Origin of the sequence: Pseudomonas fluorescens (assembly GCF_902497775.2) — a bacterium.
In the GTDB taxonomy this organism is placed as follows: Bacteria; Pseudomonadota; Gammaproteobacteria; order Pseudomonadales; family Pseudomonadaceae; genus Aquipseudomonas; species Aquipseudomonas putida_F.
In genome coordinates this window covers 1,584,197-1,807,478 of the sequence record NZ_OZ024668.1, presented here as the reverse complement: position 1 = coordinate 1,807,478, position 223,282 = coordinate 1,584,197, and the positions used below count along the sequence as shown (strand labels likewise).

The window sequence follows — 223,282 nt, the reverse complement described above, 5'->3', positions numbered from 1 at the left end:
AGGAAGAGAATCATGGCTAACAAAGGCACTTCGAATCCCGGGAATTTCGCTAACGACAAGCAAAAAGCGTCTGATGCCGGGAAAAAAGGTGGCCAGGCCTCGGGCGGTACCGCAGGTGGCCAGACCCGCAAGCCTGACATGGACAAAGACCAGGCCCGCAAACCAAGTGGTGGCGGCCGTAGCTGACGGACGAAAGGCCGGCGCACGTCTCGTGCGTCGGTCCCGAGGCACTGCAATGAGCCAACAGGTGATCCACTTTCATTGCCAGATCGATCAGGACACCACCGAGCGCTTTCGCGATCGGTGCCTGCAAGCCGTCGACGAGGGCGCCACTTCGTTGCTGCTGTTTTTGTCGACCACCGGCGGCAGCACCAACTTCGGCTTCTCGCTCTACAGCTTTCTCAAGTCCTTGCCGGTGCCGTTGTGCGCGGTCAATGCCGGCAACATCGAATCGATGGGCATCATCATGTACCTGGCCGCCGCCGAGCGCGTCGCCGCCCCCCATTCACGCTTTCTCATCCACCCCATGACCTGGCACTTCAGCCAGAGCGCGGTGGACCATTCGCGCCTGCGCGAATACCTGTCGAGCCTGAACAACGACCTGGAGCGCTATGTGCGCATTTTCGAGCTGGAGACCGCCCAGGCCGAACGCAAGCTGGACATCTTTCATTGCCTGTCGACCGAAGAAAAGGTCATCCCCGCCTACGACTCGCTGGCCTACGGCATCGCCCATCGGCTGGAGCAGGTGGTGTTCGAAAAGGATGCCCGGCACCTGACCATCAGTGGAACGCACTGACGGGGTGAAATCCGATGGAATTTTTCCGCAGGCGCAGCACTCACTAGAGGCATTGAAGGGATTTTCTTGGTCACTGCTCTGTAAGGATCTTTCAAGGCCCATGAACAACGCAAAACTGTTCGTCATCGACTACCAGCTTCACGGCGATCACAAGTCCTTCATCATCCGCGCCGAGACGATGGACAACGCCGAAGCCTGGCACTGGGCAAGTTGCGACGCCGGTGTCGGTCGCATCGGTCGTTATGGCCGCGAGAAAGTGAAGAAAGTCAGCAAGCCCCTGGCCGAGCGCTACGGCATCACCGATGTGAAGTGGCGCCAGTCCAGTTGAGTCAATTCAACGACGCCCACAGGTGCTGGGCCGCATAGGCGCGCCACGGGCTCCAGGCCTGAGCGCGTTGCGCCAGTTGCGCCTGCGGGCCTTCGAGCAGGCGCAAGGCCTTGATCAAGGCCACGTCCCCCAGCGGCAACGCATCGGCCGCGCCCATCTGACGCAAGGCCAGGTAGTGGGCGCTCCACGGGCCGATGCCGCGCAGGCGGCACAGGCGCTGGACCCAGGCTTCCAGGTCGCGCTCAGGGCGGAGCAACTGCGGGTTGTCCAGCAGTGCCCGGGCCAGGGTCGACAAGGTCGCGGCCCGCGAGCGCGGCATGCCCAGGCCACTAAGGTCGGCAGCGGCGATGGCTTGCGCTCTGGGAAACACATGGGTCAGACCCGACACGGCCTGAAGCGGCGCCGACAAGGCCTGACCATAGCCTGCGACCATGCGCCCGGCCAACGTGATGGCGCCGGCGACGCTGATCTGCTGGCCAAGCACCGTGCGCATCGACTGCTCGAACGCGTCCCAGCCTCGCGGTACGCGCAGGCCCGGTCGACGGTCGATCAGTTTTGCCATCAGCGCATCGCTGCGCAGTTGCCGTTCAATCCTGTACAGGTCGGCATCCAGATCGAACACCCTTCGCACCCTGGCCAGCAGGCCCGCCAACGACGCAGAGCCAACACCCTGAACCGTGACTTTGAGCCGATGACCACAGGCCTGGCGCACCTGGACGAGCCCCTGGCGATGGCCCTGGACGACGCTGCGTACATACCCGCCCGCCTCGACCTTCTCGACGCCGGCAATCGCCCGCGCAGCCAGAAACCCCAGCAGCGCGGGCCAGTGCAAAGGCGGCTGATAGTGCAGCCAGAAATGGATAACGGTGCCGGGGCGCACGGAGCGCCGATGGCCATGCAAGGTGGAAGCGGATTTCATCGCTGGATCATCACCTGTGCAGGCATCGTCACGCCAGAAGTTTCAATGAACTTCTGCGCGCTGCAGCGACGGCGGCCGGGCAACGCGAGTGCCCGGCCTTTGATCAGTGAGCGGCGTTACTTGCCGTTGTTGAGGGTGTTGTAGCTGGTGATCAGGTTACGGTAGTCCGGGATGTGGTTGGAGAACAGCGTACCCAGGCCTTCGATGTCGTTGCGCCAGTCGCGGTGCAGCTCACAGGCCAGGCCGAACCAGGTCATCAGCTGGGCGCCGGCTTGCGACATGCGGTCCCAGGCCGAGTCGCGGGTCAGGGCGTTGAACGTCCCGGAAGCGTCGGTGACCACAAACACCTCAAAGCCTTCGGCCAGGGCCGACAGCGCCGGGAAGGCCACGCACACCTCGGTGACGACGCCCGCGATGATCAGTTGCTTCTTGCCGGTGGCCTTGACTGCCTTGACGAAATCTTCGTTGTCCCAGGCGTTGATCTGCCCAGGGCGGGCAATGTACGGCGCGTCGGGGAACTGCTCCTTGAGCTCAGGCACCAGCGGGCCGTTGGGGCCGGTTTCGAAGCTGGTGGTGAGGATGGTCGGCAGCTTGAAGTACTTGGCCAGGTCACCGACCGCCAGCACGTTGTTCTTGAATTTGTCCGGGTCGATATCCCGTACCAGCGACAGCAGGCCGGTCTGATGATCTACCAGCAGGACCGCAGCGTTGTTCTTGTCCAGGCGGACGTAGGGCTTGCTCATGGTCTAACTCCTTGCAGTGGTAAGCCGGTGCCGGGGCACCAGGGATGTGGAATCAGCGTTGGGAATCCAGTTGTTCGTGCTCGTTGGCCACTTGCTGCGCCTTGAGGTAACTCTCGATCAGCAATTGATAGTGCGGGAACACTGCACTGTAGGCTTCGGCCCACTGTTGGGCGTCAGCACGGTTCCAGCTGCGTTGGACTTCCGAGCACACTGCGGCGGTGTCCATCGGCACCACGCCGGCCTGCATCACCCGGGCCAGGGTGATTTCCTGGGCCATCTTCGAATAGGTGCCGCTGGCGTCGATCACGGCAAACACCTGGTAGCCTTCGGCGACTGCGCTGATGCTCGGGAAAGCCATGCACACGCTGGTGATGGTGCCGGCGATGATCAGCTGCTTCTTTCCGGTGGCCTTGACCGCTGCAACGAACTCGGGATTGTCCCAGGCGTTGATTTCACCTTTACGGGCGACGTACTTCGCATGCGGCGCGGCTTCGTGAATTTCCGGGATCAGCGGACCGTTGGGGCCTTGCGGCACAGAGGCGGTGGTGATCACCGGGATGTTCGCCAGGCTGGCGACCTTGGCCAGGGTGATGGCATTGGCTCGCAGCTCCGTCATGGGCATGTCCTTGACCGTCTGGAACAGGCCGCTCTGATGGTCGATCAGCAGCATCGCGGCATTTTCAGGATCGATCCGCGGGACCTGGCCGTTGAAGTTGGCAATGTTGGCGAATGTACTCATGACACGTTCTCCTCGATGTCAGGTTGCAAGTCGTGCTTGCAGCCAGGGTCGACGGCTGCCCTCCTGGGCGACCGCCGGGTTATTGAGCGTAGTTCTAGTGACGCGGACCGCTGGGCCCATTCATCTGGCCGAAGCGCCCGGCACGAAAGTCGTCAAAGGCTTCGGCGATTTCGGCGTCGCTGTTCATCACGAACGGGCCGTAACCGACAATCGGCTCGTCCAGCGGCTCGCCACTGAGCAGCAGCACCGAGACATCGCTTTGCGCTTCAAGCAGCAGCTCGTCGCCGGCGCGGTCGAACAGCACCAGTTGCGCGGCGCCAACCTGACGCTCGCCGTTGACCAGCAACTGGCCGCGCAACACCACCAGCGCGGTGCTGCGCCCGGCAGCGCTGGGCAGGCGCACCGGCGCGCCGGCCTTGAGCTGCAGGTCCCAGACATCCATGGGCGAAAAGGTCTGCGCCGGGCCCTGGTGGCCGCGGAACGCGCCGGCAATTACCCGCAGGCTGCCGGCACCGTTGCCCAACGGCACCACCGGGATGTCGGTGCTGAGCAGGGTCTGGTAACCGGCCGGCGCCGATTTGTCTTTGGCCGGCAGGTTGACCCACAGCTGGACCATTTCCAGGGTGCCGCCCTTGGCAGCGAACGCTGGCGAGTGGAACTCTTCATGGAGAATCCCGCCGGCCGCGGTCATCCACTGCACATCGCCCGGGCCGATCAGGCCGCCAGCGCCCGTGGAGTCGCGGTGTTCCAGTTCGCCCTGGTAGACAATGGTCACGGTTTCGAAACCGCGATGAGGGTGCTGGCCAACCCCGCGACGCGCCGTGGTCGGGGCGAAGTCGTGGGGGCCGGCATAGTCCAGCAGCAGAAACGGGCTGATGTGCTGGGCCAGGTTGTCGTAGGTAAACAGGCTACGGACCGGGAAGCCATCACCCACCCAGTGTGGGTTTGGGCTGCTGTAGACGCCTTGGATCTTTTTCATGAGATGCCTCCTCTCGTGTATGGATATACCTTACGAGCGCAACGACATCGGCGGTAGATCGGTTAAACTGCCTTCAGCGTTCCATTTGGAGAACACTGGTGGAAGACCTCAACGACCTTTACTACTTCGCCCAGGTAGTCGATCACGGCGGCTTTGCCCCGGCCGGCCGCGCCCTGGACATGCCTAAATCCAAGCTCAGCCGGCGCATCGCCGGGCTCGAGGAGCGTCTGGGGGTGCGCCTGATCCAGCGCTCGACCCGGCACTTCTCGGTGACCGAAATTGGCCAGGCCTATTACCGCCATTGCGTGGCCATGCTGGTGGAGGCCGAAGGCGCCGCCGAACTGATCGAGCGCAACCGCGCCGAACCCCAAGGCATCGTGCGTTTGAGTTGCCCGACGGCGCTGCTGGATTTCTGGGTGGGGGCGATGCTGACCCGCTTCATGGTCCAGTGCCCGCTGGTGCAACTGCATATCGAAAGCACCAACCGCCAGGTCGACCTGATCCAGGAAGGCATCGACATCGCCCTGCGCGTACGGGTGCCGCCGCTGGAAAGCAGCGACCTGGTGATGAAGGTACTGGCGCGCAGCACCCAGTACCTGGTGGCGGCACCGTCCCTGCTGGAGCGCTTGCCACAGCGTCCGGTGCCGGCGGACCTGAGCACCCTGCCCAGCCTGCACTGGGGTTACCCGCAGCGCGATTACCACTGGCACCTGCTCGGCCCCGACGGCGCCCGCGCCAGCCTGCGCCACAACCCGCGGCTGGTCACCGATGACCTGATTGTTTTGCGCCAGGCGGCGGTGGCGGGCGTGGGGGCGGTACATCTGCCGCTGGTGGTAATTCGCGAAGAGCTCAATGCCGGACGGTTGGTGCAAGCCACGCCGAACTGGGCGCCAGAGTGCGGCGTGGTGCACGCGGTGTTCGCTTCGCGGCGCGGGTTGCTGCCGTCGGTGCGCAGCTTGCTGGACTTTCTCGCGGCGCAGTTCGAGGCCAGTGACATAGCCTGACTGCGCCGAGCCCGCGATGCTTTCAGGGCTCCAGACCAATTCCGCGTAAAATCACACTGGTTACCGTCTGCACCGCCCGCTCGAACTGCAGCTCCGACAGCGGCTGGTGATCGTTGAGCAGGCCCACCTGGTGGCTGAAGTCGGCGTAGTGCTGGGTGGAGGCCCAGATCATGTAGAGCAGGCCCGACGGTTCCACCGGCAGGATTCGCCCATCGTCGATCCACTGGCGGATCTTCGCCTCTTTCATCTTGGCCCAGTCGTACAGCGGATCGTCCAGCGCCGCACCGAGGTTCGGCGCACCATGGATGATCTCGTTGGCCCAGACCTTGGAGCCATGGGGCCGGGTCCGCGAATGGTTCATCTTGGCGCGGATATAACTGCTCAAGACGATGCGCGGATCGTCATACAGCTCAAAGCACAAGGCATCCTGCTTCCACACATCGAGCAGGCCGAACAACACCGCCTGGTACAGCTCGGCCTTGGTGCTGAAGTAATAGTGCACGTTGCTGCGCGGCAGTTGCGCAGCCTCGGCAATGTCGGCCATGGCCGTGCCGGCGAAGCCTTTTTCAGCGAAGACCTTTTCCGCCGCCAGAAGGATGTTGTCAACGTTGCGTTGACGAATGCTGAGCTTGTGCTGGGCCATGGGCGAATCCGTTGCGACTGACCCTGCAAGGCTACCACTGCCGGGACATTCGTGCGCTGCAAGCAAAAAGCTTGTGCCGCAACGGGCATTTTTCTGCGCGCGCACAGTCGCAATACTGCACGTCTTGTTTATCAACGTCCGCACTGGAGGAACCCGCTCATGACTATTCCCGCCCTCGGCCTTGGCACCTTCCGCCTCAAGGATCAGGTGGTGATCGATTCGGTGGCCACCGCCCTGCAACTCGGTTACCGCGCCATCGACACCGCGCAGATCTACGGCAACGAAGCCGAAGTCGGCCAGGCCGTGGCCACCAGTGGCATCCCGCGTGGCGAGCTGTTCATCACCAGCAAGATCTGGACCGACAACCTGGCCGCCGACAAGCTGATCCCCAGCCTCAAGGACAGCCTGAGCAAGTTGCGCAGCGACTACCTGGACCTGACCCTGATCCACTGGCCGTCGCCCAAGGGCGCGGTCGCCGTCAGCGAGTTCATGGGCGCCCTGGCCGAGGCGCAACAACAGGGCCTGACCCGGCAGATCGGCGTGTCCAACTTCACCATCGAGCTGCTGCGCCAGGCCATCGATGTCGTCGGCAAAGACGCCATCGCCACCAACCAGATCGAGCTGCACCCGTACCTGCAGAACCGCAAGCTGGTGGACTTCATGCACAGCCAGGGCATTGCCGTGACCTCGTACATGACCCTGGGCTACGGCAAGGTCCTGCAAGACCCGGTGATCCAGCAGATTGCCGCGCAGCACAACGCCACCCCGGCGCAGGTGACCCTGGCCTGGGCCATGCAGCTGGGCTATGCGGTGATCCCGTCCTCGACCCGGCGCGAGAACCTGGCCGGTAACCTCAAGGCCCGCGAACTCAAGCTCAGCGATGACGACATGGGCAAGATCGCCGCCCTCGACAGCGGCCTGCGCCTGACCAGCCCCGAGAGCCTGGCACCAGCCTGGGACTAACCGCGGTCAGTGCAGACCTGGGCCAGTTTCAGGTACTGCAGGTTGTGTTGCTGGCCAGCGGAGTCGACGTAGACCATGCTGGCCAGCACCACATCGCAGGTATCGCTTGCCGGTTCGCTCAACTGCAGCACCCGGGCCACATCCAGGGGCATGCCGTAGTGGTAGACCGGGGCCGGTGTGGCGGCCTGGGCCGTCGCCGCCAGCAACAGGCTCAGACCCAGCAGATAACCCAGGCTCATGGTAGTTCTCCTGTGCACGCAAGCGGTTCGCCGCGGTACCGGCGAACCTCGACCTATTGAGTGTGGCGCGCGGCGGACAAAGGCGTTGCGCCAGGGGATCAACGGCGCCGAATCAGGTAACCTGAGCGGCAGACCAACGCCTGCGGATGCCCCCCCGTCATGGAACGCCATATCAGCCTGCAAGGCCGCAAGGGCTTGGCCGAGCAGCTTTACCAGCAGCTGCGCGGAATGGGTACCGACCGTGGGCTACATTGAGCGCCTCGTGTACTACGTGAACGCGATCCAGAGCAATGGAACGGTACTGACTCTGCTATTGAATCTGGCCGCCCGCTTGCAGCGTCGGCAACCAGGGTCAGATATGCATTAGCAACTTCAGTAAACCTTCTACATCAGCCAGTGCCGGAGCATGGGCTCCGGCATGACGGCACGATATGGACGCGCAAGCCGCCGAAAATCGCAGGCGCTCGTTCAAGTCTGCGATCCCCAGCATCTGCGCAGCCAGCCAACCGGCCATACAAGCGTCTCCTGCTCCCACCGTGTCTTCCACTTCCACGGCAATAGCTGGCTGTTCGAGCTGGCTGTCCGGGGTGAGGAGAATCATCCCGTGTTCCCCTCGGGTAAAAAGGATGTGTGCCTGAGAATTCAGGGCACGCAGCTCATCCATTGCCTGGTATTCGGTCAGCCCTGGATAAATGTGCCGGAGGTCTTCGTCGGAAAGCTTGATCATGTCAGCAAGGGTGGTCATCGTAGTGAAGGTCTGCTCCCGATAATGGCGATCCATTAACGTGCGCCAATTGGGATCATAGCTAATCCGTTTACCGGCTCCCTTGGCCTCCTGAGCAATTTGAACCAGCCTGTCTGCGAGTGGTTGTCGAGCCAAACTGATGCAACTGAAGTGACACAGCTCTGCTTGGTTGATCCATCCTTCGGGCATCTGATCTGGATCAAAAAAAAGATCGGCATCCCCTGCAAAAAAGTAACGTGGAGGACGGCTCGATAGAACAATCGCGACCAAAGGATCTCGATCTACCCGTTGGATGAAATTCATATCTAGCCCTGCAGCTTTCGACTGCGAGACTATCTCGTCGCCCAGTGAGTCTTTGCTCACTGCCCCAGCAAACGCGCTGCTAACCCCCAAGCGACTTAGTGCTCGTGCAACGTTCCAAGGAGCACCACCTGGGTAGCCCTTCCACTGTCCAGGGGGGCCTTGGACAAGGTCCGTCAGGGCTTCGCCAAATACGACTGCGCGAGGCAATACCATCGTCATTTCCTCAGTTCTTTATCGTAGGGATAACTGCAGGCTGATCAGCTTTGACCGGTAAACAATGACTCAATACACAGGGTGAAGAGCCCGGTTCGATGCGTGAAGGCGTGGTGGCCGACGCGTTCAAATATTAAAACCAGGTTTCCATCTGAATACCGTATTGCCATACACCTCCGGCGTTGAAGTCCGTCTTGCCGAAGTTGTCTGTGGCGCTGTATCTGTCCAGATCCGAAGACCAGTTCATGAGACTTGCGAAGACTCGCAATTCGGGACGTGTGAGAAGGTCTCCAACGTCAGGTTTGAATGTCGGGGCAACCGTGAATTTCCAGAAGTTACCGTCGACCGCATTACGTTGCCTATAGCCCTTGGGATCGAGGTCCATGGTTTGCCAGCTTATTTCGTAGGCCATCTCGAAATTGCTGTTGATTTCATTGGCCAAGCGCACGTTCAGGGTCATCCAACGGTAGTCGTCACCCTTGACGTACCTGTCCTTGCTTTGTTCGGCCAGCACGCTGGGACCGATGCGCCAGCCAGGTGCAATGGGTGTCTCACCGTAAAGCGCCAGACGCAAGGCGCGGGCATCGTCGATCAGTTCGCCATCCGAGCCGATATTCTTGACCTCTGCCCCCAGACCTTGCCCATAGAGCAGTGCCGTTTTGAAGAAGCCTTCCCTGCCGAGAAAGTTTTTCTGGTGATTGGCCAGCATGCTGTGCAAGCCTGAATCCGCAGGCGTCAGGCCCGCTTCATTGCTGCGGGTGCCAATGTCGTTTTTCTTTGAGCCCATGGCATTGAACATCCACTGCCACTGACCATTATCAAAGAACTGGTTAGAGGTCAGGATGTAGCTTTCCACATCGGCGTTGATACCGCCTTCACTGAAATCCCCGTAGTTACGCCCGATCAAGGAATAATTCGAGCGCCAATTGTTGTTCATCTGCATATCGTAGATTCCCCCCCCGGTGCCCGCCAGATAGACGACGTCCGAGTCCAGCCAGTGGATGTCGAAGTTATCCCTGTCGAATCGCTTGCCTGCCCACAGGGTGGCGTTCTCAAACACTGAATTACCCTTGAATGCAGCGAGATGGTCGAGCTCTGCAAATACCTGACGCACGTTCAGGTTACTTTCATCGGCCGTCCAGTCGTTGGAGCTTTCCACTCCATCGGCGATGGAAACCGTGAATTTGGAACGGGTGCCGTTTTGCGCATAGGCTTCTTTCGAGAGGTCTATGCGCATGTAGGTGTCGTCTTCGTTACCGAGTCGCCCGACGGCCCCGCCGACCGAACCGGCAGGGGTTGTATAAGGGCCACCACGACCACCGCCAAGTCCATCGTTGATCAGCAGCCCGGAACGGGCGTAGCCCTTGAAGCTGAAGCCGTCAGTAAGATGTCCGCTGCTGCCCTGCTTCTCCATGCTTTGCTGACGGGCTTCCAATGTTGCCAGCCGGGCATCCAAAGTGGGCGCCGCAATCGCTGTCGAAGTCGAAGTCGACGCAGGCGGCAAGGTGGGAGTTGCAAGTTTGAGCTGCTGCAGTTCCCTGGCGAGTGCTTGGGTCTGCTGTTCGGCTGCGGCTGCACGCTTTTCCGCTGCACTGGTACGAGCTTCAAACGCGGCCATGCGTTCTTCCAGAGTCGCGGCCTCAGAGGTCGCAGCCGATGTGCCGAGCACACCTGCAAATAGCCAGCTTGATGCTTTGCGCATGTGGGTTTCCTAATCTTGTTTTTATTGTTTGCTCCTGCGGCCAGCCCTTTCTTCGTACGTCTCGAATTGTCGATATTGACGAAAAAAAGGATGCCTCATCGCAAATACGCTGCTACATTTGGCAGTGTTAACGTTAACTTTTCTAAAAACAAAAATAAAGGGTACTCAATGAAACAGCTGAAATCTCTGCTTCCAGCAGCACTCATTACCCTCTGCGCCGGACTGCCATCCGCCTCGATCGCAGCAGATTTGACAATTTCGTGCGGTGCGGTGGGTGCGGAGTTAGCACTCTGCAACGAGGCTGTCCAGGCATGGTCGAAACAGACCGGCAATAACGTCGAGGTGGTTTCCACGCCTAACTCGGCGACCGAGAGGCTGTCGTTCTACCAACAGATCCTCAGTGCGCAGTCCACCGATATCGACATCATCCAAATCGATATGGTGTGGCCGGGGATGCTGGCCAAACACCTGATGGATCTGCGCGAGGTGCTTCCTGCCAACGCTACCCAGGGCTACTTCCAGGCACAGGTGGATAACGCCACGGTGAACGGGCGGCTGGTGACGATGCCATGGTTCACCGACTCGGGCCTGCTGTATTACCGCAAGGACTTGCTCGAGAAGTACAACCAGCAGGTTCCCCAGACCTGGGAGGAAATGACCGCTACCGCCAGAAATATTCAACAGGCCGAGCGCACTGCTGGGAACGCCAATGCCTGGGGCTACATCTTTCAGGGACGCGCCTACGAGGGCCTGACGTGTAACGCGCTGGAGTGGATCAGCAGCCAGCCGGAAGGCGGACTGGTCAACCCACGCGGTGACATCGTGGTCAACACTCAGGCCTCAAGAGCGGCTTTGACTCTGGCGAAAAGCTGGGTGGGAGACATCTCACCGCGAGGCGTACTCAACTACACCGAGGAAGAAGGACGTGGCGTATTCCAATCGGGAAATGCGTTATTCATGCGTAACTGGCCTTATGCCTGGGCCTTGGTACAAAGCCCGGACAGTGCCGTAAAAGACAAGGTCGGGGTCGCCCCCCTGCCCCGTGGCGGCATAGCCGGAACCCATGCCTCCACCCTCGGTGGGTGGGGCCTGGCAGTATCGCGTTACAGCGCCCATCCAAAACTTGCCGCAGAGTTAGTGAGCTACTTGAGCAGTGCCCAGCAGCAGAAACATCGTGCTCTGGTCGGCGCCTATAACCCGGTTATCGAGTCGCTGTATCAAGATCCCGACCTGCTCGCGGCAATGCCTTATTACAGTCAGTTGCATAGCATTCTCAAGGATGGGGTGATGCGCCCCGCCTCAATAACCGCCGATCGCTATCCACGGGTCTCCAATGCGTTCTTCGATCGAGTGCATGGCGTGCTGGCGGGCGAGCAGCCTGTCGATCAGGCGCTGAGCGAACTGGAAAGTGAGCTCACTCGCATCAAACGTCGGAGCTGGTAAGCCACAAGGAAGGAAATCGCCATGCCTGTCTCTACTACCCATGCCCCCCGTGAGCAGGTCCTGCTCACTCGGGAAACGCCTGTACAGCGCCGCCAAGTACGCGCCGCCTGGCTGTTTCTGACACCGATGTTGCTGTGTCTGGCTCTGGTGGCGGCCTGGCCGCTACTGCGCACATTCTGGTTCAGTCTGACTGACGCCAACCTGGCGGATACCAGTGATGGATCCTTCGTAGGCTTGAGCAATTATCTGTTCTACAACGGTTCCAACTGGTCGGGTGTCCTGGTCGATCCTCAATGGTGGAACGCTGTACGCAACACGTTGCATTTCACCGTGGTGTCGGTGGGACTGGAAGTCGTCCTGGGGTTACTGGTGGCGTTGCTGTTGAACATCAAGTTCACCGGCCGTTCCTTGGTGCGTGCGCTGATTCTGATTCCCTGGGCGATTCCTACGATTGTCTCGGCGAAGATCTGGTCATGGATGCTCAACGACCAGTTCGGCATCATCAATCACATGATGCTGAGCGTCGGCCTGATTGACGCGCCTCTGGCCTGGACGGCAGACGCGGATCTGTCGATGTGGGCGGTCATCATCGTCGACGTCTGGAAGACCGTACCTTTTGTCACGCTACTGATGCTGGCTGCCTTGCAGATGCTGCCAAGCGATTGTTACGAAGCCGCTAGGGTCGACGGCATTCATCCGCTGAAAGTGTTCTGGCGCGTCACGCTTCCACTGTTGATGCCTGCCTTGTTGGTGGCGGCGATCTTCCGCATCCTCGATTCCTTGCGGGTATTCGACGTCATCTATGTGCTGACCTCGAATTCTTCGAGCACTATGAGCATGTCGGTCTATGCCCGGCAACACCTGGTGGAGTTCCAGGATGTTGGCTATGGCAGCGCGGCCTCGACTCTGCTGTTTCTGGTCGTTGCGGTAATCGCCATGCTTTATCTCTACCTCGGACGCCGTCAAATGGAGGTTCGGTCATGAGCCTGCGCCTACTCAAAAAAACGCTGTTACGTCTCGGGTTCTGGTGTCTGATCGGGGTTTTGCTGCTGTATGCGGTCTTCCCTTTCTACTACGCCATCGTGACTTCGCTAAAGCCGTCTGGTGCCTTGTTCAAGGTGAGCTACTGGATCGAAAGCCCCGACTTCTCCAATTACGCGGCGGTACTCCACCAAGCCTCATTCCTGCGAGCGATCGGTAACTCGCTGGTGGTTGCGCTTTGCGTGGTGACCCTGGCGCTGTTCCTCAGTGTGACCGCCGCCTATGCCTTGGGAAGGGTGAAATTCCGTGGGCGTGGCACGGTATTGATGATGGTTCTCGGCGTGTCGATGTTTCCCCATGTTGCCGTACTGTCGGGGCTGTTCGAAGTGATCCGCGCCCTGGGCCTGTACAACACATCGTGGGCATTGATCCTGAGCTACACGATTTTCACCCTGCCGTTCACCGTCTGGGTACTGACCACATTCATGGGCCAACTGCCGCATGAACTGGAAGAAGCGGCAATCATGGATGGCGCTTCGCCCTGGGTAACGCTTACCCGGGTGCTGTTGCCGCTGCTAGGGCCTGCACTGATCACCACTGGTTTGTTGGCGTTTATTGCAGCGTGGAACGAGTTCCTGTTTGCCTTGACCTTCACCCTCACCGACACGCAACGCACGGTGCCGGTCGCCATCGCCTTGATTTCCGGCGGTAGCCCCCATGAGCTGCCGTGGGGGCTGTTGATGACCGCATCGGTGCTGGTCACCGTCCCTCTGGTGATTCTGGTGCTGATCTTCCAGCGCCGAATCGTATCCGGTCTCACTGCCGGCGCGTTAAAGGGTTGATGCCCAACAAGTACAAGGAACAGCATCGTGATCAAATTGAAACTAGACAACGTGAACAAACAACTGGGCGGCATGCAGATACTTCGCGACGTCAACCTGGAGATCGCTGCGGGCGAATTCGTAGTGTTCGTTGGCCCTTCGGGCTGCGGAAAGTCGACCCTGCTGCGACTGATCGCCGGACTGGATTCGACCTGTGGCGGCGACCTGCTGATCGACGGGCAACGGGTCAACGACCTGGAACCGCGTGAGCGTGGCGTCGGCATGGTGTTTCAGTCTTATGCGCTGTATCCGCACATGAGCGTCTACGACAACATCAGCTTTGGCCTCAAACTGGCCAAGACCGAAAAAAGCACCCTGCGCGAACGCGTGCTGAAAACAGCGCAGATCCTTCAATTGGACAAATTGCTGCAACGCAAACCAAAGGAACTGTCTGGAGGACAGCGTCAGCGTGTAGCCATGGGCAGAGCCATGGCACGGGAGCCGGACATTTTGTTGTTCGATGAACCCCTCTCCAATCTGGATGCATCCTTGCGGGTGCAGATGCGCAACGAGATCGCCCGGCTGCATGATCGACTGGGCTCGACGATGATCTACGTCACCCACGATCAAGTGGAAGCGATGACCCTGGCCGACAAAATTGTTGTGCTCAATGGCGGTCAAGTAGAGCAGGTCGGCTCACCGCGCGAGCTCTATGAGCGCCCAGCAAGCCGCTTTGTCGCCGGTTTTCTCGGTTCGCCCAAAATGAACTTCCTGGCGGTGCGTCTGCATGCCTGCGGCGAAAGCAGCCAGGTCGATACCCCCTTTTTGGGTATAAGTTCCCTGCCCTTCGACAGCTCGAACCTGGCGGCAGGCACGCTGCTGAGCATGGGGGTTCGCCCGGAGCACATTTCGCTCAAAGCGGCTGAGGGAGCCGTCGGCATCGTCGTGACCGGGGTCGAATACCTGGGCAGCGAAACGTATGTGCACCTCGAAGCGGGTCAGGACGAGCCACTGATCTGTCGTTGTGAGGTCAACGCCGGATGGCAGGCGGGCGATCGGGTCGAACTGCAGCTGGACATCGACAATCTGCACCTGTTCGACGCCGACGGCACAGCCTTGGAGCGCCACCCACAAGCCATTGAAAACCTGCCGAATGATATCTCTCTGCGCTCCGTCCGAGCTCACGCCCTATGACCTTGTCCTCGAACAATGTGAGCGATCCAATGTCTTCTTCCCTTGACCTTGCGCAGCGAGCACTGAGTGACGGCCTGTCTCGCGTCATCCAGGATTATCGACCCGGTTATCATATCGCCCCCCCGGCGGGCTGGATGAACGACCCTAACGGGGTGGTGTACTTTCGTGGCGAATATCATGTTTTCTATCAACACTACCCCTTCGAAGCGAAATGGGGCCCGATGTATTGGGGGCATGCCAAGAGTGCCGATCTCGTCCATTGGCAACATCTGCCCATTGCGCTGGCACCCGGCGATGACTTCGACCGCGATGGTTGTTTTTCCGGTAGCGCGGTGGTGTGTGGAGATACCCTGGCACTGATCTACACCGGGCACACCTGGCTGGGGGAAGTGGGTGACGAACGCTCGATCCGTCAAGTCCAGTGCCTGGCCACCAGTATCGACGGCATCCGGTTCGTCAAGCAGGGCGCAGTCATCGAGACCGCGCCGCACGACACGATAATGCACTTTCGTGACCCCAAGGTATGGAAAGAGGATGACTATTGGTACCTCATTGCCGGCGCACGTCTGGGCGATAGGCCGCTGCTCCCGCTGTACCGTTCCACGGATCTGCACGTCTGGGAGTTCCTTAATTATGTGTCTGGTGGCACGGAGGGCGATGGCTATATGTGGGAGTGCCCGGATCTGTTCCGACTGAACGGATCCGATGTGCTGCTGTACTCCCCTCAAGGCATGACACCCCAAGGTTACGAACGGCTCAACAAGTACCAGACTGGTTACCGAGTGGGTCGACTCGACAACGAATGGCACTTCACTGGCGGGCCTTTTATCGAGCTTGATAACGGCCACGATTTCTATGCGGCGCAAACGCTATTGACCGCCGATGGTCGGCGCCTTGTGTGGGGGTGGCTCGACATGTGGGAAAGCCCTATGCCAAGCCAGCCCCATCACTGGTGCGGCATGCTCGGATTGCCACGCGAACTTGAATTGTGCGCAGATCGCCTTTGTGTGTATCCGGCACGGGAGCTCACCGCTCTGCGCAAGACGCCATTGCCGAGTACGCCGTGGTGGGAGACGTCGGGAACCCGGTGGGTGCCGCACGTGAACGGCGATACGCTCGAAATCCATGTGCACTTGGATTTGCTCGGCTGTACCGACGGCCACTTGGGAATCGCCTTGCGCTGCAGCGACGATGGCGATGAACAAACCCTGCTCTACTACGATGCGGCGCTGCAGCGTTTGGTGCTGGATCGCAGCCGATCGGGTGCGCAAGTCACCGGTCATCGCAGCGTGTCGATAGACCCGCAACAAAAGTTACTGGCACTGCGTGTGTTCCTCGATCGCTCGTCCATTGAGGTGTTCGACGAAAACGGGCGCTTCAGCCTCAGCAGTCGAATCTACCCACAGCCCGATAGTCAGGGGGTGAAGCTTCTTGCAAGCGGGTCTGGCGGGCGTGTCTCGATTCCCAGGGCATGGCCTCTCGCCTCGGGATGGCTATGAGCAGCGTCATTCTAGTCGTGAAAAACGCGGGCCATGTGTCATGATCCTGCGTCAACCTGACCGGTTTCACCTCGCATGACTTCAGTAAAAGACGTTGCACAGCTGGCCGGCGTGTCCCTGATGACGGTTTCTAGAGCGCTCAACAATCCGGAAAAATTGAGCCCCGAAACCTATCAGCGGGTACGTCGCGCCATTGATGAACTGCAATTCGTACCGAGCCTGTCGGCGCGCAAGATTCGCGGCGACAACCTCCAGACACGAACCATCGGTGTATTCGCGCTGGACACTGCGACCACACCGTTCGCCGTCGAGCTGCTGTTGTCCATTGAACAGACCGCGCAGAAAGCCGGCTGGAATGTCTTTATTCTCAACCTGCTAAGCAACCCGCCCACTGACCAGAATATCGACCTGATGCTATCGCACCGTCCCGACGGGTTGATCTTCAGCGCCATGGGGTTGCGCCAGGTGTGCATTCCCGAGCGATTGAAGAGCAAACCCCTGGTACTCGCCAATTGCCTGGCTGATGATAGTCAGCTGGTCAGTTATGTGCCAGACGACGAAAAGGGGCAGTATCGAGCCGTACATCACGCGTTGAACCACGGCTATAAGCGCCCTCTGTGTATCAATTTGCCAAAACAGAGTCTAGCCTGGGGTCTGCGACAAAAAGGCATGGAGCGTGCCTGCCAGGCATTCGGACTGGCTCCTGACGCGCTCCTGCAATACGACCTTTCCGATCATGACGCCTATGGTGAAACCGCAGCCATCCTCGACCGGCACATCATTGATGGTCGCCCCCAATTCGACATTCTGATCTGTGGCAACGACCGTATTGCCTTTTGTGCCTATCAGCTATTGTTGGGCCGTGGCCTGAAGATTCCCGACGATGTCGCTGTGCTCGGCTACGACAACATGATCGGTATCGCTGAGTTGTTCATTCCGCCGCTGACCACGGTGCAACTGCCATACTACGAGATCGGTCGTAAGGCTGCCCGGCACCTGATCGAGACCCTTGAGGTATCGGGAGCTCAGCCAGTTGATTGTCCATTGGTGGTCAGGGCATCACTATAAGAATTAGTTAATTTGTCCGACGCGTGCACGAGGTCTATGCCGCGCGTCGCGAACGCATTCTGGCGCCCTTCCATGCCCGGGTGCCGGTGCGCCAGGCCCTGGGCTGATTGGCCTCCTGACAAACGACCAAATTGGCTATTCGAGCTCGCCGGGCCTTACGGTAAGGTAGCGCCATCGCCGCCTGTCGTGGACCTTACCGGAGAGCAACAATGAGCAATCGTATCGAATGGGCCAAACACTCGCCTGAGGCCTACAAGGCCATGGTCGGCCTGGAAATGGCCCTGGGCAAGTCGGGGCTGGAGAACTCGCTGCTGGAGCTGGTGCGCCTGCGCGCCTCGCAAATCAACGGCTGCGCCTACTGCGTCAACCTGCACGCCAACGATGCGCGCAAAAGCGGTGAAAGCGAAGCACGCCTGCAGACCTTGAGCGTGTGGGATGAAACCGAATTCTTCAGCCCGCGTGAGCGCGCCGCCCTGGCCTGGGTCGAAAGCCTGACCCGCCTGCCCGACCAGCGCGCCCCGGAGCACCAGTACCGCGCCCTGCTCGAGCACTTCAGCGAAGCCGAAGTGGTCAACCTGACCCTGGCCATTGCCACCATCAACGCCTGGAACCGCTTTGGCGTCGGTTTTGCGATGATTCCAAGCTGATCAGCCCGCCGGTGTCGGCATCACCGGCGGGGTGTATTGCAAGGTGGTGCCAAGAATCCACAGCAGGAACAGTACCAGCGGCACGTGCACCAGCAACTGCACGAACGAGAAGCCGATCAGGTCGCGCGCCTTGAGCCCCAGCACGCCCAGCAGCGGCAGCATGTAGAACGGGTTGATCAGGTTTGGCAGCGCCTCGGCGGCGTTGTAGATCTGCACCGCCCAGCCCAGGTGATACTGCAGGTCATTGGCTACCAGCATCACGTAGGGTGCTTCGATGATCCACTTGCCGCCGCCCGAGGGGATGAAGAAGCCCAGCACCGCCGAGTACACGCCCATCAGCAAGGCATAGGTGTCATGGGTGGCAATCTGCACGAAGAAGGTCGAGATGTGGTGCGCCAGGCTTTGCGCATCGGCACCCTGGACCTGGGTCAGAATCGCCGCGATCGAGCCGTACAGCGGGAACTGGATCAGCACCCCGGTAGTGGTCGGCACCGCACGGGCCACCGCATCGAGGAAGCTTCGCGGACGCCAGTGCAGCAAGGCACCGGCCATGATGAACAGCAGGTTGTAGGTGTTCAGCCCGGAGATCGCGGTGATCGCAGGCTTGGTCGAGAACTCGTTGTACAGCCAGCCAGCCGCCAGCGCCACCAGCAGCAGGATCAGGATCGGGCTGTATTCCAGCCACTCGCCCGGGCGGGTGCGCTGGGGGGTTGGCGGTGCCGAGAAGCTGGGGTCAACGCCACAGGCTTCGGCGCTGCGGGCGCTGCCTGGGCCGGGCGCAGTGGCATAGGCCACGACCAGCGAAACCACCACCAGCGCTGCGAGCATCACCCCCGACTGCCAGAGGAAGATGGTCTCGGTGAACGGGATCACCCCGGTGATCGCCAGAATCGACGGCGGCAGGCTGGCCGGGTTGGCCTGCAACTGCGCCGCCGAAGACGACAGGCCCAGGGCCCACACCGCGCCCAGGCCCAGGTAAGCGGCGGCACCGGCGGCGCGGTAGTCCATTTTCAGGTCGGTACGCCGCGCCAGGGCGCGCACCAGCAAACCACCAAACACCAGCGACAGGCCCCAGTTGAGCAACGAGGCGACCATCGAGATCAGCGCCACCCAGCACACCGCCGAGCGGCCATTGCTGGGGATACGCGCCAGGCGGTCGATCAGCTTGACCGCAGGTGGGGAACTTGCCACCACATAACCGCCGATGACCACGAACGCCATCTGCATGGTGAAGGGGATCAGGCTCCAGAAACCGTCACCGAACGCCTTGGCGGTGTCGGTGGGCTTGCCGCCCATGGCGATGGCTGCGACCGACACCAGTACCACGGCCAGGGCGGCGAACACCCAGGAATCAGGGAACCAGCGTTCGGCCCAGTTCGAGCAACGCAGGGCAAAACGGGCGGAGCGGCTGTCTTGGATATCAGCGGCCACGGGATCTTCCTTTTATTGGTTTTATAGGAACGGCACAAGGCCCCATCGCGGGGCAAGCCCGCTCCTACAGGTATTTGTGGGAGCGGGCTTGCCCCGCGATGGGGCCCGAAAGGATGACTCAGAACGTCATTTCTTTAACATCATCCGCCACGATCAGCTTGCCAGCGGTCTTCTCGATGATCTCTTCAACGCTCACCCCCGGCGCCGTCTCGCGCAGGATGAACGCGCCGTTTTCGATCTCAAGGTATGCCAGGTCGGTGAGCACCTTGCGGATACACCCGGCACCGGTCAACGGCAGGCTGCAACGCGGCAGCAGCTTGGACTCGCCGTCCTTCGAGGCGTGGGTCATGGTGACGATGATGTTGTCGGCACCGGCCACCAGGTCCATCGCCCCGCCCATGCCCTTGACCAGCTTGCCGGGGATCATCCACGAGGCGATGTTGCCTTCCACGTCCACTTCAAAGGCGCCGAGCACGGTGAGGTCGACGTGACCGCCGCGGATCATCGCGAAGGATTCGGCCGAGTTGAAGATCGAGGCGCCGGTGCGGGCGGTGACGGTCTGTTTGCCGGCGTTGATCATGTCGGCGTCCAACTGCGCTTCGGTGGGGAATTCCCCCATGCCCAGCAGGCCGTTTTCCGATTGCAGCATCACGTCCATATCGGCCGGGACGTAGTTGGCCACCAGGGTCGGGATGCCGATGCCGAGGTTGACGTAGTAGCCGTCCTTGAGTTCGCGGGCTACACGTTGTGCCATTTGTTCGCGGGTAAGTGCCATGCTCAGGTTCTCTATTGTTGTTCTGCGGTCGGGTCAGGCTTTGACGGTGCGTTTTTCGATACGCTTCTCGAACGTGCCGACGATGACCCGGTCGACATAGATGCCCGGGGTATGGATCTCGGTTGGCAGCAGCACACCCGGCTCGACGATCTCTTCGACCTCGACCACAGTGATCTTGCCGGCGGTGGCGGCCAGCGGGTTGAAGTTCTGCGCGGTGTTGCGGTACACCACGTTGCCGTAGTGGTCGGCCTTCCAGCCCTTGACGATGGCGAAGTCGCCGGTGATGGACTCTTCGAGGATGTACTTGCGGCCGTTGAACTCACGCACTTCCTTGCCTTCGGCGACCGGGGTGCCGTAGCCGGTGGCGGTGAAGAACGCCGGGATGCCAGCGCCGCCGGCGCGCATCTTCTCGGCCAGGGTACCTTGCGGGGTGAGTTCCACTTCCAGTTCGCCGCTGAGCAGCTGGCGCTCGAACTCGGCGTTCTCGCCCACGTAGGAGGCGACCATCTTGCGGATCTGGTGCTCTTCGAGCAGTACGCCCAGACCAAAGCCGTCGACGCCGCAGTTGTTGGACACCACGGTCAGGCCCTTGACGCCACGGCGCTTGATTTCGGCGATGAGGTTTTCCGGGATGCCGCACAGGCCGAAACCACCGGCCAGTACCGTCATGTTGTCGGTCAGGCCTTCAAGGGCCTGTTCATAGGTTGCTACGCGCTTGTCCAGTCCGGCCATGCTGATCCGCCTTTTGTAGTTGTTGATCCGACAGGGGTGTCGGCGAGCGTTTCAAGCATCTTCACCCCTGAGCACTTATTTGTTAATTTTGTTTTTATGATCGATTGATTAATTTTTCAAAAGAATAGCCTAGCCCGATGAACGTCAAACAGCTACGCGCCTTCGTCACCGTCGCCAAATACCAGAGCTTTGCCCAGGCTGGCGAACACTTGCACCTGTCGCAGCCGGCCCTGAGCCTGACCATCAAGGCCCTGGAGGACAACCTCGGCGGCGCCCTGCTCAGCCGCACCACCCGCAGCGTCAGCCTGACGCCTGAGGGCGAAGTGCTGCTGCCCTTGGCCCGGCAACTGCTGGCCGACTGGGACAACACCGAAGAACTGCTGCGCCAGCGCTTTACCCTGCAGCTGGGACGAGTATCGATCGCCGCCATGCCGGCCTTTGCCGGCAACCTGCTGCCGGCGGCGCTGAAGGTATTTCGCCAGCGCTACCCGCGGGTCAACGTCACCGTGCACGACGTGATCAACGAACAGGTGCTGGAACTGGTCCGCCACCGGCGCGTCGAACTGGGCATCGGTTTCGAACCTGAAGCCAGCGAGCCGCTGTGCTTCAAGCCGCTGTACCTGGACCGCTTCGTCGCCGTGGTGCCGGCCGACTCACCGTTGGCGCAACAGCCGCAGGTGAGCTGGCGCGAACTGCTGGCCGAAGACTTCATCGCCCTGCAACGCCCCTCGGCGGTGCGCCTGCTGCTGGAGCAACACCTGGCCGCCGAACACGGCAAGCTGGCGGTGGCCTTCGAAAGCCATCAGCTGTCGACCATCGGCCGCATGGTTGCCAACGGCCTGGGCGTGAGCGCCGTGCCGGCCCTGTGCATCGGCCAGATGCAGGAACTGGGCGCACGTTGCGTGCCGCTGGTAGCGCCGAGTATAGAGCGGCGTATTGGCGTGACCCTGCTGGCCGACCATAAACTCTCGGCAGCGGCCCAGGCGCTGCTCGACGTATTGCTTGAACATATCCGCCCACAGGAGGTGACATGCGTACCGTGAAACTTGCCGAACACAACGTCCCGGCCATTGGCCAGGGCACCTGGTACATGGGCGAAGACCCAGGCCGGCAGCACGCTGAAGTTGCCGCCTTGCAGCACGGTATCGAGCTGGGCCTGAGCCTGATCGATACCGCCGAAATGTACGCCGAAGGCGGCGCGGAAAAAGTCGTCGGCAAGGCCATTGCCGGGCATCGCGAGCAGGTGTTCCTGGTCAGCAAGGTGTACCCGCACAACGCCAGCCTCAAGGGCATCCCGGCGGCATGCGAGCGCAGCTTGCAACGCCTGGGCACCGAGCACATCGACCTCTACCTGCTGCACTGGCGTGGCCAGTACCCGCTGGCGGAGACGGTTGAAGCCTTCGAGCGCTTGCGTGCCGAGGGCAAGATCGGCCGTTGGGGCGTGTCCAACTTCGATGTCGATGACCTGCGCGAGCTGTATCAGCTGAGCGGCGATTGCGCGGTCAACCAGGTGCTGTACAACCCGTCCCAGCGCGGCATCGAATACGACCTGCTGCCCTGGAGCCACAAGCGCCAACTACCGACCATGGCCTACTGCCCGCTGGCCCAGGCCGGACGCTTGCTCATGCACCCGACCCTGGCCGAGATTGCCGAGCGCCATGGCGCGACACCGGCGCAGGTGAGCCTGGCCTGGGTGATTCGCCAGGACGGGGTGATCGCCATTCCCAAGGCGGTGGACCTTGAGCATGTGCGCCTGAATGCGGCGGCGGCCAACCTGGTGCTCAGCAGTGAAGACTTGCGCGCGATCGACCGGGTCTTTGCGCCGCCGACGCGCAAGCAGCATTTGTCCATGGTTTGACCTTTCAACCTGTAGGAGCGGGCTTGCCCGCGATGGGCCTCTTCGCGGGGCAAGCCCGCTCCTACACGTGATGCTTTTCAGTGGAAATCCCGACTGCGCACATCCAGCCCCTGCAACAGCGGGCTCAAATCCTCCAGGCGCTGGGCAATCAGGTGGCGCACCCCGCTCTCGCACTCCAGTTTTCCAGTCACCCGCATCAGTTGCGCGCCCACCAGCACCCGCCGTTGACGCTCGGCCAGATCACGCCAGACCACCACGTTGACGTTGCCGAACTCGTCTTCAAGGGTAACGAAGGTCACCCCGCTGGCCGTCCCTGGCCGTTGCCGCCCGGTCACCAGCCCCGCCACGCTGACCCGATCGTTGTGTTCAGCCTGCTCCAGCGCCTGCGAACTGCGGCAACCCAGGGCATTGAGGCGGCGGCGCAGCAAGGTCAGCGGATGCGGGCCGAGGGTGGTGCCGACACTGGCATAGTCGGCAAACATGTCCTCGCTCAACGATGGCTGCGGTAAATCCACCGGCGCTTCCAGCGGGGCCTCGATACCCGCGAACAACGGCAGCTGCGCCTGCACCGCGGCCACGCTCCAGCGCGCCCGATAGCGGTCGCGGGCCAAACCGCGCAAGGCCCCGGCATCGGCCAGCAGCTCACGGGCGCGGGCATCCAGTTGCGCCCGCAGGCACAGGTCAGGAACATCGCGCCAGCCGCGCTCGCCCCGCGCCTGTTCGATCCTCTGGGCGTCCTGCTGACGAAAGCCGCGCACCTGGCGCAGGCCCAGGCGAAGGGCCAACGCCTGCCCTGCCCCCGACTCCAGGCTGCAATCCCAGTCGCTGTGGCAGACATCCACCGGGCGTATCTCGATGCGGTGACGGCGGGCGTCCTGGAGAATCTGGTCGGGGCTGTAGAAACCCATGGGCCAGCTGTTGATCAGCGCGCAGGCAAAGATCGCCGGCTCATGACACTTGAGCCAGCAACTGGCGTAGGTCAGCAAGGCGAAGCTGGCGGCGTGGGACTCGGGGAAGCCATAGCTGCCAAAGCCCTTGATCTGCTCGAAGATGCGTTCGGCAAATTCTGCGCTGTAACCGTTGTCGAGCATGCCCTGGGTCAGTCGTTCGCGGTGCGGCTCCAGGCCGCCGTGGCGCTTCCAGGCGGCCATGGCCCGGCGCAACTGGTCCGCCTCGCCCGCCGAATAGCCGCCGGCAACCATCGCCAGCTCCATCACCTGCTCCTGGAACAACGGCACGCCCAGGGTGCGCTCGAAGACCTGCTTCAGCGCCTCGGACGGATAGCTCACCGGCTCAAGCCCCTGACGCCTGCGCAGGTACGGGTGAACCATATCGCCCTGGATCGGCCCGGGGCGGACGATAGCCACCTCGATCACCAGGTCGTAGAAGTTCTTCGGCTTGAGCCGCGGCAGCATGGCCATCTGCGCCCGCGACTCGATCTGGAACACACCGACGGTGTCGGCGCGGCCGATCATCTCGTAGGTCGCCGTGCAGTCCGCCGGGATGCTCGCCAGGGTCAGCACGCGGCCACGGTGGCGATATAGCAGGTCGAAACAGCGGCGCAAGGCGCTGAGCATGCCCAGGGCGAGGATATCGACCTTGAGCAGGCCGACCAGGTCGAGGTCGTCCTTGTCCCACTGGATCACCGTGCGATCTGCCATGGCGGCGTTTTCCACCGGCACCAGGCTGTCCAGCGGCTGCTCGGAAATCACGAAGCCGCCCGGGTGCTGGGACAGGTGGCGGGGAAACCCGATCAGCTCGCCGGTCAACGCCAGCACCCGGCGCAGCAACGGGCTGTCGGGATCGAAACCGGCTTCGCGCAGTTGCTCCGGTGGCGGCAGGCGGTCGCTCCAGCGCCCGCAGCAATCGGCCAGGGCGCTGATCTGCTGCGCTGGCAAACCCAGCACCCGGGCGATGTCGCGCAGCGCACCAGCGGCGTGATAGGTGCTGGCCACGGCGGTGAGCGCCGCGCGGTGGCGACCATAGCGGCGGAACACGTACTGCAGGACTTCTTCGCGGCGATCGTGTTCGAAGTCGACGTCGATGTCCGGCGGCTCGTCGCGCTCGCGGGACAAAAAGCGCTCGAACAGCAGGTGGCTTTTCATCGGGTCAAGCTCGGTGATGCCCAGCACATAACACACCACCGAATTGGCCGCCGAGCCGCGCCCCTGGCAGAGAATGCCCTGCCCGCGGGCAAAGTTGACGATGTCGTGGACAGTGAGAAAGTAGCTTTCGTAGTTGAGCTCGGCAATCAGTTCCAGCTCATGCTCCAGGGACTGCCGGGCCTTGTCACCGATGCCTTCGGGCCAACGCCAGCGCTGGCCCTGCGCGCACAGGTGACGCAACCAGGCGCTGGCCGTCTGGCCCTCGGGCACCAGTTCGCGGGGGTACTGGTAGCGCAACTGGCCCAGATCGAACTGACAACGCGCGGCAATGCGCAGGCTTTCTTCAAGCAATGCCGGCGGGTACAGCTCGGCCAGTTGCGTCAGCGGGCGCAGGTGCCGCTCGCCATTGGCAAACAGGCGCTGGCCGGCCTCGGCAACGCTGCAGTGATGGCGAATGGCAGTCATGCTGTCTTGCAGGGCGCGGCGGCCACGGGCATGCATGTGCACATCGCCACTGGCCACGGCAGGGATGTCGAGGGTTCTGGCCAGGCTCAGCAACTGTTGCAGGCGCCGTGGGTCATCCGGGCCGCGGTGCAGCTCGACTGCCAGCCACAACCGCTCGGCGAATACCTCGCGCAACCAGCGGCCGCTGGCCTGGTCCGCCTCGGCGCCGTCCGGCACCCACAACGCCAACAAGCCGTCCGGGAGCTTGGCGAAGTCTTCGCGCAGCAGTTGGTACTCACCCTTCTTCGCCCGTCGCCTAGCGACGGTGATGAGCTTGCACAGGTGTTGGTAACCCGTAAGGTTCTGCGCCAGCAGCACCAGCTTGGGGCCGTCGTGCAGACGCACTTCGCTGCCGACGATCAGCGCCAGTTGCGCCGCCTTGGCCGCCTGCCAGGCGCGGACGATCCCGGCCAGGGTGCACTCGTCGGTGATCGCCAGGGCCTGGTAGCCATGCTGGCGGGCGCGCTGGAACAACTCCTGGGCACTGGAGGCGCCGCGCTGGAAGCTGAAGTTGGACAGGCAATGCAACTCGGCATAACCCGGCGTGTTCATGCGAACCAGCCCTGCAGCCACAACCGGCCGTCTTCACCAAGGGTGCGGTAGGCCCAGCCATGCAAACCGCTGGCGGTACGCACCCGGTAGTAGTCACGGCGCACATCGCCGCCATCCCACCAACCGGACTCGATGCGCTCGGCGCCGGTCAACAGTTGCACGCCGATGCCGGGCAAGGCCTGGGGCTCGGCCAGCAGCCAGCCCGGGCGCGGCGCACTCGACACTGGCGGCGCCTGGCGCTGCCCATCACCCGCGAGCCAGGCGCACTCGGGGCGATGATCGGCCTGGGCCGCAAGACCACGCACCGCCTCGTCGCCCAGCCGTGCACGCAGGCGTTCGCGCAGTTGCTCCCAAGGCTGGTTCTGCTGCGGCCGCGGGTCGAACAGCTCGCTGCGTTGCGGCACAAACGCCGGCAGGTCTTCGGCCAGCAGGCGCAGGTTGCGCACCGGTGCGGCGATCTGCAGTTGCTCAAGACGGCCACGGGCCAGTTCGAACAGCATCGACGGATCGCGCTCGGCCGCCAGCAGGCCGACCGGCACGCAGGTGTCGGGCCCTTCGGCATGTTCCAGGTGCAGGGCAAAGCGCTGCACGCCGCTGTCGCGCCCGGCCAGGAAGGCGGCAAGGTCGTTGATCAGCCGGCGCAGGGGGAACAGCAAGGCCTGATGGGATTCGACATCGAAGTTCAGCTCCAGACGCGCATCGAAGCGGTCCGGCGGCAAATAGAATTCAAGGGCCATGGGCCGCCGCCCGAGCAGGCGGTCCAGGTGCAGTTGCACCGGCGCGGCAAAGCGTCGGGCCAGGGCGTCACGGGGCAAGGCCAGGACCTGGCCGAGCTGACGCAGGCCCATGCGGGCAAAGGCGTTGGCCGCCTCGGCAGGCAGGCCGACGCGGTCGATGGGCATCTGCTCCAGCGCCGCGCGGGTTTGCTGCGGGCACGCCAGGGCCAGGCCGTCGTGGACATTGGCCAGCATGCGCGTCGCCACCGGGTTGCTGGCCAGGACGATACGGTGACGAAAACCCAGCGCCTGCAGCTCAGCGCGCAGCCGTGCCTCGAAGGCCGGCCAGGGCCCGAACAGGCCGAGGCTGGACTCGACTTCGAGCAACAGCACCCGTGGGTAATGCAGGCTGACCTGGGAGCTGAAGCGATAGGCCCAGGCGGCCAGCAACTGCTGCAACTGCTCGATGGCCGCCGGGTCGTGCTCGACGCAGGTAAAACTGCCGGCCAGGGCCTGGGCAGTGGTCAGCGACTGCCCGGCGCGCAGGCCCAGAGCGGCCGCCGCCGGATTGACCGCCTGCAAAACCCGGCGCTGGGCTGGGCCGCTGAGCAGCACCAGCGGCGTGTCGCCGTCGTCGCGGGCGCGCAGCACCGCGTCGAGTGCCAGCTGCGGCAGCAGGATACAGGCCCAGAGCATGATCCATCAGCCTCGCCCGGGGCAGGCAATGGGCGTGGCCGGAGCCAGGCCGCCGCGGCACTTGAGCACCCGCCATTGGGCCGGCTGGGCATCGACGGCAATGCGCAGTGCCGCTGGCGACGGGTTGAGCGCGGCCTGGTGCGGGCGACAGGCAAAGGCCAGGGTCTGGCCGCTTTCGGCCGCGACCTGCAAACGGCGCAAGGCGCGATCATCGGCCTTGTGCGGCCAGCACAGCACGGCGCCGCAACTGCCCGAGCGCAAACACTGCTCAGCGGCCCAGAACACCTCACTGGCCCCCGCCTGGACCACCGCCAACCACTGCAGATCGACCCCGGCCGCCTGCCAGGCCGGTGGGTAGGGAATGAACGGCGGCGCAATCAGCACCACCCGCTCACCGGCCTGGGTCAGGCGCGCCAGGCTCGGCCACAGCAGTTGCAGCTCGCCACAGCCTTCGGCCGCCAGCAGCAACTCGGTCAGCGCCCCCGCCGGCCAGCCGCCACCGGGCAGCGCCGCGTCCAGGGCGGCATGGCCAGTGGGCTGCAGGCCCTGGGGCAAGGCCTGCGGCCGCCCCTTCCAGACCCGTTGCTGGTCGAGCAGGCCGTCGAGGCTGACCACCGCGCCCATCAGCCGCGCCTCACCAGGCCGCAGAACACCCCTTCGATGACGAAGTCGTGCTCCGGGCCGACCTCGATGGGGGCATAGGCCGGGTTGCGCGGCAGCAGGCGGTAATGCCCGCCGGCACGTTCAAAGCGCTTGATGGTCACCTCGCCGTCCAGGCGCGCGACGATGATCTGCCCGTCACGGGCTTCGGCCTGCTGCTTGATGCCGACCAGGTCGCCATCGAGGATGCCGTCGTCGATCATCGAGTCGCCCCGCACCTTGAGCAGGTAGTCGGGGGAGCGGCTGAACAGGTGTGAATCGAGCATCAGTTGCTCGTGGATATCCACGTCCGGGCCGATCGGCCGGCCAGCGGCGACCTGGCCGAGCACCGGGATTTCCAGCACCTCGGGGCGGCGCAAGGCACCGGCCAGGCGGATGCCACGGGCCTGGTTGGGGGTGACCTCGATAAGGCCGGCTTCGGTCAGCGCCTGGATGTGCTTGCGCGCAACACTGCGCGAGGCAAAACCGAAGGCCGTGGCGATGTCGGCCAGGCTCGGTGGCTGGGCCTGATCGGCGATGCGCTGACGAATGAAGTCGAGGATAGCGCGGCGTTTGGGCGATAGTTTATTCATGGAGTACATTTGTACTCTTTTCCTACGCATCTGACCAGCCCCGCCGATCCGGTTATCATGACCGGCCACCGCAGCGGAAGCCGACCATGCTTGATGCCCTGTTGTTCGACCTCGACGGTACCCTGACCGATACCGACAAACTCCACCTGCTGGCCATGCAACAGCTGTTGCTTGAAGAAGGCCGGGTGTTCACCGAAGCGGAGTTCGATGCCCACGTCAGCGGCCGGGCCAATGCCGACCTGTGCCGTTACCTGTTCCCGGACCGGCCGCTGAGCGAGCACCAGCGGTTCGCCGACCGCAAGGAGGCGCGCTTTCGCGCCCTGTCGCCGACCTTGCAGCCTACCGCCGGCCTGCGGCGCCTGCTCGAACACGCTGAACACCAGCGCATCGGCGTTGCCGTGGTGACCAACGCGCCACGGGCCAATGCCGTGCACATGCTCGGCGCCATGGGCCTGGAGCAACGCTTTGAACATGTGCTGGTGGCCGAAGAACTGGCCCGGGCCAAGCCCGACCCGCTGCCCTACCTCACCGGCCTTGAGCGCCTGCAGGCGCGGGCGGCGCATGCGCTGGCGTTCGAGGATTCGGTGCCAGGAGTGAAGGCGGCCAGTGGCGCGGGGATCTTCACCGTCGGATTGTCGACCAGCCAGCGGCCCGAGGCCTTGTTTGAGGCCGGCGCGCAGTTGGTGGTGGAGGATTTCGACGATGAGCGCTTGTGGGCGTTGATCGGGCGGATGTCCGGCTGAAAGTGGGAGCGGGCTTGACCCGCGATGAATTCACCACCGTTCATCAGCCCTGCACTCACCCCTGTCGAATTCCCCAACCGACAATCGACCATCAGTACATTCCCCCAGTGGAGCCGTACCCATGGACAACCATCAAAACCCCCAGGTGGTCTCGCGCAGCGAATGGCTCAGTGCCCGCCGCCAGCTGTTGCTGCATGAAAAGGCCCTGACCCATCAGCGCGATGAACTGAGCAAAGCCCGCCGCGCCCTGCCTTGGGTACGCGTCGATCAGGACTATCGTTTCGAAGGCCCCGAGGGCCGCCTGAATCTGGCCGACCTGTTCGCCGGCCGCAGCCAGTTGCTGGTTTATCACTTCATGTTCGGCGAAGGCTGGGATGAAGGCTGCCCGGGCTGTTCGTTCCTGGCCGACCATTTCGACGGTGCCAACCTGCACCTGGCCCATCACGACGTGTCGCTGGTGGCGGTATCGCGCGCACCCTACGCCCAGTTCCAGGCCTTCAGGCATCGCATGGGCTGGAAGTTTCCCTGGGTTTCATCCCATGCCAGCAGCTTCAACCAGGATTTCGGCGTCGGCGGCAAGGGCAGCGACCAGTACAACTATGAGCCGTATTCGGGCGAGGAAACCGAGTTGCCGGGCCTCAGCGTGTTCTACCGCGACGCCGACGGCACGCTGTTTCACACCTACTCAAGCTACGCTCGCGGCCTGGACATCCTGGTCGGCACCTACAACTTTCTCGACCTGATGCCCAAGGGCCGCAACGAGGAAGGCACCATGGACTGGGTACGCCACCACGACCGCTACGAAGGAGCCCCGCAATCGCCCCATTGCTGCCATGAATAGCGGCGCTACCTAGCATTTTTGCCAGTAGTCAGTACGCTCTGGCGGTGTTCGAATGCACCGAGGCCTGTCGACCGGCAGCCCCCCCCCCCCCGGAGGCAGGGCGTATGGAACTGTTCATTGATCACACCGATTTCGAACCCGGCAATGACCCATGGAATGGTTGGCAGAAAGGCCCCAATGGCAGCCTGTTGATGATCAAGACAGAGCAAGGAAATCACTTTGCCGGATTTGAAAACTTTCAGGGCACCCTCAATGGGCGCATCCTCAACAAAACGCTCGAGGGGCTGACACCCGCAACGCACTACACAATCTCCATGCGCGTCAGACGCCAGAAAGACACGTCGATGACGCCCAGCCTGTGGTTCGAATTGGACGGTAATGAACTGGAGGGGCGAATTGCGGTAGTCGACCAGCAATGGCATACCCTTCGCTGGAGCTTTCAGGCCACCAGCATCTCGCATCACCTGGAACTGCTAGGCCGTGATGGCACTGAACAAGCGGGAGGGGATATCAGCTTCGACGATATCTGCATTTACCCCACCACCATCACGGAAAACTTCGATGGCCAGAACACTCAACTGATCGATCCCGGTCAAAGCATCCAGCTGCCAACAATGACCATCACCCTGTTGCAGGGCCATACGGGTATCAAGGCCGGCATTGCGGATTACCCTCATACCATAGACGGACTGCTGGAAGGCCTGGCAATCGTCCTGCAACGCGGCCAAAGCAACCCTAGCTCCGCCCAACGGCTGCGCATCGACCTCACTGTACCGTGCGATAAAATCAAGTTCGCCTGGACCTGGAGACAACGCCCGGGCGAAGTCGAATTTCATGATGAGCGGGGCCAACTGCTCGAGACATTGAGCTTTAGCGGGGAGCCCAGACATCACTGGGTGGAGTACCAAGCCCCTGCCGAGCGCCGGATCGCCTCACTGGTGGTCACTTCGCGCGACTATGCTTTCCTCGATTTCTTCACCTTCACCAGCGCCTGACCCCGTCGGGCTGTATCCGTGCCCGGCTTTGCCCTACAGTAGCGCGCGGAAATCCTCGCGCTACTGTACAGGCTTGCCTCGCATGATCATCCAGCCGCAAAAACCCTCCATTCGCGTTCTGCTGTTTTCGCTCAAAGGCTCGATCATCCCGGCGATCTGGCGCAAGGTGCTGTACACCGTGCTGATCAGCTCGGCGGTGGTGGCCACCCACGGCACCCTGTTCGAGTACAAGGTGATCCTCACCGCCACGCCCTTTACCCTCTGGGGCCTGACCCTGGCGATCTTCCTCGGCTTTCGCAACACCGTGGCCTACCAGCGTTTCTGGGAAGCACGCACGCTGTGGGGCGAACTGCTGATCGTCAGCCGCAACCTGACCCGCCAGACCCTGAGCCTGCTGCCCAACCTCGACGCCAACCAGCGCCGGGCCCTGCTCGATCCGCTGATCGCCTTTGCCTACGTACTGCGTGACCAGTTGCGCGGCGCCCCGGCCTGCGCCGATCGCCAGCGCCTGCTCGACACCCCGACGCGCACCGCCCTGGCCAGCAGCGATGCGCCCGCCAGCCGCCTGCTCGGCCTGATCGGCCAGCGCTTCATGGCCCAGGCCCGCGATGCCGGTGCCGGCGAGGTGATCCAGGCCAACCTCGACCAGCAGCTCAACCGGCTCTCGTACGTGCTCGGCGGCTGCGAGCGGATCAAGAACACGCCCATCCCCTACCCCTACATCCTCATGCTGCACCGCATTGTCCACGTCTACTGCTTCTTGCTGCCGTTCTGCCTGGTCGACAGCATCGGCTGGTTCACGCCCTTTGCCGTGTGCGTGCTGGCCTACACCTTCTTCGGCCTGGATGCCCTGGGCGACCAGATTGCCGACCCGTTCGACACCCAGCCCAACGACCTGGCCCTGGACGCCATGTGCCGCAACCTGGAAATCGCCGTGCGTGAACTGGCCGATGAAGCGGCGCCGGCACAACTGCAGCCGGTCAAAGGGGTTCTGTTGTAAGCGTGGGTGCGTCAGTGCGCGCCGCATAGCGCTGGGCCAACACCGCGCAGACCATCAGCTGGATCTGGTGAAACAGCAGCAGTGGCAGGATCATCGCGCCGATGCCACCGCCCACGAACAGGACCTGGGCCATCGGCACGCCGGTGGCCATGCTCTTTTTCGAGCCGGCAAACAGGATGGTGATGCGGTCTTCGAGGTCGAAACCCAGCCAGCGCCCCAATGCGCTGATGAGCCACAGCACCAGCGCCAGCAGCAGGCAGCAGACCAATGCCAGGCCCAGCAGGCGCGACGGCGGCACCGAATGCCACAGGCCGCTGACCACCGCATCGCTGAAGGCGGTGTAGACCACCAGCAGGATCGAGCCCTGGTCGACGCTCTTCAACCCGCGGGCATTGCGCGCCACCCAAGCGCCGATCCAGCGCCGCGCCAGTTGCCCGGCCACGAACGGCACCAACAGTTGCAGAACGATCTTCAGCACCGCATCCAGGCTCGAACCACTGTCGCCCTCGACGCCCATCAACAGCACCACCAGCAAGGGCGTCAGGACGATGCCGAGCAAACTCGACGCCGCCGCGCTGCAGATCGCCGCCGGCACGTTGCCGCGGGCCAGCGAGGTGAAGGCAATGGCCGACTGCACCGTGGCCGGCAAGGCGCACAGGTACAGCACGCCCAGGTACAGCTCATCGCCCACCAGCGGCAGGAACAACGGCTTGAACAGCATGCCGAGCAGCGGGAACATGACGAAGGTGCAGGCAAATACCAGCAGGTGCAGGCGCCAGTGCCCGGCACCGGCGGCCACCGCCTCGCGCGACAGCTTGGCGCCATGCAGGAAGAACAGCAGGCCGATGGCCAGGTTGGTCAGCCAGCCGAACACCACGGCGCCGTTGCCTTCGCAGGGCAACAGCGTGGCCATGAGGATGACCCCGAGCAGCGCCAGGGTGAAATTGTCGAACAGCATCCGCAGGTACTTCATGGCCGCTCCCGGCTTGTTATTGTGACGCCGCAGACGTTAAGGTCTTTGCCCGACTTTGACTAACGCCAGTACCCCGCCAGTGTCGCCCAAAGGACAACACCCCGCCCTCACCCCGCAGTCATTGGAGCAGCTGACCGAACTGCCGCGCCCGGTGTATGGCCATGTGCAGGCGCTGCCCAACGTGGTGCTCGGCTACCGCCACGCTCATCCGTGGGGGCAGTTGTCCTATGCCATTAGCGGTGTGCTGGAGGTGCACACTGACCAGGGCTTCTACCTGGTGCCGCCGCAGCGCGCGGTGTGGGTGCCGGCGCAGATCCCGCACCGGGTCAGTTGTGCCGACGACACCTGCCTGCGCAGCCTGTACCTGGAGCAAGCACCGGCGAGCTGGAGCGAGCCACAATGCCGGGTGATAGCGGTCAACCCGCTGTTGCGCGAGCTGATCCACACCTTCAGTGAACTGCCTGTGGAGTACGACAGCGATGGCCCTGACGGACGCCTGGTGCAGGTATTGCTCGACCAACTGGACAGCGCCAAACAACAGCAGTTGATGCTGCCCCTGCCCCTAGACCCTGACCTGCGCGCGCTGTGCAGCCACCTGCAAGCGCACCCCGACGCGCCGACCGGGCTGGCCGACTGGGCGCGGCAAGCTGGCGTATCGGAGAAAACCCTGAGCCGGCGTTTTCAACGCGAAACCGGCCTGAGCTTTCGCCTCTGGCGCCAGCGCATGCGCCTGCTCTGTGCGCTGCCTGCCCTTGAGCGCGGCGAACGGGTGACCGACGTAGCCCTGGCCTGTGGCTACGATTCGCTGTCGGCGTTTATCGCCGCCTTCGGCAAGCAGTTCGGCTTGCCGCCGGGGGAGTTCTTTCGCCTGCGCAGCGGCGGCGATCGGTAAGCGCCTGTACATCGAAATCCGCTGGCTAGCCTGATACTCTTGCGCCCATCCGTTTTGCCTCTTGCCAGAAAAGGAGTTCCCATGGCAACGCTCACCGTTCGCGACGAGTCGGTCTCGGGTGAAGTCTTCGACGATTTCGCCCTGCACTTTGCCACCGACACCATCACCGTGCGCCAGTTGATCCGCGAGCGGGTCCACCAGGAAGTCCAGCAGCACAACAACCACACCGACCACAGCCGGCGTCAGCGCCTGGTCAGCCCCGAGCCGCTGGAAGCCGCGCTCAATGGCGAGCGCCCGAGCGAGCGCACAAACATCGACTGGCGCAAGCAGGTCGACATCGCCTGCGACGCCTTCGAACGCAATGGCTTTTTCATCCTCCTCGACGAACGTCAGGCCGAGAGCCTCGACGAAGTCCTGACCATCCGCCACGACAGCGTGGTCAATTTCATCAAACTGACCCCGCTGGTAGGAGGCTGAACCATGGCACTGGAACAACTTCAGGCGTTTCGCCACGACCGCCCGCAAACCGAGCTGGGCCCGGTCGAGCACATCGGCCCGGATGGCTATCCGCTGCTGGCCGGCTCCGAACTGCGCCACGAGCATGAGCTGATCAGCGAGCTGCTGCCGCTGCTGCAGAAAATCCACGGCCGCCCCGACGCCATGGTCTTCGCCTTGAGCAAGCTGCCGGCAATCATGGCCCTGAGCCCTGACCCGGCGTTGCGCACGCGCCTGGTCCTGGCCCTGGTCGAACGGGTGGTAGCCTACAACGGTGAGCTGAGCACGGCCAGTGCCGGCCATGCCTTTTCCCATGTCTTCGACTATGGCGTGCTACCGGCGCTGATGACCTGGCTGATGGAAAACGGCGCCGACGTCGGCCAACTGGCCGAGCCTGTGCTGCAGTGGTTCACCAGCTACCGCTTTGCCTATTACGGCACCCTGCCGACCCTGACCGTGACCGACTGGGTCATCGCGCAAAACTTCACGCAAGTGCCCGACGCGCTGCGCGACTTGCTGATCATGCTGCGCAGCCAGTGCGCTGACCTGGGCCACTACGGCAACTTCGGTGAACAGCTGCTGGCCAAACTCGACCCGCTGCTGGGCAACGGCGCCTGGCAGGTCCTGGCGCCGTGCGAGCACTGGACCCAGCAGGCCCTGGAAGACCTCGAACAGCTGAGCCCCGAAGTGCGCGAAGACTGGTTGACACTGCTGCGCCAGGCCGCAGCGGCAACCTCGGCGCGGCCCTCGGCGAAATGGCTGAAAAACGCCCAGGCACTGCTGCTCAAGGTCGGTGAGGCGCCACTGCGGGCGGCCCTGTTGCGCTGGTTTGCGCGGGTCGATGCCGGGCGCTGCGGCGCACTGCTCAACGTCGGTTGGGAAAGCAGCGATGACCGCGCGCGCATGCACGATGGCAACGCCACGGTGCTGCGCGGCCTGTTGTGGATGAGCGCGCCGTTGGCCGACACTGAACTGACCCGGGCCATCGCCCGCCTGGCCTTGAGCGCCTACCGCAAGGTGCGCGGCATCGGCCCGCGCGCGCCCAAGGTCGGCAATGCGGCAGTGTTCACCCTGTCGTCGATCCCCACCAGCGAAGCAGTCGGGCAACTGGCCCTGCTCAAGGTGCGGGTCAAGTTCGGTACCGCGCAGAAGGAAATCGAAAAAGCCTTCACCAGCGCCGCCCAAGCCCTGCAATTGCCCCGTGACCAGATCGAAGAACTCGGCGTGCCGACCTACGGCCTGGAACAGGTCGGCCTGCGCCGTGAAAGTTTCGATGACGGCGCGTTTGTCGCCGAGCTGAAAGTCGATGGCAAGACCGCCACCCTGAACTGGTTCCGCGCCGACGGCACGCCGCAAAAGTCGGTGCCGGCCAAGGTCAAGGCCGACTACAAGGAAGAGCTCAAGGACCTGCAGGGCGCGGTCAAGGACATCGGCGCCATGCTGCCGGCCCAGGCCGAGCGCCTGGACAGCCTGTTTCTGCTGGAAAAGCACTGGCCGTTCGGCCAATGGCAGGAGCGCTACCTTGACCATCCACTGATCGGCACCCTGGCGCGGCGGCTGATCTGGGTGATCAGCGAAGGCGGCCAGCAGCACGCCGTGGTGTTCACCGAGGACTGCCTGCAAAGCCTCGAGGGCAACACCATCAGCCCTTCCAGCGAGGCCCAAGTGCGTCTCTGGCACCCGATCGGCCGCCCGCTGGAGGAAATCCTCGCCTGGCGCGAGCGCATCGAAGCGCTGCAGATCACCCAGCCATTCAAGCAGGCCCACCGCGAGGTCTACCTGCTAACCGAAGCCGAGCGCAACACCGCCACTTACTCCAACCGCTTCGCCGCGCACATTCTGCGCCAGCACCAGTTCCACGCCCTGGCTGCGGCCCGTGGCTGGCGCAACAAGCTGCGGCTGATGGTCGACGACAGCTACCCACCGGCCACCCGCGAACTGCCGGCCTGGGGCTTGCGCGCCGAGTTCTGGATCGAGGGCGTGGGTGACGACTATGGCGTCGACACCAACGAAGCCGGTGCCTTCCTGCGCCTGAGCACCGACCAGGTGCGTTTCTACCCCATCGACGCCGCCCAGCGCAGCGCCCATGCCGGTGGCGGTGGTTATGCCTTGAACCGCTGGGACAACGCCGTGGACGCCGCACCCTTGCCGCTGGATCAGGTCCCGCCTTTGGTGCTCAGCGAAGTGATGCGCGATGTCGACCTGTTCGTTGGCGTCGCCTCGCTGGCTAACGACCCGCTGTGGGCCGATGGCGGGCCAGACGGCCGCTACCGCGATTACTGGCACAACCATTCGTTCGGTGAACTGGGCGCCACCGCGCAAACGCGCAAACAATTGCTGGAAAAACTGCTGCCGCGCATGACCCGCCTCAAGGACAAATGGACCCTGCACGGGCGCTTCCTGGAGGTCACCGGCAAGCTGCGCAGCTACAAGATCCACCTGGGTTCGGGCAACATCCTGATGCTGCCCAACGATCAGTACCTGTGCATCGTCCCCGACGCCAAGGCGCGGCAGAAAAACACCCCGCAGTACCTGCCGTTCGAGGGCGACAACCTGCTGTCGATCATCCTCTCCAAGGCCTTGCTGCTGATTGACGACGACAAGATCAGCGACCCGACCATTACCCGGCAGTTGGTGTTGAAGTGACCGGCAACTCTGCCCGGATGACCAGGGAAGGAAAGCAAATGACGTTCACCCATTACGCGATGATCGAAGATATTGTGTCCGATGGACCAGATGCCATGGTTGTCCTCGATTGCATCACTGCTACCGCCGCTAAAGAACTGAGTACTCGCAGGTGGGCACAGATCCATCCCGAAGATCAGCACCTTGAAAAAACAATGCTGCTGTCGGTCCACCTGAAAGACCTGATAGGCGCCATGCAAACGAATCAGAAGCAGATCTTCGATACGCCAAAGTTGTGGATCAGCTTCGACCTGCATGACGACCATCAGCCTCTAAACGAAGACGCGATCAGAGCCACGTTTTTCAACCTTGGCGATGAGAACCAGGAAACGCCGCCCAGCTTCGCCTTGACCAATGTCCAAAGTGCATCACCACAGCTGCAACAACTGGCATTCCTCGACGGCCTTTCGGTGCGTCAGACGCAAATTTTCAACACCCTCGAAGCAGCCGCTAGTCAAGCAGGTCAATCACGATGGGTAGTGGCCTACGATGTTGGTCAGGGCAACGCCAATGCTCTAGTCGATAATAGTGGCCACCCCTGCCTGTTTTTTGACCTCGGCTGGCCGACCCGCCCGAACACCCGCACCCGACCATCGCCCCGGCCGGCATTGCTCGCCGCTGAAAGTTGTTGCCGCAGCAGCAGATTTACCGCTCCCGTGGTGCTGTCTCATTGGGACTTCGATCACTGGGCCTATGCTGTGAGTAACATGAACTACAGCAACAGAAACAAGGCCGCAAATATAAGGTTCGACCCGAATGCAATGAATCGGCCGTGGATCATTCCACGGCCACCCGTGCGCCTCAGAGGCAAAGGTCTGGGTCCAACGCATTTGCGTTTCATTGCCCAATTGCGCCAACGGTTGGTCTGGCCAAACAGGCTCCGGCGCGTCGCCTTCAGTGCCGGTGTTATCACGCGTACAGACCCAGCCAGGGACCCGCATGATCGCAACAACCAAGGACTGGCGTGGTTCGTGATGCAGAACACCTCCTGTCCACTGGCTACCCTTCTGCCAGGTGATATTGAATACAGCAAACTTCATTGGCCTACGTTTACGCCTGAACTGGTGTCGCTGGTGGCCAGTCACCATGGTGGATGGGCGGGCATGCCCCCGGCAGCGACAAAATTCGCTCCCGCTCACCTGACACTGTCGGTCGGCCACGACAATGTACATAGCCACCCCAGTGCGGCAGCCATTGGCAACCATTGGTTCATGGGTTGGCCCGACCCTCTCTTTACCAGCAATCGCCCGACGTCCCCAGGCTCGCCACTGACCAATGGCTCGGTGCTGATCCCCCTGTCCCCTTCGGCGCCCAGACCCACATTCAGTTGCCCGACACTGATTGCCAGCCAGCTGGTTCCAACCCAATAACGCTCCATCAGCCAAGGACCGCCCATGATCGCCCAACTGCTGATCTGCGCCAGTGCCGCCATCGTCCTGCTGCTGGGGACCCTGCACCTGGTCTATACCTTCGCCAGCAACAAGTTCCAGCCGCGCGCCCCGGCGCTGGGCGAACAGATGCAAAAAGTCGCCCCGGTAATTTCCCGGCAAACCACCATGTGGCGCGCCTGGGTTGGCTTTAACGCCAGTCATAGCCTGGGCGCCATGCTGTTTGGCCTGGTGTATGGCTATCTGGCCCTGGCGGCGCCACTGGCGCTGTTGCGTGATGGTTTTCTGCTGGGCCTGGGCGTGCTGTTTCTGGCGAGCATGGCCGTGCTGGCCTGGCGTTACTGGTTCAGAATTCCGCTGATCGGCATAAGCCTGTCGCTTCTTTTATTTGTCGGCGCAGTGGTGCTCCAGGCGTTGCCGCTATGAGGCTTTTGCTGCTGAGTCTGTTGCTGATCGGCACGGCTTGCCTGGCCGATGACGAAGACTACCCGGACCCGCTGTACGGCTTCGTGGTCGGCCCTTACGCGCTGATCGGCAAAGCGCCGGACAACGGCGCCAGCTATGCCGGCCGGGCCACGCTGCGCTATGTGGACGGGCAACTGGTGCTGGCAGCAAGCATCGACGGCAAGACCCGCACCGCCATCGGCAACGTCGAGGTCGCGGCCATTGCCCAGGCCAAAGTGCTGCGTTTCACCTGGCCCGGGCACCGCTCGACCTGCCTGATCCACGGTGACCTGGACAACTACGCGCGGCTGACCTGCTACTGGCAGCGCGACGGCGTCGAACACAAGGAACCGGGCATGGAAACCTACTTCCCCACCGCCACCTGGCCGGAGAATCGCCAATGACAATCGAAACGCAACGCCCGAACGTGGTGGTGATCGGCGCCGGTATCATCGGCGCCTCGATCGCCTATCACCTGAGCAAGCAGGCCCAGGTGACGGTGATCGACAAGGGCCGGCCGGGCTTGGGCGTGACATCCGGGGCCTTTGGCTGGATCAACACCACAGCGCCGCAGCCCGGCGAATTTGCTGCGTTGCGTGACCTGGCGATTGCCGAGTATCACCGGCTGCAAGGCGAGCTGGGCACGGTGCCGATCAACTGGATCGGCGCGCTGTCGTTCAGCGAAACGCCCTCGCCCGCTAATGGCGTCGAGCTGATCGGCCCCGCTCGCGTGCAACAGCTTGAGCCGCATTTCAAAGCACCACTGCAGCAGGCGCTGTTTGCTGCGCAGGAAGGCTCAATTGACCCGGTAGCGATGACCCGTTTGCTGCTGGAGCGCGCCCAGGCCAACGGCGCCAACCTGCTGACCGACACGCAGGTGCAGGCGATTGAATGCCGTGACGGCGCCGTCGAGGCGCTTGTCACTGCTAGCGGGCGGATCACCTGCCAACGCCTGGTAGTGGCGGCAGGCACCGAGTGCAAGGCCTTGCTGCAGCCCTTGGGCGTTAGCTTGCCGCTGCACCCGTCGCCATCGATCCTGATCCGCCTGCGGGCGCAAGAACGGCTGGTGAACACACTGATCGCCAGCGGCGAACTGGAAATCCGCCAACCGACGCCTGAGCTGATCCTGGCCGCCGAAGACTACCTCGACGCCGACGGCGAAGACGGCCCCGAGGCCATTGCCCTGCGGGCGCTGAATACCATTCGCAACAGTCTGCACGGCGGCCAGGGCCTTGAGCTGATCAGCACCGAGGTTGGCTTGCGGCCCATGCCGGAGGATCGCATCCCCATCATCGGTACCTTGCCCTCTGTCAGCGGGCTGTACCTGGCGGTGATGCATTCGGGCGTGACCCTGGCGGCGGTAGTCGGCCGCCTGGTCACCCAGGAGCTGATCGACGGCCAGCTGGCGCCCGAGCTGGAGGGCTGCCGGCCTTCGCGTTTCAGCCTGTAGCGGCCTTCAGTAGCCAGGTTTTGAACGCTGTCATCGCCGGGCTTTCGGCTTTGGACTGCAGGCGCGTCAGCCAGTAGCTGCCGGTGCTGAGGCTCAGGTCAAACGGCTGGCGAATGGCATCGCTGGCCAGCAACCGCTCGAACATCAGCGGCGGCGCCAGAGCCACGCCGGCGCCCTGCAAGGCTGCTTCCATCATCCCCAGCGACGAATCGAAGACCATAGTCCGCGAAGGTTGCAGCGCACCCGGCAGCCCGGCAGCCTGGAACCATTCGGCCCACTCATCGCTGCGGTAGGAGCGCAGCAAGGTGTGTTGCAGCAGATCGGCAGGGCTGTGCAGCTGCACCGCAATCGCTGGCACGCACAGCACCGACAGCGGCGCCTCCAGCAGCGGCTGCGCATCGATGCCATGCCAGGCACCGCTGCCAAAGCGGATGGCGTAGTCCAGGCCTTCGGCGGCGACATCGACGCGGTTGTTGTTGGTCGACAGGCGCAAATCGATAAACGGATGCAGGGCCTGGAACTCGGGCAGGCGCGGCAGCAGCCAGCCGACGGCAAAGGTACCCACCGCGCCCACGGTCAGCACCTCGCGGTAATGGCCGCCGTCGAAGCAATCGAGGGTCTGGGCGATGCGGTCGAAGCAGTCGCGCAGCACCGGCAGCAAGGTTTCGCCTTCGCTGGTGAGCATCAGCCCGCGCGGCAGACGCTTGAACAGGGTGACCTTGAGCTGGGCTTCGAGGCTCTTGACCTGATGGCTGACCGCCGCCTGGGTCACGCACAGCTCGATGGCCGCGCGAGTAAAGCTCAGGTGCCGGGCCGAGGCCTCGAACGCTCGCAGGGCGTTCAGGGGCAGGTGCGGTCGGATCATGCAGACTCCCAAATTTTTCTAATGGCTGCTGCGAAATATCATCGTTTGTGCGACTTGGGCAAAGCGCCTAGATTGGCGCTCCCTGCTGCAGCCAGGCTCACAATAGTCCACAGATGGAAAGGTTGCCGATCATGCACCAAAAAACCAACCTCAAGCCAGGGATTCTGGCGGTTATTGCCCTTGGCCTGGTGGCCGGGCAAAGCTATGCCCAGGCACCGCTGGAATCGACGGTGAGCGCCGCCGTGCGCCCGCTGATGCAGCAACAGGCGATCCCCGGCATGGCCGTGGCCATCAGTGTCGATGGCCAGCAGCACTACTTTAACTACGGGGTGGCGTCGAAACAGAACGGCCAGGCGGTAAATGCCGACACCCTGTTCGAGATTGGTTCGGTGAGCAAGACCTTCACCGCCACCCTCGCAGGCTTTGCCCAGGCCAGTGGCAAGCTGAACCTTGGCGATGCGGCCAGCAAGCACTGGCCCGCGCTCAAAGGCACGGCGTTCGACGGCATCACCCTGCTCAACCTCGGCACCTACAGCGCTGGCGGCTTGCCCTTGCAGTTCCCCGATGAGGTCAAGGGAGAAGCCGACCTGGCCGGTTACTACACCCATTGGAAACCCGACTATGCACCTGGCACCCAGCGCTTGTATTCCAACCCCAGCCTGGGCCTGTTCGGCTACCTCACGGCAAAAAGCCTGGGTACGCCGTTTACCCAGTTGATGGAAAAACAACTGCTGCCGCAACTGGGCCTGCAGCACAGCTACCTGCAGGTGCCTGCCGTACAGATGGGCAACTACGCCCAGGGTTACAACAAGCAGGACCAACCGGTGCGCGTCGGCCCCGGGCCGCTGGATGCTGAAGCCTACGGTTTGAAAGTGACGGCTGTGGACCTCTTGCATTACCTGGACCTGAACATGCAGCCGCAAAGCCTGAGCAAACCGTTGCAACGGGCCATCGCCAGCACGCAGACCGGCTATTACCAGGTTGGTGAAATGACCCAGGGCCTGGGTTGGGAGCAGTATGCCTACCCGCTGAGCCTTGAGCAGTTGCAGGCCGGCAATGCACCGTCGATGGTGCTGGAACCGCAACCTGTGACCTGGCTGAAGCCGGCGCGACCGCTGCCGGCCGATACCCTGCTGAACAAGACCGGTTCGACCGATGGCTTTGGTGCCTACGTGGCGTTTGTGCCGACAAAACGCATCGCTGTTGTGTTGTTGGCGAACAAGAACTACCCGATTGCCGAGCGGGTCAAGGTGGCGCATCAGATCCTGACGGCGCTGGATCAGTAAAATCGCGGGGCAAGCCCGCTCCCACAGGCCTCAAGGCAAACCGTTACGCCCATGCAAACGATAGCCTTCACGTTCGTTCAGACGATCGTAGTAAGCCTCGACCGCCGGTAATGCCGGGCGCTCCAGCGGGGTCTGCAGCCAGCGGTTGACCGACAGGCCGATGGCAATGTCCGCCAGGGAAAAGTCCTGGCCACTGACATAGGCCCCGGTACGCTCCAACTGACGCTCAAGGATGGTCATGTTGCGTGCCCAGTTTCGGCAACCCGCCGCCAGCGCTTCAGGGTCCTGGTGGGTCGGCGCCTTGCGCACCAGCGAGACAAAGGCATAGCTCCACGAACCATTGAGGTCGGTGGCCTGCCAGTCCATCCACTGATCGACCCGTGCCCGCGCCTTCGCCTCGGCCGGGTACAGCCGCTGGCCGCCATACTGGGCGGCCAGGTAACGGATGATGGTGTTGGACTCCCACAAGACGAAATCACCGTCGACGATCACCGGCACCATGGCGTTGGGGTTCAGCGCCAGGAACGCCTCCTCCCCGGTCGAGCGAAAGCCCGAGCCCCAGTCTTCGCGCTCGAACGGCAACTGCAATTCGGCGCAGGTCCACAACACCTTGCGCACGTTGATCGATGAAGCCTTGCCCAATATCCGTAGCATCATTCACTCCTGATGGTCGTGTTTTCCCAGGTGTTGCAAGAACAGGCTGAACAGCTCCGATTGGGACGAGACCCCAAGCTTGCTGTACAGGTTGCGGCGGTGCACCTTGACTGTCTCTTGGGAGATATCCAGGCGCTTGGCGATGGCCTTGCTGGAGTTGCCGCGCAGCACCAGGCGCGCAGTTTCCAGTTCGCGGGCCGACAGGGTGTCGCTGCCAAAATGCTCCAGGGCCCGTTCGACCGGGGTCGAATGCTCGCTGGCCTGCTGAGGATACTGCTGTTGCCAGTGCTGGCGCATCAACGCCAGCAGCCACGGCGCCAGAACGCTCAGCTGGCCGATGGTCGCCGTCTCATAACGCTGCCTGGCGCCCAGCGAAATGGCCAGGACCTTGCCCGGTTCAAGGTTGAGGATCAGCTGCAGTTCGTCCTCGCCGACCAGGGCACGAAAGTAGTTGTTGAAGTAGTCGCTCTTGCGAAACTCGTCCGGCGCCACCTCTTCCATGCGGTACACGCCATCGGCCAGACCGTCGCGCATGGCCTGGATGAACGGGTCGAGCAGGTACAGGCCTCCCAGGTACAGTGGCGCTGCCGCAGGCGCATCGCGAAAGCCGCGGTCGAACTCCTCCAGTACCAGCGGCGCACCGTCGCGCTCCACCAGCAAGGCCAGTGCGGTGTCGCAAGGCACCAGTTGATCGAGCAGCACAATCAGCTGATGCCAGAACCCCGGCCTGCCCAGCTGGTCGATGACCCGGGCCAGGGCATGGTGATGGGCAGCGGCTTCGAATAGCAGGTTCACCGGTAACTCCTAGGGGGTAACGATTGGGGGGAATCGCCAGCGGCAGGTCGGGCCCCTAGACTCTGCACACCGGCACGCAGTATTGCCGTTGCTCAAGCACTTGTCATGCTGTGCGAGCAACCGTCATGGCGCGCCCTTCGAACCTTCCAACAGGAGCTGTGAATCAATGCGTGTACGTGATCTGGGCATTCGTATCGGCGTGGGCACCCCTGGCGCGTTCAACGCCATCACCGACGTGCCGGGCGTGCGCGTCGGCCATCACACCGTGCAGCACGGCAGCGGCGATAACGCGGTCAATACCGGCGTCACCGTGATCGAGCCGCGGGCCCAGGCCGCCAGCCTGCAGCCGTGCTTTGCCGGCGTGCACGTACTCAATGGCAATGGCGATGCCACCGGCCTTGAGTGGATTCGCGAAGCCGGCCTGCTGACCACGCCGATTGCCTACACCAACACCCACAGCGTCGGCGTGGTGCGCGATGCGCTGGTGGCGGCCGAGCGCGAGATGGGCAAGGCCCGCACCTACTGGTGCATGCCCACGGTGCTGGAGACCTACGACGGCGTGCTCAACGACATCTGGGGTCAGCACGTGAGCGCCGAGCATGTCCACGCCGCGCTTGGCGCAGCGCAATCGGGGCCGGTGGCCGAAGGCTGCGTCGGTGGCGGTACCGGGATGATCTGCCACGAATTCAAGGGCGGTATCGGTACCGCTTCACGGGTACTGGACAGCGAGGCCGGCGGCTGGACGGTCGGTGTGCTGCTGCAGGCCAACTATGGCGTACGCGGCGCCCTGCGCGTGGCCGGCTACCCGGTCGGCCAGGTACTGGGCGACGTGCATTCGCCCTTCAGCGCGCCACGCAACGTTGGCGAGCCGGGCATGGGCTCGATCGTCATTACCCTGGCCACCGACGCGCCGCTGTTGCCGCACCAGTGCACGCGCCTGGCGCAACGGGCCAGTGTCGGCCTGGCGCGGGTCGGCGGCGGCACCGAGGACTCCAGTGGCGATATCTTCATTGCCTTCTCCACCGGCAACAGCCTGCCGGCGGCCAACTTCGGCCACCCGGGGGCGCCGACCAGCACGGTGCAGATGGTCAACAACGACCATATCTCGGCGCTGTTCAGCGCGGCGGCTGACGCCGTGGAGGAAGCCATCGTCAATGCCCTGCTGGCTGCCACTGACCTTGAGGCCCATGGCAGCAAGGTCCTGGCGCTCAAGCCCGAGCGCTTGCTTGAAGCCCTGCAGGCGGTTGGCTGGAAAGCCTGACAGCGAAAGGCACTCGTTGCTGCGACAATTTGTCGGTATGGTGGTGTTCTGAAGATGGACGTTTACCCGCTCACAGGAAACCCAGAATGCCCCAACGTGAAGTTATCAATGCATCTGTCAGCCCAAAAGGCAGCCTGGAAACACTGTCTCAACGTGAAGTACAGCAACTGAGTGAAGCCGGTTCCGGCAGCCTGTACACCCTGTTCCGCCAGTGCGCGCTGGCAATCCTCAACACCGGCGCGCACGTCGACAACGCCAAGACCATCCTCGAAGCCTACAAGGACTTCGAGGTGCGCATTCACCAGCAGGACCGTGGCGTACGCCTGGAACTGCTGAACGCACCCGCTGATGCCTTCGTCGATGGCGAAATGATCGCCAGCACCCGCGAAATGCTCTTCAGCGCCCTGCGCGACATCGTCTACACCGAAAGCGAACTGGCCAGCCAGCGCATCGACCTGGAAAGCTCCCAGGGCATTACCGACTACGTCTTCCACCTGCTGCGCAACGCCCGCACCCTGCGCCCGGGCGTGGAGCCGAAAATGGTCGTGTGCTGGGGCGGTCACTCGATCAGCACCGAGGAATACCAGTACACCAAGAAGGTTGGCCACGAACTGGGCCTGCGCAAGCTGGATGTCTGCACCGGCTGCGGCCCGGGCGTGATGAAAGGCCCGATGAAGGGTGCAACCATCGCCCATGCCAAGCAGCGCATGAGCGGCAGCCGCTACCTGGGCCTGACTGAACCCGGCATCATCGCCGCCGAAGCGCCCAACCCGATCGTCAACGAACTGGTGATCCTCCCGGATATCGAAAAACGCCTGGAAGCCTTCGTGCGCGTCGGCCACGGCATCATCATCTTCCCCGGTGGCGCCGGTACCGCCGAAGAGTTCCTGTACCTGCTCGGCATCCTCATGCACCCGGACAACCGTGGCCTGCCGTTCCCGGTCATCCTCACCGGGCCGAAGAGCGCCGCACCCTACCTGCAGCAGCTGCATGCGTTCGTGCGGGCCACCCTCGGCGACGAGGCGCAGGCGCACTACCAGATCATCATCGACGACCCGGCCGAAGTGGCCCGGCAGATGGTCGACGGGCTCAAGGAGGTCAAACAGTTCCGCCGCGAACGCAATGACGCCTTCCACTTCAACTGGCTGCTGAAGATCGAAGAAGGCTTCCAGCGCCCCTTCGACCCGACCCACGAGAACATGGCCGAGCTCAAGCTCAGCCGTAAACTGCCGCCCCACGAACTGGCCGCCAACCTGCGCCGGGCGTTTTCCGGGATTGTCGCCGGCAACGTCAAGGACAAGGGTATCCGCCTGATCGAAGAGCAAGGCCCATACGAAATCAAAGGTGACAGCGCCGTACTCGAACCCCTCGGCCACCTGCTGCAGGCGTTCGTCGACCAGCACCGGATGAAGCTGCCGGGCGGCGCCGAATATGTGCCCTGCTACCGCGTCGTGAGCTGATTCAAGCCCGTCCCCCGCTTGCGGGCACAGCCTGTGCCCGCAACATTTGCTGCTATTTTCCTACCCCCTTCAGTGAACCTGCCTGCAGAAATATGGTCTTTCAGCTGGCGGCCTGCGCGCACGCCGACTCTTCACCGGCCCAGTCATCGGGCTTTTATTGTTTATTTCACGCGAAGACCATCATGCCTATCTCTCGTCCTGTTTCTGCGGCGCCCGCGCTGTTTTCCTCCTGCACCCCGGGCGCGCGCCGCCTGCTGACCGGTAGCCTGATAGGCGCCCTGCTGGTCCTGGCCAACCCGCTGCACGCCGAAGAAGCCGCACCCAGCAGCGAGCGCTGGGTCAGCGACAGCCTGAGCACCTACGTGCGCAGCGGCCCCACCGACGGCCACCGCATCGTCGGCAACCTCAAGTCCGGGCAAAAAGTCACCCTGCTGACCACCCAGGGCAACTACAGCCAGGTGCGCGGCGAATCCGGCGACACCGTGTGGATCACCAGCAGCGACCTGCAGGCCGTGCCCGGCCAGGCCGAGCGCCTGCCGCAACTGAGCGAACAGGTGACCCAGCTCAGTGAGCAGCTGAAGACCATCGACGACAGCTGGAAAACCCGTGTGCAAGGCATGCAGGAAACCCTCGATTCGCGCAAAGCGCTGATCGACGAGCTGCAAGCCCGCAGCAAGGCGCTCAATGCCGAGCTGAGCGACACCCAGTCGGAGCTGCGCAGCACCCAGGCGCGCCTGGGGGAGGAGAACAAGCAGGTGTTGATGCGCTACATGGTCTACGGCGGCGGCATCGCCGGTGCCGGCCTGCTGGCCGGCTTGATCCTGCCGGCGTTGAGCCGTGGGCGTAAGCGCAATGATCGCTGGTTCTGATGGGTAATCCTGGGATGCTCAGCGGTCCCTATGGGAGCTGGTCTTGCCAGCGATCGGCCGCGCAGTGGTCGTGATCCATAGTGACCAACCAAAGGTCATCCCCGCCGCCGCCAGCAGAATCAACCCCGACCCCGCCAGCTGCAGCGCACTCAGCGGATGCCCCAAGGCCAGCCAGTCCACAACAATGGCCACCACCGGGTAGATGAACGACAAGGCGCCGACCAGGCTGGTGGGGATTTTCTGGATGGCGCTGTACAGCAGGGTCGACATCAAGCCGGTGTGGACGATGCCGATGGTGGCCAGCAAAGCCCAGGTCCCCGGCGCCAGTGCCAAGGTCGGCAAGTGGGCAAAAGGCGCCAGCAGCACCACCCCGACCAGCATCTGGATCAGCACGATCAATTGCGGCGCCACCCCTTGCAAACGCTTGGTGATAATGGCCGCAATCGCATAGAAAAACGCCGCGCCCAAGGCCAGCAACACGCCCAGACGGTAGTCAGCGGCGACGGCCTCAACGCTTGAGCCGGCCATGACGATCAGCAGCATGCCTGCGAACGCCGCCAGCAACCAGCCGGCCTTGTTGGCGGTCATCTTCTCGGCGAACAGCAACATGCCCAGCCCCACCAGCATGAATGGCTGGGTGTGATAGACCACCGTGGTGACCGCAATCGAGGCGTGGGCATAGGCGCTGAACAGCAGTATCCAGTTCAGCACCAGCGCCACCCCGCCCAACGCCGCCGCCAGCGCCTGCCGCCCGCTCATCACCCGGCGCCCGAGCAAGCCCAGCCCGGCACAGGCCAGCAACAACGCCAACGCGCCGAACAGGCAGCGCCAGAACACCACGGCGGTCGCGGGCTGATCCGCGGCCAGGACGAACCAGCCCACTGTGCCGGAAATCACCATGGCGGCGGTCATCTCCAGGGTGCCGCGTGTTTTCGGGTGCATGGCGAGCTGACTCCTGTCATAACGAACAAAGGTCCGCTATGCTGAACACACGAACACCGTTCGTCAAGACGAACAAATGACCGACAGAGCGAACATATGATCGAAGGACATTCCCCTATCCTGCTGCTGGCCAGCGCCATCCGCCGTGAACGCGAGCGCCTCGGCCTATCGGTGACCGAACTGGGCAAACGCGCGGGCCTGGCCAAGTCCACCCTCTCGCAGCTCGAATCCGGGGTCGGCAACCCCAGCCTGGAAACCCTCTGGGCCCTGGCCACCGCGCTGCAGGTTCCGGTCAGCCGCTTGATGGGCCAGCCGCGCCAGCATGTGCAGGTGATTCGCCTGGACGAAGGCGCCGCCAGCCATAGCGAGCAGGCCAATTACGCCGCCACCCTGCTCGCCGCCTGCCCGGCCGGGGCGCAGCGCGATATTTACCGGGTGCGGGTGCAACCGGGTGAGCCGCGGCTGTCAAAACCGCATCCACCGGGTACCCTTGAGCACGTGATCCTTTGCAGCGGCCGCGCCCGGGTGGGCCCGGTCGAGCAAACGGTGACCCTGGAGGCCGGCGACTACATGAGCTATTCGGCCGACACCGCGCATCTGTTCGATGCCCTGGACACCGACACCCTGGCAATCATGCTGATCGAACACGCCTGAACGAGGACTGCCCATGAGCGAATTGCTGCTGCGCCGCCTGCACTTGCCGGAGCCGATCGGCCAGGTGCTGATCGTTGGTGATGGGCAACAGTTGTTGGCGCTGGAGTTCGATGAACCGGAAAAACGCCTGCTGCGGCTACTGCGTACCCGCTTTGGCGTAGCTGTGCAATTGCGCGAAACGGCAGGGCTGACTGACCTTGCCGATGCCGTGCAAGCCTATTGCGCGGGCCAATTGCAGGCGTTCGATGCGCTGCCCGTTGATGCGGGCGGCACGCCGTTCCAGCAACGGGTGTGGGCGGCGTTACGCGCTATTCCAGTGGGCAGCACCCGTACCTATGGGCAGATCGCTGCACAGCTGGGCAACCCTGCAGCTGCGCGGGCGGTGGGCTTGGCCAATGCCCTGAACCCGGTGAGCCTGGCCATTCCCTGCCATCGGTTGGTGGGCAGTAATGGCGCGCTGACAGGTTACGGCGGCGGTATTGAACGCAAGCGCTGGCTGTTGGCCCACGAGCGCCGCGCCTAGTGATAATATTTATATATGTTATACTTTTAAGTTAATTGTTTTGGAGGGCATTTTATGACGACATTTCAATTTATCGCCGGCATGGCCTTCTGCTTTGCAGCCCTTGCGCTAAAAGCCTACCTGATCCTGCAGCCGCCCGTAAAATCAGGGCCTGACGCTTGATAATCAACATTAAGCCGGAATAAAAAAACGCCCCTTTTTTATATATTCAGGGGGCGTTTTTTATGGGTGCTGTCAGAAATCCCAACGGGTGGTCAGCATTAAATTGCGCGGGTCGCCGTACGACATCGAATTATAAAATCCGATATTGGTGTAATAACGTTTATCGAACAGGTTGTTGGCATTCACCGTGGCCGAAAAACTATCGGTGAACTGGTAGCGGGCCATCAGGTCCACCAGCCAGAACGGGTCCTGGGCGAACTCCTCGTCGATGCCCTTGGGACGGTTGCGCAGCACCTGCCAGCCCTTGCCCTGCCAGCGCGCACCGCCGCCGACAGTCAGGCGCTCAAGTGCGCCCTTGAGCCTGTAGCTGGTGTAGAAGCTGACCTGGTCTTCCGGCTCCCAGGTCGAAACCTTCTGGCCATCATCGTCGCGAATTACTTTGTGGGTGTAACCACCCTGCAACTGCCAGCCCGGCGCCAGCTCGCCCGAGACTTCGGCTTCAAAGCCCTTGGTCTTGGCCTTCACACCCATCCAGGCGAAACCCACTGCGGGGTTGGTCGGGTCGCCGTTGTACTGGTTGTCCTCGACGGTGCGGTTACTCTGGTGGATTTCGAAATAAGCAAGGCTGGCGTTGACCCGGCCATCAAGGAATTCACCCTTGAGGCCCACTTCATAGTTCTGCCCTTCGTCCGGGTCCAGCAGGCGGTCGGTGCGGTCACGGAACCAGGCGTCCTGGGGCATGAAGATATCGGTGTAGCTGGCGTACAGCGAGTAGGTGTCATTGAGGTCATAGACCGCGCCAACGTATGGGATCAGGCGGTCGTTTTCCTTGTTGTTGGCGTCGATCCCGTCGTAGCTGTAGTTGACCAGGCGCCCGCCGAGCAGCAGAGTCAGGTCGTCGGTCGGGTGCAGGCGTGCGGTGAGGTAGGTGCCGCTCTGGCGTACCTTGTCATCGGTGCGCGCCGACACCGGGCCCCAGTCGGGCTCGGCAATGTCGCCGTCCCAGTTGGGGAAATCCATGATGTTGTTATTGGCATGGGTGACATCGCGGTAATCCTTGCCCTTCCAGCGCGAGGCGGTGTACGAGGTGCCGATCACCAGCTCATGCTCGCGGCCGAACAACTGGAACGGCCCGCTGGCATACAGATCGAGGGAGTCGCTCACGGTCTCGCCGGTGTACTTCTGCGCATAGATGCCGGCGGTGCCGTCCTTGCGCGGCTGATAACCCTGGATCGAGCCGAGCGGCGCGTGGTAACCGTTGATCTTGTGATCGAGCTGGGCCTTGGCCACCCAGCCGTTGTCCAGGTGATGTTCGAGGCTGGCGAACACCGTGCGGGTGTATTGCTCCCAACTGCTCCATTTCGCTGCGTTGTTGAAATGGTGCGAGACATTGTTGGTGTCGCCATTGCCATCGTACAGCGGCACGGTGCCCGACCAGCTGGAGCCTTTGGGGTTGTTGTCCTGGTAGTCGGCGCCGACGGTCAGCAAGGTATCAGGGTCGAGGTCGACCTCGAGGATGCCGTAGTAGACGCTGGTCTTGCGCTGGTAGTGATCGAGGAACGAGTGCTTGTCCTGATAGGCCGCCACCGCCCGGCCGCGCACGTTGGCGCTGTCGGTCAGCGGGCCGCTGACGTCCAGTTCGCTGCGGTAGTTGTCCCAGCTGCCGGCACCGAGGTCGAAGTGACCCTTGAACTCGGCGGTGGGTTTCTTGCGCACCAGGTTGATGGTCGCACCCAGCGAACCTGCGCCGGTGAGCAAGCCGGTGGCGCCCTTGAGCACTTCGACGCGGTCGTAGATGGCCATGTCGCTGAGGCTGTTGCCGGCCGAGTAACCGACGTTGCGCGAGGTCGAGGGAATGCCGTCGTACTGGAAGTTGTTGATGGCAAAACCGCGGGCGTAGTAGCTGTTGCGCTCGGTGTCATAGGCCGAGACGGTGATGCCGGGCGTGTGGCGCATCACGTCGTCGATGTTGTTGAGGCCAAAATCATCCATGTGCTGGCGGGTCACCACGGTGATCGACTGCGGTGTCTCGCGTGGGGTCAGCACCAGCCGCGTGGCGGTGGCAATGGTGCCGGGGGTGTAGGAGCGGCTCTCTTCGGTGATGGTACCCAGCTGGTTGCTGGTGACTTCGGTGGCACTGAGGTTGATGGCGCCCGCCTCGCTCACTTCGCGCACCAGGCTGTAACGCCCGTCCGCTTCCTTGATCACCGCCAGGCCCTTGCTGGCGAGCAAGGCGCGCAAGCCCTCCTCGACCCCGTATTGGCCGTGCAGGCCGTCGCTGCGCTGACCCTGGGTCAGGGCCGGGTCAAACGACAGGACGACCCCGGCTTGAGCGGCAAAACGGGTCAGCACCTGGCCAAGATCGTCCTGCGCCAGGTCGTAGCTGCGCGCGGTCGATTCGGCCTGGGCCATGCTCAAGGGCAACAACAGCGCGCAACAGCGCAGGGCGTGGTGAATCGGGCGGGTTCTCATTCGATGCGTTCTCTTCTGGTTGGCATTCAGGCAGTGGGCCTGCCTTCCATAAGTCGAACGACAAGACGAATTAATATCATTTACATGGAAAATACTTCACTAGCGTGCCTCTACTGTCACCCAGTAGGGCGTGCGTTGGCTGACCCGCACCGGCAGCGTGCTTTCCAGGGCGCGGAAGATCTGCGCCTGGTCGTCGAGCCTGAAGGTGCCGCTGATGCGCAACCCCACCACCTCCGGCGCGCAGCGCAACCAGCCGCGGCGGTAACGCGCCAGCTCGGCGACAAAGGCCCCCAGGTACTGTTCGTTGGCAATCAGCAGGCCTTGACTCCAGGCATCCAGATTGCTTTCCAGTGGCGAACTGAGCACCAGCGCCGGGTTGGCGAAGCGGCATTGCTCGCCAGCCTCCAGCACGGCCCCACCGCCCTGCTCACCCGACAGCACCTGCACACGGCTTTCGAACACCGCCAGGCGCGTGGTGTTTTCACCGGCAAGCACCGAGAAGCGCGTGCCCAGGGCCTGCAGCGTGCCGTGGCGGGTTTGCACCCGGAAGGGTCGATTGGCCGGGTCCCTGGCGGTGGTGATCAGCACCTCGCCGTCGCGCAGCACCAGCAAACGCTGCTGGTGGTCGAAGCGCACATCCAGGGCACTGGCGGTGTTGAGGCGGACCTGGCTGCCATCGTCCAGGGTCAGGCTCAGGCGTTCGCCGGTGCGCGTGTGATAGTCGGCGAGCCAAGGGCCCTGGCGCACCTGCTGGTAAGCGCCCCAGCCCAAGCCACCGGCACCGGCCACCAGCACCAGCCCTTTGAGTACACCACGACGGCCCAGCGCCGGTTGCTGGCCGGCCAGCTCCAGGGTGCGCCCGGCCAGGCGCGTGGGCATTTGCTGAAGGCGTTGCTGCACTCGCTCGACCTGCTGCCAGGCCCAGCGGTGCTGCTCGTCGGCCTGCAGCCAGGCGTGCCAGGCAGCGTGTTCGGCATTGCTGGCACTTTCGTCACCGAGGCGCGCACGCCAGGCGGCGGCCTGCTCGAGGGCGGCGAGCTGGCGCGAATCCAGGGCGGGCATCAGTCGACCTCATGTTGCAGGCTGTACAGCGTGCAATGGTGCAGGGCCTTGGCGATGTCACGGTTGACCGTGACCACCGAGATGCCGAGGGTTTCGGCGATGGCCTTGTAGGTCATGCCATCGAGTTGCGAGAGCAGAAACGCCTTGCGCACCCGGGCGCCGAGGCCGGCGAGCATGGCGTCCAGTTCGCACAGGGTTTCCAGCAGGATGGCCCGGGACTCGGCGCAGATGTCCAGGGCTTCGGGCTGCTCGGCCAGCGCCTGCAGCCAGGCACGTTCGAGGCGCGCGCGGCGAAAGTGGTCGATCATCAAGCGCCGGGCGATGGTCGCCAGGTAACCCCGGGGCTCGCGCACGGCGCGCAGGCGGTCGACGGCATCGTCGGCGCTGAGCACACGAACGAACACGTCCTGCACCAGGTCGGCGGCCAGGTCATGGCATTCCACCCTCGGGCGCAGCCAGCCGGTCAGCCAGCGGTGATGAGCCTGGTAGAGTTGGCTGACCTGCTGATGCAAGACGGGGTTGGAATCGCTCATGCTGACTCGAAAAAGTAAATGAGAATTTCTATCATTCTATGCGAATGAGGGAAGTAGTTGGAAGAGCGGTGTCATGCTCATCGCGGGTCAAGCCCCCACCGGATCGATGAACGCAGTGGGAGCGGGCGCATAGCGCTCGCAATCCCAACGAATTTCCGTCAGCCTGACCAAACATCTCCGCTCTTTCAGGAAGGAACCGCCCCATGCCTCTCGTCGACACCTACCTCAGCGGCCTGCGCCAGGCCCTGCCGAGCGAAGAGCTTGAGCAACTGAACCTCGCCCATGGCGCCTCGGCTGAAGACCTGCAAAAACTCAGGGCGCGCTACCCACTGTGCCCTGCCAGACTGTTGGATCTGCTCGGGCATATCGACGGCACGCATTTTCGTGACTACCCAGGCGGTACGGTTATCGTGCTGGTGCTCGGTTCGGATGTGTTCGAATACCCCTACTACCTCAGCGCCACCGAGCAGATCCTCGAAGACGCCAGGGGTTATACCGACAGCATTCGCAACATCTACGGCGACTTCCTGGAGGAGTACCCGGAAACCGTCGGCGCGGGCATCGACATCGACCTGGCCATGAACCAGCGCCTGTGTTTCTCCCATTGCATGAACAACGGCGGCAGCTCGAAGCTGTACATCGACTTCAACCCCGCCGCCGGTGGCACTGTCGGCCAGGTAGTGCGCTACCTGCACGACCCGGACAGCTATGAAGTGATCGCCGCCAGCTTCGATCAGTACCTGCAGCAACTGATCGACGACGACTTTGCCTTTATCGAACGCGAGATCTGACCAGCATTACCCATTCAGGGTTACTCCATCAACGTAATTACCGCCCACGCCGTCGCGTCGCATACTCGGTTCCAGTCCCACGCAAGGAACCCCGATGAAGATCGAACTGATACAACTCGAAGGCCGCGACGGCAATACCGCTTATAACCTGCAACGCACCCTTGAAGCCATTGCCAGTTGCGCGGCCGACACCGACCTGCTGGTGTTCCCGGAAACCCAGCTGATGGGCTTTGCCAGTGCCGGGCAGTTGCCCGAGGTCGCCGAGGCGGTGGACGGTCCCAGCATCCAGGCCGTGCTGCAGGCGGTGCGCGAGCGCGATGTGGCGGTGGTGATCGGTCTGGCCGAAAAAGCCGACGGCCATTACTACAACACTTCGCTGTTGCTGACCCCCGAGGGCATCGCCCTGCGCTACCGCAAGACCCACCTGTGGCCCTCGGAGCGCGGCCTGTTCACACCCGGTGATCGCTACGCCACCACCACCTTCAAAGGCCTGCGCATCGGCCTGCTGATCTGCTACGACATCGAATTGCCGGAAAGCAGCCGCGCCCTGGCGCAACTGGGCGTCGACCTGATCGTGGTCAGCAACGGCAACATGGACCCCTACGGCCCGGTGCACCGCACCGCGATCATGGCCCGCGCCCAGGAGAACCAGGCCTTCGCCCTGATGGTCAATCGCGTCGGCCCGAGTGATGACGGCCTGGTGTTCGCTGGCGCCAGCGCCGTGGTCGACCCCCATGGGCGCCTGCTGTTCGAAGCAGGGCGAGAACCCTGCCGGCAGATCATCGAACTCGACCTTGCGCAACTCGACCACGCCCGCCGCGACTACGACTACCTGGCCGACCGACGCCTGCAGTTGCCCGGCCAGCGCCTCGAACACGCCGATGGCCGCCGCGAACTGCTGATCCCCTGAGCGCTACCCCTTACAACAACAAGATCCCGGAGTGCCCTTCATGAAGTCGATCCGTCACCTGCCCCTGGCCCTGGCCGCGCTGCTCAACCTGGCAGCCGCCCATGCCGCCGCGCCCAGCGTGCACATCTACAACTGGTACGACTACATTGCCCCCAACACCACCAAGGAGTTCCAGCAGGCCTCGGGGATCGCCCCGGTGTATGACGTGTTCGACAACAGCGATGTCATGCAGAGCAAGCTGATGGCCGGCCGCAGCGGCTATGACGTGGTGTTCGCCAGCGCCGATCTGCTGCCCAACCTGATCAAGGCCGGGGTACTCGCTGAACTCGACCGCAGCCAGTTGCCCAACTTGCCGCACCTGGACCCGCAGATCCTCGCCAAGCTGCAGGGCAATGACCCCGGCAACCGTTTCGCCGCCCCCTACTTGTGGGGTACCACGGGCCTGGGTTACGACGTCGACAAGGTCAAGGCCCGACTGGGCAATGATGCGCCGCTCAATTCCTGGGACCTGCTCTTCAAGGAAGAAAACATCGCCAAGCTGGCCGACTGCGGTGTGGCCATGCTCGACTCTCCCAACGAGATCATCCCCATCGCCCTGCACTACCTGGGCCTGCCCTACAACAGCAAGAACCCCGAGGACTACCGCAAGGCCGAAGCGCTGCTGCTCAAGGTGCGCCCGCATATCGCCTACTTCGACTCCTCTCGCTTCATCTCGGACCTGGCCAACGGCAATGTCTGCGTGGTGCTAGGCTGGTCCGGCGGCGTGTTTGACGCCAAGCTTGCCGCCGACAATGCCAGGAACGGCCGCGACATCCGCTACGCCATCCCCCGCGAAGGCGCGCCGTTCTGGCTCGAAAGCATGGTCCTGCTCAAGGACGCCCCCAACCCGCAGCAAGGCCTGGCCTTTATCAACTACATGCTGCGCCCCGAGGTGATCGCCGCTTCCACCAACTACCTCGGCTACCCCAACGCCAACAAGGATGCCGCGCCGCTGGTGGAGGCGAAGATTCGCGACAACCCCTCCGTATACCCGCCCCAGGCAGTGCTCGACACCCTGTTTGCCCTGGAGCCGCTGCCACTCAAGTACGAGCGCATCCGCACCCGGGTGTGGAGCAAGGTCAAGACCGGCAGTTAGTGTTAGCGTAGTGACCCGCACGCTCGCACAAGGACCTGCTGCATGATCCGCCTGGCATCCGCTGAAGACCTGGCCGCCATCGATGCCCTGATCGAGGCGGCCTACAGTCCCTACATCGCCCGCATCGGGGCCAGGCCGGGGCCGATGCTCGAAGACTACGCGCCGTTGATCGCCGCTCGGCAGGTTCAGCTGCTGGACGTTCAAGGACAGGTTCTCGGCCTGCTGGTGTTGATCGCCGAAGAGCACGCGCTGCTGATCGACAACGTGGCCGTGCACCCCCGGGCGCAGGGGCGCGGCTATGGCCGCCAGCTTATCGAGCATGCCCATGCCTGCGCCCGTCAACTTGGGTTGCCGCGCATTCGCCTGTACACCAACCAGGCCATGGCAGAAAACCTGGGGCTGTATCAGGCGCTGGGCTATCGCGAAACCCATCGCGCCGTCGATCAGGGTTTCCAGCGGGTGTTCATGGACAAGTATGTCGGCGGTGTGGATGCCAACGGGGATATCCTCACCCTTGCGCCGATAGCGCTACAACCCGCTTACCGGCCACTGCTCGACGATCTGTGCCATACCCTCGAACGCCATTGCCAGGCACTGCTCGGTGGTATTTACCTCTATGGTAGCGTTGCCCGTGGCGATGCCCGCGAAGGTGAATCGGACCTGGACGTGACCCTGATACTCAATCGCACACCGTCCGCCAAAGACCTGCAACAGCTTGAGCGCCTCAGGACTGAGCTTGAAGACCGCCACCCATTGGTGAGCAAGATCGATTTTGACATCGGTACCCGCGACCAGGTGCTGGCCGCAGAAAACCGCAACAGCTGGGGCTATTGGCTCAAGCATCACTGTCGCTGTATTCAGGGGGAAGATCTGGTGCAGTATTTCGCGCCGTTCAAGCCCGTGTCTGCCATCGCCAGGGCGGTCAACGCCGACCTGCAAGCCGTACTCAAGCGCTATGGCGAAGGTATCGTCAACGCGGGTGACGCCCACACGCTGCGGCAGCTGCAACGTGAGGCCTCGCGCAAGGCTCTGCGGGCCGGCAATATGCTGCGAAGTGACAAGGACTCATCCTGGCCGCTGACCCTGGAGGATCACGCTGAGCAGTTGCGCATTACCTGCCCGCAACTGGCCGCCGAGGCAGGCTTCTTTCTGCGCCACGCCTATGACCCCGAGGCCAGCGCCGAACTGTTCATCGAGCATTTCGACGCGTTCAGCTCAGCGCTCTTTGAACGCCTGCAGGCAATTGGCTGAGCCTCAGTCCTCCAGCGGCTTCGGCGGTTTGGGTGGTGCTGCCGGCTTGGCCGGCTTGGCCGGTTTGCCGTCTTTGCCGGGTTTGGCGTCTTTGTCCTTTGTGGCGTCGGTTTTCAGGTCGGCAACAGTCGGTGGCACGATGGCTTTCTCTGCCGCCGGCAACTGGTCGACCGCATCGAAAATCGCCTTGGGCTCGAGAGTGCCGGTGTGTTCGATCCGGTGGTGTTCGCCATCCTTGCCCACCAGTACCACCTGGGTGACCACGGTATCCCGGGCACTGAATTTGAACTGGCGGATCAGGGCCATGGTCGCCTGTTGATCCAGGAACTTGTCATCGCGTTTGCCGATCATGCCGGCGACGCTGTACAGCACCAGCTTGCGCTCCTCAAAGGCAGCCTTGGTGGCCGGGTCTTCCAGGGCCTTGTTCAAAGCGCGAAGGGTTGGGTCGGCGGTGCTGGGGGCAAGGACAATCAAGGGACGGGCCTTGTTCAGATCCTGGGCCAGCGGGTCATCGCTATCAGCAGCGAGGGCGGGACCGGCAACAACGGCCAGCAAGGCGGCGAGGGTCAGTGACCGAACAAGCATGCGCATCTCCTTTCTATTTCCATGCATCAAAGACTACAAATCGCGACGAAAGATCCGGGTTGCGAGCCTAAACTACAGGGCCAGATGAGTGGGCAAGGCAAAGGTAACTTCCGATTACCAAGTGCGACATTGGATGTATGCCGAAAGGTCTGTCATCCGATTCTGAGGATAGCTGAAGGCCGCCTGCCATGCCCGTCGACCACCCTGGAAAAAAGGCCTGAGCCATGAGCATTGCCGACACCCTGCTGTTGCTGCTGATCCTTGTTACCGCTTTGGGCTGCGGGTTGATGGGCGGGTTGTTCTTCGCCTTCTCCAACTTCGTCATGCAGGCCTTGGAGCACATCCCGGCGCAGAGCGCGGTCACCGCCATGCAGTCGATCAACCAGGTGGTGCTCAACCGCCTGTTCCTGTCTTTGTTTCTCGGTACCGCCATCACCTGCGTGATTCTGCTGACCTGGGCCTGGCTGCGCTGGCCACTGCCCGGCAGCCTGTGCATCGGCATCGGCAGCGGCCTGTACCTGCTGGGCAACGTGCTGGTGACCCTGCTCTTCAACGTGCCGCGCAACCAGAGCCTGGCGCGCCTGGACCCGGCCAGCAGCGAGGCGGCCAGTGCCTGGCCGATCTATGCGCGGGTGTGGAACCGCTGGAACCATGTGCGCACCATCACCGCCCTGGCAGCAACGGCGTGGTTGATGGTGGCGCTGCTGCGGGTGGTGTGGACGCAGTAGCGGCTGCTGGGTCGGTGCATGCAGGTCTAGTGTGGGAGCCGGCCTTGCCGGCGATCGAGCGCAGAGCGCTCGCAAAGTTACTAGAACAAGCCCATCTGCCGATCGATCAACGCCGTGAAGTCGTCCTCCACAAACGGCAAAATCGCATCCGCCACCGGCTGCAACTGCCGGGTCAGGTAGTGGTCGTAATCGATTGCCGAATGCTGCGTTTCCAGCGGCTCCGGCCCCGCCACGGTAATCACGTAGCTGATCCAGCCGCCATGCTGATACTGCCGCGGCCGGCCCTGTCGGTCATTGAAATCATCGGCCATGCGCGCTGCACGCACATGCGGCGGCACGTTGCGCTGGTAATCGGCCAGCGGGCGGCGCAGGCGCTTGCGGTAGATCAGCAGCTCGTCCTGCTCGCCCGCCAACGTCTTGCGCACATACTCACGCAGGTAGTGCTGGTATGGCTGACGCTTGAAGATCCGCTCGTACAGTTCCTGCTGAAACTGCCGGGCCAGCGGCGACCAGTCGGTGCGCACGCTTTCCAGGCCCTTGTAGATCATCTCTTCAGTGCCCTCGCCCCGTTGCACCAGGCCAGCATAGCGCTTCTTGCTGCCCTCCTCGGCGCCGCGAATGGTCGGCATCAAAAAGCGCTTGTAGTGGGTCTCGTACTGCAGCTCCAGGGCACTGTCCAGGCCATAGCTGTCGCGCAGGTGCTCACGCCACCACTGGTTGACCTGCTGCACCAGCTCGCGGCCGATACGCGCCGCATCCGCCTCGTCATGGGCACGCTTGAGCCAGACGAAGGTGGAGTCGGTGTCGCCATAAATCACCGCGTAACCCCGGGCCTCGATCAGCTCGCGGGTGCGGCGCATGATCTCGTGGCCGCGCAGGGTGATCGAGGAGGCCAGGCGCGGGTCGAAGAAGCGGCAACCGCTGGAGCCGAGCACCCCGTAGAAGGCGTTCATGATGATTTTCAGCGCCTGGGACAGCGGCGCATTGTGCTCGCGCTTGGCCGTCTCGCGGCCCTGCCAGACCCGCTCGACAATCGCCGGCAGGCAATGCCGGGTGCGAGAAAAACGCGCACCGCGAAAGCCTGGCACCGAGGTTTCATCACCCGGCTCGCGCAAGCCTTCGACCAGCCCCAGCGGGTCGATCAGAAAAGTGCGAATGATCGACGGATACAGGCTCTTGTAGTCGAGCACCAGTACCGACTCGTACAACCCCGGCCGCGAATCCATGACAAAACCACCGGGGCTGGCCTCCTCCGGGCGCTCGCCCTGGTTCGGCGCGACAAAGCCCTGGCGGTGCATCAAGGGCATGTACAAATGACAGAACGCCGCCACCGAACCGCCGCTGCGGTCGGCCGGCAAACCGGTGACCGTGGCCCGCTCGAGGAGGAAGGTCAGCAGTTCGGTCTTGGCAAATATCCGCGTCACCAGCTCGCAGTCCTTGAGGTTGTAGCGGGCCAGGGCCGGCTTGTCCTCGGCGAACATGCGGTTGATTTCGTCCATGCGCTGGTACGGGGTGTCGATGGCCTTGCCTTCGCCGAGCAGGGTCTGGGCAACGTTCTCCAGGCTGAACGAGGGGAAGCTCCAGGTCGCCGAGCGCAGCCCTTCGATACCGTCGATGATCAGGCGCCCGGCGGCCCCGGCAAAAAAATGCGCGCGGCTGCCGTGCTCGCGCCAGTCCATTGCTTCACCGCCACGGCCCAGGCGCAGCGGCACCTTGAGCTGGGTGGCGTGGTGCTGCAGCACGCGCAGGTCGAACTGCACCAGGTTCCAGCCGATGATCGCGTCGGGGTCGTGCAGGGCCAGCCAGTGGTTCAGGCGTTCGAGCAGTTGCGCGCGGCTGTCGCAGTATTCAAGGTCGAAGTCCACGCCTGCGGCGTCGCCGTTGGCCGGACCGAGCATGTACACCTGACGCTGGCCGCAGCCTTCGAGGGCGATCGAATACAACTCGCCGCGCTCGGTGGTTTCGATGTCCAGCGACACCAGCTTGAGCGTAGGGCGGTAGTCGGGGGCCGGCTTGAGCTGGGCTTCGTTCAACACGCCGCTGGCATCCGGGGTGCCGCTGAAACTGACTGGCGCAGTGATGAAGCGCTCCATCAGGTAGCGCTCTGGCGGGCGCACATCAGCCTCGTAGATTTGCACCCCGGCGGCGCGCAGGCGCTTTTCCAGCTGGATCAACTGGCGGTGCTGGCGGCAGTACAAGCCGAGCACCGGTCGTTGTTCGAAATCGCGCAAGGCCAGCTCGCGCAACTCGACGTCGCGCTCGCCGCGCAAAACCGCCTCAGCCTGGTGCCGCTGCCCGGCGGGGATGAACGCCACCGAGGTCTGCACCGGCAGACGCAAACGCCGAGGGCCCTGATCGGTGGCCAGCCAGAACTCGACAACGGTACCGGCCGGGGTATCGCGCCAATGCCGGGTCAGGACAAAGCCCTGCTGTAACTCCACCGCTGCAACCTCGAAAACACCTTGTATGCGGCGATTCTACCCGTCTGCGTCGAACTTAGCTCAGCACCCGTGCGCCCGGGGCAAAACCGTGACCATGGGCGCGACCGGCAATCAGCAAGGCCAGAGCGATCAGCGCCAGCAACACCCAGGGGAAACTGCCCACGCCCCACTGGCTGAGCAGCACGCCACCGAGCAGGCCGCCCGCGGCAATCGCCGAGTTCCACACCGTGACGATCATCGACTGGGCGACATCGGCGCCCTCCCCGGCGGCGTCGGCACTGGCGGTTTGCAGCAGGGTCGGCGCGCCGCCGTAGGTCAGGCCCCAGAGCGCGACACTGAGGTACACCAGCGGCGCCGACTGGCTGACAAAACCGAGCACCAGCGCCACCACGGCAAAGCCGAACAAACTCAGCAGGACCATGTTGCGCAGGTGCTTGTCGATCAACGCGCCCACCACGCCAATACCGGCCAGGGCGGCAATGCCGAAGGTCAGCAGAACCATACCCGTGCTCGCCGCCAGGCCCACCGAGGCCAGGTACGGCACGATGTAGGTGTACAGCACGTTGTGCGCCAGCACCCAGGTGAGGATCACCAGCAACACCGCCAGCACGCCGGGGGTACGCAATACCTGGACGATGCCGGGGCGTTGGCCCGGGGCATGGCCTTCGAAGTCAGGCACCTTGCACAACACCCAGGCCACCAGCACCAGGGTCGCAGCGGACACCAACGCAAAGGTCATGCGCCAGCCCATCAGCTCGCCCAGCCAGGTACCGGCCGGCACCCCCAGCGACAAGGCCAGCGGCGCGCCGATCATCGCCACCGCCATGGCCCGGCCTTGCTGCTCGGGGCTGACCATGCGCCGTGCATGCCCGGCGATCACACCCCAGGCCAGGCCCGCGGCAACGCCGGTCATGAAGCGCGCAACCAGGGTCAGCCAGTACGAACTCGACAACGCCGTCACTGTGTTGAACAGCACAAAGCCGACAATCGCCAACAGCAGTACCGGCCGCCGACGCCAGCCCTGGGTCAGGGTCACCAGCGGGATCGCGGTCAGCAGCGAGCCCAGGGCATAGACGCTGACCATCTGCCCGGCCATGGCCTCGCTGACGTGCATGCCGCTGGAGATCTGCCCGAGCAGGCCGGCCGGCAGGGTTTCGCTGAGGATGGCGATAAAACCGGTCATGGCCAGGGCCAGCAGGCCGCTGACCGGCAAGGGCTGTTCGAGATCGGCGGGCCCATCCGCGGTGCAACTCATCTGCGTCATGGTGAAACTCCTGTAGGAAAGATGGGCGAACCTTAAGCCTGCGGTCACTGCGGAAAAAGATGGGTACAATTCCACTCATAACGGACACTGATGTCCGCAATCAGGAAATGCAGATGGATAGCCTCAGCGGTTTCGTGGTGTTCGTGCGGGTGGCAGAAACCGGCAGCTTTGTCGGCGCCGCGCAGTCGCTGGGGGTCAGCGCCTCGGCCATCGGCAAGCGCGTGGCACGCCTGGAGAGCCGCCTTGGCGTGCGCTTGTTCCACCGCAGCACACGCAGCATTACCCTGACCGTCGAGGGCAGCCAGTTCCTGGAACGCAGCCGGCGCATCCTCGCCGAGATCGAAGCCACCGAGCTTGAACTGTCCCAGGCCAGCGAAGTACCCCGCGGGCGTTTGCGCATCAGCCTGCCGCAGGTGACCGCGCTGGTGATGCCGGCTCTGAGCGAGTTCATGGCGCAATACCCGGCCATCGAACTGGACCTGGATTTCGACGATCGCATAGTCGATATCATCGGCGAAGGTTTCGACGTGGTAATGCGCGGCGGCACCCCCAGCGACTCCCGCCTGAGCGCGCGCTTTCTTGGCCACTTTCACCATGTGCTGGTCGCCTCACCGGCGTACCTGGCGTGCAATGGCACGCCCACTCATCCCGCAGAACTGGCCCGGCACACCTGCCTGCACTACCGCTTCCCCAGCACCGGCAAGCTTGAGCAATGGCCGCTACGCCAGGAGCCCGCTGGACGTGTATATGAAATCCCGGTGTCGATGGTCTGCAACCACGTCGACACGCGCATCTGCTTTGCCACGCGCGACCGCGGCATCACTTGTATTCCGGATTTCACCGTGCGCCCGCAGTTGCAGCGCGGCGACCTGGTAACCGTGCTCGATGACTACATGGAGCGCCGCGGCAGCTTCTACCTGCTGTGGCCCTCAGGGCGGCAAGTGCCGCCACGGCTGCGGGTGTTCATCGACTTCATGAGCACGCGACTGCTGCCCGATGCCGGCGCTCCGCAGTATTAGTCATACAAATAATCAAGCCCCTGAGCAGGACGTTGCGGCACCTGCTGCTGCAAAAATTCGCCAAGCGCGTGCACCTGGCGCGCCTTGGGGCTGGCCTGCAGCCAGGTCAGGTAATAGCCCTCGCCGGTGACCACCGCCTGCGGGAAAGGTGTGACCAGGCGGCCGGCGTCGAGCTCGCCGCTGGCCAGCAGCAGGTCGACCACGGCCACGCCCAGGCCCTGCTGGGCAGCCGAAATGCCCTGATCCAGGGTGTCGAACACCTGGCCGCGCTCCAGGTTGATCGCCTCGCCCCCTGCCCGTTGCACCCAGCGTCGCCAGTCACGCCGGTCCGGCGATGGGTGCAGCAGCTCGCAGCGAGCCAGGTCTGCCGGGTAACCGGGCTGGCACACTGGCACCAGCCATTCGTCAAACAGCTTGAGGCTGGCGATGTCCGCGCCGAAATGGCCATCGGCGAGGAGGATCGCGCAGTCGTAGGGCTCGCTGTAGAAGTCCACCGTGTCGATGTCCATCCACACGCTGCTCAGTTGCACCTGACTGTGATCCTCGCCTTGCTTGAACAGCGCCAGCTGCCTGAGCAACCAGCGCACGGTCAGGGTCGAGGGCGCTTTCAGGCGCAGGTGCTGGCGGTCCTGCTTGAGCAGGCCACAGGCGTTTTCGATGATCTTGAAGCCGACCTTGAGCTCCTGGGCCAGTAACCGGCCCGGCTCGGTCAGCGTCACTTTCGGCCCGCGCCGTTCGAACAGGGCACAGTCGAACAGGCCTTCGAGGGTCTTGATGTGATGGCTGATGGCGCCCTGGGTCAGGGCCAGTTCTTCAGCGGCGCGGGTGAAAGAGCCGTAGCGCGCGGCCACCTCGAACGCCCGAAGCGCCTGCAGTGCGGGAATGCGTTCGGTCATGGCCACCCCAAGCATGAGCAAAACTAATAGAAGGCCACAATAACAGGCGTTTTACAACACAACCGGGCCTAACGAGAATTGCGCTCCCAGCAGCAACCATCGAGACACACCCTTGAACAGCGCCCTGTTAGCCACCTACGCCCTGACCGTTTTGCTCCTGATCGCCAGCCCCGGTCCGGTGGTGGCGCTGGTGGTCAACACCACCGCCCGCGCCGGGCGCAAACAGGCGCTGCTGACTGCCCTGGGCACCAACGGCGCCTCACTGGTGCTGATTGCCCTGGCGGCGCTGCTGATCTTCAGCAGCGCCGCCATCAACCCGCTACTGCTGAGCAGCTTGAGCGTGTTCGGTTGCCTGTTCATCGGCTACCTGGGCTTCGCTGCACTGGTCCAACTGCGCCACCCCGCGCACGCCACGCAGCAGGCCGCGATCCGCCAGGGCGGGCTGTGGCAAGGCTTTGCCATCGGCCTGTCGAACCCCAAGGACATCCTGTTTTTCGTCGCCTTTTTCCCGCAGTTCATTCAGGTCACCGAGCAGTTCAGCCAGAGCCTGATGCTCCTGGGGCTGGTCTGGCTGATGCTCGACCTGGGTATTCTGGGCCTATACATCCTGGTCATCGGCCGCCTGGCCGAGCGCCTGGACCGGCGCCTGATCAGCGTAATCAGTGCCGCGGTACTGCTGGCCATCGCCGCCGCCGGGCTGGTCTACAACATTCGGCAACTGTTGCCCTGACGGGCTACGCTTTCGGACGCGGACCCGGAGCGGTTAGAATGTCGCGCTATAACCCAGGCCAGCCACACTATGGACAGTCGGATTGAACCCTGAACAGCGCAGTCGTCTCCAAGCCAACATGCATACCCGCCCGGCCCCGAATTGCAGAGGCACTTCCTTGATCCGCTCGCCCCTTTTGCACGGCCTGCTCGCCGTCGTGCTGCCGACTTCGGCACTGGCCGCCGGCGTACAGATCGACCCCCATGCCGACCTGCTGTACCGCCAGGCCCTGACCTTCCTGGAACAGGCCGACAACCAGAACAGCAGCTTCACCCTCAAGACCAGCACCACCGACCAGGACCTGGCCCAGCAAGGCCAAGCCCTGGGCCGCACCCTGGCACCGGCGGTGGCCCTGCTGAAAAAAGCCGTGGACCTCAACCACCCGGCCGCGCAATACCGCCTGGCGCTCTACTACATCACCTACCTGCCGGCAGCGCAGATCCCGGCTGCGGCCTGCCCGCTGCTCGAAGCCAGCATGGGCCAGGGCTTCGCGCCAGCGGCCCTGGGTATCGAAAACTGGTGCCCGAACTACAGCCGCAGCGAGTACCGCAACGCGCTGGAAAGCGTAACCAACCTGGCCAGCCTCTACGCCTCCTACTACCCGCAACCGGCCGTGCGCCTGCTGTGCCACCGCGAGCAACCGCAAGGCCTGGCCATGCAATGGGGCCGCCAGCGTGATTACCAGGCCGAGGTCTACCGCTTGCTGGCCAGCGCCGACCCGGCGCAAAGCAAGGTTTACTGGCAAAAAGCAGTGGACATCAATGGCTGCATCGCCGCGCAACGGCGCTTGGCCAGCAACCACTACTAACCCCACTGCAGCGCCGCTGACAGCAAGATCGTTCAAGTCAGCGGCGCCTGGCTCTGGCATGCTGTGCAACCGTGTTCATTGGTTGTTGCTGCCGTCCATGTCCAGTCCGCCGTTCGCCCGCCAGGCCTTTATCCGAGGCGCCATCGCCATCCTGCCGTTGTCACTTGCCGTTGCGCCCTGGGGGCTGCTGGCAGGCTCCATGGCCATTGAAGCCAACCTCACCCCCTGGGAAGGCCAGGGCCTGTCGGCCATCGTCTTTGCCGGTGCGGCGCAACTGGTGGCGATCGGCATGCTCAAGGGCGGCGCCAACCTGTTCTCGATCCTGCTCACGACCCTGCTGCTGACCTCCCAGCACCTCTTGTACGGGCTGTCGATGCGCCCGGTGCTGTCGGGCCTGCCGACCCGCTGGCGATTGGGGCTGGGCTTTTTGCTCACGGATGAATTCTTCGCCCTCACCAGCCAGTACGACAAGCAGCAGTTCAACCGCTGGTACGCCCTGGGGGTGGGCCTGACCTTCTACATTGCCTGGAACCTGTTCACCCTGGCCGGGATCATCCTTGGCCAGAACATTGCGCACCTGGACCAACTGGGCCTGGACTTCTCGATCGTCGCCACCTTCGTCGCCCTCATCGCGCCGCTGGTGCGTAACCTGCCCACGGTGGTGTGCGTGGCGGTGTCGTTGTTCTGTTCGGTGCTGTTCAGTGCCTGGCATTGGGACATTGGCCTGGTGGCCGCCGGCCTGCTGGGCATGAGCGCAGGTTTCGTCTGCCAGAAGTTCACTGGAGCGCGTTCATGATCTTCGCCTTGATAATCGGCATGGGCTTGCTGGTGTTCCTCAACCGCTATGCCTTTCTCGAACCGCGCCTGCCCCTGCGCCTGAGTTCCAACGCCCGGCAGTTCCTCGGCTTTGCCGTGCCAGGCATGCTCACCGCGATCTGCGGGCCGATCGTCTTCCTGCCCGGGCACCAGCTCGACCTGAGCCTGAGCAACCCGTACCTGATCGGTTCGCTGGTAGCGGTGGTGCTGGTGCTGTTGACCCGCAGCACCTTGATCAGCATGCTGCTGAGCATGGCCTTCTTTTTTGTCTTTCGTTGGTGGTTGAACGGCAGCCCATGAACCCTGCACACAAGGAACAGACCCGCTTCTGGCAAGCATCGGCGCTCGGCGACACCGAGATGCTGCATGCGCGCTATTTTCAGCAGCGTTTTGCCCCCCATGTGCACGAAGGCTACGTGATCACCATCATCGAGTCCGGTGCCCAGCGTTTCTGGCACCGCGGCAGCGAACACCTGGCCCCGGTAGGCAGCATGGTGCTGATCAACCCTGACGAGCTGCACACCGGCGCCAAGGCCAGCGAAGACGGCTGGCGCTATCGCGGCTTTTACCCCGACAGCGAACGCATCACCGGGGTGCTTGACGAGTTGGAGCTCAAGCGCGACGGCCTGCCGCGTTTCGATGCCAGCGTGCTGCACGACCCGCAACTGGCCAAGGCCTTCAGCTGGCTGCACTGCTCGGCCGAAAACGGCGCCAGCGCCCTGGAACAACAAACCGCCTGGCGCGAAGCGGTGTTGCTGCTGGTGCAGCGTCACGCCCGCGCAGGTACTGCCCGCACACCCGGCAACGAACCCTGCGCGGTGGCCCGGGCCAAGGAGTTGATGGACAGCCGCCTGGCCTACCCGCCATCGCTGGAAGAACTGGCCACGGCGGTGAACCTCTCGCCCTTCCACTTTGCCCGGGTGTTCCGCCAGGCCACCGGCTTGCCGCCCCATGCCTGGCTCAAGCAACGGCGCCTGAGCCGCGCCCGCGAGCTGTTGAAAAACGATTGCCTGCCGTTCAACGTCGCCTTCGCCCTGGGCTTTTCCGACCAGAGCCATTTGAACCGGCAGTTCAAGCAAGCCTATGGCGTAACACCGGGCGAGTACCGCCGCGCCTGTATTCATTAACGGACCCAACCCATGCCCTACCCGCTTGCCTACCGCTGGTTCATCCACAAGGGCCTGACCGACTGGGAGCCGTGGTATTTCTGCGACACCCTGGCGTCGCTGCAACACGCCCCGGACCTGAGCAAAAACGCCTTCGCCGCCAGTGCCTTTGCCAAGGAAACCGCTGCGGACTTTGAGGTTTACCTGTTCGCCCGTCGTCAGGATCGGGAGGACTTTGCCTTCTTCGTGGTGCGCGACGGGGTGATCGAAGACAAGGTAATCACCGTGCACCTGTCGTTTGCCGACAAGCTGGAGCTGCGCTCGCGGTTGACCTATGAACAGGTGACCCGCAGTTTCAGTGAGTGGGTGGCCGAGGTGGCGCTGGCAGATGCGGTGGAGTGGATGAGCGAGGAAGACCTGGAAGATTGAATCTGGGGCTGCTCTGCAGGGCGATCACGCCGGACGCTGCATCAACACCAACCGCAGCGCCAGCAACGCCAGCACACTGGCCAGCAAACGCGGCTGCAACCTGGCCATGCGCCCCTTGCCACAGAACCTGCGGCTCAGCACCCCGCCGCACGCCCCCAACAGCACATGAAACACCAGGGCAATCATGCTCAGCACCAGCCCCAGCAGCAACTGCTGCGCCACCGCGCCTTTGGCCGGGACCACGAACTGCGGCAAGAACACAATGAAAAACAGCAGCGCCTTGGGGTTGAGCAAGCTGTTCAACATGGCTGCGAGCAACACCGCCGCCAGTGATGTCTCGCGCCGCCCTTCGCCCATGCCGGCCTTGCGCGGCTGCAACAGCTTGAAAGCCATCCACAACAGATAGACCGCGCCACAGTAACGGATGATGTCGAACGACGGCGGCCAGGCGGCGATCAACGCGGTGACCCCGCTTGCGGTCAGCGCAGTCAGCAGCAGGTCAGCCAGGCTGATGCCCAGCGCCGCCGCCAGCCCGCCACGCCAGCCCATGGACACGCCATGGCTGATGACAAAGGCCATGTTCGGCCCAGGCGACAGCAGCAACAGGGTCACCGCCGCAGAAAAGATCAGCAGCGTTTGCATATCGAGCATCGCACGCCCTCCTGGCTAAGCGTCGAATGCCGACAGTAACGGATCTACAGCCCGCTCAAGCACTACAGCACAGCGATTTTATTGCGCAACAGTTGCCTCAGCGGCAATACGCCCGCGGCGTGCTGCCGGTCATGCTTTTAAAGAAAGCGATGAAGGCACTGTCACTGGCAAAGCCCAGTTCCAGCGCCACCTGGCTCAGCGGCTGATGGATCGCCAGTTGCTCCACTGCGCGTACCAGCCGCCACTGCTGGCGCCATTGCTGATACGACATGCCGGTGTCACGGCGGATCAAACGGCCGATGGTTTTCTCACTGGCGCCCACCGTACGAGCCAGCTCCTGCAGTGGCGGCGGCAACTGCTCAAGGCCCTCGACCAGGCTGGCCAGGCGCCGATCCCTGGGCAGCGGCAAGCGCATCGGCTGCTGCCTGGCGGCCTGCAGCTCGGCGATGCACAGGCCGGCCATATGCGCGGCTGCGCCTTGGCTCCAGTCGGTTTCGAACGGCGCCTCGGCCATGCGTTCGAGCAGTTCGCGCAGCAGCGGGTTGACGTCGAGGATCTGCACTTGCTCGGGCAATTGCGGCCAGTGCCGGGTGTCCAGGTACACCGAGCGATAGTCGACGCTTGCCCGCATCCGCGCCCGGTGGGCTGTGCCTGCGGGAATCCATGCCGCGCGGGTCGGCGGCAACAGGCAGAGCAGGTCCGGCGCCTGGGCGTCGATACGCACGCAGCCCTGGCGGGTGAACAGCACCTGCCCTAACCGGTGCTGATGGACGCCGGAATCGTGCTCGCCCAGGGTCGAGCAGATGCCGACAATGGGCGCGCCGAAGCGCTCCGGGTCGAAAGTCGCGGTAGGTTCCAGCCAGGCCATGCAGGTTGTCCGATTTACACTATTTTTAGACCAGACCGCGACAATACACCCATGGCCCGCCGCCTACCATGAGCGCCCTTTTACTCACGGGACGCTGCTCATGATCCAACCAACCTGGCTGACCCTGGCCACGGCCCTGCTGATGTTCCCGCAGATCGCCGAAACCCTCTACAGCCCGGCCCTGGTGGATATTGGCCAGGGCTTTGCGGTGACACCTGCGCAGGCGGGGCAAACCCTGTCGCTGTACTTCGCCGCCTTTGCCATCGGCGTGCTGGTCTGGGGCCGCCTGTGCGACCTCTGGGGCCGACGCCCGACGTTGCTCGCCGGCTTGCTGCTGTACGGTCTGGCATCGCTGGCGGCTTTGTTGGTCACACGCTTCGACGGTTTGCTCGCCGCACGCATCGTTGCCGCCTTTGCCGCAGCGGTCGGTTCGGTGGTCACCCAGACCGCCCTGCGCGATGTGCATAGCGGTGCGCAACTGGCGCGGGTGTTTTCACTCATCGGTATTTTTCTGGCCATCAGTCCGGCCATTGGCGTGCTCAGTGGGTCAGTGCTGACCGGGGCCTTTGGCTACCGTGGCGTATTCGCCGCGCAGTTGTTGCTGGCACTGGCGTTGCTGCTTTGGAGCTGGCAAGCCATGCCGGAAACCCGTCCACAGGCGGCCCATCGCGCCAGTTTGCTCGGCACGTTGCGGCGCATGCTCGGTGATCGTCGGGTGTTGCTGGCAACGCTGCTGGTGGCGTTGTTCAACATCGGGGTATTCAGTTGGTACAGCCTGGCGCCGTTCATTTTCCAGCGTCTGCAGCTGCAAAGCCTGTTTGGCCTAAGCGGGATTTTGCTGGCGCTCGGCTCTCTGCTCGGCGCGCGCTTGAATACGCTGTTACTGACGCGAGGCGTAAAGGCGGCGACGATGCTCAACCTGGCCTGCGGGATAAATGTGCTCGCGGCGCTGGTGATTGCGCTGCTGGGCGAACACTGGCTGATCGCCGTGGCCATGGCCTTCATGCTCGGCGCCTTTGCCATGGCGATTCCGTTGCTGCTGGGCTCGGCGCTGGTTGAGTACGGGGATTGCCGGGGGACGGCGGGGGCGTTATTTGGATTGCTGTATTACCTGCTGATCGGGTTTGGACTGGCGTTGGCCGGGTGGGTCCAGGAACTAGGAGCAGTGCTGCTCTGCTGCTCCGTTTTCACTGCTGCAGTGGGGGCTTTCTATAAATCATGGGTATAACTCAATTGCTTCGTTGCCTGTCCAGTTCTGCCAAATTTGGCGGCAGCGGTATCCAGCTTTTGTCGATGCCCGCATTGACTAGACGGTCCCATCCATCGAGCAACTGTTTGGGGAAGCGGTGGTACTCGCTACCCTTCATCGCCGCGCCCCAGAGAGAAGGAATTATCGCCTCCAATGTTCGCACCTCATGACGCTCACCCTCAGGAAGGTTACGGTTTCGAATCGCCAATCCCTGAAGGTAGTCAAGCATGTTACGAGCAACGATGCCTTCGGCTAACCTGTCATCGCAAATGCTTTTCAGCCATGCCGCCAGCTTGGCTTGACCCGCCTCCTGATACAAGGGTGACTTGGCGTCAAACAAGCGCCACTGCTGGTGAATGGCTGCTTGCGAACCCTCCTGCAACAGCCGTTCGACCCCCGTCGGCACCCTGAACAACGCCAGCAAATCCGCGACCGCATCCTCCTTGAGCAGGTTGGCGACACCTTCAAGTCCTGCCCTTTTTTGCGAGTCATACAGGTACGCGATGCCACCTGCGAGCAACTTTTCCATCGCCCAATCGTGTAGTCGAACACGATCACTGCACGTGGTTGCCGCTGCTGTCACCAGTGCGATTTCCCGTTGATATTGTGCTTGCATTTTCTGGCCTGTATCACGTTCACGCAGGGACAACAGACCGTCGATCAAGCTGCAGCACAAACTGTAATGGCCGGATACATCGTGGAGCGCTTCGTGCGGCGTATCCCCCCAGACTTTTTCAAGCAGGTTGAGTTGAACCCCAAGGTACTCCAGTTGCTGATCATAGACATGCCGGTCAACCTGAGAGACCAACTCCCGCATGCCCTGGCAATAAGAACCGATGGTCAACCAGATCAGATTCAAGGCAACTGTCAGCTTTTCGGTTTGAGCAGCGTCAGCCCCGCTAGCAAGAAGCTGATCGATTCGCAGATCGTCGAAATCTCCGGCCCATTCATTCAAAAAAAGCCGATGTTCATAACTGGTGATGCTCGGCTCCTGTGCCAATAACCCCATCTCGTAATGGATACGGACGCGGTTGGTTGATTTACGCAGATCGTGCAGGGCTGCGAGCTGATTCTTTAGCCGCACAAAAGCCGGCGCATGATCAGGCACTTTTGATCCCAGCGTAAGTTGAATAGCTTCGCGCTGAAACGTCTCCCGCTCTTCATCGTTTTCGCCACGTAGCGACTGACGGTCCCGGCCCAGCAGGGAGGGCTCGAGACGCTCAAGAGTCTTCGGGGCTTCATGCTTGATGATGGTCTGCAAAATGATTGCATTCCACGCGAGCTCATCATTGCCGTGGCGACAGGCAACAGTTTTCAATTGCCCCAGATCACGGGTTATAGCCTTGACCAAGCGAGGGTTGCGAGGAAACCACTGAGCAACTTGCGTGAAAGAAGCCTCGGGAATGAAAGGGCAACACTCGCCAAATGCTCGCCAGGCCAGGCGCCTGGTTTGCTCCTCGGTAGGCTCCGGCAGGGTAATGGAGATATCGATGATCTTCTCGAGAAAGCGCTGCCCGTTCTCCCCATAGGCGGCCGAGTACAAGCTCAGAGCCTTACTCACTACGTCCAGATCAAAGGCCAGGACAAAGGCGAAGCTGGGCCAGTCAAGCAACTCGCGTAATGCCAGCATTGCCTTGGGGATCGCGGTGGGGTCGGCGCGGTCGAGGTCATCGATGAATACCACGATGCGTGTGTGATGGAGTTCGGCACAGAGCGCTTCGAGTTCTTTGCGATTGAAAGCCAGCTTTGAACTGAGTAGCTGACCTGTTTGCGCGGCAATCTGGGTGCCTTTGCTAACCATCGTACAGGTAACAGGGTCCAACACTTGGGCCACTGACTTGCCAACCTCGGCAACGTTGCCCAGTAATCTTGCGATACCACGCCCCAGATCCTTGAACGACTTACCCGCCCATGCACCTTTTTCAAGTTGCTCCAGCAACGCCTGATAGAACCGCTGGATCACCCCGTCACGGCCTTCGGCGTCCCACGCTGAAAAGCGTACAACCACCCAGGTGATACCGTCCCGCTTGCTTTCATTACGAATGCGCGCTTGCTCTTCAATGAAGTTCAGCACACTGGTTTTGCCAGAACCCCACTTGCCATAAAGGCCGATGCGGGTGGACCAACTATCCGGCGCCGACTCGATCGAGCGCAACACCGAGCGGGCAATCGACCAGCGCTGCAGATCGTCATCCTGTTGCTGGCTGATCGCCGCATCATGGCCTTTGCCGTTACGCTGCTGGTTTGCTGGTGCTTTCATGGGGTGATCCATCGACCGTGAAGTTGAACCGCTCGGCAGTCTATCCAACTGACTTCTGCGCTGCACCTGAGCCTTTGAAATCGCGTTGCCTGCATCGCGGGGCAAACCCGCTCCTACCCCCGAGCTCAGGCATGCACCCAACGCCGATGCAGCCCACGGGCCATGGCATCGAGCATAAAGCCCAGCACCCCGATCAGCAGCACCATCGCCATCAGCTCCGAATACGCCAGCCGATCACGGGTATCGAGGATGAAGTAGCCCAACCCGGCGCTCACCCCGAGCATCTCGCACGGCACCAGCACGATCCACAGGATGCCAATGGCCAGGCGCACGCCGGTCAACACATGGCCGAGCACGCCGGGGATGATCACCTTGCACAGGGTCTCCCAGCGTGTCGCACTCAGGCTGCGGCTCAGTTGCAACCAGCGCGGGTCGAGCTGACGCACCCCGGCTGCGGTGTTGAGCAGGATCGGCCACAGCGCGGCAAAGGCCAGGAGGAAGTAGATCGGCTGATCGCCTACCCCCATCAGCATCACCACCACCGGCATCCACGACAGCGGCGAGATCATCCGCAAGAACTGGAACGCCGGGGTGGTCGCCGCTTCAAGGTGGCGATAGCTGCCCACCAGCAGGCCCAATGGCACGCCGATCAGCAAGGCCAGCAGCAAGCCGATGAGGATGCGCTTGAGGCTGACCCAGATGTGCTCGTAGACCTCGGCCTGGCCGAGCAACTCGATCAGGCTACTGAGGGTAGCCTGGGGCGAAAAACGCGCCGACAGGCCATCGGTCTCGCCAAACAGATGCACCCCCAGCCACCAGAGCAACAACAAGCCGAGCAGGCCGGCAACGCCCAGGGCGCCATGGATTGCATGCTTGCCCATCAGATCGCAAACTCCTCGCTACGCTCGAAGCTCTCGGGCAAGCCGAAGGCCTTGAGCCCGCCGACCGCGGCGATGCTGTTGCGCACGAAACGGTCGTCGACCAGGTCGCGGGCAGTCTGCTGCGGGTCGAGGCCGGCGAGGAAGCCCTTGTCGCCTTCGATCAGGGTGTTCTGCAGGCGGCGCACCAGCTCTTCGGTGTAGCTGGGGAACGGGTATGGCTGAAAGTCGATGCGTTTCTCGTCCCACTGCGCATGTTGGATCGCGCCACTGGCGATGTAACCCTCGCGGGCCGATGCGGCGGGCGCCAGCACCTGGCTGAGCACCTGCGGGGTATGGGGGGTGTATTTGTTCGGCCCGCTCTTGGACAGCAACGCAGCGGCCTCGGCGCGGTGGTCGCGGGTCCACAACTGGGCTTTGACGATGGCGTTGACCACCTTCTGCGACCACTCCGGGCGGTTGTTCAGGTCGTGCTCGTGCATGAACACCACGCAGCAGGCATGGTTGCGCCAGATATCGCCGGTAAAGCGCTGCACGCGGCCCACCTTGAGGTCTTCGGCCAAGGCGTTGAACGGCTCGGCGACGATGTAGCCGGCGATGCGCTTGCTGGCCAGGGCCGGCGGCATGTCCGACGGTGGCAGCACCACCAGGTTGACCTCGTTGGCGGCCAGCTGGGCACTGGCGGCCTTGGACACCGGGGTCAGGCCGTGGTCTCGAAACAGCTGCTGCACCACCACGTTGTGGATCGAATACCAGAACGGAATCGCCACGGTCTGCCCGCCCAGTTGCTTGATCTCGGTGATGCCTGGGGCCACGGTCAGGCCCGAACCGCCAACGTGGTTCCAGGCCACCACCTTGGCCGGCACCTTGCTGGCGTAACGGGCCCAGACGGTCATCGGCGACAGCAGGTGAATGACGTTGACCTGGCCGGAGATGAACGCCTCGATCACCTGCGCCCAACTGCGCAGCAGCACCGGCCGCTCGGCCTTGATGCCCTCGGCTTCGAACAGGCCATTGTTGTGCGCCACCAGCAATGGCGTGGCGTCGGTGATCGGCAGGTAGCCGATGCGCACCGGTGCGTCCGGGTCGCTGGCCGCGCGCGCCTGCAAGCTGCTCAGCAGCGGCATGGCGCCGCCGGCGGTGAGCAAGGCGCTGAGTTTGATGAAGTCACGACGAGTGTGGGTGAAGTCGTCCAGGCACATGGGCAGTCTCCGACGGCAGCGGCATAGGTTCAGAAGAAGGTTCGGGTGTGCGGCTGGCCCGCCGAAGGGTTTTGAGTATGTCGATGCGCAGCGCGCCCAGTTCCTCGACCCGCTGCTCGCGGGGCTGCGGCAGGTCGATGTGCCACTGGCCGAGGGTGCGCGCCGGGTGGTTGCCCAGTAGCAACACGCGATCGGACAACAGCAGGGCTTCGTCGATATCGTGGGTAATGAGGATGGCCGCGGTGTTGTGCCGGGCGATCAATTGCAGCAACAGTTGCTGCATGTCGGCGCGGGTCACTTCATCCAACGCACCGAAGGGTTCGTCGAGCAACAGCACCTGCGGCTGACGCGCCAGGCAGCGGGCCAGCGCGGTACGCTGGGCCATGCCGCCGGAAAGCTGCGCCGGGTACTGCTCGCGTGCGTGCTGCAGGCCGACCGCCTCGATGGCGTGGTCGATGCGCGCACGCCGTTCACTGGCGGCAAGCCTGGGCTGGCGGGCGAAATCCAGGCCGAAGGCGACGTTGCTTTCCAGGCTCAGCCAAGGCAGCAGGCTGGGGTCCTGGAAGGCCACCGCCAGGCGCGGATGCGGGCCCTGCAGCGGCTCGCCAAGCAGGCTGACGCTACCGGCGCGGGCCTGCTGCAAACCGGCCAGCACCCGCAACAGGCTGGACTTGCCGACGCCACTGGGGCCGAGGATGGTGATCACCTCGCCCAGCGCCAGCTGTAGGTCGAAGTCCTCCAGCACGCTTTGCCAGCCTTGTTCACGCGGGTAGCCAAGGCTGATGCCACGGGCTTCGAGTAACACTTCGGTCATGCTGAGGGCGCCTGGCGTTGCAGCTCGGCGCGCAGTTGCACCAGGCTCGGGGTAACGATCGGCACGAACGCCGACTCGCGCCAGCGCCTGGCAAAACCTGCACCGTAGGCGCTCAGGTAAGCCTTGCCGCCACTGGCCTGCAATTCAAGCTGCACGGCATCGGCAGCGGTCTCGGCGAGGGTGATACGCAGCTTGAACAAGGCCGCAGGCTCGGTCAGGAAGCGCCCGTCGAGCAGGCCTTTTTTCAGCTCGCCGACGGTGTTTTCCAGACGCTCATGCAGTACCTGCAACGCCTCGCCCAGGAACGAGCGCATGCCTTGCAGGTGCGCCTCGACCTCGCTCAGCGCACGGCGCGCCAGGCCGATGGCCATGCCGCATTGCAGGCCCAGGAACGACGGGCGCACCGCCGGCAAGAACTGCTTGGCGTTCTCGTGCAGCAGCCAGTCGTGGCTGATCGACACCTGGTCGAAACTCAAGGCAGCGGTGTTGCTCGACTGCAGGCCCATCAGTTGCAAATCGTCGGAACGGCTCAGCCCGGCGGCGGAATCGGGGATGGCCAGCACGAATGGCCCGGCGCCCTCCTCTTCAATCGCCGCCGCGACCACGAAGCCGCCCTTGCGCAGATTGGTGACCCAGTGCAGGCGCCCGGCCAGGGTCCAGCCCTGATCGTCACGCAGGCCCTTGACCTGCAGCGCTTCGATGCCCGAGAGGTACTTCATGGCGTTGGACAGCCCGGTGGCGCCAGCCAGTTGGCCGCTGAGCAGGTCGGGCAACAGACGCTCGCGCAGCACGGCGTTGGGGCTGTGCAGCAGGTATTCGATAAAGGCGCGCTGGCCCCAGAACACGAAGGCCGCCGCCAGGGAATGGCTGGCGACAGTGGCGAGCGTCTCGACCGCGTCGGCAACCGTACCGCCGCTGCCGCCCAGGGCCGGGTCGATACCGACGCGCAGCACCTGCGCCGCCGCCAGTTGCCCCAGCACTGCCTGCGGGTCGCAGTGGCCCTGATCGAGGGCTTCGGCCTGGGCATCCAGCCACGTGACCAGTGCGGGATCGAGCATAGGGTTTACTCCTTTAAAAATGCGCCAGCCTGCGCTGGCGCCAGGGGTCGTCAGGCCGAAGGCTGCCAGCGGTACTTGCTCAGCTCGTCATTGAGCGGCGTTTGGGCGAACACATTAGCAAAGTTGCACAGGGTTGCCAGACTTACGCCGAGGATCACCTCAAGCGCGTTGCCTTCGCTGTAGCCGGCTTCACGGAAGGCACCGTAGCCGGCCTCGCTGACATTGCCGCGGGTGGCGATCACTTCGCGGGTGAACGCCGCCAGGGCTTCGAGCTTCTCTTGCGGTAACTCGCCCTTGGCGCGCAGGGCATCGACCACCTCTTGCGGCAGCTTGGCCTTGTTCAGCGCCACGGCGGTGTGGCCGGCCACGCAGAAGTCGCAGCCGTGGTTGGTGGCGGCGATCAACTGCACCACTTCACGCTCGGCCAGGCTCAGTTCGGCCTTGCCGTTGAGGGCCGAGACGGTGACATAGGTTTCCAGCGCCGCCGGGGCGTTGGCCAGCACGCCGAGCAGGTTGGGAATGAACCCGGAGGCTTTCTGGGCGTTTTCCAGGTAAGGACGGGCAGCCTCTGGGGCGCTTTGCAGTGTATGGACAGTGACGCGCGACATGGAGTGGACTCCTGCATACTAGGGGTGTGCCACAAGTCTGTTGGTTATAAGAATTACCTGCCATATTCTGCAGTCGCTATTACTTGCTCCTGAGTCTTTTCATTAGATGATTTCGTCCAGCCCGGTAGTCGATTGGTTATTAGAAAGCCTTGAGCTAGACGCCAGCCTGTTCCATGTCGGGCGCTATTGTGGCGGCTGGCACGCCAGCACCCACGGCCTGGCCCGGGCCAGTTTCCACCTGATCGTCCAGGGCCATTGCTGGCTGCATATCGACGGCCAGGCCGAGGCGATTGGCCTGCACGCCGGCGATGCGGTGTTCCTGCTGCGCGACTTCAACTATCGGCTGTCCAACGCCGAGGAGTGCGAGCTGGCCCAGCAGCAACCGCGCCAAATCATGCAAGCACTGGACAGTGCCGCCACGGATGGCGTGGGCCTGGTGTGCGGTTTCTTTCATTTTCAGCCGGGCCTGTCGTCGCTGATCATCGAGGGCCTGGACGACTGGATCATCCTGCGCGCCGGCGACCCGGCACTGAGTGCCGCGCGGGCCTTGTTCGAGCTGATCCTGGCCGAATGCCAACGCCTGCCCGCGCCCTCCTCGGCCCTGCTCGAACGCCTGAGCCACCTGCTGTTTTTGTACGTGCTGCGCCAACGGGTCAGTGATGACCAAGGCATCAGCGGACTGGTCGCGCTGGCCCGCCACGCCAACTTTGCCAGCCTGCTCGAACAACTGATCGAACACCCCGAACAGCCCTGGTCGCTGGAAAGCATGGCGGCCTGCACCGGGCTTTCGCGTTCGGCGTTCTTCAAGCGTTTCAGCGAGCTGGCCGGGCAATCGCCGGGGCAGGTATTGCTGGCCCTGCGCATGCGTCATGCCTGCCGCTTGCTCAAGGCCAACAACACCGTCGAGCAGGTCTGCGCGGCAGTGGGCTATCAATCGATTGCCGCCTTCACCCGCGCCTTCAGCAAGGCCGTCGGGGTGCAGCCGGGGGCGTATCGGCGCCAGCATGAGGGGCGCTGAGGCAAACAACGTGCGGTAATCGAACACAAGCGGCCTTGGCCCTCTCAAGTCAGTCAGCAGTCACTCCGATAGCAGTCCACCCACCGCCGTTTCACCGGCAAAGAGTGGCGCTGATAACAACTCGAGGAGTACTGCCCGCATGTTCGCCGACCTGAAAATCCGCACCGGTATGTTCTGGGTGCTGTCGCTGTTCAGCCTGACCTTGCTGTTCTCCACAGTCAGTGCCTGGCGCGCGGCGGTGGGTAGCGACCAGCAGATCACCGAACTGGACCAGACCGCGCACCAGTCGGACCGCCTGAACAATGCGTTGCTGATGGCCATCCGCGCCAGCGCCAACGTCTCCTCGGGCTTTATCGAACAGACCGGCGGCCACAGCGAGAGCGCCAACAAACGCCTGCAGCTCTCGCAAGCGCTGCTGGGCAACAGCGCGCAGTTGATCGACGAGCTGGTCGGCAATGCCCAGGAGCCGACCTTCAAAACCCTGGCCGTGGAACTGCAAAGCACCTTCGGCGACTACGCCGAGGCCGTCGCCGGCCAGCGCGAAGCGACCCGCAACAACGACCTGCAGCACTACTTTCAGGTCAACACCGACGCCGGCAACGCCATGGGCCGCTTGCAGGCGCTGCGGCAAAAACTGGTGGCGGCGCTGAACGAGCGCAGCCAGCAGATCATGCTCGAATCCGACCGGCGCCTGAGCAGCGCCCAGGTGCTGAGCGTGGTGCTGGGGCTGCTGACTTTGCTGCTCGCCGCGTTGTGCTGGAGCTTTATCGCCCAGCGCGTGCTGCGCCCGCTGCGTGAAGCCGGCCTGCACTTCCAGCGCATAGCCGGCGGCGACTTGAGCGTGCCGGTGACGGTGCACAGCAGCAACGAGATTGGCCAGCTGTTCAGCGAACTGCAGCGCATGCAGCACAGCCAACGCGACACCCTCGGGCAGATCAGCGGCTGCGCCACGCAACTGGCCGAGGCGGCCGGTGCGCTCAACGGCATTACCGAACAGAGCTCGCAGAGCTTGCGCCAACAAGACCAGGAGCTGGAACAGGCCGCCACCGCCGTCACCGAAATGACCACCGCCGTGGAGGAAGTGGCGCGCAATGCCGTGTCGACCTCGCAAGCAGCCAGCGCCTCCAACGAACTGGCCGAACAAAGCCGCCGCCAGGTCAGCGACAACCTCGATGGCACCCAGGCCATGGCCCGAGAAGTGCAGACCAGCAGCGAGCACCTGGAGCAACTGGCCGGGCAGATTCGCGACATCGGCCAGGTGCTGGAGGTGATTCGCTCGGTGTCGGAGCAAACCAACCTGCTGGCGCTCAATGCCGCCATCGAAGCGGCCCGTGCTGGTGAAGCCGGGCGCGGTTTTGCCGTGGTCGCCGACGAGGTCCGCACCCTCGCCTACCGCACCCAGCAATCGACCCAGGAAATCGAGCAGATGATCGGCCGGGTGCAACAGGGTACCGAAGCGGCGGTGGCATCGATGCAGGCCAGTACCCAGCGGGCGCAGTCGACCCTGGGCATTACCCAGGCCTCGGGGCAGGTGCTGGAAGGCATCTACAGCGCAATTGGCGAAATCAACGAGCGCAACCTGGTGATTGCCAGCGCGGCGGAGGAACAGGCACAAGTGGCGCGGGAGGTGGATCGCAACCTGCTGAACATCCGCGAACTGTCGACCCGTTCGGCGACGGGCGCACAGCAGACCAGCGAAGCCAGCCAAGCGTTGGCCGCGCTGGCCGGGCAGCTGACGGCGCTGGTAGCGCGCTTCAGGGTTTAGCCCTATCGCGGGTCAAGCCCGCTCCTACAGACTCTGTGGGAGCGGGCTTGACCCGCGAACAATCTAGGCATCCACCAGAATGTTGAACCCACCAAATATCAGCCGCATACCATCAAACGGCATCGGGTTCTTGTCTGGCTGCAAACGCGGGTCCTGCATCATCTTCTGCATCCCCGCATCGCGTACCTCGCGCGACGGCCAGAGGACCCAGGAAAACACCACCGTCTCGTCTTCCCTGAGCTTCACGGCCATGGGGAACGAGGTGATCTTGCCGTCCGGAACATCATCGCCCCAGCACTCGACGACCTTAAGGGCACCACATTCCTTGAACACCACAGCGGCCTCCTCGGCGTGCTTTTTGAAGGCGTCGCGGTTGGCGGTGGGGACTGCGAGAACGAAACCGTCTACATAGGACATGGGCTGTACTCCTGCTTGTATGGGTACAGGGTGGTCGATCAGGCTGGCGCGCAATCGACAGGTGCAGCGCCCGAGGCGACCGAAGGTCATTTGCCAACAATGCCCAGCCCCTGCCCCATTGCGGTGCAAAGCCTTTACAATGACTCACCGCAAAAACTGGCTGCCCCCATGGATATCGAGCTGGCCCGCACCTTCCTTGAAATCGTTCGCACCGGCAGCCTGGTGTCCGCTGCCGAGCGCCTGCACGTCACCCAGACGGCCATCACTGCGCGAGTGCAAAAACTCGAGCAGCAGCTCGCCTGCCAGCTGTTCATCCGCAGCCGCAGCGGCGCCAGCCTCACCGCCGATGGCGAGGCCTTCGTGGTTTACGCCAACCAGCTGGTGCAAACCTGGGAAGCCGCCCGCCGCGACCTGCCTCTGCCCGAAGGCTGCCACCAGGTACTGCACATCGGCGGCGAAGTCAGCCTCGGCAACCCCATGGTGCTGGGCTGGGTCAGCGCCCTGCACCGGGAAATGCCCGGCCACGCCATTCGCAGCGAAGTCAGCGACGGCGAGTCGTTGCTGCACAAAGTGGAAATGGGCGTGCTCGACGCCGTGCTGGTCTACCAGCCCACCTACGGCCCGGGCCTGCAGGTGGAACAGCTGATGGAAGAGAAACTGATCCGCATCCGCCGCAAGGACAAGCCCGAGCCCTACGTGTACATCGACTGGGGCCAGGCCTTTCGCCGCCGCCACGACGCCGCCCTGCCCGAATGCGCGCGCCCGGCGCTGAGCTTCAACCTCGGGCCGCTGGCGCTGCAGTATATCCTCGAACACGGCGGCAGCGGCTACTTCCGTACCCGTGTGGTGCAGGCGTACCTGGACAGCGGCGTATTCGAGCGCGTGCCACAAGCGCCGGAGTTCACCTACCCCACTTACCTGGTATATGCCCGCGAGCGCGACAACGAAGCGTTGCAGCAGGCGTTCAGGGTGTTGCGCGAAGTGGTTGCCGGTGAGAGCGACTGGTCACAGCGCTGGGATCCGGTGATCTGACACAACGCCATCTGTTCCGACACATCTGACAGACAAAAGCGAAGGACACTGTAGGACCTCTCTTGATTGCAGCTCATCCCTTGAGGCGTGAGCTAGCACCTGCCTAGATTTCCCGGGGTTGCCCGTACCGCCCCCGCCATCTGCCGGCCACGACAAGAGAGCCCTCATGCCCCGCCAAAGCGACCTGCGCTTCACCTTCGAGCCCCTGCAGGGCGATGCCTTCGAGGTGGTCGAGTTCCAGCTTGAAGAAGGCCTGTCCCAGCCCTTTCACCTGAGCCTGGAACTGGCCAGCCATGACCCGGCCGTCGACTTCAACCGCGTGCTCGACCTTGCCGCGCTGTTCACTATCTGGCGGGGCGACACCCCGGTGCGCTACGTGCACGGCCTGGTCAGCCTGTTCAGCCAGGGCGACACCGGCTTTCGCCGCACCCGCTACCGCGCCGTGGTCGAGCCGAGCCTGGCCCGCGCCGGCCTGCGCTCGAACTGGCGGATGTTCCAGGGCCAGAGCGTGCCCGAGATCATCCTCGCGGTGCTCAAGGCCCAGCGCTTGAGCGAGGTCAAGACCTACCTGTGCTTCGACCACCCGCCGCGCGAGTACTGCGTCCAGGCCGGCGAAAGCGACCTCGACTTCATCGCCCGCCTGGCCGCCGAAGAAGGCCTGCTGTACAGCTTTGAGCACCGTGCCGACGGCCATACCTTGTGGCTCACCGACCGCGTCGGCGGCCTGGGCACCATCGGCACCCATGAGCACTGCCCGGTGCACTACCAGCCGCTCGCCGGCGGCGACAGCGCCGAGCCCGCCCTGCACCGCTTTCACTACACCGAACAGGTGCGCAGCGCGCGCCAGGTGCAGCGCGACTACACCTTCACCCACCCCTACTACAACCTGCAGCACAACGCCGTCGGCGCCAGTGACCTCGACCACCAGCACACTGACTACGAACGCTACGACTACCCCGGCCGCTACAAGCGCGACGCCAGCGGCAAGCCCTTCACCAAGACCCGCCTGACCGCCCTGCGCAGCGACGCCCGCCTGGCCCACATGGAAGGCGACGACGCCCGCCTGCAACCGGGCCTGGCCTTCGACCTCAACGACCATCCGCGCGAGGACTTCAACGACCGCTGGCGCACCCTCGCCATCGAACACCACGGCACGCAGCACAGCAGCCTGCTCGAAGAAGCCTTTGGCAGCGACAGCGGCACCGCCTACCGGCTCAGCGCCAGCGCCATCCGCTGGGACGCCGACTGGAAAGCGCCGCTACGGGCCAAACCGTGCATCGACGGCCCGCAGATCGCCACCGTGGTCGGCCCGCCCGGCGAAGAGATCTACTGCGACGAATGGGGCCGGGTCAAAGTCAGCTTCCCCTGGGACCGCGACAGCAACCAGGACGACCACAGCTCCTGCTGGATCCGCGTCGCCCAGGGCTGGGCCGGCGCCACCTGGGGCGCCATGGCCATCCCGCGGGTCGGCCAGGAACTGATCATCAGCTACCTGGACGGCGACCCCGACCAACCCATCGCCACCGGCCGCGCCTACCGCGAAACCAACCTGCCGCCGTATCAACTGCCCAAGCACAAGACACGCATGACAATCAAAAGCCGCAGCCACAAGGGCCAGGGCTTCAACGAGCTGCGTTTTGAGGATGAGCTGGGGCAGGAAGAGGTGTTCATCCATGCCCAGAAGGACAAGAACGTTCATATCAAGCACAACAATGGGGTGTTTGTTGGCAATGATCGCAGTGAGAAGGTCGAGCGCGATGAGCAGATCGAGATCGGCCACGACCGCAGCGAACGGGTCGGTAACGATGAGCGGGTTGAAGTTGGGCAGGATCAGTATCTGCAGGTGGGGCGTGATCGCTTTCAGACCATTGGCCGCAACCACTCGCTCAACATCGGTGGCGATCGTATCGAGGAAGTGGCCAATAGTCGATTCGAGAAAATTGCCGCTGACTATCACTCCGAAGTTGGGGGCAACGCTCAGCATTCGGTGAGAAACGCCTATCAGCTGTCTGCCCGCCACAGTATCGAGCAAAAGACTACCCGCTTCGAAGTTGCCGCAGGCGAGCGAATCGAGCTCAAGGCCGCTGGCGGGAGTATCACCATCGATTCCAGGGGCATCACCCTCGACGGATTGACCATTCATTTCAAGGGAACGGTGACCAGCGATGCAAACGGATCGGGTAATTCGTTTACCCATGCACCTCCCTCTCCCGCTCCACTCGGCAATTGTCTGGGCCGCTACACACTGGTGAAGAACGATCAACGCGCCTTCTCAGGTTACCGGTACCGCATCAGTACTGGCGCGAGCGTACTCGCCGAAGGCTTGACCCGCACTTCAGGCGAAACCGATTGGGTGACAACCGAGAACGTCCAAGCCGTGCAGGTCCATAAGGCCGTCATGCGTGAAGACCAACGGATCACCGAGGACTGGCAGTCAAAAGTGGCTGCGATCGACTGGCAAGCTGCTGAGTACAGTGCAGATGAATTGTTTCCGGACGCATTGATTGACTATTACATGGGAGTAGATGACTGATGCCAGCCCCCGCCGCTATTGCGCGTGTAATCGAGGCCGCCTATCGCGCCTACAGGGCGCATCAGGTTTCTGAGGCTGTAAAGAGCGCAGCAGAGCTGGCCGAATTCGCGCACGAGATTACTGAGCGCAGAAACAAGATCAAGCAAGTTCTTCAAGCCACCATAGAGAAGATGGCGCAGGAAGTTGACACCAAAAGTTCAACCTTTGCTCAAGTCGACCACGGTGGCAATAGCACCGTATCCAGAAGAGGCAATGAAAATATAACGTTCAAGGAGTTCATTGAGCGCAAGGTTCCCTTTCGCCCTGCCATTAGCCAGGTGTGTACCACTGCGTTGCAAATACCCATCAAAACACCTCGACGGATTCGCAAGAAGATTGGTGATGGATTGGTAAACAGCACAATCGAGATCGCACTCAAGCAACTCACTGCCTCGTTGTTTTTCGAAGCCATTGACGAGGCGCTGGACTGGCGCAGCCCACTCAAGGCTGAACCCAATTACAACCGTGCTAGCAGCAAAGCTCTGCTGGGTGAACCACCGACACGGCCCAAGCGCTTTGGCAAGGTGACGTCATTCTGGCCGCGACCTCGGGGAAGCCTTGCACCGGACTTGGTGGTAGTCGAGTACCGACAAGAACCCTTTGAAATCGAAAACGTTTTTGCGGCAGTCGAAATCAAGTTCCCCAGGGATTGGGCCAAGGCGATACAGATGAAGGAATACGTCGACCTCATGACGCCAAAATCCGGGGTGAATCGAGAGAAGATCGGCAAAGAAAAAGTAGCACTGCTGCGGGTTCCGGAAGATTGCACTGGTTTTGAAGCGGACGAAAAGAAAACAACTCCCTCTGCACAAACACGGAAGAAGAGATAACCATGAGCACTACTCACCAATTATTCACCTCCGAAGAGCGGGACTTGTTTGTCAAATTACTGAAAGAATGGCCAAACTCGGAATCTGGCAACACAGAAGCCACCTATAGTGTTACACCATTCATCACCTTCTATTTCTTGCCAAAAGAAGAAGAAAACAAAGAAGTTTCAGCACTGTTAGTTGATATTCACGAGGAGTTTGAACAGCTGGCCGGGTACCCCTATAGCATCTTCATGCACGGCGCCGCTGCACGCCCTCGTCGCTATGATGCATTGCACCGCCCTGACCTTCGAACACTGGCCAGAAAAACTGAGCCATACGAATACTTTGTCTTCGAGTTCACCGATGAAGAAAACCATGCCTCTTCACCGACGACGGCCGGCTACTTTTGGCGCAGCAAGTTCAAAGCGGCCGACTGGAAAACCGCTTATTCATCCATAGTCTTTTACTACCGCTGGCAATGGTGGCTGGACAACCGCGAGGCGTGGCGGAAATTTGTGCTCAAGACCATTGACCGGCTCAAAGCAGACCAGGTCTATAGCGGTTTCGCCATGGCCAACCCGCTGGAGTTCGGCACACGTGCCGCCGTCACAACCTGGGAGCGTGCCTTGACACCTGCGTTCTACGGCTTGGATATCGACTACCCGTACGGGATGGACAACGAGTTACTCAACGGTATTCGCCCGCCTACGTGGGCCTTTTTGCTCGCCGACCCCTGGCGCGAGAAACTTGACCTGACGCGTGAGCAAGTGCACAACGCCCTGGCGCATCCGCGCATCAATATCACCGAATTGCAAAGCGGCCTATGGATCGAACTGGGCGAACAACCGGAGCTCTATCCCGCGGAGTATGGCGTGCCTGAGTTGCCAATGCTGTTGAACAAATTGTTAAAGCCCATTCGCTACGACGACTTGGGGTTATTGGGATTTGGTCAATGGGACGGCGATCCCAACGAGCGCTTCACCGACGCGGACGGCCGTCGCTGGATGGGCCGATTTGATGCCGACAGCGACTGGCCCACACCCTTCATGCGCGTTGGCGCGCTGCCGACGAAGACGTGCGCCCTGCCACCTGCACCGGCATGCGCCGTCGCCGGTATGCCATGCCTCCAAGCCGGCGTTTGGCGCATGATTGGCCAGGCGGACAGCCGCCGAGTGTTTAAACAGGGGGACATCCTGCCCCACTTGAGCAATGAGTCGGATGACGGCTTTGTGATCTGGCAGCGCGACCCTGACCAGACCCCGCCGGAACCGGCTCGTTACGCCAAAAGCCATGAGCCGGCTCCTCGCGCAGGGCGCTGGGAACTTGAGAGCGACCCGTGCGTGTCATGCGAACTGCGCGTGAATGATCTGCTACCGCGTCATGCAGATCAGATTGTGCGCTGGCGCTGGCTTGGCTTCGGGCTTCGTGTACTCAGTGGGTCACTGTGTCCATATCCTGGAACATGGGTATGTGAGTACAAAACTGGCAGCAAGCGCTTTTTCGAATACGAGGCCCCTATGCCGACCATCGACGGCGAAAAAGTAGTCTGGTTTTGGTTGACCATATCGCCCCTGTGAGACTTGCTACTTAGTGGTCATTCATCGTATCGGCCGACCAACCCAACCTCACTCAACAACTGCCGCTTGAGCCCGGCAATCAGATCAGTCTGGGTAATCACCCCCACCAGCACCTCGCCGTCCATCACCGGCAAGCAATGCAGCCCCTGCTCGCTGAGCAACGGAATCAGCGCCACCGCCGGCTCGTCGCTGCGCACGGTGATTACCGGGCGGCTCATGATCTGTTCCAGCAGCACCTTGGGCCTGCGCCCGAGCACTGCGCGCCAGCTGAAACGCCCTTGGGCCATGGCCGGGCCGACCAGGTCGGTCAGGCTGACAATCCCTACCAGGCGCCGCGCATCATCGAGCACCGGCAAGGTGTGCAAATGGTGGTTCGACAACAACTGCCAGGCCTGTTGCAAGGTGGTCTGCGGGGTTGCCAGCTGCACATCGCGCGACATCACCGAGGCGGCGGTAATGCCACCCAGGCTGCGTTTGAGTGCGTGTTGCTCGGTGGCCATGATGATGCGTTCGAGCTCGTCGCGGGTGACGTCGACGAACTCGCCGAGCTCTTCCAGCGCCTGGTCGAGGTCCTCGCCGCTGACCCCGACCCGCTCCCCCGGCAGCACGTCGGCGGTGTGGTGCAGGTCTTTGCGCGGTGCGGCGGTCTTCGGGTAGCGCACGCCGGTCAGGCGGTTGTAGATCACCGCCACGGCCACCAGCACCAGGGCATTGAGCATGATCGGCTCGAACACCTGGTCGCCCATCGCCGCCAGTGACGAGTCCGCCAGCACCACGCTCACCGCCACGCCGCCGCCCGGCGGGTGCAGGCAACGCAGCAGGCACATCACCAGGATCGCCACGCCCAGGGCCAGGGCCGCGACCCACAAGGCCGAGCCAAAGCAGTGATGCAGTACCAGCCCCACTGCTGTCGCGCTGGCATAGCTGCCAATAAACGGCCAGGGCTGCGCCAGCGCCCCGGAGTGCACGGCAAACAGCAGCACCGCCGAGGCCGCCAACGGCCCGAGCAGGTGCAGCGCCACCGTCGGGCCAAAGGCCAGGCTACAGGCGAAACCTGCGAGAAACAGACCGAGCAGCGCGCCGACGCCTGCGCGCAGCCATTCTTTCGGGGGGATGTTCAGAGGGGCCGGCAGCAGCCGGCTGAACCCGTTGTTCAGACTGCGGGTAGACATGGGTAGATCGGGCACCTGGGCAGTAAAAAAACCCGGCCAAAATGGCTGGGCTGAGTATTGCGAGGGGCAATACCTAATAGGCTCCGTCCGTGGAGATGGAATTTTTGAGTGTTGCGTTGAGGGGATTCTGCCGGGGTTGCGGTGGGGGGTGGTAATTCAAAAAAGTGAGGGGTGGGTGCAGTTTTTTTGAGGGATGGGCAGCGGCAGGCCGGTATCTAGCGATCCGCGCCGGCACCTTGGCCCAGTCGGCGAGCAGGTTGGGAGACGATGCCAAAGTGATAGGTGAGTAGTCCGATTGCGGCCACGGTGCCCAGCGCGACGAAGGCTGCGCTATAGCCGAAACGATGCGCGATCCAACCGGCGAGTGCGTGACTCATGGCCGCGCCTATCCCTTGGATCGCCATCACGGCACCAAGCCCTGCATTGACGTGTCCAGTGCCGCGCAGGATGCACGCGACAAGCCCAGGCAAGGCGACACCCAGCAGACCCGCCCCGATTCCGTCAAGGGCCTGTACCGGAATCAGTGCCCACGGGGACGCCCAGAAACCGGCGATCAGCCCTCGCAAGGGTAAAGCCAACAGGGCGGTAATGATCAGTACCCGATACCCGTGCCGAGAGGCATACCATCCAGCCCAAAGCGCCACAGGAACCATCACTAGCTGCGCCACGATGACGGTCGATGCCGTGAAGACGCTGGGGTCCGCCAGCCCGCGCGTGACGATCGACTGCGCAAACAAGGGCAGCATCGCGGCATTGCCCAGGTGGAACAGCAGCATCGTGATCGCGAGCAGGCCCAGCTCGCGCGAGTCCGTCAAAATCCGCAACATGGAAGGCGAAGGACTGCCACCTTGCGCAGGCTGGTTGCAAGTGAGGTCTGCACCACGGGCCCGCTCATGATTGATGTCCTGCGGATGGATCTTGCACAAACAAGCAAGCGCCGCGCACGCCATCAGGGCCATCAATACGAATACGGCTGACAGCCCCCAGCGGTAGCCTGCCAGTCCGGCCAATGCAGCCGCGACCACGTTGCCGGCATGGTTCCAGGCCTCGTTGATGCCAAGCTGCCGAGACAGGTCCCTCTGATCCACGATGCCCAAGGTAATACCCATGATGCCGGCGCCCATCAACGCCCCCACGGCACCGGTCACCAGCTGAGAGGCGACCACGACGCCGAACGACGGTACCGTCCATAGCGCCGCCGTGGCGAGCATGAGCATGACGGTGGCACTTGCCAGTAGAAGTCGCTTGTAGCGCGAAGCGTCGATCCAGGCTCCCATCGGCGTGGTCGCCAGCATGCCTGCGACGCCGCCGATGGCCATCACGTAGCCGATGTCATCGGCTCGCCAGCCTTGACTGGCCAGAAGCACACCGAGAAAGGGCCCCAGGCCGTCACGGACGTCGGCCAGGAAGAAGTTCAGGCCGGACAGCCAGCTCCGCGAGCTGGCGTGCGTCGGGGTTATGCAAGGCGTTGCCATCGTCACATCCTTACTGCGCACGGTCGTAGAGCGGCTCCAGGGTGGACAGCGAGGTGCCCATGCTGACGGCTTCCAACGCGGTGCCAAACACATTGCGCGTGCCCAGCCCGGATGCCGCGAACGGCGCCCCCGTCTGCACCGACAGGCGCAGGCTTTCTGGCGGGAAACGAACCATGCTGCCATCGCTCAGGATGACGCCGTTGGCCTCGCCCCGCGGACCGGTGAGCACGGCCTCCACCTGGCCTTCCACCTGCTGGGGCTGCAGGCGCTGGGCGCGCAGGTGGGCTGGCAGGACTCGGCCTTCGCCGACCGGCGGCGGCTGCTCGTACACGGTGCGCCCGCTGTCGGTGTGGACGATGGCGTCGGCCTTGACCGTGCCCCGCGCTTGCGCCCGTCCGATGATGCGCACGGCGTCCCCCACCTGGACCGCCGCAGTGAGCGCATCGGCCATGTGCGGCGCGAACTTGACAATGGTTCCCTCGCTCAGGCGCAGGCCGTCGACCTCACCGTAGGGATTGATGAGCATCCGCTGGACCTGGCCTTCCACCACGTACTGGCCCATCAGGCCAGCGGCGGCCATGCCTTGATGCGGTGTCGCAGGCAGATGAGCGGCTGGGTCGGGCGGCATGGCCTGTGCGCTGAGGTTGCACAGGCCGAATACCAGCGCAGCAGACGTGGCGATGAAATGCGTAGACATTGGAGAAGCTCCTTGGCTTGGGAAACAACACCCAACCTGTAACGCAAACACCATGCCTAACAATATTTACAACAAAATCAATTACTTATGTCAATAACGAGCCATGTACCGTCCGATCCCGTGACGCCCGGGCGTCACAGAATCGGACACCGGCTGGCCTGCGCAGGGGTCAGTCCAGCTCAAACTCGGCCAGCTTGCGGTAGAGCTGTTGGCGAGACAGACCCAGACGCCGCGCCGCCTCCGCGCGGTTACCGGCCGTCGCAGTCAGGGCACGCACAATCATCTCGCGCTCCAGGTGGGCAACGGCTTGTGCCATAGGTCCCTCCCAGTCGATGTCCAGGCCCGGGGTAGGCGCCGCCGCTGTCTGCAAGCCGATGTGCTCGACATCGATGACCGCGCCGTGGCTGAGGATGGCTGCGCGTTCCATGGCGTTGCGCAGTTCGCGCACGTTGCCGGGCCAAGGGTGGGCCAGCAGCAGCCGAGCTGCCGCTGCACTCAAGCGCTTGGGCGAGTCGCCTCCCAGCAGGCGTAGAAAGTGTTCGGCCAGCAGCAGCACGTCGCCCAGCCGCTCACGTAGCGGCGGCAGCCACAGCGGCACCACCTGCAGGCGGTACCACAGGTCTTCCCGGAAGCGCCCCTCCTTGACTGCGGCGGGCAGGTCCCGGTGCGTGGCCACGACGATGCGCACGTCCACCGGCTGGACGCGGTTGGCGCCCACGGGGGTGATCTCGCGCTCCTGCAGCACCCGCAGGATCTTCGCCTGTGTGGGCAGCGGCATGTCGCCGATCTCGTCAAGGAACAGGGTGCCGCCATCAGCCTCGCGAAAGCGCCCGGTGCGTTCGTTGACGGCACCGGTGAACGCGCCTTTGACATGACCGAACAGCTCGCTTTCCATCAGTTCAGCCGGGATCGCAGCGCAGTTCACTGCGACGAAGGGGCCGGTGGCTCTAGCGCTGTTGCGATGCAAGGCGCGCGCCACCAGCTCCTTGCCCGTGCCCGTCTCGCCAAGGATCAAGGCGGTGGCATCGGAGTTCGCAGCCAGCCCGATACGCTTGAAGACCTGGCGCATGGCCTCGCTGCCGCTGACCAGTTCGCGGCCATCCACAGGTTCTCTTGCACCAGGCGATGCCCCAGCCGCCTGCGGCCGGTCTGGGCTGGGGGCTGCTTGGCGCAAGGCCCGCTCGAGCGTTTCGACCAGGGCGACCCTGGTCACGGGCTTGGTCAGATGGTCGAACGCGCCCAGGCTCATCGCCTCGATGGTATTGCCACCACTTGCATAGGCGGTGAGCATGATGCAAGGCACCTGCGAGAGGCGCGCCGCACGGCGCAGGAACACCAGACCATCCTCTCCCGGCAGCCGCAGGTCGACGATGGCCGCATCCACGGCCTCGGTGCGCAGCCTGTGCAGGCCCGCATCGGTGGTTTGAGCCTGCAGCACCGTATGGTCCAGGTCCTGCAGCACTTCTGCAAGGCTGTCACGGAACGCAGCGTCATCGTCGACAATCAGGATTCGGGCCACGGTAGCTCCATCTCTATGCGCGTGCCCTTGGCCGACTCGGCGAGACCGACCCGCCCGCCGTGTCCCTGCACGATCTCACGCACCAGCGCCAGCCCCAGGCCGGTACCGCCTTCTCGGGTAGTGGCGAAAGGCTCGAACAACGTATCGCGCATGTCAGCCGGAATACCGCAACCATCGTCCGCCACCCACAACAGCAATGCACCACGGCGCGTGCGATGCGCACCGAGTTCGATTTCACCGCACTCTCCCGTGTGCGCCATCGCGTTGAGCAGCAGGTTGTCAAAGACCCGTGCCATTTGTGTCGGGTCGAACAGCGCCAACCCCATCGCGATATCGGACAGCTGCGGTTCAACCGCCAGTGTGATTCGTACGCCATGCTTTTGCGCCGCTTCAGCATGGGCATTGCGCTGCGTCTTCAGCCACCCCCGCAGGTCAACCGCCTGGCGCTCGGCGCGCAACGGTTGCGTCAATGCCAAGAGGCTCGACACCAGTGCCTCCAGGCGTGCCGTTTGCGACAGCACCGCCTCCAGGGCACCAACCACACGGGCTTCGCGCCGGTCGGCCGGCGCAGCCATCGCGTTTTCCGCCTTCATGCGCATCGTGCCCAACGGGTTGCGAATCTCATGCGCGAGCCCGGCGCAAACGCGCCCCAAGGTCGCCAGACGTTCGGACTGGGCCAGCTGCTCTCGCAGGTGGGCCGACTGGCGCTGCCAACGCGCAAGCATCCAGCCCAGCCATGCGCCGCAGACCACCACCAGCGCCAGCAGCAGGCTCACCGCGAGGATCAGGGTGTTGACCGTGCCTGCGGCCAACAGCGGCACGCGCAGCAGGGTCCAGGCGATCAGGCGGCGGTCATCGGTTGCCACAGGGCAGGCGGCGAACGCCACGGCTTCGCGTAAACCCGGTCGCACGTCCGCCACCAGGCCTGCGCAATCCTGCGCACGCTGGGCCGTGGAGGCAATGCGCTCCAACTCGGCACTCGGCGGATCGCGCTTGATTCCCGTGCCGTCGTAGGTTGGGAACGCGTAGGCCACCACCCCCACATCCGCTCGCCAGAAGCCGCCCTCCATGCCCGGCTGATCGCGCAGTGCCAAATCAAGCACCGCCTGTGCCGCGGCCGGGGTCATGGGATAGGGCTGATCGTCTGCAGGCGGGAGCTGCTGGCGAACGCGGGCCGCCCCCGCTTGCAGCGCCTGGCAACTGGTCGAGGTGAGTTGGCGCGCATGCGCAATCTGGGGGCCGGCGCCTTGGCGGCTGAGTATCAACAGCAGCCACCCCAGCACAAGAGCAACTGCGGCAATGGATAGCCACAGGATCAACAGATCACGTCGAACGGATGATTGCAGCGACAGGTCAAATTCCCTTTGATGTGAGGCACCGCGAGTCAATCGGTGGGCGTTTTGCCGGCAACCTTGCCAGATGGGACATTGCCGTGCAAGGAACGGTCGGTTGGCCGGCCGTTTCATAACCAGGCGTGACGTGGTTGAGCAAGGTTACGAGGTTGCAAGGGTGTGCGTAGGGGCAAGTTGTTTTCGAGTAAAAGTGCCCCGCTGCCGGGGAAGATCGTCTGTCAGAACTTCCCCAAATATGGCATTCAGCCTGATGGGCAGTGACACCTCTCTGGCCAGGGGGGATCCGACACCAACGCACCATAGGCAACACCTGATGCAAGCATTACTGCTAGAGATCCTCGACCAAGTTCGCCCCCTGCTCAGCCAGGGCCAAGTGGCGCAATACATACCCGCCCTGGCCAAGGTAGAGCCCAACCAACTGGGCATCGCCGTGCATGGTTTGGACGGTCAATTGCACTGCGCGGGGGATGCGCACACGCCCTTCTCGATCCAGAGCATTTCCAAGGTATTCAGCCTAGTGCAGGCGATCAACCACAGCGGCGAAGATCTCTGGTCGCGGCTGGGTTACGAGCCTTCCGGGCAAGCGTTCAATTCGCTGGTGCAGCTTGAGGTGGAAAAAGGCAAGCCGCGTAACCCGTTTATCAATGCCGGCGCACTGGTGATCTGCGATATCAACCAGTCCCGTTACGCCACCCCAGCGCTCTCGATGCGTGATTTTGTCCGCCGCCTGGCAGGCAACCCGCGCGTTACCAGCGACCTTGTGGTCGCGGACTCCGAATACCAGCACCGCGCACGCAATGCCGCCATGGCCTACCTGATGCAAGCGTTCGGCAATTTCCATAACGATGTTGATGCAGTGCTACGCAGTTACTTCCACCATTGCGCCTTGTCCATGAACTGCATAGACGTTGCCCGGGGCTTCGCGTTCTTGGCCAACAGCGGTTACTGCCCACATAGCGGCGAACAAGTGCTCAACCCACGCCAGGCGCAACAAGTGAATGCGATCATGGCCACCAGCGGGCTGTATGACGAGGCCGGCAACTTTGCCTACCGTGTGGGCCTGCCCGGCAAAAGCGGAGTCGGCGGCGGTATTGTCGCGATTGTGCCGGGGCGCTACAGCATCTGTGTGTGGTCACCAGCACTGAACGCCTCGGGTAACTCACTGGCGGGGCTGCGAGCGCTGGAGCTGTTGAGCGAACGCATCACCGGTTCGGTGTTTTCGGCGGTACCTTGAACCGCCCGGGCCTCAAGCGTGTTCCAGATTCCCCGCCAATCCTTCTTTAACTGCCCCTGCAAAACCCGCACAATAGCCGGCTTTTTTTGACAAGGTAGTCCCTCGTGCAACGGATCGTCATTTTGGGCAACGCCGGTAGCGGTAAGTCCACCCTCGCCCGCCTCCTCGGTAAACGCCTGGGCCTGCCGGTGGTACACCTGGACAGGCTGTTCTGGGAGCCCGGCTGGGTCGAGCCCGACGCCGAGCAGTACCGCGCACGGGTGCGCGAGGCGGTGGCGCAGGACACCTGGGTGTGCGAAGGCAACTATGCCCGGCGCACCTTTGACCTGCGCCTGCCACGCGCTGACCTGGTCATCTGGCTGGATACACCGCGCCTGACCTGCTTTATGCGGGTGATCAAGCGCAGCGTGATGAACCGCCCTCGCCCTGACCTGCCCGACGGCTGCAGCGAGAAACTGGACCGGGCGTTCCTGACCTTCTTGAAGTTTGTGTGGACATTCGATCGCGATTATCGCCCGGGGATCGAGGGGGTACGCGAGGCCATCGGGCCGCAAGTGCCGGTGGTGCATTTGCGCGGTAGCCGGCAGATTGCGGCGTTTGTCGAAGGCTTGCCCAGCAATGCCGGCTTCAGCCCAAAGGCACAGCAATCAGCGCAATGATGCGGCCGTGTATGGACCGGAGACATCGCTGACAAGCCAGCGCCCTTGAGAACGGCGCAAGTCCTGTGGGAGCGGGTCTCCCACAGGTAATACATCAACCCTGAGAACACGAAGCGGTCGTCGGCATGGCTCCTGACCTTCAGCCAACCGTCAACAGCACCGACAGTTGGCTGAGCGGGCCGCCGTGGCGGGTCCAAGGTTAACGTCAACGTCAACGTCAAGATCAAGCCTGCTCCGCTCACCCCTGCTCCAACAGCCGTTCCATCAGCATCCGCGCGTTTTCGGTGCAGGCGCGGTCTTCGGGGCGGTTTTCGATGCTGTCGATGGCCATCAGCAGTTGCGCGCGGTTCTGCGCCAGTTGCGCTTGCAGCAGTTCGATCTCGGCGACCTTGCACTTGAGCCCGGCGAGCAGCGCGTCATGCTGCCAGCCGTCGGCGTTGGCCGGCAGCAGTTGGCGAATCTCCTCCAGGCTGAAGCCGGCACCCTGGGCACTGGTGATGATTTGCAGGGTCCATAGCGCCTCCTGGGCGTAATCGCGGTAGCCGTTGGCCTTGCGCGCCACCGATCTGATCAGGCCGCTGGCTTCGTAAAAGCGAATTCGCGAGGCACTCAGGCCGCTGCGTTTCGCCAGTTCTCCTATTCTCATACCTCGCCTTCAACAGGGCATTGACCTTAAACCTCACTTTAACCCTAGGACGCAGCAAACACATCACAGAGGAGCAACGAACATGGCATTCGTCACGACTAAAGATGGCGTTGAAATCTTCTACAAGGACTGGGGCCCTCGCGACGCCCAGGTGATTTTCTTTCACCACGGCTGGCCGCTCAGCGGCGACGACTGGGATGCGCAGATGCTGTTCTTCCTGGCTCAGGGGTATCGGGTCATCGCCCATGATCGCCGCGGTCACGGGCGCTCCAGCCAGGTCTGGGATGGCCACGACATGGACCACTACGCCGATGACGTCGCGGCAGTGGTCGACCACCTGGGGGTACGCGGCGCGGTGCATGTCGGGCACTCCACCGGCGGCGGCGAAGTGGTGCATTACCTGGCCCGCCACGGCCAGGATCGCGCCAGTAAAGCGGCGATCCTCGGTGCGGTGCCACCCTTGATGGTACAAACCGCCAGCAATCCCGGCGGCCTGCCCAAATCAGTGTTCGACGACCTGCAAGCGCAGTTGGCGGCCAACCGCGCGCAGTTCTACCACGACATCCCCGCCGGGCCGTTCTACGGCTACAACCGCCCCGGGGCGACGCCGTCGCAAGGGGTGATCCTCAACTGGTGGCGCCAGGGCATGATGGGCAGCGCCAAGGCCCACTATGACGGCATCGTCGCCTTTTCGCAGACCGACTTTACCGAGGACTTGAAACGCCTCAGCCTGCCAGTGCTGGTGATGCACGGCGACGACGACCAGATCGTGCCGTACGAGAACTCAGGCCTGCTGTCGGCCAAGCTGCTCAGCAACAGTACCCTGAAAACCTACAAGGGCTTCCCCCACGGCATGCCCACCACCCATGCCGATATCATCAACGCCGATCTGCTGGCCTTTATACGCAGCTGAACCGACGGTGCCAGGGCGCTATCCTGGCACCTCGCCCGCCCCCCTGAAAAAGCCTGTTGACATTAAAGACCGGCCCGGGTGAGTTGGGCAACGCCCTGCGCGCCCGCCAGTACCGGCAGTGGATGACCCAGCGCCTGCGTTGAGGGGTGCCTTGCGATCACTGTGGGAGCGGCGCTACGACGATTCGACTTGACCCGCGATTCAGCTCTGGCAGAAGCGAATCCGGTTGCCAAACGGGTCGTAGACTTCCAGCACCTTGCCCCAGCCCTGCTCGACGATATCCGGCCGGCCGTAGCCATAGCGCTTGGCCTGCAGTTCGTCGCGCAGTTGCTCGATATTGTGCATGGGCACGAAGATCGTCGCCCCCGGGCTGGCATCGCCGTGATGTTCAGACAAATGCAATTGCAGGCCGTCGCGGCTGATGCCCAGGTACAGCGGCAAGTCAGCCTCGAAACGGTGCTCGAACTCGACGCTGAAACCGAGAAAATCCAGGTAGAACTCGCGGGCCTTGGCTTCGTCGAAACTGCGCAGGATGGGGACGGGCTTGTCGAAGCGGATCGCCGCTGGCGGAGTGCCTGCTGGCAACAATGCAGCGGCGGTGTTCCAGTCCTTGTGGCCCAGCTGCTGCGCCACCAGTTCCAGCGCGCCAGAGTGGGTCAGCTGCGGGTTTTGCGCTTGCAGCGACACGCGCAGGCGCTTGGCCATTTGTTTGGCTTGCTCGATTGAAATCATCGTTGCTCCTGAAGCCGAGGCCGTGTGGTGCCCGCGTTGCCAAACCTCGACTGCAAGAAAGCGACAGGGTTCGGGGGTGTTACATGCTTTCACCATTCCCTTGTGGGCGCGAGCGGCGGGCAGCATTAGCCTGGGGGCGATAGTACACACTTGATCGAGGCACTGTCGATTTTGCCACTGCCGGTTCGACTACTCTCAGGCAAGCCCGCCATCAGCCCCCCAGGAGACACTCATGCGCAAGCTCATCGTTGCCGCATTCACCAGCCTCGACGGCATCATCCAGGCCCCCGGCGGGCCGGAAGAAGACACCAGCGGCGGTTTCCGCTACGGCGGCTGGGTCGTGCCGTTTGCCGATCAAGCCTTTGGCGAGGCCATGCAGACGCTGTTCTCGCAGCCGTTCGAATTGCTCCTGGGGCGGCGCACCTACGACATCTTTGCCGGCTACTGGCCGCACCAGACCGACTCACCCGACCCGTTCATCGCCGACCTGTTCAACCGCGTCCCCAAACATGTCGCCACCCATCACCCCGACACCTTGGGCTGGCACAACAGCCATGCCCTGCTGGGTGAGCTGGCCGACGCAATCCGTGCACTCAAGCAGCAGCCCGGTGACACCTTGTTGACCCAGGGCAGCGGCGAGCTGGTACGCCAATTGCTGGCCGCAGGGTTGGTGGATGAGCTGCGCTTGTTGATCCACCCGATCATCCTCGGGCGCGGCAAGCGGCTGTTCGATGACCAGGCGCAAGCATCGGCCTTTACCCTGGCGGATTCGAGCAGTACGCCCAGTGGCGTGCTGATCGCCCGCTATGTGCGTGATGGAGAGGTACGCACGGGGTCGTTTGCCTAGAATGGCCCTGTGGGCGCTGACCTTGCCAGCGCCCCTGCTCTTGAACCGGAGACCGCGATGCCTGGCCCCGAAACCGAACTTCTGCACAGCTGGCAACACAACGCCCACGCCTGGATCGACGCCGTTCGTGGTGGCGCCATCGAAAGCCGCCTCAAGGTCACCGACCAGGCCATACTGCTGGCAGTGCTCAGCCGCCAGCCCGAGCGCGTGCTGGACCTGGGCTGTGGCGAGGGCTGGTTGTTACGGGCGTTGGCCGAACGCGGCATCGACGCCGTCGGTGTCGATGGCGACCCGACCCTGGTCGAGGCAGCGCGGGCAGCCGGCGCGGCGCAGGTGCACCTGGCCAGTTATGCAGCACTGGCACAAGCCGAGGTGGATGTTGGCCGCGACTACCCGCTGATCTGCGCCAACTTCGCCCTGCTGCACCAGGACATCATCCCCCTGCTCGCCGCCATGAACGCCCTGCTCGCCCCCGACGGCGCCCTGGTGATCCAGACCCTGCACCCGTGGACGGCCGCTGCCGGCAATTATCAGGACGGCTGGCGGCAAGAGACCTTCGCCGGCTTCCAGGGCCAGTGGCAACCCATGCCCTGGTACCTGCGCACCTTGTCCAGCTGGGTCAATGCCCTGGACATGGCGGGGTTCAGGCTGGTCACCCTGCAGGAGCCACAGCATCCGCAAAGCCCGCTGCCGCAATCATTGTTGTTGGTAGCCGAGCCTAGAGACTGAAGACCATTGCACCCACGTAAAAGGAACCACACGCCATGAGCGAAGAGACAAAAGTAAAAGGGCCAGCGTCGTACTTCCCCTCCATCGAGAAGAAATACGGCCAGCCCGTCAGCCACTGGCTGGAGCTGATCGGCACCGTCAGCGGCAAAAAACATATGGAAATAGTCGCCTGGCTCAAAGCCGAGCATGGCTTGGGCCATGGCCATGCCAACGCACTGGTGGCGTACTTTCTGGCGGGCGCCAAAAACAGCTGACGATACGCCCACCCGCGTACCGGCCGCTAGCCAAGCGGGGTGGAGGGGGTCTTGTCATACGCCGGAAAGTCGCTTCGGTACTCTCCCCAGTCCATGTACGCATAGTATTGGCTCATTGCATCGAAATGACTCTCAGCATCGACTACCCACACCAGCCTTGCTTCAGGGCCCAACAGCGCCCGCGCACTGTCACCGCCAGGCCCAGCCTGGCAGAAGGTTTGACAGTCGTCCGGCTCCATCCAGAGTTCATGTTTCATGCTCAACGCTCGCCTGAAAATCAGCTATATGGTGCACGAGAACGCCTGCATATGGCCACTCGCGGTACTGTAGGGGCGGGCTTGCGCCGCGATCCATATTCGTGCAAAGCCTGACAACACTGCTATTCCTGTACCCAGGTCCGCGCTTGCAAGGAATACCCGCCCAATGCTGGTCGTCGAACAACTGCACAAGTCTTTCAGCACCGCCCAAGGCCCGCTACCGGTGCTGCAAGGCGTCGACTTGCGCCTGGCCCAAGGCAGCAGCCTGGCGTTGATGGGTGAGTCCGGCAGCGGTAAAAGCACCCTGCTGCACCTGGTCGCCGGCCTTGATCGCGCCGACAGCGGGCGCATCCTCATTGATGGCCAGCCCCTCGACAGTCATTCGGAATCGGCCCTGGCGCGCTGGCGCCGGGAAGGCATCGGCCTGGTGTTCCAGCAGTACAACCTGATCAGCAGCCTCGATGTGGCGGCCAACCTTGCCTTTCAGGCCAGGCTGGCGGCGCGGCTTGACCGCCAGTGGCTGGACTACCTGGCAACTCGCCTGGGGCTGGCCAGCCTGTTGCAGCGCTACCCGGAGCAACTCTCCGGTGGCCAGCAGCAGCGGGTCGCCATCGGCCGGGCGCTGGCCGCCCGCCCGGCGCTGGTGCTGGCTGATGAGCCCACCGGCAGCCTCGACGAGCGCAGCAGCGATGAGGTGCTGTCGCTGATGCTGCAACTGGTCGCCGAGGCTGGCAGCAGCCTGTTGATGGTGACCCACAGCCCTCGCCTGGCGGCGCGCCTTGAGCAGTGCTGCGTCCTGCACGCCGGGCGTGTGCAGGTCGAGGCGCGCTGATGAGCCCGCTGCTGATTACCCTGCAGGCGCTGCTGAGCCACTGGCGGCGGCATCGCTTGCAGTTTTTCAGCATCTTTACCGGCTTGTGGCTGGCCACCGCGCTATGGACCGGAGTGCAGGCGCTCAACAGCCAGGCCCGGGCCGACTACGCCCGCGCCAGCGCCGTGCTGGCCGGGCCGGCGCAAGCGCAGCTGGTGGCGCGCAGCGGTGAGCGCTTCGCGCAAACGCTGTACCTGCAACTGCGCACGCTCGGCTGGCAGCTGTCGCCGGTGCTGGAAGGTCGCTTGCGCTTTGCCGGGGAGCAGCCGCTGACAGTACGGCTGATCGGTATCGAGCCGCTGAGCCTGCCAGCGGCAATGACCGTCGCCGGTACTCCTCTGCAGGGGTTCGACCTGCAGGCATTCATCGGCACGCCCGGACAAGCCTGGATCGGCCCCGATACCCTGCGGCAACTGCGGCTGGATGCCGACGGGCAAGCGATCAGCAGTGACGGCCAGGTATTGCCGCCGCTGGTTGTCCAGCCGCAGTTGGCACCGGGGGTGATCGTGGTGGATATCGGCCACGCGCAAGCGTTGCTGCAAGCACCCGGACAACTGTCGCGATTGCTGTTGAGCGAACAGGCCAGGCCTCTGCCGGCAGACATCGCCGAGCGCCTGACCCTGCAAACACCCAGCGACGACGGCGACCTTCAGCGCCTGACCGACAGTTTTCACCTCAACCTCACGGCGCTGGGCCTGCTGGCCTTCGTCGTCGGGCTGTTCATCGCCCACGCCGCCATTGGCCTGGCCCTCGAACAGCGCCGCGGCCTGATTCGCAACCTGCGCGCCTGTGGCATCAGCTTGCCCACCCTGTTGACTGGCTTGGCGCTGGAGCTGGGTGTTTTCGCCGTACTTGGCGGCCTGGCCGGGGTTGCCAGCGGCTATGGGCTGGCCGCCCTGCTGCTGCCCGATGTCGCCGCCAGCCTGCGTGGCCTGTACGGTGCCCAGGTTGCCGGGCAACTGAGCCTGCCGGCCTGGTGGTGGCTGGCAGGCATTGTGGTGAGCGTGCTCGGCGCCTTGCTCGCCGGTGCCAGCAGCGTGCTGCGCGCCGCCCGCTTGCCGCTGCTGGCCCTGGCCCAGCCGCACGCCTGGCGCATGGCCCAAGGGCCCTGGTTGCGCCGCCAGGCACTGGCCGCTGCAGTCTTGCTGCTGGTAGCGCTGGGTTGCTGGCAATGGGGCAACAGCTTGACCAGCGCCTTTATCCTGCTGGCGACGCTGCTGTTGGCGGCAGCGTTACTGCTCCCTGCCCTGCTCGATGCCGCGCTGGCCTGGTTGGCGCCGCTGTGTCGCGGGCCGCTGGCGCAGTGGTTTGTCGCCGACAGCCGCCAGCAGCTCCCGGCGCTGAGCCTGGCGCTGATGGCGCTGCTGTTGGCATTGGCCGCCAGCGTTGGCGTGGGCAGCATGACCGAGGGCTTTCGCAAGACCTTCAGCGGCTGGCTCGATCAGCGCCTTTCTGCCGACCTTTACCTCACACCGCAAGGTACGACGCAGGCCCTGCAGATCAGCGAATGGCTCGCCCGACAACCGTCAATCACTGCCCTGCTGCCCAGCTGGCGTGCAGAAATACGCGTGCAGCAGTGGCCCGTGCAGGTCCAGGGCATCATCGATCACCCCGCCTACCTCGCGCGCTGGCCATTGCTGGAACAAAGCCCGCAGGCCTGGACGCAACTGGCCAGTGGTCACGCAGTCATGCTCAGCGAGCAACTGGCCCGGCGCCTGCGCCTGCACCTGGGCGATCCCCTGCAGGTAGCCCATCAAACCCTGACCGTCGTCGGCATCTATGCCGACTATGGCAACCCCAAGGGCCACCTGCTGGTCAATGCCGGCTGGCTGCGCGAGCACGTGCCGCAGGCGACGCTGAGCAACATCAGCCTGAACCTTGCACCCGAGCGCATTGCCGCGCTCAAGGCGCAACTGCAACAGCACTTCACCCTGGACGACAGCCGCGTGGTCGAGCAAGCCACCTTGAAGCGCTGGTCTACCGAGATTTTCAACCGTACCTTTGCCGCCACCACGGCGCTCAACAGCCTGACCCTGGGCGTCGCGGGCATCGCCCTGTTGATCAGCCTGCTGACCTTGAGCCAGAGTCGCCTGGGCCAGTTGGCGCCGCTCTGGGCCCTGGGCGTTCGGCGCACACAGCTTGCCTGGTTGTCGCTGGGCCAAACCCTGATGCTGAGCAGCCTGACCGTGCTGCTGGCAATCCCCTTGGGGCTGTTGCTGGCCTGGTGCCTGGTGGCAGTGGTCAATGTCCAGGCTTTCGGCTGGCGCCTGCCACTGCATGTGTTTGCCGTACAACTGCTGCAACTGGCAGCGCTCGGTCTGCTGACCAGCCTGCTGGCCAGCGCCTGGCCGTTGTGGCAACTGGCGCGGCGCCAGCCCAGCGAGCTGTTGAGGCAATTTGCCGATGAAACCTGACCTCTGCCTGTGGATCGGCCTGTTGCTGCTGAGCGGTTGTGACCAGCCTGCGCCAACGCCCAAAAGCTTTGCCGGGCTGGGTCAGGACGCCGCGGCCTTCAGCCAGGTGGCGCGCAATCATCCGTTGCTGTTCCCCCTCGACCACGCTGCCCACACCGGCTTTCGCATCGAGTGGTGGTACGTCACCGCCAACCTTACCGACAGCCAAGGCCGTGACTGGGGCGCGCAGTGGACCTTGTTCCGTTCGGCCTTGCGCCCCGGCCCGGAAACCACCGGCTGGAACAGCCCCAACCTGTGGATGGGCCATGCCGCGCTCACCGGCCCCGGCGGCCATCAATCCGCCGAAACCCTGGCGCGCGGCGGCATCGGCCAGGCGGGCGTGAAAGCCCAGCCGTTTCGCGCCTGGATCAACGATTGGGCGTTGCAAGGCAGCGACGACATCGGCCGCCTGCAAATGACCGCCAACGGCAAGGGCTTCGGCTACACCCTGAACCTGGTCAGCAGCGGCCCGCTGGTGCTGCATGGCGCCCAGGGCTACAGCGAAAAGTCCGGCAAGGGCCAGGCGTCGTACTATTACAGCCAGCCGTTCTACCAGGTCAGCGGCGAGGTCGAACGCAACGGCCAGCGCGTGGCGGTTACCGGCAACGCCTGGCTCGACCGCGAATGGAGCAGCCAGCCCCTGGCGGCCGGGCAGTCGGGTTGGGACTGGTTCTCCCTGCACCTGGACAGCGGCGCCAAACTGATGCTGTTTCGCGTGCGCGAGGCCCAAGGCGCGCCCTACCGCGCAGGTACCTGGATCAGCGCCGAGGGTAGCGCCCAGGCATTGCAGGGTGAACAGATCCAGCTCCAGGAGCTGGCCTGGAGCAAGCAGGACAACGGCCGCAAGGTGCCAACCCGCTGGCGTGTGCAAGTGCCGGAGCATGGCGTGGATGTACAGGTCGATGCCCTGGAGGCAAAAGCGTGGATGTCTACGCGTTTTGCGTACTGGGAAGGGCCAGTGCGTTTGAGTGGAAGCGTGAGCGGCAAGGGCTACCTGGAAATGACCGGGTACTGACGTTGGAGGAGTGAGCTTGCCTCGCGATGACCTGCTTTCAGCCACATCGCATCGCGGGGCAAGTCGAGGCGTCGCACCGTCGCTCCCACACCCTGCCATGAACACACAAGAGGAGCTCCACCATGGACCATTTCACCGGCGGTTGCCTGTGCGCCAACGTGCGCTTTGCAGCCTCGGGACGCCCCTACCGGGTCGGCCTGTGTCACTGCCTGGACTGTCGCAAGCACCACGGCGCACTGTTCCACGCCTCGGCGATTTTCCCCGAAGACGCGGTCAGCATCGAGGGCGAAACCCGTGACTACGCCGGGCGCTATTTTTGCCCCCGTTGCGGTTCGTCGGTGTTCGCCCGCTCAGGCGATGAAATCGAACTGAACCTCGGCTCACTGGATGACCCAAACCTGCTCACGCCCACCTACGAAAGCTGGACCATCCGCCGCGAATCCTGGCTACCGCCCTTCCCGCTCAGCCACCACTACGAAAAAGATCGCGACCCGTCGGGGCGCTTCGAGGACTAGGCGCTCAGCTGTCGCTGCATCCCCTGCGACATCAGGCTGGAACTCTCTCGCAGTGGCTCCGGAGCGCCAACTGGCAGGAAGCCATGGGCCTTGTACAAGCGCATCGCCGGGCTATCGGCGAGGGTCACGCCCAGGCCAACCCGGCGCACCGCAAAGTAGCTGCCAGACTAACACCAAGGTGCGATCATGCCGCCCTTCATCGACACCGCAGGATCAACCCACGATGTTTTCAGCAAGATGGACCTGGCTGGCCCTTACTCTAACCCCCGTCCTGAGCCAGGCCGCAACCGCGGAACCGGTGCCCCTGACCCGGGTGTTCCAGGACTGGCGGGTGGCCTGCGACAACACCCGCCGCTGCACCGCGGTGTCGGGCAGCACCGACAACCCGGGGATGGGCCTGTACATCGTGCGCGAAGCCGGCGCCAAGGGCAGCACCCGGGTCAGCGTGATCAGCTACGACGACGTCGCCCTGCGTTACGAGTTTCACCTCGATGGCCGCCCCACCGAACAATGGAAATACGGCTCGAAGGGGCGTGAGTACTATTACCTTGAGGGCGACGCCGCCATTGAGAAGCTGCGCGAGCTGCGCAACAGCGACACCCTGAGCTCCAACAGCAACTTTGGCGAACGCCGGGTATCGCTGCAGGGCTTGAGCGCCACCCTGTTGCTGATGGATTCGGTGCAGGGTCGCATCGGCCACCCCAGTGCCTTGGTGCGCCCTGGCTACCAGCCGGACAGCCGCGTGCCACCCGCCCCGGCCATTCCCAAACTGCCACGCTTTACCCTGGCGCCGGCCTTGAGCGACGCCGAGCAACAGGTCATCGGCAATGTCGCGATTGCGCGTAGCCAGCAAGAGCTGAGCCAGGGCCCCAATGAAAGCTGGCAAGTCCAGCCTGATGTTTACCCCCTGGACCCGAACCATGCCCTGGTACGCCTGCGCTATGACTGTGCCGACGATGGCTGCCAGCACATCTTCTATCGCGTTTCACGCAGCCAGCCCTATGAGGCGATCCCGTTAGCGCTCAACGCGCCTGCCGGGGTACCGTTCACCTTGGACCTGTACGGGAACATCGATTTCAACCCGGTCAGCGGCCAGTTGAAAATGCGCCGCGACAGCGGCAAGGACTGCGGCGAAAGCTCGATCTGGCAATACGACGGGGCGGCCATGCAACTCAAGGATTACCGGCAGATGTGGCACTGCGAGAGCATCAACGAGGAATACTGGCCGGTGACCTGGCGCGCCAAGGGTTGAGTCAAGCGCCCAGATCATCCCAATACGGCGGCGTGCCGATGGCGTCGAGAAAGTAGTCCCATACCCGCCGCACCTTCTGCGAACGCAGGCGGTTTTCCGGGGACAACAGGTGGATCTGGCTGGGCGTCGCCTCCACCGCGCCTTGCCAGTCCGGCAGCAACTGCACCAGGGCCTTGCTGGTAAAGCTCTGCTTGCTGAACAGCCAGGACGGAAAGAACACGATGCCCCGTCCGGCCAGGGCCGCCTCTACCAGCACCTGGGCATTGTTGCTGCGCAGCGGTCCGTGCACATCAACCACCTCGACGATATCGCTACCTGGGCGGCGCAAGTGCCAGCGCTGCGCCCCGCCGGTGCCCTTGTAGACCAGGCAACAGTGCTGGCGCAGGTCCTGCGCGGACGTTGGCTGGCCATGTTTGTCGAGGTAGTCGGGGCTTGCGCACAGCACATAACGCTGGGTGCAGATCTGCCGCCCGATCAGCCCCGAATCCTGCAGATGGCCGACACGGAAGGTGATGTCGGCGCCCTCCTGCACCGGGTCGATATAGGCATCGGTGGCCGTCAGTTCCACGGTCAGTTCCGGGTACTGCTCATGCAAGCCATTGAGCAGCCGGACGATGTGCAGGTGGGCGAAGGCCACCGGCGCGTTGACTCGCACCAGGCCGCGAATGTCGCCGGCCTTGCCGCTGATCGATTCGTCGGCGGCATCCAGCAGCTCCAGCACTTCGCGAATCTGCAGGTAATAACGCTCGCCGGCCTCGGTCAGCTTGACCGCGCGGGTGTTGCGGTACAGCAACTGCTGCCCGACCTCGCGCTCAAGTGCCGCGATAAAGCGCGACACCGACGAGGCCGGCACCTGAAAGTGCCGGGCGGTGGCCGAGAAGCTGCCGGTCACCGCCACCATGGCGAAAAAGCGGTGGGCTTTAAGGTGCATGGCCAGCTCCTGAACGGGAAATCCGCCCAGTATAGGCGCTCATATTGCCGCTGCAGCAATAGTGTTTTGCCTTTAGCCTTGATTGTGGCTATTTTCGCAAAATTCTAGGATGGCGCCATTCCACTGAGAGGCCCCACTTATGAATGACCTGTTTGCCCCCTATGACCTCGGCCCACTGCAGCTGAGCAACCGTTTCGTCATGGCGCCGATGACCCGCTCGCGCGCCCCTGAAGACATCGCCACCGAACAGATTGCCCTGCATTACACCCAGCGCGGCACCGCCGGTTTGATCGTCTCCGAAGGCACGCCCATCTCCCGCGAAGGCCAGGGTTACCTGTTCAACCCGGGCATCTTCAACGAACAGCAGGTCCAGGGCTGGAAGCTGGTAACCGACTCGGTGCACAGCGTCGGCGGCAAGATCTTCGCCCAGCTGTGGCATGTCGGCCGGGTGTCGCACACCTCGATCCAGCTCGATGGCCAGGCCCCGGTCAGCGCCACCAGCAAGGTCGCCCAGGGCGCGATTGCCTTCGGCTACACCGACAGCGGCGAGCCAGGCTTTGTCCCGACCTCGACCCCGCGCCCGTTGAGCACCGAAGAAGTCGGCCGGGTGGTTGCGGACTTCGCCCAGGCCGCAGCCAATGCGATTGCCGCAGGCTTCGACGGCGTGGAAATCCACGGCGCCAACGGTTATCTGATCGAGCAGTTCCTTAATCCGCTGGTCAACGACCGCAGCGACCGTTACGCCGCCGACACCCTGGAAAACCGTCTGCGCTTCGTCTTTGAAGTGGTCGATGCGGTGGTCAACCGCATCGGCGCCGACAAGGTCGGCATCCGCATCTCGCCCTACGGTCAACTGTTCGACATGCCGATCTACCCACAAATCGACCAGACCTACTCGGCCCTCTGCGCCGGCATGGGTGAACGCGACATCGCCTATGTGCATGTGATGGACCAGACCCACTTCTTCCTTGCCAGCGAAGGCGCCGTGGCCCAGGAACAGGCACTGCGTGAGCTGCTGGCGCACTGCAAGGCGCAACTGGGCCAGACCGCGCTGATCCTGGCCGGTGACATGACCCTGGAGCGTGCCCAGGACCTGGTGGACGCCGGCTTGATCGACCTGGCGGGCTTTGGCCAGCCGTTCATCGCCAACCCCGACCTGGTCGCCCGGCTGAAGAACGGTTGGCCGTTGACCACCCCGGACCGCGACACCTACTACGGTGGCGGCGCCAAGGGCTACCTGGACTACGCCCCGTACACCGAGGCCTGAACAGCGAGCAGACCTGCCATAGTCATGCGTGGCATTATTTGCGAAAACCTCTGTCCCCTTTTGTTCGCTCGCTTGTCATCAAGGGCATGTGAACCCAAAAGAGAGCGCAACAATGCCCGCACTGACACGCCACCGAACGCGCCTGGCGTCTTCGTTTTCGTCCCCTTCCCTGTGCCTGATGCTGGGCCTTGCGTCGTTGGCCCCGCTCGCGGCGCTGGCCGACAGCGCCAGCCGCAGCTACCAGGTTGCGGCTGGCGACCTGGGCACGGCGCTGACCCGTTTTGCCGCCCAGGCCGGGGTCAGCCTGTCGGTGGACCCGGCCCTGGTCAATGGCCGGCGCAGTGCTGGTTTGAACGGCAGTTTCAGCGTTGATGAAGGGTTTGCCCGGCTGCTGCAGGGCTCTGGCCTGCAACTGCAACCGGTGGCGGCGGGCGCCTATACCCTGGTGCCGGCTGCGCAAAGTGGCGACGCCTTGGAAATCGCCCCGACCAGCATCCTCGGCGCCCACAGCGGCGGCGACGACGATGGCCAGCGCTATGCCGGTGGCCAGGTCGCGCGTCGAGGGTCGCAAGGCCTGCTGGGCTCGCGGGACTTCATGGAAACGCCCTTCAGCATGACCACCTACACCAGCGAGGCGATCAAGGGCCAGCAGGCGCGGACCCTCGGCGACCTGATCGCCAGCGACCCGTCGGTGCGCGCCACCAACCCCGCCGGTGGACGCTTCGAGCAGTTCACCATTCGCGGCTTCAGCCTGTTCAACAGCGATGTGGCCTACAACGGCCTGTACGGTATCCTGCCGACCTATTCCATCGACATGGAAATGGCCGACCGCGTCGACATCATCAAAGGCCCCAGCCAACTGATCAACGGCATCTCGCCGCGAGGCAGCGTCGGCGGCGGTATCAACGTGGTGCCCAAGCGCGCCAGCGACACGCCGATCACCGAGTTCACCGGCAGCTACGCCTCCGACAACCAGGTCGGCGGCGCCGTCGACATCGGTCGGCGCTTTGGTGAGGACGGCAAGTTCGGCCTGCGCTTCAACGGCGTCAAGCAAGCCGGCGACACCAAATGGGACCACCAGAGCGTCGACCGCGAAATGGCCGTACTCGGCCTGGACTTTCGCGGTGAGCGGTTGCGCCTCTCCACCGATATCGGCCATACCACCCGTGATACCGATGCGCCCCAGGAGCGGGTGATCGTCGGTGCCAATGCCAAGGTGCCGGACGCAGGCGACGTGCGTCGCAACTACGCCCAGGCCTGGAGCAAGGCACGCACCAACGATACCTTCGGCACGCTCAACGCCGAGTTCGATATCAACGATTCGCTGATGGCCTACGGCGCCGTCGGCGCGCGCAAGAGCAACCACGATTTCCTCCGGCATAACGTACCGGTCTCCAACGATGCCGGCGACTTCAGCGTCCAGCCGCGCGACTTCACCCGCGACGAGAACGTGCGCACCGCCACCGCTGGCCTGCGCAACTGGTTCGCAACCGGCCCGGTGAGCCACGAGGTCAACCTGGCCGCCAACTACTTCTACATGGACTTCGAAAACGGTGGCGGACGTTATGCCGCAGGCCCGAGCAACCTCTACAACCCGCGCCCGACCCCGACGCCCGGCACGTTGCTGCGTTCGGACCCCAAGGTTTACACCGAGAACCGCTTCAGCGGTGTAGCGCTGTCCGACACCCTGGGCTTTTTCGACCAGCGCCTGCTGCTGACCCTGGGTGCGCGCTGGCAGCGGGTCCAGGTCGATGACTGGAGCGATGGCATCAAGGGCGACACCGCCTATGACGAGGAGAAGGTCTCGCCCTCGGGCGGCATCCTGTTCAAGCTCACCGACCAGCTCTCGCTGTATGCCAACTACATGGAGGGTCTGAGCCAGGGCAAGATCGCCCCGTCGACCTCGATCAACGAAGACCAGATCTTTGCGCCGTTCATCAGCCGCCAGGTGGAAGTCGGCGCCAAGTACGACCTGGGCAACTTCGCCCTGACCGCCAGCGCCTTTCGCATCAAGCAGCCGGCCTACGAGACCAACGCCACTACCCGGGTGTTCGGGCCCAATGGCAAGCGCGAAAACAAGGGCGTCGAGCTCAACGTGTTCGGCGAGCCGCTCAAGGGCTTTCGCCTGCTGGGTGGGGTGATGTACATCGACAGCGAACTGACCGATACCGTCGGCGGCAGCTTCGACGGCAACCGCGCCCCGGCCACACCGCAATACAACGTCAGCCTGGGCGCCGAGTATGACGTGCCTGCCCTCTCCGGCTTCACCCTGACGGCCCGTGGTATCCACTCAAGCTCGCAGTACCTGGACCAGGCCAACAGCAAGAAGATCGACGGCTGGGAGCGTTACGACCTGGGTGCGCGCTATGCCTTCAAGGTCGACGACAAGGACATCACCCTGCGCGCCAGCGTCGAGAACGTGCTGGACGACCGCTACTGGGCCTCGGCGGGTGCTTCGGATGACAGCGAGGCGGGGCTGACCCTGTCGACGCCGCGAACGTACCTGGTGTCAGCGACCCTGGGGTTTTGACCTGCACAGCTTCGCACTCGATCGCGGGTCAAGCCCACTCCCACACACTGTAGGAGCGGGCTTGCCCCGCGATGAGGCCCGTCCAGACAACACATTGGGTTGCTACTCTCCCCTGACCGCCGCCTCAATCATCGCAATATCAATCTTGCGCATCCCCATCATCGCCTCGAAGGCGCGCTTGGCCGCAGCACGGTCTGAGCTGGTCACCGCCTCGACCAGCACCCGTGGTGAGATCTGCCACGACAGCCCCCACTTGTCCTTGCACCAGCCACAGGCGCTTTCCTGGCCGCCATTGCCGACAATGGCGTTCCACAAACGATCGGTTTCGGCCTGGTCTTCGGTGGCCACCTGGAACGAGAACGCCTCACAGTGCTTGAACATCGGCCCGCCGTTAAGCCCCACGCAGGGGATGCCCAACACGGTAAACTCCACGGTCAGCACATCCCCCTCCTTGCCTGAGGGAAAGTCGCCCGGCGCCCGGTGCACCGCACCGACCTTGCTGTCGGGGAAGGTTTGCGCGTAAAAGGTCGCAGCCTCCAGCGCGGTGCCGTCGTACCAGAGGCAGAGGGTCGTTTTATGGCTCATCCTGGTTCTCCACGGTTGGTGAATGGCAGGTTGAGTCTAGTCAGGAAGACAGTGGACATACGTGAGGATTTTTACAGCATGAGCCGAATCAGCATTGCCTGCGCCTCACCCTGCAGTGACCTGGAAATCGCCAAATTTCTGCATCAACGCTTGAAGATGTCGATCAGCGGCGCACGCCAACTGCTGGCCAGCGGCGCCCAGGGCTTTTTCTTCAGCGCCGAACTCTATGGCAATGATCATGTCCAGCGCGACCAGGACATCCGCGACATCCTGGCCTTCTTCCGGCAAAGACACCTGCCCCTGCTGCTCGTTGAAACCGACGAGGGCCAGGCACCGCAGACGCTGCCTGCAGACGACCTGGAGCAGTACTCAATCGCCGAAGAGCACCTGCTGAACGCGCTGGATGCAGCCCGTGGGCATTACTTCTAGCGATCAGCTCATAACGCGCCGTTCAACTGCCCCAGGTCCGCCGCCAGTTGCAACCTGGCGGTGTACCAATTGACCAGCGACTCCACTCGCCGCTGCTCGGCGATGGCCAGTTCATTCTGCGCCCTGAGCAACTCGATGATGCTGCCCACCCCGGCTTTGTAGCGTCCCAACGCGACCTGATGAGATTGCCCGGCGCTGGCGACGAAGCTGCGGCTGAGCGCCAACGCCCGCGTGCGTGCATCCAGGGCCTGGCGGCTTTTCCAGACGTTGAGGGCAACGCTGCGTTCGGCCTGCTCCAGCGCCTGCTCACGAGCGCCGGCTTCGTAGTCGGCGGCAAGGGCACGACGCCGGCTGAGGAAGCCGTCGAAGATCGGCACGGTGATCTGCACACCAACGCTCCAGGTCTCGATCTGCTGGCGCGTCGACACCTGGTTGATCGGCGTATCCTCCTGCTGATAGCTGCTGAACAGCGACACCTTGGGCCGCCCTTCGGCGCGCGCTTCATCCGCCTTGGCGCGGGTGGCGAACCAATCCGCGCGGGCCTTTTCGATGGCCGGATGCTGGGCCTTGGCCTGCTCCATCAAGGCATCGACGCTGGCCATGAACTCGCCCTCCTGCCCCGCCGGATCGTTCATGGCGGTAAGCTTGAGCGGTGCCGAGGGTGACAGCCCGAGGGCGCTGGCCAGGGCGCCCTGGGCCGCAGCGTAGTCACCCTCGGCCAGCACCCGTTCGAGCTGCGCCTGGTCGTGGGTGGCCTGGGCCTGCAGGCGGTCGGTCTGCTCACCGGCCCCGGCCTGATACTTGGCCGTTGCCGCCTTGAGGCTATTGGCCGCCAGGGATTCGGCGCTGCGCTTGGCCTCGAGCAACGCGGCGTTGGCCTGGACCTGGTAGAAGGCCTTGCTGGTGTCGAGCACCGTGGCCTGGATTTTCTCCACGCGACTGCTGCTGGCAGCGTTCAGCAACTGCCGGGCGCCCTCGACTTTCGCCGCCCGCAGGCCAAAATCATACAGCACCCAGCTCAGGTTCAGTCCATAGCTGGTGGTGCGGGTGTTCAAGGTCGAGTCGGCTTCGGGAAAGTTGTCAAAGCGCGTCTTGCGGCTTGCCCGCCCGCTGCTGGCCTGGGCTTGCACGGTCGGCCAGTAGGCCGAGTACTCGGCATCGAGGCTGGCCTGGCTGCTCAGTTGCGACAGCCAGGCTTCGCGCACTTGCGGGTCGGCACACAGGGCGATGGCCACGGCACTGGACAACGCCAGCGGCTCTGCCGCACTTACCCCGCTCGGGCAGGCATCGAGGGGTTCGGCGGCCATCCCTGGCGCAACCGTCCAGATTGCCAGCAAAACGGCCAAACACAGCCTGGGCAGGTGGCGGTTCATGACGAAGACGCCGCACCACGGGCAACTTCACCTGGCTCGGCCGGCACCTGCTCATCGGCCTCTATCAGCGGCCCGTCATAGACCACCCGGCCGTTTTCGAGCGCCAGCACGCGGCGCGCCGAGCGAATGGTATCGGGGCGATGGGCAACAATGATGCGGGTGATGTTCAGCGCTTGCAGCGCCTGGTTGACCGCCGCCTCCCTGGCGATGTCGAGGTGGCTGGTGGCCTCGTCGAGAAACAGCAGCTTGGGCCGCCGGTACAGGGCCCGGGCCAGCAGAATGCGTTGCTTCTGCCCGCCCGACAGCACCGTGCCCATGTCGCCCACCAGGGTGTTGTAGGCCATGGGCATCTGCGCGATGTCATCATGCACTGCAGCCATGCGCGCGCACTGCTCGACCCAGCGCGGGTTGGCCTCGGCGCTGAAAAAACTGATGTTGTCGGCAATCGAGCCGGCAAACAGTACGTCATCCTGCAACACCGTAGCGCTGACTCGCCGCAGCCGCTCCAGGTTATGCCTATCGATGACAACGCCGTCGAGCAGCACACTGCCGCTGCTAGGCGCGAGAATGCCAAGCATGACGTTGAGCAAGGTGCTCTTGCCACCACCGGACGGTCCGACAATCGCCAGCGAATCCCCGGCTTCGATGCGCACCGACACTTCATCGAGCACATAGGGCTCGTGCTCGGAGTAGCGGAACTTGAGCTGGCGTACTTCCAGGCTCGGCACACTGTCGACGGCGTCACTGTCTTCAGGGCTCGCAGCCGTCCTGGGCTCGGGTACCTGGAGCAAGATATCGGCCAGGCGCTCGCCATGCAGGCGCAGCATCAGCACATCCACCAGCTTGTCGATCAGCCCGGCCACACGGCTGTTGAACTGCTCCTTGTAGGCGTTGAAGGCAATCAGCATGCCGGCGCTGAACTGGCCATCGAGCACTAGCCTGGCGCCGAGCCAGATCACCAGCACGGTCACCAGGCCGAACAGCAGGCCATTGAAGGCGCGGTAAGCCAGCGCCAGCTTCTGCGGGCGCAAACCGGCGTTGATTTCCTCGACCAGCAGGCTGCCCCAGGCGCTGGCGCGTTGCTCCTGATGGCCGAACAACTTGATCGTGCGCACCCCGCGCATGCTTTCCAGAAAGTAGCTCTGCTGCCGGGCCGCGTGCACCAGCTCCTCTTCGCTGGCGCGGCGCAACGGGCCGAACCAGGCCCAGCGGGCCAGGGCATAGATGACCATGGCCAGCAGCGCGATCAGCGCCAGCGGCGGGCTGTAGGCGAACATCAGGGCGAGGGTCACCAGGGTCATCAGGCCATCGAGCAAGGCTTCGACAAACGAGGTGGTCAGGGTGTGCTGGATCGATTTCAACGAACCGAAGCGCGAGACAATATCGCCCAAGTGGCGGCGCTCGAAAAAGGCCACGGGCAAACGCACAAGATGGCTGAAGACGTTGATCTGCCATTGCGCGCTAAGCAGGGTGCCCAGGTACATCAACGCCCAGGAGCGCCCCAACGCCAGGGTTTGCTGTATCACCAGCAGCAGACCGAATCCGATGGCCAGGACCGCCAGCAGGTCGAGGTCGGCGCTGACCAGCACCTTGTCGATCACCGTTTGCAGAAAAAACGGGCTGAGCACCATGCACAGCTCCAGCGCCGCCGCCAGCAACAGCACATGGCTGAGCACCCCGCCAAAGCCCTGCACCCGGCCCAGCAACTGACGCAAGCGCAGCGGCGGGTTGGCCGGCCCCGGCTGAAAATCGCTCTGTGGCCACAGCTCCAGCGCCACGCCGGTGAAGGCCGCCGAGACTTCCTCGAACGACAGTTTGCACACGCCGCGCCCTGGATCATGCAGGGTCACCCCGCGCGGGCCGACCTCCTTGAGCACCACGAAGTGGTTGAAGTTCCAGTGCAGCACACAAGGCAGGCGCAATTGCCCCAGTGCTTGCAGTTCCAGGCGCAACGGCCGGCTGGCCAGGCCCAACTGGCTGGCCATGGCCATCAACTGCTTGAGGGTCGCGCCCTTCATTGACGGCGACAGCTTCTGGCGCAGCGAAAATAGATCGTGGCGCTGGCCATGGAAGCCGGCAATCATCGCCAGGCAGGCCTGACCGCACTCGGCGGCTTCGGCCTGGAGCACCATGGGCAGCTTGCGGCCGATGCCGAACGCCAGCGGTTGGTGAATATTCAAAGGCGTTTCCCTATGCCGCGCAGGGGTTCGAGCAGCCACTCATAGAGCGGCAGGCTTTCCTGCAGGATGTCTGCGTCCAGCTGCATGCCCGAACGCAAGCGCTCGTTCAGCCCGCGCCCGCGCATGTTTTGTTGTTCGAGGGTGACCCTGACCCGGTACAACGGGCCCTGCTCGCGCTGCTGTTCGGATACGCCGCCCACGGTCATGATTTCATCGGCCGGCAGCGCGCTGCGCGACACCGACGCCACCGTGCCACGGGCCAGGCCGAAGTGCTGGTAGGGATAGGCTTGATAGCGCAGCAGCACCGCATCGCCGCTGCGCACGAAGCCCGCCGAACGGCTGGGCACATAGAGCTCGGCGTACAGCTGGGCATCGCTGGGCACGATGCTCAGCAAGGGCCGGTTGCTGTCGGCGCGGGTGCCGTTGACCACGCCAACGGCCGTCACTTCGCCACTGGCCGGCGCGCTGATCACCACCTGACGTTTGACTTCGCTTTCCAACAGGCTGCCCTGACTCTCCGACAAGCGCCGCTCAAGCTCGGCCAACTGCTTGCCCTGGTTGAATGGCAACTCGGCAAGCTCGGCGCGCAGGGTGGCAATATCGTTGCGCAGCGACAACAACGACCGGCTGAGCTCCTCGCTACGCAGGCGCACTTCCAGCACGGCATCCTGCTTTTCCTGCAACTGGTCGCGGGACACGTAGTCCTGGCGCTGCAGGTCGGCATAACGGGCGGCAATGCCCTGGGCCAGCCCCAGGCGCTGGCGGCTGATGTCCATTTGCGTGACGATTTTCTGCTGTTCGCTTTCCAGTACCGCCAGGCGCCGGCGCTTGCCCTCCAGCTCCTGCAGGTGCAGCGCACGGGTGGTGGCGATCTCGTCAGTGAGGCTGTCATTACGGCGCTTGATCAAGCGGCTGATGGCCACGTGCGCGCCGCCGGCCTCGGCATACAGGTCACTGCCCAGGGCCATCAGGGTCGCCCCGGCTTCGACGCTCTGCCCCTCGACTGCGGCAAGGTCCTGCACCACCCCCGCCTGTGGCGCAAACACCTTGATCAGGCCGCCCTCGGGTACCAGTACGCCGGTCACCGTGGCGCGGCGCGTATAACTGGCGCAGGTCAAAAACACGATCAACAACACGCTGAACAGCAGCGCAGCGAGTGCCGCCCAGCGCAGGGGCACAGGCGACACCAGCAGCACATTGCCCAACTCCTTGTCACGCCGTGCGTGCACGGCTTCGCTCCTGAATAACATGCCAATCCATGACCCGGCGGATAACGTTAATAACACTGAACAGACTGTTCACCTGAGTCTGTAGCAGCATAACGGCGGGTTAACCGGCAGGCACTAGCACACTTGTACTATTGCACTTGCAGCGCTGGCATCACTAACTTGGCCGGGGATCGAAACAGCAGGCGAGCGCAACTGAAACTGTGATCGATCTCTCACTTTGCACCCGTAAAACCTTGCGCCCAGGCCCTCTCCTGGGGGGATCAACCTAGGACGAACCCACAGAACCAAACGAGGTATATATCCCATGACTCATGCACAAAACATCGACATGACCGCCGCCGAACCCGCTACCCTGCGCGTGCTCGACGATCAGGAAGTGGATCAGGTAAGCGGCGGGTTTTCCGTCAGCGCCGGTTCCTGGACACTGACCGGCGGCTCTTATAACTTCGGCGCGGGTGCCGGCTATCGCTTTGACTTATACAAAGGCGGCGCCCATCAGGGTAGTTACACCCTGTGCAAATAAACCCGATGGTTATATGAGTTGGAAGTAAGCGAAGGGCCATTACGGCCCTTCGTTCTATATAAAAGAATGATAGTTAATTGCCATCAGCCACCTTGCGCTCGATCTCGGCAATCTTGCGGCTCAGCTCTTCGGCGGCTTCAGCCTGAGTGCGATGCGTGGTGGGTGTAATCGGCCGGTTGGCAGGGTCGTCGTCTTCAGCAGGCTTGTCCGCCTCGTTGGTGGGCTTGTCGCGGTCGTTGCTGATCATTGCAGTTACCTCCCGTGTCATACCCGTTGGATACCATAGCAGCCTCGGAGTTCTCATCGGGCAGCGGCTTGAAGTTGGCCAGGCTTCTGCGATGATGCCCGGCCAAGACGCACGTTCGCGTACCCCGCAGGATGGAAACCCAATGGTTGACGCAAGATGGAACTGGCTGCCCTTGATGCTCCTGCCGGCCCTGGCCCTGGCCGCGCCGGAACCGGAGCCGGTGCTCAAGCAGTTCAAGCAATGGGTCGTGGGCTGCGACAACACCCTGCGCTGTACCGCCGTGTCGCGCAGCGTCGATCAGGGCGTGGGCCTTGAGCTGGTGCGCGAAGCCGGTACCGAAGGTGGCACCGCCCTGACCCTGTTCACCGACGCCAGTGTCGACCTGGGCGCCAGCCTGCAGGTCGACGGCGGCCCGGCGCCAGCGGGATTTCGACCAGGCGCCCAAGGGCAAATGCGCTATCACGCAAAAGGCGATGTCGCCGTCAGGTTGCTGCGCCAGTTGCGCAACGGCCAGACCCTGACATTGGAGACTGCCAACGGCCAGTACCCGGTATCGCTGCAGGGCCTGAGTGCATCCTTGCTGTTTATCGATTCGGTGCAAGAACGTGTCGGTCACCCCAGCGCCTTTGTAAACCCCGGCACGCGCCCCGACAGCCAGCTGCCGCCAGCACCGCCGACGCCCACCCTCGCCCCCTTCACACCGACGCCAGGGGTGAGCGATGCCGAGCAGAAGGCCATCGCCGACGCAGTCATTGCCATCACCCGCCATGAATGGAGCGAGCCCGAGTACGACAACTGGCAAGCCGAAGCCGAGGTCTCGCCGCTGGACGCGACCCATGTGCTGGTGGGCCTGCGCTACGGCTGTGGGAGCCAGGGCTGCATGTACAGCTATTACCGTGCCTTGCGCAGCGCGCCCTATCAACCCACCTCGCTGCACATCGAGGTCCCCAGGCATGATGTGCTGGGCGGCGAGATGTATGGCTTTTTCAAGTTCGACCCGGCCCGTGGCGAGCTCAACCAACTGCAGCCGGGCGGGCGCTACTGCGGCGCGAACGCAACCTGGCGCTATGACGGCGCGGTGATGAAACTCAAGGCATTCAGCCGGATGAGCTGGTGCGACAGTGTCGATACCGCCCATTGGCCGCAGATCTGGCGTACCCGGGGTTAGCGCCAGGCATACAGCTTGGCGCGGGCATTCGCTACACTGCGCGCTTTGCCTCAAGAGCCTATGCGCATGGATGCCCTCGCCCGTTTTGTCCTCAAGCCGCTTGCTGCGAGCCTGGCTGTGCTCTCCCTAGCCGCTTGCAGCCACTTTCCTGGCGGTGATGAGGCCGATCTGCCAGGCGACGGCCACCTGCCCGAGTACCAGAGTCCGGCCCCCGACTGGCGCGTGCTGAACCTGGACGAAGATCAGGACTGGCTGCTGATCGACCGTAACAGCCTGCAGCATGAGGGCGACATTACCTACGCCTGGACCGGCATCCAGCGCCACCGCTACCCGATGAAGTACGGCCACGCGGTGATGGCCCTGCACAGCCGCGAGCGCCTGGCGTTCTATTGCCAGCGCCAGCTCATCAGCCGGCAAAGCCAGTTGTTCCTCGACAACGACGATCGCGTAGACAGCACCAGGCTCAAGTCGCAGCCCTTCAGCGCGTTCTACCGGCAGGCCCCTTTGTACTATCAGCAGTTGTTCGACGCCGCCTGCCAAGCGCCGGCCGAGCTTGCCAAGCTTGCCCCGCTCAAATCGCGTACGCCGTTGCCGCCGCCGTTTTTGCCACCCAGGGCCAGGCCTGAAGTGCTTGCGGCCATCGCCGCCTTGGACCTGCCGGCGCCACGCCTGACCCTGCACAGGCTGGACTATCGCTACGAGGCGAAGCTGAGCGACGGGGACGCTACCGACGACAGGCCGCGCCAGGTGTTCCTCAGCACCGACAGCCGCTCCGGCCAGCTGTTGCAGCAGGCCGTGGATCCGAGCATTGCGCAACAACTGCAACTGAGCTTTCGCGGCTTGTTCGATCTGGCCGCACGCGGTATCGACATCATGACCGGGCAGGAACAGGACGCGAACGACAGTTTGACCGCGCTGTCATTCACCGGCGACTGGCAAACCCTGCCCGCCCATGCGCAACTGAGCTACACCCTCAGCTATGCCGGACCCACCGCCGACATTACCCGAACAACCCACTGCAGGGTCGGCAAGGTGCAGCCGGCCAGCACCGTGCACCCGGCCCTGCAGGGCAGCGCCAAGCCGTTGACCTGCACCTGGCAAAGCACCCGCGGCAATCGCTGGGTCGAAGGTTACAGCTACCTGAGCGACTACGGCGTGTTCGTGCGCACAAGCGAAGACAACCCGCTGGGCACCTGGCGCTGGAAGCTCGACTCGCTGCAGTGAATCAATGCAAGACCGTGGCGAAGGCCGCGTCCATGCGCTCGCGGTCGTAGTCCAACAGCCACGGCTGGTGCTGGCGGTACAGCTGCGACAACAGAGCATGGTTGGGGCCGACCACATCCATGCCGCGATCGTCATAGGGCCAGACCATCAACCGCTGGTTGAGGCTGAACAGGTAGACACCACAGCACAGGCTCGGGCGGATGACCCCGGCACCGCCGGACAGCGCACACCAAAGCACCGGTTGCAGCATCGACAACGGCACCTCAAAGGCGAGGTGCAGCCAGTACTCGGGCTGGTGCTCTTCGAACCAGTCGTCCGGGTCCAGGCGCTCGCTCCACAGCGAACGCTGGGCGGGGATGCGAATACCGGCAGCCTGCAGGCCACGCAACAGGTCGCGGCGGGCAAATTTGCTGTCGCAGGTATGCGCGCGCAGGCACACCACCATCGATTGCTCACCGGCAAACAGGTCACGACACACCGTGGTTGCCTTGCTGACCGCCAGCAGGAACCGTTCGATGTCACTGCCGCCTTCAGCCAGCTCGAAGCGCAGGCCTTGCGGGTAGTTATAGAAAAGCGGCCTGGCAAAGGCCAGGCCGCTGAAAATGTGCTGGATTTGCAGTTGTAGATTCACGTTACCTTCCTGGCTGTCGGCCCCGCACTGCTGGGGCCCGAGTCCATCGCGGCCAGCACCTTGAAGGGGCTGGCCGCGTTGCTTCACTCAGTGCGGCGCGCGGGGGATGGTCTTGAGCAGGTCTTCAGGGCTGATATGCCCGACCACCTGCTGCACACTGCCCGGTTGCGGCAGGCCGAGGATGTGGCCTTTCATCTTGCCGATCACGTGCATCTCGCACGGCTTGCAGTCGAACTTCAGGGTCAGCACTTCATCGCCGTGAATCAGCTGCATCGGTGCCACCTTGGTGCGCACGCCGGTCACGCCCTTGGCCTGCTTGGGGCACAGGTTGAAGGAGAAACGCAGGCAGTGCTTGGTGATCATCACCGGCACTTCGCCTGGCTCTTCGTGGGCCTCGTAGGCGGCGTCGATCAGCTTGACCCCGTGACGGTGGTAGAAGTCGCGGGCCTTCTGGTTGTAGACGTTGGCCAAAAACGACAGGTGCGATTCCGGGTACACCGGAGGCGGGTTGGTCTCGGCCTTGCGGCCACCGCGCGGGTGGGCCTGGATGCGCGCAGCGGTCAGCGCTTCGATGACTTCGCGGCGCAAAGCCTTGAGCTGCGAGTTGGGGATGAAGTACGCCTGCGGCGCATCGAGCTGAACGTCGGTGGCGTGGTACTCGGTGGTGCCCAGCTGGCCGAGCAGGTCGTGCAGTTGCTCCAGTGCCTGCTCCGGTTTGTTGGCCAGGCCAAACGGGCCGTCCAGGGCGACGCTGGCACTGATGCCCTCCTCACTGGTGGCGGTCAGGGCCAGGCGCTGTTCGTCGAGTGTGGCCACCCAGGCCAGGCCAATGCGGCGCTCGGCGGAGGTCTTTTGCAGGGCCTGCTGCCAGTTGTGGTCGAGGTTGCGGCTCAGCGGGTGGTTCGGCCGCAGCGGGTGCATGCCCTTGGGCATCTCGTTGGGTTCGACGCGATAGCGGTAGCGCTTTTCGCCGTCTTCATCGAACTCGCCCTTGGGCTCGGCGATGTTGGCGCGGAACCCCACCACTTCGCGCTTGACCAGCACATTGAGGCCGTCGCCGTTGGACAGCGGCTCATGGGTGACCACCTGCAGGTCGCGCTTGCCGACTTTCTCGACCACGCCCACCGGCAGGCCGGTGAAGGTCGGCGAGTCGAAGGCGCCGATGTCGATCTTGCGCTCGCTGACGAAGTAGTCGGTGCTGCCGCGGTGGAAGGTCTTGTCCGGGTCGGGCAGGAAGAAGTGCGCGGTGCGCCCGCTGGAAGCGCGGGCCAGGTCCGGGCGGTCTTCGAGTACTTCGTCCAGGCGCTGGCGGTAGTAGGCGGTGATGTTTTTCACATAGCCCATGTCCTTGTAGCGCCCTTCGATCTTGAACGAGCGCACGCCGGCTTCGACCAGGGCACGGATGTTGGCGCTCTGGTTGTTGTCCTTCATCGACAGCAGGTGCTTTTCGTAGGCGATCACCCCGCCCTTCTCGTCCTTGAGGGTGTACGGCAGACGGCAGGCCTGGGAGCAGTCGCCACGGTTGGCGCTGCGGCCGGTCTGGGCGTGGGAGATGTTGCACTGGCCGGAGAAGGCCACACACAGCGCACCGTGGATGAAGAACTCGATGGCCGCGTCGGTTTCGTCGGCGATGGCACGAATTTCCTGCAGGTTCAGCTCACGGGCTAGCACCAGCTGGGAAAAGCCGGCCTGGTCGAGGAACTTGGCCCGGGCCAGGGTGCGGATGTCGGTCTGGGTGCTGGCGTGCAGCTCGATCGGCGGGATATCCAGCTCCATCACCCCCAGGTCCTGGACGATCAGCGCGTCGACACCGGCATCGTACAGCTCGTGGATCAGCTTGCGCGCCGGCTCCAGCTCGTTGTCGTGGAGGATGGTGTTGATGGTGGTGAACACCCGCGCGTGGTAGCGATTGGCAAATTCCACCAGCTGGGCGATATCGCTGACGTCGTTGCAGGCATTGTGGCGCGCACCGAAGCTCGGGCCGCCGAGGTACACGGCGTCGGCGCCATGCAAAATGGCCTCGCGGGCGATGGCGACATCGCGGGCGGGGCTGAGCAATTCCAGGTGATGCTTGGGCAGGGACATGTTTTTTTAGTCAGGCTGTCACGGTCGAGTCGCGCATTGTAGCGGCGAATCGCCCGAACGGCACCCGTAGCCTGCCCGGTGGCGTGTTACGGCGCGCTGCGCGCCCGCTCCCACAGGGTAGGAGCGGGCTTGACCCGCGATGAGGCCAGTACCGCCACCGCCAAAACCTCAGGCCTTGGCCGCCATTGCGGTCACTTCCACGCGCATGCCTTCTACCGCCAGCGACGCCACGCCAACCGCAGCGCGCACCGGCCAGGGCTTGGCGAAGAAGCGCTGGTAGACCTCGTTGAAGGCAGCACGCTCGGCCATGTCGGTGAGGTAGATGGTCAGGTGCAATACCCGGTCCATGGAGCTACCGGCGCGTTCCAGGGCGACTTTAAGTGCCTGCAGGGTGCACTCGCTCTGGGCGGTGATGTCGCCCAGTTCCAGGCTGCCGTCGGCACGGGTGGGGATCTGGGTCGAGACCAGGATGCCAGCGAAACCGGCAACGTCGGAAGAGATCGAGTCGGCGTCCGGGTCGGGGATGAAGCTGATGTCTTGGTTAGCCATGGATATCTCGTGTCTGGGAAAATAAAAAAGGGCGGTCACCCGCCCCTTCTGCTTACTTGGCGCTGGTCAGCGCCGGCGTGCGCGGTGGCACCAGGCGCTTGGAACCGGTGGCCTCGAACGCCGCCGCCAGGCGCAGCAACGACGAATCGTCGTAGGCGCGACCGGCAAAGGTCAAGCCCACCGGCATGCCGATATCGGCCATCACGCCCATCGGCACGGTCACCGTCGGCACACCCAGGTGACGGATCGCCAGGTTGCCGTTGGCCACCCACACGCCGTTGCTCCAGGCGATGTCGGCCGACGCCGGGTCGACATCGGCATTGGCCGGGCCGACGTCGGCCACGGTCGGGAAGATCACCACGTCAAGCTTGCGCGCATCCATCCAGTCTTCGAGGTCGATGCGCCGGGTCTGTTCCAGGGCGCGCAGGCCGTCCGGCACGGTGCTGATCTGATCCCACCGGGTGATGCCCCGCTCGGCCATGCGCACGTATTCGTCCATGCCCGCGGCCAGGTCGCCTTCGCGGTTGGGCAGCGTACCCGGATCATGGGGGAAAATCTTCGGCCCGTCGACGTCGACCAGGCGATTGAGTTTGGGGTCGCCGTTGGCCTGGAGGAAATCATCGAAGGCCCAGGCGGTCAGGTCCCATAGTTCATGGTGGAGGAATTCCTTGGACACCAGGCCGCGGTTGAACACGGTCGGCGCGCCCGGGCGGTCGCCCTCGCAGTTGGACACCAGCGGGAAGTCGACTTCGATCACTTCGGCGCCGGCCGCTTCCAGCGCCTTGCGCGCCTGCTCCCACAGGGCGATCACCGACGGCCGGGTGTTGATCCGCTGCCCGGTCGGGCCACCGATGCCGGGGGCTTCGCTGGTGCCGGCTTCAGGGTCGGCGTTGATGTACATGCGCGGCACGCCGAAACGCTTGCCCTTGAGCGCTGCGGCATCGGCCGCAAGCTCGTGGTAGGACGCCGGGCGCACCGAGTCGACGCTCGGGATCGGCACCCAGGGCTGCAGGCGCCACAGGTCACCGCGTGTGTCCGGGTCTTGGGCGACGACGATGTCGAGCACTTCGAGCAGGTCGGCCATGGTCCGGGCAAAGGGCACGACCACGTCCATGGTCGGCGTCAGCGGCCAGTTGCCGCGCACCGAAATCACCCCGCGCGATGGCGTGTAGGCGCACAGGCCGTTGTTCGAGGCCGGGCCGCGGCCGCTGGACCAGGTTTCTTCAGCCAGGCCGAAGGCGGCGAAGCTCGCGGCGGTGGCGGTACCGGCACCGTTGGATGAGCCGGAAGCGAAAGGTGCGGTCAGGTAGTCGGCGTTGTACGGGCTTTCGGCACGACCATAGACGCCGCGCTGCATGCCGCCGTTGGCCATCGGCGGCATGTTGGTCTTGCCCAGGCAAATCGCGCCGGCAGCGCGCAGGCGCTCGATGGTGAAGGCGTCGCGGTAGGCCACCAGGTCAGCGAACGCCGGGCTGCCGGAAGCGGCAGTCAGGCCCTTGACCAGGTAGCTGTCCTTGGCGGTGTACGGGATGCCGTCGAGCGGGCCGAGGGGCTGGCCCTTGGCACGGCGCTCATCGCAAGCCTGTGCTTCTTTGAGGGCTTCAGGGTTGCGCACCACCACGGCGTTGAGCTTGGTGGCCGTGTTCGGGCCATCGTAGGCGTCAATGCGCGCCAGGTAGGCCTTGACCAGCTCAACCGCAGTGGTCTGGCCGGATTCGAGCGCAGCGCGCAGTTGGGCAATGGAAACCTCTGTGACTTCGATCATGCTGCTACCGCCGGCGGTTGATGGGTGACTGGGTTGAGGCTTCCATCACACGGGGTCTGGAGCACAGGGACTTCACGAGTTTGAAGATGGGTTGTCATAGTTGTTCTCATTGCACGGCATGACGCTGCAGGGTCTGGACGAATTACCTGAGCGGCCTATTTAGCACCAAAAATGCCCACAGAGGAACGGGGGCCCAGCGGGCAGCGGTGCATTCAGGCGCGTGCGAAGGTGCAAAATCGGGCGCCTGGCCTGCCCCTCGGGCGAGCTGCGGATATTCAGCTTTACCCCTCCCGGCAGCACGAGCATCATGCGCAGTTCGCGTTCACGGGGGACTTCGCACATGTTCAGGGCACTTTTCGACACGCTGTTCAAGCGCACGCCTACAGAGGAAGGGTTTGCCCGGACCTTCATCAAGGCCGCGCGCGCCGGCGGGTATGCCGAGCCTCTTGAGTACCTCGCGGACGACTTTCGCCTGCGCTACGGCGACAACAGCTACTTCAACCTGCACAACGCCTACCGCGACTACCTGAACGCCGACAAGGCACGCAAGGCCGAGGTACTCAACAGCTACCTGCGCGCCCTGATCGACACCCGCAACAGCACCGCAGCGCAGCCCCTGGAGCAGGTCCGCGCGCTGCTGCGGCCGGTAATCCGCAACCTGGCCATGCTCGAAGAAATCCGCCTGCACCATGTGCGCAGCGAAGGCTGGAACTCGCCCTGCCCTATGGCCTGGAAGCCGTTCTCGGAAGATTGCGTGACCTTGCTGGCAGTCGACTACCCCGACACCACCTCGACCCAGACCGCCGGCCCGCAAAAGGACTGGGGCATCACCCTGGAGCAGGCGCTGAGCATCGCCCTGGACAACTTGCGCGATGCCAGCCCCGATGCCTTCGAGCCGGTCGTGCCCGGCTTGTACCAGGGCGCCTGGCGGGACGGTTACGACACCAGCCGAGTGCTGCTGCCTGACGTGCTGCAGCGCCTGCCGCTCAAGGGCCAGCCGGTATTCATGATGCCCAGCCGGGATGTATTGATGGTCACTGGCGACAAAGATGCCGAAGGCCTGCGGCAGATGGTCGAGCTGAGCTTTCATGCACTGGAAAACGGCCGCGCGCAGTCCAGCCGGATCTACACCTACCAGGACCGCCAGATCGTCCCGTTCCAGGTCGAGGACGCGCACCTGCAAGCGCGCCTTGATGACCTCCAGCGTCTACTGCAGCATGGCCTGTACAGTTCGCAAAAAGAGTTTCTCGACAAGATCCACGAAACCCACCCCGAGGACATCTTCGTCGCTACCCACAGGCTGTACAGCAACGGCGACGCTCACGGCAGCACCTTCTCTATAGCGGCCTGGACCGAAGGCGTCTTCACCTCGCTGCCGAAAACCGATCGGGTGATATTCGTGCAACCGCAGGAAGACGGTACGGCGGATACCCAGGTGGTTGCCTGGACGGAGGTGGAGTCACTGCTGGCACCGCTGCTGGCGACCGACGGCGACTTGTACCCGCCGCGATACCGTACATTAGGCTTTCCCAGCAGTGAGCAACTGAGCCGCATGACCCCGGTGGATTGAGCCCGAAACTGCCGGCGGCGGCACCAGGACTGGATAAAACCGGCGCAACAGGCCATCCTCCCCGCCTTTTGCCCGCGCGCCTGACCTGCCAAGGAGTAACCCATGCACGATCTGCCCCTCGCCGCCGCCGACTTCGCGTTCCTCGACGCCACCTTGCAGAAGTACGGAAATGACTACTCGGTGCTCAACGCCTCGGAGCTCGACGGCTACGTCAGCGCCCTGGTGTCGAGCCCGGCGCAGGTGGATATCAGCCAATGGTTCCCGGCCATCTGGGGTGGGCAGATGCCAGAGTGGCAAAACGCTGCAGACTGCCAGCGCTTCGTCGAACTGAGCGCCCGTCACCTGAACAGCCTGGCGACCCAGCTGGTTGAGGCGCCGCAGACATTTGCGCCGCGGCTGGAGCAGACAGAACACCAGGGCCAGCCACTGCCGCTGGCCGAGGAATGGTGCTTTGGTTACCTGCGCGGATTCAGCATTGCCAACTGGCCCGCTTTGCCTGAGGCGCAGGCCAACGCCTTGCAGGTGATAGCCGAGCTGGCCGGGCGGGATGAGTTCGAACTGCCGGTGGATCTGGACGTTGCCTTGCACCGTCAGCGCGTACAGGCGATTGCCCCGGCGGCGCGGGCGCTGCATGACTACTGGTTGGCGCAGCGCTGATTCGCGCAGTGGTGCCTGGACAACAATCGCGGGTCAAGTCGCAGCAGTGCGGCGATCCGACTTGACCCGCGATGAGGCCTACTTGAGATCAAACCGATCCAGGTTCATCACTTTCGTCCAGGCCGCAACGAAGTCCTTGACGAACTGCTCCTTGGCGTCGCTGCTGGCATAGAACTCCGACAGTGCCCGCAGCTGCGAGTTGGAGCCAAACACCAGGTCAACCCGGGTGCCGGTCCACTTCACCGCGCCGGTCTTGCGGTCACGCCCTTCGAACGCTTCGTTGGCCGCCGACACCGGCTTCCACTCCACGCCCATGTCCAGCAGGTTGACGAAGAAGTCGTTGCTCAGCGTGCCCGGCTGCTGGGTGAAGACGCCGTGCTTGTTCTGCCCGCCGTTGGCCCCCAGCACTCGCAGGCCGCCCACCAGCACGGTCATTTGCGGGGCACTCAGGGTCAGCAGTTGCGCCTTGTCGATCAACAGGGCCTCGGCTGGCACCCGGTAGCTGCCCTTGAGGTAATTACGAAAGCCATCGGCAATCGGCTCCAGAAAACCGAACGACTCGACGTCGGTCTGCTCCTGGGAGGCATCCATACGGCCCGGGGCAAACGGCACGCTGATGTTGACCCCGGCGTTTTTCGCCGCTTGCTCGACCGCCGCACTGCCCGCCAGCACGATCAGGTCGGCCAGGGAGATCTTCTTGCCACCGCCCTGGGCACTGTTGAAGTCGTTCTGGATGCTTTCCAGAGTGCTCAGGACCTTGGCCAGTTGCTCGGGCTGGTTGGCCTGCCAGAACTTCTGCGGTGCCAGGCGCAGGCGCCCACCGTTGGCACCCCCGCGCTTGTCGGAGCCGCGGAAGGTCGAAGCCGCCGCCCAGGCCGTGGACACCAGCTCCGCCACCGACAGCCCCGAGGCCAGCAGTTTGGCTTTAAGGGCAGCGACATCGTTGTCATCGACCAAGGCATGATCAACCTCGGGGATCGGGTCTTGCCACAGCAGCTCTTCGTTGGGCATTTCCGGGCCCAGGTAACGGGACAGCGGGCCCATGTCGCGGTGGATCAGCTTGTACCAGGCGCGGGCGAAGGCATCGCTCAACGCCTCGGGATCTGCCAAAAAACGCCGGGAGATCTTCTCGTAGATCGGGTCGAAGCGCAGTGACAGGTCGGTGGTCAGCATGGTCGGGTTGCGGCGCTTGGATGAGTCGTGGGCATCGGGAATGATCCCGGCGCCCGCGCCGTTTTTCGGCGTCCACTGGTTGGCCCCGGCCGGGCTCTTGGTCAGCTCCCACTCAAAGCCGAAGAGGTTTTCCAGGTAGTTGTTGCTCCAGCGGGTTGGCGTGGTGGTCCAGGTCACCTCCAGGCCGCTGGTGATGGTATCGGCGCCCTTGCCCGTGCCAAAGCTGTTGCGCCAGCCCAGGCCTTGCTCCTCAAGGCCGGCGGCTTCCGGTTCCGGGCCGACATTGTCGGCGGGGCCGGCGCCGTGGGTTTTGCCGAAGGCATGGCCGCCAGCGATCAGGGCCACGGTTTCTTCATCGTTCATGGCCATGCGCGCGAAGGTTTCGCGGATGTCCTTGGCGGCAGCCACCGGGTCGGGATTGCCCTCCGGGCCTTCGGGGTTGACGTAAATCAGGCCCATTTGCACCGCAGCCAGAGGGTTTTCCAGGTTACGGCCCTGGTCGGTGCGGCTTTCTTCGTTGCCGTGCTGCTCAGGCTCGGCCACCAGGGTGCCTTCGCCGGGCGCCTGCATTGGCTGCGGGCCCTTGCCGTAGCGGGTATCGCCCCCCAGCCACTTGTTTTCCGAGCCCCAATACACATCTTCATCCGGCTCCCAGACATCTGGGCGACCACCGGAAAAACCAAAGGTCTTGAAACCCATGGACTCCAGCGCCACGTTACCGGTGAGCACGATCAGGTCGGCCCAGGAAATGCTCCGGCCGTACTTCTGCTTGATCGGCCACAGCAGCCGCCGGGCCTTGTCCAGGCTGACGTTGTCAGGCCAGCTGTTGAGCGGGGCGAAGCGTTGTTGACCGGCGCCTGCCCCGCCACGGCCGTCCCCGGTGCGGTAGGTACCGGCGCTGTGCCAGGCCATGCGGATGAACAGCGGCCCGTAATGGCCGAAATCCGCTGGCCACCAGTCCTGGGAATCGGTCATCAGCGCATGCAGGTCTTGTTTGAGGGCTTGAAAGTCCAGGCACTTGAAAGCCCGGGCATAGTTGAAGCCATCGCCTTGGGGATCGGACTGCGGCGAGTGCTGGTGCAGGATCTTCAGGTTCAGTTGGTTCGGCCACCAGTCGCGGTTCGTCGTACCACCGCCAGCGGCATGACTGAACGGGCATTTCGATTCAGTAGACATGGGTGAGCTACCTTTGAGTCCAGCGTTTTAGTTATCTCCACATCAGGTCCGGCCGGCACATGCCAGCACATCATCAAGGCTAGTCGCGGCCCCGGCAGTCAGCAAATAGACGCAGTATTGCCAGGCGATAGCCATAATCTCTTATACCAACCCCAGGGACGGAGCAGATCGTAGGTACAGCCGCCTCCCCTGAGGTCATGATCATGAACAGCCGTCCGCGTCGCACCGCCTACCATGAAGCCGGTCATGCCCTGGCCTTCTGGTGGAACGGCCTGGCGATCAAGCGGGTGACGGTGCGCACCCGGGCTGAAGCGCTGATCGGGCCGATGGTGGATTTGCGCGGCAACCTGCAAGCGGTCAAGGGCCTGGTCGAAGCGGATTACCTGGTACCCCTGCCCGCCTTCGAGCCGCCGGGCATCGCCGAGTACCTGCCGTCGATGATCGAGCTGATCGAACGCGACCTGCTCAATTGCCTCGCTGGTCCTGTGGCTGAAGCGGTTTATCGGCACTGCCCGGATGATCGGTATCTCACCACAAGCGGCGCCGGTGACCTGCGCCGCGCCCATGAACTGATCGCCCTGCTGCCGGCGCGCAAGCGGCTTGATGCCCAGGCTGTGGCGCCTGCGCGTTGTCACTGCCTGGTGCGCCTCTACTGGCCGGCGCTGCGCGCGCTGGCCGAGCACCTGCGAAACCAGGGAACGCTGGATGGCGACACGCTGACCGAGCAGCTCTGCCGGTTAACCGGCGAGGCGCCGCAGCGGCTCGACAACCCACTGGCACGCCTGGACAGGCGGTGGGTGCAACGGTCTGTTTGAGTCCGTGGGAACGGGCTTGCGCCGCGATCCTCACGCGCAACACTGATGAACGCTTCAGCCCACCGACGGCACCTTGGCCGGCTGGCCGTGCTGGCGGGTGGTGATGATGCCGATGAAGGAAATCATCAGCGCCAGGCCGATGGTGGTGGTCACCTCGGCGCGGTGCTCCGGGGTCACCAGCATCACCCCGAGGGCGGCGCTGATGAAGGCAATGACCAGGTAGGTCAGCCACGGGAACAGCCACATGCGAAACGTCAGCTCGACCTTCTGCTTGAGCAGCATCCGGCGCATGCGCAACTGCGACACGGCAATCACCAGGTACACCAGCAAGGCAATGGCACCGGAGCTGGCCAGCAGGAACTGGAACAGGCCAGCCGGGGCAAAGTAGCTGACCACGGTGATCACCGCGCCCAGCACGGTGCTGGCGATGACTGCGGCGCGCGGCACCCCGACCGCCGAGGTCACCTTGACCTGCCGCGGCGCCTCACCGCGCTTGCCGAGGGAAAACAGCATGCGCGAAGCGATGTAGATCGAGGAGTTCATGCAACTGGCCACCGCCACCAGCACCACCACGTCCATCATCAGCTTGGCGTGGGGGATGTTCATCAGCTCCAGGGCCCGCTGGTAGGAGCCCACCGAGGCCAGTTGCGGGTCGTTCCAGGGCACGATGGAAATGATCACCGCAATCGACAGCAGGTAAAACACGCCGATGCGCCAGATCACCGAGCGCGTGGCACGGGCGATGTTCTTTGCCGGGCTCTGGGATTCGGCGGCGGCGATGGTTACCGCCTCGGTGCCGATAAAGCTGAACATCACCGTGATGAACGCACCGACCACCGCCGATACGCCGTTGGGCGCAAAGCCGCCATGGCTTTCGAGCAGGCGGCTCAGGCCGCTGACCTCGCGCTCCGGCAGCCAGCCCATCAGCACTGCGGCGCCCAGGGAAATGAAAGCGATGATCGCCACGACCTTGAACAGGGCGAACCAGAACTCGAACTCACCGTACTTGGCCACGCTGAACAGGTTGGTCGCGGCCAGGGCGATGATCGACAACAGGGCAAACAGCCAGGCATCGACCAGGGGGAACCAGTTATTGAGCACATGCCCGGCGGCCAGGGCTTCGATGGGAATCACCAGCACCCAGAACCACCAGTACATCCAGCCGATGGTAAACCCGGCCCAGGGCCCGATGGCCTGGTCGGCGTAGGTCGAGAACGAGCCGGTGTCGGGGTTGGCCACGGCCATCTCGCCGAGCATGCGCATGACCAGGATTACCAGCAGGCCCGACAGCACATAGGCCAGGATTGCCGCAGGACCTGCAGCGGCAATCGCGTGCCCGGAGCCGACGAACAAGCCGGCGCCAATGATGCCGGCGATGGAAAGCATGGTGACATGGCGCGGCTTGAAACCCTGCGCCAACTGACCGCTCGAATCCTTGGAGCCCAGGCTGATCATTATATTTATTCTCTTGTGATCGGAACGCATGGCATTGACTGCTGGCGTCACCTTACCTGTGCTGCTTGACGGCGGATTTGCCTGAGCGCGCCGTTCGCTGTGTCTGATCTCGCCATGAAACGGTCGTGCCAACTCAGTGCAGCGCCCGGGTCACCAGGAAATTCAACAGTTCAGGTTCGTCGTCCAGTTCGATCGAGCGTACCGGGCGCGGCAGGTTGTCGAGCACCGAGCGCCAGAAGGCGTGGGCGGTTTCGTCCTGGTCGTAGTAACGCACCAGCCACTGGTTCTGCCCGCTCACCAGCACCTGGCTGGCCAGGGCGCTGGCGATGCCTTTGCGCCGATAACGCTTGAGAATGAACAGATCGGCCAACTCCAGGGCATCGAGGCCGGGCAGTTCGCTACGCTCAATCAGCAAAAAGCCTGCAATGTAGCCGTCGACCAGGATCAGGTTGGCGCTCCACTGCGGCTCTTGCCAGTAACGCTGCAGGTGTTCGTCGTGGATGTAGAAACGACCGTCGACGTCGACGTCTTCCTGCTCCCAGTCCGAGGATTCATAGGCGTAGAACTGGTAGAGGTTGCGGATCAGCTCGGCTTGCTCGGGGCTGGTTTGTACCAGCTCGACGGTGAGGTCGCTCATGGCTGGGCCTCATACAGGGGGAAAATCGACGGCATTGGTATCTCGATAAGTGAACGAACAGCGCGTTTTGCGGGCGCTATTGTTTACAAAAGCCGAGGCCAATGCCATCGCTAAAACGCCTTACCTGCCCAGCAGCGCAGCGACTGCGTCTATTTCGATCTGCATGCCATCCAGGGCCAAGCGCGGCACCGGGATCAACGTGCAAGTCGGAGTCATGTTGGCGCCCCAGGCACGCTGGGCTTCGGCGCCCCAAATACGCAACCTGGCTTCATCATGGTCGACGATCAGCAGGGTCAGCTTGAACACATCGGCCAGGGTGGCGCCTTTGGATGCCAGGGCGATCTGCAGGTTGGCCAGGGCCTGGCGCGCCTGTTCGGCAAAATCGCTCGGCAGCCGGCCCTCGAGGTCTTCCCCGCCCTGGCCGGCGATGTACAGCAGCCGGGCATTGGCGGCGACTTCGGCAACATGGGAGTAGGCGTTGCCACTGGGGTCGTAGAGGCCTTCGGGGTTGGACAGGTGGAAAGCTGCGGTCATGGTGCTGCTCCGAATGGTTGGAGCGGCGAGTATCAAACCTCGACCTAAGTAGAGGTCAAGCCTGATTTCGCCAGCGCTTCGCTGGCCGTCAGAATTGTAGTCGCAACATATCCGCCAGGCGTCGATCATCGGCATTGGCCGACCGCGCACAGGCCTTCAGCGCCTGTTGCAAGCACTGGACAAAACAGCGCGCGGCCGGGTCCAGAGCCTGGTCGCGCAGGCGAATCACGCTGATGTCGCCCTCCTCCAGGGCCTCATCCAGCACCAGCGCCCGCGCCTTGTCACGCAATGGCTCACACAACAGCATCGGTTCCGGCGAATAGCCCAGCATGCCGGCATCGATGATCAGGCTGCTGAGCATGGCGCTGGACTGGGCGCAGACAATACGCCCCGGCGCGACACTGTACCCATGCCGGCCAAACAGCTGCTGCAGGACCTGGGCCTGGCTGGCCTGGGTGAAATTCATCACCCAGTCGTGCTCCAGCAATTGCTCAAGTGAATGCGCAGCCTGCTGCGGATGCTCGATGTGGGCCAGCACTCGCATGCGATAACGCGCCAGCGGTTCATGGCTGAACTCCTGACTGGGCAAGGCACCTGCCGGGCCCAAGGCAAATTGCATCTGGCCGTTGCGCAACAGCGCCAGGCTGACCGCCTGCAAACCCTCGTACAACTCCAGCTGCACCGCCGGCATCTGCCGGCGAAACGCCTGCACCGCAGCGGCCAACAAGGTCTGCCCGAACCACGGGGTGACACCCACGCACAATCGGCTCGGGGCCTCGCCGCGCAGGCTGGCCATGTCGCGCTGGGCGTTCTCCAACTGGCTGGCGATCTGCCGGGCATGGGGCAACAAGGTCTGCCCGGCCGAGGTCAGCCGTGCGCCACCGGCATGGCGGGAAAGCAGCGGCAGGCCCTGCTCTTGTTCCAGCTCGCGCAACGCGCGGGTCACCGCCGCCTGGGACAGGTTCAAGGCGCGCGCCGCCGAACGAATACCGCCACTGTCGGCCAGCGCAATCAAGGCCTGCAACTGATGCAGTTTCAATCGAGTCTCCTGCCTGAACACCAAGGGTCGTCACGACAACATTTTTGCAGCTTATGCCCTCCCGCCGCGGGCGCTAGGTTAGACCACGCGACCCGGGCCGCCAATGGCCCGCGCAGTGCCGCCTTGCAGATCAGGACATAACACCATGCACAACAGCTGTATTGCTCCCGGCATCCAAGCCATCACCCCCGCCATGATCGAATTGCGTCGGGCCATCCACCGTCAACCCGAGCTGGGTTTCGAGGAGTTCGCCACCCGCGACCGGGTAGTCGAGCACCTGCGCGGCTGGGGCTACGAAATCAATACCGAGCTAGCCGGCACTGCGGTGGTCGGCACCTTGCGCAATGGCCCGGGCCCGGTGCTCGGCCTGCGCGCCGAGCTGGACGCGCTGCCGATCCAGGAGCAGAGCGGGCGCCCCTGGGCCAGTACCACCCCGGGCAAGATGCACGCCTGCGGTCACGACGGCCATACCGCGATGCTCCTGGCCGCCGCCTGCGAGCTTGCCCGCGAACGCACCTGGCGCGGCACCCTGCAGCTGTTTTTCCAGCCCGCCGAAGAAGGCCATGGTGGCTCCGGCGCCAAGCGCATGCTCGACGAGGGCGTGTTTCGCCTGTTCCCCTGCGATGCCCTGTTCGCCCTGCACAACTCCCCGGGCATGGCCCTGGGTAAATTCGGCATCCTCGCCGGCCCGTGCATGGCCTCTACCGACAGCGTCAGCATTGTCATCCACGGCACCGGCGGCCACGGCGCGATGCCGGACAAGAGCATCGACCCGGTGGTGATCGGCGCCTCGCTGGTGCTGGCGCTGCAGACCATCGTTTCGCGCAATGTGCCGCCCAGCGAGACCGCGATCATCACCATCGGGGCCTTCCTCGCCGGTGACGCCGCCAATGTGATCCCGCAGCAGGCCGAGCTGCGCCTGAGCGTCAGGTCGCTCAACCCACAGGTACGCACCCTGTTGCGCCAACGCATCCAGGCCCTGGCCGAACGGCATGCACACAGCTACGGCGCCCGCGCCGAGGTGACATTCGGCGCCGGCTACCCGGTGCTGGTCAATGACCTGGCGGCCGCCCGACTGGCAGAGCAGGTTGTACGCGACTGGCTGGGTGAGGACGGCCTGGCACTCGGGCAGAAACCCATTTGCGCCAGCGACGACTTTGCCTATTGGCTGGAACAGGTGCCCGGCTGCTACCTGTTGATCGGCAACGGCGACGGCGCCGGTGGCTGCGAGGTGCACAACCCCGGCTACGACTTCAACGACCAGGCCCTGCCCCTCGGGGCGACCTTCTGGGTGCGGCTGGCCCAGCGTTTTCTGGCCTGACTCGCCCCTCCCGAGAGATTTACGACCATGACAACAAAAACAACAACATTCGACCTCGGCAGCACTCAAGCCCGACCGGTAAACCGCCGGGCCATCGCCGCCATCTGCCTGGGCAATGCCCTGGAGTTCTACGATTTTCTGGTCTACAGCATGCTCGCGACGCTGATGGCCAGGCTGTTCTTCCCCTTTGGCGACCACCCGCTGATCCCGTTGATGCTGTCGCTGGCGGTGTTCGGCACCGGCTTCATCATGCGCCCGCTGGGCGGCATGGTGATCGGCATGTATGCCGACCGGGTCGGGCGCAAGGCCGCCATGCGCCTGACCTTATGGTTGATGGCGATCGGTTCGCTGCTGTTCACCCTCGCCCCCACTTACGCCCAGGCCGGCCTGCTCGGCCCGGCCATCGTGATTGCCGCCCGGCTGCTGCAGGGCTTTGCCGTCGGTGGGCAGATTGGCACGTCGACCACCCTGCTGATGGAGTACGCCGACAAGCATTCACGCGGCTACTACTGCAGCTGGCAGACCTTCAGCCAGAGCCTGGGGATCTGCATCGGCGCGCTGATGGTGACGGGCCTGAGCGCCCTGCTCAGCCCCGAGGCCATGGACAGTTGGGGCTGGCGGCTGATTTTCGCCATGGGCGTGCTGGCCATTCCGGTCAGTGAGTACATCCGCCATAGACTGGAAGAAACCGTCAGCCATCGCCAGTCATTGCGCAACCGCCCACCGCTGTCGCGGGCCGGCCAACTGACCCTGTTGCTCCAGCACCCGCGGCAGATGCTTGCCGGTGTACTGCTTGTGATCGGCGCCACGGTGCCGATCTACACCATCCAGTTCTACCTGGCCAACCATGCCATTGGCGTGCTCGGCATGCCGCTGAGCGCGGGCACCTGGGCGGCGCTCTGCGCATGCCTGCCGCCATTGTTGCTGTCGGCCCATGCCGGGCGCCTGAGCGACCGCATTGGCCGGCGCAAGGCGATCTTCTGGCCACTACCGATCCTGCTGATAGCGATCTACCCAGCGTTCCTGATCATCAACCAGCACCCGAGCATCAGCGTGCTGCTCTGCGTGGTCACCCTGCTGAGCATCCCGCTGACCTACACCATCGTGCCAAACCTGACGATCCTGCCCGAGCTGTTCCCGACGCAAATCCGCGCCAGCGGCATGTCCCTGGCCTACTGTATCGGCGTGGCCTTGTTCGGTGGCTTTGCGCAGTTCTTCGCCGCCGGCCTGGTCAGCCTGACCGGCAGCCCGAATGCTCCGGCCTGGTACATATTCGCCGCCATCCTGCTGTCGCTGATCGGCCTCAAGCTGGCTCCGGAAACCGCCGGCAAGGACCTCAACTGAATACCCTGCTCATGGATGAGCGCCCACCATCGCGTTTACACCCTTGCTTGATGGCCACTGGCTTGCCGATACTGGGCGTTTGCCGCTGGTGAACCGCTATGCCCATGGAACTTCCCGAGACCATCCGCCCCTTGTTCGTGGCTGCCGGCTGGCCTGCCCAGGTTATTGCCCTAGAGGCAGATAGCGTGCCCGGCGGCCACCCCGCCAACGCCCTGCTCACGACGTTCAACGGCCTGTGCGTCGGCCACTGTGGCGCCGGTGAAGAATGCGCCGCCGGCGATATCGAGTTCAGGGCCAAGCCCGCCCTGCACAGCGACAACGTCATCGTGAGGATGCAACACAAGCTCAACACCACCCTGGTGTGCATCGGCGATGTCCACCACGGCCATGGCGCGCTGTTTGTCGACAGCCAGGGCGCCTGCTATCTCATGAGCCAGGTTCACGATGCCTTCTGGCTGCTGGGCAGCAGCTTCGTCGTTGCCGCAGAAAGCCTTCTGCTGGGCCGCCAGCCACAAGCGCAACTGCTGTGAAATTCAGGCGCAAATAAGGCAAATTGCTGGCCCCCTGCTAGCCGCTTCGTTGGCAAACTCGCTTTCTTTTCAGCAAGTTAGGTAGGTGCTATGCGGGCTTATGGATTAACCCTGGCAGCGTTTTTTCTGGTCGCCCTCCCGCTCGCTGCCCAGGCCAAGGCCCTGGGCAGCAACGACCGCTACATGTGCAGTTGGGGTTCGGACATCGCCGCCGGTGCGCAGCAATCGAAGCTCTCCGGAGTGACCCTGTACGCCGCACGCAAACGCCTGCAGGTGCGTAAATTCAGCAAGCCGTGGATGCGCATGACCGCCATGGGCATCACCGAACAGACCTACAACAGCCAGTCACGCCTCAAGCCTGCAGCCATCAAGCAGACCTACTACGAGCAGTGCGTCAGCCATGCGCTGGCGCGGCGCTGAACACACCGGCTGATTCGAGGGTTTCAATCAGCCGCTCCGGCCACACCGTGTCGCTGGTTTGGCGCAGTTCCTCGGCCGACCACCAGCGATGATCGGCCATCACTTCGACTTCCGAAGACGTCCAGCCCTGGCGGCACAGTTGCTGGTTTTGCGCCTGGATCAGGTAGTACTGCTCAACCGAAGTGACCCACTCGCCGCTGGGCAACTGCATGGCAAAGCGGCGCTCGCTCAAGTGGGCGCCCACGGCGTCGACCTGGATGCCGGTTTCTTCGCGCAGCTCGCGAATCGCAGCTTGCTCGAAGGTTTCACCCTCCTCCACCCCGCCACCCGGTGTTGCCCAATAGTCGTCACCGGCCAGCGCGCCGTGGCGATGGACGAAGCGGAACAGCAACACGCGTCGCGAGGGGCTGATGACTAATAGGCGGGCTGATTTTCGTTCACGCATCTAGGTATTCCTTTCTTCAGACCTGGCATTTTTACCAGTTGTGCGTTTGCCGGCACAGGCCTACTTTCTTCAGGCAACAGCAATTTCCATGCAAAGCTGCAAGACTCGAGGGTTGGCGCAATGAGCAACAGACTGAACGGTACGGTGAAATGGTTCAATGATGAGAAAGGCTTCGGCTTCATTACCCCAGACGGAGGTGGCGATGATTTGTTCGTGCACTTCAAGGCCATCGAAAGTGACGGATTCAAATCACTGAAAGAAGGGCAAAAAGTCTCCTTTGTCGCCGAAAAAGGCCAGAAAGGTTTGCAGGCCGCCCAAGTTCGACCGGAGTAAAAACCAGGTAATTCCTTGCTGTTTAACGCACCAGGAGAAACGCTCATGGGCAGAATTCCTCGTCCCCCTGCTGGCTCGACCGAAAGTGAACTGAGCGTTTCCATCCCTACCTTCCGCGAGGACGATGTCTTTTTTCAGATCGGGTCCGCAATGCCTGACGGGCTGGTCCTGCACGAGGGCCAGGTAGTGAGTTACGAGCTTGTGCAAGGGCCACAAGGTCAATGGTTCGCTGTCGATATCCAGATCATCGAAGAACCGCCGCTAAACTAGGCTGAATAGCCCGTGTATGATCCCTGGCAAATTTGCCCGCCAAGGATTTCGGGATGACCAGCGACTTTCACGGCAGCTGCCTGTGCGGCGCCGTCAGCTACCACATCAACACCCCGCTAAAAGCCGTCACCCACTGCCACTGCAGCCAGTGCCGCAAAGCCCATGGCGCAGCTTTTGCAACATACGCCAGCGTGCCGGCTGAGGCCTTGAGCTGCAGCGATCCGCAGGAGGTGTTGCGGGTGTTCAAGTCATCGCCATCGGTCAGCCGCAGCTTTTGTTCAAGCTGCGGCGCGAGCCTGTTCTGGGCCAATGCCAGTGGCGATTATCCGGGCTGGGTCAGCGTGGCGCTCGGCACCCTGGATACGCCGTTCGAGCCTGCCCGCCAAAAACATGTGCATGTGCAGTCCAAGGCTTGCTGGCTGGTGATTGGCGACGCCTGGCCGCAACACCAATAAACTAAAAAACTTCAACGCAAGGACGCCCCATGTATCGCTTGATTTACGCAGGCTTCGGCGTGCTGCTGGCGCTGGCCACCCCGGTCCAGGCAAGCAGCCTGTGCCCCGGCGCCAACACCGAAGTGCAGATGCTCGAATGCATGCAGCGCTCGCTGAAAAAATCCGATCGGCAATTGAATCAGCTCTATCAGGAGCTGGTTACACGCTTCAAGGACGAGGGCGCGTCACCCGGGCGCCCGACCCAGGACGTGGCGCTGAAAAAAGCCCAGCGCACTTGGATTGCCTTTCGTGATGCCAGCTGTGAATTGGAGACGTATGAGTCGGTTGGCGGCAGCGGCTACGCCACCATCCATACCCATTGCCTGTTGAAGCAGACACAAGCCAGAGTCCAGTACCTGAAACAGATCAGCGGCATGCCCTGAAGGGTCATGGATGGCTGCCTGCTGCCCCACATAACCCGCATGGCCTCACACCTCATACTCGACCCGATCCGCCTCCACCGGCGTCGGCACTTCCCAGCGAAAATACATGCGTTCGATGTCCTTGTTGCGCAGCGTGGTGTCCCGGCGGGCGTTGCGGCGCATCAGCTCGCGCTCGCTCTGCTCCAGGTACACCAGTTGCACGTCGGCGTCGTAGCTGTAGAGCAGGTCGAGGGTCTTCTTGCGCATCTGCTGCGACAGGTGCGTGCTGTTCCACACGAACGGTTCGCGGCGGCGCAGCAAGGTCTTGGCCTTGTCGATCGCGTACTGCGCCACCGGGCCTTTGTCGCCATGGCTCAGGCCAAGCTCCTGGCGGGCATCGTCGAACGACACCACGGCCAGATCCGCTGCGTGCTGGCTGACCCAGGTGTCCTTGCCGCTGGCCGGCAGCCCCGCCAGCATGATCACCTGCGAGCCCTGCACCTCGCGGTACAGGCTGTACTGCGGCAGCACCGAGGCACCGCGAAAGTAACTGCGCCGGGTGTAGTCGTCGGCGAAGGCCTTGGGTTGATCCAGGCAGCCCTCGTCTTCGGCCAGCAGGCGGAACACTTCGATGTCGTCGAGTACACCCTGCTTGCCGGCAAAGCCGCGGCCCTGCATGTCGGCGCTGGCCACTGCGCAGAGCATCCACACCGGCAACTCCCACGACAGGCGATGGAGAATCTGCTCGGCCGAACGCCCGCTCTTGTCCCCTGCCAAGGCAAAGAACGGCAACTGGTGCACGTTGATGATCCGGCAGATGGTTTCCCGCAGGTCAAACGGCACCCCGGCCTGCCACAACAGGATGCGTGCATCCACCGCGCCGCGGCGTGAATGGCCGGGCTGGCCGACCTTGCCGGTGATTTCATCGATCACCGTGCACGATGGTTTGGCGATGTCGTGCAAGACTGCGGCGTAGAACAGCACGAACTGCTGCTCGGGGTTGGCGCGTTGGTACACCGGGTCGGCGAGCAAGGCATCGACCACCATCATGGTGTGGGTCCAGACGTCGCCTTCCTGGTGGTAGACCGGGTCCTGGATAGTCGCCGCCAAGGCGCGCAGCGACGGGATCGCCTCCAGCAGCGCCGGGTAGTCGACCGCGCGGCCGGGGCTGGGCATCAGCCCTTGCAATGTGTTCATGTCCATATCATTCAACTCCTTGTTCGGCGGCCTGCAGGCTGGCCCAGGTGACCTGGGGCTCGGGCGCATACAGGTCGACACCGGCGGCCAGCAGGTTGGGGATGTACGGCTGGCGCAAGTGGTGCTCATCGGCTTCGAGGATGGCCTGGACGAAGTCGTGGCGCACCCATTTGATCCGCCCGGTGGTGTGCTCGGCGGTTTCGATTTTCAGGTACAGGCCCTCCATCAGATCGGAGCGGTCGCCCTGGTTCCAGGCCTTGGCAAAGTCCAGTTGCTGACGGGCGATGACTTCGGCGAAGGCCTCCTGCCAGCGTCGCGACTTGGCCTGCGAATGGCCGACCAGGGCCAGCAGGTCCTTCAGCCGTGGCGGTGCGATGCCTTCGAACAGCACCGGCACCGACAGCACCGGACCGCCCGCGAGCAGTTGCTGGCGCCGTGCGGTGGAGAGGAACACCTGGGCCTCGCGGTCCCAGATATCGAACTCGAAGAACAGGTGCGGCAGCTGGTCGTAGAACACGCTGTGGCGCTTGCTCATTACCTCGCCGAACATGACGTAGCGGTCTTCCAGGTGTTCGAGCAGCCAGTCTTCGTGACAGGCCGCCCATTGCTTGAACTGGCTGAACTGACGCTCGCGGCTGCCACCGGCCAGGTAATGGCCACGGGACTGCAACAACAGCTCGCCGGCGGCGGAAAAGCTGATCGCGGCATTGGCGCCGTCGAGCTTTTCCTCGACCACCAGGTACTGGCCATTCAGACGGCTATAGGCCAACTGATCATGGTCGCTGTCGCCAGCTTGCAGGCGAGAACTTTGCAGGTGTGGGGTGCGCGGGTATTTGTACAGGTCGAGCTGCGCGAGCTCGCGGATATCGAGTGTCATGGGTCTTCTCCAAGATTGGGAAAACCGACGACAGCGGGCAGGTGAAAGTGCGTGCGCAGGCAGGCACCAACAGGCTTAAACGTCCGTCGTCGGCATCAGGCGTGTTGGTTGGCGTGGGGCACTGGCTTCACCTAAATAATGAGGGGTGGATCTGAAGGGGGCGGATTGAAAACGAGATGGGGGTGGGCTGTCAAGTGGTATGTTGTCTGGGATGGCCTCATCGCGGGTCCAGCCCGCTCCTACAGGTACCGCGCCAATCCTGTGGGAGCGGGTCTTGCCCGCGATCGAGCGCGCAGCGGTCGTAATCCAGTCAACACTTCATGTGCTGACTGCACTGGCCTCATCGCTGGCAAGCCAGCCCACAAATGTATCTGTGAAAACCTCAGGCAGATTGCCGCTGCGCGTTGCTGAGCGCTCCCCCCTTCGTGCTTTTACGCTCATGCCCCTGGCGCAAACGCAGCGCCGCCAACGCAGCCACCACCAGCACTACGGCAATGAACTTAAGACCGTTCACGGCATTGCCGGTGCTCTGCTCGATCATGCCCATCAGCGACGGCCCGAAGAAGCCGCCCAGCAACCCGCAGGAGTTGACGAAGCCCAAGCCGCCGGCCAGCGCCGCACCTTTGAGACGCGAGGCCGGGTACAGGAAGATGATCGACTGGACGACAAAGAACATCACCGCCGACAGGCAAAAGCCCAGCAAACTGATCACCGGCCCCGCCTGGGAAGCGATAGCCAGGCCCAACGCCATGGTCAGCAGGCCAGTCACCAGGATCCGCCGCGCCCGCTGCGCCGTGCTGGCAAACCGCGGCAAGAGGATCGCGCCTGCTGCCGCCGCCAGCCACGGCAAGGACGTGAGAAAACCGATCTGCAGCACACTCAGGTCGCCATATTTGCCAATGATCCCCGGCAGAAAAAAGATCACAGTGTAGAGCGTGATCTGGTGGCAGAAGTAGACAAAGATCGCCAACAGGATCTGCGGTGTCAGGCACTGCTTGAGCGAGTGCCCGCTGTGGCCTGCGCCCTCCTCGGCTTCGCTGGCCAACTGGCGTTCGATCTGCTCGGCTTCGGCACGGGTCAACCACGGCGCCTTGCTTGGCCGGTCGGGCAGTTTCTTCCACACCACGTAGGCGAAGAACACCGCCGGCAAGCCTTCGAGCATGAACATCCACTGCCAGCCATGCCAGCCCATCAGGCCGTCCATCTGCATCAGCGCCGCGCCCAACGGCCCGCCGATGATATTGGCAAAACACACCCCGAGCAGGAAGTAGCCGGTAGCGCGGGCGCGTTGTTCGCGGCCGAACCAGTAGGTCAGGTAGAGCATCACCCCGGGGAACAAGCCGGCCTCGGCGATGCCCAGCAACAGGCGCAGCACGTAGAACGAAGTCTCGCCCTGGACGAAAGCCATGGCCGCAGAAATCAGGCCCCAGGTCACCATGATCCGGGCGATCCAGAAGCGCGCGCCGACCTTGTGCATGATCAGGTTGCTGGGCACTTCCGACAGCGCATAGGTGAGGAAAAACAATCCGGCGCCCAATCCGTAGGCGGCCGCGGAAATACCCAGGTCGACATCCAGTTGATGCTTGGCCAGGGCGATGTTGGTACGGTCGAGAAAGCTCAGCACATAGGCGGCAATCAGCAACGGCATGAGTTTGACGAACAGCAACCGGTTGAGGGTTGCAGGATCACGGGGCACAGTCAGTTCTTCGGGCGATCTTGTAATTGTCATGGCGCGAATCTCTAGTGTGACGTCAGCGGTGGGAACGCCCCGGCCAACGCTGGCCGGAGCATGCAGGCAAGCTAGAAGTCGACTGCGTAGCGGCCTTTGAGGCTGAGCATTTCCCTGGCCTCATCGGGGCGGGCGACGCGCCCGCCGAGGGCTTCGATCACCGTACGGATGCGCTTGACCTGATCGGCATTGGACGCCGCCAGCTTGCCCGGGCCATCCCACAGCGAATCCTCAAGGCCCACGCGCACGTTGCTGCCCATGGCCAGGCCCATGGTGCCCAGGGGGATCTGGTTGCGCCCGGCGCCGAGGATCGACCACTCGTAGTTGTCGCCAAACAGGCGGTCGGCGGTGCGGCGCATGTGCGCCAGGTCCTCGGGGTGGCCACCGATGCCGCCCCGCAGGCCAAACACCGACTGGATGAACAGCGGCGCCTTGAGCAGCCCGCGCTGGAGGAAATGCGCGGCGGTGTACAGGTGGCCGATGTCGTAGCACTCAATCTCGAAGCGCGTGCGATTCTCGGCGCAGGCGTTGAGGATGTAGGTGATGTCGCGAAAGGTGTTGCGAAAGATCCGATCGTCGCTCTCTTCCAGGTACGGCCGCTCCCAGTCGTGCTTGAACTCGGTAAAGCGCTCAAGCATTTCGTACAGGCCAAAGTTCATCGAGCCCATGTTCAACGAGGCCAACTCTGGTTTGAGCTGGGCCACCGGCTGCAGGCGCTCTTCAACGCCCATGGTCGGTGCACCGCCGGTGGTGAGGTTGATCACCACATCGCTTTGCGCCTTGATTTGCGGCAAGAACTGGCGAAACAGCTCGACGTCCTGGCTGGGCTTGCCGTCGAACGGGTCACGGGCGTGCAGGTGGACGATAGAAGCACCCGCCTGGGCGGCGCCAATGGCAGCGTCGGCGATTTCCTGCGGGGTGATCGGCAGGTGTGGCGACATCGACGGCGTATGGATGGCACCGGTGACGGCGCAGGTGATGATGACCGGGCGTTTCTTGGACATGCGTGTTCTCCGTTTTTATTCTTGGCGAGAAAGCAGTGCGGTAAAAGCGCGGGTGTTGCTCAGAGGTATTCGACGTTGCCATCGACGCTGATGGCTTGGCCGGTGATGTTGCGGGCGGCCGGTGAACAGAGGAACAAGGCCGTGGCGGCGACATCTTCGGCCGTGACCATGCGTTTGAGGGAAATCTTCTTCAGGTACTCCTCGCGCATCACCGCCTCGCAGACACCCACTTGCGCAGCACGGGCGCGAATTACCCCGTCCATGCGCGGACCCTCGACGATGCCGGGCAGCAAGGCGTTGACGCGGATATCGCTTTCGCCAAGTTCCGAGGCCAGGGATTTCATCAGGCCGACAATGGCCCACTTGGTCGCCGCATAAGGCGTGCGCCAGGCGTAACCGAGGCGCCCGGCCACCGAGGCGATGTGCAGCAGGTGGGCGTTGGGCGAGTCCTTGAGCAGCGGCACCGCATGGTGGGCGAAGCGGTATTGCGCGGTGAGGTTGATGTCGATGGTGCGCTGCCAGTCGTCGTCGCTGATGGCATCGATTCCGGCGGTGGGCCCGGCGATGCCGGCATTGTTGACCAGCACATCAAGGCCGCCGAACTGCTCGCGCTGGACCTTGAACACCGCCTCTACCTGCGCCGCGTCGCCGACGTCGGCGCGGGTGGCGACGCTGTCCGGGTAGCGGTCGCGAAACGCCGCCAGGGCCGCTTCGCTGACATCGCAGACATGCACCCGGGCACCGGCTTCGATATAAGCCGCCGCCAGCACTTCACCGATACCGGCGGCGCCGCCGGAGATCAATACCCGCAGGCCCGGGTACGGCGTCAGACGCTTGAGAACGCTCATGCTTTTTTCACTCCTGAAACAGACCGCGCGCGGTCGTTGTTGACCAGCAGACGCGCCAGGGAATCGGCGGCCTGCATGATGTCGTCGGTCACCGCTGCCCGCGCCGCCGCCGCATCACGGTCGGCCAGGGCGGCGACGATGCGGTCGTGCGCTTGCATCGAGCGCTGCAGGTGGGCCTTGTCCGGGGCGACCAGGGCAAAACACGGGCCCATGTGCAGCCAGAAATTCTCTACCGCAGCGACCGTCAGTTCGGCCTGGGCCACGGCATAGATGCGCCGGTGAAAGGCGAAGTTGCCCCACAGGTAAGCCGGCACGTCGACCTTGTCGGCGGCGGCTTGCATCTGTACGCAGAGGTCGGTGATTTCGGCCAGATCGGCGTCGCTGAGATGGGCCACGGCCTTCTCGGCCAACAGGCCTTCGAGGGCGACCCGGGCATCGCGGATTTCGCGCAGACGCTCGGTGGTCATCACCCGTACTCGCAAGCGCGAGGTTTCGGTGACTTCAAAAGCGTTCTCGGCGCTCAGGCGCTGCAGCGCTTCGCGTACCGGCATGGGGCTGGAGCCCAGCGCTTCGGCCAGGCCTCGGATGGTCAGCTTCTGCCCGGGCTGAAAGCGCCCGCTCATCAGCGCTTCGCGGATTTGCCGGTAGACCTGGTCTTGCAGGGTATCGCGGGACACCTGACGCAGGGCCGGCAACAGGACGGGACGATCGGTCATGGGGGAAGCCTGTGTTGTCGTTCTTGTGACCAGAATATGTGATCACAAATCAAATATGTCAAATTATATTCAACGACAACGACCCAGCGTCCTGCCCGATGTGGGCAAGGCGTGTTTATTCAACCATCACATCAGCGCGCCACATTCCGCTCCATGACAATGATCCGCTCCTCCCCCTCCAGCACCTCACGGAGCTTGGCGTAGCCGAGCCGGGCATAGAACGCCTCTGCAGTTATCGATGACGGCACCCGCAGCAGTGTCTGGCCTGCTTGCCGGGCCAAATCCTCAATCGCAAACATCAGCGCGCGGCCCACGCCTATGCCCTGCAACACGGGCGTCACAAACACGCTGCGCACCACATTGCCCTGCAGGCTGGCCGTGCCAACCAGTTGTTGGTCGAGCAGCGCCACCAGTACCTGACGCTGTTCCAGCAAGGCCACTATTCGTTCTGGAGTAAAGCTCTGCTCGACCTGGGCGATCAGCACCGCTGAATAATCGGCGGCGTTGGTCTGCTGCAAGGACTGGATGATCACCGCACTGATGGCGCTGGCGTCGGCGGGCGTGGCAGGGCGAATGTGCAGGGGCATCGGCTCGTTCCGTGAGGCAGTATCGGGACAACAGTGTGCCGTGCGTTCAGGGTGGCGAACCAGCGCTGGTTTCAGCCACTGCCGCAGTGCTGCGCCGCTTGCCGGGCAGCACCAGAGCAATCAGCACACCCAACAAGGCGATCCCGCCGCTGACCAGCACTGCCCGCTGCAAGCCCAGCGCATACCCTTGCTGCCAAGCGGCGCCGCTCAAGCCGTCGAGGCCCTGGTTGGCCAGCCCCACCAGCAGCGCCAGACCCAGCGCGCCACCGATCTGCTGAACGGTGGAAGCCATGCCTGAAGCCACGCCTTGCTCGCCCGCCGCGACACCCTGCCCAGCGCACACCCACATGGCAGTCCAGGTCATGCCCTGGCCGATGCTGAGCAAGGCAATCGGCGCCAACAGGTGAACGAAAACACCATCGCCGGGCAAGCTCCAACCAAGCCAGAGAATCCCCACACCGCCGGCCAGCAAGCCGATGATCAAGGTGCTGCGCAACCCCAGGCCGGCCAGGGCCCGCTCGGCGATGCCGATGCCCAGAGTGCACACCAGTGTCGCCGGCAAAAACGCCAGGCCGCTGGCAAGCACGCTGTAGCCGTAGATCTGCTGAAAGTACAAGGCCAGGAAGTAGTACTGCACGCTGAAGCTGGCCATGAACACAGCGGTCAGGCCCATGGCCGCACGCAAGCCCGGGGTGCGCAGCAAGCGCAGCGGCATCAGCGGGTCGCGGCTGCGGGTTTCGATCACCCCGAACAGCGCCAGGCAGATCAGTGCAGCTGCCAGCACTGTCCAGAACAGCGGCCGTTGCCAGCCCCAGCTCGGCCCTTCGATCAGCGCCAGCACCAACAGGCTGCCACCCAGGGTGATAGTCAGGGCGCCAGCGAGGTCAAACGAGCGACCTTGCGCCCGGACCGGATCGGCCGGAATCCAATAGCCGGCAGCCCAGGCACAAGCCCCCGCCAGCGGCACGTTGACCAGGAACACCGCCTGCCAGCCCAGCCACTGGGTGAGAATGCCGCCGAGCAAGGCGCCGAGCGCCAGGCCCGCAGCCGAGGCGGCGCTCCAGATCGCCAGGGCACGGGTACGCGGCGCACCTTCGGCGTACTGGCTGTTGATCAGCGCCAGGGTGGCGGGAAACAGCAAGGCGCCTGCCAGCCCTTGCAGCGCCCGGGCCAGCACCAGAATCTCGGCCTGGTCGGTGAGGCCGCCGGCCAGCGAGGCGATGGCGAACAAGGCCTGGCCAAGCCGATACAAACGCCGCCGGCCCAGCAGGTCGGCGGCGCGGCCGCCAAGCAGCAGGCAACCGCCAAAGGCCACGCCGAAGGCGCTGATGATCCATTGCAGCTGGCGCGGGCCGATGGCCAGGTGTTCGCCAATGGTCGGCAAGGCGACGAAGACGATGGTGTAGTCCAGGGCAATGATCAGCTGGGCACAGGCCAGTAACAGCAGCATCAAGGCGGGGTGGCGTGGGGTGGAAATCGACATGCGCGGCATCCTTGGCAAGAAGGCGCCAGTGTCATTCATGCGCCAGGCATGATAAATACGCTGCCAGTCCTTTCAGTAATGACTTTAATCATGGATCTAAACACCGTTGCCCTGCTGCTCAAGGTCGCCGAGTTGCGCAGCTTTACCGCCGCGGCCGCCAGCACCGGCTTGACCCAATCGGGGCTGTCGCGGGCGATCCGGCGTCTGGAAGAACAACTGGGGGTCAAGCTGCTGCACCGCAACACCCGCAGTGTCAGCCTGACCGCCGACGGCCTGCTGTTGCGCGAGCGGTGCGCACCGTTGCTGGCCGGGTTCGAGGAGGCCGAGCAACTGCTGCTCGACCGCCGCTGCGAGCCCAGCGGTACCCTGCGCCTGAGCCTGCCGTCGGCGTTTGGCCGCATCGTCATCCTGCCGCTGCTGGGTGAGCTGACCCAGCGCCATCCAGAGCTGGTGCTGGATGCGACCATGACCGATCGCCTGGTCGATCTGGCCGAAGAAGGCTTCGACGCCGCCGTACGCATCGGCCCGCTCAGCGATGTGCGCCTGGTGGCCCGGCCCCTGGCGCCGATGCATTGGGTGACCGTCGCCTCCCCCGGCTACCTTGACCGCCACGGCGTGCCGCAGACCCTCGAGGACCTGGCCCGGCACAACTGCCTGGTGGTGCATAACCCCTACCTAGGGCGCCGGGTCGACTGGCAGTTCGTGCAGCACGGGCGGCTGGTCGATGTACCGGTCAGCGGGCAAATGCTCTTCGATGTCGGCGACCCGCTGATCGATGCGGCGCTGCAGGGTTTCGGCATTGTCCAGGTAATGGATTTCGTCGCCCGCCAGGCCCTGGCCGACGGCCGCCTGGTGCCGGTATTGGAGCCGTTTGCCGGCCGCTGGCGTGAGCTGGCGCTGGTCTATCCGCCCTCGCGCCAGCATTCGCCGCGCCTGAAGGTGTTCAGCGACCTGCTGCAGGAGCGCTGGCCGTCAGCCTGGAGCTGACGATTGCCTTTTGCCGGGCTGGTGGTGAAAAGCCGTGCTATAGCTTTTTAACATCACGCACCCGATTTGAGGCGCATATGGTCCACGCCAGGACGAGCACGGCCACGTTAGCCCTATCCCTCTGCGCCTTGAGCGGCTGCACAGCCCTCGCAGAGAAGTCATCACCGCTCAGGGATGAAGGAAACTGGATGGGCGCAGTTGACTACTTTACTAGCGATACCTTGCGCAAAAAATTCGAACCGGAGCTGCGTGATAAAACGCTTCCTCACTTAGGGGTGGCACTGGCAGGCGGTGGCACCAAAGCGTCGGCATTCTCGATGGGCGTCCTGCAAGGGCTGACCACGAGTGGTTTGATGGCCGAGGTGGATGCGCTGTCCAGTGTCTCAGGCGGTGGCTATGCCGCGCTTTGGTACTACGCACGGATGCGCTTCGACCTCCCGCCCGCAGAAGCCGGCAGCCATGCCCCGCGGCAAATGGCACGGTTCTTCGCCGACTGCCTGCCATCGCGCTACGTCAGGGCCGGGATCAATGATCTGCGACTCGAAAACTGCGACCCGATCAACCTGACCAACGACACCTCCGTATCCAATGATCGCTATCGTTACCAGAATGCACTTCGCGGATTCCAGGATGTATTCAACGACTCATTCAGCTACACCACCACTGAAACAGACACCCGCTTTAGCGCAGATGCACTCGTAATGGGGCTCGAGAGTGTCGCGGTGATGCCGTTGGGCATGCTGGTCAATGGCGTCTTCGACTGGGAGCTGGAGGTTTCTGTCAGTCAGCATCGCTACAACAGCGGTATTGCCCGGGCCTACGCCGCAAGTCCGGTGAAATGTAGCGACGGTGGTTGTGAATTCCGTGATCGTATTGGCAAGCGCCCGGTGCAGATCAGGCGCGAAGGCCGCACCCGGCAGGGCATCGGTCTGACCTTTGAGTATCTCGACAATGCTTACCAGCGCCACGGCGCGCCGCTGTGGATCATCAATGCAACCGCTGGCGAGGACAGGACACCCTGGGACTTCAGCGCACAATCAGATGCCAACCTGAGCGTGTTCGAGATCACCCCCTACACCCAGGGGTCAGGCTTGTATGGCTACCATCAGAAGCAGCTACCCGACCTGACACCCTATCGGGCGACCGTCGCCTCGGCAGCCTTCCTCGACTCACAACAAAAAGCCGTCACCGAGCCGCCGCTGCGTAACCTGCTGGGTGCCCTGATGGGCGCTACGACCTTGAGTTGGGGGACGTCATACCGCAATACCCTCAGTACCTCCCCGAACGCCGTCAACCAAGCGCACTACATCGGCCACAAGTTTCTGCCCTGGCCGCTTTACTACGCACACCGGTTCACGCCATCCAGGGATTCGGTTTTCATCCACCTTTCCGATGGCGGCCAATCGGAAAACCTGGGGGCCTATGCGCTGATCCGTCGGGGTATCGAAACCATCATCATTTCCGACCATGCGCAGGACCGTAAGGGCGAGATGGGTGACTTGTGCCGGCTGAAAAGCCAGATCCGCAAACAGGGTTTGTACCTGACTGTACCGGGGCTGGCCGATCTGGACAGTGTCTGTAACCAGACCCGGCACTACCCCTTGGGCTACGACATTTTCAACTGGCAACATCCGGTTCTGCTCGGTTGTGTATCCAACGGGAAAATGGCCGAGGACTGTAGCCGCAGCGATGAACAAACCGTGCTGCCTGGCGAATACTTCGCCCGTTTGTTCATCATCAAACCGGCGCTGGCCAACTCGCAATTGACTGACGCCCTGGCGGCAATGGGCGTTGCTTGCCAACGCGGACTCGAAGGACAGTGCGCCGCCGCCATCCAGCGCCATTGCAAAAAATTCGACCGCGTATCGAACTGGACCTACGCCGACACGCCATCGTGCGAACTGCTGGGATTCATTGCGAAAAACTTCACCTCTGCAGACGGTATTGCAAGCGACGGCTGTCCATTCTTTCCACAGCACTCGACAGTAATGATGACGGCTGACTCCTCGCCTTGGGTCTATGGCGCCATGCGCGACCTGGGCGCCTTTTATGCGCAACGTATCAACTGGTTCTTCAGCAAGGCCGATCCGAAACAAGTCGACGCGCAACGCTTCAACCAAGTGGCGAAGGTGCAGAAAGCCACTCCTGTAGTGCCTACTGACTTGATTCTGTCGCGCATATACAACAAAAAAACCGACATCATGAAATGTCTGCACCCCCAGGTCCTGCGCACTGCACGTATTGACTAACCATTTATTTTTTCTGGCACCGGGCCTATAGTCACAGCCGGCGTCAACCACGCCACCCGTCCGCGCAAAGGGCTGCGCCCAGGCTATACACCCCACATGCTCGTCTACGACTCCCGGCCTGACAGCGGACAAGGCTCGCACAAGGAGTTCGTATGCCTGCTCGACTGTCATCGCCGCCCCATGACGGGCGCATCAACCTCGAACAACAACGCAAACGCGCCAAGGAGCTGCTTCAGCGCCTGCGCACGGGTGCCGCGCCCGAACAGCTGGCGCAGCTCGAGCCGGCTTCACCGCGCCTGGCCGATGCCCAGTGGCTGATCGCCCGCGACCTGGGTTTTGCCAGCTGGCCCAAGCTCAAGGCGCATATCGACGCCATCGACTTTGCCGCCCGCCACCCGCAGTTTCTCGCCGATGACGAAGCCCGCACCCAGCATTGGCGTTGCGGCAACGACATCAGCCACAGCTTGCGCCTGGCCGGGTTTACCGGCGCCTTTCACATGCTCAGCGACCCCCTGGTGATGGGCCCGGTGCGTGAGTTGCCAGCAGCGCCTTACCGCGCCCTGCGTTGCGACTACATCAGCCAGGCCTATGGCCTGGAGCCACTTGCCGTGCAGCGTAGGATGGACGACGAATACGCCGACCTGGCTCGCCTCGAAGGCTGCCCCAGCGCAGTGCTCTGGTGCGAGGCGGATGCCTATGACCAGTTGTTCCTGATCCGCGTGCTGGCCGGTTTGCACAAGCCGCCGCAGCGCCTGGAACTGATCGAGATCGACCGCATGCCGGGGGTCGAGCGCTTTATCGGTATCGGCCAACTGGCCCCGGATGTACTGGCCTGGTTGTGGCCGCAGCGCCGGGCAGTGGATGCGCCGATGCTGCAACTGGCGCGCGAGGCCTGGGCCGCCTATTGCGCACCGTCGCCGCAAGCCTGGGCACAATTGGCCCATCAGCAGGGCCTGGCACTGCCCTTGCTCGGCGCTGCGCTGTTGCGCCAGTTGCAGGAACTGCCCGGGGTGGACGATGGCCTGTCGCTCAGCGAACGCCTGGCACTGCAGATCATCAGCGAGTTTGGCCAGGTGCCGTTCGGCCAGGTATTTGCCGAACTGATGGGCAAGCGCGAGCCGCTGCCCTATCTGGGCGACATGATGTTCCATGCTCTGCTGCGCCCGCTGATCGATTCGCCCACGCCACTGCTCAATGAAGCGCAGGCCGAGCTGCAATGGCCGCGCCGGCCTTTGAGCTTGACCTCGCTGGGCGAGCAGGTACTGGCAGGCCAGGCCCACTGGCTTGAACAGCAGGCCCCCGAGCGCTGGGTCGGTGGAGTGCGCGTGCTGGCCGGGCAAGGCCACTGGGCGTTGGGCCGCGACCTGTGGCCGGTGTGGCGCGGGTAAAGAATGTCACTTCCCTGTGCAACAGGTCAGCGTTGCACGGCGGTGGTTTTCAACCAGGTCTGAAAGTGCAGCGAGCCGAGGATGACATCGGCATCCGGGGTCAATGAACGGTCGTTGATCAGCGCGCCGAAATAGGTAGCCTCAGGGTCGGCAATCACTTCCCGGGCATCTTGATTGTGCAGCAGATAGCTGCGCACGAAGTCGGCCAGCGGCAGGCGATCGGGGCCGGCGACTTCGAGGGTGCGATTGGCTGGTGCTTGCTCGACGAGGTTGGCCAGGGTCAGGGCAACGTCGGATGAGGCCACCGGCTGCAGGACGGCGTCGGTCAGACGCACGCGGTTGCCGTCGGCGCCGGAATAGGCAATGGCGCCCATGAACTCGAAAAACTGCGTGGCGCGCAGGAGGGTATAGGGCATGCCCGAGGCCTTGATCAGCTGCTCCTGGGCCAGCTTGGCGCGAAAGTAGCCGCTGTCCTGCATGCGCTCGGTACCGACCACCGACAGGGCGATGTGGTGACGGACTTCGGCCTTCTGCTCAGCGGCCAGCAGATTGCGCCCTGAGGTCTGGAAAAACGCCAGCACGGCGGCATCTTCGAATGAGGGTGAGTTGGCCACATCGACCACCACATCGGTACCTTGCAGCGCTTGTTCCAGGCCTTCGCCGGTGAGGGTATCGACGCCGGTCCTGGGCGAGGCGGCGAGCACCTTGTGGCCGTTGGCGCGCAGGTTGTTGCACAACTGGGTGCCGATCAGGCCGGTCCCACCGATTACGACGATTTTCATGGCTGCTGCTCCGAGGGAGTGTCGCAACCCATTATTTTACGCCGTGCGGCAGTCGGTCGCGCGCCGGCAGACGAGCGTCATCCTGGCTGATCCGGTACAGTACGCGCCGCTCGAGAGATGGATCCCGGGCCAATTATCATGGAGTTATGCAGTGAAAAACCTGAGCAAAGTTGTCGCCTGCGGCCTGTTCGTCCTGGCCCTGGCAGGTTGCACCGGCACCCCGATGAAAACCCAGCACTACAACGCCGACCAGTACACCGTGATCGGCCACAGCGAAGCGAGCGCCACCGGCCTGCTGGTGCTGGGCGTCATCCCGGTGCGCCAGAACAGCCGTTTTGTCCGCGCACAGAATGCCGCGATCAAGGCCAAGGGCGGCGACGCGATGATCAACACCCAGGTTCAGGAAAACTGGTTCTGGGCCTGGGTATTGACCGGTTACACCACCCGCGTCTCGGGTGATGTGGTCAAGCTGCACAACGTTCAGTAACGTATTGATGCGGCCGGTGCAGACAGCACATCAGGTGTTGCCTGGATTACGGCCGCTGCGCGCTCGATCGCTGGCAAGTCCAGCTCCCACTTGACTGCCTCCCCTCCCGCAAGGACCCTTACCCCATGCCACTGAGCAAACGCGAACAGGCGCAGCTTGACCGCCGCCTGGTCGCCACCCTCACCGAAGCCTGCGAGACCGCCAAGGCCGAAATCGTTGGTTTTGCCTGGCTCACCCACCTGGTGGATTACGCGCGCTTCCCTTCCAGTTTGCAGGTGATCTGGGTCTTCGAAACCCGGGCCGCCAAAGACCACGCCCTGGCCAGCGGGCAAGGTGAGCGGATGATCGAGCTGACGGCTTTAGCTTTGCAGCAAGCCGCAGTCGATCTGCACCCGCTCGCCCCTCACGTGCAGTACGACTATGAAAAACGAGGCTGACACATGGCCAAAGACATCGAAAACCCCTGCATCGCCGTGTGCCAGCTAAGCGGCGACCTGTGCCTGAGCTGCGGCCGCAGCAAAGACGACATCCGCAAATGGAAGCGCATGAAACGCCCGGAAAAAATGGCCGCTGTGCAGCGGGCCACTCAGCGGATGAAAAGCCTGAGAAAAGCCAGGCCGTAGTCGGCCGGCTCGCGGCCACGATAGACTCAACAGGATCTGACTTCTTCCAGCAACCCCGACACCACCGCCTGCATCCCCCGCTCCGCCATCGCCAACTGCCGATCGGCACTGCTCCCATCCGTCACAATCGCCTGCGCCCGGGCGAAACTGCGGTCAGCGTCAACCCCCTGAGCAGCATCGGCAAACAGCGCCTGCGCCTGCGCCAGCCATTGCCCGGCGCTGCCCTGCCCTTCCTCCTCCAGGCAAATGAACTGCCCATGCCGGCCATGGCGCATGGCGCGCCAGTAGTTCTCCTGGGCAATCCAGTGGGCCTCGCGACTCAAGCCCACAGCCGCACGGGGTTGCGCCAGATAATGCTCGACCAGGCAACGGAACAGACCGGCAATGCACAGCGCATCTTCAAGGTTCGGGCAGGCATCGGCGATGCGCAGCTCCACCGTGGGGAAGCGCCGCGACGGGCGAATCGCCCACCAGCAGTCATACCCCTCGCGCAACGAACCGGTGCGCCGCAGCAGCGCCAGGTAGCGCTCGTACGCCTGCCAATCGCTCAAGCGCTCCGGCAGGCCCATGTGCGGCCATTCCCCGCAGGCCACCTGGCGATAGCTCATGTAGCCCGTCGGCTGGCCTTCCCAGAACGGCGACGAGGTACTGAGCAGCAACAACAGCGGCAACCAGGGCAACAACTGGTTGATCAACTGGATGCGGTCGTGCCCGGGCGGCACGCCAACGTGCACATGCAGGCCACACAACAGGCTGCGCCGCGCCACGTGCTGGTAGTCGGCGAACAGCTGGCGAAAATGCTCATCGTCGGCAGGCTGCTGGTTGCGCCAGCCACCCATGGGGTGACTGCCGGCGGTCAACAAGCCAATACCTTCCTCGGCCAGCACCTGTGCCAGTTGTGTGCGACTGCCGGCGAGAAACGCCCGGGCCTGGGCCAGGCGGGTGAACACGGGCGACGCCACTTCGATCTGGCCCTTGAACATCTCCTGGGCAAAATGCGCGCCGAGTACCTGGCGGCACAGGTCGATCTGCGCCGCCGACGGCGCCGCGAGCATGCGCCCACTGGCCTGCTCGACCAGCAGGTACTCTTCTTCGATGCCAAAGCCGCAGGGGCTGTTCATCGGCGGGTGACGCTCAAGGCCACCGCGGCAATGCGTTCGACCTGCTGGTAACCGGGTTCGAGCAGTTGCTCGCCGAACACATCCGGGTCCAGTTCATGGTAATGCCAGGCCCAGTCGGAGGACGCCAGCGGCGCTTGCAAGGCCGCCAGGAACGGATCGCGCCCCTCAACCATGGCCACCCCGGTGTACAACAGCAAAGTGCCGCCCGGCGCCAGGCGTGGCAGCGCCTCTTCGACAATCCGCAACGACAGCGCGGCGCCGAGGGCACCGCCACCATGACGGTAGACGCGTTCGCTGGCATCGAGCATGTACGGCGGATTGGCGACAATCAGGTCGAAGGTACCGGTGATGCCCTGGAGTACATCACTGTGCTCGACCGAAACATTGGCCAGCTCCGCCAGGGCGACGTTGATGGCGGTCAAGCGCAGGGCCTGCGGATTGATATCCACGGCGCTGACCTGTGCATGCCGGCGGGCGCGGGCGATCAGCACGGCGCCGACCCCGGCACCACAACCGATATCCACTGCATGATTGATGCTGGTGAAACATTGCTGCAGGTGCGCTTCGATCAATTGGGCGAAGCGGTAGCTGTCCGGGCCGAAGAACACCGCATCCGTGCTGTCGGTGGGAAAGCCGGAATGGACAAACAGCAAATCATGCAGGCTCGACCAGCGCACGCGGCTGCACAACAGCTCACCTTGCTCGTCGATGATCTGCGCCAGCTGCAACTGCGCCACTTCGTCCGGCGACAGCTGCGAGGGCGCAAAGGGCCGGTTCCAGCCAAAGATATCGCGCAGGGTGCGGGCCTGTTGCGCGCCCTCACGCTGGTTATTGCGCCACTGGGTCAAGGGCGTGACGCTGGTAAAGCGATAGCCATCGGCCAACAGCCGCCGCCCCAGTTGCAGCAAGGCCTGATCGGCCTGGCGTTGCGCCTCGGTCAATTGCATGGTCACCCTCGCTCAAGCTGTAAGCCCAATCATCTGGGCGAATTTGCGGGTCGCCGCCAGACCCTGGGGCAAGGCGTGGCGGTTGCCGGCCATTTCGCTGATCAGGTAGGCGATCCGCGCCTCGGGCGGCAGGTCGTGGAGCTCGCGCTCAAGCGCATTTGCCACGCCTTCATCGGGCATCGGTACCTCATTGGCCGGCCCATGGCGACGGCGGCGCGGCTGCCAGTTGACCGCGATCCAGTCATGCAGCAGCTGCTTTTCATAGGGGCTGAAGACGCCGAACATCGCTGCCGCCGGGCCGTCGATCAGTTGCCAGAAGCGGCTGTTGACCGGGTCCTGGCCACGCTTGATCCAGCCTTTGGCCTGCAAGGCGGCGAGAAACCCTGGAATGCTCCCGGGCTCGGCCAGCCACTGGTTGACCGTGCGCCCGTCGATGCGGCAGTAGTCGGAGTGCATGTGCTGACCAAAGCTGCGCTTGCGCTCGAAGGCGGCCAGCAGTTCGGTTTCCAGATCAAACTCGGCAATGATCGTCGGTGAACAAGGGCCCAGGTCGTTGAGCCGGTAACCGCAGGCGACCCGCTGATAGAACGCGCTGGCGCCCTGCTCCGGCCATAGCTGCGCCAGCGCCCGTACCGCCTTGCAGGCATGGCCGCTACTGGCGTTGTCGATGGTCACGTGCAGGCGAAAGTACTGCGGGTCGATGCCCAGTTCGTCCAGCTCATAGCCGCTGATCAGCAAATGCAGGGGCAGTTGTTCATAACCCAGGTTATAGCCGATCACCTCGGGCAAAAACGCCTCGGTGTTGAAGCCCAGCGCCAGTTGCAGCGCGCCTTGCAGGTAACGGTCGTCGGCCAGCGGCAATTGCTCGTTGCAGCCCAGCTCGCTGAGCAGGCGCCGGTAAATCAGTACATGGTTGCAGGCAGGGTCGCCATCGCCGAGCTCTTCCAGGTAGGTACGGATCAGCCCGTGATAGCGCGGATCGGCCCAGTGCCTGAGCATGCCGAACAGCCAGGCGCCATCCACCACCTTGGTCGGCGCCACGTGCTGGAGAAAATACAGCGCATGGGCGCGATTGCTGAAGTAACGCCGGACGCCACCGGCCCTGCGCTCGGCCAGGTAGTCGGCGTATTGCCCGGCCACGGCGGCGGCGCGCCTGGCGGTCCATAGCCCGAGTTCGGCGGGGTTGTCCGGCAGTTCAACGGGCAAGGCTTGCGCCTGTTGCAGCTGCTCGGTCAGCCAGGTGGCGCTGCCGTCCAGGTCGCCGTGCAGCAAGGCATGGTAGCGCGCCTCATGGTCGGCGCGGGGGTTCAGGGCCAATGGATCGAGCGCGGGTGCGGCGGTCATCACGGTCATGGCGGCAGCCTTCGGCAGTCGGGCGAAAAATGCCCTCTATGCAAGGGAGCGGTGCGCCGAAGCTGAAGTTCAGATCAACTGCCTGGCGAAGGGACGGATGGCAGGCCCGCGCGGTAGAATCGCGCCATTGCCGTTTTTGCCTGGAGTCACCCCTACCGATGCCCGCCCTCCACCACTTCGTCGCCCCGCCTGCGGAGCCGATCAAAAGCCAGATCCTGCAGATGGTGGTCGACTACCTGACCGACATCAGCAGCGTCGCCCTGCCGCCGAGCAACCCGCTGTACAGCTTGTACCAGTACGGCATCGGTTTCGAAGTGCACCTGTACCTGGAGGCCATGGACGGTTCGCGCGGCATCCCGGTCGAGCTGATCGTGGCCATGGACCTCGACGATCCCGAGCAGGTGGTGGGTTTCTTGCTGTACCTGCCGCTCAAGGATGACCCGCAGGCGTGTTCGGTGGCCTACCTCGCCGTGCAGGCCAGCCAGCGCCGCCAGGGTATCGCCCGCGCCATGCTGGCGCAGGTGACCGCCCGCTACCCGCAGGCAGAGCTTGGCTGCGTGGCCAGCAAGGTGCCGGTGTTCGACGCCCTGGGCTTTCAGGTGACCGGCGCGCGCGGCCCGCAGGTGTTGATGAACACCCGCGCCGTGCCCAGCGCCGGCAGCGTGGCGGTGCTGGACGTGGCGCCGATCTACCGCACCCTGGAAGTGCAGCAGATTCACAGCTACCTGCTCAAGCAACACGGCAAGCGGGCGATGGTCGATGCCGAGAAACAGCGCGACCGCCACCTCGACCAGCTCAGCCGCAAAGCCCGGGCCCTGGCCCTCGAACGCCTGGGTGAAGGGCCGTGGCTGGACGGCGACCGCGGGCTGCGGCGGGTCTAGCGCTTCGCGGCCTGGCTCATCAGCACCTGCAGCACGAAGCGGGTGCCCTGCTCCACATCACCCTGGCGGCAGGCGATGCCCAGGTGGCGCCACAGGCCCGGGCGCAGCGGGCGCATGCTGATGCGCCCATCGCGCTCCGGCGCGGCCGATTCATGGGGCAGCAAGGTGGCGCCATACCCCGCCGCCACCAGGCTTTTTACCGCATCGTTGTAGTTGAGCTGGATGCGCGCCGGCGGTTGCAGGCCGGCGTTGGCAAACCATTCGCTGGTCACCCGCGACAGCTGGGTACTGCTGTCGTTGAGGATCAGCGCGCGGCTAGCCAGCCACGCCGGGCTGATGCGCGCCGGGGGCGACCAGCTTGCCGGGATAAAGGCCATGATCGGGTCGCGCCGCCACGGGCGGATCTCCAGGCCCTTGATCGCCGCTTGCGGCAGCGCCACCAGGCCGATGTCGAGGCTGCCATCCTGCAGGCGCGCCAGGGATTCGCTTGAAGTCAGGACCTGCACCTGCACATCGATGCCCGGATGCTGCACGCCAAGGATATCCAGGGCCTGCGGCAGCAAATGGGCGATAGCACCGGTCGAGGCGCCCAGACGCACCCGCCCGGCCAACCCCTGAACCTGACGCCGCACATCATCCAGCGCCTGCTCGGCATCGGCCAGCAGGCGCCGGGCGCGTTCGAGCAAGGTTTCACCGATGGCCGTGGGGCGGATCTGCCCGCGTTTGCGCGACAGCAGCGGCGCGCCGATACGCGCCTCGAGGTCGGCAATGTGCAGGCTCACCGTCGGCGGCGCCAGGTTGAGCGCTCGCGCCGCCTGGGCAAAGGAGCCGAGGTCGGCGATCACCACCAGGGTCCGCAGCCGGTCGAGGCTGATCTCGCGCATGGGCTTATCGTTCAGAAAAGATGAAGTTGAGCATCATGATATTCAAATTTTCTTTCGTCCAGACAAAGGTGAAGATGACCGCTCATTCGTAGTCTTTGCACGAGAACCCGCATGCACCAGCCCCTAGTCTTTATCGACGGCGACCAAGGCACCACCGGCCTGCAGATCCACGCCCGCCTCAATGGTCGCAACGACCTGCGCCTGCTGACCCTGCCGGCGGCCGAGCGCAAGAACCTGCAACTGCGCGCCGAGGCCATCAACAGCGCCGACGTGGCGATCCTGTGCCTGCCGGACGACGCCGCCCGTGACGCCGTGGCGGCCATCGTCAACCCTGACGTGCGGGTCATCGACGCCAGCTCCGCGCACCGCACCACGCCGGGCTGGGTGTACGGCTTGCCGGAACTGGATGAACAGCAGGCCGAGCGCATCGCCCAGGCCAAGCGGGTCAGTAACCCGGGGTGCTACCCGACCGGCGCCATAGCCTTGTTGCGCCCGTTGATTGGCGCAGGCCTGGTGCCGGCGGATTATCCGCTGACGGTGAACGCGGTGTCGGGGTATTCCGGTGGCGGCCGGGCGGCGGTCGAGCGTCATGAAGGGCCCGATGCGCAGAGCGCCCAGGGGGTGCTGGTGTATGGCTTGCACCTGGACCACAAGCATGTGCCGGAGATTGTGCAGCATGCCGGTTTGTCGCAACGGCCGGTGTTCGTGCCCAGCTATGGCAGCTACCGTCAGGGCATCGTCCTGACCATCGCCCTGCAGACCCGCCTGCTGCCGGCGGGCGTGACGGCGGCGCGGTTACAGGCATGCCTGGCCGAGCATTACCACGGCGCGCGTTATGTGCAGGTGGCGCCGCTGCAACGGGACGCCTCAGCGGTGCAACTGGACCCGCAAGCGGTCAACGACAGCAACGACCTGCGCCTGGCGGTGTTTGCCAATGAGCAGCACGGCCAGGTCGTGCTGACGGCGGTGTTCGACAACCTCGGCAAGGGGGCTTGCGGGGCGGCGGTGCAGAACCTGGAGCTGATGCTGGCGGCGATGGGCTGAGGGCCCAATCGCGGGGCAAGCCCGCTCCCACAGGGAGGTCCTTGTGGGAGCGGGCTTGCCCCGCGATAGCTTCACACCACCTGCAACACCTGCAACGGCACCCACCCCGAGTCATCCCCCCGGCTACACCACACCCACCCGTTCAATTGCCGGCCACCCACCAGGCAATCGCCGACATCCACGTCCAGCTCCCGGGCGCAATAATCCTCCAGGGCGATCCCCTGATCATCACCAAGCCGCTCGATCACTTGCCCCGGCACCCAGCCATCCTGTTGCCCGGGTGTGCGGCACAAGTACCAGTCATCCCAGCCCTCCTCACCGTCATAGCGCTCGCCGATGCTCAGGGGCGCGCCCTTGGCAAAGGTGATGGGCTCGGGGTATTCACTGCAGTGCGCTTCGATCACCAGGTACTTCACCGGATTTCACCTCCATTTGAAAATCGACGGCACTGCCGCCATGCTCAGCGGTCTGCCACTTACGCGGATCGTTGAGCAAGGAACAATATCGTCATGTGCGCAAAACCAGTAGTCAGCGCCAACGCCGCCGGTTGTGTCCGGGTGCGCGGTGCCCGTGAGCACAACCTGAAGAATGTCGACGTCGATATTCCCCGCGATGCGCTGGTGGTGTTCACCGGGGTGTCCGGTTCGGGCAAGTCATCGCTGGCGTTCTCCACCTTGTATGCCGAGGCCCAGCGCCGCTATTTCGAATCGGTGGCGCCCTATGCACGGCGCTTGATCGACCAGGTCGGGGTGCCGGCGGTGGATTCCATCGAAGGCCTGCCGCCGGCGGTGGCCCTGCAGCAGCAACGCGGCACGCCCAGCGCGCGCTCATCGGTCGGCAGCGTGACCACACTGTCGAGTCTGATCCGCATGCTCTACTCGCGCGCCGGCAGTTACCCCGCCGAGCAGCCGATGCTGTTCGCCGAAGACTTCTCGGCCAATACCCCGCAAGGCGCCTGCCCGGAATGTCATGGCCTGGGCCGGGTGTTCGATGTCAGCGAGGCATCGATGGTGCCTGACCCGTCGCTGACCATCCGCGAACGGGCGGTGGCGTCCTGGCCCATGGCTTGGCAGGGGCAGAACCTGCGCGACATTCTCGTGACCCTGGGCTATGACGTCGACATCCCCTGGCGTGACCTGCCCCAGGAGCAGCGCGACTGGATTCTGTTCACCGATGACACTCCGACCGTGCCGGTGTACGCGGGAATGACGCCGGCACAAACCCGCCAGGCGCTCAAGCGCAAGTTCGAACCCAGTTACCAGGGCACCTTCAGTGGCGCCCGGCGTTATGTGCTGCACACCTTCAGCCATTCGCAAAGCGCGCTGATGCGCAAGCGCGTCTCGGCCTTCATGCGCGCCAGCCCCTGCCCGGCCTGCGCTGGCAAACGCCTGAAAGCCGAGGCGCTGACCGTGACTTTTGCCGGCAAGGACATCGCCGAGCTGTCGCGCCTGCCGCTGCTGGCCCTGGCCGAACTGCTCAAGACCGTGGCCAATGCCGACTACCTCAACCTGCCTGAAGAAACCGGCGCCGTGCTCAGCCACGCGCAAACCCGTCAGGCCCGCCAGCAACGCGCAGCCCGTGGCGATAACCCCCATGAAGGCGGCGCGGACGTGCGCCACACGCCCAACCTGTCGGTGGAAAAACGCCTGGCTGCGCAGCGCATCGCCGCCGAGCTGCTGGAGCGCATCACTACCCTGATCGACCTGGGCCTGGGTTACCTGGACCTGGAGCGCAGCACGCCGACGTTGTCTTGCGGCGAGTTGCAACGCCTGCGCCTGGCCACCCAGCTCAACTCGCAACTGTTCGGGGTGATCTACGTGCTCGACGAGCCTTCGGCCGGGCTGCATCCAGCCGACAGCAAAGCGCTGTTCGCGGCCTTGCAGCGGCTCAAACAGGCGGGCAACTCGGTGTATGTGGTCGAGCATGACCTGGACACCATGCGCCGCGCCGACTGGCTGGTGGACGTCGGCCCGGATGCCGGCGAGCACGGCGGCCAGGTGCTGTACAGCGGCCCGCCGCCAGGCTTGGCCAAGGTCGAGGCATCGCGTACCCGCACTTACCTGTTCAACCAGACCCAACCCGAGGCCCGCGAACCACGTCAGCCCCAGTCATGGCTAAAACTTGAAGGCATCACCCGCAACAACCTCGCTCAACTCGCGGTGGCCTTCCCGCTGGGCTGCTTCAGCGCGGTCACCGGGATTTCCGGCTCGGGCAAATCGAGCCTGGTCAGCCAGGCGCTGCTCGACCTGCTCGGCGAGCACCTGGGCCAGGCCCGTAGCCAGGAGGAGCCGCAAGAACAGAGCCTGGAAGATGAACCCGAACCCACCAGCGACGGCTGGATCAGCGCCGGCCTCGAACATATCCGCCGCCTGGTGCCGGTGGACCAGAAGCCCATCGGCCGCACGCCACGTTCAAATCTTGCGACCTATACCGGCCTGTTCGATCACGTGCGCAAGCTGTTCGCGGCAACCCCCGAAGCGCAAGCGCAAGGCTTCGATGCCGGGCAGTTCTCGTTCAACGTCGCCAAGGGCCGCTGCGAAACCTGTGAGGGCGAAGGCTTTGTCAGCGTCGAGCTGCTGTTCATGCCCAGCGTCTACGCGCCCTGCCCGACCTGCCACGGCGATCGCTACAACCCCGAGACCCTGGCCATCAGTTGGCAAGGCCTGAACATTGCCCAGGTGCTGCAACTGACGGTCGACCAGGCCAGCGAGCGCTTCGCCGAACAGCCTGCCATCAGCCGAGCCCTGCGGGTACTGCAGGATATCGGCCTGGGTTACCTGCGCCTGGGCCAGTCGGCCACCGAGCTGTCCGGCGGCGAAGCCCAGCGCATCAAGCTGGCCACCGAGCTGCAACGCCTGGCCCGTGGCGCCACCCTGTATGTGCTGGACGAACCTACCACCGGGCTGCACCCGCAGGACATCGACCGTTTGCTGGTGCAACTGCAGCGCCTGGTCGAGGCCGGGCACACGGTGATCGTGGTCGAGCACGACATGCGCGTGGTGGCCCAGAGCGACTGGGTGATCGATATCGGCCCCGGGGCCGGCAGCGCCGGCGGTAAGGTGGTGGTCAGCGGGTCACCGGCGCAGGTCGCCGCGTGCAAGGACAGCCGCACGGCGGGATTCCTGGCCAGGGCGCTGGCTTGCGATCAGGAAATTACGTAGCATCCTGCGCTTTTTCCCCCGGCAGCACCCCGCTGCCGGGCCGCCCTTCAGGTAGGTCATGAGAACAACCCCGCTTCGCGCCGATGTCCTGGCAGGACTCACCACAGCCTTTGCCCTGGTGCCCGAGTGCATCGCCTTCGCCCTGGTGGCGCACCTCAACCCGCTGATGGGCCTGTATGGCGCCTTCATCATCTGCACCCTGACCGCCCTGCTGGGGGGCCGCCCGGGGATGATTTCCGGTGCGGCCGGCTCCATGGCCGTGGTCATCGTCGCCCTGGTGGTCACCCATGGCGTGCAGTACCTGCTGGCTACGGTGCTGCTCGGCGGGCTGATCATGATCGCCTTCGGCCTGCTGCGCCTGGGCAAACTGGTGCGCATGGTGCCGTACTCGGTGATGCTTGGCTTCGTCAACGGCCTGGCGATCATCATTGCCCTGGCCCAGCTGGAGCACTTCAAGGCCGATGGCACCTGGCTCAGCGGCGCGCCGCTGTACCTGATGCTGGGGCTGGTGGCGCTGACCATGGCCGTCGTCTACCTGCTGCCGCGCCTGACCCGCAGCGTGCCACCGGCGTTGATCGCGATACTCGGCGTCGGCGCCGGCGTCTACCTGCTCGACCTGCCGACCCGCACCCTCGGCGACCTCGCGCACATCGCCGGCGGCCTGCCGGCATTGAGCTGGCCGCAAGTGCCGTGGAACCTCGACACCCTGCAGGTCATCGCCCCCTACGCGCTGCTCATGGCCCTGGTCGGCCTGCTGGAAACCCTGCTGACCCTCAACCTCACCGACGAGATCACCGAAACCCGCGGCCACCCCAACCGCGAATGCGTGGCCCTGGGCGTGGCCAACATGACCTGCGGGCTGTTCGGCGGCATGGGCGGTTGCGCGATGATCGGCCAGACTGCAATCAACTTGAGCTCCGGCGGGCGTGGACGGCTGTCGGGCGTGGTCGCCGGGGCGATGATCCTGATGTTCGTGCTGTTTCTCTCGCCGCTGATCGAGCGTATTCCGCTGGCGGCGCTGGTCGGGGTGATGTTCGTGGTCGCCCAGCAGACCTTCTCGTGGGCATCGTTGCGGGTGCTGCACAAGGTGCCGGTCAACGATGTGCTGGCGATCATCGCCGTGACCCTGGTGACGGTGTTCACCGACCTTGCCGCCGCGGTGCTGTGCGGCATCGTCATCGCCGCGCTCAATTTTGCCTGGCAACAGGCCCGCGAGCTGTACACCGACCGCCATGACGAGAGCGACGGCAGCCGGCTGTACAAGGTCCACGGCACCCTGTTCTTTGCCTCGACTGCGCCCTTCCTCAACCAGTTCGACCCGGCCAACGACCCGGCCCAGGTGACCCTCGACTGCCGTCACCTGAACGTTGTCGATTACTCGGCGATTGCTGCGCTCAAGACCCTGCGCGAGCGCTACAGCAACAACGGCAAACACCTGCGCGTGGTGCACCTGTCCGAGCGCTGCAAGCAACTGCTCAAGCGTGCCGGGCTTGAGCACTAAGCCGGGTCAGGGCGCGCCGAACATTGCCGTCCAGTAGATCCCGGCATCACTCTTGGGATCGACTGCGTAGGCGGCGCCCAACTCACTGAACTGCGGGTTCATCAGGTTGGCACAGTGGCCGGGGCTGGCAAGCCAGCCATCGACCACCTTGCGCGGGGTGTCCTGCCCGGCCGCAATGTTCTCGCCAACCTGCTGGCCGGCATAGCCGGCAAGCTCGGCGCGATCCCCCGGGGTACGACCGTCGCGATCCTTGTGGTCGAAGACGTTGTTGTTGGCCATGGCCCGCGTGTGGCTTTCGGCGGCGCCGGCCAGGGTAGCGTTCCAGGCCAGTGGCGTAGTGGCGTTGAACGGCTGGCCACCGCACTGGCGCGCCTGGCTGCGCGCGCTGTTGATCATCTCCAGGACCTTCTGCCCTTCGGCCTGCCAGTCGCCCAGGCGCCCGGCCAGCAACGGCCGCGCCAGGACGATGCGCCAGTCACGGCCCTCGCGGCTGACGCCGACATCGACGAACTGCGGGTCGAGCACCACCTGGCAGAAACTCTCCTGCACCGCCTTCATCGCCGCCTGCGCATCCCGCGGCCCGGACAGGCTGATGGCCTGGACGTTAACCATCGGGTAGCTCTTTTGCGCCAGAGCCTCGCGCAGGTCACCCATGCTGTTGGCCGGCAACACCAGGCGCGGATCGCTGGCCAGCGGCGGCAGCTCCATCGACGCCTGGCCGGCGCAGCGCTGGGCCTGGCTGCGGTAGGCGTTGATCGACTCGAGCAACTGCGACTCGTCGCTGGCCTGGGCCGTCACGGTAAACGCCAGCCCCAGCGACATCGCCGCCAGGTGCACAACGGATGAGATGACACGCATGAAAATCTCCCTTGATCGGACTGCGCAGATGATGCACGAAGTCGCCCGTCGTCTGACAGCCGGAATGTTTTGAGCGCGCTGCGGTCGATCCTGTAACGGGAAGTTGTGCTTCCTCGCCACCCAAGGGTTCGAGCATGCGCCTGCTGATGATTGTAACCTGCCTGGCACTGGCCCTCTGCGGCGCCCAGTCGATGGCTGCAGACTCCAAGGCCCAGGTGGCCGAAGAAAAGGCCCAGGCGCTGGAGCAAAAAGCCGCCAGCAACTCCAATGCCGCGCCCGCGCCCAAGTCCCAGGCCATCACCAAGACCGAGGTGCAGGCGGTCGACCCGGCGGGTGGCGCAGCACTGGACGACGCCATTACCTGCCTGGCACGCAGCATCTACTGGGAATCGAAGGGCGGTAAATCAGCCGACATGGAAGCGGTGGCCAACGTGGTGATGAACCGGGTCGGTCACCAGGGCTTTCCCGATTCGGTGTGCGGCGTGGTCAAGCAGGGCTCGGAGACAGGCGCCTGCCAGTTCTCCTGGTGGTGCGATGGCCGTTCGGACGATGTCCAGGAAGAAGTGCGCTACACCCTGGCCAAGGAAATCGCGCGCAAGGCGCTGAACAAGCAGTTGCCCGACCGTACCGGTGGCGCCCTGTATTTCCATGATCGGCGGGTGCGCCCTGACTGGTCGAAGACCTTCGCGCGAACCGCACAGACCAGCGAGTTCCTGTTCTACAAGCCGCGCAACGGGGCATCGCACTAGTTCAATAGAAATCGTAGTAGATCGTCCACTCGCCGGTTTCGCGATGTTTGAAGAACATCAGGCTGCCGCTGTGAACCACGTTGAGATTGATCTTGGCATCGGATGAAATCTGGAAGACGAACTCGAAGCCGTCACCCGGGTACACGCCCGACTGGCAGAATGACGGATAGCCACCGATCTTGTGCTCGTAGGCATGGGTGATGACCTCGTAGTAACACTCGATATCCCCTGCCCGTTCGAGCTTGACGATTTCCTTGACCAACTCATCCGGCACGCCGCCGCCATCCCACAGCGGATAGTCCTCGGCAAGCTTTTCGGCCCTCAAGGGAAAGGCTTTGAGGAAGGAATTGGCAACTGGCAGGTCTTTGCGGACCAGCTCATCGTCAGCGCGGTACTCGCGGATCAGCCAATTGTCGCCCATAGCTTCGAACTCCTCCGGGAAGGGGTAGCCGACGAACAGGGTGAGGATGCGTACATCCTTCAGCGCCGGGCTGGCGAATGGCAGGCTGGGCAGGTGGAACTGCGCTACCGGGAGCAGTTGCTCGCCGGCCGCGTTGGTCGGCACGCCTTCGTCGGGACGGTATAAAAACACCCGGCCGAGCCAGCTTTCTTCATCGCTGTTACTGGGGCGAAAACCACCGGCGAAAAAGCGCGTGGCGGGTTTGGCCAGGCGTTGCTTGATTTCTTGAATGTCCATATTTCTCGTCCGCTTAATAAGGCCCTATCGCGGGTCAAGCCCGCTCCTACAGGGGGGTGAGCAGCCTGTGGGAGCGGGCTTGACCCGCGATGCATTCTAACTGCGCACAACCATCGCCTTGATACTTTCGAACAACTCCCGTTGCGCCTGCTCGGCCGTAATCTCAGCGTTCGCCGCAGCATGCGACAACGCCTCGGCCGCGCCGAGCATCGCCCGCAGCCCCGCCACGCCAATCTCGCCGCTGCCACTGAAGGGCGCCAGCAGCGCCCGGCATTTGCCCATGAACACCGTCTCGTACTCGCGCTTGATCTGCTCAAGCTCCGGCGAGCTGGCCAGCGCGGCAATGACCCCGGGTATCTCCCGACCCTGGGTCAGGACGCAGTCGACGTAAGCGCTGGCAATCACTGCAGCGGTACTTTCAAGCGTCGGCTCACAGGCGGCCAGGGCGGCATCCATCACCGCTGTCTGGCGCTCGTCGTAACACTGGTACAACGCCGCCAGCAAGCCGGAGCGGGTACCAAAATGGTCATACACCACCGGCTTGGTGACCCCGGCAAGTTCGGCCAGGCGCCCCAAGGTCAGGGCTTCGGTGCCCTCTTCACGGACCAGGCGCCAGGCCACCTCCAGCAGCTGATGCTGACGGTCTTCGCGCGACAGGCGCCGACGCGGTTGCGGATCGCTTGACATGCTTACCTACCAAAAGTAACTTACCAAAGGTAACTTACGTCCAGCTTACAAGTTTCCCCCCTTCCCCGCAATCCGCAGGAGCCCTTGCCATGCACGCGCTTGTTGTTGTCGCTCATCATGATCCATGCTCGCTGACCCACAGCCTGGCCGCCAAGCTGGTCGAAGGGTTGGCGCAAAACGGCCATAGCGCCGAGGTCGCCGACCTGTTCGCCGAAGGTTTCAACCCGCTGTTCGGCCCCGCCGACCATGCCGTTCATCATCGCACCGCAGCGCCTGCCGACGATGTGCTTGCCGAGCAGGCACGCATCGACCGCAGCGACGCTCTGGTGCTGGTCTTCCCGGTGTATTGGTGGTCGATGCCAGCGCTGCTCAAGGGCTGGATTGACCGGGTGTTCAGCAATGGCTGGGCATTCGACTTCAGCACCCAGGCGCCGCTGGTAAAAATGCTTGGCCGGTTGAACGTCCACCTGGTCGGTGTCGGTGGCGCCGATGCCGCGACCTTCAGCAAACACGGCTATGAGCAGGCAATGAAGGCCCAGATCGATCACGGCATTTTCGACTACTGCGGCGCCCGGGTGCTGAGCTCGAGCTTGCTGCTGGAGTCGGAAAGCGCCGACCCCGGCGCCCACCTGCAACGCATGTTCGAGCACGGTCGCAGGCTGTTTGCCGAAGTCGCCGAGCCTGCCTGAAGCGACAGCTTACTTGCTGTCGCGCCGGTCGTTGATCCACTTCACCACCTGGGTGGAAAACAGCGCCGGCGCCTTGCGCCCCAGGCGCCGCGACAGGTCGAGGATGGTCTGCTGGGCCAGGGCTTCCTCCATGCGTTTTTGCGCGGTGAGCATCACCGCGTGAATGGCGCAGGTGCCATCGATGGCCCAGGCAGGCGGCGCACCGTCAAATAACGTGCAACGGTCGCGGACCTCGCGGCAATCGAAGATCACCTTGTGCCCGTCAATGGCCGAGACGATATCCAGCACGGTGATTTCGTCTGCCGGCCGGGCCAGCCTGAAGCCGCCACGCACGCCTTCGGTGGCCACCACCAGTTTGGCCTTGGCCAGTTTAGTGAAGACCTTGGCCAGGTATTCGTGGGGCACCCCCTGCAGCTCGGCCAGGTCGCGCACGCTGGCTTCGCGGCTTTCGCCCAGGTCGTCGACCAGAAACAGCAGGCAATGCAAGCCGTACTCGACGCCGGCGCTATACAGGGACATGACTATCTCCGACTGAATGTGTCGCCAATTCTACCAGCTACCAACATCAGCCAGCAAACCCAGGCTTGCGCACACCGTTCGTAAAAAAACACTTGCACCGCATAACTACGACCAATAAAGTCGTAGTTGCCCAGCACAGGGTACGACGATCCAGCGACCGGCAAACACCAGCCCTTCCTTTCGGAGCAGAACATGAAACAGCACATCCTGATCATCGGTGCCGGCTTCGGCGGTATGTGGAGCGCCCTCAGCGCCACCCGCCTGCTGGACCAGCACGGGCGCAACGACGTCAGCGTCAGCGTGCTCGCGCCCCAGGCCGAACTGCGCATTCGTCCACGCTTCTACGAACCCGATGTGCAGCAAATGAAAGTGCCGTTGGCTGAACTGTTTGCCGCCGTGGGCGTGAACTTCATCCAGGGCGCAGTGGACGAGATCGATGTCACCGGCAAGCGCGTCGGTTACCGCGACGGCCAGGGCCGCCAGCAGGTGCTTGGCTACGATCGCCTGGTCATGGCCAGCGGCAGCGGCGTGTTCCGGCCAGACCTGCCCGGGCTTGACCGGCACGCCTTCGACGTCGACCAGATCGAATCGGCCAACCGCCTGGAGCAGCACATCAAGGCGCTGGCCCAGCGGCCCGCATCAACGGCACGCAATACCGTGGTGGTGGCCGGCGGCGGCTTCACCGGCATCGAGACCGCCACCGAAATGCCCGCCCGCCTGCGGGCAGTGCTGGGCGAGGATGCCCAGGTGCAGGTGATCATCGTCGATCGCGGCAACACAATCGGCGCGGCCCTGGGTGAAGGCATCAGCCCGGCGATCGTCGAAGCCAGCGCGGCGCTGGGGGTGCAGTGGCGGCTCAATGCCTCGGTGGCCGAAGTGGATGCCGACGGCGTGACCCTCGCCGACGGTCAGCGCATCGAGGCCAGCACCGTGGTCTGGACCGTCGGCGTACGCGCCAGCGCGCTCACCACGCAAGTACCCGGGCAACGCGATGGCCATGGCCGCCTGCATGTCGACGGCAACCTCAAGGTCATTGGCCAGGCGCATGTGTTCGCCACCGGTGACGTGGCCTACGCCGCCACTGACGATCTGGGCAACCACGCCTTGATGACTTGCCAGCACGCCATCGCCCTGGGCCGGCACTCGGGCAACAACGTCGCTGCCGACCTGCTCGGCGTCGAACCGGTGCCGTACCGCCAGCCCAAGTACGTCACCTGCCTGGACCTGGGCGCCTGGGGCGCGGTGTACACCGAAGGCTGGGCGCGCGAGGTCAAGCTGATCAAGGACGAAGCCAAGGCGCTCAAGCAGCAGATCAACTCGGTGTGGATCTACCCGCCCGTGGCTGATCGCAGCATTGCCCTGGCGGCTGCCGACCCGCTTATTCCGGTGGTGGCCTGAGCGGCTCAGGCCTGAGCGGCTCAGGCGTGTGACAGCAACGGCAGCATCAGCCTGGTGTCCTCGATGAATTGACCGGCCTGGCCGAGCACGAACAGGCTGTCATCCGACTCAAGCGGCTGCGCCTCGAAGCCGCTGACATCCAGCGGCGTAAACCCCAGTACCACGCGGATGGTCTGGGGTGTGCTCAATTGTGCAATCAGTGCCTGCAGGTCGAGTGTTTGTCTGGCGAACACCTCATACAGCGTCATCACGCCATCGACGACTTCCATCACCACATAGGCTTGCAGCGCTGCCGAGTAGTGGACGCAGTCTTTGAAAAACGATGTGCAATAGAACATTGTCTGGTCGGGATTACTGCGCATCGCCAGACGTGCAGCAGGTACGGCGCTTTCGATTGCGCTGATGAAACGCTGACGCTCCAGCACGTCGTCCATGTCGACCTTATGGAAACGGCAAGGCTGGGGTGAGGGCGTCAGCACTGCGCTGTATTCATGTTCGAGCACCCGGTGAAACCCGAACTTGGGGTAGTAATCCAGCACTGTGTCGTTGGCAAACAGGTAGAGCAGGTCGCATTGGCCCCGCCACCTGTCCAGTACCCGCTCCAGCAGCACGCGGCTCAGACCTATGCCACGATACGCCGGCGCGACCATGACCGTACCCAGCTGGATGCAGCGCTTGTGCTCACCCAGCACGTCGAGATTCATCAGGTTGGCGCAGATGTTGGCCACGATCCGCCCTTCGTGGACCAGCACACTGGGCTGGCAACCCTCCCCCCAATAGCCGTCCTGATACCACTGCTCGAAATCGAACTCGAACGTCTGTTGGGTCAAGGCGTTGAAGCTGGCGCGCAGGCGTGCATCGTGCTTGAAGTTTTCCCGCAGGGTGAACTGCAGGCCGGAGCGTGACAGGTCCATTCTCACTTCCCTTGATTCGTCTGGCCGTCACCCTATTACTGCGCCCCCAAGCGGTCTGTAGGAAAATTGTAAACCGGCGCCAACGCTGGTGATTGCACCTGCCCTCGCCACACAGTTAATATTGAGAACGATTCACACTCACACCTTCGGGAATGCCAACCGGTGCCAACCTCTTCCACCCGCAAGCTGGGCTTCTTTTTCAGCGACCATCACCGTTGGCTCCTGCAGCATATCCACAAGCGCCTGCGCAACCGCGCCGATGCCGAAGACACCGCCGCCGAGACCTTCTGCCAGATGCTCGCCGCCCAGGTCGACCCAGCGAGCATCCAGCAGCCGCGCGCCTACCTGTCGACCATTGCCCGCCGGCTGATCTTCGACCGCCATCGCCGTCGCCAGCTTGAGCAAGCTTACCTGGAGCGCTTGTCGGCCCTGCCCGAGCCGCTGGCGCCCTCCCCCGAAGAGCAACTGCTGCTGATCGAAGCCCTGGTGAGCATCGACCAGGTGCTCGACGGCCTGCCGATGATCGTCAAGGCCACCTTCCTCTACAGCCAGCTCGACGGCATGAGCTACGTCGATATCGCGCGCAAGCTCGAGCTTTCCGAACGCACGGTCAGCCGCTACATGAAGCAGGCCCTGAGCCAGTGCTACCTCAGTGAGCTGGCGCCATGAGCCAGCGCCGTCTCGACCCCAGCGCAGAAGCCGCCATCGACTGGATGGTGCGCTTGAGTTCGGGCAACACCGACGCCCAGTTGCACAGCGACTTCAGCCAGTGGCTGGGCAGCGACCCAGCCCACGCCCAGGCCTGGGCACGCTTGCAGAAACGCCTGGGCGGAGCCTGCCAGACCGTGCGCAATTTCGAGCGCCGCGCCCCGGGTCACACCGGTGAGGTTCGCCAGCTGTTGCTGCAGCCCAACGGCTCGCGGCGCGAACTGCTGCGCGCCTTCGTCGGCATCGGCGTGCTCGGCGGTGGCCTGTGGCTGGGCGCGCGCAGTGAGGTGGGCGAAGCGCTGCTGGCCGATTTGCGCACGGCCAAGGGCGAACGCCGCGACTTCACCCTCGCCGATGGCAGCCGCCTGAGCCTGAACGCCGGCAGCGCCGTCGACCTGCAGTTCGATGGGCAGCAGCGGCTGGTGATCCTGCGCCGTGGCGAGCTGATCATCCAGGTCGCCGCCGACCCGCAGCGACCGTTGCGGGTGCGTAGTGCCCAGGGTGAAATGCGCGCTTTGGGCACGCGCTTTCTGGTCAGCCAGGAGGCCCAGGCCACGCGCCTGGTGGTGCTTGAGCATTCGGTACGGGCGCGGCTGTTCAATGGCAGCGAGCTGGATGTGCAGGAAGGCCAGGCCGCGCTGCTGAGGGGTGAGCGCATCGAAACCCTGGGCAATGGCGAGCGGCATCGCGCCGACTGGCTGAGCGGGCGCCTGAATGTGCTGGACGATTCCCTCGAGTCGGTGGTCGAGGCGCTGCGCCCGTACTACCGTGGCTTTGTCCGGGTCGAACCCGAAGTTCGCGGGCTGCGCGTGCAAGGGGTATTCCCCCTGGACGAACCGCAGCGAGCCTTCACCGCGCTGGCCGAAACCCTGCCGGTCAAGGTCGATCAGTACAGCCCGTGGCTGACGCTGATTCGAGCGAAAACCCCGGTACAAAAATAATTTATGAAAATCACTCGTATTTGTGTCCGGTTTTCATTTCTCATCGCACCTATCTCCTGACACGCCAACATAATCAGGAGAATTCCGTGCTCAACCCTTGGTCCCACGCCCTTCCTGTCGCCGTGGCCCTGGCCACGCTGGCCAGCACCGTCCAGGCCCAGGAACAGGCCCTGAGCTTCAACCTGCCCGCGGCCACCCTGGCCAGTACCCTCAATGCCATCGCCAGCCAAAGCGGGCGCATTGTGTCCCTGGACCCGGCGCTGGTACAGGGCAAGCAGGCCCCGGCGATCGTCGGCAGGATGAACGCCGTGCAGGCCATGCAAAAGGCCCTGGCGGGCAGCGGCCTGCAATTGATGGTCACCGAACAGGGCAACTTCAGCGTGCTGCCGAGCATCGACGCCGGCAACGCTCTGGAGCTGGGTGCGACCAGCATCAGCGGCAGCGGTTTCGATGCGGCCACCACCGAGGGCAGCGGCTCCTATGCGGCGCGGGCGACGACCATTGGCAAGGGCAGCCATACCCTCAGGGAAATTCCCCAGTCGGTCACGGTGATGACCCGCCAGCAGATGGACGATCAGAACATCGTCGACCTCAAGGACGCGGTCAACCACACCACCGGCCTGGTCGGCCTGCAGGGCGTGGGCCCAGGCCTGATCATTTATTCGCGCGGCTTTCAGATCGACGACTGGCAGTACGACGGCGTGGCGATCCCGCGTAACACCTATTCGCTGGGCAACTGGGCGACCCAGGACCTGATCTTCTTCGACCGCATGGAAGTGCTGCGCGGCGCTTCCGGCCTGTTGCAAGGCACCGGCAGCCCAGGTGGCGCCGTCAACCTGGTGCGCAAGCGCGGCCAGGCTACGCCGACCGTGACCGTCACCGGCAAGGCCGGCAGCTGGGACCACTACGGCCTGCAACTGGACGCCGGCGGACCGTTGAACGATGCCGGCACTGTGCGCGGGCGCTTCGTCGCCGACGAGGATCAGAGCGATTCGTTCGTCGACTACGAATGGAGCAAGACCCATTCGCTGTACGGCGCGCTGGACTTCGACCTGAACGAAGCCACCACCCTGGGCTTCGCGGTCAGCCAGTCCAACGGCGAGTCGCGGCCAATGCTGCGTGGGTTGCCGCGCTATGCCGACGGCAGCGGCCTGGATGTGCCGCGTTCGACCTTTACCGGCTCACGCTGGAACCATTCGCAAATCGACGTCACCACCCTGTACGCCGACCTTGAGCACCGCTTCAACGACGACTGGAAATTCCACGTTGGTGCCATTCGCATGAGCGAGAGCAACAAGTCGACCCACCAGCGGGTACAGACCGTTGACGATGCCATCAACTTCGATGGCAGCGGTGTCAGCTATGCCGATTGGGTGACCGATTTCGACTCCACCAAGGTCGGTGTCGACATGAACCTGGTGGGCAAATTCAACGCCTTCAACCTCGAGCAGGAAATCACCCTGGGCGGCAACTACTCGAAGCTGACCACCGATGATCTGTTCGCGCGCACGTTCAACGACAGCACTGACAACATCTTCGATATCGACCATCACCGCCCGGATATCAGCTACGACAGCTTGCTCGACAAGCCCAACGGCCGTGGTTTCAGCAGTGCCTATGACGTGCGCCAGAAAGGCCTGTATGGCGCCTGGCGGGTCAAGCTGGCCGAACCGTTGACCCTGGTGCTGGGTTCGCGGGTCAGCTGGTTCGACTACAGCTATGACACGACCATGCATGCCGGTGTCACCCGCGCCCCTTCGGTCAGCCCGACCAGCACCATGACCGAAAGCGGTGAAGTTACCCCGTACATCGGTATGGTCTACGACCTGAGCCGCGAATGGTCGCTGTACGCCAGCTACACCGACGTCTTCGTGCCACAGACCGAACGCAGCGTCGGCGGCGCGGCGCTCAAGCCGATCATTGGCAGCAACTACGAAATGGGCATCAAGGGCGAATTGCTCGATGGCCGCGTCAATACCTCCCTGGCGGTGTTCCGCTACGACCAGGAAAACCGCGCGATCATCGACAAGGCCTCAGGCTTTGCCTGCGATGACTGGTACTGCTCCACCGCCGCCGGCAAGGTGCGCAGCCAGGGCATCGAGGCTGAAGTCAGCGGCGAAGTGCTCAGCGGCCTGCAGCTGTTTGCCGGCTACACCTACAACACCACCACCTACCTCGACGACCCGGACAACAAGGGCAAGGTGTTCAGCACCTGGACGCCCAAGCACATGTTGCGCATGTGGGGTAACTACCAACTGCCGGGTGACTGGAGCAAGGTCAGCACCGGCCTGGGCTTTACCGCGCAGTCGCATACCCTGGGCTACGAGCACACCTACGACGTGCCCGGCTACGCCGTGTGGAATGCGCGCCTGGCCTATCAGGCAACCCCGCAAGTAGGCCTGTCGCTGAACGCCAACAACCTCTTCGACAAGCACTACTACATCGCCGCCTACAACCAGCTCAACGGCAACAACAACTTCGGTGACCCGCGCAACTTCACCTTTACCGTGAAGTACACACCGCAGTTCTAGGTTGCCAGCGATCGAGCGCGAAGCGGTCGTAAAACCAGGCAACGCAGATAGCCGCAGTGACGCTATAACGGCCACTGCGCCAGCGGCCAGTACTGACTCTTGCGCGACTCGAACAAGGTGAAATGCCGCGCGCGCAGGACAAACTCTGCCGGCACCAGCGCCTCCGGCTCGCTGCCACGGTAGTCGCGGGCCAGGGTCAGGTGCGGGCGGTAGTCCCGTGGGTCCTGGGCAAACCCCAAGGGCAGCATCGCCTGCTGCAGGGCATAGGCCAACTGGCGCAACGCCGCCGGCGGCTGGCTGGGCACCAGCATCAACGCCTTGGCCGAACGCCACACCTCAAGCCGGTCAAGCACCAGCGTCAGCGGCTCACCCGGCACTTTCACCCCCGCTGCGGCCGCAAGGATCGCCGGTAACTGCGCCGTGCCCGCCGCACCGACGAACATCAGGGTCAGGTGGAAATTCGCCGACGGCACCGGCCGCCCGGTATCCATATCCAGCTCGCTGCGCCAGCGGGCAATCGCCCGGCGCTGCTGCGGTAGGCATTCGAGGGCAAAAAACAGCCGTTTGAACGGCTCACCGGTTTCGCCAATGCCTGGTTCCATGCCTTGTCATCCTGTGCTTTTAGGCTCCAGTTGCTGACTCTACCGCCAGACACCTCACGGCGGCGAGCAACCTCTGCAAGCCCGGTCTATGCTCAGCCCTTTGCCCCAGGAGCTGAACGACAATGGACTGTTTTTCACCCAGCGATAAGCTGTTCATGCACCAGGCCCTGAGCGAAGGCCGCCGCGCCCTGCCCGCTTGCCTGCCCAACCCGCCGGTGGGTTGTGTGCTGGTGCGCAACGGCCAGATCATTGCCCGCGGTTTCACCCAGCCCCCCGGTCAACACCACGCCGAAGCCATGGCCATGGCCCAACTGGAAGGCGAAGCCGACGGGGTTACAGCCTACGTGACCCTGGAGCCCTGTTCCTTTCATGGTCGCACCCCCTCCTGTGCCACAGCCTTGGCCAAACGCGGCATCCAGCGCGTGTGCGTGGCCATGCTCGACCCCGATCCACGCAATGCCGGCGCCGGGATCGCCCTGCTCGAGGCAGCCGGTATAGAGGTGGTGGTTGGCGTGCTGCAGGCCCAGGCGGCCGGCGACCTGGGGCCCTACTTGAACCATCCGGATGATGCTGAATCGTTAACGCAAAGCCATGGGCCTAGCACTATGGTCGAGCACATAACCGGTAACATTTAGTACAAACCGTGGGCGCGATTGTTTATGCTGGCGGGCTTATGCCATGGCGCATCGCCACATCGATAAGTACCCGCCCATGAAAATCTTCCTTGTTTCACTGTTTGTTTTCTCGATTGCCTACGTCCATTTTCGCGGTAAAGTCAGGCACAAGATCACCCGTCAGCTGGGTGATCATTCGAGCTTCCTGGCCCCGGTCAACGTGTTCCTGTACCTGTTCTCCAAGCTGCCGGCCAAGCCTTACCTGCCGGTCGAATCGTTCCCCGAGCTCAAGCCGTTGCAGGACAACTGGCAAGAGATCCGCGCCGAGGCCCAGCAACTGCTGCACGTCGGCGAGATCAAGAGCTCGCAGAACTACGACGACGTCGGTTTCAACTCGTTCTTCAAGAGCGGCTGGAAGCGCTTCTACCTGAAGTGGTACGGCGAGAGCCACCCTTCGGCCATGAAGCTGTGCCCGCGCACCACCGAACTGCTGCAAGGCATCGGCACGGTCAAGGCGGCGATGTTCGCTACCCTGCCACCGGGCTCCAAGCTGGTCCGTCACCGCGACCCTTATGCCGGCTCGTACCGCTACCACCTGGGCCTGGACACGCCAAACGACGACGGCTGCTACATCTGCGTCGACGGCGAGAACTACGCCTGGCGCGACGGCGAGGGCGTGATGTTCGATGAGACCTACATCCACTACGCCTCGAACCAGACCGAGCACAACCGCATCATTCTGTTCTGCGACGTCGAGCGCCCGCTCAAGTACCGCTGGGCCACGGCGTTCAACCGCTGGTTCAGCAAGAATGTGATGGCTGCGGCGGCTGCGCCGAACGATGCCGGCGACAAGACCGGCGGTATCAACCGCCTGTTCACCCGCATCTACAAGGTCCGCGAACGCGGCAAGGCGCTGAAAAAGCGCAACCGTACCCGTTACTACCTGGAGAAATGGGCGGTGGTGGCGGCGTTGGTGCTGGTGTTCATCTATATCTGATAAGTCGCCATCGCGGGGCAAGCCCGCTCCTACAGGAGCGGCTCGCTCCGCGCTGGATCCCCTCCCAAAGTCCTGCCTTTCCCAGACCATCGACCAACGGCGCCCCGCCGGCAAAAAAACTAGCTTCACTGTTCTAGTTGCCAACCACACCAAGGTGAAGACAATGAGCATGATGGACTGGGATACCTACCGTAATCAGTTGATGGCCGGCATCGGCGATCTCAAGCAACTCTCTCCCGACACGGTCAACGGTTACCTGACCGCCAGCGGTGCCGGGGCCAAGACCAACCACCTGGACGCCAAGACCCGCGAGCTGATCTCCCTGGCGGTGGCGGTCACCACCCGTTGTGACGGCTGCATCGCCGTGCACTCGGCCCAGGCGGTCAAGCACGGCGCGACCCGCGAGGAAATCGCCGAAGCCCTGGGCGTGGCCGTGGCGATGAACGCCGGGGCGGCACTGGTGTATTCGGCACGGGCCATGGATGCCGTGGGCAAGGCCGGGCAGTAACCACCCCACAAGTGAGTGCGCGGCAAGCGCCGCGCCTCACCCACTTCCTGGCGTTTTCGCATAAGCTAGCGGGCGAACCGTTTTCAGGAACCTCCATGATCCACATCCGCCCCATGACCGCCGCTGACTTCGAGCTTTTCTGGCCGACCTTCCAGGCCATTGTCAGCGCCCGCGAAACCTATGCCTTCGACCCGGCCATGAGCCAGGAGCAAGCCCGTCAGCTGTGGCTGGAAACGCCGCTGCAGACCCTGGTGGCCGAAGAGGATGGCGTGCTGCTGGGCTCCTACTTCCTCAAGGCCAATGCCGCCGGCCCCGGCAACCATGTCAGCAATTGCGGCTACATGGTCTGCGACGCCGCCCGTGGGCGCGGCGTGGCGCGGTTGATGTGCGAACACTCGCAGCGTCTGGCGCGGGAGCTGGGGTTTCTGGCCATGCAGTTCAACTCGGTGGTGTCGAGCAACGAGGTGGCGCTGGCCTTGTGGCAAAAGCTCGGCTTTGCGGTGGTCGGGCGCTTGCCCAACGCCTTTCGCCACGCACGCCTGGGCCTGGTCGACAGCCTGGTGATGTACAAGTGGCTGGAAGAGCCCAAGCAGCCGATGCTGATCGGGCGCAAGAACATCGAGGCGGTGGTTTCACGCAAGCGCGGGCGTTGAATCTGTATTGACTGTGCTGACCCGCGACGCTTCGCAAGTCATTGACTGCAAAGACGTTCAATGTTCAGATGCGCGCCAGTTTCAGGTGTCCTGCGCCGCCGTGCGCAGGGTGAAACGGGAAGCCGGTGCGTCATGCCAATGACTAGTCCGGCGCTGCCCCCGCAACGGTAAGCGAGCGAAGCCTTCGAAACACCACTGTGCCACGGCATGGGAAGGTGAAGGCCTTCACGACCCTCGCAAGCCCGGAGACCGGCCTGAAGCTTTTGTTTGGCAACCCCGCGGTGGGCGGGCGCAGGCCGGTTGGCGTTCGCCTGCGCGCGCGCCTTGCCTCCATGCGTTGTTCCCTCCGGGATTCATTCATTCCTGTTGACTGTGGAACGACATGTCCCGTAATTCCAAGCTTCACACCCTGGCGGCCAATGCTCTGGCCCCTTGCCTGGCTTTCGCTGTGCCGGCTTTCGCCGATGACAGCAGCCCCTCTGCCCTGGCTCTGCCCTCGACGGCCATCACCAGCAACAGCGACAACGAAACCGTCAGCCTGGCCACCCCGCTGCCGGCCGGTTCGCGCCTGAACCTCAGCGCCATGGACACCCCGGCCAGCACCAGCAGCCTCAGCAGCGAAGTCATCGAAGGGCGCAACAACCTCACCGTGCAGGACGCCGTGACCCGCTCGCCGGGGATCACCTCGGTGGGCACGCCAGGCAACGGCAACACTGCCCTGTCGGCCCGCGGCTTCAGCGGCCATGGTTCGGTGATGACCCTGTTCGACGGCTCGCGCATGTACACCGGTGCCGGTACCCAGAGCTTCCCGGTCGACCCGTGGATGGTCGAACGCATCGACGTGATCCGTGGCCCGGCCTCGGTGCTGTACGGCGAAGGCGCCACTGGCGCTGTGATCAACGTGATCCCGAAAAAGCCGTTTGCCGGCGAGATCCGCAACCACCTGCGCCTGGGCTACGGCTCCTACGACCGCCAGCAACTGGGCCTGGACAGCGGCGGTTCGCTGAGCGAGCGGCTGAGCTACCGGGTGACCCTCAACCGTCAGGAGAGCAACGGCTGGATCGACCGCGGTGACTCGAAGAACCTGGCCATGAGCGCCGCCCTGCGTTTCGATGCCAGCGACGACCTGAGCTTCACCCTCGCCCACGAGCGCGGCGACGCCGACCCGATGAACTACTTCGGCACGCCGCTGATCGACGGCCATTACCGCGACAGCCTGCGCAAGAAGAACTACAACCTCAAGGATTCGGCCCAGCACTACCACGACGAGTGGACCCGCCTTAATACCGACTGGACCATCAGCGACTCGATCAGCGCCAGCAACCAGCTGTACTACATCAAGAGCCGCCGGCACTGGCGCAACGCCGAAGACTACACCTGGAACAGCGACGTCGGCCAACTGGAGCGCGGCAGCTACCTGGAAATCAAGCACGACCAGGAACAGATCGGTGACCGCCAGAGCTTCACCTTCGACCATTCGCTGTTTGGCCTTGCCAGCAAGACCGTGGTCGGCGCCGAGTACAACCGCATCCGCTTCGGCATCGACAGCAACTCGCCGTACAACGACATCGGCGGCGACTTCATCGACCCGTGGAGCCCGGCGCCCGGTTACTTTCACAGTAAAGACCCGACCCGCCCGCAAACCGACAGCACCACCCGCACCTTTGCGTTGTTCGCCGAGAACCGCACCCAACTGTCCGAGCGCTGGTCGCTGGTCACCGGCATCCGCCGCGACAACAACCACATCGACCGCAACAACCTGGTCAACGACACCCGCACCGACCGCAGCCTCAACGGCGGCAACTGGCGCGCCGGGCTGGTGTTCGCGGTCAATGACGCGCTGAGCCTGTACGGCCAGTACTCCACCAGCGAGGATGGTGTCAGCGACCTGGTCACCCTCAGCCCGACCCAGCAAAAATTCGACCTGACTGAAGCCAAGCAGACCGAGTTCGGCCTCAAGCAGCTGTTCTGGGACGGCCGCGGCGAATGGACCCTGGCGGCCTATCACATCGTCAAGAAGAAGCTGCTGGTCGACAACCCCGACACCCACCAGAAGGAACAGGCCGGCCAGCAGACTTCCAATGGCCTGGAAGCGACCCTGGAGTTGGCCCTGGCCAACCAGTGGCATGTCTCGGCCAACGCCTCGGTGGTGCGCGCCAAGTACGACGATTTCGACCAGACGGTGAATGGCCAAACCGTTTCCCGTGCCGGCAATCGGCCGAGCAACGTGCCACGGCGTACCGCCAACCTGTGGGTGAACAAAGGCTTGCGCCATGGCGTGGATGCCGGCATGGGCCTGCGTTATGTCGATGAGCGCTATGCCAACACCGCCAACAGCCAGAGCGTGCCGGGCTTTACCGTGGTCGATGCCAACCTCGGCTGGCAGGTACTGCCGGACGTGCGCCTGGGCTTGCAGTTGAACAACCTGCTGGACCGGCGTTATGCGGCCACTGCGCATAGCGGTGAGCAGTGGATCATGGGTGAGCCACGGTCGTATTTTGCGACGGTGGATTACACGTTCTGAGGCGGGGCCATCGCGCGTAAACCCAACCTTGGCAGCTGCTGTATACTGACGGGCTCTTGGGCCCCGACCAGGACACCCTGGCGCTGATGGTCGAGTGGCCAATGACGCAGGCTAAGCCCACTCTTCGCTTATCGGGAGCGCCAAGGATGCTGCCAAGTTCCACCTCCACCTCTACGTCTGCCCAGGTTGCCCGCCTGCGCGGCAAGGTCGGTCTGTATTTTGTCGCCGCGCTGTCGGTGCTGGCCGGCATGACCGACGCCATCGGCTTCATGGCCACCGGCGATTTCGTTTCGTTCATGAGCGGCAACACCACACGCCTGGCGGTTTCGCTGGGCGCAGGCGAACTCGCGCCGATCCTGCGCATCGGCGCGGTGTTGCTGGCGTTTGTGCTGGGTAACGCGCTGGGCGTGGTGATCGCGCGCCTGAGCGGCCGCCGCCCGTGCCCGTTGCTGCTGATCATCGCCGCGCTGCTGGCCCTGGCGGCGGTGCTGCCCAGCGCACTGCAACTGCCGGCACTGGTGTCGGCGGTCACCGCCATGGGCATGATCAACGCTGTGGTCGAGGAAGTGAACGGCCTGCCGATCGGCCTGACCTACGTCACCGGCGCCCTCTCGCGCTTTGGCCGGGGCCTGGGCCGGGCGCTGCTGGGCGAGCGCCGGCAAGGCTGGCGGGTGCAGCTGATTCCCTGGACCGGGATGTTCGTCGGCGCCGTACTCGGGGTGCTGCTGGAGCAGGCCTTCGATCTGGCCGCCCTGCTGTTCAGCGCTCTGCTGGCCGCCGCGCTGGGCGTGATCTCGCTGAAGATCCCGCGGCGCTGGCAGCTCAGGTACATGCCGCGCTAGACAGCGCTACAGGCAGGTAGCCAGGGCCGCCATACGGCGCAGAGCGACGTTGTCGTTGTGCTTGGCGTAGTAGCTCACGGCGGTGCTGGCGCCCAGGGACTTGATGTCGGCAAAGGACTCCGCCTCGCGGGTGTAGACGGTGAAGCCGCCTTGTTTGGCAGGCTCAAGGTAGCCGCTGGCATCGACGCCGAACACTGCTTCTTCCTGCCAGCCGAACTGGATGCACTGGGCAACCACATCCGCCGACTTGCTCGAAGTGAACGCCTTGGTCGGCGCCTGTCCGCGCGCCGCCTCCATGGCCGAAGACGCACACCCGGCCAACAACGCTGCAGCGACCATCGCCATTACTACCCGCATGACTCATCCTCGTCAGAAAAAAGACGTGACTGTAGCATTGCCCGGGCGTCAAAGAGACAACCCGGATGCATAAAGCACCGGTTTCACCTGCCAAGGAAGCGCATCATCAGAATCCTCGCCTGCCTGCTGCTCAGCAGCACCCTCGCCCTCTGCGCTTGCGGCTCGATCATGGGCCGGGGTTCGGGCTACTACTCCGAGCGCCCATCCGATGGTGCCTTCATGGGCAGCCGCTCGAATGTCGCCATGCTCTTTGCCCCGACCTACCTGCAGTACTGCTGGCCCACGTTGGTGTGCCCGGCCGCCTTTATCGTTTCGCTGCCGGTGGACCTGACCCTGGACGTGGTGCTGCTGCCCTACGACATTGCCCGGCGCTGACTCGACGCGCACTCACAGCGTGGCAACGATGAAGGTGCGCTTGAACGGGAACAGCGTGCGGCCGTCGTCCTCCTGCGGGTAGTGCGCGTGCAACAGCTTCAGGTACTTGTCGAGAAAGGCTTGGCGCTCGGTATCGTCCAAGGCGGTGAGCACCGGGCGCAGGGCCGAAACCTTGACCCAGTCGAAGATCGGCGAGTTGCCCTCGACCACCTGCAGGTGCTCGGTTTCCCAAATATCCAGCTCGCGGGTCAGCGGCGCCAACAGACGATAGTAACTGTCCAGCGCCAGCACATTGCGCGAAGCCATGAACTTGCGCAGCTCCAGCGTCCCTAATGGCCGGCCGCTGGGCCCGGGCTCGCTGAGGGCGCGCAGCATCAGCTGGTACCAGGGCGCGTCGCGCCAGTTGGGCATGTGCACGGCCAGGCAGCCGCCCTCCTGCAATTGCCCGAGCAGACGCGGCAGCAGGCTTTCGTGGTCTTCGATAAAGTGCAGCACGGCGGCGGCGAACAGCAGGTTGGCCGGCTTTTGCGCCTGCCACTGGCTGACATCGACATGCAGCCAGTTGACGCTGATCGGTAGGGCCAGCGCCTCCTGGAGCATCTCTACCGAACTGTCGATGCCGAACAGCTCGGCCCGTGGCCAGCGCTCGGCGAGCAGGCGCGTGGCGATGCCGGTGCCGCAGCCCAGGTCATAGATGCAGTCGGGCGATTCCAGCTGCAGGTGGTCAAGCAACTCCAGCACCGGGCGTTCGCGCAGGCGGGCAAATTGCAGGTAGCCTTTCGGGTCCCAGGCACTGTTGGCGCTGGGTGGGGTGATGCGTTTACGCTGTTCGAGCATGACGGTGGTCCTCTAGCTCCGTGCGATCAATCCTGTCGTCCAATGACATTCAATACTCTGAGTACCAGGGCAAGCCCTCGACGGGTGTGCGGGTCTCTTAGCAGCAACAGCAGGCCATACAGGCTGGGGGGGGTGGGTTCATTGCGGGTTTGCGCCGAGGCCATGCGCAGCGCATTGCCCAGGTTCCAGCTCAGGGCCGTGGCCTCCTCGAACAGCCCCGCGAGTTTTTCGATCATCGCCGCATCCAGCAAGTCAACGAGGTCGGCGCTCAGCGACAGCAGGTCGACCACGTTGTCCAGACGGCCGCTGTCGAGCAGCGGTTGCAGTTTGCGCAGCAAAGCCTCCAGGCCCGCATTGCCGGTGATTACCGCGGGTGAATCGGTTGCATCCATGGGTGTCAGCTCCTCCCGTGATCGGGTCAAAGCATGCCTCGGGCCACGGCCCAGTACAGGCCGCGGTTGAAACCATTGCGCAGCAGGCTACCGAGCTTGGTCGGCGGTGTCGGCAGAACATCGTGGCGGTAGTCGTAGCACAGCGGCATGCCGGCCCCCAGGCCCATCTGCGCCGCGGCCTGAACCTTGCCGTCGTACACCGCGCAGGTGCTGCCCAGGCGGATTTCACCGGCAATATTGTTGGCAATCACCGGTGCCTGGTTGTGACAGGCACCGCCGGCCTTGCTGATCGGCAGGTCAACGCTGTCGCCGATCACATAGACGCCCTGCAGGCCATAGACCTGCAGGGTTTCATGGTTGGTCGGCAACCAGCCTTCGTTGTTCGGCGCAGTCGAGGCGCCGCTTTGCAGCACCGCGTCGACGGCGCGGATCGGCGGCGTGGCCATGAGGATGTCGAACGGCTGGGCGTCGCCCTCTTCGGAGTAGGCGATGCGTTGCTCGGGGTCAACCCTGCTCAGGGTGAAACCGCGCTGGAAGCGGATGTTCTTCTGCTCGAAAATGCTCGGCAGAATCTCACCGGTGGGCCGCTGCAAAAACAGGCAATTGCGCAACAGCTGCGCGGTGGTCGGGTAGGTGTAGATGATCTCGACCTTGTCACGCACCCCGCGCTGGCGCAGGTAGTCGTCGAGCATCAGGGTGGTTTCCACCGGGGCGATGCCGCATTGGTGCGGGACGTTGGGGGTTTGCGGAAAGGACACGGTGATGAAAATACGCCCCTTCTCGATGCTCGCCAGGCGCCGTGCCAGCTGTCGCGCCGGCTCGTACTGGTAGAAATGATCGCCCGCCTGTTGCAGGCCCTCTATGCGCTCCGGAGCCGGCACGCAGCCGGTGGCGATCACCAGAAAGTCATAGCCGTAGCGCTTGCCCGAACGGGTGTGCAGGGTTTGCGCGGCGAAGTCGAAGCGAGTGACTTCCTGCACCTGGAAGTCGATTTCCGGGCGCAGCAAAGAGCGCTGCGGGCGCTTTAACTCGTTTTCGAAGAACTGGTTGAAGGCCACGTACATGAACGCGGGCTTGTAGTAGTGATCGGCACAGTTGGACAGCAGGGTCACGCGCACCTGCTCGCGGAGCACTTCCGGATAGAGCTTGCTCACCAGTTGATTGGCCAGCATCGTACCGCCGACGCCGCCGCCCACAATGACAATATGCTTGGCCATTGAGTCGCATCCTTGCCGTGGATCCAATACGCATGGTTAAAGCACTGGCGACAATAAGCAAATACTCCTTGGCTATAAGTATTAATCCATTGGCTCAAGAAGTGGGAGCGGGCTTGCCCCGGATGCAGGGCAACGCCTCGCCAACCAGACCGTGCTTTACAGCGCCAGGAATGCGACCATCGCCCCACACCGCAAGGATTAGCGCAATCACCATGCACGTCTCCCGCACCACTTTGATCATCCGCCGCATCGGCGCCTGGCTGCTCGATACCCTGCTCGCCCTCGGCGCCTGGTTCGCGCTGGCCCTGCTAGGCTTTGGCCACGGCGAGGACGGCATGCTGCTGATGCAACTGCTGTACTTCCCGCTATTTGAATACCTGATGCGCGGGCAAACCCCCGCCAAGCTGCTGTTCGGGCTGAGCGTGATCAACCGCGCCGGTCAGCCGCCGAGCTTGTTGCAAGCGCTGGTACGCGGCATCACCCGGCCGTTCGAGGCCGCCTTCGGCTTGATCGTGGTGTGGCTGTGCGCCGAGTCGCGTCACTGCCAACGGCCCGGCGACTGGCTGGCGCGCACCTATGTGATGGACACCCGCGACCTCAAGGTGCTGCGCCAGCAGGCAGGCACCGGCTAGCTTACAAACCCTCGTCGGCATCCTCATCTTCTTCGACTGCACGCTTGTTGGCCATGCCGTTCATCAGCCCTATCACCCCCGCCACGTAAAGCCCGGCCAGGCACATGATCACCGATGCCTCGACGCCGAAAATCATCTGCGAGATACCCGCCATCACCAACACCAGCAAGCCGCCGAATACGTTGGTGTCGACGTTGTGGTGATTGAGCAGGAACGTACCCAGCAAAGACAGGGCCACCAGGCTGAAACAGGTGGCGATGTAGGAGTAGGCTTTGAAATCCCAGATCAGAAAGACATTGATCTTGGAGGTGTAGTCGATGATGTAGCCGATCAGCGTGATGCAGCCAATAAACCCGAGCGCCACGGCGGTGCTCTTCCAGTTGCTGGTGTTCTGGTCCAAAACGTTCTTCCCTGAATGATAAAAAGCGGCGGCAACTCTACCACCAATCCCCCGCAGTGCCGCGCCCGCTGCAGCACATCAACAAAATCGCGCTGAATTTCTGCCAGACTTGCAGCCTTCACGTCTCAGGATGACTGCATGAATCACGAACTGCTCTGGGTCCTCGGCCTGCTGTTTACCGCCGTGGCCCTGTTCATCGCCAACCGGCCACGCATGGACGTGGTCGCCCTGCTGGTGATCGTCGCCCTGCCGCTGCTGGGCATCATCAGCGTGCAGGAAGCCCTGGCCGGTTTCAGCGACCCCAACGTGGTGCTGATCGCCGCCCTGTTCGTGATCGGCGAAGGCCTGGTGCGCACCGGCATCGCCTACCGCATCGGCGAGTGGATGGCCGACCGCGCCGGTAACAGCGAGGCGCGGCTGATCGTGTTGCTGATGGTCTGCGTGGCCGGGCTGGGTTCGGTGATGAGCTCCACCGGGGTGGTGGCGATCTTCATTCCGGTGGTGCTGAGCATCGCCGCGCGCATGCAGGTCGCGCCCAGCCGCCTGATGATGCCGCTGGCCTTCGCCGGGCTGATCAGCGGCATGCTCAGCCTGGTGGCAACCCCGCCCAACGTGGTGGTGCACAGCGAACTGGTGCGCCATGGCGAAAGCGGCTTCAGCTTCTTCAGCTTTACCCCGTTCGGCCTGGTGGTGCTGTTGCTCGGCGTCGGCTACATGCTGCTGACCCGCCACTGGCTCGGCGGCGAAGTGCGCAAGGACGGCAGCGCGCAAACCCGCCGCACCCTGCTCGACCTGATCATCGACTACAAACTCGCCGGCCGCGAACGCCGCCTGCGCGTGCGCCCCGGCTCGCCACTGATTGGCCACAGCCTGAGCGAATTGAAACTGCGCACCGAACACGGCGCCAGCGTGGTGGGCATCGAGCGCCAGCACAAGTTCACCACCCGCGTGCTCAGCCCCGATTCGAGCACCACGGTGCACGAAGGCGACGTGCTGCTGCTTGACCTGTTCGCGCCCAAGGACGACCTGCGCAGCCTGTGCCAGAGCATGCAACTGGAGCCGTTGCACTTCAAGGCGGCCTACTTCATTGACCAGTCCCAGGAAGTGGGCATGGCCGAAGTGGCGGTGCCGCCGGGTTCGCAACTGATCGGCAAGAGCCTGCTGGAACTGACCTTTCGCAGCCGTTGGGGCCTTAACGTGGTGGGCCTGCGCCGCGACCAGAACGCCATTGAAGAGCAACTGGTGGAAGAAAAGCTCAAGCTTGGCGACACCCTGCTGGTGATCGGCACCTGGAAAGCCATTCGCCAGTTGCAGACCCAGCCACGGGACTTCCTGGTGCTGAGCCTGCCGGCAGAAATCGACAATGTCGCGCCGGCCGGAAGCCGCGCGCCCTACGCGTTGATCAGCCTGGCGGTGATGGTCGGGCTGATGGTCAGCGGCGTGGTGCCCAACGTGATTGCCGCGCTGATCGGCTGCCTGCTGATGGGCGCCGGGCGCTGCATCGACATGAACAGCGCCTATCGGGCCATCCACTGGCAAAGCCTGGTGCTGATCGTCGGCATGCTGCCGTTCGCCCTGGCCCTGCAGAAAACCGGCGGCATCGCCCTGGCCGTGCATGGCCTGGTGCAGATGCTCGGCAGTGCCGGGCCCTACGTGATTCTGGCCAGCCTGTTCGCCATCACCGCGATCATCGGCCTGTTCATCTCCAACACCGCCACCGCCGTGCTGATGGCCCCGGTGGCGGTGACCACCGCCGAGCAACTGGGCGCCTCGCCCTACCCCTTCGCGATGATCGTCGCCCTGGCCGCCTCGGCGGCGTTCATGACCCCGGTGTCGTCGCCGGTCAACACCCTGGTGCTCGGCCCCGGCCAGTACCGCTTCGGCGACTTCGTCAAAATTGGCGTGCCCTTCACCCTGCTGGTGATGGTGGTCAGCGTGATCATGGTGCCGTGGATTTTTGCCCTGTAGCGGCGCTGAGCTTTTGCTGCTTGAGGGTTTCGGCGGCCTGGCGCCAGTCCTGGGCCCAACCGTCGAGAACCACTTTGAGGTTGTCGGCGGTCATCACCTGATCGTCGTTTTCCAGCGGCAAACCGGTGCCCTTGCGTACCACTTCGGCGACTACCGCGCGGCTGCCGCCATCGAGGAACGCCGCTTCGGTGGCGATCACGCTGTCCAGATCGCGAATGCCCACGGCACTGCTGACCCCTGCCGCGACCAGGGTCACCGGCAGGTATTCATAGTAATGCAGCGCCTGGGTATGGGCGCCCACCGAGGTGATCGCCGGGCGGATGATCAAGGTGTGCGGACCGGGCTCCGAGACCAGGTTCAGGACCTTGCCCAGCTCACGCTTGAGCGCTGCGTCGTAATAACGGGTGACCGCCGTCAGGGTGGTCGCGGGGATGCGTTTGCTGGCTTGCGGCTTGGGGTAGAACTGGCTCGGCGCAATGTACACCTGGCTGTAGCGTTCCATGCGCAGCTTGGGGCTGACCCAGCGCAGCACCGACTCACCGGAAGCGGTCTTGTGTTCGCTCAACTGGTCGTAGTGGCGCAAAAAGCCCGAGTACTCCTTGGGGCTGACCTTGTTCTGGCTGCAGCCGGCCAGCAGCAGCGCGGCACTCAGCAGCGGCACGATCAATTGTTTGCGCATGCTCAACCTCCAAAGCCGTCGTTGGCCGGGGTCGGCGTGCTGGTCGAACGGTCGACGTGCAGCTCGCCCTGGCTCATGATCCAGTGCACCAGTTCAACCAGGGGGATCTTGTAGCTGTACTCCATCCACTGGCTGCTGGTCGGGCTGTAACGCTCGAAGTAGTGGCTGAGCACCATGTGCCTGCCATCGCTGGACAAGCCCAGGCGCGAGTCCTGGTAGCTGAGCAGCGCATTGCGCCACATTTCCTGGGTGCGCAGGTCGAGGGTCAGTGACTGGCTGCTGTCGAAGCCGCCGATCGGGTGTGTAGCCGGCATGGAGAACTCCCTGGTTTGAACTGGCCACAGAGTGCCCGCGCGCTTTTGCAGGCTGATGTCCCGTTTGTGTCGCGATTGCACGAATGTTGCGAGATTGAAATAAATGACCGGCAGCGCAGAATGGTTTTAGATACGCACTTTTTCCGCCCATGGACCAACACGTGAGCAGACTGCTGATTGTCGATGACGACATGGAAATTTGCGCCCTGCTGAAGAAGTTCTTTCTTCGCCACGGCTATGACGTCGACCTGGCTGGCAATGGCGAGGCCATGTGGGCCGCCATCGAGCACAATCGCCCGGACATCATCATCCTCGACCTGATGCTGCCCGGCGAAGGCGGCCTGAGCCTGTGCCAGAAGCTGCGCGCCAACACCGGCATCCCGATCATCATGCTCACCGCCATGGACGAACTCAGCGACCGTATCGTCGGCCTGGAGCTGGGCGCCGACGACTACCTGGGCAAACCTTTCGATGCCCGCGAACTGCTCGCCCGCCTGCGCGCGGTGCAGCGCCGGGCCGGCGAACAGTTGCGGCCGAACCAGGAAGAAACCCGCCCGCTGATCCATTTCGACGACTGGCAACTGGACGTCACCCGGCGCGAACTGCGCACCCCTGAAGGGGTGATGGTGCCGCTGTCGGCCGGTGAGTTCGACCTGCTGCTGGTGTTTCTTGAACACCCGCAGCGCATCCTCACCCGCGAGCAGCTGATTGACCTGGCCCGCGGCCAGGGCCATGAAGCCTTCGACCGCAGCATCGATGTGCAGGTCAGCCGCCTGCGGCGCAAGATCGAGCCCGACAGCAAGCGCCCGGAACTGATCCGCACCGTGCGCAACGGCGGTTACCTGTTCAGCGCCAAGGTCAGTCGCTCATGATTCGCCTCGACCTGCGCCGCGACAGCATCAGCCGGCGCATTGCCCTGACCATCATCGCGGCAATGCTGACCTCGGTGGCGCTCAATGTGCTGTTCGTCCAGCTGGCCGGGGTCTGGGCGCGGCCGCCGCTGACCCAGACCGGCCTGCTCGAACAGATCGCCGTCACCACCCGCACCCTCGAAGCCGCGCCGCCAGAACTGCGCCCGATGCTCGCCGGCGCAGCCAGCAACCCGCTGCTGGAGGTGCAGTGGAGCCGCCAGCGCGCCGACCTGCAACTGCCCGGCCCCGGTGCCCGGATTACCCTCGAAGAGGCCCCACCGCTGCAGCGCCTGCTGGCCGACAGCCCGCGACACCTTGAGGGCTTCCAGCCCAGCGACTGGCCGGCAGACAGCCCCGATGCCCATTACAAACTGGTCATGCAGATCAACGACGGCAGCTGGCTGGCCTTCACCCCGCCGTACCGCAGTTGGGGCCTGAGTTCGGCCATGCGCTTTACCATCATCGGCGTGCTGGCCCTGGTTGCCGCGCTGCTGGTGGCCTGGGTCGGCACCCGTCAACTGGCCGGGCCGCTGCAGCGCTTCGCCCGTGCGGCGCGGCGTTTTGGCAGTGATTTTCGCGCGCCGCCGATCAGCCTTGAAGGCCCGCATGAATGGCGCCAGGCGATCACCGCCTTCAACACCATGCAGGCGCAGATCCAGCACTTCGTGGCCGAACGCACGCAGATGCTCGCCGCCATCTCCCATGACCTGCGTGCCCCCTTGACGCGCATGCGCCTGCGCGGCGAATTCATCGACGACCCGGAACAACAACGCAAGCTGTTCCGTGACGTTGATGAAATGCAGAGCATGATTACCGCCGCGCTGGGCTTCTTCCGCGATGAGACCCGACTGGAAGAAACCACCCCGTTCGACCTTGCCGAGCTGCTGCAAACCCTGGTTGACGACTACCGCGACCAGCAGATCAATGTGGCCTTCGAAGGCCCGGCCAATCTGGTGTTCCACGGTCGGCCGCTGGGCTTGAAACGCGCCGTGACCAACCTGCTGGAAAATGCCCTGAAGTATGCCTGCGAGCCCGAGGTGCAGTTGAGCAGCAGCGCCCACGCCATCGTCATCGAAATCCGTGACCGCGGCCCGGGGATTGCCGAAGCGTCGCTGGAGCAGGTATTCATGCCGTTCTTTCGCCTGGAGTCCTCGCGCAACCGCGATACCGGTGGCGTCGGCCTGGGGCTGTCATCGGCGCGCTCAGCGGTACGTGAACAAGGCGGCGAGCTGCTGCTACGCAACCGCCAGGGCGGCGGCCTGGTGGCGCGAATCGAGTTGCCGCGATGATCAAATGGCGCCCGCCTCGGCCGCAATGGCGTCACCTGGCCCTGCTCCTGTACCTGCTGAGCCTGGTGCTGCCGGCGGTGTACAGCGAAGACCACAACTGGTTGCACGAGGTCTACAGCAACGATGTCAATTCCGGCTTCCATGCCCTGATTCTGGGCTTGCCGGCGATGCTCTACGGCTACCCCGCGTGGCTGGCGAACCCGTTTTTTCTGGCCGCCTACCGCAGCCGCAGCGGTCTACGCAGCCTGATCTACGCCCTGCTCGCCTTACTCGCGGGGTTGTCGGTGCAGTGGCAACTGATCACCTGGCAGGATGAAGAAGGCAAGTTTGTCGTGACCGGATTTACCTGGGGGTACTACCTGTGGCTGATGTCGTTTGCTTGGCTGGGTGTGTGCGCTGTCAGGCGAATGACGGCTCCCCGCCTCACCCCTGAAAACTCCGCCGCTTCTGTGTGAGCGGTTGTAGTCCAGGCTCAACATCCCTCCGTGAATGAAGAAGCCCGCAATATGCGGGCTTTTTTTCAGCGGTGTTTGTGCTTTCGCTTGTGTTTGTGTTTATGCCCACCGGAATCATGTCGGTCGTCGTCGGCGATGTTGTTGCCCAGGGCGCCACCCGCCGCACCGCCCAGGCCGGCGCCGATGGTCGAGCCAGTGCGCCCGCCCAACTGGTTGCCGATCACCGAGCCTCCGGCCGAACCCAGGCCGCCGCCAATTGCAGCTTCGGTGCGGTTGCCCTTGCGGGCGCCGACGGCGCTACCAGCTGCACCGCCAACACCGGCGCCAATGGCGGCGCCGGTGCTGCCGCCCAGTTGTTGACCGACTACGTTACCCAAGACCCCGCCCAGGCCACCGCCAACGGCAGCGGTACCGTCCCCGGCGGCCATGGCGCCCTGGGAGAGCAGGATACCCAGCGTCAATGCAGGTAATGAGATACGCATATTGTTAGCCTCAGGAAATTCGGGGGTTAAAGGAACAGCAGGGGCGATCAGTCGTCATCATCGTCGTCACGGTCGCGACGGCGGTCATGATCGTAGTTGCGGTAGCGGTCATCATCGCGGTAGCGCTTGTCGTACTTGCGATGGTCGTGGTCGTCGCGGTCGTCCCAGTCACGGGAGTAACGATGGTCACGGTCGCCACGGCGGTAATCGTCGCGGTCGTAATCGTGGTAGTAGCAGCCGGAGGCGGCCAGTACGCTGGTGATCACGGCGATTTGCGTCAGCTGTTTCAGCACTGAGGGTCCTTGATCCGCAGAGCGGTAGGGAAGGTATAAACTAAGACTGCATTTGCGGGATTTTGTTTCCGTATGTGCTTTGTAATTTTCGGCAACAAAAAAGGCCCACCGAGGTGGGCCAAAGGTTCTTGAAGGGAGGACCCTCAGGGTAAAGCCCACACGGTTAAGCCGTCGTTAAGCCTGGGCAGGGTCTGGCGGCGCAACCAGGAGGATGCCGATATCGATACCGTTGGCGGTTAGCAACCGCGAAGTTGACAGACGCCCGTGCCTAGGCCAAGTTGGCCGCCTTCAAGCCTGACCTCGGTCGGGCTTTGGTTTTTTCGGGCAGGGATGTCGATCGATCGTGAAGTTTCTCAAGAAAGCCGTGTGGTTTGTCCTGTGTGTTACCTCTGGCATTGTCATGGGCACCGGGTTGTTTCAGTTCGTCGGACCTGGCGGCAACACCGACCTGGGCGCGATGCTGGTGATGATTGCGTTTTTCATGGGCTATTTTCTGCGCCCGCAACGACCACGGCAGCCGGTGCGATAAAGCATGGACTGGAAAACCCTGGAAAGCAGCCTGGTCGACTCGGCACGGGCAACCCTCGAGGCGCTGCTCGACGAAGGTGTCGGGCCACTGTATGGCGCCGCCTTTCATGCCAGCTACCGGGAAGAGGAACGGGTCATCGACTTGCCGTCGTTTGCCGCCAACAGCCCGGCGGCGCTGGAGGAAGATCATCCCCGGCGCAAGGATGAAGGCTTCTGGGGCGTGCGCTGGAATCCGCCGGACTGGCGCTGGGACTGGCTGCTGGACGATTACGCCAACCCCGCCCTCAGCGCCCTTGAAGCGCCATTGCAGACCTATGCCAATCGCGCCGGGCCGGGAGCCTGGGCAACGGCCGAGCAGCGCTTTCTGAAGACGGTAGCCCGCGCCGCCAAGGCCCTCAACCGCATTTACGCCAAAGATCCACGGGTAGCCAAGGACTTCATCGTGTTTTTCCATGATGAGTACGGCGGGCCGCAGCTTGCGGCCAAGAGCCTGTCGCCACGCCAGTTTCTGCACCATTTTCCCGAACAGGACGCCACCGAACAGGAGCGTCGTCGCGTTGCCGCGCTGGCAGACGATCAGCAGGTGAGCTACTACCTGAGCTGCCTCACCCGTCCCCATCCGATTGACGGTGAAGAGGCCAGCCACTGGTTGATTGCCCGTGGCGCCGGTGCAACGGCTGCGCTGGTGCACATGCTGCACAAAGGCCCGGAGCACTGGCGCGCGGCGATGATTCTGGGCCTGGCCGGGGTGGCCGACACGTCGGCAATAGCGGCGCTGCGCCTGCAGGTGGTCAACGGCAAAGAGCCGAGCACACGCAGGTGGAGTGCCAACGCGCTGGGTTACCTGGGCGATTTTGACTGGTTGCTGGCGCAGGCCGCTGATGCACAACTGGCGAGTTTTTCGGTGGCCGGCTGCTGCGCCAACCTCAGGGCTTTTCGGGATCAGGGCGCGCAGGGGTTGGTACTGGATTACCGCCCCCTTGAAACCCTGCTGCAGCGTTATCCGCAGTGCGCAGCGGACGCCGAGGAGACGATCAAGCCGGGCTCCAGCTACTGCACCATCAGCAACAGCGATATCGAGGAAGCGGTGCGCGGCCTGGCGTCTGAGCATGTTGCCATCCGCCGCCATGGCGCCTGTGTGCTCGACAACCGCCGGCTGGGCAAGCGCAAGCTGGCACCCGCCTTGGCCGCACTGCAGCAATGCCTCAATGATCCCGACCCGCAGGTGGTCTACCTGGCCGGCTTGACCCTCGACTCGCTGCAACACTGATTTGAGCTGTGATCGGGCCCGCAGGGCTCGTGTCACTTGGCCCAGCGCCGCAACTCTGAAGGGGTGTAGTCATCGGTCTTGGCAGTAAACCCGACCCGCATCGGCGCCTTCTCTTCATTGCTCAAGCCACCGGCGTAGTAGCGCCCCGAGATCAGGTCGTACGAGGTTTCCAGCACGTTGTAGGTAAAGTCATGATCATAGTGCTGGATCGCATGCAGTTCGGCGCTGCGCCACAACTCGCCGCGGCTGTCGTACTGATCCACCTGGGCGATCTGCCAGCTGTCTTCGTCCACATAGAACCTGCGCTTGCTGTAGATATGCCGGGCACCGGGTTTGAGCGTGGCTTCGACCACCCACACCCGGTGCTTTTCATAGCGGGTATAGGCCGGGTTGATGTGGTTGGGCTTGACCAGTTCATCGAGCTTCACTGAGCGGCTGCCCAAACGATAGCTGTTGTAGGGAATGTACAGCTCCTGCTTGCCAATCAGCTTCCAGTCAAAGCGGTCCGGCGCGCCGTTGAAGCCATCGATATTGTCGGCAGTGATCAGGCCGTTGCTGTAGCGCGCGCTGTTGTCATAGGCCAGCATCGGCGCCCGCCGCACCCGGCGCTGGGCCGGCAGGTATTGCCAGGCGGCACGCGGCTCCACGACCTGGTCGACCGGCTCATGCACCAGCACGGTCTCACCGGCCAGACGCGCCGGCTCCAGTACCCGGCTCTTGAACATGAACAGCATGTTGGCATTGGGTTCAAGGCCGGTCACGGCTTCGGCGAAACTCACCAGCGACTGCGCACGGATGTAGCTGACCGCGCCGTTCTCGCGCACCAGGGCAATGCTGCTGAAGCGCTCGTAGCTGCCACCGCGCCAGCGGGTCATGTGGTTCCACATCACTTCCATGCCTTCGCTCGGCAGCAGGAACGGGATACCCCGGGCATAGTCGTGCAAGCCGTTGCCGCCGTCGGCCAGGGTGGTCTTGCCGGCGTTGGTGCGGCTGTCCGCGAGAATCGACGCTGGTAAACGGGCGCTGCGGTGGCTCGGGTACACCGGCATCTGGTAGCTGGCCGGATAACGCTTGAACATCGCCAATTGCCCGGGGCTCAGCGCTGCCTGGTACTGACTGAGGTTCTGCGCGGTGATGGTGAACAGCGGCTTTTCACTGGCGAAGGGATCACTGTAGCCGCCGTTGCCGTCGAGCGTACCGGCGCTTTTGTCGAGGCCGCCGGTCCAGGCCGGGATGCTGCCATCGGCATTGCCGGCGCGCTCCGAGCCCATGGGCGTGAGGGTCTTGTCCAGGGAGCCAAGGTCATTGCTCTTGGCCTGGGCCAGGGCGCTGACGCAGGTCAGGGCCAACAACAGGGGATGGATGCGCATTTTTATTGTTCTCCTTAGAAATCGACCTTGAAGCTGACCGAAGCAAAGTCGCGGTCATCAAGGGTGCTGTAGTCGTTGGAACCGAAGAAGCTGTTGTAGGCCAGCTCCACGCTGTAGTCGTTGAGGTAGTTGGCGGTAAGACTCAGGCCCAGGGCCTGCTGGCCTTCCTGGAACGGCCCGAGCGGGTCGTAGGAATAGCCCTCGACGTCATGGCGCCAGTTGACGGCCGGAATCAGGTTCACGCCGGGCAACACATCGCTGTACTCAAGGCTGGCACGCAGGCGATAGCCCCAGGACCAGTCGGTGGCAAAACCCTTGTCGGTGCAGTAGCGGTTGGTCACCCCGGAGGCCACACTGTTGCACGCGCTGCCATTGCGCGGCGCGCTGCGGCCAAAGGCGGCATTACGGCCCAGGCGCTCGTCGCCGAGGCCGTCGATATGCACCACGCCCACCTCGCCAAACAGGCTCAGGCGGGTGGCGCCCAGCACGTTGTCGATAGCCTGGGTCGCCGAGGTGGTCACCTGCCACACGCCTTTGCGCTCCCAGCCATCGAAGCGATCGCCAGCGCGATTGTTGAAGCCCTCAGGCAACTGCACCCAGGCGTTGCCGGGAGCACCGGAGACCACCGCCGTGGTGACATCCGGGGCGTTGTAACTCAGCGGCATGTTCGGCCGATAGCTGAGCTCGGCGGCCAGCGACACCCCGCTGTTGGGCTCGACGCCGTTGATGCTCAGCCCGTACAGGCGGATGTTCTCGGGGAAGGCCGCAGCATAGGAAGGCCCCTGCCCGCCCCCGGGAAAATTCCCTGGCAGCGAGGTGTTGCGCGCATCAAGGGTCAGGTACGGCAGGCGCGAGTGGTAGTTGATGAAGTACAGCGCCGCCTCGGCATCGTTGAGCGCCGGCAGCATCTGGCGCAGGGCGAAACCAAACTGGCCGCTGTCGGACGGCGACTCGTTGCCACGCGCGCTGGCATACAGACCGCTGGCCTGCATCTGTTGGTCGGTGAGCACCTGGCCCAGGTACAGCGGCCCGCAGCCCGGCTGGATCACATCGCTGCCGGCAAAGAAGGTGCCGCAACCGTCGAGCACGCTCGGGCGCCAGTTGTACTGGTAGAAGCCTTCAAGGTTGAGGGTGTCGGACACACCGAAGCTGAACGAAAGCATCTCCACCGGCAACTGGCCTTCCTTGATCTCGACCCCGGGGCGGTTGAAGGCGGTGATGTCCAGCGGGTTGATGACGTTGATGCCGTTCTGGATCAACAGCGCCTCGCCCCACGACAGCACCTGTTTGCCGAGCTTGAAACTCAGTGGGTGGCCAGCCACTTCCAGGTCCTTCCACAGGTAGGCGTCGAGCACCTCCAGGCCCTGGAACTTGGCCAGGTCATCCCAGCCACTGTCGTCGAAATCCTTGAAGCGCCCGTCGCGGGCTTCATAGGCATGGTCGTACCAATACTTCAGGCGCAGGAAGGCGCCCTGCCCCTGGCCGTCGAGACTGAAATCGGTCAGGCCCTTGAAGGTCTGCGAGATCGGATCGCCCTGCTTGAAGTTCAGGCGATTGTCGTCGGCACTTACGCCCGCGCCATCGGCATTCACGCCCTGGGCCTGCAAGGCATTGGCGCGGGTCATCAGGTGCCGGTCGGGGCTCTGGGTCGACCAACTGCTGCCCAGGCTCAAGGTGCTGCGGGTGGTGAAACTCCAGTCTTCGTTGAGATCGAAACTGGCGGCCTGGGCCGGCACTGCGCAGGCCGCCAGCAGGCTCAACAGCAGGGGTGATGGAGTTGAGCTTGTTGTTGTCATTATCGAGCTCCTATAGGGATCAAGCTCGATCAAGATGCCCAAGCGCCCGCCGCCACACGCAAGCGGCGCACGACAAAAAACGATCATCTGGGCGTTGTGAAATGTGCCGCTAGGCCGGCTGCAAGCCGCTCAGGCGAAACTGCTTGGGGGTGACCCCGAACTGCTTGCGAAAGGCACGAATGAAATTGCTCGGCTGGCGATAGCCAAGCCGTTGGGCAATCCGCTCGATGGGCTGGTCGCCGGCCGCCAGCCAGTGGCGGGCCAGGTGCAGGCTGTCTTCGCGCACCTCGGCCAGGCCCGCCCCTTGCCACTGGCGCAGCATGCCCTGATGCAGGAAGGCGTTGGCGCCGGGCAAGGTCAATTCCAGAGCGCCGGGCGCCAGCTGCAGGCTCAGCCATTGGCCACTGACCACCGCCACGCCCCAGTCCTGCAACCAGCGCCCGGCCGCCTGCTGTGGCAACACGCCAACCTGCGTGAACATCTGCGCCGGTGTACGCCCGGCACGCCGGGCGATGTTACGTACCAGGCTCAGCACCGCGGCGTCGAGCATGTAGTGATGCGGTTGATGCTGGTAGCGACGCAGGTGCAGGCTCGACGCCTCCAGGCTGACCAGCAGGCAGTTGGTCACCAGCGGCAGGTAGCGGATAAAACACGCCAGGCTGTCGCCAACGGTGGCAGCTGAGTCGAGCAGTATGTTCAGCCCCTGCAGCGAATGGGTGGCCATACCCGGTACCAGCTCGCACCCAAACGCATCACCGGCGCCGGCGGTCTCGCATTCCTGCAGCAACTGCTCGACCTGCGCCGCCGGGATCTGCCCCTGCCCATGCAACTGCGCAGGTTCGATCCCGGCCCGTTGCAACAGCAGGTTCACAGGCAAGCCGCAGCCCTGGGCGTGAGCGACCAGGGTACGGGTCAAGGCGGCGCAGACAAAAGGCGAAGCTGGCATGGCAGGTCACGCAAAATGATCAGGCCATGAGTTATGCCAGCCGCTACACTATCGATCAAATGCATAAAAAGTATCTGCTGCATGCAGGGGACGCATGATGGACCTTCGACAACTTCGCCACTTCGTGGCCCTGGCCGATTACCGTGGGTTCGTGCGTGCTGCCGATGCGGTCAACCTCAGCCAGCCGGCCTTCAGCCGCAGCATCCAGACCCTGGAGCGCGATCTGGATTGCGCCCTGGTCGAGCGTGGCAGCCGCGAGTTTCGCCTGACCGGCCAAGGCCAGTTGGTGCTGCAACACGCCCGGCGCCTGCTGGCCAGCAGCCAGAGCCTGCACAACGAGCTGCTGCAGTACAACGGCCTGGAAGGCGGCGAGCTGAGTTTCGGCAGCGGCCCCTACCCGGCCCAACTGCTGGTGCCCGAGGCGCTGGCGCAATTCATCCATGACCACCCGCTGGTGCGCGCGCGCTTTCATCAGGGTGACTGGGAGCAACTGGGCACCTGGCTCAGGGAGCAGCAGATCGAGTTTCTGGTGGCCGACTCGCGCTACTTCAAGGATGACCCGCGCTACCAGGTGCAGGGTTTGCGGCCACGGCGCGGGCGGTTTTTCTGCCGGGCCGGGCACCCACTGGCCGGGCACGGTGAGCTTGAGCTCAGCGCCCTGCTCGACTACCCGATTGCAGGCACGCGCATACCGCCGATGATCCGCAAGATCCTCGCCCGCGCCCAGGGCACCCAGGACTTTGTCACCAGTGTCGAATGCGCCCAGTTCGACGCCATTCGCCGGGTGGTGATGCGCTCGGACGCCATTGGCCTGGCCACCGCCGAAGCCTTGCACGAGCGGGTCGAGGCCGGCGAGATTGCCCTGCTGACCTTCGCCGACCTCGACGCCAACGACCCGGACCTGCAGCTGCAATACGGCATTGTCAGCCGCGCCGGCGACAGCCTGACGCCAGCGGCGCAGGCGATGATCGACGCTATCCTCAGTGTCGACCAACAACTGCTGGTGAGCCGCTCATGAAACCAGTGCCACCGAATGCCTTCTATGCCCCGACCCTGTTGCCGGCCATCGAGGAACTGCAGCATCGAGGGGTGAGCCTGGCGCTGATCGAGGCGGTATTTCGCCGCAGCCTGTTCGAGTTGCGCACGCCGTTCTTGCGTGTACCGCTGGTGCTGTCACGGCGCTTCTGGACCCTGGCCCTGAGTGAAACCCACGACCCCTTTATCGGCCTGGCCGCTGGCCGGCGCTTTGTCTCCACCGCCACCAATGGCCTGACCTACCTGTTCGATGTCGCCGCTTCGCTGGACAGCGCCTGCGCCTACTTTGTCGAGTACTTTCCGTTTTTCAACGGTCATTTCCATGCCCGCATCGAGCGCAGCGCGGGCCAGGTCAGCCTGCGCCTGCAGGACTGCGGCAGCCTCAAGGCCACCGCGCCGATCACCGATTACATGCTCACCAGCCTGTGCAGCCTGCTGCGCCGCAAGCTGCTGGCCAGCGGCCTGGAACAGGACCCGATCATCGCCATCGAACTGGCGCATCCGGCACCGGCCGACACCCGCATACATCCACAAGCCTGGCGCACAGCGGTGAGCTGGGGCCATGCCGAGCACGGCATCCGCCTTGACCCGCAAGTGTTCGAACAGCCACTGACACCGGGTAACCAGGCATTGGAACAGTTGCTGGTGGAGTTGCTGCAACAGACCCAGCGCAACAGCCAGCCGACCCTGCTGGAACTGGCCAGCGACCACCTGGCCGTGAGCCTGGCCGACAGCGAGCGCTGGCCGGCGTTCTGCAGCAGCCAGCACCTGCTCGAGCGCACTGCGGCCCGGCGCCTCAAAGCGCTGGGCTGGAGCTATTCGGAGCTACTGGACGAGTACCGCCGCTACCGTGCCGAAGACCTGCTGCACGGCAGCGAGCTGGAGCTGGTGCAGATCGCCGACCAGCTCGGCTACAGCGACGTGCAGAGTTTTCACCGCGCCTGCCTGCGCTGGTTTGCCTGCGCGCCCGGGGCCTACCGCGGGCGCTGAAGGCCTCAGAGCACTTCAAACAACCCGGCGGCGCCCATGCCGCCGCCGACGCACATGCTCACCACCACATACTTCACGCCACGGCGCCGACCTTCGAGCAAGGCATGGCCGACCATGCGCGCACCGCTCATGCCGTAGGGGTGGCCGATGGCGATGGCGCCGCCATTGACGTTGAGCCGCGCAGGGTCGATGCCCAGGGTCTGCGCGCAATACAGCACCTGGCAGGCAAAGGCCTCGTTGATTTCCCACAGGCCGATATCGTCCACGCACAAACCGTGCTGACGCAGCAGCTTGGGGATCGCCAGCACCGGGCCGATACCCATCTCTTCGGGGGCCAGGCCGGCCACGGCGATGCCGCGATAAAGGCCCAACGGCCTGACGCCGCTACGTGCCGCCAGCGCCCCGCTCATCAGCACGCTGGCACTGGCGCCGTCAGACAGCTGGCTGGCGTTGCCGGCGGTGATGCAGCCGCCTTCGCGCACCGGGGCCAGGTTTTGCAGGTCAGCTAACGTAGTGTGCGGGCGATTGCCTTCATCCTGGGTCAGGTGCACATCCTGATAGCTGACCGCCCCAGTCAGCTTGTCGATCACCTTCTTGCGCACACTGACCGGCACTATCTCATCGGCAAACAGCCCCGCCGCCTGAGCCGCCGCAGTGCGCTGCTGGGATTGCAGGCTATAGGCGTCCTGGGCCTCGCGACTGATACCGTAGCGCTTGGCGACGATCTCGGCGGTGAGCAGCATCGGCATGTAGGCATGCTCGGCCATGCGCACGACGTTGGCATCCTGCTCGACCGCCGCGGCCTGCATATGGGCGCTCTGCACCAGGCTGATCTGCTCCTGGCCGGCGCCGATAGCCACCTGCATGCCATCGACCATGATCTGCTTGGCGGCAATCGAAATTGCCATCAGCCCCGAGGCGCACTGGCGGTCGATGGTCTGGCCGCTGACCGACAACGGCAAGCCCGCCGCCAGCGCCGACAGGCGCGCCAGGTTGGTCGAGGCAGTGCCGCTTTGCATGGCGGTGCCCATCACCAGGTCGTCGATTTCGCCCGGTTCAATCGCGGCGCGTTCGACCGCCGCGCGAATGGCCACGGCGCTCATCGACGGCGACTTGAAGTCGTTGAAAGCGCCGCGAAAGGCCTTGGCGATTGGCGTGCGGGCAGTTGAGACAATTACGGCGTCTTGCATGGTGATGTACTCCAGTCAGTCACAACGCAAACGGCTCAAGGCCGCCCGCAGGGGTTCAGGGATCGACACCGGGCGGTTGCTGGCGCGCTCGACGAACACGTGAACAAAGCGTCCCGCCGCGCAGGCCTGTTGCTGCCCGGCCTTGAAGATGCCCAGGCGGTAGTGCACCGAGCTGGTGCCCAGCTTGCTTACCGCAAGGCCCACCTCGATGCATTCGGGAAAGGCAATCGCGGCGAAGTAGTCGCAGCTGGAATTGACCACGAAGGCGATCACCTCACCCTGGTGGATATCCAGCCCGCCCTGCTCGATCAGGTAGCTGTTCACCGCGCTGTCGAAGAAGCTGTAGTAGACGACGTTGTTGACGTGGCCATAGATGTCGTTGTCGTGCCAGCGCGTGCTGATCGGCTGGAAGTGGTGAAAGGCTTCGCGCCCTGGTTGCTCCATCAAAACGCCTCCCGGTAGATCGCCAGGGCATCGGCTTGGCTGACCTCGCGCGGGTTGTTGACCAGCAGGCGTTGCTGTTGCATGGCATCGCGGGCCAGCTGTTCGAGGCTATTTTCGGGCACGCCGGCATCGCGCAAACGCGTCGGCAGGCCGCAGCGCGGGCTCAGTTCAGCCAGCTCATCGATCAACTGTGCCGTGAGGCTGTGCACATCGCCGGCGCGCAAGCGCTCACCCAGCAGCAGCGGCGCCAGCTCGGCATACAAGGGCGCCGCCGCTTCAGCGTTGAAGCGCAGCACATGGGGCAGCACCAGGGCATTGGACAGCCCGTGCGGGATGTGAAAATGCCCACCCAGCGGATAGGCCAGCGCATGCACCGCCGCCACCGGCGCGTTGGCAAACGCCTGACCGGCCAGGCAAGCACCCAGCAGCATGGCCTGGCGCGCCTCGCGGTTGCTGGCGTTGTGCACCGCCTGGTCAAGATTGCCCGCCAGCAACTTCAACGCCTCGCGGGCCAGCAGGTTGGACAGCGGATTGCGCTTGAGCTTGCTGGTGTAGGCCTCGATGGCGTGGACCATGGCGTCGATGCCAGTGGCGGCAGTCACCGCAGGCGGCAGGCCGAGGGTCAGGTCGGCGTCGAGCAGGGCCAGGTCTGGCAGCAACAGGTTGGAGACCACGCCCATCTTGCTGTGCTCGCCGGTGGTGACGATGGCAATCGGCGTCACTTCCGAGCCGGTGCCTGCCGTGGTCGGCACCTGAATCAACGGCAAGCGCCGGCCACGGGCCTGGTCGATGCCATAGATATCGCTGAGCATCTGCTGACATTCAGGGTGCGCCAGCAGCGCCACCAGCTTGGCCACGTCCATGGAACTGCCGCCGCCAAAGCCGACGATCAGGTCGGCCTGCATCGCCCGCGCCTGTAGCACCACCTCCAGCACACAGGCTTGCGGCGGGTCGGCCAGCACCTGGTCGAACACTTGCACCGCCAGGCCCTGCGCCGCGAAACCCGGCAGCAATGGCTCGAGCAAACCCAGGCGGGCAATGCCCGGATCGGTGACAATCAGCACCGCCCGCGCCCCGCGTTCGCGGCACAGGCTAGCCAGGCGCAAGGCAGCGCCGGCTTCGCAGAGGATCTGCGCGGTAGTGGCAAAACTGAATGACTGCATGCGGCGTCCCTCGTTGTTGTTGTGATGTCCGCAGGTAAATCAGAAGGCGAAATCGGTCTCGGGCAGGCTCATCAGGCAGCCTGCGCCAGCCAGCAAGGCCTCGCGATGGGCGCCGGCACGGGGCAAAACTCTGCGCAGGTAAAAGTCCGCCGCCAGCAGCTTGGCCTGGTAGAACGCCGCCTCGCTGCTGCCGGCCGCCAGGGCCGCGCTGGCTCGTTCTGCGGCTTGCAGCCACAAGGCCGCCAACAACACATAGGCCGAGTAGGCGAGAAAATCCACTGACACTGCGCCGATCTCTTCCGGGTCGTGGCGGCAGGCTTGCAGCACCGACTCGCCCAGCGCCCGCCACTGCTGCAGGCACTGCCCTACCCGCTCGGCCATCTGCGGCTGCTGCGAAGCCTGGGCCACCTGCGTTGCCAACTCATCGATCAGTGCATTGAGCTCGCTGCCGCCATCGCCGAGCAGCTTGCGGCGAATCAGGTCCAGGGCCTGGATGCCGTTGGTGCCCTCGTACAGCTGGGTGATGCGGCTGTCGCGCATCAGTTGCTCCATGCCCCACTCGCGGATAAAACCATGGCCGCCGTACAGCTGCACGCCAAGGCTGGCGACCTCCTGGCCGCAGTCGGTGAAGAAGGCTTTGACGATCGGAATCAGCAAGGCGGCGCGACGCTTGGCCTCGCTGCAATCGTGTTCAAGATCGAGCTGGCGCGCGGTGTAGGCGGCGAGCATCCGGCAGCCTTCGCTGAGGGTCTTCTGGGTCAGCAGCATGCGCCGCACATCGGGGTGGACGATGATCGGGTCGGCGGGCTTGTTTGGCGCCACCGGGCCGCTGATGGCGCGCGACTGCAAGCGCTCGCAGGCATAGGCCAGGCCACCCTGGAACGCCGCCTCGGCGATGCCCAGGCCCTGCAGGCCAACCTGAAAGCGCGCATCGTTCATCATGGTGAACATGCAGGCCAGGCCCTGGTTGGCCTGGCCCACCAGCCAACCGGTGGCGCCGTCGAAGTTCATCACACAGGTGGAGGCGCCCTTGATGCCCATCTTGTGTTCCAGCGCGCCGCAGCTCAGGGCATTGCGCGCGCCGAGGGTGCCGTCGGCGTTCACCCGCACCTTGGGCACCAGGAACAGGCTGATGCCCTTGACCCCGGGCGGTGCATCGGGCAAACGCGCCAGCACCAGGTGGATGATGTTGGCGCTCAGGTCCTGCTCGCCGCCGCTGATGAAAATCTTGCTGCCACTGAGCTGGTAGCTGCCGTCGGACTGGGGCATGGCGCGGGTGCGCAGCAAGGCCAGGTCTGTGCCGGCCTGGGGTTCGGTGAGGCACATGGTGCCGGTCCATTGGCCACTGACCAGGTGCGCCAGGTAGCGCTGCTTGAGCTCGGCGCTGCCATGGCGATCCAGCGCCAGCACGGTGCCTTCGGTGAGCCCTGAGTAGATGCGAAACGACAGCGACGCGGCCATCAGCATCTCGTGAAAACTGGCCGAAACCATTTGCGGCAAACCCTGGCCGCCGAACGCCAGCGGCCCGGTCATGCTCGCCCAGCCCTGCTCTACGTAGAGCTGGTAAGCCTGACGAAAGCCATCGGGCGTGGTCACCTGGCCGTCTTGCAAACGGCAGCCCTGCTCGTCGCTGTTGCGGTTGAGCGGCGCCACCACTTCGGCGGCAAAGCGTGCGCCCTCTTCGAGCACGCCATCGATGGTCTCGCGGTCCAGGCCATTGCCCAGTTGCTGGCAATGGCCACTGACATCGAACAACTCGTGCAGCACAAAACGCATATCGCGCAGCGGTGCCTGATAGCTCATACCCGGCCCTCCTGCACAGCGGCAAAGCCCTTGCCCGCGGCGCGCAAGCGAGCAATCAGCGGCGCTGGCCGCCAATGCTCACCCAGCATGCGCTGCAAGCGCTCCAGACGCTCCTGGATCGAGGCCAGGCCCTGGCCGTCGGCCCAGTGCATCGGCCCGCCGACGGCGGCCGGGAAGCCGTAGCCATTGAGGTAGACCAGATCGATGTCGTGGCTGTTGGCGGCGATGTTCTGCTCAAGGATCTTCGCCCCTTCATTGACCAGAGCCAGCAGACTGCGCTCGACGATTTCCGGGTCGCTGATCAGCCGGCGGCGAAAGCCCAGGCCGGTAGAAACACGCTCGATCAGGGCATCGACCTCAGGGTCGTGCTCGGCTTCGCGGCTGCCTTCAGCGTACTGGTAATAACCACGGCCGGCCTTCTGGCCGAAGCGGCCGAGCTCGCACAAAGCGTTGTCGACCTGCACCAGCGGGCTGTCCATGCCCTGCCCGGCCAGCTGGCGTGCGCGCCATTCGAGATCGACACCGACCACGTCGTACATGCGAAACGGGCCCATGGCAAAACCGAAGGCCTGCAGGGCGCCGTCGACCTGCTGGGGCAGCGCGCCTTCAAGGAGCATCTTGCGCGCTTCGTCAGCGTAGGTCCTGAGCATGCGGTTGCCGATAAAGCCCCGGCAGTTGCCAGCCACCACGGCGATCTTGCCCAGGCGCTGGCCAAGCGTTTTCGCCTGCTCAAGCACGGCGGCTGAGGTCTGCTGACCGCGGACGATTTCCAGCAGTTTCATGATGTGCGCGGGGCTGAAGAAGTGCAGGCCCAGCACTTGCTGCGGGCGCTGGGTGACGGCGGCAATGGCGTCGATATCCAGCGCCGAGGTGTTGCTGGCGAGGATCGCGCCGGGCTTGAGGGTGCGGTCCAGGGTGCGGAAGATTTCCTGCTTGAGTTCGAGGTTTTCGTAAACCGCCTCGATCACCAGGTCGACATCGGCCAGCGCTGCGTAGTCGTCCACCGCCTGAATGCGCGAGAGGTTGTGCTCGGCCTGCGCCTCGCTGATGCGGCCCTTGACTACCTGATGGGCCCAGGTATCGGCGGCCATCTTCAGGCCAGCAGTGACCATCTGCGGGCTGGCATCGAGCCACAACACCGGGATGCCGGCACTGGCCAGGCTGATGACAATCCCCCGGCCCATGGTTCCCGCCCCTACCACCGCAGCCTGCTGCACATCGTATGCATTGCTCACACCGGCACTCCCAGATCGAAAAGAAGGATTGCCGACACCCTAAGCAGCTGCCTACTATTTGAGAAATTTCATTTTCATATGCGTGATATTTGCGAAATGAATATAAACACCTTCGACCTCAACCTGCTGCGCATCCTTGACGTGCTGCTGCGCGAGCAGAACGTCTCGCGCGCCGCCGAGCGCCTGGCACTCAGCCAGCCGACGGTGAGCAACGCCCTGGCGCGCCTGCGCGAGCTGCTCGACGACCCGTTGCTGGTGCGCGTCGGCCGGCGCATGCAACCAACGCCCAAGGCCCTGGCCCTGGAAGGCCCGATTCGCTCGGCGTTGCAGCAGATCGAGCAGACGCTCAATGTCGGTGAGAGCTTCGACCCGCATCTGAGCCGGCAGACCTTTCGCGTGGCCATGACCGATTTCGTCGAGCAGCTGTGCATGCCGGGCCTGCTGCGCCGCTTGCAAGACAGCGCGCCGAACCTGCGCCTGGACATCGCCCCGTTGGCGCCGAGCCTGCCGGTGGACGCGCTGGACCGGGGCCAGCTGGACCTGGTGCTGGGGCGTTTTGATGAAATTCCGGCGCGTTTTGCCCGCCATCACTGGCGCAGCGAGACCCTGCAGATTGCCCTGCGCAAGGATCACCCGCAGGTGAGCGGCACGCTGGATCTGGACACCTTTTTGCGCCTGCGCCACCTCTGGGTGCATGGCGGGCAGACGCGCGGCATGGTCGATCAATGGCTCGGGGAGCAAGGGTTGGCGCGGCAGATCGTCTACACCACGCCCAACTACCTGCAGGCGGCGCACCTGGTGGCGGCGTCGGATTTGTGCGTGGTGCTGCCGACGCAACTGGCACGCCACTTCGCCACGCTGCTGCCGTTGCAGTTGCATGACTTGCCGTTTGCGTTGGAGGCGTTCGAGCTTGAGCTGGTGCACCTGGCCCAGCGCGGTCAGGACCGGGCGCTGGGCTGGCTGGTGGGGGAGATTTTGCGGGTTACTTGAAGGCCTCATCGCGGGGCAAGTCGGGCGCTTCAGGACAACGCTTTTTTCGCCGCCCGCACGTGCAATACCGCGCCCATCAGGGCCACGACAATCGCCGCCGCACCGGTGGAGAACACCAGCACCTGGTAGTCCGGTACAAAGGCCATGGTCACCAGGCAGCCGATGATGAACACGATCACCAGGTAGGTCAGCCACGGGAACAGCCACATCTTCAGGCGGATCGGCTTGCCTTCGGCTTCCAGCTTGCGGCGCATCTTCAGTTGCGAGAAGGCGATCACCAGGTACACCAGCAAGGCAATCATGCCGGTGGTGTTCATCAGCACGTCGAGCACGTCTTTCGGGCGCAGGGTTTCGCTGAAGTTGATCAGGGCAACGAACACCGCCACCGAGCACGAACCGATGATCGAGAACACCGGCACGCCAGTACCGGCACGGGTGATCTTGAAGAACGACGGCGCATCACCACGGGTCGACAGCGAGAAGAGCATGCGCGAGGCGGTGTAATGCGCCGAGATCAGGCAGCTGCTCACCGAGGTCAACACCACGAAGTTCATCACCAATTCGGCACCGGGAATGCCCAGCAGCTCCAGGGTACGACGGTACGAGCCGTAGCCCGAGGTGCCCATCAGCGGGTCGTTCCACGGCACCAGGGCGACGATCAGGAAGATCGAACCGACATAGAACAGGCACACCCGCCAGACCACCGAGTTGGTCGCCTTGACGATCTGCTCCGACGGGTTCTTCGACTCGGCGGCAGCAATGGTGACGATTTCGGCGCCGAGGAAGGCGAACATCACCCCGAGCATGGCCACCACCACCGCCTCCATGCCGTTGGGCATGAAGCCTTGCGCAGTGAGGTTGCTCAAGCCGTGGACTTCACCGCTGGGCCAGAGGTTGACCACCGCCAACCCGCAGACCACAAGGAAACAGATAATCGCCACCACCTTTATCAAGGCGAACCAGAACTCGAACTCGCCGTAGTGTTTGACGTTGAAGAAGTTGACGCTGATCAGCACCAGGGTGGTGGCCAGCACGAACACGTTGACGCTGATCGAGGGGAACCAGCCGTGCAGGATCTTGCCGGCGACGTAGGCTTCCCAGGCCATCAAAATCACCCAGAACCACCAGTACAACCAGCCGATGGTGAAGCCCGCCCAACGGCCGATGGCACGTTCGGCGTAGGTCGAGAACGAGCCGGTGTCGGGCGATGAGGTCGCCATTTCACCGAGCATGCGCATGATCAGCACCACCAGGATGCCGCCGGCCAGGTAGGCCAGAATGGCCGCGGGGCCGGCGCTGTGAATCACACTGCCGGAGCCGACGAACAATGCGCCGCCGATAACCCCGGCGATCGACATCATGGTCAGGTGGCGAGACTTGAGCGAAGCGCTGAGCTTGCTCTCGTGCTCCACCTTCGCTGTGGAAGTGGATGTGGATGTTGCGTCCATCAGTAGCTACCTCGTGTTCTTTTTATGCAAGGAAACTCGAGAGACCGCCTGTGACAGCGGTCTCACCCATTCGAATCGGTAAACGTGCGGGCAGCCGAAATCGCCCGGCCCAGGTCATGGGTCGGCGAGGCTGCTCACGGGGCCAGCGGATTACCTCTGGTCGGATTGAACGGTGCAATGGCGCGATGGCGGGTCAGTGCCATCTGTGCGCAAGGAGCGGTTGGGCGGCGCCCAAGGGTAAAAGCATCTGTGTCATTGTGATTATTCATACTGCTTCAACGTGCTTTAGCTAGCGATAACAGACCCCTAATGTAAAAATGTCCGACACATAGAGCCATGCACAGCGCGATGAAAAATCCACTGCACTGTACAGGCCGCCGATGCAGTACACCCTGATTTCCTGCAGGCGCCCGGCGTTACGCACACCTGAAGGCACAGCTTCCCCATGCTTGAATTACGACCCGACGCATCGCCCCCGCTGGTCAACCAGATCATCAACGGGCTGCGGGAGTTGATCGAGAACCAGACCCTCAAACCCGGCGCCAAGGTCCCTTCGATCCGGGCTTTTGCCGCCACCTACTCGGTCAGTACCTTCACCGTGGTCGAGGCCTACGACCGCCTGGTCGCCCAGGGTTTGCTGGTCAGCCGCGGCAATGCCGGGTTCTTCGTCAACCGTTCGGCCGTGGAGCTGATCGAAAGTCAGGTCAAGGAACCGGCGCCGGGCAAGCCGGAATTCAACTCCGAGTGGTACCTGCAGCAAATCTTCGAAAGCCGCCAGCTTGAGTTCAAACCAGGCTGTGGCTGGCTGCCCAACGACTGGATGTTCGAAGACGGCCTGCGCCGGGGCATGCGCCAGGTTGCCAGCAGCGTGCTGGAACTGAGCGGCTATGGCGACCCCATGGGCCTGCTGGAGCTGCGCACCCTCACCGCGCAGAACCTGCAGCAAGACCTGCGCATCGTCGCCAACCCCAACCAGCTGATGCTCACCCACGGCGCCAGCCAGGCCCTGGACCTGGCCGTGCGCACCCTGGTGCGCCCCGGTGACGTGGTGCTGGTGGACGATCCCGGCTACCCCAACCTGATGAGCATCCTGCGCTTTCAGGGCGCAACCCTTTTGGGCGTACCGCGCACGCCCAACGGCTACGACCTCGACCACCTCGAACGGCTGCTCGAACACCATCGTCCGACGGTGTTCTTCACCCAGCCGCACCTGCACAGCCCGACCGCCTCGCGCACGCCGCTGGCGCAACTGCACCGCCTGCTGCAACTGGCCGCGCGCCACGGCTTTCGCCTGGTGGAGAACAACCTCTACGCCGACATGATCAGCGAACCGCTGCCGTGCCTGACCAGCCTTGATCACCTGCAGCAGGTGGTGTACGTCGGCAGCTACTCGAAAAGCATCTCGCCGAACGTGCGGGTCGGCTTCATGCTGGCCAATCCCGAATTGATGCAAAAGCTGCTGCAATTGAAAATGCGCTCGGGCCTGACCACCTCGCAGGTGATGGAACGGGTGGTGTACGCCGCCATCACTGATGGCCGTTGGCGCAAGCACCTCAAACGTCTGCGCCAGCGCCTGGCCGAGGCTCAGCAGCAGGTCAGCGAACAGCTCACCCGGCTGGGTTTCGAGCGCTTTATCGAAGGCGACGAAGGCATGTACCTGTGGACCCGCCACCCGGCCATCGCCGACAGCGCGGCGCTGGTCGATGACGCCCTGGAGCAAGGCATCATGCTCGGCCCCGGGCAGTTGTTCATGGTCGATTCACAAGCGACCGGGTGGATGCGCTTCAACGTCGCATTCAGTACCGACGCGGCGTTGTGGGTGAAGCTGGAAAAGCTGCTGGTCAAGCATGGGCGGCGGCAATAGGTGCGGCGGATGTTATCGATAAAAATCGGCGATCTACAAAAATAGCCTTAAGTCCGTCTGTTTTTATAAACAGGCGAATTTCGCCGAAACCAGCAAACTAGAGCCATCCAGACCAGAAACCCCGTAAAAGCTCGACATAAACCTGAAACACTTCGTGAAAATTTAATTGACACGCTTCTGTCACTCTTCTTATTTTCACAGACAAAACAAGGACGCCACCATGCTGCTGCGCCGCCTGCTGATTCAATGGAAGATCACTTTGCTCGCCGGCCTGTGCCTGCTGGCCATCGTGGTGGTGCTGATGGCGGCTACGCTGATGCAGTCGAGCCGCAGCGCCGCCCTGGTCAACACTGCCAACACGCAGATGCTCGACCACAACGCACGGCTGCGCCTGCACACCTCGGCCCAACTGCAGGCGGCGAACATCCAGCGCTACTTTCGCGATGCGTATTTGTATGGCGATGGCGTCGCGCAACTGGTGATGTTCTTGAAGGCCCAGGGCAACGACAACCTGCGCCAGGACCTGACCGAACAGGCGCGCAAGGCCCTGGGTAAAAACCCCGACCTGCTCGGCCTGTACCTGGTGTTCCTGCCCAATGCCCTGGACGGCAAGGACAGCGCCTTCAGCGATCAAGCCGCAGTCGGCAGCAACGAAAGCGGACGTTTCTCACTGTACTGGTCGCAGCCCAAGCCCGGCGAGCTGGAGTCTGAAGCCATGCCCGAGTCGATGCTCGCCGACACCAGCCTGTCGGCCAACGGCTCGGCCTACAACCGCTGGCTTACCTGCCCGCTGGAAACCGGCGAGGCCTGTGTCGTCGATCCGTACTTCGACAGCGTCGGCGACCGTACACCGCTGATGACCAGCATCGCCTTCCCGCTCAAGCAGGACGGCAAGATCGTCGGCGTCATGGGCCTGGACATCAGCCTCGACAACCTGCAGCAACTGAGCCTGGACGGGCGCAAGGAACTGTTCGACGGCAACGGCCAGGTCAGCATTGTCAGCCCCGCCGGCTTGCTCGCCGGGCATAGCCGCGATGCCGCGCAACTGAGCAAGAAATTCGAGCAGGTGTTCGGCCAGCATGCCAGCGCCCTGGCCGCGCAGATACGTGCAGGCAAGGCGGCGCAGTTCAGTGATAACGGCTTGCTGCAGGTCAGCCAGTCGTTCGCCCCAGTCCCCGGCGCGCAGCCGTGGAGCGTGTTGCTGGAAGTGCCGGAGCAGGTGCTGCAGGCTCCGGCCATCGAACTCAATGCGCGCCTGGATGCGCACAACAGCAGGGCCAACCTCAGCAGCCTGCTGATGGCACTGGCGGCGGCCGTGCTGGGCCTGGTGGTGATCTGGTTGACCGCCCGTGGCGTGACCCGGCCGATTTTGAGCGTGGCGGCGATGCTCAAGGACATCGCCAGCGGCGAAGGTGACCTGACCCGGCGCCTGGACTACGCCAACAAGGACGAACTCGGCGAGCTGACCCACTGGTTCAACCGCTTCCTCGACAAGCTGCAACCGGTGATTGCCGACGTCAAAGCCTCGGTGCAGGATGCGCGCAGCACTGCCGACCAATCGGCGGCGATTGCCAGCCAGACCAGCGCCGGCATGCAGCAGCAATACCGCGAAGTCGACCAGGTGGCCACCGCCTCCCAGGAAATGAGCGCCACCGCCCAGGACGTCGCCCGCAACGCCGCGCAAGCTGCCGAAGCGGCACGCGGCGCGGACCTGGCCAGCCGCGAAGGCCTGAGCATGATCCGCAACACCACCCAGGCCATCGAGCGGCTGGCCAATGAAATGACGGCCGGCATGGAAGAAGTCCAGCACCTGGCCAGCCGCAGCGAACAGATCGGCTCGGTACTGGAAGTGATCCGCGCCATCGCCGAGCAGACCAACCTGCTGGCCCTCAACGCCGCCATCGAAGCCGCCCGCGCCGGTGAAGCCGGTCGCGGCTTTGCCGTGGTGGCCGATGAAGTGCGCAACCTGGCCAAACGCACCCAGGACTCGGTGGATGAAATCCGCGTGGTGATCGAAGGCCTGCAACAAGGCACCCGCGAAGTGGTCGACGCCATGCACAGCAGCCACCGCCAGGCCCAGGACAGCGTCGTCCAGGCCGAACAGGCGCTACCGGCGTTGCAGCGTATTGGCGAAGCGGTGACAGTGATCACCGACATGAACCTGCAGATCGCCTCGGCGGCTGAGGAGCAAAGCGCGATAGCGGAAGAAGTGAACCGCAACGTAGCGGGGATTCGGGATGTGACCGAATCGTTGTCGGGGCAAGCAGAAGAATCGGCGCAGATCAGCCAGGCGCTGAACCGGCTGGCCAATCATCAGCAGGGGTTGATGCAGATGTTCAGGGTGTAGCGCTCTCCTGTGGGAGCGGCGGTGCGACGACTCGACTTGACCCGCGATGAGGCCAGCAGCCAATGCACGATCTCACCGCCGCCGATAACTCTTCTTGCCACTGGGCGTCAGGCAATACACCCCACCCCGCGGCCCAGTGCAGAAGCTTCCGGTCCCACAACCACAGCCCTCACTCGCCCCGCGCAACGGCTGCAACGCGGGCCGAGCCGCCCTGCCACCCATGGTCGCCGAGCAACTTTTCTTAGAAGCACTGATCGACCCGTCATTACACAAAAACAGATCGCCATCACACCCGGCAATCCCACCCTTGCGCCCGGAACAAGGCGTGTTGGCCGCCAGCGCCGTGGACGCGGCCAACACCAGTACCAAGGCCAACCCTACCCGCCCATAAGAACAACGCGCCACAGCATTCCCTCCCTAGAATATGGCCGAATGCTATCAGCCTTGCCGTAGCACAGCAAAACCCACCCATCCGTGCCCCCAGCGCAAAACTGATTGTCCGTAGCCCTGCTTTTTCCCCCACCCCACCTTCCCCAGAATCGGCCCCCTCACTTGCACAGGACCGACTCATGAAACACTTCAAACCCCTGCTCCTCGCCACAACCCTGGCCATCACCAGCCACACCACCCTGGCCGCCGACTGGCACCCCTCCCCCTACGGCGCCAACGACGAAATCGGCGCCGCCAACCTGCTTACCCCTGAACGGGTCAAAAACGCCATCGGCCTGGTCACCACCGGCAAGACCTACGCCCTCGGCGTACCGGTCAGCAAAGACCTCCCGGCCTTCCGCCACCGCAGCTTCCACCTCTACAACATCCAGCCAGGTGAACAGGCCGGGCAGACCCTGGGCAAAAACAAATTCACCTTCAACGATGAACTGGTCAACGGCTGGACCGGCGTCGGCACCCAGCTCAACGGCATCGGCCATATCGGCATCGACAACGTCTACTACAACGGCAACAAGGCCGCCGACTTCGTCACCGTCGAAGGCGTCACCAAGCTCGGCATCGAAAAAGTCCCGCCCATGGTCACCCGCGGCGTGGTGCTGGACATGACCGCCCACTACGGCAAAGCCATCGTCCCCGGCGGCACGGTGTTCACCGTGGAAGACGTCAAAGCGGTGCTGAAGCAACAGAACATCACCCTGCGCAAGGGCGATGTGGTGCTGTTCAACACCGGCTGGCTGGAGCTGATCGGCAAGGACCACCCGCAGTTCCTCGCCACCGAACCCGGCATCGACATGCCCGCCGCGCAGTGGCTGGCCGACCAGGGCATCGTCGCCTTTGGCGGTGATACCTGGGCTTCGGAGGTGTACCCGAACCCGTCGGGCGAAGAGTTCCCGGTCAACCAATTCATGCTGGCCAAGCGCGGCATCTACAACCTCGAACTGATCGACACCCGCGCGCTGGTGCGCGACAAGGCTTGGGAGTTTCTGTTTGTGCTGGGCCAGCCGCTGTACAAAGGCTCGACCCAGGTGAATATCAACCCGGTGGCGATCCGCTAAAGGCGTAATGAGTAACGTTCACAGCAAAGTCCAGCGAAAAATTTCACTTTATTCGCTAACTGATTGATCCATATCAATATTTAACTAGTTAACCAGTTAAGAGATGTCCGCAATTGCCCACTTAATGTCGACAATGTCTGCACCATTCACGGTGGAGAGTAGAGTTGAAGCGCATCAAGATAGTGTTGTGGACGTTGTTCATCGGCTTAACCCTGCTATGGGCACTGGCAGATACCTTTGTGCCGACCCCACTGACCTATTTCTCGCTACGGTCGGTGCTGGTGCAGTACACCGGCGTCATCGCCATTGCCGCCATGAGTGTGGCGATGCTGCTGGCCGTGCGCCCGCGCCGCCCGGAACCGCTGCTGGGCGGGCTCGACAAGATGTACCGGCTGCACAAATGGCTCGGCATCGGCGCCCTGGTGTTCGGCAGCGTGCACTGGGTCTGGGCCAAGGGCACCAAGTGGGCGGTCGGCTGGGGCTGGCTGGTCAAGCCGGCCAAGGGCGGCGGCGCGGCGCCAGAGCTGGGCGCAATCGAGCAGGCGCTGCGCAGCCAGCGCGGCCTGGCCGAAACCCTGGGGGAATGGGCGTTCTACGCCATCGGCGTGCTGATCATCCTGGCCCTGGTCAAGCGCTTCCCGTACCACTGGTTCGCCAAGACCCACACTGTGCTGGCGGCACTCTACCTGGTGCTGGTGTTCCACACCGTGGTGCTGCTCAAGTTCGAGTACTGGCTGCAACCTATCGGCATCGTCACCGCCCTGCTGCTGATCGGCGGCACGCTGGCGGCGCTCCAGGCACTGTTCAAGCGCATCGGCCAGCAGCGCAAGGTCCAGGGCCACATCCAGACCCTGATCCACTACCCGGAGGCGAACCTGCTGGAAACTCATATCGGCCTGCAAGCGGGCTGGCCCGGGCACCAGGCCGGCCAGTTCGCTTTTGTGACCTCATCCGAGTCGGAGGGGGCGCACCCGTACACCATCGCCTCGGCCTGGGACCCGCAAGCGGCGCAACTGCGCTTTATCACCAAAGGCCTGGGCGATCACACCCGCCAATTGCCAACGCGCTTGAAAGAAGGCGACCGGGTGACGGTGGAAGGCCCTTACGGCTGCTTCACCTTCGAAGACCAAAAGCCGCGGCAGGTCTGGATCGGTGCCGGCATTGGCATCACGCCCTTCGTGGCCCGGCTCAAGCAACTGGCGCTGGAGCCGGACCGGCAACACAGTATCGACCTGTTCCATCCGTGCGGCGTGTATGCAGCCGACGCCATCGACAACTTGCGCGCCGACGCGGCCGCTGCAGGCGTGCGCTTGCACCTCTGTGTGTCTGGCCAGGATAGCCGGCTCAGTGGCGAACGCCTGCGCAAGGAAATTGCCGACTGGCAGCAGGCGAGCTTCTGGTACTGCGGGCCTGCGGACTTTGGCCAGGCCCTGCGTGACGACCTGGTCGCCCATGGGCTGAAACCAAAAGACTTCCACCAGGAACTGTTCCAGATGCGCTAGACCACAAATCGCACACCGCCCCGGTAGGAGCGGGCTTGCCACGCGATGAGGCCATCAAATCACCTACCAGCCTTACGCAACCGCAACCGCCGCACCACCGCAAAGCGCTTACAAAACTGCCGATGGTGATGACTGTTCAGCAAAACCAGCGCCACCAACGGCAGCGCAATCGACGTCGCGGTAAAAAACGGATGGATTCCTGCTGCAACACGGGCGATGGCCATGAGCAGACTCGTCACCGCAACCGCGACGAGACACCATACCCCCCAGGCAAAACCGTTGGCGATCAGGCCAATGCCAACGCTAGACACAACCGCTGCGATCAAAAGCACAATCACCACAGACTCCATGCTCGCGGGATGCTCGGCAAAGTAGGCGTACTCCACCTGCACCGCTGCCAGCGCAATAGAGGCCATGGTCAAGAAAAATGCGGCGCAGGAGCGGCCCACATAACGCTTCAAGAACGCCGCCATCCCCGGATACCGCAGCACATCCACAGGCTCACCGGGCAAGCGCTTGGCGCGGGGCGCCTTGCTGATCTCAACGAACCTTGCATAGATCCGTCGATAACCCTGACCGTTGAACACCAGCATCAGGCTCATGAGGGAGGCAACTGCCAGCAACCAGCTCAAGGTCAGGAGCGGGAAATTGCGGCGCAGGCAGGCGTTGATTTGTTCTTGGTGATTCATCCGTGAACCTTTGTGGGTGGGGCGATTTTAGCGTTTGCCAGACACAGGACTGAAGCGATTGCGCCGGATCTCCGGCAACGCTTAAAACCGCGCCTAGTGAATCCCTGATCGAGGCAATGATCTAGGTACTGCTCAGGCGTCAAATACCGCTTCAATTACCCGTAACGCCACATTTGAGCTCAGCTCGACCAGGCAGAGCATATGCGAAGTTCCATCACCGCCAAAGAACTTGTCTGCCCGATCGCCAGTCAGTTTTTCCTGGAACTTGAACGGTGTAGTGATAATCCGCTTGATATCCTCCTTGAAGCTCTCGGTATTGGCGTTGATCCATTCGACCGCCTTGCGGCGCTCGGCAATCGGCGCTTTGGGCGTGTCTGTGCTCCTGAGCAAAACGGCAGGATCGATATCAAGGTCTTCGGTGTTGTAGCGCATGAACACATGGCACAGTTCATTACCCTGTTGGTCAGCAACCGCCACACGCAAGTTGTACCCGCCCCTCCTCGCCTTGCACGCCTGCTCGGTTGCATCAACGCCAACCTCCCAGTGCACCTGGCCTCTGATCTCGCCCCTTTCCATATCGATCTGGTTTTCGATGAACGAGTACACTGTTCTGTTCACCCTGACCCAGCCGAGCTTGCCGGCACCGGATATACACAAATAGCGGTGCTGAGGTTTGAGCTCGTGGGGGGCCTTGCCGACGGACCAGCTCAACAGCTCTTCGCCTTTTAACGAATGTTGAAGCTTGGCGTTTTTTTCATCGTAGCGAGAAACGATGGTGCACTTTCTGGGATTGGACTGCGGCCGCTTGGCCAACGCCGAGCGAACCTCGGCATCGATTGCCCGCTCACCGCGCTGAGCGCTGGCGCGCGATTTTTCGGCAGCAATCAAGTTGCGGTCCAGTTCATCGGCCTGCTCACGCAACGCATCATATTTGCCAGCCAGCGCCTGCGCAGCATTGTTAACCGACTCCAGAAAGCCCGGTGTCAGCAAGGTGGCCTGACGCTCCATCTTCGCCACCAGCGCCTGAACGCCCTTGCTGACCCCACGAACGCGAACGTTGGTTTCAAAATTCGCACTCGCACCCCGCTCGGTATAATTCTGGCTGCCCAAGGTCACAAAGCGGTCTTTGGCAACGACCATCTTCGCGTGAAGATTGGGCAGGTAGTAAACCGGGATCTTTTTCTTCAGCAGGGCTTTGATGGCACTGTAACTGGAGGCGCCAGAGGCAAGCACCTGCACATTGACCAGCGTATAAACCTTGGCACTTTTACCCAGTTGGGCAATATCCAGCGCTGCCGAACCGGTCAGGTACGGCGAGAAAATCTTCAGATCAACCTTGTCGTTTTGCAGCTGCTCTTTTATCAGCGGCACGATATTGCTAGTGAACTTCAATCGTCGGCATCCTTGTTCGAACCTTTGCCAATAATACTACATTGCCACTACCGAACGATTAGCCCAAAATTCCGCCCCCAGCACGCCCAAACCGCCTACAAGGAAACCGCCATGGCCCAGCCCCTGCTCGACGCCTTCATTGCATGGATGAGCGCCAACCTGGACAACGCCACCCTCGCCCACGGCTACCAGAACCGCATGAGTGGCGAGCCCTGGCACTGCAGCAGCCTGTTCAACGCCTATGAAACGTACGACTGGCCGCACCCGGCGATTGCGCACCTGGACATCGACAAGGGCAACGACATCACCAGCAACACCCGTGCACTGACAGCGCTTGAGCAGCAACTACAACGCGCCCTGGCACCCGCACCTGAAGACCTTGCCGCCAGCCGCGCGGCCATTGATGTGATGATCTGGGGTGGCGTACAGAACGGTAACGTCAGTTGGCTGACCAACAATGCCGATGGCTTGGCCAACCTGCTGATCGACACCCGCGACGCAATCGACAGCGGTGATCTGCACCATGCACTGTTGCTTGACCCCAAGCTGCGCTTCAATGCCGGCATGACCAAGGTCTACTCGCTGATCTGCAAACAGCTGGTGATCTACGACAGCCGCGTTGCTGCCGCGCTGGGTTGGGCGGTGGTGAAGTTCTGCAAGCAGGTCGAGCCTGAAGTTACCCAAGTCCCGCCCGAGCTGGCCTTCCCCTGGGCGTCGGCCAGGCCGAACAAGGGCATATCCAAACAGCGCGATCCGTCCCAGGGCGACTTGCAGTTCCCGCCGTTGCAGGGCGGTACGCTGCACGCGCAGTGGAACATCCGCGCCAGCCAGATACTGGCGGCGGTACTCGCCCATGACCATGCAAAGCACAGCGGCTTCAACCAGGACGACGGTACAGGCAGCAACCCGTTGCGGCGCCTGGAAGCGGCATTGTTCATGATCGGCTATGACCTGGGCGGCGGTACGGCGACGAATTCGCTGCCAAAGGCTGCCAGCCAGAGTGCGATGATCGTACCAACAGTCGGCTGGACCGAAGGCTGGACGCCCACCCAGCGCAAGGCCTTTCTCTATCGTTTGACCGACCAGGGCTTCGAAACCCAGGGCAAGAGCATCACCCGCTACCCGCTGCACGTGGTCAACGACACCCTCAACTACCTGTGGCGACAGTTCGGCCGCGGGCAATTCCCCCTGGCCAACAGTGCCGACGGCGTGCCGGCCGGCACCAGCGAAGAAGGCATCGGCACCGCGTACTACCAGGCCATCAACCGGCAACAGCGGGTGCCGGAGTCGAGCCGACTGGCTGCGATCCTTGAGGATCTTGGGGTGATTCAGCTAGTCAGCCGTGGGAAAAAGCACTGGGTGTTGAACCTGGAGTTGCTGGACGCTACCGATAAAGGCACCCTGGATATCGAGCCGCTGGTGCTGCGTTTGCTTGAAGACGCGGCGCAGGACTGAGTTAACGATATGCGAGGGTGACCGATCACTGATTGCTCGGTCACCCGCCCCTTCATCACGAATTTGCGTTCGTCAGTCCTCCCAACGCTTACGCAATGTTTTGATGAACGCGTTTCCACGCAACGGACGGCCATCCGGCCCACACAGCGCCACAGATCCCGCAGGCAGCCCGAAGACTTCCTCGATGCGCAGCCGAATACTGCTCACCTTGGCATCCGAGCGAGCCGCACGATAGCGCGCAGCCTTTTTACTGCTGACCACAACCGCGTCCGCACCCTGCTCCTCTGGATCCTCGGCGTCCCAGTCCTCTTCCTCCTCGAAATCCTCTTGCTCTACTTCCTCTTCGTCAGCAACGATCTCGCTCACAGCAGCTTCCTGCTGGCTATGGGAATACCAGGTACTGCCATCCTCCTTTTCCCACACCCGGCCATCTTCGACATGGAAGGTGCGAGCTGCTTGCGACGACTGCACGTAATCGCTGAAACGCGATCTCACCCCTGGCAGACGCTCAAAGCTTGCACCGACGGCCGACAGTACCTTCTCTGGGCCTGCCACCAACAAAAACTCAGACCAGCAAGGTTCGCGGAAACTAACACTGACCGTTCCAAACAAATAAAGTGTGGCCCGCAGAGAGGCATCTTCCGCGGCCAATCGAGAAAGCACCTCGAGTACTGTGCGGGTAATGCTGAAACCAGCATCCTCCATGCTTTGCGAATCGACTTCGACGGTAGGCAACGGCGACCTGCTGTTAACGAACTGGAGTTCGGTTACTGACTTCTTGATCATTGCACCCATTCCTTGCGCAAATTTGCAGGCTGGCGACAGCCTCGATAGTTATGTCCTGAAACCCCACCCACACTCACGCCGACTCAGCCCGAGCCTTGTCCAGCACCTCGCGCGCCTTGCGCACCATCGGATCCAAGCGGTCCACCAGTTGGATCATCGCCTCCAGGGTGTCCATCTCCTCATCACCGTTATGCTTGTCCAGCAGCTTGCCGATGCACTCCACCACGGCTGGCGACCAGCGCGCATCTTCTTCACCCACTTCTATCAGTGAATGCAAGGTATTGAGCCCACGCTGCCCACCCGCAGTAATCGCGTCGGCCTCTTCGGCGAGCGCAAATGCTGGCTGTGCTTCGGCCGAAAATTCTGGTGCGAAGTCTTCATCCTCTACGTCAGCCATTACCTCTGTAGTAGCTGCGCCGGAACCGGGTTCCCCCTCAATCTCAACCGCCCGCACCAACTCGCCGATAAAGCTTTTAGCCTCACCGCTTAGGTATTGCACCGTGGCCAAATGGGTGTTGCGCTTGGGCGACTGCGGCAGAAAGAAGCGCACCTGCTCGCCCTCCCCCAACACCGCATCGCTCCAGTCGCGCAAGGTGGCGCCGTAGGCCAGTCGCGGGTAATTGACGCGTGGATACAGACGCTCGACCACCTCATCGCTCAACGACTGCGGGTCAACCAGCACGCCGTACTTGTAAAGCAGATCGAAGGTCACCTTCGAGCGCTGATCCAACAACTGCGGATCGACCCCCTTGTGATACGGCCCCGCCTGCACCCGCTGCGCGGCCAGCAACGTACGGCTGTCCAGCACCCCCAACAACTCATCCAGCGCCTGCTCGGCGCTTATGCCCTCTGAGGGAACCCATTGGGCAAGAATGGACTGGGCGTTGGCCACCGCGTCGGCGATGGTCTGGTTGGCACTTGGCATGAGAGGTCCTTTCACAATGGCTTGGAAATCAAGGCGTTCCCGCGATAATGGCGAATTGATAGCCATCTATGCAAGCACACCTTGATTGCCACCAATCAGCGCGTCATTGCGGCCGGTCCAGCATGGCGTGAGCCACATCCTCCACCAGGGCTTTGGCCATGCCGCTGAGGTAATGTGCCGCCCAGACCAGCTTGGGGTCGTACTCGATGCCGGCTTGCAGGGTCAACTGGTGTACGCAGCCCATCAGCAGCGACGACTGCTCCAGAGCGAACCCCGCACTGTGGCCGGGCTCGACGCGGAACAGCCTTTGTGTGGAATGCCCGCTTTCGCCTTCACCGAAGGCCGCGATGCCAGCGGTCTTATAGGTGTTGGCTGCATTCAAATCCTCATCCATTGACAGGTCCTCCTGCTGAACTCGCCAGCCCGCATTGCCGAGCGGCTTCCTCAGCAACGCGGGCGTCTGCGTATTGGCAACTCAGTGGCGTGACTGCACCTTGCTCAAGGCCACTTCGACCAGAGCACGGGCATGCTCGATTTCATGCATGGTTGCCAAGGTGAGGACCTGGTCGGGAGCATTGGGATGGAGCAGGACGGTTTGTCGGGCGATGGTCAGGGCGCGGACCAAGTATTCGGAGGTCTGGACCAGGAGGTCTTCGAAGGATTGGTTGGGGTGGTGCGGTGGGTCGGGGACGATTTTTAGCATCAGGTATTGCTCCGTTTAGATGGAGCCGCCACACCCAAGCTGTCAAACAAAGAGGTGGCAGCTGTACGCGGGTTGACAGACCGGTAAACGAAGAAACCCGGCGCACACGAAGGTGCCCCACGCACAGCCGCCATTACGCAGGTGCACAGATGGTTTCATTTGTTGCGGTCTGTCAAAACCGGTCGTTGAATTGGCAACGACTGGCGGAGACTAGAGCGCTGAAGGAACCACTGCAATGGCTTAATGGCGGCGGGAGTATGATTGGGAAATGGACTACATGGAATCAGGAAATTCTGAAGATTTTGATGCTTCGGATTTTCATCGGCAAGGTCATCGAAAAGAACGGCCAAAGCCTGCCAGAATGCTCAGGCCGTTCGCCATTTACTAGCGTTTTGCCAT

General features: G+C 63.5%; 220 protein-coding genes, 1 pseudogene and 1 riboswitch. Of the genes and pseudogenes, 117 read left to right on the top strand and 104 right to left on the bottom strand.

The genetic code is table 11. The features are described 5' to 3' along the window. Window positions 1-12: 12 nt before the first annotated feature. From F8N82_RS08405 to F8N82_RS08395, 3 genes are all read left to right on the top strand, one after another. The gene (locus F8N82_RS08405) at window positions 13-186 is read left to right on the top strand and encodes a KGG domain-containing protein (RefSeq protein ID WP_080764720.1); all 174 of its coding nucleotides are present in this window, start codon (window positions 13-15) and stop codon (window positions 184-186) included. 49 nt (window positions 187-235) lie between these two features. Then, a complete protein-coding gene (locus F8N82_RS08400; protein WP_038994806.1) occupies window positions 236-796 on the top strand; it encodes an ATP-dependent Clp protease proteolytic subunit in 561 nt (186 codons plus the stop codon). Window positions 797-896: 100 nt separating this feature from the next. Beyond that, window positions 897-1,124 carry a DUF6555 family protein gene (locus tag F8N82_RS08395; RefSeq protein ID WP_038994805.1) on the top strand — a complete coding sequence of 76 codons (228 nt, stop codon included), beginning with the start codon at window positions 897-899 and terminating at the stop codon, window positions 1,122-1,124. 1 nt (window position 1,125) lies between these two features. Here the strand turns inward: F8N82_RS08395 and F8N82_RS08390 are convergent, their stop codons facing one another. From F8N82_RS08390 to F8N82_RS08375, 4 genes are all read right to left on the bottom strand, one after another. Further along, complete coding sequence (locus F8N82_RS08390) at window positions 1,126-2,043, bottom strand: DNA-3-methyladenine glycosylase family protein (protein WP_052251431.1); 918 nt, start codon at window positions 2,041-2,043, stop codon at window positions 1,126-1,128. A gap of 116 nt (window positions 2,044-2,159) precedes the next feature. Beyond that, window positions 2,160-2,786 (bottom strand): isochorismate family cysteine hydrolase YcaC, encoded by a 627-nt coding sequence (gene ycaC, locus F8N82_RS08385; RefSeq protein WP_038994804.1) that lies wholly within the window; start codon window positions 2,784-2,786, stop codon window positions 2,160-2,162. 52 nt (window positions 2,787-2,838) lie between these two features. After that, the gene (locus tag F8N82_RS08380) at window positions 2,839-3,525 is read right to left on the bottom strand and encodes a hydrolase (RefSeq protein WP_038994803.1); all 687 of its coding nucleotides are present in this window, start codon (window positions 3,523-3,525) and stop codon (window positions 2,839-2,841) included. A 94-nt stretch (window positions 3,526-3,619) separates the two neighbouring features. After that, on the bottom strand, window positions 3,620-4,504 hold the full coding sequence (locus tag F8N82_RS08375; protein ID WP_038994802.1) for a pirin family protein: 885 nt from the start codon (window positions 4,502-4,504) through the stop codon (window positions 3,620-3,622). Between the two features lie 95 nt (window positions 4,505-4,599). Here F8N82_RS08375 and F8N82_RS08370 point away from each other — a divergent pair, with 95 nt between their 5' ends. Then, window positions 4,600-5,508: a LysR family transcriptional regulator gene (locus F8N82_RS08370; protein WP_095162858.1), complete on the top strand. Its 909-nt coding sequence runs from the start codon at window positions 4,600-4,602 to the stop codon at window positions 5,506-5,508. A gap of 22 nt (window positions 5,509-5,530) precedes the next feature. Here F8N82_RS08370 and F8N82_RS08365 read toward each other — a convergent pair whose 3' ends face one another. Beyond that, the gene (locus tag F8N82_RS08365; protein ID WP_038994800.1) at window positions 5,531-6,151 is read right to left on the bottom strand and encodes a TetR/AcrR family transcriptional regulator; all 621 of its coding nucleotides are present in this window, start codon (window positions 6,149-6,151) and stop codon (window positions 5,531-5,533) included. A gap of 159 nt (window positions 6,152-6,310) precedes the next feature. On the opposite strand from F8N82_RS08365, the gene dkgB reads away from it, so the two are divergent. Beyond that, window positions 6,311-7,114 (top strand): 2,5-didehydrogluconate reductase DkgB, encoded by an 804-nt coding sequence (dkgB, locus tag F8N82_RS08360; protein ID WP_038994799.1) that lies wholly within the window; start codon window positions 6,311-6,313, stop codon window positions 7,112-7,114. On the opposite strand, the gene F8N82_RS08355 is transcribed toward dkgB, so the two are convergent. From F8N82_RS08355 to F8N82_RS08345, 3 genes are all read right to left on the bottom strand, one after another. Continuing rightward, window positions 7,111-7,353 (bottom strand): DUF2790 domain-containing protein, encoded by a 243-nt coding sequence (locus F8N82_RS08355; protein WP_038994798.1) that lies wholly within the window; start codon window positions 7,351-7,353, stop codon window positions 7,111-7,113. The two genes, dkgB and F8N82_RS08355, sit on opposite strands and share 4 nt — an antisense overlap. Before the next feature lie 352 nt (window positions 7,354-7,705). Next, complete coding sequence (locus tag F8N82_RS08350; RefSeq protein ID WP_038999293.1) at window positions 7,706-8,614, bottom strand: carbohydrate kinase family protein; 909 nt, start codon at window positions 8,612-8,614, stop codon at window positions 7,706-7,708. Between the two features lie 133 nt (window positions 8,615-8,747). Next, window positions 8,748-10,316: a carbohydrate porin gene (locus F8N82_RS08345; RefSeq protein ID WP_038994797.1), complete on the bottom strand. Its 1,569-nt coding sequence runs from the start codon at window positions 10,314-10,316 to the stop codon at window positions 8,748-8,750. Between the two features lie 168 nt (window positions 10,317-10,484). On the opposite strand from F8N82_RS08345, the gene F8N82_RS08340 reads away from it, so the two are divergent. From F8N82_RS08340 to F8N82_RS08310, 7 genes are all read left to right on the top strand, one after another. Next, window positions 10,485-11,759 (top strand): ABC transporter substrate-binding protein, encoded by a 1,275-nt coding sequence (locus tag F8N82_RS08340; RefSeq protein WP_038994796.1) that lies wholly within the window; start codon window positions 10,485-10,487, stop codon window positions 11,757-11,759. A 21-nt stretch (window positions 11,760-11,780) separates the two neighbouring features. Continuing rightward, a complete protein-coding gene (locus tag F8N82_RS08335) occupies window positions 11,781-12,743 on the top strand; it encodes a carbohydrate ABC transporter permease (protein ID WP_038994795.1) in 963 nt (320 codons plus the stop codon). Further along, a complete protein-coding gene (locus F8N82_RS08330; protein ID WP_038994793.1) occupies window positions 12,740-13,582 on the top strand; it encodes a carbohydrate ABC transporter permease in 843 nt (280 codons plus the stop codon). The genes F8N82_RS08335 and F8N82_RS08330 overlap by 4 nt, the downstream gene beginning before the upstream one ends. 27 nt (window positions 13,583-13,609) lie before the next feature. Further along, a complete protein-coding gene (locus F8N82_RS08325) occupies window positions 13,610-14,755 on the top strand; it encodes an ABC transporter ATP-binding protein (RefSeq protein WP_038994791.1) in 1,146 nt (381 codons plus the stop codon). 29 nt (window positions 14,756-14,784) lie between these two features. After that, a complete protein-coding gene (locus F8N82_RS08320) occupies window positions 14,785-16,254 on the top strand; it encodes a glycoside hydrolase family 32 protein (protein ID WP_080764843.1) in 1,470 nt (489 codons plus the stop codon). Window positions 16,255-16,329: 75 nt separating this feature from the next. After that, window positions 16,330-17,322 (top strand): LacI family DNA-binding transcriptional regulator, encoded by a 993-nt coding sequence (locus F8N82_RS08315; RefSeq protein WP_038994788.1) that lies wholly within the window; start codon window positions 16,330-16,332, stop codon window positions 17,320-17,322. Between the two features lie 209 nt (window positions 17,323-17,531). Then, the gene (locus F8N82_RS08310) at window positions 17,532-17,969 is read left to right on the top strand and encodes a carboxymuconolactone decarboxylase family protein (protein WP_038994787.1); all 438 of its coding nucleotides are present in this window, start codon (window positions 17,532-17,534) and stop codon (window positions 17,967-17,969) included. Here F8N82_RS08310 and F8N82_RS08305 read toward each other — a convergent pair whose 3' ends face one another. From F8N82_RS08305 to F8N82_RS08295, 3 genes are all read right to left on the bottom strand, one after another. Further along, window positions 17,970-19,400: a short-chain fatty acid transporter gene (locus tag F8N82_RS08305; RefSeq protein WP_038994786.1), complete on the bottom strand. Its 1,431-nt coding sequence runs from the start codon at window positions 19,398-19,400 to the stop codon at window positions 17,970-17,972. A 118-nt stretch (window positions 19,401-19,518) separates the two neighbouring features. After that, a complete protein-coding gene (locus tag F8N82_RS08300; RefSeq protein WP_038994785.1) occupies window positions 19,519-20,175 on the bottom strand; it encodes a CoA transferase subunit B in 657 nt (218 codons plus the stop codon). Between the two features lie 33 nt (window positions 20,176-20,208). Continuing rightward, a complete protein-coding gene (locus F8N82_RS08295; protein WP_038994784.1) occupies window positions 20,209-20,907 on the bottom strand; it encodes a CoA transferase subunit A in 699 nt (232 codons plus the stop codon). A 137-nt stretch (window positions 20,908-21,044) separates the two neighbouring features. Here F8N82_RS08295 and F8N82_RS08290 point away from each other — a divergent pair, with 137 nt between their 5' ends. Both F8N82_RS08290 and F8N82_RS08285 read left to right on the top strand, forming a co-directional pair. Then, window positions 21,045-21,950 (top strand): LysR family transcriptional regulator, encoded by a 906-nt coding sequence (locus tag F8N82_RS08290; RefSeq protein WP_038994783.1) that lies wholly within the window; start codon window positions 21,045-21,047, stop codon window positions 21,948-21,950. Next, a complete protein-coding gene (locus F8N82_RS08285) occupies window positions 21,938-22,765 on the top strand; it encodes an aldo/keto reductase (protein WP_080764719.1) in 828 nt (275 codons plus the stop codon). Before F8N82_RS08290 ends, F8N82_RS08285 begins: the two co-directional genes overlap by 13 nt. A gap of 77 nt (window positions 22,766-22,842) precedes the next feature. Here the strand turns inward: F8N82_RS08285 and F8N82_RS08280 are convergent, their stop codons facing one another. The 4 genes from F8N82_RS08280 to lexA are packed head-to-tail and all read right to left on the bottom strand — an operon-like array spanning window position 22,843 to window position 28,579. Next, window positions 22,843-25,947 (bottom strand): error-prone DNA polymerase, encoded by a 3,105-nt coding sequence (locus F8N82_RS08280; RefSeq protein ID WP_218231868.1) that lies wholly within the window; start codon window positions 25,945-25,947, stop codon window positions 22,843-22,845. After that, window positions 25,923-27,338, bottom strand: coding sequence for a Y-family DNA polymerase (locus tag F8N82_RS08275; protein ID WP_038994782.1), 1,416 nt, complete (start codon window positions 27,336-27,338; stop codon window positions 25,923-25,925). Before F8N82_RS08275 ends, F8N82_RS08280 begins: the two co-directional genes overlap by 25 nt. A gap of 6 nt (window positions 27,339-27,344) precedes the next feature. Next, on the bottom strand, window positions 27,345-27,962 hold the full coding sequence (imuA, locus tag F8N82_RS08270; protein ID WP_038994781.1) for a translesion DNA synthesis-associated protein ImuA: 618 nt from the start codon (window positions 27,960-27,962) through the stop codon (window positions 27,345-27,347). Continuing rightward, window positions 27,962-28,579, bottom strand: coding sequence for a transcriptional repressor LexA (lexA, locus tag F8N82_RS08265; protein ID WP_038994780.1), 618 nt, complete (start codon window positions 28,577-28,579; stop codon window positions 27,962-27,964). The genes imuA and lexA overlap by 1 nt, the downstream gene beginning before the upstream one ends. Window positions 28,580-28,656: 77 nt before the next feature. Between lexA and F8N82_RS08260 the strand changes: the two genes are divergently transcribed. From F8N82_RS08260 to F8N82_RS08245, 4 genes are all read left to right on the top strand, one after another. Beyond that, window positions 28,657-29,313, top strand: coding sequence for an HAD family hydrolase (locus tag F8N82_RS08260; protein WP_038994779.1), 657 nt, complete (start codon window positions 28,657-28,659; stop codon window positions 29,311-29,313). A 121-nt stretch (window positions 29,314-29,434) separates the two neighbouring features. Beyond that, window positions 29,435-30,154 (top strand): DUF899 domain-containing protein, encoded by a 720-nt coding sequence (locus tag F8N82_RS08255; RefSeq protein ID WP_038994778.1) that lies wholly within the window; start codon window positions 29,435-29,437, stop codon window positions 30,152-30,154. Window positions 30,155-30,258: 104 nt separating this feature from the next. After that, the gene (locus F8N82_RS08250) at window positions 30,259-31,149 is read left to right on the top strand and encodes a hypothetical protein (RefSeq protein ID WP_150777123.1); all 891 of its coding nucleotides are present in this window, start codon (window positions 30,259-30,261) and stop codon (window positions 31,147-31,149) included. A gap of 82 nt (window positions 31,150-31,231) precedes the next feature. Next, window positions 31,232-32,149, top strand: a complete 918-nt coding sequence (locus F8N82_RS08245) for a bestrophin family protein (RefSeq protein WP_038994776.1) — start codon at window positions 31,232-31,234, stop codon at window positions 32,147-32,149. Here F8N82_RS08245 and F8N82_RS08240 read toward each other — a convergent pair. After that, window positions 32,130-33,122 carry a bile acid:sodium symporter family protein gene (locus tag F8N82_RS08240; RefSeq protein ID WP_038994775.1) on the bottom strand — a complete coding sequence of 331 codons (993 nt, stop codon included), beginning with the start codon at window positions 33,120-33,122 and terminating at the stop codon, window positions 32,130-32,132. The two genes, F8N82_RS08245 and F8N82_RS08240, sit on opposite strands and share 20 nt — an antisense overlap. A gap of 79 nt (window positions 33,123-33,201) precedes the next feature. Between F8N82_RS08240 and F8N82_RS08235 the strand changes: the two genes are divergently transcribed. The 7 genes from F8N82_RS08235 to F8N82_RS08205 all read left to right on the top strand — a co-directional run bounded on the left by F8N82_RS08235 (window position 33,202) and on the right by F8N82_RS08205 (window position 40,476). Further along, window positions 33,202-34,014, top strand: coding sequence for an AraC family transcriptional regulator (locus F8N82_RS08235; RefSeq protein WP_038999290.1), 813 nt, complete (start codon window positions 33,202-33,204; stop codon window positions 34,012-34,014). 81 nt (window positions 34,015-34,095) lie between these two features. Beyond that, window positions 34,096-34,491, top strand: a complete 396-nt coding sequence (locus F8N82_RS08230; RefSeq protein WP_038994774.1) for a hypothetical protein — start codon at window positions 34,096-34,098, stop codon at window positions 34,489-34,491. A 3-nt stretch (window positions 34,492-34,494) separates the two neighbouring features. Further along, window positions 34,495-37,155 carry a DUF4132 domain-containing protein gene (locus F8N82_RS08225; RefSeq protein WP_038994773.1) on the top strand — a complete coding sequence of 887 codons (2,661 nt, stop codon included), beginning with the start codon at window positions 34,495-34,497 and terminating at the stop codon, window positions 37,153-37,155. 38 nt (window positions 37,156-37,193) lie between these two features. Then, window positions 37,194-38,564 carry a hypothetical protein gene (locus tag F8N82_RS08220; protein ID WP_038994772.1) on the top strand — a complete coding sequence of 457 codons (1,371 nt, stop codon included), beginning with the start codon at window positions 37,194-37,196 and terminating at the stop codon, window positions 38,562-38,564. A 24-nt stretch (window positions 38,565-38,588) separates the two neighbouring features. Then, a complete protein-coding gene (locus tag F8N82_RS08215) occupies window positions 38,589-39,008 on the top strand; it encodes an LIC_13387 family protein (protein WP_038994771.1) in 420 nt (139 codons plus the stop codon). Further along, a complete protein-coding gene (locus tag F8N82_RS08210; protein ID WP_038994770.1) occupies window positions 39,005-39,430 on the top strand; it encodes a hypothetical protein in 426 nt (141 codons plus the stop codon). The genes F8N82_RS08215 and F8N82_RS08210 overlap by 4 nt, the downstream gene beginning before the upstream one ends. Then, window positions 39,427-40,476: an NAD(P)/FAD-dependent oxidoreductase gene (locus F8N82_RS08205; protein WP_038994769.1), complete on the top strand. Its 1,050-nt coding sequence runs from the start codon at window positions 39,427-39,429 to the stop codon at window positions 40,474-40,476. The genes F8N82_RS08210 and F8N82_RS08205 overlap by 4 nt, the downstream gene beginning before the upstream one ends. Here F8N82_RS08205 and F8N82_RS08200 read toward each other — a convergent pair. Continuing rightward, window positions 40,466-41,341, bottom strand: a complete 876-nt coding sequence (locus tag F8N82_RS08200; RefSeq protein WP_038994768.1) for a LysR family transcriptional regulator — start codon at window positions 41,339-41,341, stop codon at window positions 40,466-40,468. The genes F8N82_RS08205 and F8N82_RS08200 overlap by 11 nt on opposite strands. A 131-nt stretch (window positions 41,342-41,472) precedes the next feature. On the opposite strand from F8N82_RS08200, the gene ampC reads away from it, so the two are divergent. Next, a complete protein-coding gene (ampC, locus tag F8N82_RS08195; RefSeq protein WP_038994767.1) occupies window positions 41,473-42,627 on the top strand; it encodes a class C beta-lactamase in 1,155 nt (384 codons plus the stop codon). A gap of 30 nt (window positions 42,628-42,657) precedes the next feature. Here ampC and F8N82_RS08190 read toward each other — a convergent pair whose 3' ends face one another. Both F8N82_RS08190 and F8N82_RS08185 read right to left on the bottom strand, forming a co-directional pair. Continuing rightward, complete coding sequence (locus tag F8N82_RS08190) at window positions 42,658-43,281, bottom strand: glutathione S-transferase family protein (protein WP_038999289.1); 624 nt, start codon at window positions 43,279-43,281, stop codon at window positions 42,658-42,660. A gap of 3 nt (window positions 43,282-43,284) precedes the next feature. After that, window positions 43,285-44,076 (bottom strand): helix-turn-helix transcriptional regulator, encoded by a 792-nt coding sequence (locus F8N82_RS08185; protein ID WP_038994766.1) that lies wholly within the window; start codon window positions 44,074-44,076, stop codon window positions 43,285-43,287. Window positions 44,077-44,242: 166 nt separating this feature from the next. On the opposite strand from F8N82_RS08185, the gene F8N82_RS08180 reads away from it, so the two are divergent. The 3 genes from F8N82_RS08180 to F8N82_RS08170 all read left to right on the top strand — a co-directional run bounded on the left by F8N82_RS08180 (window position 44,243) and on the right by F8N82_RS08170 (window position 47,666). Continuing rightward, complete coding sequence (locus F8N82_RS08180) at window positions 44,243-45,337, top strand: P1 family peptidase (protein WP_038994765.1); 1,095 nt, start codon at window positions 44,243-44,245, stop codon at window positions 45,335-45,337. A gap of 86 nt (window positions 45,338-45,423) precedes the next feature. Further along, entirely contained in the window at window positions 45,424-46,797 is a 1,374-nt protein-coding gene (gene ppnN, locus F8N82_RS08175; RefSeq protein ID WP_038994764.1) for a nucleotide 5'-monophosphate nucleosidase PpnN, read from the top strand. Between the two features lie 182 nt (window positions 46,798-46,979). Beyond that, entirely contained in the window at window positions 46,980-47,666 is a 687-nt protein-coding gene (locus F8N82_RS08170; protein ID WP_038994762.1) for a TIGR04211 family SH3 domain-containing protein, read from the top strand. 18 nt (window positions 47,667-47,684) lie between these two features. Here F8N82_RS08170 and F8N82_RS08165 read toward each other — a convergent pair whose 3' ends face one another. Further along, entirely contained in the window at window positions 47,685-48,608 is a 924-nt protein-coding gene (locus F8N82_RS08165) for a DMT family transporter (protein ID WP_038994761.1), read from the bottom strand. Window positions 48,609-48,704: 96 nt separating this feature from the next. Here F8N82_RS08165 and F8N82_RS08160 point away from each other — a divergent pair, with 96 nt between their 5' ends. Next, on the top strand, window positions 48,705-49,262 hold the full coding sequence (locus tag F8N82_RS08160; protein ID WP_038994760.1) for a helix-turn-helix domain-containing protein: 558 nt from the start codon (window positions 48,705-48,707) through the stop codon (window positions 49,260-49,262). Window positions 49,263-49,275: 13 nt separating this feature from the next. Beyond that, window positions 49,276-49,785: a methylated-DNA--[protein]-cysteine S-methyltransferase gene (locus F8N82_RS08155; RefSeq protein WP_052251429.1), complete on the top strand. Its 510-nt coding sequence runs from the start codon at window positions 49,276-49,278 to the stop codon at window positions 49,783-49,785. Between the two features lie 234 nt (window positions 49,786-50,019). On the opposite strand, the gene F8N82_RS08150 is transcribed toward F8N82_RS08155, so the two are convergent. The 3 genes from F8N82_RS08150 to F8N82_RS08140 form a co-directional block, all read right to left on the bottom strand. Then, entirely contained in the window at window positions 50,020-52,419 is a 2,400-nt protein-coding gene (locus tag F8N82_RS08150; protein ID WP_052251428.1) for a TonB-dependent siderophore receptor, read from the bottom strand. 99 nt (window positions 52,420-52,518) lie between these two features. Further along, entirely contained in the window at window positions 52,519-53,481 is a 963-nt protein-coding gene (locus F8N82_RS08145) for a FecR domain-containing protein (protein ID WP_080764718.1), read from the bottom strand. Then, on the bottom strand, window positions 53,481-54,014 hold the full coding sequence (locus F8N82_RS08140) for a sigma-70 family RNA polymerase sigma factor (protein WP_038994756.1): 534 nt from the start codon (window positions 54,012-54,014) through the stop codon (window positions 53,481-53,483). The genes F8N82_RS08145 and F8N82_RS08140 overlap by 1 nt, the downstream gene beginning before the upstream one ends. Window positions 54,015-54,217: 203 nt before the next feature. Between F8N82_RS08140 and F8N82_RS08135 the strand changes: the two genes are divergently transcribed. The 4 genes from F8N82_RS08135 to F8N82_RS08120 all read left to right on the top strand — a co-directional run bounded on the left by F8N82_RS08135 (window position 54,218) and on the right by F8N82_RS08120 (window position 58,101). Next, on the top strand, window positions 54,218-54,805 hold the full coding sequence (locus F8N82_RS08135; protein ID WP_038994755.1) for an SMI1/KNR4 family protein: 588 nt from the start codon (window positions 54,218-54,220) through the stop codon (window positions 54,803-54,805). A 94-nt stretch (window positions 54,806-54,899) separates the two neighbouring features. Continuing rightward, window positions 54,900-55,715: a carbon-nitrogen hydrolase family protein gene (locus F8N82_RS08130; protein ID WP_038994754.1), complete on the top strand. Its 816-nt coding sequence runs from the start codon at window positions 54,900-54,902 to the stop codon at window positions 55,713-55,715. 40 nt (window positions 55,716-55,755) lie between these two features. After that, window positions 55,756-56,850 carry a polyamine ABC transporter substrate-binding protein gene (locus tag F8N82_RS08125; RefSeq protein ID WP_038994753.1) on the top strand — a complete coding sequence of 365 codons (1,095 nt, stop codon included), beginning with the start codon at window positions 55,756-55,758 and terminating at the stop codon, window positions 56,848-56,850. A 42-nt stretch (window positions 56,851-56,892) separates the two neighbouring features. Next, window positions 56,893-58,101, top strand: a complete 1,209-nt coding sequence (locus F8N82_RS08120) for a GNAT family N-acetyltransferase (protein ID WP_080764717.1) — start codon at window positions 56,893-56,895, stop codon at window positions 58,099-58,101. Between the two features lie 3 nt (window positions 58,102-58,104). Here the strand turns inward: F8N82_RS08120 and F8N82_RS08115 are convergent, their stop codons facing one another. Beyond that, the gene (locus tag F8N82_RS08115; protein ID WP_038994752.1) at window positions 58,105-58,686 is read right to left on the bottom strand and encodes a DUF4174 domain-containing protein; all 582 of its coding nucleotides are present in this window, start codon (window positions 58,684-58,686) and stop codon (window positions 58,105-58,107) included. A 224-nt stretch (window positions 58,687-58,910) separates the two neighbouring features. On the opposite strand from F8N82_RS08115, the gene F8N82_RS08110 reads away from it, so the two are divergent. Continuing rightward, on the top strand, window positions 58,911-59,414 hold the full coding sequence (locus F8N82_RS08110; protein WP_038994751.1) for a DUF1772 domain-containing protein: 504 nt from the start codon (window positions 58,911-58,913) through the stop codon (window positions 59,412-59,414). Between the two features lie 80 nt (window positions 59,415-59,494). Here the strand turns inward: F8N82_RS08110 and F8N82_RS08105 are convergent, their stop codons facing one another. Further along, window positions 59,495-61,855, bottom strand: coding sequence for a DNA polymerase II (locus F8N82_RS08105; RefSeq protein WP_038994750.1), 2,361 nt, complete (start codon window positions 61,853-61,855; stop codon window positions 59,495-59,497). A gap of 55 nt (window positions 61,856-61,910) precedes the next feature. Next, a complete protein-coding gene (locus F8N82_RS08100) occupies window positions 61,911-63,110 on the bottom strand; it encodes an MFS transporter (RefSeq protein WP_038999286.1) in 1,200 nt (399 codons plus the stop codon). Between the two features lie 122 nt (window positions 63,111-63,232). Between F8N82_RS08100 and F8N82_RS08095 the strand changes: the two genes are divergently transcribed. Next, window positions 63,233-64,138, top strand: a complete 906-nt coding sequence (locus F8N82_RS08095) for a LysR family transcriptional regulator (RefSeq protein WP_038994749.1) — start codon at window positions 63,233-63,235, stop codon at window positions 64,136-64,138. Here the strand turns inward: F8N82_RS08095 and F8N82_RS08090 are convergent. Continuing rightward, window positions 64,135-65,034, bottom strand: coding sequence for a LysR substrate-binding domain-containing protein (locus F8N82_RS08090; RefSeq protein WP_038994748.1), 900 nt, complete (start codon window positions 65,032-65,034; stop codon window positions 64,135-64,137). The genes F8N82_RS08095 and F8N82_RS08090 overlap by 4 nt on opposite strands. Window positions 65,035-65,146: 112 nt before the next feature. Between F8N82_RS08090 and F8N82_RS08085 the strand changes: the two genes are divergently transcribed. From F8N82_RS08085 to F8N82_RS08060, 6 genes are all read left to right on the top strand, one after another. After that, complete coding sequence (locus F8N82_RS08085; RefSeq protein ID WP_095162835.1) at window positions 65,147-65,764, top strand: LysE family translocator; 618 nt, start codon at window positions 65,147-65,149, stop codon at window positions 65,762-65,764. Between the two features lie 118 nt (window positions 65,765-65,882). Beyond that, window positions 65,883-66,611: a hypothetical protein gene (locus F8N82_RS08080; protein ID WP_052251647.1), complete on the top strand. Its 729-nt coding sequence runs from the start codon at window positions 65,883-65,885 to the stop codon at window positions 66,609-66,611. A 97-nt stretch (window positions 66,612-66,708) separates the two neighbouring features. Beyond that, window positions 66,709-67,407: an AzlC family ABC transporter permease gene (locus F8N82_RS08075; RefSeq protein WP_038999284.1), complete on the top strand. Its 699-nt coding sequence runs from the start codon at window positions 66,709-66,711 to the stop codon at window positions 67,405-67,407. Further along, window positions 67,404-67,727, top strand: coding sequence for an AzlD domain-containing protein (locus F8N82_RS08070; protein WP_038994745.1), 324 nt, complete (start codon window positions 67,404-67,406; stop codon window positions 67,725-67,727). The genes F8N82_RS08075 and F8N82_RS08070 overlap by 4 nt, the downstream gene beginning before the upstream one ends. Then, complete coding sequence (locus F8N82_RS08065) at window positions 67,724-68,554, top strand: AraC family transcriptional regulator (protein WP_038994744.1); 831 nt, start codon at window positions 67,724-67,726, stop codon at window positions 68,552-68,554. The genes F8N82_RS08070 and F8N82_RS08065 overlap by 4 nt, the downstream gene beginning before the upstream one ends. A gap of 12 nt (window positions 68,555-68,566) precedes the next feature. Further along, on the top strand, window positions 68,567-68,962 hold the full coding sequence (locus tag F8N82_RS08060; RefSeq protein ID WP_038994743.1) for a hypothetical protein: 396 nt from the start codon (window positions 68,567-68,569) through the stop codon (window positions 68,960-68,962). Between the two features lie 24 nt (window positions 68,963-68,986). On the opposite strand, the gene F8N82_RS08055 is transcribed toward F8N82_RS08060, so the two are convergent. Beyond that, window positions 68,987-69,613, bottom strand: coding sequence for a LysE family translocator (locus F8N82_RS08055; RefSeq protein WP_150777019.1), 627 nt, complete (start codon window positions 69,611-69,613; stop codon window positions 68,987-68,989). 97 nt (window positions 69,614-69,710) lie between these two features. After that, the gene (locus tag F8N82_RS08050) at window positions 69,711-70,481 is read right to left on the bottom strand and encodes an AraC family transcriptional regulator (RefSeq protein WP_038994741.1); all 771 of its coding nucleotides are present in this window, start codon (window positions 70,479-70,481) and stop codon (window positions 69,711-69,713) included. Between the two features lie 100 nt (window positions 70,482-70,581). Here F8N82_RS08050 and F8N82_RS08045 point away from each other — a divergent pair, with 100 nt between their 5' ends. Next, window positions 70,582-71,709: an MFS transporter gene (locus F8N82_RS08045; protein WP_038994740.1), complete on the top strand. Its 1,128-nt coding sequence runs from the start codon at window positions 70,582-70,584 to the stop codon at window positions 71,707-71,709. 1 nt (window position 71,710) lies between these two features. On the opposite strand, the gene F8N82_RS08040 is transcribed toward F8N82_RS08045, so the two are convergent. The 6 genes from F8N82_RS08040 to F8N82_RS08015 form a co-directional block, all read right to left on the bottom strand. Continuing rightward, a complete protein-coding gene (locus F8N82_RS08040; RefSeq protein WP_038994738.1) occupies window positions 71,711-73,990 on the bottom strand; it encodes a KAP family P-loop NTPase fold protein in 2,280 nt (759 codons plus the stop codon). A gap of 125 nt (window positions 73,991-74,115) precedes the next feature. Then, window positions 74,116-74,871, bottom strand: coding sequence for an ABC transporter permease (locus F8N82_RS08035; RefSeq protein ID WP_038994736.1), 756 nt, complete (start codon window positions 74,869-74,871; stop codon window positions 74,116-74,118). Then, window positions 74,871-76,070: an ABC transporter substrate-binding protein gene (locus F8N82_RS08030; protein ID WP_038994735.1), complete on the bottom strand. Its 1,200-nt coding sequence runs from the start codon at window positions 76,068-76,070 to the stop codon at window positions 74,871-74,873. Before F8N82_RS08030 ends, F8N82_RS08035 begins: the two co-directional genes overlap by 1 nt. Continuing rightward, the gene (locus tag F8N82_RS08025; RefSeq protein ID WP_038994733.1) at window positions 76,036-76,884 is read right to left on the bottom strand and encodes an ABC transporter ATP-binding protein; all 849 of its coding nucleotides are present in this window, start codon (window positions 76,882-76,884) and stop codon (window positions 76,036-76,038) included. The genes F8N82_RS08030 and F8N82_RS08025 overlap by 35 nt, the downstream gene beginning before the upstream one ends. Beyond that, window positions 76,881-77,942 (bottom strand): acyl-CoA/acyl-ACP dehydrogenase, encoded by a 1,062-nt coding sequence (locus tag F8N82_RS08020; protein WP_038994732.1) that lies wholly within the window; start codon window positions 77,940-77,942, stop codon window positions 76,881-76,883. Before F8N82_RS08020 ends, F8N82_RS08025 begins: the two co-directional genes overlap by 4 nt. Window positions 77,943-77,992: 50 nt before the next feature. Continuing rightward, on the bottom strand, window positions 77,993-78,550 hold the full coding sequence (locus F8N82_RS08015) for a carboxymuconolactone decarboxylase family protein (RefSeq protein WP_038994731.1): 558 nt from the start codon (window positions 78,548-78,550) through the stop codon (window positions 77,993-77,995). 106 nt (window positions 78,551-78,656) lie between these two features. Between F8N82_RS08015 and F8N82_RS08010 the strand changes: the two genes are divergently transcribed. Beyond that, on the top strand, window positions 78,657-79,568 hold the full coding sequence (locus tag F8N82_RS08010; RefSeq protein WP_038994730.1) for an AraC family transcriptional regulator: 912 nt from the start codon (window positions 78,657-78,659) through the stop codon (window positions 79,566-79,568). A 139-nt stretch (window positions 79,569-79,707) separates the two neighbouring features. Next, window positions 79,708-81,333, top strand: coding sequence for a methyl-accepting chemotaxis protein (locus F8N82_RS08005; protein WP_038994728.1), 1,626 nt, complete (start codon window positions 79,708-79,710; stop codon window positions 81,331-81,333). Between the two features lie 63 nt (window positions 81,334-81,396). Here F8N82_RS08005 and F8N82_RS08000 read toward each other — a convergent pair whose 3' ends face one another. Then, window positions 81,397-81,750 carry a DUF1428 domain-containing protein gene (locus F8N82_RS08000; protein WP_038994727.1) on the bottom strand — a complete coding sequence of 118 codons (354 nt, stop codon included), beginning with the start codon at window positions 81,748-81,750 and terminating at the stop codon, window positions 81,397-81,399. Window positions 81,751-81,918: 168 nt separating this feature from the next. On the opposite strand from F8N82_RS08000, the gene F8N82_RS07995 reads away from it, so the two are divergent. From F8N82_RS07995 to F8N82_RS07980, 4 genes are all read left to right on the top strand, one after another. Next, a complete protein-coding gene (locus F8N82_RS07995; protein WP_038994726.1) occupies window positions 81,919-82,782 on the top strand; it encodes a LysR family transcriptional regulator in 864 nt (287 codons plus the stop codon). A gap of 166 nt (window positions 82,783-82,948) precedes the next feature. Next, on the top strand, window positions 82,949-85,315 hold the full coding sequence (locus F8N82_RS07990; RefSeq protein WP_080764715.1) for a type VI secretion system Vgr family protein: 2,367 nt from the start codon (window positions 82,949-82,951) through the stop codon (window positions 85,313-85,315). Beyond that, a complete protein-coding gene (locus tag F8N82_RS07985; RefSeq protein WP_038994725.1) occupies window positions 85,315-86,184 on the top strand; it encodes a hypothetical protein in 870 nt (289 codons plus the stop codon). The genes F8N82_RS07990 and F8N82_RS07985 overlap by 1 nt, the downstream gene beginning before the upstream one ends. 2 nt (window positions 86,185-86,186) lie before the next feature. Then, window positions 86,187-87,743 (top strand): type VI immunity family protein, encoded by a 1,557-nt coding sequence (locus tag F8N82_RS07980; protein WP_038994724.1) that lies wholly within the window; start codon window positions 86,187-86,189, stop codon window positions 87,741-87,743. 17 nt (window positions 87,744-87,760) lie between these two features. Here the strand turns inward: F8N82_RS07980 and F8N82_RS07975 are convergent, their stop codons facing one another. From F8N82_RS07975 to F8N82_RS07955, 5 genes are all read right to left on the bottom strand, one after another. Further along, a complete protein-coding gene (locus F8N82_RS07975) occupies window positions 87,761-88,915 on the bottom strand; it encodes an HPP family protein (RefSeq protein ID WP_038994723.1) in 1,155 nt (384 codons plus the stop codon). 215 nt (window positions 88,916-89,130) lie between these two features. Beyond that, window positions 89,131-90,390, bottom strand: coding sequence for an MFS transporter (locus F8N82_RS07970; protein WP_038994722.1), 1,260 nt, complete (start codon window positions 90,388-90,390; stop codon window positions 89,131-89,133). A gap of 10 nt (window positions 90,391-90,400) precedes the next feature. After that, on the bottom strand, window positions 90,401-91,087 hold the full coding sequence (locus F8N82_RS07965) for a hypothetical protein (RefSeq protein ID WP_038994721.1): 687 nt from the start codon (window positions 91,085-91,087) through the stop codon (window positions 90,401-90,403). A gap of 169 nt (window positions 91,088-91,256) precedes the next feature. Beyond that, a complete protein-coding gene (locus F8N82_RS07960) occupies window positions 91,257-92,606 on the bottom strand; it encodes a sigma-54-dependent transcriptional regulator (RefSeq protein ID WP_038994719.1) in 1,350 nt (449 codons plus the stop codon). Next, complete coding sequence (locus F8N82_RS07955) at window positions 92,591-93,994, bottom strand: ATP-binding protein (RefSeq protein WP_224793879.1); 1,404 nt, start codon at window positions 93,992-93,994, stop codon at window positions 92,591-92,593. Before F8N82_RS07955 ends, F8N82_RS07960 begins: the two co-directional genes overlap by 16 nt. Window positions 93,995-94,271: 277 nt before the next feature. On the opposite strand from F8N82_RS07955, the gene glsB reads away from it, so the two are divergent. Beyond that, a complete protein-coding gene (gene glsB, locus F8N82_RS07950) occupies window positions 94,272-95,192 on the top strand; it encodes a glutaminase B (protein WP_038994717.1) in 921 nt (306 codons plus the stop codon). Window positions 95,193-95,296: 104 nt separating this feature from the next. Then, a complete protein-coding gene (locus F8N82_RS07945; protein WP_038994716.1) occupies window positions 95,297-95,851 on the top strand; it encodes an AAA family ATPase in 555 nt (184 codons plus the stop codon). 238 nt (window positions 95,852-96,089) lie between these two features. On the opposite strand, the gene F8N82_RS07940 is transcribed toward F8N82_RS07945, so the two are convergent. Then, the gene (locus F8N82_RS07940) at window positions 96,090-96,497 is read right to left on the bottom strand and encodes a MerR family transcriptional regulator (protein WP_038994715.1); all 408 of its coding nucleotides are present in this window, start codon (window positions 96,495-96,497) and stop codon (window positions 96,090-96,092) included. Between the two features lie 82 nt (window positions 96,498-96,579). Here F8N82_RS07940 and F8N82_RS07935 point away from each other — a divergent pair, with 82 nt between their 5' ends. Further along, the gene (locus F8N82_RS07935; protein ID WP_038994714.1) at window positions 96,580-97,410 is read left to right on the top strand and encodes an alpha/beta fold hydrolase; all 831 of its coding nucleotides are present in this window, start codon (window positions 96,580-96,582) and stop codon (window positions 97,408-97,410) included. A gap of 201 nt (window positions 97,411-97,611) precedes the next feature. Here the strand turns inward: F8N82_RS07935 and F8N82_RS07930 are convergent, their stop codons facing one another. Then, window positions 97,612-98,142, bottom strand: coding sequence for a glyoxalase superfamily protein (locus F8N82_RS07930; protein WP_038994713.1), 531 nt, complete (start codon window positions 98,140-98,142; stop codon window positions 97,612-97,614). 232 nt (window positions 98,143-98,374) lie between these two features. Between F8N82_RS07930 and F8N82_RS07925 the strand changes: the two genes are divergently transcribed. The 8 genes from F8N82_RS07925 to F8N82_RS07890 all read left to right on the top strand — a co-directional run bounded on the left by F8N82_RS07925 (window position 98,375) and on the right by F8N82_RS07890 (window position 106,335). Next, complete coding sequence (locus F8N82_RS07925) at window positions 98,375-98,989, top strand: dihydrofolate reductase family protein (RefSeq protein WP_038994712.1); 615 nt, start codon at window positions 98,375-98,377, stop codon at window positions 98,987-98,989. 57 nt (window positions 98,990-99,046) lie between these two features. Continuing rightward, a complete protein-coding gene (locus F8N82_RS07920) occupies window positions 99,047-99,718 on the top strand; it encodes a class I SAM-dependent methyltransferase (RefSeq protein WP_038994711.1) in 672 nt (223 codons plus the stop codon). Between the two features lie 35 nt (window positions 99,719-99,753). Then, the gene (locus F8N82_RS07915; RefSeq protein ID WP_038994710.1) at window positions 99,754-99,972 is read left to right on the top strand and encodes a DUF4287 domain-containing protein; all 219 of its coding nucleotides are present in this window, start codon (window positions 99,754-99,756) and stop codon (window positions 99,970-99,972) included. A gap of 423 nt (window positions 99,973-100,395) precedes the next feature. After that, entirely contained in the window at window positions 100,396-101,061 is a 666-nt protein-coding gene (locus F8N82_RS07910) for an ABC transporter ATP-binding protein (RefSeq protein ID WP_038994708.1), read from the top strand. Beyond that, on the top strand, window positions 101,061-103,514 hold the full coding sequence (locus tag F8N82_RS07905) for an ABC transporter permease (RefSeq protein WP_038994707.1): 2,454 nt from the start codon (window positions 101,061-101,063) through the stop codon (window positions 103,512-103,514). Before F8N82_RS07910 ends, F8N82_RS07905 begins: the two co-directional genes overlap by 1 nt. Then, on the top strand, window positions 103,504-104,568 hold the full coding sequence (locus F8N82_RS07900) for a lipocalin-like domain-containing protein (protein WP_038994706.1): 1,065 nt from the start codon (window positions 103,504-103,506) through the stop codon (window positions 104,566-104,568). The genes F8N82_RS07905 and F8N82_RS07900 overlap by 11 nt, the downstream gene beginning before the upstream one ends. Before the next feature lie 122 nt (window positions 104,569-104,690). Then, a complete protein-coding gene (locus F8N82_RS07895; protein WP_038994705.1) occupies window positions 104,691-105,083 on the top strand; it encodes a GFA family protein in 393 nt (130 codons plus the stop codon). A gap of 223 nt (window positions 105,084-105,306) precedes the next feature. Beyond that, window positions 105,307-106,335: a DUF1176 domain-containing protein gene (locus tag F8N82_RS07890; RefSeq protein ID WP_052251427.1), complete on the top strand. Its 1,029-nt coding sequence runs from the start codon at window positions 105,307-105,309 to the stop codon at window positions 106,333-106,335. Window position 106,336: 1 nt separating this feature from the next. Here F8N82_RS07890 and F8N82_RS07885 read toward each other — a convergent pair whose 3' ends face one another. Beyond that, on the bottom strand, window positions 106,337-107,266 hold the full coding sequence (locus F8N82_RS07885; RefSeq protein WP_038994703.1) for a LysR family transcriptional regulator: 930 nt from the start codon (window positions 107,264-107,266) through the stop codon (window positions 106,337-106,339). Between the two features lie 139 nt (window positions 107,267-107,405). Between F8N82_RS07885 and F8N82_RS07880 the strand changes: the two genes are divergently transcribed. Both F8N82_RS07880 and F8N82_RS07875 read left to right on the top strand, forming a co-directional pair. After that, the gene (locus tag F8N82_RS07880; RefSeq protein ID WP_038994702.1) at window positions 107,406-108,533 is read left to right on the top strand and encodes an alkene reductase; all 1,128 of its coding nucleotides are present in this window, start codon (window positions 107,406-107,408) and stop codon (window positions 108,531-108,533) included. A gap of 178 nt (window positions 108,534-108,711) precedes the next feature. Next, window positions 108,712-111,063 carry a TonB-dependent receptor gene (locus F8N82_RS07875; RefSeq protein WP_224793781.1) on the top strand — a complete coding sequence of 784 codons (2,352 nt, stop codon included), beginning with the start codon at window positions 108,712-108,714 and terminating at the stop codon, window positions 111,061-111,063. A gap of 102 nt (window positions 111,064-111,165) precedes the next feature. Here the strand turns inward: F8N82_RS07875 and F8N82_RS07870 are convergent, their stop codons facing one another. Continuing rightward, complete coding sequence (locus F8N82_RS07870) at window positions 111,166-111,648, bottom strand: VOC family protein (RefSeq protein WP_038994699.1); 483 nt, start codon at window positions 111,646-111,648, stop codon at window positions 111,166-111,168. Window positions 111,649-111,726: 78 nt separating this feature from the next. Here F8N82_RS07870 and F8N82_RS07865 point away from each other — a divergent pair, with 78 nt between their 5' ends. After that, window positions 111,727-112,077: a hypothetical protein gene (locus F8N82_RS07865; protein WP_038994697.1), complete on the top strand. Its 351-nt coding sequence runs from the start codon at window positions 111,727-111,729 to the stop codon at window positions 112,075-112,077. 8 nt (window positions 112,078-112,085) lie between these two features. Here F8N82_RS07865 and F8N82_RS07860 read toward each other — a convergent pair whose 3' ends face one another. The 3 genes from F8N82_RS07860 to F8N82_RS07850 form a co-directional block, all read right to left on the bottom strand. Beyond that, window positions 112,086-113,384: a TolC family protein gene (locus tag F8N82_RS07860; protein WP_224793773.1), complete on the bottom strand. Its 1,299-nt coding sequence runs from the start codon at window positions 113,382-113,384 to the stop codon at window positions 112,086-112,088. Window positions 113,385-113,446: 62 nt separating this feature from the next. After that, window positions 113,447-115,582: a peptidase domain-containing ABC transporter gene (locus F8N82_RS07855; RefSeq protein ID WP_224793782.1), complete on the bottom strand. Its 2,136-nt coding sequence runs from the start codon at window positions 115,580-115,582 to the stop codon at window positions 113,447-113,449. 44 nt (window positions 115,583-115,626) lie between these two features. Beyond that, window positions 115,627-116,880 carry an HlyD family secretion protein gene (locus F8N82_RS07850; RefSeq protein ID WP_038994692.1) on the bottom strand — a complete coding sequence of 418 codons (1,254 nt, stop codon included), beginning with the start codon at window positions 116,878-116,880 and terminating at the stop codon, window positions 115,627-115,629. A 283-nt stretch (window positions 116,881-117,163) separates the two neighbouring features. On the opposite strand from F8N82_RS07850, the gene F8N82_RS07845 reads away from it, so the two are divergent. Continuing rightward, window positions 117,164-117,382 carry a hypothetical protein gene (locus tag F8N82_RS07845; RefSeq protein WP_038994691.1) on the top strand — a complete coding sequence of 73 codons (219 nt, stop codon included), beginning with the start codon at window positions 117,164-117,166 and terminating at the stop codon, window positions 117,380-117,382. A gap of 73 nt (window positions 117,383-117,455) precedes the next feature. Here the strand turns inward: F8N82_RS07845 and F8N82_RS07840 are convergent, their stop codons facing one another. Next, a complete protein-coding gene (locus F8N82_RS07840; protein ID WP_167336588.1) occupies window positions 117,456-117,629 on the bottom strand; it encodes a hypothetical protein in 174 nt (57 codons plus the stop codon). A 142-nt stretch (window positions 117,630-117,771) separates the two neighbouring features. On the opposite strand from F8N82_RS07840, the gene F8N82_RS07835 reads away from it, so the two are divergent. Both F8N82_RS07835 and F8N82_RS07830 read left to right on the top strand, forming a co-directional pair. Beyond that, window positions 117,772-118,797 carry a DUF1176 domain-containing protein gene (locus F8N82_RS07835; RefSeq protein ID WP_157771853.1) on the top strand — a complete coding sequence of 342 codons (1,026 nt, stop codon included), beginning with the start codon at window positions 117,772-117,774 and terminating at the stop codon, window positions 118,795-118,797. Between the two features lie 66 nt (window positions 118,798-118,863). After that, the gene (locus tag F8N82_RS07830) at window positions 118,864-120,021 is read left to right on the top strand and encodes a hypothetical protein (protein ID WP_038994688.1); all 1,158 of its coding nucleotides are present in this window, start codon (window positions 118,864-118,866) and stop codon (window positions 120,019-120,021) included. A 1-nt stretch (window position 120,022) separates the two neighbouring features. Here F8N82_RS07830 and F8N82_RS07825 read toward each other — a convergent pair whose 3' ends face one another. The 4 genes from F8N82_RS07825 to F8N82_RS07810 form a co-directional block, all read right to left on the bottom strand. Next, on the bottom strand, window positions 120,023-120,652 hold the full coding sequence (locus F8N82_RS07825; RefSeq protein ID WP_038994687.1) for a DUF3885 domain-containing protein: 630 nt from the start codon (window positions 120,650-120,652) through the stop codon (window positions 120,023-120,025). 87 nt (window positions 120,653-120,739) lie between these two features. Next, the gene (locus tag F8N82_RS07820; RefSeq protein ID WP_038994686.1) at window positions 120,740-122,737 is read right to left on the bottom strand and encodes a peptidase U32 family protein; all 1,998 of its coding nucleotides are present in this window, start codon (window positions 122,735-122,737) and stop codon (window positions 120,740-120,742) included. A gap of 168 nt (window positions 122,738-122,905) precedes the next feature. After that, on the bottom strand, window positions 122,906-123,286 hold the full coding sequence (locus tag F8N82_RS07815) for a RidA family protein (protein ID WP_038994685.1): 381 nt from the start codon (window positions 123,284-123,286) through the stop codon (window positions 122,906-122,908). A 52-nt stretch (window positions 123,287-123,338) separates the two neighbouring features. Continuing rightward, a complete protein-coding gene (locus tag F8N82_RS07810; RefSeq protein WP_038994684.1) occupies window positions 123,339-125,051 on the bottom strand; it encodes an amidase in 1,713 nt (570 codons plus the stop codon). Window positions 125,052-125,391: 340 nt separating this feature from the next. Here F8N82_RS07810 and F8N82_RS07805 point away from each other — a divergent pair, with 340 nt between their 5' ends. Beyond that, window positions 125,392-126,621: a hypothetical protein gene (locus tag F8N82_RS07805; protein ID WP_038994683.1), complete on the top strand. Its 1,230-nt coding sequence runs from the start codon at window positions 125,392-125,394 to the stop codon at window positions 126,619-126,621. 102 nt (window positions 126,622-126,723) lie between these two features. Further along, a complete protein-coding gene (locus F8N82_RS07800) occupies window positions 126,724-127,278 on the top strand; it encodes a UPF0149 family protein (RefSeq protein WP_038994682.1) in 555 nt (184 codons plus the stop codon). Window positions 127,279-127,356: 78 nt separating this feature from the next. Here the strand turns inward: F8N82_RS07800 and katG are convergent, their stop codons facing one another. Further along, a complete protein-coding gene (katG, locus tag F8N82_RS07795; RefSeq protein ID WP_038994679.1) occupies window positions 127,357-129,627 on the bottom strand; it encodes a catalase/peroxidase HPI in 2,271 nt (756 codons plus the stop codon). 203 nt (window positions 129,628-129,830) lie between these two features. Here katG and F8N82_RS07790 point away from each other — a divergent pair, with 203 nt between their 5' ends. Next, window positions 129,831-130,442 (top strand): hypothetical protein, encoded by a 612-nt coding sequence (locus F8N82_RS07790; protein WP_038999282.1) that lies wholly within the window; start codon window positions 129,831-129,833, stop codon window positions 130,440-130,442. A 54-nt stretch (window positions 130,443-130,496) separates the two neighbouring features. On the opposite strand, the gene gabP is transcribed toward F8N82_RS07790, so the two are convergent. The 4 genes from gabP to F8N82_RS07770 all read right to left on the bottom strand — a co-directional run bounded on the left by gabP (window position 130,497) and on the right by F8N82_RS07770 (window position 134,107). Continuing rightward, window positions 130,497-131,897, bottom strand: a complete 1,401-nt coding sequence (gene gabP, locus F8N82_RS07785; protein WP_038994678.1) for a GABA permease — start codon at window positions 131,895-131,897, stop codon at window positions 130,497-130,499. A 133-nt stretch (window positions 131,898-132,030) separates the two neighbouring features. Continuing rightward, on the bottom strand, window positions 132,031-132,534 hold the full coding sequence (locus F8N82_RS07780) for a GNAT family N-acetyltransferase (RefSeq protein ID WP_038994677.1): 504 nt from the start codon (window positions 132,532-132,534) through the stop codon (window positions 132,031-132,033). A gap of 120 nt (window positions 132,535-132,654) precedes the next feature. After that, window positions 132,655-133,068 (bottom strand): RidA family protein, encoded by a 414-nt coding sequence (locus F8N82_RS07775; protein WP_038994676.1) that lies wholly within the window; start codon window positions 133,066-133,068, stop codon window positions 132,655-132,657. An 88-nt stretch (window positions 133,069-133,156) separates the two neighbouring features. Beyond that, on the bottom strand, window positions 133,157-134,107 hold the full coding sequence (locus tag F8N82_RS07770; protein WP_038994675.1) for a LysR family transcriptional regulator: 951 nt from the start codon (window positions 134,105-134,107) through the stop codon (window positions 133,157-133,159). Window positions 134,108-134,252: 145 nt separating this feature from the next. Between F8N82_RS07770 and F8N82_RS07765 the strand changes: the two genes are divergently transcribed. From F8N82_RS07765 to F8N82_RS07750, 4 genes are all read left to right on the top strand, one after another. Further along, window positions 134,253-135,428, top strand: a complete 1,176-nt coding sequence (locus F8N82_RS07765; RefSeq protein WP_038994674.1) for a M20 aminoacylase family protein — start codon at window positions 134,253-134,255, stop codon at window positions 135,426-135,428. Window positions 135,429-135,455: 27 nt separating this feature from the next. Beyond that, window positions 135,456-136,772 carry an MFS transporter gene (locus F8N82_RS07760; protein WP_038994673.1) on the top strand — a complete coding sequence of 439 codons (1,317 nt, stop codon included), beginning with the start codon at window positions 135,456-135,458 and terminating at the stop codon, window positions 136,770-136,772. A gap of 98 nt (window positions 136,773-136,870) precedes the next feature. Continuing rightward, complete coding sequence (locus F8N82_RS07755) at window positions 136,871-137,302, top strand: SUKH-3 domain-containing protein (RefSeq protein ID WP_038994672.1); 432 nt, start codon at window positions 136,871-136,873, stop codon at window positions 137,300-137,302. A gap of 90 nt (window positions 137,303-137,392) precedes the next feature. Continuing rightward, window positions 137,393-137,722 carry a hypothetical protein gene (locus tag F8N82_RS07750; protein WP_038994671.1) on the top strand — a complete coding sequence of 110 codons (330 nt, stop codon included), beginning with the start codon at window positions 137,393-137,395 and terminating at the stop codon, window positions 137,720-137,722. On the opposite strand, the gene F8N82_RS07745 is transcribed toward F8N82_RS07750, so the two are convergent. Next, complete coding sequence (locus F8N82_RS07745; protein ID WP_038994670.1) at window positions 137,697-138,167, bottom strand: NUDIX hydrolase; 471 nt, start codon at window positions 138,165-138,167, stop codon at window positions 137,697-137,699. The genes F8N82_RS07750 and F8N82_RS07745 overlap by 26 nt on opposite strands. 120 nt (window positions 138,168-138,287) lie before the next feature. Between F8N82_RS07745 and F8N82_RS07740 the strand changes: the two genes are divergently transcribed. From F8N82_RS07740 to F8N82_RS07725, 4 genes are read left to right on the top strand one after another with little or no spacing between them, the layout of a single operon-like run. Continuing rightward, window positions 138,288-138,500, top strand: a complete 213-nt coding sequence (locus tag F8N82_RS07740; protein WP_038994669.1) for a cold-shock protein — start codon at window positions 138,288-138,290, stop codon at window positions 138,498-138,500. Between the two features lie 45 nt (window positions 138,501-138,545). Further along, window positions 138,546-138,770, top strand: a complete 225-nt coding sequence (locus tag F8N82_RS07735) for a hypothetical protein (protein ID WP_038994668.1) — start codon at window positions 138,546-138,548, stop codon at window positions 138,768-138,770. 53 nt (window positions 138,771-138,823) lie between these two features. Beyond that, complete coding sequence (locus F8N82_RS07730) at window positions 138,824-139,225, top strand: GFA family protein (RefSeq protein WP_038994667.1); 402 nt, start codon at window positions 138,824-138,826, stop codon at window positions 139,223-139,225. A gap of 29 nt (window positions 139,226-139,254) precedes the next feature. Next, window positions 139,255-139,647 carry a lysozyme inhibitor LprI family protein gene (locus tag F8N82_RS07725; protein ID WP_038994666.1) on the top strand — a complete coding sequence of 131 codons (393 nt, stop codon included), beginning with the start codon at window positions 139,255-139,257 and terminating at the stop codon, window positions 139,645-139,647. A 45-nt stretch (window positions 139,648-139,692) separates the two neighbouring features. On the opposite strand, the gene F8N82_RS07720 is transcribed toward F8N82_RS07725, so the two are convergent. The 8 genes from F8N82_RS07720 to F8N82_RS07685 all read right to left on the bottom strand — a co-directional run bounded on the left by F8N82_RS07720 (window position 139,693) and on the right by F8N82_RS07685 (window position 148,034). Then, window positions 139,693-140,829: an AAA family ATPase gene (locus tag F8N82_RS07720; protein WP_038994665.1), complete on the bottom strand. Its 1,137-nt coding sequence runs from the start codon at window positions 140,827-140,829 to the stop codon at window positions 139,693-139,695. Between the two features lies 1 nt (window position 140,830). Continuing rightward, on the bottom strand, window positions 140,831-141,700 hold the full coding sequence (locus F8N82_RS07715) for an RNA ligase family protein (protein ID WP_038994664.1): 870 nt from the start codon (window positions 141,698-141,700) through the stop codon (window positions 140,831-140,833). Window positions 141,701-142,082: 382 nt separating this feature from the next. Next, on the bottom strand, window positions 142,083-143,429 hold the full coding sequence (locus F8N82_RS07710) for an MFS transporter (protein ID WP_052251425.1): 1,347 nt from the start codon (window positions 143,427-143,429) through the stop codon (window positions 142,083-142,085). A 71-nt stretch (window positions 143,430-143,500) separates the two neighbouring features. Further along, window positions 143,501-144,433, bottom strand: a complete 933-nt coding sequence (locus F8N82_RS07705; protein WP_038994663.1) for a 3-keto-5-aminohexanoate cleavage protein — start codon at window positions 144,431-144,433, stop codon at window positions 143,501-143,503. A gap of 59 nt (window positions 144,434-144,492) precedes the next feature. After that, entirely contained in the window at window positions 144,493-145,281 is a 789-nt protein-coding gene (locus tag F8N82_RS07700) for an SDR family oxidoreductase (RefSeq protein WP_038994662.1), read from the bottom strand. After that, complete coding sequence (locus tag F8N82_RS07695) at window positions 145,278-145,997, bottom strand: GntR family transcriptional regulator (protein WP_038994661.1); 720 nt, start codon at window positions 145,995-145,997, stop codon at window positions 145,278-145,280. Before F8N82_RS07695 ends, F8N82_RS07700 begins: the two co-directional genes overlap by 4 nt. 131 nt (window positions 145,998-146,128) lie before the next feature. Next, on the bottom strand, window positions 146,129-146,584 hold the full coding sequence (locus F8N82_RS07690; protein ID WP_038994660.1) for a GNAT family N-acetyltransferase: 456 nt from the start codon (window positions 146,582-146,584) through the stop codon (window positions 146,129-146,131). A 46-nt stretch (window positions 146,585-146,630) separates the two neighbouring features. Beyond that, window positions 146,631-148,034 carry an MFS transporter gene (locus F8N82_RS07685; protein WP_099050703.1) on the bottom strand — a complete coding sequence of 468 codons (1,404 nt, stop codon included), beginning with the start codon at window positions 148,032-148,034 and terminating at the stop codon, window positions 146,631-146,633. Window positions 148,035-148,157: 123 nt separating this feature from the next. Here F8N82_RS07685 and F8N82_RS07680 point away from each other — a divergent pair, with 123 nt between their 5' ends. The 3 genes from F8N82_RS07680 (at window position 148,158) to F8N82_RS07670 (ending at window position 152,691) form a co-directional block, all read left to right on the top strand. Beyond that, window positions 148,158-149,054 carry a LysR family transcriptional regulator gene (locus F8N82_RS07680; protein ID WP_038994658.1) on the top strand — a complete coding sequence of 299 codons (897 nt, stop codon included), beginning with the start codon at window positions 148,158-148,160 and terminating at the stop codon, window positions 149,052-149,054. Window positions 149,055-149,242: 188 nt separating this feature from the next. Beyond that, the gene (locus tag F8N82_RS07675; RefSeq protein WP_052251424.1) at window positions 149,243-151,303 is read left to right on the top strand and encodes a patatin-like phospholipase family protein; all 2,061 of its coding nucleotides are present in this window, start codon (window positions 149,243-149,245) and stop codon (window positions 151,301-151,303) included. Window positions 151,304-151,455: 152 nt separating this feature from the next. After that, window positions 151,456-152,691: a DUF1835 domain-containing protein gene (locus F8N82_RS07670; protein ID WP_038994657.1), complete on the top strand. Its 1,236-nt coding sequence runs from the start codon at window positions 151,456-151,458 to the stop codon at window positions 152,689-152,691. Between the two features lie 26 nt (window positions 152,692-152,717). Here the strand turns inward: F8N82_RS07670 and F8N82_RS07665 are convergent, their stop codons facing one another. Then, window positions 152,718-153,473 carry an SDR family oxidoreductase gene (locus F8N82_RS07665; RefSeq protein WP_038994656.1) on the bottom strand — a complete coding sequence of 252 codons (756 nt, stop codon included), beginning with the start codon at window positions 153,471-153,473 and terminating at the stop codon, window positions 152,718-152,720. 151 nt (window positions 153,474-153,624) lie between these two features. Here F8N82_RS07665 and F8N82_RS07660 point away from each other — a divergent pair, with 151 nt between their 5' ends. The 3 genes from F8N82_RS07660 (at window position 153,625) to F8N82_RS07650 (ending at window position 154,583) form a co-directional block, all read left to right on the top strand. Continuing rightward, entirely contained in the window at window positions 153,625-153,960 is a 336-nt protein-coding gene (locus F8N82_RS07660; protein ID WP_038994655.1) for a hypothetical protein, read from the top strand. 125 nt (window positions 153,961-154,085) lie between these two features. Beyond that, a complete protein-coding gene (locus F8N82_RS07655) occupies window positions 154,086-154,397 on the top strand; it encodes a hypothetical protein (RefSeq protein WP_038994654.1) in 312 nt (103 codons plus the stop codon). 3 nt (window positions 154,398-154,400) lie between these two features. Beyond that, window positions 154,401-154,583, top strand: coding sequence for a DUF1289 domain-containing protein (locus tag F8N82_RS07650; protein ID WP_038994653.1), 183 nt, complete (start codon window positions 154,401-154,403; stop codon window positions 154,581-154,583). Between the two features lie 26 nt (window positions 154,584-154,609). On the opposite strand, the gene F8N82_RS07645 is transcribed toward F8N82_RS07650, so the two are convergent. From F8N82_RS07645 to F8N82_RS07635, 3 genes are read right to left on the bottom strand one after another with little or no spacing between them, the layout of a single operon-like run. Next, the gene (locus F8N82_RS07645) at window positions 154,610-155,704 is read right to left on the bottom strand and encodes a carboxylate-amine ligase (RefSeq protein WP_038994652.1); all 1,095 of its coding nucleotides are present in this window, start codon (window positions 155,702-155,704) and stop codon (window positions 154,610-154,612) included. After that, a complete protein-coding gene (locus tag F8N82_RS07640; RefSeq protein WP_038994651.1) occupies window positions 155,701-156,651 on the bottom strand; it encodes a methyltransferase in 951 nt (316 codons plus the stop codon). The genes F8N82_RS07645 and F8N82_RS07640 overlap by 4 nt, the downstream gene beginning before the upstream one ends. A 12-nt stretch (window positions 156,652-156,663) precedes the next feature. Continuing rightward, the gene (locus tag F8N82_RS07635) at window positions 156,664-158,004 is read right to left on the bottom strand and encodes an iron-containing redox enzyme family protein (protein ID WP_038994650.1); all 1,341 of its coding nucleotides are present in this window, start codon (window positions 158,002-158,004) and stop codon (window positions 156,664-156,666) included. A 158-nt stretch (window positions 158,005-158,162) separates the two neighbouring features. Between F8N82_RS07635 and F8N82_RS07630 the strand changes: the two genes are divergently transcribed. Then, window positions 158,163-158,885 (top strand): GNAT family N-acetyltransferase, encoded by a 723-nt coding sequence (locus F8N82_RS07630; protein WP_038994648.1) that lies wholly within the window; start codon window positions 158,163-158,165, stop codon window positions 158,883-158,885. Here F8N82_RS07630 and F8N82_RS07625 read toward each other — a convergent pair. Then, window positions 158,882-159,769, bottom strand: a complete 888-nt coding sequence (locus F8N82_RS07625; RefSeq protein WP_038994647.1) for a LysR family transcriptional regulator — start codon at window positions 159,767-159,769, stop codon at window positions 158,882-158,884. The two genes, F8N82_RS07630 and F8N82_RS07625, sit on opposite strands and share 4 nt — an antisense overlap. A 111-nt stretch (window positions 159,770-159,880) precedes the next feature. Here F8N82_RS07625 and argC point away from each other — a divergent pair, with 111 nt between their 5' ends. Next, entirely contained in the window at window positions 159,881-160,813 is a 933-nt protein-coding gene (argC, locus tag F8N82_RS07620) for an N-acetyl-gamma-glutamyl-phosphate reductase (protein WP_038994646.1), read from the top strand. A gap of 71 nt (window positions 160,814-160,884) precedes the next feature. Here argC and F8N82_RS07615 read toward each other — a convergent pair whose 3' ends face one another. After that, complete coding sequence (locus tag F8N82_RS07615) at window positions 160,885-161,229, bottom strand: SH3 domain-containing protein (RefSeq protein WP_038994645.1); 345 nt, start codon at window positions 161,227-161,229, stop codon at window positions 160,885-160,887. Window positions 161,230-161,322: 93 nt separating this feature from the next. Between F8N82_RS07615 and F8N82_RS07610 the strand changes: the two genes are divergently transcribed. After that, window positions 161,323-163,974 (top strand): excinuclease ABC subunit UvrA, encoded by a 2,652-nt coding sequence (locus tag F8N82_RS07610; RefSeq protein ID WP_038994644.1) that lies wholly within the window; start codon window positions 161,323-161,325, stop codon window positions 163,972-163,974. A 58-nt stretch (window positions 163,975-164,032) separates the two neighbouring features. Further along, a complete protein-coding gene (locus tag F8N82_RS07605) occupies window positions 164,033-165,475 on the top strand; it encodes a SulP family inorganic anion transporter (protein ID WP_038994643.1) in 1,443 nt (480 codons plus the stop codon). 6 nt (window positions 165,476-165,481) lie between these two features. On the opposite strand, the gene F8N82_RS07600 is transcribed toward F8N82_RS07605, so the two are convergent. Beyond that, on the bottom strand, window positions 165,482-166,333 hold the full coding sequence (locus F8N82_RS07600) for a CAP domain-containing protein (RefSeq protein WP_038994642.1): 852 nt from the start codon (window positions 166,331-166,333) through the stop codon (window positions 165,482-165,484). Between the two features lie 134 nt (window positions 166,334-166,467). On the opposite strand from F8N82_RS07600, the gene F8N82_RS07595 reads away from it, so the two are divergent. Further along, window positions 166,468-167,082, top strand: a complete 615-nt coding sequence (locus F8N82_RS07595) for a cell wall hydrolase (protein ID WP_038994641.1) — start codon at window positions 166,468-166,470, stop codon at window positions 167,080-167,082. Between the two features lies 1 nt (window position 167,083). Here F8N82_RS07595 and F8N82_RS07590 read toward each other — a convergent pair whose 3' ends face one another. Further along, the gene (locus F8N82_RS07590; protein ID WP_038994640.1) at window positions 167,084-167,779 is read right to left on the bottom strand and encodes a DUF1963 domain-containing protein; all 696 of its coding nucleotides are present in this window, start codon (window positions 167,777-167,779) and stop codon (window positions 167,084-167,086) included. Window positions 167,780-167,875: 96 nt separating this feature from the next. After that, a complete protein-coding gene (locus tag F8N82_RS07585; RefSeq protein ID WP_038994639.1) occupies window positions 167,876-168,466 on the bottom strand; it encodes a TetR/AcrR family transcriptional regulator in 591 nt (196 codons plus the stop codon). 89 nt (window positions 168,467-168,555) lie between these two features. Here F8N82_RS07585 and F8N82_RS07580 point away from each other — a divergent pair, with 89 nt between their 5' ends. Beyond that, entirely contained in the window at window positions 168,556-169,155 is a 600-nt protein-coding gene (locus F8N82_RS07580) for an NAD(P)H-dependent oxidoreductase (protein ID WP_038994638.1), read from the top strand. Window positions 169,156-169,164: 9 nt separating this feature from the next. Here F8N82_RS07580 and F8N82_RS07575 read toward each other — a convergent pair whose 3' ends face one another. Beyond that, window positions 169,165-169,674 (bottom strand): RrF2 family transcriptional regulator, encoded by a 510-nt coding sequence (locus F8N82_RS07575; protein ID WP_038994637.1) that lies wholly within the window; start codon window positions 169,672-169,674, stop codon window positions 169,165-169,167. Window positions 169,675-169,866: 192 nt separating this feature from the next. Here F8N82_RS07575 and F8N82_RS07570 point away from each other — a divergent pair, with 192 nt between their 5' ends. Further along, window positions 169,867-171,072: an NAD(P)/FAD-dependent oxidoreductase gene (locus F8N82_RS07570; protein WP_038994636.1), complete on the top strand. Its 1,206-nt coding sequence runs from the start codon at window positions 169,867-169,869 to the stop codon at window positions 171,070-171,072. A gap of 20 nt (window positions 171,073-171,092) precedes the next feature. Here the strand turns inward: F8N82_RS07570 and F8N82_RS07565 are convergent, their stop codons facing one another. After that, window positions 171,093-171,986 (bottom strand): GNAT family N-acetyltransferase, encoded by an 894-nt coding sequence (locus F8N82_RS07565; RefSeq protein ID WP_038994635.1) that lies wholly within the window; start codon window positions 171,984-171,986, stop codon window positions 171,093-171,095. Between the two features lie 162 nt (window positions 171,987-172,148). Here F8N82_RS07565 and F8N82_RS07560 point away from each other — a divergent pair, with 162 nt between their 5' ends. From F8N82_RS07560 to F8N82_RS07550, 3 genes are all read left to right on the top strand, one after another. Next, window positions 172,149-172,655 (top strand): sigma-70 family RNA polymerase sigma factor, encoded by a 507-nt coding sequence (locus F8N82_RS07560; protein WP_038994634.1) that lies wholly within the window; start codon window positions 172,149-172,151, stop codon window positions 172,653-172,655. Next, entirely contained in the window at window positions 172,652-173,635 is a 984-nt protein-coding gene (locus F8N82_RS07555) for a FecR domain-containing protein (protein WP_038994633.1), read from the top strand. Before F8N82_RS07560 ends, F8N82_RS07555 begins: the two co-directional genes overlap by 4 nt. A gap of 86 nt (window positions 173,636-173,721) precedes the next feature. Further along, window positions 173,722-176,166: a TonB-dependent siderophore receptor gene (locus F8N82_RS07550; RefSeq protein ID WP_038994631.1), complete on the top strand. Its 2,445-nt coding sequence runs from the start codon at window positions 173,722-173,724 to the stop codon at window positions 176,164-176,166. Between the two features lie 62 nt (window positions 176,167-176,228). Here F8N82_RS07550 and thpR read toward each other — a convergent pair whose 3' ends face one another. Beyond that, entirely contained in the window at window positions 176,229-176,768 is a 540-nt protein-coding gene (gene thpR, locus F8N82_RS07545) for an RNA 2',3'-cyclic phosphodiesterase (protein WP_038994630.1), read from the bottom strand. 122 nt (window positions 176,769-176,890) lie between these two features. Here thpR and F8N82_RS07540 point away from each other — a divergent pair, with 122 nt between their 5' ends. The 6 genes from F8N82_RS07540 to F8N82_RS07515 all read left to right on the top strand — a co-directional run bounded on the left by F8N82_RS07540 (window position 176,891) and on the right by F8N82_RS07515 (window position 182,906). Beyond that, entirely contained in the window at window positions 176,891-177,403 is a 513-nt protein-coding gene (locus F8N82_RS07540) for a bifunctional diaminohydroxyphosphoribosylaminopyrimidine deaminase/5-amino-6-(5-phosphoribosylamino)uracil reductase RibD (RefSeq protein WP_038994629.1), read from the top strand. Between the two features lie 76 nt (window positions 177,404-177,479). Then, window positions 177,480-178,379, top strand: a complete 900-nt coding sequence (gene lpxO, locus F8N82_RS07535; RefSeq protein WP_038999279.1) for a lipid A hydroxylase LpxO — start codon at window positions 177,480-177,482, stop codon at window positions 178,377-178,379. Between the two features lie 163 nt (window positions 178,380-178,542). Next, the gene (locus tag F8N82_RS07530; RefSeq protein ID WP_038994628.1) at window positions 178,543-178,887 is read left to right on the top strand and encodes a carboxymuconolactone decarboxylase family protein; all 345 of its coding nucleotides are present in this window, start codon (window positions 178,543-178,545) and stop codon (window positions 178,885-178,887) included. A gap of 95 nt (window positions 178,888-178,982) precedes the next feature. Beyond that, window positions 178,983-179,540 carry a GNAT family N-acetyltransferase gene (locus F8N82_RS07525; RefSeq protein ID WP_038994627.1) on the top strand — a complete coding sequence of 186 codons (558 nt, stop codon included), beginning with the start codon at window positions 178,983-178,985 and terminating at the stop codon, window positions 179,538-179,540. Between the two features lie 66 nt (window positions 179,541-179,606). Then, window positions 179,607-179,812, top strand: a riboswitch (cobalamin riboswitch). 110 nt (window positions 179,813-179,922) lie between these two features. Next, window positions 179,923-182,064: a TonB-dependent receptor gene (locus F8N82_RS07520; protein WP_038994626.1), complete on the top strand. Its 2,142-nt coding sequence runs from the start codon at window positions 179,923-179,925 to the stop codon at window positions 182,062-182,064. 146 nt (window positions 182,065-182,210) lie between these two features. Then, window positions 182,211-182,906 (top strand): YoaK family protein, encoded by a 696-nt coding sequence (locus F8N82_RS07515; protein ID WP_038994625.1) that lies wholly within the window; start codon window positions 182,211-182,213, stop codon window positions 182,904-182,906. A gap of 6 nt (window positions 182,907-182,912) precedes the next feature. Here the strand turns inward: F8N82_RS07515 and F8N82_RS07510 are convergent, their stop codons facing one another. Then, complete coding sequence (locus F8N82_RS07510) at window positions 182,913-183,263, bottom strand: hypothetical protein (RefSeq protein WP_038994623.1); 351 nt, start codon at window positions 183,261-183,263, stop codon at window positions 182,913-182,915. Window positions 183,264-183,431: 168 nt separating this feature from the next. Between F8N82_RS07510 and F8N82_RS07505 the strand changes: the two genes are divergently transcribed. Continuing rightward, the gene (locus F8N82_RS07505; protein ID WP_052251423.1) at window positions 183,432-183,638 is read left to right on the top strand and encodes a YceK/YidQ family lipoprotein; all 207 of its coding nucleotides are present in this window, start codon (window positions 183,432-183,434) and stop codon (window positions 183,636-183,638) included. 12 nt (window positions 183,639-183,650) lie between these two features. On the opposite strand, the gene F8N82_RS07500 is transcribed toward F8N82_RS07505, so the two are convergent. Genes F8N82_RS07500 through F8N82_RS07490 form a run of 3 tightly spaced genes read right to left on the bottom strand, consistent with a single transcriptional unit; the run spans window position 183,651 to window position 186,084 of the window. After that, on the bottom strand, window positions 183,651-184,475 hold the full coding sequence (locus tag F8N82_RS07500; protein ID WP_038994622.1) for a methyltransferase domain-containing protein: 825 nt from the start codon (window positions 184,473-184,475) through the stop codon (window positions 183,651-183,653). Between the two features lie 26 nt (window positions 184,476-184,501). Further along, window positions 184,502-184,867, bottom strand: coding sequence for a DUF1641 domain-containing protein (locus F8N82_RS07495; RefSeq protein ID WP_038994621.1), 366 nt, complete (start codon window positions 184,865-184,867; stop codon window positions 184,502-184,504). A gap of 26 nt (window positions 184,868-184,893) precedes the next feature. Beyond that, complete coding sequence (locus tag F8N82_RS07490; protein ID WP_038994620.1) at window positions 184,894-186,084, bottom strand: NAD(P)/FAD-dependent oxidoreductase; 1,191 nt, start codon at window positions 186,082-186,084, stop codon at window positions 184,894-184,896. Between the two features lie 212 nt (window positions 186,085-186,296). Between F8N82_RS07490 and F8N82_RS07485 the strand changes: the two genes are divergently transcribed. Further along, entirely contained in the window at window positions 186,297-186,716 is a 420-nt protein-coding gene (locus F8N82_RS07485; RefSeq protein ID WP_038994619.1) for an RDD family protein, read from the top strand. 1 nt (window position 186,717) lies between these two features. On the opposite strand, the gene F8N82_RS07480 is transcribed toward F8N82_RS07485, so the two are convergent. Continuing rightward, window positions 186,718-187,116 carry a hypothetical protein gene (locus F8N82_RS07480; RefSeq protein ID WP_052251422.1) on the bottom strand — a complete coding sequence of 133 codons (399 nt, stop codon included), beginning with the start codon at window positions 187,114-187,116 and terminating at the stop codon, window positions 186,718-186,720. A 138-nt stretch (window positions 187,117-187,254) separates the two neighbouring features. On the opposite strand from F8N82_RS07480, the gene F8N82_RS07475 reads away from it, so the two are divergent. Then, window positions 187,255-189,084, top strand: a complete 1,830-nt coding sequence (locus F8N82_RS07475) for an SLC13 family permease (protein ID WP_038994618.1) — start codon at window positions 187,255-187,257, stop codon at window positions 189,082-189,084. Here F8N82_RS07475 and F8N82_RS07470 read toward each other — a convergent pair. Continuing rightward, window positions 189,056-189,763, bottom strand: coding sequence for a DUF3313 domain-containing protein (locus F8N82_RS07470; RefSeq protein WP_038994617.1), 708 nt, complete (start codon window positions 189,761-189,763; stop codon window positions 189,056-189,058). The two genes, F8N82_RS07475 and F8N82_RS07470, sit on opposite strands and share 29 nt — an antisense overlap. A gap of 2 nt (window positions 189,764-189,765) precedes the next feature. Further along, the gene (locus F8N82_RS07465; RefSeq protein WP_038994616.1) at window positions 189,766-190,077 is read right to left on the bottom strand and encodes a hypothetical protein; all 312 of its coding nucleotides are present in this window, start codon (window positions 190,075-190,077) and stop codon (window positions 189,766-189,768) included. A 161-nt stretch (window positions 190,078-190,238) separates the two neighbouring features. Here F8N82_RS07465 and F8N82_RS07460 point away from each other — a divergent pair, with 161 nt between their 5' ends. From F8N82_RS07460 to F8N82_RS07450, 3 genes are read left to right on the top strand one after another with little or no spacing between them, the layout of a single operon-like run. Next, window positions 190,239-190,949 carry a response regulator gene (locus tag F8N82_RS07460; protein ID WP_038994615.1) on the top strand — a complete coding sequence of 237 codons (711 nt, stop codon included), beginning with the start codon at window positions 190,239-190,241 and terminating at the stop codon, window positions 190,947-190,949. Then, on the top strand, window positions 190,946-192,277 hold the full coding sequence (locus tag F8N82_RS07455; RefSeq protein WP_038994614.1) for a sensor histidine kinase: 1,332 nt from the start codon (window positions 190,946-190,948) through the stop codon (window positions 192,275-192,277). The genes F8N82_RS07460 and F8N82_RS07455 overlap by 4 nt, the downstream gene beginning before the upstream one ends. After that, complete coding sequence (locus F8N82_RS07450) at window positions 192,274-192,732, top strand: hypothetical protein (RefSeq protein WP_038994613.1); 459 nt, start codon at window positions 192,274-192,276, stop codon at window positions 192,730-192,732. The genes F8N82_RS07455 and F8N82_RS07450 overlap by 4 nt, the downstream gene beginning before the upstream one ends. A 65-nt stretch (window positions 192,733-192,797) precedes the next feature. Here F8N82_RS07450 and F8N82_RS07445 read toward each other — a convergent pair whose 3' ends face one another. Then, window positions 192,798-193,214 carry a glycine zipper domain-containing protein gene (locus F8N82_RS07445; RefSeq protein ID WP_038994612.1) on the bottom strand — a complete coding sequence of 139 codons (417 nt, stop codon included), beginning with the start codon at window positions 193,212-193,214 and terminating at the stop codon, window positions 192,798-192,800. Between the two features lie 47 nt (window positions 193,215-193,261). Then, entirely contained in the window at window positions 193,262-193,507 is a 246-nt protein-coding gene (locus F8N82_RS07440) for a hypothetical protein (RefSeq protein ID WP_052251421.1), read from the bottom strand. A 343-nt stretch (window positions 193,508-193,850) separates the two neighbouring features. On the opposite strand from F8N82_RS07440, the gene F8N82_RS07435 reads away from it, so the two are divergent. Then, window positions 193,851-194,036, top strand: coding sequence for a hypothetical protein (locus F8N82_RS07435; RefSeq protein ID WP_141231035.1), 186 nt, complete (start codon window positions 193,851-193,853; stop codon window positions 194,034-194,036). A gap of 3 nt (window positions 194,037-194,039) precedes the next feature. After that, window positions 194,040-195,305, top strand: coding sequence for a DUF4303 domain-containing protein (locus F8N82_RS07430; protein WP_052251420.1), 1,266 nt, complete (start codon window positions 194,040-194,042; stop codon window positions 195,303-195,305). A 32-nt stretch (window positions 195,306-195,337) separates the two neighbouring features. Here the strand turns inward: F8N82_RS07430 and F8N82_RS07425 are convergent, their stop codons facing one another. From F8N82_RS07425 to F8N82_RS07415, 3 genes are all read right to left on the bottom strand, one after another. Next, window positions 195,338-196,675, bottom strand: a complete 1,338-nt coding sequence (locus tag F8N82_RS07425; RefSeq protein WP_038994611.1) for a DUF1329 domain-containing protein — start codon at window positions 196,673-196,675, stop codon at window positions 195,338-195,340. 14 nt (window positions 196,676-196,689) lie between these two features. Further along, the gene (locus F8N82_RS07420; RefSeq protein ID WP_038994610.1) at window positions 196,690-198,471 is read right to left on the bottom strand and encodes a DUF1302 domain-containing protein; all 1,782 of its coding nucleotides are present in this window, start codon (window positions 198,469-198,471) and stop codon (window positions 196,690-196,692) included. Window positions 198,472-198,580: 109 nt separating this feature from the next. Continuing rightward, on the bottom strand, window positions 198,581-199,417 hold the full coding sequence (locus F8N82_RS07415) for an AraC family transcriptional regulator (RefSeq protein ID WP_038994609.1): 837 nt from the start codon (window positions 199,415-199,417) through the stop codon (window positions 198,581-198,583). A 97-nt stretch (window positions 199,418-199,514) separates the two neighbouring features. Between F8N82_RS07415 and F8N82_RS07410 the strand changes: the two genes are divergently transcribed. Together F8N82_RS07410 and F8N82_RS07405 are read left to right on the top strand one after the other, a co-directional pair. Beyond that, the gene (locus F8N82_RS07410) at window positions 199,515-200,435 is read left to right on the top strand and encodes a LysR family transcriptional regulator (protein ID WP_038994608.1); all 921 of its coding nucleotides are present in this window, start codon (window positions 199,515-199,517) and stop codon (window positions 200,433-200,435) included. Continuing rightward, window positions 200,432-201,442, top strand: a complete 1,011-nt coding sequence (locus tag F8N82_RS07405; RefSeq protein ID WP_038994607.1) for an AraC family transcriptional regulator — start codon at window positions 200,432-200,434, stop codon at window positions 201,440-201,442. Before F8N82_RS07410 ends, F8N82_RS07405 begins: the two co-directional genes overlap by 4 nt. 5 nt (window positions 201,443-201,447) lie before the next feature. Here the strand turns inward: F8N82_RS07405 and F8N82_RS07400 are convergent, their stop codons facing one another. From F8N82_RS07400 to F8N82_RS07380, 5 genes are read right to left on the bottom strand one after another with little or no spacing between them, the layout of a single operon-like run. Further along, window positions 201,448-202,632, bottom strand: coding sequence for an acetyl-CoA C-acyltransferase (locus tag F8N82_RS07400; RefSeq protein ID WP_038994606.1), 1,185 nt, complete (start codon window positions 202,630-202,632; stop codon window positions 201,448-201,450). A gap of 15 nt (window positions 202,633-202,647) precedes the next feature. Continuing rightward, window positions 202,648-203,076: an acyl-CoA thioesterase gene (locus F8N82_RS07395; protein ID WP_038994605.1), complete on the bottom strand. Its 429-nt coding sequence runs from the start codon at window positions 203,074-203,076 to the stop codon at window positions 202,648-202,650. Beyond that, a complete protein-coding gene (locus F8N82_RS07390; RefSeq protein ID WP_038994604.1) occupies window positions 203,076-204,239 on the bottom strand; it encodes an iron-containing alcohol dehydrogenase in 1,164 nt (387 codons plus the stop codon). The genes F8N82_RS07395 and F8N82_RS07390 overlap by 1 nt, the downstream gene beginning before the upstream one ends. Before the next feature lie 39 nt (window positions 204,240-204,278). Next, window positions 204,279-206,042, bottom strand: coding sequence for an acyl-CoA dehydrogenase C-terminal domain-containing protein (locus tag F8N82_RS07385; protein ID WP_038994603.1), 1,764 nt, complete (start codon window positions 206,040-206,042; stop codon window positions 204,279-204,281). Next, window positions 206,039-207,277, bottom strand: coding sequence for a 3-hydroxyacyl-CoA dehydrogenase family protein (locus tag F8N82_RS07380; protein WP_038994602.1), 1,239 nt, complete (start codon window positions 207,275-207,277; stop codon window positions 206,039-206,041). The genes F8N82_RS07385 and F8N82_RS07380 overlap by 4 nt, the downstream gene beginning before the upstream one ends. 96 nt (window positions 207,278-207,373) lie before the next feature. Between F8N82_RS07380 and F8N82_RS07375 the strand changes: the two genes are divergently transcribed. Further along, window positions 207,374-208,267, top strand: coding sequence for a LysR family transcriptional regulator (locus F8N82_RS07375; protein ID WP_095161841.1), 894 nt, complete (start codon window positions 207,374-207,376; stop codon window positions 208,265-208,267). A 29-nt stretch (window positions 208,268-208,296) separates the two neighbouring features. Here F8N82_RS07375 and F8N82_RS07370 read toward each other — a convergent pair whose 3' ends face one another. Then, window positions 208,297-209,715 (bottom strand): amino acid permease, encoded by a 1,419-nt coding sequence (locus F8N82_RS07370; protein ID WP_038994600.1) that lies wholly within the window; start codon window positions 209,713-209,715, stop codon window positions 208,297-208,299. 445 nt (window positions 209,716-210,160) lie between these two features. Between F8N82_RS07370 and F8N82_RS07365 the strand changes: the two genes are divergently transcribed. The 3 genes and pseudogenes from F8N82_RS07365 (at window position 210,161) to F8N82_RS27555 (ending at window position 213,926) form a co-directional block, all read left to right on the top strand. Beyond that, window positions 210,161-211,579: a PLP-dependent aminotransferase family protein gene (locus tag F8N82_RS07365; protein WP_038994599.1), complete on the top strand. Its 1,419-nt coding sequence runs from the start codon at window positions 210,161-210,163 to the stop codon at window positions 211,577-211,579. Between the two features lie 220 nt (window positions 211,580-211,799). After that, a pseudogene (locus tag F8N82_RS27560) lies at window positions 211,800-213,068 on the top strand (HAMP domain-containing protein); the annotation flags it as partial. 102 nt (window positions 213,069-213,170) lie between these two features. After that, complete coding sequence (locus tag F8N82_RS27555; protein ID WP_414602489.1) at window positions 213,171-213,926, top strand: methyl-accepting chemotaxis protein; 756 nt, start codon at window positions 213,171-213,173, stop codon at window positions 213,924-213,926. A gap of 72 nt (window positions 213,927-213,998) precedes the next feature. Here the strand turns inward: F8N82_RS27555 and F8N82_RS07355 are convergent, their stop codons facing one another. Next, window positions 213,999-214,301: a hypothetical protein gene (locus tag F8N82_RS07355; protein ID WP_371857228.1), complete on the bottom strand. Its 303-nt coding sequence runs from the start codon at window positions 214,299-214,301 to the stop codon at window positions 213,999-214,001. 194 nt (window positions 214,302-214,495) lie between these two features. Between F8N82_RS07355 and F8N82_RS07350 the strand changes: the two genes are divergently transcribed. Together F8N82_RS07350 and F8N82_RS07345 are read left to right on the top strand one after the other, a co-directional pair. Continuing rightward, window positions 214,496-215,431 (top strand): cyclase family protein, encoded by a 936-nt coding sequence (locus F8N82_RS07350; protein ID WP_038994597.1) that lies wholly within the window; start codon window positions 214,496-214,498, stop codon window positions 215,429-215,431. A 164-nt stretch (window positions 215,432-215,595) separates the two neighbouring features. After that, a complete protein-coding gene (locus F8N82_RS07345) occupies window positions 215,596-216,933 on the top strand; it encodes a ferredoxin reductase family protein (RefSeq protein ID WP_038994596.1) in 1,338 nt (445 codons plus the stop codon). A gap of 59 nt (window positions 216,934-216,992) precedes the next feature. Here F8N82_RS07345 and F8N82_RS07340 read toward each other — a convergent pair whose 3' ends face one another. After that, window positions 216,993-217,622 carry a hypothetical protein gene (locus F8N82_RS07340; protein ID WP_038994595.1) on the bottom strand — a complete coding sequence of 210 codons (630 nt, stop codon included), beginning with the start codon at window positions 217,620-217,622 and terminating at the stop codon, window positions 216,993-216,995. 132 nt (window positions 217,623-217,754) lie between these two features. Beyond that, window positions 217,755-219,014 carry a phospholipase D-like domain-containing protein gene (locus F8N82_RS07335; protein ID WP_038994594.1) on the bottom strand — a complete coding sequence of 420 codons (1,260 nt, stop codon included), beginning with the start codon at window positions 219,012-219,014 and terminating at the stop codon, window positions 217,755-217,757. Window positions 219,015-219,125: 111 nt separating this feature from the next. Here F8N82_RS07335 and F8N82_RS07330 point away from each other — a divergent pair, with 111 nt between their 5' ends. Then, window positions 219,126-220,469, top strand: a complete 1,344-nt coding sequence (locus F8N82_RS07330; RefSeq protein ID WP_052251419.1) for a hypothetical protein — start codon at window positions 219,126-219,128, stop codon at window positions 220,467-220,469. Window positions 220,470-220,541: 72 nt separating this feature from the next. Here the strand turns inward: F8N82_RS07330 and F8N82_RS07325 are convergent, their stop codons facing one another. The 4 genes from F8N82_RS07325 to F8N82_RS07310 form a co-directional block, all read right to left on the bottom strand. Continuing rightward, complete coding sequence (locus F8N82_RS07325) at window positions 220,542-221,255, bottom strand: hypothetical protein (protein ID WP_224793775.1); 714 nt, start codon at window positions 221,253-221,255, stop codon at window positions 220,542-220,544. Between the two features lie 73 nt (window positions 221,256-221,328). Continuing rightward, window positions 221,329-222,246: a hypothetical protein gene (locus F8N82_RS07320; RefSeq protein WP_224793776.1), complete on the bottom strand. Its 918-nt coding sequence runs from the start codon at window positions 222,244-222,246 to the stop codon at window positions 221,329-221,331. A 37-nt stretch (window positions 222,247-222,283) separates the two neighbouring features. Next, window positions 222,284-222,574 (bottom strand): DUF3077 domain-containing protein, encoded by a 291-nt coding sequence (locus tag F8N82_RS07315; RefSeq protein ID WP_038994591.1) that lies wholly within the window; start codon window positions 222,572-222,574, stop codon window positions 222,284-222,286. Window positions 222,575-222,655: 81 nt separating this feature from the next. Next, window positions 222,656-222,883, bottom strand: a complete 228-nt coding sequence (locus tag F8N82_RS07310) for a hypothetical protein (protein ID WP_038994590.1) — start codon at window positions 222,881-222,883, stop codon at window positions 222,656-222,658. Window positions 222,884-223,282 lie beyond the last annotated feature (399 nt).

Bases quoted from the DNA above. Each gene is read 5' to 3' on its own strand.
- F8N82_RS08030 (WP_038994735.1), bottom strand. From the start codon at position 76,070: ATGTGCCTGGACGACTTCACCCACACTCGTCGTGACTTCATCAAACTC.
- F8N82_RS07695 (WP_038994661.1), bottom strand. From the start codon at position 145,997: ATGACCGATCGTCCCGTCCTGTTGCCGGCCCTGCGTCAGGTGTCCCGC.
- F8N82_RS07750 (WP_038994671.1), top strand. From the start codon at position 137,393: ATGCGGGCTTATGGATTAACCCTGGCAGCGTTTTTTCTGGTCGCCCTC.
- F8N82_RS08020 (WP_038994732.1), bottom strand. From the start codon at position 77,942: ATGCTCGATCCCGCACTGGTCACGTGGCTGGATGCCCAGGCCGAAGCC.
- F8N82_RS07670 (WP_038994657.1), top strand. From the start codon at position 151,456: ATGCCTGCTCGACTGTCATCGCCGCCCCATGACGGGCGCATCAACCTC.
- F8N82_RS08405 (WP_080764720.1), top strand. From the start codon at position 13: ATGGCTAACAAAGGCACTTCGAATCCCGGGAATTTCGCTAACGACAAG.
- F8N82_RS07635 (WP_038994650.1), bottom strand. From the start codon at position 158,004: ATGACCGTGATGACCGCCGCACCCGCGCTCGATCCATTGGCCCTGAAC.
- F8N82_RS07645 (WP_038994652.1), bottom strand. From the start codon at position 155,704: ATGAACAGCCCCTGCGGCTTTGGCATCGAAGAAGAGTACCTGCTGGTC.
- F8N82_RS07570 (WP_038994636.1), top strand. From the start codon at position 169,867: ATGAAACAGCACATCCTGATCATCGGTGCCGGCTTCGGCGGTATGTGG.
- F8N82_RS08230 (WP_038994774.1), top strand. From the start codon at position 34,096: ATGGCAACGCTCACCGTTCGCGACGAGTCGGTCTCGGGTGAAGTCTTC.
- F8N82_RS08310 (WP_038994787.1), top strand. From the start codon at position 17,532: ATGAGCAATCGTATCGAATGGGCCAAACACTCGCCTGAGGCCTACAAG.
- F8N82_RS08275 (WP_038994782.1), bottom strand. From the start codon at position 27,338: ATGCTCTGGGCCTGTATCCTGCTGCCGCAGCTGGCACTCGACGCGGTG.
- F8N82_RS07730 (WP_038994667.1), top strand. From the start codon at position 138,824: ATGACCAGCGACTTTCACGGCAGCTGCCTGTGCGGCGCCGTCAGCTAC.
- F8N82_RS07500 (WP_038994622.1), bottom strand. From the start codon at position 184,475: ATGCTCGAACAGCGTAAACGCATCACCCCACCCAGCGCCAACAGTGCC.
- F8N82_RS08055 (WP_150777019.1), bottom strand. From the start codon at position 69,613: ATGCTCGATATGCAAACGCTGCTGATCTTTTCTGCGGCGGTGACCCTG.
- F8N82_RS08390 (WP_052251431.1), bottom strand. From the start codon at position 2,043: ATGAAATCCGCTTCCACCTTGCATGGCCATCGGCGCTCCGTGCGCCCC.
- F8N82_RS07470 (WP_038994617.1), bottom strand. From the start codon at position 189,763: ATGCGCAAACAATTGATCGTGCCGCTGCTGAGTGCCGCGCTGCTGCTG.
- F8N82_RS07410 (WP_038994608.1), top strand. From the start codon at position 199,515: ATGGACCTTCGACAACTTCGCCACTTCGTGGCCCTGGCCGATTACCGT.
- F8N82_RS07830 (WP_038994688.1), top strand. From the start codon at position 118,864: ATGGATGCCCTCGCCCGTTTTGTCCTCAAGCCGCTTGCTGCGAGCCTG.
- imuA (WP_038994781.1), bottom strand. From the start codon at position 27,962: ATGGGCGCGGTGGTCAGCCTCGACGGCCTGCTCGACCAGCAACGGGTC.
- F8N82_RS07810 (WP_038994684.1), bottom strand. From the start codon at position 125,051: ATGATCGAAGTCACAGAGGTTTCCATTGCCCAACTGCGCGCTGCGCTC.
- F8N82_RS07365 (WP_038994599.1), top strand. From the start codon at position 210,161: ATGCTTGAATTACGACCCGACGCATCGCCCCCGCTGGTCAACCAGATC.
- F8N82_RS07990 (WP_080764715.1), top strand. From the start codon at position 82,949: ATGCCCCGCCAAAGCGACCTGCGCTTCACCTTCGAGCCCCTGCAGGGC.
- F8N82_RS07330 (WP_052251419.1), top strand. From the start codon at position 219,126: ATGGCCCAGCCCCTGCTCGACGCCTTCATTGCATGGATGAGCGCCAAC.
- F8N82_RS07450 (WP_038994613.1), top strand. From the start codon at position 192,274: ATGATCAAATGGCGCCCGCCTCGGCCGCAATGGCGTCACCTGGCCCTG.
- F8N82_RS07700 (WP_038994662.1), bottom strand. From the start codon at position 145,281: ATGAGCGTTCTCAAGCGTCTGACGCCGTACCCGGGCCTGCGGGTATTG.
- F8N82_RS07400 (WP_038994606.1), bottom strand. From the start codon at position 202,632: ATGCAAGACGCCGTAATTGTCTCAACTGCCCGCACGCCAATCGCCAAG.
- F8N82_RS07565 (WP_038994635.1), bottom strand. From the start codon at position 171,986: ATGGACCTGTCACGCTCCGGCCTGCAGTTCACCCTGCGGGAAAACTTC.
- F8N82_RS08100 (WP_038999286.1), bottom strand. From the start codon at position 63,110: ATGAGTTGCACCGCGGATGGGCCCGCCGATCTCGAACAGCCCTTGCCG.
- F8N82_RS07805 (WP_038994683.1), top strand. From the start codon at position 125,392: ATGTTCAGGGCACTTTTCGACACGCTGTTCAAGCGCACGCCTACAGAG.
- F8N82_RS08395 (WP_038994805.1), top strand. From the start codon at position 897: ATGAACAACGCAAAACTGTTCGTCATCGACTACCAGCTTCACGGCGAT.
- F8N82_RS08040 (WP_038994738.1), bottom strand. From the start codon at position 73,990: ATGAAAGCACCAGCAAACCAGCAGCGTAACGGCAAAGGCCATGATGCG.
- F8N82_RS07520 (WP_038994626.1), top strand. From the start codon at position 179,923: ATGTCCCGTAATTCCAAGCTTCACACCCTGGCGGCCAATGCTCTGGCC.
- F8N82_RS07675 (WP_052251424.1), top strand. From the start codon at position 149,243: ATGGGCGCAGTTGACTACTTTACTAGCGATACCTTGCGCAAAAAATTC.
- F8N82_RS08315 (WP_038994788.1), top strand. From the start codon at position 16,330: ATGACTTCAGTAAAAGACGTTGCACAGCTGGCCGGCGTGTCCCTGATG.
- F8N82_RS08200 (WP_038994768.1), bottom strand. From the start codon at position 41,341: ATGATCCGACCGCACCTGCCCCTGAACGCCCTGCGAGCGTTCGAGGCC.
- thpR (WP_038994630.1), bottom strand. From the start codon at position 176,768: ATGGAACCAGGCATTGGCGAAACCGGTGAGCCGTTCAAACGGCTGTTT.
- F8N82_RS08065 (WP_038994744.1), top strand. From the start codon at position 67,724: ATGAACCCTGCACACAAGGAACAGACCCGCTTCTGGCAAGCATCGGCG.
- F8N82_RS07585 (WP_038994639.1), bottom strand. From the start codon at position 168,466: ATGTCAAGCGATCCGCAACCGCGTCGGCGCCTGTCGCGCGAAGACCGT.
- F8N82_RS07880 (WP_038994702.1), top strand. From the start codon at position 107,406: ATGAATGACCTGTTTGCCCCCTATGACCTCGGCCCACTGCAGCTGAGC.
- F8N82_RS08145 (WP_080764718.1), bottom strand. From the start codon at position 53,481: ATGCCCGCCCTGGATTCGCGCCAGCTCGCCGCCCTCGAGCAGGCCGCC.
- F8N82_RS07465 (WP_038994616.1), bottom strand. From the start codon at position 190,077: ATGCCGGCTACACACCCGATCGGCGGCTTCGACAGCAGCCAGTCACTG.
- F8N82_RS08220 (WP_038994772.1), top strand. From the start codon at position 37,194: ATGACGTTCACCCATTACGCGATGATCGAAGATATTGTGTCCGATGGA.
- F8N82_RS08130 (WP_038994754.1), top strand. From the start codon at position 54,900: ATGAAGATCGAACTGATACAACTCGAAGGCCGCGACGGCAATACCGCT.
- F8N82_RS08080 (WP_052251647.1), top strand. From the start codon at position 65,883: ATGCATACCCGCCCGGCCCCGAATTGCAGAGGCACTTCCTTGATCCGC.
- F8N82_RS08210 (WP_038994770.1), top strand. From the start codon at position 39,005: ATGAGGCTTTTGCTGCTGAGTCTGTTGCTGATCGGCACGGCTTGCCTG.
- F8N82_RS27555 (WP_414602489.1), top strand. From the start codon at position 213,171: ATGCAGCAGCAATACCGCGAAGTCGACCAGGTGGCCACCGCCTCCCAG.
- F8N82_RS07625 (WP_038994647.1), bottom strand. From the start codon at position 159,769: ATGCGCGAGATCAGCCTCGACCGGCTGCGGACCCTGGTGGTGATCGCC.
- F8N82_RS08075 (WP_038999284.1), top strand. From the start codon at position 66,709: ATGTCCAGTCCGCCGTTCGCCCGCCAGGCCTTTATCCGAGGCGCCATC.
- F8N82_RS07665 (WP_038994656.1), bottom strand. From the start codon at position 153,473: ATGAAAATCGTCGTAATCGGTGGGACCGGCCTGATCGGCACCCAGTTG.
- F8N82_RS08365 (WP_038994800.1), bottom strand. From the start codon at position 6,151: ATGGCCCAGCACAAGCTCAGCATTCGTCAACGCAACGTTGACAACATC.
- F8N82_RS07895 (WP_038994705.1), top strand. From the start codon at position 104,691: ATGGACCATTTCACCGGCGGTTGCCTGTGCGCCAACGTGCGCTTTGCA.
- ppnN (WP_038994764.1), top strand. From the start codon at position 45,424: ATGCCCCAACGTGAAGTTATCAATGCATCTGTCAGCCCAAAAGGCAGC.
- F8N82_RS07995 (WP_038994726.1), top strand. From the start codon at position 81,919: ATGGATATCGAGCTGGCCCGCACCTTCCTTGAAATCGTTCGCACCGGC.
- F8N82_RS08165 (WP_038994761.1), bottom strand. From the start codon at position 48,608: ATGCACCCGAAAACACGCGGCACCCTGGAGATGACCGCCGCCATGGTG.
- F8N82_RS08380 (WP_038994803.1), bottom strand. From the start codon at position 3,525: ATGAGTACATTCGCCAACATTGCCAACTTCAACGGCCAGGTCCCGCGG.
- F8N82_RS08150 (WP_052251428.1), bottom strand. From the start codon at position 52,419: ATGAGAACCCGCCCGATTCACCACGCCCTGCGCTGTTGCGCGCTGTTG.
- F8N82_RS07970 (WP_038994722.1), bottom strand. From the start codon at position 90,390: ATGGCAACGCCTTGCATAACCCCGACGCACGCCAGCTCGCGGAGCTGG.
- F8N82_RS08125 (WP_038994753.1), top strand. From the start codon at position 55,756: ATGAAGTCGATCCGTCACCTGCCCCTGGCCCTGGCCGCGCTGCTCAAC.
- F8N82_RS07325 (WP_224793775.1), bottom strand. From the start codon at position 221,255: ATGATCAAGAAGTCAGTAACCGAACTCCAGTTCGTTAACAGCAGGTCG.
- F8N82_RS08045 (WP_038994740.1), top strand. From the start codon at position 70,582: ATGATCCAACCAACCTGGCTGACCCTGGCCACGGCCCTGCTGATGTTC.
- F8N82_RS07740 (WP_038994669.1), top strand. From the start codon at position 138,288: ATGAGCAACAGACTGAACGGTACGGTGAAATGGTTCAATGATGAGAAA.
- gabP (WP_038994678.1), bottom strand. From the start codon at position 131,897: ATGATCAGCCTGGGCTCCAAGGATTCGAGCGGTCAGTTGGCGCAGGGT.
- F8N82_RS07630 (WP_038994648.1), top strand. From the start codon at position 158,163: ATGCCCGCCCTCCACCACTTCGTCGCCCCGCCTGCGGAGCCGATCAAA.
- F8N82_RS07405 (WP_038994607.1), top strand. From the start codon at position 200,432: ATGAAACCAGTGCCACCGAATGCCTTCTATGCCCCGACCCTGTTGCCG.
- F8N82_RS07900 (WP_038994706.1), top strand. From the start codon at position 103,504: ATGAAACCTGACCTCTGCCTGTGGATCGGCCTGTTGCTGCTGAGCGGT.
- F8N82_RS07530 (WP_038994628.1), top strand. From the start codon at position 178,543: ATGAGCATGATGGACTGGGATACCTACCGTAATCAGTTGATGGCCGGC.
- F8N82_RS08070 (WP_038994745.1), top strand. From the start codon at position 67,404: ATGATCTTCGCCTTGATAATCGGCATGGGCTTGCTGGTGTTCCTCAAC.
- F8N82_RS08115 (WP_038994752.1), bottom strand. From the start codon at position 58,686: ATGCTTGTTCGGTCACTGACCCTCGCCGCCTTGCTGGCCGTTGTTGCC.
- F8N82_RS08000 (WP_038994727.1), bottom strand. From the start codon at position 81,750: ATGTCCTATGTAGACGGTTTCGTTCTCGCAGTCCCCACCGCCAACCGC.
- F8N82_RS07350 (WP_038994597.1), top strand. From the start codon at position 214,496: ATGAAACACTTCAAACCCCTGCTCCTCGCCACAACCCTGGCCATCACC.
- F8N82_RS07580 (WP_038994638.1), top strand. From the start codon at position 168,556: ATGCACGCGCTTGTTGTTGTCGCTCATCATGATCCATGCTCGCTGACC.
- F8N82_RS07685 (WP_099050703.1), bottom strand. From the start codon at position 148,034: ATGCTGCTGTTACTGGCCTGTGCCCAGCTGATCATTGCCCTGGACTAC.
- F8N82_RS07575 (WP_038994637.1), bottom strand. From the start codon at position 169,674: ATGTCCCTGTATAGCGCCGGCGTCGAGTACGGCTTGCATTGCCTGCTG.
- F8N82_RS07780 (WP_038994677.1), bottom strand. From the start codon at position 132,534: ATGAGCGACCTCACCGTCGAGCTGGTACAAACCAGCCCCGAGCAAGCC.
- F8N82_RS08355 (WP_038994798.1), bottom strand. From the start codon at position 7,353: ATGAGCCTGGGTTATCTGCTGGGTCTGAGCCTGTTGCTGGCGGCGACG.
- F8N82_RS07680 (WP_038994658.1), top strand. From the start codon at position 148,158: ATGGATCTAAACACCGTTGCCCTGCTGCTCAAGGTCGCCGAGTTGCGC.
- F8N82_RS07985 (WP_038994725.1), top strand. From the start codon at position 85,315: ATGCCAGCCCCCGCCGCTATTGCGCGTGTAATCGAGGCCGCCTATCGC.
- F8N82_RS07930 (WP_038994713.1), bottom strand. From the start codon at position 98,142: ATGATTTCAATCGAGCAAGCCAAACAAATGGCCAAGCGCCTGCGCGTG.
- F8N82_RS07540 (WP_038994629.1), top strand. From the start codon at position 176,891: ATGGACTGTTTTTCACCCAGCGATAAGCTGTTCATGCACCAGGCCCTG.
- F8N82_RS07935 (WP_038994714.1), top strand. From the start codon at position 96,580: ATGGCATTCGTCACGACTAAAGATGGCGTTGAAATCTTCTACAAGGAC.
- F8N82_RS08205 (WP_038994769.1), top strand. From the start codon at position 39,427: ATGACAATCGAAACGCAACGCCCGAACGTGGTGGTGATCGGCGCCGGT.
- F8N82_RS07860 (WP_224793773.1), bottom strand. From the start codon at position 113,384: ATGGCCGCCGAACCCCTCGATGCCTGCCCGAGCGGGGTAAGTGCGGCA.
- F8N82_RS08320 (WP_080764843.1), top strand. From the start codon at position 14,785: ATGTCTTCTTCCCTTGACCTTGCGCAGCGAGCACTGAGTGACGGCCTG.
- F8N82_RS08010 (WP_038994730.1), top strand. From the start codon at position 78,657: ATGATTTCGTCCAGCCCGGTAGTCGATTGGTTATTAGAAAGCCTTGAG.
- F8N82_RS07495 (WP_038994621.1), bottom strand. From the start codon at position 184,867: ATGGATGCAACCGATTCACCCGCGGTAATCACCGGCAATGCGGGCCTG.
- F8N82_RS07600 (WP_038994642.1), bottom strand. From the start codon at position 166,333: ATGCGTGTCATCTCATCCGTTGTGCACCTGGCGGCGATGTCGCTGGGG.
- F8N82_RS08295 (WP_038994784.1), bottom strand. From the start codon at position 20,907: ATGGCCGGACTGGACAAGCGCGTAGCAACCTATGAACAGGCCCTTGAA.
- F8N82_RS07485 (WP_038994619.1), top strand. From the start codon at position 186,297: ATGCACGTCTCCCGCACCACTTTGATCATCCGCCGCATCGGCGCCTGG.
- F8N82_RS08190 (WP_038999289.1), bottom strand. From the start codon at position 43,281: ATGCTACGGATATTGGGCAAGGCTTCATCGATCAACGTGCGCAAGGTG.
- F8N82_RS07800 (WP_038994682.1), top strand. From the start codon at position 126,724: ATGCACGATCTGCCCCTCGCCGCCGCCGACTTCGCGTTCCTCGACGCC.
- F8N82_RS08025 (WP_038994733.1), bottom strand. From the start codon at position 76,884: ATGACCGAAGTGTTACTCGAAGCCCGTGGCATCAGCCTTGGCTACCCG.
- F8N82_RS07890 (WP_052251427.1), top strand. From the start codon at position 105,307: ATGTTTTCAGCAAGATGGACCTGGCTGGCCCTTACTCTAACCCCCGTC.
- F8N82_RS08005 (WP_038994728.1), top strand. From the start codon at position 79,708: ATGTTCGCCGACCTGAAAATCCGCACCGGTATGTTCTGGGTGCTGTCG.
- F8N82_RS07650 (WP_038994653.1), top strand. From the start codon at position 154,401: ATGGCCAAAGACATCGAAAACCCCTGCATCGCCGTGTGCCAGCTAAGC.
- F8N82_RS07725 (WP_038994666.1), top strand. From the start codon at position 139,255: ATGTATCGCTTGATTTACGCAGGCTTCGGCGTGCTGCTGGCGCTGGCC.
- F8N82_RS08335 (WP_038994795.1), top strand. From the start codon at position 11,781: ATGCCTGTCTCTACTACCCATGCCCCCCGTGAGCAGGTCCTGCTCACT.
- F8N82_RS07640 (WP_038994651.1), bottom strand. From the start codon at position 156,651: ATGCAATTGACCGAGGCGCAACGCCAGGCCGATCAGGCCTTGCTGCAA.
- F8N82_RS07875 (WP_224793781.1), top strand. From the start codon at position 108,712: ATGCTGGGCCTTGCGTCGTTGGCCCCGCTCGCGGCGCTGGCCGACAGC.
- F8N82_RS07745 (WP_038994670.1), bottom strand. From the start codon at position 138,167: ATGCGTGAACGAAAATCAGCCCGCCTATTAGTCATCAGCCCCTCGCGA.
- F8N82_RS08110 (WP_038994751.1), top strand. From the start codon at position 58,911: ATGAGCATTGCCGACACCCTGCTGTTGCTGCTGATCCTTGTTACCGCT.
- F8N82_RS08240 (WP_038994775.1), bottom strand. From the start codon at position 33,122: ATGAAGTACCTGCGGATGCTGTTCGACAATTTCACCCTGGCGCTGCTC.
- dkgB (WP_038994799.1), top strand. From the start codon at position 6,311: ATGACTATTCCCGCCCTCGGCCTTGGCACCTTCCGCCTCAAGGATCAG.
- F8N82_RS07940 (WP_038994715.1), bottom strand. From the start codon at position 96,497: ATGAGAATAGGAGAACTGGCGAAACGCAGCGGCCTGAGTGCCTCGCGA.
- F8N82_RS08170 (WP_038994762.1), top strand. From the start codon at position 46,980: ATGCCTATCTCTCGTCCTGTTTCTGCGGCGCCCGCGCTGTTTTCCTCC.
- F8N82_RS08135 (WP_038994755.1), top strand. From the start codon at position 54,218: ATGCCTCTCGTCGACACCTACCTCAGCGGCCTGCGCCAGGCCCTGCCG.
- F8N82_RS08140 (WP_038994756.1), bottom strand. From the start codon at position 54,014: ATGAGCGATTCCAACCCCGTCTTGCATCAGCAGGTCAGCCAACTCTAC.
- F8N82_RS08285 (WP_080764719.1), top strand. From the start codon at position 21,938: ATGCGTACCGTGAAACTTGCCGAACACAACGTCCCGGCCATTGGCCAG.
- F8N82_RS07885 (WP_038994703.1), bottom strand. From the start codon at position 107,266: ATGCACCTTAAAGCCCACCGCTTTTTCGCCATGGTGGCGGTGACCGGC.
- F8N82_RS07815 (WP_038994685.1), bottom strand. From the start codon at position 123,286: ATGGCTAACCAAGACATCAGCTTCATCCCCGACCCGGACGCCGACTCG.
- glsB (WP_038994717.1), top strand. From the start codon at position 94,272: ATGCAAGCATTACTGCTAGAGATCCTCGACCAAGTTCGCCCCCTGCTC.
- F8N82_RS07710 (WP_052251425.1), bottom strand. From the start codon at position 143,429: ATGACAATTACAAGATCGCCCGAAGAACTGACTGTGCCCCGTGATCCT.
- F8N82_RS07760 (WP_038994673.1), top strand. From the start codon at position 135,456: ATGACAACAAAAACAACAACATTCGACCTCGGCAGCACTCAAGCCCGA.
- F8N82_RS07735 (WP_038994668.1), top strand. From the start codon at position 138,546: ATGGGCAGAATTCCTCGTCCCCCTGCTGGCTCGACCGAAAGTGAACTG.
- F8N82_RS07835 (WP_157771853.1), top strand. From the start codon at position 117,772: ATGGTTGACGCAAGATGGAACTGGCTGCCCTTGATGCTCCTGCCGGCC.
- F8N82_RS07590 (WP_038994640.1), bottom strand. From the start codon at position 167,779: ATGGACATTCAAGAAATCAAGCAACGCCTGGCCAAACCCGCCACGCGC.
- F8N82_RS07510 (WP_038994623.1), bottom strand. From the start codon at position 183,263: ATGCGGGTAGTAATGGCGATGGTCGCTGCAGCGTTGTTGGCCGGGTGT.
- F8N82_RS08225 (WP_038994773.1), top strand. From the start codon at position 34,495: ATGGCACTGGAACAACTTCAGGCGTTTCGCCACGACCGCCCGCAAACC.
- F8N82_RS08260 (WP_038994779.1), top strand. From the start codon at position 28,657: ATGCTTGATGCCCTGTTGTTCGACCTCGACGGTACCCTGACCGATACC.
- F8N82_RS08095 (WP_038994749.1), top strand. From the start codon at position 63,233: ATGGATAGCCTCAGCGGTTTCGTGGTGTTCGTGCGGGTGGCAGAAACC.
- F8N82_RS07905 (WP_038994707.1), top strand. From the start codon at position 101,061: ATGAGCCCGCTGCTGATTACCCTGCAGGCGCTGCTGAGCCACTGGCGG.
- F8N82_RS07980 (WP_038994724.1), top strand. From the start codon at position 86,187: ATGAGCACTACTCACCAATTATTCACCTCCGAAGAGCGGGACTTGTTT.
- F8N82_RS07415 (WP_038994609.1), bottom strand. From the start codon at position 199,417: ATGCCAGCTTCGCCTTTTGTCTGCGCCGCCTTGACCCGTACCCTGGTC.
- F8N82_RS08375 (WP_038994802.1), bottom strand. From the start codon at position 4,504: ATGAAAAAGATCCAAGGCGTCTACAGCAGCCCAAACCCACACTGGGTG.
- F8N82_RS07910 (WP_038994708.1), top strand. From the start codon at position 100,396: ATGCTGGTCGTCGAACAACTGCACAAGTCTTTCAGCACCGCCCAAGGC.
- F8N82_RS08250 (WP_150777123.1), top strand. From the start codon at position 30,259: ATGGAACTGTTCATTGATCACACCGATTTCGAACCCGGCAATGACCCA.
- F8N82_RS08050 (WP_038994741.1), bottom strand. From the start codon at position 70,481: ATGGCCTGGCTGGAACCTACCGCGACTTTCGACCCGGAGCGCTTCGGC.
- ampC (WP_038994767.1), top strand. From the start codon at position 41,473: ATGCACCAAAAAACCAACCTCAAGCCAGGGATTCTGGCGGTTATTGCC.
- F8N82_RS07925 (WP_038994712.1), top strand. From the start codon at position 98,375: ATGCGCAAGCTCATCGTTGCCGCATTCACCAGCCTCGACGGCATCATC.
- F8N82_RS08290 (WP_038994783.1), top strand. From the start codon at position 21,045: ATGAACGTCAAACAGCTACGCGCCTTCGTCACCGTCGCCAAATACCAG.
- F8N82_RS07705 (WP_038994663.1), bottom strand. From the start codon at position 144,433: ATGTCCAAGAAACGCCCGGTCATCATCACCTGCGCCGTCACCGGTGCC.
- F8N82_RS08060 (WP_038994743.1), top strand. From the start codon at position 68,567: ATGCCCTACCCGCTTGCCTACCGCTGGTTCATCCACAAGGGCCTGACC.
- F8N82_RS07820 (WP_038994686.1), bottom strand. From the start codon at position 122,737: ATGTCCCTGCCCAAGCATCACCTGGAATTGCTCAGCCCCGCCCGCGAT.
- F8N82_RS07765 (WP_038994674.1), top strand. From the start codon at position 134,253: ATGCACAACAGCTGTATTGCTCCCGGCATCCAAGCCATCACCCCCGCC.
- F8N82_RS08350 (WP_038999293.1), bottom strand. From the start codon at position 8,614: ATGGTATTGCCTCGCGCAGTCGTATTTGGCGAAGCCCTGACGGACCTT.
- F8N82_RS08400 (WP_038994806.1), top strand. From the start codon at position 236: ATGAGCCAACAGGTGATCCACTTTCATTGCCAGATCGATCAGGACACC.
- F8N82_RS08090 (WP_038994748.1), bottom strand. From the start codon at position 65,034: ATGACCGAACGCATTCCCGCACTGCAGGCGCTTCGGGCGTTCGAGGTG.
- F8N82_RS08345 (WP_038994797.1), bottom strand. From the start codon at position 10,316: ATGCGCAAAGCATCAAGCTGGCTATTTGCAGGTGTGCTCGGCACATCG.
- F8N82_RS07755 (WP_038994672.1), top strand. From the start codon at position 136,871: ATGCCCATGGAACTTCCCGAGACCATCCGCCCCTTGTTCGTGGCTGCC.
- F8N82_RS07385 (WP_038994603.1), bottom strand. From the start codon at position 206,042: ATGAGCTATCAGGCACCGCTGCGCGATATGCGTTTTGTGCTGCACGAG.
- F8N82_RS07395 (WP_038994605.1), bottom strand. From the start codon at position 203,076: ATGGAGCAACCAGGGCGCGAAGCCTTTCACCACTTCCAGCCGATCAGC.
- F8N82_RS07310 (WP_038994590.1), bottom strand. From the start codon at position 222,883: ATGCTAAAAATCGTCCCCGACCCACCGCACCACCCCAACCAATCCTTC.
- F8N82_RS07375 (WP_095161841.1), top strand. From the start codon at position 207,374: ATGAATATAAACACCTTCGACCTCAACCTGCTGCGCATCCTTGACGTG.
- F8N82_RS08245 (WP_038994776.1), top strand. From the start codon at position 31,232: ATGATCATCCAGCCGCAAAAACCCTCCATTCGCGTTCTGCTGTTTTCG.
- F8N82_RS07870 (WP_038994699.1), bottom strand. From the start codon at position 111,648: ATGAGCCATAAAACGACCCTCTGCCTCTGGTACGACGGCACCGCGCTG.
- F8N82_RS07445 (WP_038994612.1), bottom strand. From the start codon at position 193,214: ATGCGTATCTCATTACCTGCATTGACGCTGGGTATCCTGCTCTCCCAG.
- F8N82_RS07370 (WP_038994600.1), bottom strand. From the start codon at position 209,715: ATGGACGCAACATCCACATCCACTTCCACAGCGAAGGTGGAGCACGAG.
- lexA (WP_038994780.1), bottom strand. From the start codon at position 28,579: ATGTACTCCATGAATAAACTATCGCCCAAACGCCGCGCTATCCTCGAC.
- F8N82_RS07555 (WP_038994633.1), top strand. From the start codon at position 172,652: ATGAGCCAGCGCCGTCTCGACCCCAGCGCAGAAGCCGCCATCGACTGG.
- lpxO (WP_038999279.1), top strand. From the start codon at position 177,480: ATGAAAATCTTCCTTGTTTCACTGTTTGTTTTCTCGATTGCCTACGTC.
- F8N82_RS07840 (WP_167336588.1), bottom strand. From the start codon at position 117,629: ATGATCAGCAACGACCGCGACAAGCCCACCAACGAGGCGGACAAGCCT.
- F8N82_RS07720 (WP_038994665.1), bottom strand. From the start codon at position 140,829: ATGGACATGAACACATTGCAAGGGCTGATGCCCAGCCCCGGCCGCGCG.
- F8N82_RS07430 (WP_052251420.1), top strand. From the start codon at position 194,040: ATGGACTGGAAAACCCTGGAAAGCAGCCTGGTCGACTCGGCACGGGCA.
- F8N82_RS08035 (WP_038994736.1), bottom strand. From the start codon at position 74,871: ATGGGCAAGCATGCAATCCATGGCGCCCTGGGCGTTGCCGGCCTGCTC.
- F8N82_RS07505 (WP_052251423.1), top strand. From the start codon at position 183,432: ATGGGCCGGGGTTCGGGCTACTACTCCGAGCGCCCATCCGATGGTGCC.
- F8N82_RS07420 (WP_038994610.1), bottom strand. From the start codon at position 198,471: ATGACAACAACAAGCTCAACTCCATCACCCCTGCTGTTGAGCCTGCTG.
- F8N82_RS07965 (WP_038994721.1), bottom strand. From the start codon at position 91,087: ATGTCTACGCATTTCATCGCCACGTCTGCTGCGCTGGTATTCGGCCTG.
- F8N82_RS07920 (WP_038994711.1), top strand. From the start codon at position 99,047: ATGCCTGGCCCCGAAACCGAACTTCTGCACAGCTGGCAACACAACGCC.
- F8N82_RS07490 (WP_038994620.1), bottom strand. From the start codon at position 186,084: ATGGCCAAGCATATTGTCATTGTGGGCGGCGGCGTCGGCGGTACGATG.
- F8N82_RS08015 (WP_038994731.1), bottom strand. From the start codon at position 78,550: ATGTCGCGCGTCACTGTCCATACACTGCAAAGCGCCCCAGAGGCTGCC.
- F8N82_RS07340 (WP_038994595.1), bottom strand. From the start codon at position 217,622: ATGAATCACCAAGAACAAATCAACGCCTGCCTGCGCCGCAATTTCCCG.
- F8N82_RS07655 (WP_038994654.1), top strand. From the start codon at position 154,086: ATGCCACTGAGCAAACGCGAACAGGCGCAGCTTGACCGCCGCCTGGTC.
- F8N82_RS07715 (WP_038994664.1), bottom strand. From the start codon at position 141,700: ATGACACTCGATATCCGCGAGCTCGCGCAGCTCGACCTGTACAAATAC.
- F8N82_RS07850 (WP_038994692.1), bottom strand. From the start codon at position 116,880: ATGTTATTCAGGAGCGAAGCCGTGCACGCACGGCGTGACAAGGAGTTG.
- F8N82_RS08255 (WP_038994778.1), top strand. From the start codon at position 29,435: ATGGACAACCATCAAAACCCCCAGGTGGTCTCGCGCAGCGAATGGCTC.
- F8N82_RS07605 (WP_038994643.1), top strand. From the start codon at position 164,033: ATGAGAACAACCCCGCTTCGCGCCGATGTCCTGGCAGGACTCACCACA.
- F8N82_RS07595 (WP_038994641.1), top strand. From the start codon at position 166,468: ATGCGCCTGCTGATGATTGTAACCTGCCTGGCACTGGCCCTCTGCGGC.
- F8N82_RS08160 (WP_038994760.1), top strand. From the start codon at position 48,705: ATGATCGAAGGACATTCCCCTATCCTGCTGCTGGCCAGCGCCATCCGC.
- F8N82_RS07390 (WP_038994604.1), bottom strand. From the start codon at position 204,239: ATGCAGTCATTCAGTTTTGCCACTACCGCGCAGATCCTCTGCGAAGCC.
- F8N82_RS07845 (WP_038994691.1), top strand. From the start codon at position 117,164: ATGACTCATGCACAAAACATCGACATGACCGCCGCCGAACCCGCTACC.
- F8N82_RS07975 (WP_038994723.1), bottom strand. From the start codon at position 88,915: ATGTCTACCCGCAGTCTGAACAACGGGTTCAGCCGGCTGCTGCCGGCC.
- F8N82_RS07515 (WP_038994625.1), top strand. From the start codon at position 182,211: ATGCTGCCAAGTTCCACCTCCACCTCTACGTCTGCCCAGGTTGCCCGC.
- F8N82_RS08155 (WP_052251429.1), top strand. From the start codon at position 49,276: ATGAGCGAATTGCTGCTGCGCCGCCTGCACTTGCCGGAGCCGATCGGC.
- F8N82_RS07610 (WP_038994644.1), top strand. From the start codon at position 161,323: ATGTGCGCAAAACCAGTAGTCAGCGCCAACGCCGCCGGTTGTGTCCGG.
- F8N82_RS07690 (WP_038994660.1), bottom strand. From the start codon at position 146,584: ATGCCCCTGCACATTCGCCCTGCCACGCCCGCCGACGCCAGCGCCATC.
- F8N82_RS08330 (WP_038994793.1), top strand. From the start codon at position 12,740: ATGAGCCTGCGCCTACTCAAAAAAACGCTGTTACGTCTCGGGTTCTGG.
- F8N82_RS07790 (WP_038999282.1), top strand. From the start codon at position 129,831: ATGAACAGCCGTCCGCGTCGCACCGCCTACCATGAAGCCGGTCATGCC.
- F8N82_RS07455 (WP_038994614.1), top strand. From the start codon at position 190,946: ATGATTCGCCTCGACCTGCGCCGCGACAGCATCAGCCGGCGCATTGCC.
- F8N82_RS07315 (WP_038994591.1), bottom strand. From the start codon at position 222,574: ATGGATGAGGATTTGAATGCAGCCAACACCTATAAGACCGCTGGCATC.
- F8N82_RS08215 (WP_038994771.1), top strand. From the start codon at position 38,589: ATGATCGCCCAACTGCTGATCTGCGCCAGTGCCGCCATCGTCCTGCTG.
- ycaC (WP_038994804.1), bottom strand. From the start codon at position 2,786: ATGAGCAAGCCCTACGTCCGCCTGGACAAGAACAACGCTGCGGTCCTG.
- F8N82_RS07475 (WP_038994618.1), top strand. From the start codon at position 187,255: ATGAATCACGAACTGCTCTGGGTCCTCGGCCTGCTGTTTACCGCCGTG.
- F8N82_RS08120 (WP_080764717.1), top strand. From the start codon at position 56,893: ATGATCCGCCTGGCATCCGCTGAAGACCTGGCCGCCATCGATGCCCTG.
- F8N82_RS08340 (WP_038994796.1), top strand. From the start codon at position 10,485: ATGAAACAGCTGAAATCTCTGCTTCCAGCAGCACTCATTACCCTCTGC.
- argC (WP_038994646.1), top strand. From the start codon at position 159,881: ATGCACCAGCCCCTAGTCTTTATCGACGGCGACCAAGGCACCACCGGC.
- F8N82_RS08180 (WP_038994765.1), top strand. From the start codon at position 44,243: ATGCGTGTACGTGATCTGGGCATTCGTATCGGCGTGGGCACCCCTGGC.
- katG (WP_038994679.1), bottom strand. From the start codon at position 129,627: ATGTCTACTGAATCGAAATGCCCGTTCAGTCATGCCGCTGGCGGTGGT.
- F8N82_RS07425 (WP_038994611.1), bottom strand. From the start codon at position 196,675: ATGCGCATCCATCCCCTGTTGTTGGCCCTGACCTGCGTCAGCGCCCTG.
- F8N82_RS07775 (WP_038994676.1), bottom strand. From the start codon at position 133,068: ATGACCGCAGCTTTCCACCTGTCCAACCCCGAAGGCCTCTACGACCCC.
- F8N82_RS07525 (WP_038994627.1), top strand. From the start codon at position 178,983: ATGATCCACATCCGCCCCATGACCGCCGCTGACTTCGAGCTTTTCTGG.
- F8N82_RS07855 (WP_224793782.1), bottom strand. From the start codon at position 115,582: ATGGTGCTCCAGGCCGAAGCCGCCGAGTGCGGTCAGGCCTGCCTGGCG.
- F8N82_RS08300 (WP_038994785.1), bottom strand. From the start codon at position 20,175: ATGGCACTTACCCGCGAACAAATGGCACAACGTGTAGCCCGCGAACTC.
- F8N82_RS07320 (WP_224793776.1), bottom strand. From the start codon at position 222,246: ATGGCTATCAATTCGCCATTATCGCGGGAACGCCTTGATTTCCAAGCC.
- F8N82_RS07865 (WP_038994697.1), top strand. From the start codon at position 111,727: ATGAGCCGAATCAGCATTGCCTGCGCCTCACCCTGCAGTGACCTGGAA.
- F8N82_RS07915 (WP_038994710.1), top strand. From the start codon at position 99,754: ATGAGCGAAGAGACAAAAGTAAAAGGGCCAGCGTCGTACTTCCCCTCC.